256 protein-coding genes, 2 tRNA genes and 1 pseudogene (2 of these 259 only partly in view) are annotated in these 227,659 nt (G+C 45.5%); 151 read left to right on the top strand and 108 right to left on the bottom strand.

Annotation, left to right across the window (positions count from 1 at the left end):
- From K6T22_RS09865 to K6T22_RS09855, 3 genes are all read left to right on the top strand, one after another.
- Window positions 1-93: the final stretch of a formylglycine-generating enzyme family protein gene (locus K6T22_RS09865; protein WP_238236797.1), read on the top strand. Its footprint begins 963 nt before the window's first position; the window shows 93 of its 1,056 coding nt (coding positions 964-1,056); the start codon falls outside the window, past its left edge; the stop codon is at window positions 91-93.
- 161 nt (window positions 94-254) lie between these two features.
- The gene (locus K6T22_RS09860; RefSeq protein ID WP_238236796.1) at window positions 255-749 is read left to right on the top strand and encodes a phage holin family protein; all 495 of its coding nucleotides are present in this window, start codon (window positions 255-257) and stop codon (window positions 747-749) included.
- Window positions 749-1,423, top strand: coding sequence for a peptidoglycan-binding protein (locus tag K6T22_RS09855; protein ID WP_238236795.1), 675 nt, complete (start codon window positions 749-751; stop codon window positions 1,421-1,423). The genes K6T22_RS09860 and K6T22_RS09855 overlap by 1 nt, the downstream gene beginning before the upstream one ends.
- Before the next feature lie 47 nt (window positions 1,424-1,470).
- Here the strand turns inward: K6T22_RS09855 and K6T22_RS09850 are convergent, their stop codons facing one another.
- The 3 genes from K6T22_RS09850 to K6T22_RS09840 all read right to left on the bottom strand — a co-directional run bounded on the left by K6T22_RS09850 (window position 1,471) and on the right by K6T22_RS09840 (window position 3,554).
- Complete coding sequence (locus K6T22_RS09850) at window positions 1,471-2,310, bottom strand: hypothetical protein (RefSeq protein WP_238236792.1); 840 nt, start codon at window positions 2,308-2,310, stop codon at window positions 1,471-1,473.
- 198 nt (window positions 2,311-2,508) lie between these two features.
- Window positions 2,509-2,709 (bottom strand): hypothetical protein, encoded by a 201-nt coding sequence (locus K6T22_RS09845; protein ID WP_238236789.1) that lies wholly within the window; start codon window positions 2,707-2,709, stop codon window positions 2,509-2,511.
- A gap of 542 nt (window positions 2,710-3,251) precedes the next feature.
- A complete protein-coding gene (locus tag K6T22_RS09840; protein ID WP_238236788.1) occupies window positions 3,252-3,554 on the bottom strand; it encodes a DUF1798 family protein in 303 nt (100 codons plus the stop codon).
- 74 nt (window positions 3,555-3,628) lie between these two features.
- Here K6T22_RS09840 and recU point away from each other — a divergent pair, with 74 nt between their 5' ends.
- From recU to K6T22_RS09805, 7 genes are all read left to right on the top strand, one after another.
- Complete coding sequence (recU, locus tag K6T22_RS09835; RefSeq protein WP_238240095.1) at window positions 3,629-4,255, top strand: Holliday junction resolvase RecU; 627 nt, start codon at window positions 3,629-3,631, stop codon at window positions 4,253-4,255.
- Between the two features lie 20 nt (window positions 4,256-4,275).
- Window positions 4,276-6,939: a PBP1A family penicillin-binding protein gene (locus K6T22_RS09830; RefSeq protein ID WP_238236786.1), complete on the top strand. Its 2,664-nt coding sequence runs from the start codon at window positions 4,276-4,278 to the stop codon at window positions 6,937-6,939.
- 103 nt (window positions 6,940-7,042) lie between these two features.
- Entirely contained in the window at window positions 7,043-9,307 is a 2,265-nt protein-coding gene (locus tag K6T22_RS09825; RefSeq protein WP_283205678.1) for a DEAD/DEAH box helicase, read from the top strand.
- The gene (locus tag K6T22_RS09820) at window positions 9,304-10,509 is read left to right on the top strand and encodes a ribonuclease H-like domain-containing protein (protein ID WP_238236784.1); all 1,206 of its coding nucleotides are present in this window, start codon (window positions 9,304-9,306) and stop codon (window positions 10,507-10,509) included. Before K6T22_RS09825 ends, K6T22_RS09820 begins: the two co-directional genes overlap by 4 nt.
- Window positions 10,506-11,066, top strand: coding sequence for an SLOG family protein (locus K6T22_RS09815; RefSeq protein ID WP_238236782.1), 561 nt, complete (start codon window positions 10,506-10,508; stop codon window positions 11,064-11,066). The genes K6T22_RS09820 and K6T22_RS09815 overlap by 4 nt, the downstream gene beginning before the upstream one ends.
- A gap of 5 nt (window positions 11,067-11,071) precedes the next feature.
- Window positions 11,072-11,386 (top strand): cell division regulator GpsB, encoded by a 315-nt coding sequence (gpsB, locus tag K6T22_RS09810; RefSeq protein ID WP_238236781.1) that lies wholly within the window; start codon window positions 11,072-11,074, stop codon window positions 11,384-11,386.
- A gap of 132 nt (window positions 11,387-11,518) precedes the next feature.
- On the top strand, window positions 11,519-12,073 hold the full coding sequence (locus tag K6T22_RS09805) for a nuclease-related domain-containing protein (protein ID WP_238236779.1): 555 nt from the start codon (window positions 11,519-11,521) through the stop codon (window positions 12,071-12,073).
- Between the two features lie 46 nt (window positions 12,074-12,119).
- Here K6T22_RS09805 and K6T22_RS09800 read toward each other — a convergent pair whose 3' ends face one another.
- On the bottom strand, window positions 12,120-12,437 hold the full coding sequence (locus K6T22_RS09800) for a hypothetical protein (RefSeq protein ID WP_238236777.1): 318 nt from the start codon (window positions 12,435-12,437) through the stop codon (window positions 12,120-12,122).
- A 33-nt stretch (window positions 12,438-12,470) separates the two neighbouring features.
- The gene (locus K6T22_RS09795; protein WP_238236776.1) at window positions 12,471-14,045 is read right to left on the bottom strand and encodes an FAD-dependent monooxygenase; all 1,575 of its coding nucleotides are present in this window, start codon (window positions 14,043-14,045) and stop codon (window positions 12,471-12,473) included.
- A gap of 88 nt (window positions 14,046-14,133) precedes the next feature.
- Here K6T22_RS09795 and yvfG point away from each other — a divergent pair, with 88 nt between their 5' ends.
- The 11 genes from yvfG (at window position 14,134) to K6T22_RS09740 (ending at window position 23,831) form a co-directional block, all read left to right on the top strand.
- A complete protein-coding gene (yvfG, locus tag K6T22_RS09790) occupies window positions 14,134-14,355 on the top strand; it encodes a protein YvfG (RefSeq protein ID WP_023468603.1) in 222 nt (73 codons plus the stop codon).
- Complete coding sequence (locus K6T22_RS09785; protein ID WP_238236773.1) at window positions 14,352-14,963, top strand: NUDIX hydrolase; 612 nt, start codon at window positions 14,352-14,354, stop codon at window positions 14,961-14,963. Before yvfG ends, K6T22_RS09785 begins: the two co-directional genes overlap by 4 nt.
- 60 nt (window positions 14,964-15,023) lie before the next feature.
- On the top strand, window positions 15,024-15,233 hold the full coding sequence (locus K6T22_RS09780) for a hypothetical protein (RefSeq protein ID WP_238236764.1): 210 nt from the start codon (window positions 15,024-15,026) through the stop codon (window positions 15,231-15,233).
- Window positions 15,234-15,583: 350 nt separating this feature from the next.
- Complete coding sequence (locus K6T22_RS09775) at window positions 15,584-16,207, top strand: 3D domain-containing protein (RefSeq protein WP_238236762.1); 624 nt, start codon at window positions 15,584-15,586, stop codon at window positions 16,205-16,207.
- 178 nt (window positions 16,208-16,385) lie between these two features.
- Window positions 16,386-17,117, top strand: coding sequence for an ABC transporter ATP-binding protein (locus K6T22_RS09770; RefSeq protein ID WP_283205677.1), 732 nt, complete (start codon window positions 16,386-16,388; stop codon window positions 17,115-17,117).
- The gene (locus K6T22_RS09765) at window positions 17,114-18,631 is read left to right on the top strand and encodes an ABC transporter permease/substrate-binding protein (protein ID WP_238236761.1); all 1,518 of its coding nucleotides are present in this window, start codon (window positions 17,114-17,116) and stop codon (window positions 18,629-18,631) included. Before K6T22_RS09770 ends, K6T22_RS09765 begins: the two co-directional genes overlap by 4 nt.
- Window positions 18,628-19,500 carry a diacylglycerol/lipid kinase family protein gene (locus K6T22_RS09760; RefSeq protein WP_238236759.1) on the top strand — a complete coding sequence of 291 codons (873 nt, stop codon included), beginning with the start codon at window positions 18,628-18,630 and terminating at the stop codon, window positions 19,498-19,500. The genes K6T22_RS09765 and K6T22_RS09760 overlap by 4 nt, the downstream gene beginning before the upstream one ends.
- A gap of 176 nt (window positions 19,501-19,676) precedes the next feature.
- Complete coding sequence (locus K6T22_RS09755; protein WP_238236757.1) at window positions 19,677-21,020, top strand: sodium-dependent transporter; 1,344 nt, start codon at window positions 19,677-19,679, stop codon at window positions 21,018-21,020.
- A 256-nt stretch (window positions 21,021-21,276) separates the two neighbouring features.
- Window positions 21,277-22,020: a 5-bromo-4-chloroindolyl phosphate hydrolysis family protein gene (locus K6T22_RS09750; RefSeq protein ID WP_238236755.1), complete on the top strand. Its 744-nt coding sequence runs from the start codon at window positions 21,277-21,279 to the stop codon at window positions 22,018-22,020.
- Window positions 22,007-23,215, top strand: coding sequence for a toxic anion resistance protein (locus tag K6T22_RS09745; RefSeq protein WP_238236754.1), 1,209 nt, complete (start codon window positions 22,007-22,009; stop codon window positions 23,213-23,215). Before K6T22_RS09750 ends, K6T22_RS09745 begins: the two co-directional genes overlap by 14 nt.
- 49 nt (window positions 23,216-23,264) lie before the next feature.
- A complete protein-coding gene (locus K6T22_RS09740; protein WP_238236753.1) occupies window positions 23,265-23,831 on the top strand; it encodes a deoxycytidylate deaminase in 567 nt (188 codons plus the stop codon).
- Window positions 23,832-24,102: 271 nt separating this feature from the next.
- Here the strand turns inward: K6T22_RS09740 and K6T22_RS09735 are convergent, their stop codons facing one another.
- The gene (locus K6T22_RS09735; RefSeq protein WP_238236752.1) at window positions 24,103-24,588 is read right to left on the bottom strand and encodes a hypothetical protein; all 486 of its coding nucleotides are present in this window, start codon (window positions 24,586-24,588) and stop codon (window positions 24,103-24,105) included.
- A 142-nt stretch (window positions 24,589-24,730) separates the two neighbouring features.
- Here K6T22_RS09735 and K6T22_RS09730 point away from each other — a divergent pair, with 142 nt between their 5' ends.
- From K6T22_RS09730 to K6T22_RS09720, 3 genes are read left to right on the top strand one after another with little or no spacing between them, the layout of a single operon-like run.
- The gene (locus K6T22_RS09730) at window positions 24,731-25,921 is read left to right on the top strand and encodes an HD domain-containing protein (protein WP_238236751.1); all 1,191 of its coding nucleotides are present in this window, start codon (window positions 24,731-24,733) and stop codon (window positions 25,919-25,921) included.
- A gap of 11 nt (window positions 25,922-25,932) precedes the next feature.
- Window positions 25,933-26,892: a CobW family GTP-binding protein gene (locus K6T22_RS09725; RefSeq protein ID WP_238236750.1), complete on the top strand. Its 960-nt coding sequence runs from the start codon at window positions 25,933-25,935 to the stop codon at window positions 26,890-26,892.
- Complete coding sequence (locus tag K6T22_RS09720) at window positions 26,885-27,286, top strand: reverse transcriptase-like protein (protein ID WP_238236749.1); 402 nt, start codon at window positions 26,885-26,887, stop codon at window positions 27,284-27,286. Before K6T22_RS09725 ends, K6T22_RS09720 begins: the two co-directional genes overlap by 8 nt.
- A gap of 23 nt (window positions 27,287-27,309) precedes the next feature.
- Here K6T22_RS09720 and K6T22_RS09715 read toward each other — a convergent pair whose 3' ends face one another.
- Complete coding sequence (locus K6T22_RS09715; RefSeq protein ID WP_238236747.1) at window positions 27,310-28,614, bottom strand: hemolysin family protein; 1,305 nt, start codon at window positions 28,612-28,614, stop codon at window positions 27,310-27,312.
- A 118-nt stretch (window positions 28,615-28,732) separates the two neighbouring features.
- Here K6T22_RS09715 and fumC point away from each other — a divergent pair, with 118 nt between their 5' ends.
- Entirely contained in the window at window positions 28,733-30,127 is a 1,395-nt protein-coding gene (fumC, locus tag K6T22_RS09710; RefSeq protein WP_238236745.1) for a class II fumarate hydratase, read from the top strand.
- Window positions 30,128-30,208: 81 nt separating this feature from the next.
- Complete coding sequence (locus K6T22_RS09705; protein ID WP_238236744.1) at window positions 30,209-31,726, top strand: diguanylate cyclase; 1,518 nt, start codon at window positions 30,209-30,211, stop codon at window positions 31,724-31,726.
- A 49-nt stretch (window positions 31,727-31,775) separates the two neighbouring features.
- Here the strand turns inward: K6T22_RS09705 and K6T22_RS09700 are convergent, their stop codons facing one another.
- From K6T22_RS09700 to K6T22_RS09690, 3 genes are read right to left on the bottom strand one after another with little or no spacing between them, the layout of a single operon-like run.
- On the bottom strand, window positions 31,776-32,252 hold the full coding sequence (locus tag K6T22_RS09700) for a dihydrofolate reductase (RefSeq protein WP_238236740.1): 477 nt from the start codon (window positions 32,250-32,252) through the stop codon (window positions 31,776-31,778).
- Window positions 32,249-33,043, bottom strand: coding sequence for a thymidylate synthase (locus K6T22_RS09695; protein ID WP_238236738.1), 795 nt, complete (start codon window positions 33,041-33,043; stop codon window positions 32,249-32,251). Before K6T22_RS09695 ends, K6T22_RS09700 begins: the two co-directional genes overlap by 4 nt.
- 48 nt (window positions 33,044-33,091) lie before the next feature.
- The gene (locus K6T22_RS09690; protein ID WP_238236737.1) at window positions 33,092-33,709 is read right to left on the bottom strand and encodes a hypothetical protein; all 618 of its coding nucleotides are present in this window, start codon (window positions 33,707-33,709) and stop codon (window positions 33,092-33,094) included.
- A 226-nt stretch (window positions 33,710-33,935) separates the two neighbouring features.
- Between K6T22_RS09690 and K6T22_RS09685 the strand changes: the two genes are divergently transcribed.
- Window positions 33,936-35,606 carry a glycoside hydrolase family 13 protein gene (locus K6T22_RS09685; RefSeq protein ID WP_238236736.1) on the top strand — a complete coding sequence of 557 codons (1,671 nt, stop codon included), beginning with the start codon at window positions 33,936-33,938 and terminating at the stop codon, window positions 35,604-35,606.
- A gap of 63 nt (window positions 35,607-35,669) precedes the next feature.
- On the opposite strand, the gene K6T22_RS09680 is transcribed toward K6T22_RS09685, so the two are convergent.
- The 3 genes from K6T22_RS09680 to K6T22_RS09670 all read right to left on the bottom strand — a co-directional run bounded on the left by K6T22_RS09680 (window position 35,670) and on the right by K6T22_RS09670 (window position 37,392).
- Window positions 35,670-36,026, bottom strand: coding sequence for a PilZ domain-containing protein (locus K6T22_RS09680; protein WP_238236735.1), 357 nt, complete (start codon window positions 36,024-36,026; stop codon window positions 35,670-35,672).
- A gap of 60 nt (window positions 36,027-36,086) precedes the next feature.
- Window positions 36,087-36,785, bottom strand: a complete 699-nt coding sequence (locus K6T22_RS09675) for a queuosine precursor transporter (RefSeq protein ID WP_238236731.1) — start codon at window positions 36,783-36,785, stop codon at window positions 36,087-36,089.
- Between the two features lie 124 nt (window positions 36,786-36,909).
- Window positions 36,910-37,392 carry a GNAT family N-acetyltransferase gene (locus K6T22_RS09670; protein ID WP_238236729.1) on the bottom strand — a complete coding sequence of 161 codons (483 nt, stop codon included), beginning with the start codon at window positions 37,390-37,392 and terminating at the stop codon, window positions 36,910-36,912.
- Between the two features lie 202 nt (window positions 37,393-37,594).
- Here K6T22_RS09670 and K6T22_RS09665 point away from each other — a divergent pair, with 202 nt between their 5' ends.
- Window positions 37,595-37,909, top strand: a complete 315-nt coding sequence (locus K6T22_RS09665; protein WP_023468579.1) for a hypothetical protein — start codon at window positions 37,595-37,597, stop codon at window positions 37,907-37,909.
- A gap of 41 nt (window positions 37,910-37,950) precedes the next feature.
- Window positions 37,951-38,742 (top strand): class I SAM-dependent methyltransferase, encoded by a 792-nt coding sequence (locus K6T22_RS09660; RefSeq protein ID WP_238236728.1) that lies wholly within the window; start codon window positions 37,951-37,953, stop codon window positions 38,740-38,742.
- 51 nt (window positions 38,743-38,793) lie between these two features.
- Here the strand turns inward: K6T22_RS09660 and putP are convergent, their stop codons facing one another.
- Both putP and K6T22_RS09650 read right to left on the bottom strand, forming a co-directional pair.
- Window positions 38,794-40,266, bottom strand: a complete 1,473-nt coding sequence (gene putP, locus K6T22_RS09655; RefSeq protein ID WP_238236720.1) for a sodium/proline symporter PutP — start codon at window positions 40,264-40,266, stop codon at window positions 38,794-38,796.
- Between the two features lie 260 nt (window positions 40,267-40,526).
- Window positions 40,527-41,702 (bottom strand): MalY/PatB family protein, encoded by a 1,176-nt coding sequence (locus K6T22_RS09650; protein ID WP_238236719.1) that lies wholly within the window; start codon window positions 41,700-41,702, stop codon window positions 40,527-40,529.
- A gap of 439 nt (window positions 41,703-42,141) precedes the next feature.
- Here K6T22_RS09650 and K6T22_RS09645 point away from each other — a divergent pair.
- The 6 genes and pseudogenes from K6T22_RS09645 (at window position 42,142) to K6T22_RS17340 (ending at window position 45,506) form a co-directional block, all read left to right on the top strand.
- Window positions 42,142-42,212, top strand: a tRNA-Thr gene (locus tag K6T22_RS09645).
- An 89-nt stretch (window positions 42,213-42,301) separates the two neighbouring features.
- Entirely contained in the window at window positions 42,302-43,189 is an 888-nt protein-coding gene (locus K6T22_RS09640; RefSeq protein ID WP_238236715.1) for a helix-turn-helix domain-containing protein, read from the top strand.
- A gap of 3 nt (window positions 43,190-43,192) precedes the next feature.
- Window positions 43,193-44,110, top strand: a complete 918-nt coding sequence (locus K6T22_RS09635; protein WP_238236710.1) for a helix-turn-helix domain-containing protein — start codon at window positions 43,193-43,195, stop codon at window positions 44,108-44,110.
- Window positions 44,111-44,158: 48 nt separating this feature from the next.
- Window positions 44,159-45,040, top strand: a complete 882-nt coding sequence (locus K6T22_RS09630; RefSeq protein ID WP_238236707.1) for a helix-turn-helix domain-containing protein — start codon at window positions 44,159-44,161, stop codon at window positions 45,038-45,040.
- An 84-nt stretch (window positions 45,041-45,124) separates the two neighbouring features.
- Window positions 45,125-45,298, top strand: a pseudogene (locus K6T22_RS17345) (helix-turn-helix domain-containing protein); the annotation flags it as partial.
- Between the two features lie 82 nt (window positions 45,299-45,380).
- Window positions 45,381-45,506, top strand: a complete 126-nt coding sequence (locus tag K6T22_RS17340) for a hypothetical protein (RefSeq protein WP_425293137.1) — start codon at window positions 45,381-45,383, stop codon at window positions 45,504-45,506.
- 124 nt (window positions 45,507-45,630) lie between these two features.
- On the opposite strand, the gene K6T22_RS09620 is transcribed toward K6T22_RS17340, so the two are convergent.
- Window positions 45,631-46,260: an FMN-dependent NADH-azoreductase gene (locus K6T22_RS09620; protein WP_238236692.1), complete on the bottom strand. Its 630-nt coding sequence runs from the start codon at window positions 46,258-46,260 to the stop codon at window positions 45,631-45,633.
- 145 nt (window positions 46,261-46,405) lie between these two features.
- Here K6T22_RS09620 and K6T22_RS09615 point away from each other — a divergent pair, with 145 nt between their 5' ends.
- Entirely contained in the window at window positions 46,406-48,247 is a 1,842-nt protein-coding gene (locus K6T22_RS09615) for a putative bifunctional diguanylate cyclase/phosphodiesterase (RefSeq protein WP_425293136.1), read from the top strand.
- Between the two features lie 65 nt (window positions 48,248-48,312).
- On the opposite strand, the gene K6T22_RS09610 is transcribed toward K6T22_RS09615, so the two are convergent.
- Both K6T22_RS09610 and K6T22_RS09605 read right to left on the bottom strand, forming a co-directional pair.
- Entirely contained in the window at window positions 48,313-48,990 is a 678-nt protein-coding gene (locus K6T22_RS09610) for an amino acid ABC transporter permease (RefSeq protein WP_214859890.1), read from the bottom strand.
- A 2-nt stretch (window positions 48,991-48,992) separates the two neighbouring features.
- Window positions 48,993-49,835, bottom strand: coding sequence for a transporter substrate-binding domain-containing protein (locus K6T22_RS09605; RefSeq protein ID WP_238236685.1), 843 nt, complete (start codon window positions 49,833-49,835; stop codon window positions 48,993-48,995).
- Between the two features lie 295 nt (window positions 49,836-50,130).
- Between K6T22_RS09605 and gltB the strand changes: the two genes are divergently transcribed.
- The 22 genes from gltB (at window position 50,131) to K6T22_RS09495 (ending at window position 76,677) form a co-directional block, all read left to right on the top strand.
- Window positions 50,131-54,603, top strand: a complete 4,473-nt coding sequence (gltB, locus tag K6T22_RS09600) for a glutamate synthase large subunit (protein WP_238236682.1) — start codon at window positions 50,131-50,133, stop codon at window positions 54,601-54,603.
- Entirely contained in the window at window positions 54,600-56,066 is a 1,467-nt protein-coding gene (locus tag K6T22_RS09595; protein WP_238236680.1) for a glutamate synthase subunit beta, read from the top strand. The genes gltB and K6T22_RS09595 overlap by 4 nt, the downstream gene beginning before the upstream one ends.
- 158 nt (window positions 56,067-56,224) lie before the next feature.
- Window positions 56,225-56,518: a PTS sugar transporter subunit IIB gene (locus K6T22_RS09590; RefSeq protein WP_238236678.1), complete on the top strand. Its 294-nt coding sequence runs from the start codon at window positions 56,225-56,227 to the stop codon at window positions 56,516-56,518.
- A complete protein-coding gene (locus tag K6T22_RS09585; RefSeq protein ID WP_238236677.1) occupies window positions 56,511-58,523 on the top strand; it encodes a BglG family transcription antiterminator in 2,013 nt (670 codons plus the stop codon). Before K6T22_RS09590 ends, K6T22_RS09585 begins: the two co-directional genes overlap by 8 nt.
- Window positions 58,524-58,717: 194 nt before the next feature.
- Entirely contained in the window at window positions 58,718-60,148 is a 1,431-nt protein-coding gene (locus tag K6T22_RS09580; protein WP_238236676.1) for a PTS mannitol transporter subunit IIBC, read from the top strand.
- A gap of 33 nt (window positions 60,149-60,181) precedes the next feature.
- On the top strand, window positions 60,182-60,619 hold the full coding sequence (locus K6T22_RS09575) for a PTS mannitol transporter subunit IIA (RefSeq protein ID WP_238236672.1): 438 nt from the start codon (window positions 60,182-60,184) through the stop codon (window positions 60,617-60,619).
- A 2-nt stretch (window positions 60,620-60,621) separates the two neighbouring features.
- A complete protein-coding gene (locus tag K6T22_RS09570) occupies window positions 60,622-61,764 on the top strand; it encodes a mannitol-1-phosphate 5-dehydrogenase (protein ID WP_238236671.1) in 1,143 nt (380 codons plus the stop codon).
- A gap of 236 nt (window positions 61,765-62,000) precedes the next feature.
- A complete protein-coding gene (locus K6T22_RS09565) occupies window positions 62,001-62,798 on the top strand; it encodes a hypothetical protein (RefSeq protein ID WP_238236669.1) in 798 nt (265 codons plus the stop codon).
- A gap of 68 nt (window positions 62,799-62,866) precedes the next feature.
- Window positions 62,867-63,391, top strand: a complete 525-nt coding sequence (locus K6T22_RS09560; RefSeq protein WP_023468557.1) for a TraR/DksA C4-type zinc finger protein — start codon at window positions 62,867-62,869, stop codon at window positions 63,389-63,391.
- A gap of 197 nt (window positions 63,392-63,588) precedes the next feature.
- A complete protein-coding gene (gene adh / locus K6T22_RS09555) occupies window positions 63,589-65,109 on the top strand; it encodes an aldehyde dehydrogenase (RefSeq protein WP_053453591.1) in 1,521 nt (506 codons plus the stop codon).
- A 22-nt stretch (window positions 65,110-65,131) separates the two neighbouring features.
- On the top strand, window positions 65,132-65,494 hold the full coding sequence (locus K6T22_RS09550; RefSeq protein ID WP_047395570.1) for a DUF779 domain-containing protein: 363 nt from the start codon (window positions 65,132-65,134) through the stop codon (window positions 65,492-65,494).
- A gap of 186 nt (window positions 65,495-65,680) precedes the next feature.
- The gene (locus K6T22_RS09545) at window positions 65,681-66,691 is read left to right on the top strand and encodes a S66 family peptidase (RefSeq protein ID WP_238236667.1); all 1,011 of its coding nucleotides are present in this window, start codon (window positions 65,681-65,683) and stop codon (window positions 66,689-66,691) included.
- A 15-nt stretch (window positions 66,692-66,706) separates the two neighbouring features.
- Window positions 66,707-67,048 carry a hypothetical protein gene (locus K6T22_RS09540; RefSeq protein WP_238236665.1) on the top strand — a complete coding sequence of 114 codons (342 nt, stop codon included), beginning with the start codon at window positions 66,707-66,709 and terminating at the stop codon, window positions 67,046-67,048.
- 21 nt (window positions 67,049-67,069) lie between these two features.
- On the top strand, window positions 67,070-68,002 hold the full coding sequence (locus K6T22_RS09535) for an alpha/beta hydrolase (protein ID WP_238236664.1): 933 nt from the start codon (window positions 67,070-67,072) through the stop codon (window positions 68,000-68,002).
- A gap of 42 nt (window positions 68,003-68,044) precedes the next feature.
- Window positions 68,045-68,128, top strand: a tRNA-Leu gene (locus K6T22_RS09530).
- 201 nt (window positions 68,129-68,329) lie between these two features.
- Window positions 68,330-69,097 carry a transporter substrate-binding domain-containing protein gene (locus K6T22_RS09525; protein WP_238236658.1) on the top strand — a complete coding sequence of 256 codons (768 nt, stop codon included), beginning with the start codon at window positions 68,330-68,332 and terminating at the stop codon, window positions 69,095-69,097.
- A 30-nt stretch (window positions 69,098-69,127) separates the two neighbouring features.
- A complete protein-coding gene (locus K6T22_RS09520) occupies window positions 69,128-69,772 on the top strand; it encodes an amino acid ABC transporter permease (RefSeq protein ID WP_023468550.1) in 645 nt (214 codons plus the stop codon).
- A complete protein-coding gene (locus K6T22_RS09515) occupies window positions 69,769-70,497 on the top strand; it encodes an amino acid ABC transporter ATP-binding protein (protein ID WP_283205676.1) in 729 nt (242 codons plus the stop codon). The genes K6T22_RS09520 and K6T22_RS09515 overlap by 4 nt, the downstream gene beginning before the upstream one ends.
- Before the next feature lie 313 nt (window positions 70,498-70,810).
- The gene (locus K6T22_RS09510) at window positions 70,811-73,651 is read left to right on the top strand and encodes a 2-oxoglutarate dehydrogenase E1 component (protein ID WP_238236654.1); all 2,841 of its coding nucleotides are present in this window, start codon (window positions 70,811-70,813) and stop codon (window positions 73,649-73,651) included.
- Window positions 73,652-73,686: 35 nt separating this feature from the next.
- Window positions 73,687-74,943, top strand: a complete 1,257-nt coding sequence (gene odhB, locus K6T22_RS09505) for a 2-oxoglutarate dehydrogenase complex dihydrolipoyllysine-residue succinyltransferase (RefSeq protein WP_238236653.1) — start codon at window positions 73,687-73,689, stop codon at window positions 74,941-74,943.
- A gap of 188 nt (window positions 74,944-75,131) precedes the next feature.
- Window positions 75,132-76,013, top strand: coding sequence for a glycerophosphodiester phosphodiesterase (locus tag K6T22_RS09500; protein WP_238240090.1), 882 nt, complete (start codon window positions 75,132-75,134; stop codon window positions 76,011-76,013).
- 220 nt (window positions 76,014-76,233) lie between these two features.
- Window positions 76,234-76,677, top strand: a complete 444-nt coding sequence (locus K6T22_RS09495; protein WP_238236652.1) for an Rrf2 family transcriptional regulator — start codon at window positions 76,234-76,236, stop codon at window positions 76,675-76,677.
- 54 nt (window positions 76,678-76,731) lie between these two features.
- Here K6T22_RS09495 and mnhG read toward each other — a convergent pair whose 3' ends face one another.
- Genes mnhG through K6T22_RS09460 form a run of 7 tightly spaced genes read right to left on the bottom strand, consistent with a single transcriptional unit; the run spans window position 76,732 to window position 82,519 of the window.
- On the bottom strand, window positions 76,732-77,106 hold the full coding sequence (mnhG, locus tag K6T22_RS09490) for a monovalent cation/H(+) antiporter subunit G (RefSeq protein WP_238236650.1): 375 nt from the start codon (window positions 77,104-77,106) through the stop codon (window positions 76,732-76,734).
- Window positions 77,090-77,326 (bottom strand): Na(+)/H(+) antiporter subunit F1, encoded by a 237-nt coding sequence (locus tag K6T22_RS09485; protein ID WP_369792030.1) that lies wholly within the window; start codon window positions 77,324-77,326, stop codon window positions 77,090-77,092. The genes mnhG and K6T22_RS09485 overlap by 17 nt, the downstream gene beginning before the upstream one ends.
- Before the next feature lie 47 nt (window positions 77,327-77,373).
- Window positions 77,374-77,850: a Na+/H+ antiporter subunit E gene (locus K6T22_RS09480; RefSeq protein WP_195864864.1), complete on the bottom strand. Its 477-nt coding sequence runs from the start codon at window positions 77,848-77,850 to the stop codon at window positions 77,374-77,376.
- Between the two features lie 3 nt (window positions 77,851-77,853).
- On the bottom strand, window positions 77,854-79,341 hold the full coding sequence (locus tag K6T22_RS09475; RefSeq protein ID WP_238236640.1) for a Na+/H+ antiporter subunit D: 1,488 nt from the start codon (window positions 79,339-79,341) through the stop codon (window positions 77,854-77,856).
- Window positions 79,334-79,675, bottom strand: a complete 342-nt coding sequence (locus K6T22_RS09470) for a Na(+)/H(+) antiporter subunit C (protein WP_023468540.1) — start codon at window positions 79,673-79,675, stop codon at window positions 79,334-79,336. The genes K6T22_RS09475 and K6T22_RS09470 overlap by 8 nt, the downstream gene beginning before the upstream one ends.
- A 1-nt stretch (window position 79,676) precedes the next feature.
- On the bottom strand, window positions 79,677-80,117 hold the full coding sequence (locus K6T22_RS09465; RefSeq protein WP_035407436.1) for a Na(+)/H(+) antiporter subunit B: 441 nt from the start codon (window positions 80,115-80,117) through the stop codon (window positions 79,677-79,679).
- Window positions 80,114-82,519, bottom strand: coding sequence for a Na+/H+ antiporter subunit A (locus tag K6T22_RS09460; protein WP_238236638.1), 2,406 nt, complete (start codon window positions 82,517-82,519; stop codon window positions 80,114-80,116). The genes K6T22_RS09465 and K6T22_RS09460 overlap by 4 nt, the downstream gene beginning before the upstream one ends.
- Window positions 82,520-82,875: 356 nt before the next feature.
- Between K6T22_RS09460 and K6T22_RS09455 the strand changes: the two genes are divergently transcribed.
- Window positions 82,876-83,127, top strand: coding sequence for a hypothetical protein (locus K6T22_RS09455; protein WP_238236631.1), 252 nt, complete (start codon window positions 82,876-82,878; stop codon window positions 83,125-83,127).
- 38 nt (window positions 83,128-83,165) lie between these two features.
- Here K6T22_RS09455 and K6T22_RS09450 read toward each other — a convergent pair whose 3' ends face one another.
- Window positions 83,166-83,459 (bottom strand): hypothetical protein, encoded by a 294-nt coding sequence (locus tag K6T22_RS09450; RefSeq protein ID WP_035407444.1) that lies wholly within the window; start codon window positions 83,457-83,459, stop codon window positions 83,166-83,168.
- A gap of 245 nt (window positions 83,460-83,704) precedes the next feature.
- On the bottom strand, window positions 83,705-84,418 hold the full coding sequence (locus tag K6T22_RS09445; RefSeq protein ID WP_053453572.1) for a YebC/PmpR family DNA-binding transcriptional regulator: 714 nt from the start codon (window positions 84,416-84,418) through the stop codon (window positions 83,705-83,707).
- 193 nt (window positions 84,419-84,611) lie between these two features.
- On the opposite strand from K6T22_RS09445, the gene K6T22_RS09440 reads away from it, so the two are divergent.
- Window positions 84,612-86,384 (top strand): glycoside hydrolase family 13 protein, encoded by a 1,773-nt coding sequence (locus tag K6T22_RS09440; protein WP_238236630.1) that lies wholly within the window; start codon window positions 84,612-84,614, stop codon window positions 86,382-86,384.
- A 70-nt stretch (window positions 86,385-86,454) separates the two neighbouring features.
- On the opposite strand, the gene K6T22_RS09435 is transcribed toward K6T22_RS09440, so the two are convergent.
- From K6T22_RS09435 to K6T22_RS09410, 6 genes are all read right to left on the bottom strand, one after another.
- Window positions 86,455-87,657, bottom strand: coding sequence for a DUF1015 domain-containing protein (locus K6T22_RS09435; protein WP_238236626.1), 1,203 nt, complete (start codon window positions 87,655-87,657; stop codon window positions 86,455-86,457).
- Window positions 87,658-87,670: 13 nt separating this feature from the next.
- On the bottom strand, window positions 87,671-88,828 hold the full coding sequence (locus tag K6T22_RS09430; protein WP_238236623.1) for a phosphoglycerate dehydrogenase: 1,158 nt from the start codon (window positions 88,826-88,828) through the stop codon (window positions 87,671-87,673).
- On the bottom strand, window positions 88,829-89,896 hold the full coding sequence (gene serC, locus K6T22_RS09425; RefSeq protein ID WP_238240089.1) for a 3-phosphoserine/phosphohydroxythreonine transaminase: 1,068 nt from the start codon (window positions 89,894-89,896) through the stop codon (window positions 88,829-88,831).
- A 123-nt stretch (window positions 89,897-90,019) separates the two neighbouring features.
- Window positions 90,020-90,385 carry a nuclear transport factor 2 family protein gene (locus K6T22_RS09420; protein ID WP_238236615.1) on the bottom strand — a complete coding sequence of 122 codons (366 nt, stop codon included), beginning with the start codon at window positions 90,383-90,385 and terminating at the stop codon, window positions 90,020-90,022.
- 83 nt (window positions 90,386-90,468) lie between these two features.
- Window positions 90,469-90,669 carry a cold-shock protein gene (locus tag K6T22_RS09415; RefSeq protein ID WP_023468529.1) on the bottom strand — a complete coding sequence of 67 codons (201 nt, stop codon included), beginning with the start codon at window positions 90,667-90,669 and terminating at the stop codon, window positions 90,469-90,471.
- Window positions 90,670-90,912: 243 nt separating this feature from the next.
- Entirely contained in the window at window positions 90,913-91,173 is a 261-nt protein-coding gene (locus K6T22_RS09410) for an RNA polymerase sigma factor (RefSeq protein ID WP_238236611.1), read from the bottom strand.
- Window positions 91,174-91,314: 141 nt separating this feature from the next.
- Between K6T22_RS09410 and K6T22_RS09405 the strand changes: the two genes are divergently transcribed.
- From K6T22_RS09405 to egtD, 5 genes are all read left to right on the top strand, one after another.
- Complete coding sequence (locus K6T22_RS09405; RefSeq protein WP_238236609.1) at window positions 91,315-91,872, top strand: GNAT family N-acetyltransferase; 558 nt, start codon at window positions 91,315-91,317, stop codon at window positions 91,870-91,872.
- On the top strand, window positions 91,859-92,365 hold the full coding sequence (locus tag K6T22_RS09400) for an NUDIX domain-containing protein (protein WP_238236607.1): 507 nt from the start codon (window positions 91,859-91,861) through the stop codon (window positions 92,363-92,365). The genes K6T22_RS09405 and K6T22_RS09400 overlap by 14 nt, the downstream gene beginning before the upstream one ends.
- A gap of 159 nt (window positions 92,366-92,524) precedes the next feature.
- Complete coding sequence (gene guaC, locus K6T22_RS09395) at window positions 92,525-93,508, top strand: GMP reductase (protein WP_238236603.1); 984 nt, start codon at window positions 92,525-92,527, stop codon at window positions 93,506-93,508.
- 122 nt (window positions 93,509-93,630) lie between these two features.
- Window positions 93,631-94,911, top strand: a complete 1,281-nt coding sequence (gene egtB, locus K6T22_RS09390; RefSeq protein ID WP_238236598.1) for an ergothioneine biosynthesis protein EgtB — start codon at window positions 93,631-93,633, stop codon at window positions 94,909-94,911.
- Window positions 94,911-95,867 carry an L-histidine N(alpha)-methyltransferase gene (gene egtD / locus K6T22_RS09385; protein WP_238236597.1) on the top strand — a complete coding sequence of 319 codons (957 nt, stop codon included), beginning with the start codon at window positions 94,911-94,913 and terminating at the stop codon, window positions 95,865-95,867. The genes egtB and egtD overlap by 1 nt, the downstream gene beginning before the upstream one ends.
- Window positions 95,868-95,955: 88 nt before the next feature.
- On the opposite strand, the gene K6T22_RS09380 is transcribed toward egtD, so the two are convergent.
- Both K6T22_RS09380 and K6T22_RS09375 read right to left on the bottom strand, forming a co-directional pair.
- Window positions 95,956-96,285, bottom strand: coding sequence for a hypothetical protein (locus tag K6T22_RS09380; protein WP_238236596.1), 330 nt, complete (start codon window positions 96,283-96,285; stop codon window positions 95,956-95,958).
- A gap of 28 nt (window positions 96,286-96,313) precedes the next feature.
- On the bottom strand, window positions 96,314-97,432 hold the full coding sequence (locus tag K6T22_RS09375) for an NAD(P)/FAD-dependent oxidoreductase (RefSeq protein WP_238236595.1): 1,119 nt from the start codon (window positions 97,430-97,432) through the stop codon (window positions 96,314-96,316).
- A 284-nt stretch (window positions 97,433-97,716) separates the two neighbouring features.
- On the opposite strand from K6T22_RS09375, the gene K6T22_RS09370 reads away from it, so the two are divergent.
- The 3 genes from K6T22_RS09370 to K6T22_RS09360 all read left to right on the top strand — a co-directional run bounded on the left by K6T22_RS09370 (window position 97,717) and on the right by K6T22_RS09360 (window position 100,232).
- Window positions 97,717-98,265: a hypothetical protein gene (locus K6T22_RS09370; RefSeq protein ID WP_238236594.1), complete on the top strand. Its 549-nt coding sequence runs from the start codon at window positions 97,717-97,719 to the stop codon at window positions 98,263-98,265.
- A gap of 95 nt (window positions 98,266-98,360) precedes the next feature.
- Complete coding sequence (gene corA, locus K6T22_RS09365; RefSeq protein ID WP_238236593.1) at window positions 98,361-99,311, top strand: magnesium/cobalt transporter CorA; 951 nt, start codon at window positions 98,361-98,363, stop codon at window positions 99,309-99,311.
- Window positions 99,312-99,323: 12 nt separating this feature from the next.
- Window positions 99,324-100,232 carry a LysR family transcriptional regulator gene (locus tag K6T22_RS09360; protein ID WP_238236591.1) on the top strand — a complete coding sequence of 303 codons (909 nt, stop codon included), beginning with the start codon at window positions 99,324-99,326 and terminating at the stop codon, window positions 100,230-100,232.
- Between the two features lie 60 nt (window positions 100,233-100,292).
- Here K6T22_RS09360 and K6T22_RS09355 read toward each other — a convergent pair whose 3' ends face one another.
- Together K6T22_RS09355 and K6T22_RS09350 are read right to left on the bottom strand one after the other, a co-directional pair.
- Window positions 100,293-103,883 carry a dynamin family protein gene (locus K6T22_RS09355; protein ID WP_238236589.1) on the bottom strand — a complete coding sequence of 1,197 codons (3,591 nt, stop codon included), beginning with the start codon at window positions 103,881-103,883 and terminating at the stop codon, window positions 100,293-100,295.
- A 119-nt stretch (window positions 103,884-104,002) separates the two neighbouring features.
- A complete protein-coding gene (locus K6T22_RS09350; RefSeq protein ID WP_238236583.1) occupies window positions 104,003-105,427 on the bottom strand; it encodes an NAD(P)H-binding protein in 1,425 nt (474 codons plus the stop codon).
- Between the two features lie 155 nt (window positions 105,428-105,582).
- Here K6T22_RS09350 and K6T22_RS09345 point away from each other — a divergent pair, with 155 nt between their 5' ends.
- Both K6T22_RS09345 and K6T22_RS09340 read left to right on the top strand, forming a co-directional pair.
- Window positions 105,583-105,978 carry a hypothetical protein gene (locus K6T22_RS09345; protein WP_238236580.1) on the top strand — a complete coding sequence of 132 codons (396 nt, stop codon included), beginning with the start codon at window positions 105,583-105,585 and terminating at the stop codon, window positions 105,976-105,978.
- Window positions 105,979-106,237: 259 nt separating this feature from the next.
- Complete coding sequence (locus K6T22_RS09340) at window positions 106,238-107,587, top strand: phenylacetate--CoA ligase family protein (protein ID WP_238236578.1); 1,350 nt, start codon at window positions 106,238-106,240, stop codon at window positions 107,585-107,587.
- A gap of 61 nt (window positions 107,588-107,648) precedes the next feature.
- Here K6T22_RS09340 and K6T22_RS09335 read toward each other — a convergent pair whose 3' ends face one another.
- Window positions 107,649-108,503, bottom strand: a complete 855-nt coding sequence (locus K6T22_RS09335; RefSeq protein WP_238236575.1) for an AraC family transcriptional regulator — start codon at window positions 108,501-108,503, stop codon at window positions 107,649-107,651.
- A 171-nt stretch (window positions 108,504-108,674) separates the two neighbouring features.
- On the opposite strand from K6T22_RS09335, the gene K6T22_RS09330 reads away from it, so the two are divergent.
- Window positions 108,675-110,027: a phenylacetate--CoA ligase family protein gene (locus K6T22_RS09330; RefSeq protein WP_238236574.1), complete on the top strand. Its 1,353-nt coding sequence runs from the start codon at window positions 108,675-108,677 to the stop codon at window positions 110,025-110,027.
- A 166-nt stretch (window positions 110,028-110,193) separates the two neighbouring features.
- Here K6T22_RS09330 and K6T22_RS09325 read toward each other — a convergent pair whose 3' ends face one another.
- Complete coding sequence (locus K6T22_RS09325; RefSeq protein WP_238236572.1) at window positions 110,194-110,553, bottom strand: hypothetical protein; 360 nt, start codon at window positions 110,551-110,553, stop codon at window positions 110,194-110,196.
- Window positions 110,554-110,738: 185 nt separating this feature from the next.
- On the opposite strand from K6T22_RS09325, the gene K6T22_RS09320 reads away from it, so the two are divergent.
- Window positions 110,739-111,470, top strand: a complete 732-nt coding sequence (locus K6T22_RS09320) for a DUF5694 domain-containing protein (protein WP_238236571.1) — start codon at window positions 110,739-110,741, stop codon at window positions 111,468-111,470.
- A complete protein-coding gene (locus K6T22_RS09315; protein WP_238236567.1) occupies window positions 111,471-112,067 on the top strand; it encodes a VOC family protein in 597 nt (198 codons plus the stop codon).
- Here the strand turns inward: K6T22_RS09315 and K6T22_RS09310 are convergent.
- Window positions 112,049-112,972, bottom strand: a complete 924-nt coding sequence (locus tag K6T22_RS09310; RefSeq protein WP_238236566.1) for an alcohol dehydrogenase catalytic domain-containing protein — start codon at window positions 112,970-112,972, stop codon at window positions 112,049-112,051. The two genes, K6T22_RS09315 and K6T22_RS09310, sit on opposite strands and share 19 nt — an antisense overlap.
- Window positions 112,973-113,097: 125 nt before the next feature.
- Here K6T22_RS09310 and K6T22_RS09305 point away from each other — a divergent pair, with 125 nt between their 5' ends.
- The 4 genes from K6T22_RS09305 to K6T22_RS09290 are packed head-to-tail and all read left to right on the top strand — an operon-like array spanning window position 113,098 to window position 114,830.
- Window positions 113,098-113,265: a hypothetical protein gene (locus K6T22_RS09305; RefSeq protein ID WP_160315943.1), complete on the top strand. Its 168-nt coding sequence runs from the start codon at window positions 113,098-113,100 to the stop codon at window positions 113,263-113,265.
- 12 nt (window positions 113,266-113,277) lie between these two features.
- Complete coding sequence (locus K6T22_RS09300) at window positions 113,278-113,688, top strand: RDD family protein (RefSeq protein ID WP_238236564.1); 411 nt, start codon at window positions 113,278-113,280, stop codon at window positions 113,686-113,688.
- Window positions 113,678-114,400: an alpha/beta hydrolase gene (locus tag K6T22_RS09295; RefSeq protein ID WP_238236563.1), complete on the top strand. Its 723-nt coding sequence runs from the start codon at window positions 113,678-113,680 to the stop codon at window positions 114,398-114,400. Before K6T22_RS09300 ends, K6T22_RS09295 begins: the two co-directional genes overlap by 11 nt.
- Window positions 114,372-114,830, top strand: a complete 459-nt coding sequence (locus K6T22_RS09290; protein WP_238236560.1) for an NUDIX hydrolase — start codon at window positions 114,372-114,374, stop codon at window positions 114,828-114,830. The genes K6T22_RS09295 and K6T22_RS09290 overlap by 29 nt, the downstream gene beginning before the upstream one ends.
- 55 nt (window positions 114,831-114,885) lie before the next feature.
- On the opposite strand, the gene K6T22_RS09285 is transcribed toward K6T22_RS09290, so the two are convergent.
- Window positions 114,886-115,635: an SDR family oxidoreductase gene (locus K6T22_RS09285; protein WP_238240088.1), complete on the bottom strand. Its 750-nt coding sequence runs from the start codon at window positions 115,633-115,635 to the stop codon at window positions 114,886-114,888.
- 208 nt (window positions 115,636-115,843) lie between these two features.
- On the opposite strand from K6T22_RS09285, the gene K6T22_RS09280 reads away from it, so the two are divergent.
- Window positions 115,844-116,233 carry a thiol-disulfide oxidoreductase DCC family protein gene (locus K6T22_RS09280; protein ID WP_238236559.1) on the top strand — a complete coding sequence of 130 codons (390 nt, stop codon included), beginning with the start codon at window positions 115,844-115,846 and terminating at the stop codon, window positions 116,231-116,233.
- 42 nt (window positions 116,234-116,275) lie between these two features.
- On the opposite strand, the gene K6T22_RS09275 is transcribed toward K6T22_RS09280, so the two are convergent.
- From K6T22_RS09275 to K6T22_RS09245, 7 genes are all read right to left on the bottom strand, one after another.
- Window positions 116,276-117,391, bottom strand: a complete 1,116-nt coding sequence (locus K6T22_RS09275; RefSeq protein WP_238236553.1) for a DUF3238 domain-containing protein — start codon at window positions 117,389-117,391, stop codon at window positions 116,276-116,278.
- A gap of 75 nt (window positions 117,392-117,466) precedes the next feature.
- Window positions 117,467-117,760 carry a spore coat protein gene (locus K6T22_RS09270; RefSeq protein ID WP_238236552.1) on the bottom strand — a complete coding sequence of 98 codons (294 nt, stop codon included), beginning with the start codon at window positions 117,758-117,760 and terminating at the stop codon, window positions 117,467-117,469.
- Complete coding sequence (locus K6T22_RS09265) at window positions 117,753-117,971, bottom strand: spore coat protein (RefSeq protein ID WP_238236547.1); 219 nt, start codon at window positions 117,969-117,971, stop codon at window positions 117,753-117,755. The genes K6T22_RS09270 and K6T22_RS09265 overlap by 8 nt, the downstream gene beginning before the upstream one ends.
- 5 nt (window positions 117,972-117,976) lie before the next feature.
- A complete protein-coding gene (locus tag K6T22_RS09260) occupies window positions 117,977-118,858 on the bottom strand; it encodes a manganese catalase (RefSeq protein ID WP_238236545.1) in 882 nt (293 codons plus the stop codon).
- Window positions 118,859-119,118: 260 nt separating this feature from the next.
- The gene (locus K6T22_RS09255; RefSeq protein ID WP_238236544.1) at window positions 119,119-119,670 is read right to left on the bottom strand and encodes a cysteine hydrolase family protein; all 552 of its coding nucleotides are present in this window, start codon (window positions 119,668-119,670) and stop codon (window positions 119,119-119,121) included.
- A 12-nt stretch (window positions 119,671-119,682) separates the two neighbouring features.
- Window positions 119,683-119,988, bottom strand: coding sequence for a hypothetical protein (locus K6T22_RS09250; protein WP_238236543.1), 306 nt, complete (start codon window positions 119,986-119,988; stop codon window positions 119,683-119,685).
- Window positions 119,978-122,293 carry a HAMP domain-containing sensor histidine kinase gene (locus K6T22_RS09245; protein WP_238236542.1) on the bottom strand — a complete coding sequence of 772 codons (2,316 nt, stop codon included), beginning with the start codon at window positions 122,291-122,293 and terminating at the stop codon, window positions 119,978-119,980. Before K6T22_RS09245 ends, K6T22_RS09250 begins: the two co-directional genes overlap by 11 nt.
- 289 nt (window positions 122,294-122,582) lie before the next feature.
- Between K6T22_RS09245 and K6T22_RS09240 the strand changes: the two genes are divergently transcribed.
- Entirely contained in the window at window positions 122,583-122,984 is a 402-nt protein-coding gene (locus K6T22_RS09240) for an RrF2 family transcriptional regulator (protein ID WP_238236540.1), read from the top strand.
- 329 nt (window positions 122,985-123,313) lie between these two features.
- Entirely contained in the window at window positions 123,314-123,742 is a 429-nt protein-coding gene (locus K6T22_RS09235; protein ID WP_238236538.1) for a hypothetical protein, read from the top strand.
- A 47-nt stretch (window positions 123,743-123,789) separates the two neighbouring features.
- Here K6T22_RS09235 and K6T22_RS09230 read toward each other — a convergent pair whose 3' ends face one another.
- Window positions 123,790-124,173: a VOC family protein gene (locus K6T22_RS09230; protein WP_238236537.1), complete on the bottom strand. Its 384-nt coding sequence runs from the start codon at window positions 124,171-124,173 to the stop codon at window positions 123,790-123,792.
- 136 nt (window positions 124,174-124,309) lie between these two features.
- Between K6T22_RS09230 and K6T22_RS09225 the strand changes: the two genes are divergently transcribed.
- The 3 genes from K6T22_RS09225 to K6T22_RS09215 are packed head-to-tail and all read left to right on the top strand — an operon-like array spanning window position 124,310 to window position 126,242.
- Window positions 124,310-125,122: an MBL fold metallo-hydrolase gene (locus K6T22_RS09225; protein ID WP_238236535.1), complete on the top strand. Its 813-nt coding sequence runs from the start codon at window positions 124,310-124,312 to the stop codon at window positions 125,120-125,122.
- Complete coding sequence (locus K6T22_RS09220; protein WP_238236529.1) at window positions 125,119-125,613, top strand: AAA family ATPase; 495 nt, start codon at window positions 125,119-125,121, stop codon at window positions 125,611-125,613. The genes K6T22_RS09225 and K6T22_RS09220 overlap by 4 nt, the downstream gene beginning before the upstream one ends.
- A complete protein-coding gene (locus K6T22_RS09215; RefSeq protein ID WP_238236527.1) occupies window positions 125,610-126,242 on the top strand; it encodes an HAD hydrolase-like protein in 633 nt (210 codons plus the stop codon). The genes K6T22_RS09220 and K6T22_RS09215 overlap by 4 nt, the downstream gene beginning before the upstream one ends.
- Before the next feature lie 43 nt (window positions 126,243-126,285).
- Here the strand turns inward: K6T22_RS09215 and K6T22_RS09210 are convergent, their stop codons facing one another.
- A complete protein-coding gene (locus K6T22_RS09210; RefSeq protein WP_238236526.1) occupies window positions 126,286-127,671 on the bottom strand; it encodes an MFS transporter in 1,386 nt (461 codons plus the stop codon).
- A gap of 322 nt (window positions 127,672-127,993) precedes the next feature.
- Here K6T22_RS09210 and K6T22_RS09205 point away from each other — a divergent pair, with 322 nt between their 5' ends.
- Window positions 127,994-128,335 carry a hypothetical protein gene (locus tag K6T22_RS09205; protein WP_238236525.1) on the top strand — a complete coding sequence of 114 codons (342 nt, stop codon included), beginning with the start codon at window positions 127,994-127,996 and terminating at the stop codon, window positions 128,333-128,335.
- Window positions 128,336-128,808: 473 nt separating this feature from the next.
- Here the strand turns inward: K6T22_RS09205 and K6T22_RS09200 are convergent, their stop codons facing one another.
- Window positions 128,809-129,519 carry a GntR family transcriptional regulator gene (locus K6T22_RS09200; RefSeq protein ID WP_238236522.1) on the bottom strand — a complete coding sequence of 237 codons (711 nt, stop codon included), beginning with the start codon at window positions 129,517-129,519 and terminating at the stop codon, window positions 128,809-128,811.
- 164 nt (window positions 129,520-129,683) lie between these two features.
- On the opposite strand from K6T22_RS09200, the gene K6T22_RS09195 reads away from it, so the two are divergent.
- From K6T22_RS09195 to K6T22_RS09185, 3 genes are all read left to right on the top strand, one after another.
- The gene (locus tag K6T22_RS09195) at window positions 129,684-131,576 is read left to right on the top strand and encodes a beta-glucoside-specific PTS transporter subunit IIABC (RefSeq protein WP_238236520.1); all 1,893 of its coding nucleotides are present in this window, start codon (window positions 129,684-129,686) and stop codon (window positions 131,574-131,576) included.
- Between the two features lie 24 nt (window positions 131,577-131,600).
- On the top strand, window positions 131,601-133,058 hold the full coding sequence (bglA, locus tag K6T22_RS09190) for a 6-phospho-beta-glucosidase BglA (protein WP_238236516.1): 1,458 nt from the start codon (window positions 131,601-131,603) through the stop codon (window positions 133,056-133,058).
- A gap of 107 nt (window positions 133,059-133,165) precedes the next feature.
- Window positions 133,166-133,723, top strand: coding sequence for a ribonuclease FAU-1 family protein (locus tag K6T22_RS09185; protein WP_238236511.1), 558 nt, complete (start codon window positions 133,166-133,168; stop codon window positions 133,721-133,723).
- A 14-nt stretch (window positions 133,724-133,737) separates the two neighbouring features.
- Here K6T22_RS09185 and K6T22_RS09180 read toward each other — a convergent pair whose 3' ends face one another.
- On the bottom strand, window positions 133,738-134,949 hold the full coding sequence (locus K6T22_RS09180; RefSeq protein WP_238236509.1) for an MFS transporter: 1,212 nt from the start codon (window positions 134,947-134,949) through the stop codon (window positions 133,738-133,740).
- A gap of 130 nt (window positions 134,950-135,079) precedes the next feature.
- Here K6T22_RS09180 and K6T22_RS09175 point away from each other — a divergent pair, with 130 nt between their 5' ends.
- The 5 genes from K6T22_RS09175 to K6T22_RS09155 all read left to right on the top strand — a co-directional run bounded on the left by K6T22_RS09175 (window position 135,080) and on the right by K6T22_RS09155 (window position 138,963).
- Window positions 135,080-135,652 carry a GNAT family N-acetyltransferase gene (locus K6T22_RS09175; protein WP_238236508.1) on the top strand — a complete coding sequence of 191 codons (573 nt, stop codon included), beginning with the start codon at window positions 135,080-135,082 and terminating at the stop codon, window positions 135,650-135,652.
- A gap of 80 nt (window positions 135,653-135,732) precedes the next feature.
- A complete protein-coding gene (locus K6T22_RS09170) occupies window positions 135,733-136,839 on the top strand; it encodes a type I restriction endonuclease (protein ID WP_238236506.1) in 1,107 nt (368 codons plus the stop codon).
- Between the two features lie 155 nt (window positions 136,840-136,994).
- Complete coding sequence (locus tag K6T22_RS09165; protein WP_023468485.1) at window positions 136,995-137,213, top strand: AbrB/MazE/SpoVT family DNA-binding domain-containing protein; 219 nt, start codon at window positions 136,995-136,997, stop codon at window positions 137,211-137,213.
- A 25-nt stretch (window positions 137,214-137,238) separates the two neighbouring features.
- Window positions 137,239-137,739: a cation:proton antiporter regulatory subunit gene (locus K6T22_RS09160; RefSeq protein ID WP_238236504.1), complete on the top strand. Its 501-nt coding sequence runs from the start codon at window positions 137,239-137,241 to the stop codon at window positions 137,737-137,739.
- A gap of 3 nt (window positions 137,740-137,742) precedes the next feature.
- Window positions 137,743-138,963, top strand: coding sequence for a cation:proton antiporter (locus K6T22_RS09155; protein WP_238236503.1), 1,221 nt, complete (start codon window positions 137,743-137,745; stop codon window positions 138,961-138,963).
- A 53-nt stretch (window positions 138,964-139,016) separates the two neighbouring features.
- Here the strand turns inward: K6T22_RS09155 and K6T22_RS09150 are convergent, their stop codons facing one another.
- Window positions 139,017-139,541 carry a dihydrofolate reductase family protein gene (locus K6T22_RS09150; RefSeq protein WP_238236502.1) on the bottom strand — a complete coding sequence of 175 codons (525 nt, stop codon included), beginning with the start codon at window positions 139,539-139,541 and terminating at the stop codon, window positions 139,017-139,019.
- An 82-nt stretch (window positions 139,542-139,623) separates the two neighbouring features.
- Here K6T22_RS09150 and K6T22_RS09145 point away from each other — a divergent pair, with 82 nt between their 5' ends.
- Together K6T22_RS09145 and K6T22_RS09140 are read left to right on the top strand one after the other, a co-directional pair.
- On the top strand, window positions 139,624-140,535 hold the full coding sequence (locus K6T22_RS09145; protein ID WP_238236501.1) for a helix-turn-helix transcriptional regulator: 912 nt from the start codon (window positions 139,624-139,626) through the stop codon (window positions 140,533-140,535).
- Between the two features lie 53 nt (window positions 140,536-140,588).
- The gene (locus tag K6T22_RS09140; RefSeq protein WP_238236493.1) at window positions 140,589-142,604 is read left to right on the top strand and encodes a Na+/H+ antiporter; all 2,016 of its coding nucleotides are present in this window, start codon (window positions 140,589-140,591) and stop codon (window positions 142,602-142,604) included.
- A 90-nt stretch (window positions 142,605-142,694) separates the two neighbouring features.
- Here the strand turns inward: K6T22_RS09140 and K6T22_RS09135 are convergent, their stop codons facing one another.
- Window positions 142,695-143,138, bottom strand: a complete 444-nt coding sequence (locus K6T22_RS09135; protein WP_238236492.1) for an NUDIX hydrolase — start codon at window positions 143,136-143,138, stop codon at window positions 142,695-142,697.
- Between the two features lie 157 nt (window positions 143,139-143,295).
- Window positions 143,296-144,711, bottom strand: coding sequence for an NAD-dependent succinate-semialdehyde dehydrogenase (locus K6T22_RS09130; protein ID WP_238236489.1), 1,416 nt, complete (start codon window positions 144,709-144,711; stop codon window positions 143,296-143,298).
- Between the two features lie 193 nt (window positions 144,712-144,904).
- On the opposite strand from K6T22_RS09130, the gene K6T22_RS09125 reads away from it, so the two are divergent.
- A complete protein-coding gene (locus K6T22_RS09125) occupies window positions 144,905-146,152 on the top strand; it encodes a polysaccharide deacetylase family protein (protein ID WP_238236488.1) in 1,248 nt (415 codons plus the stop codon).
- Window positions 146,153-146,158: 6 nt separating this feature from the next.
- Here the strand turns inward: K6T22_RS09125 and K6T22_RS09120 are convergent, their stop codons facing one another.
- From K6T22_RS09120 to K6T22_RS09110, 3 genes are all read right to left on the bottom strand, one after another.
- Entirely contained in the window at window positions 146,159-147,184 is a 1,026-nt protein-coding gene (locus K6T22_RS09120) for a phosphotransferase enzyme family protein (RefSeq protein WP_238236483.1), read from the bottom strand.
- 25 nt (window positions 147,185-147,209) lie between these two features.
- Window positions 147,210-148,007, bottom strand: a complete 798-nt coding sequence (locus K6T22_RS09115; RefSeq protein ID WP_238236481.1) for an SDR family NAD(P)-dependent oxidoreductase — start codon at window positions 148,005-148,007, stop codon at window positions 147,210-147,212.
- A 62-nt stretch (window positions 148,008-148,069) separates the two neighbouring features.
- Complete coding sequence (locus K6T22_RS09110) at window positions 148,070-148,837, bottom strand: SDR family NAD(P)-dependent oxidoreductase (protein WP_238236479.1); 768 nt, start codon at window positions 148,835-148,837, stop codon at window positions 148,070-148,072.
- Window positions 148,838-148,955: 118 nt separating this feature from the next.
- Between K6T22_RS09110 and K6T22_RS09105 the strand changes: the two genes are divergently transcribed.
- Entirely contained in the window at window positions 148,956-149,585 is a 630-nt protein-coding gene (locus K6T22_RS09105; protein ID WP_238236477.1) for a hypothetical protein, read from the top strand.
- Here the strand turns inward: K6T22_RS09105 and K6T22_RS09100 are convergent.
- Window positions 149,573-150,427 (bottom strand): LysR family transcriptional regulator, encoded by an 855-nt coding sequence (locus K6T22_RS09100; protein ID WP_238236475.1) that lies wholly within the window; start codon window positions 150,425-150,427, stop codon window positions 149,573-149,575. The two genes, K6T22_RS09105 and K6T22_RS09100, sit on opposite strands and share 13 nt — an antisense overlap.
- A gap of 137 nt (window positions 150,428-150,564) precedes the next feature.
- On the opposite strand from K6T22_RS09100, the gene K6T22_RS09095 reads away from it, so the two are divergent.
- The 3 genes from K6T22_RS09095 to K6T22_RS09085 are packed head-to-tail and all read left to right on the top strand — an operon-like array spanning window position 150,565 to window position 151,837.
- Window positions 150,565-150,930, top strand: coding sequence for an ArsR/SmtB family transcription factor (locus K6T22_RS09095; protein WP_238236473.1), 366 nt, complete (start codon window positions 150,565-150,567; stop codon window positions 150,928-150,930).
- Entirely contained in the window at window positions 150,902-151,408 is a 507-nt protein-coding gene (locus K6T22_RS09090) for an SRPBCC family protein (RefSeq protein ID WP_238236465.1), read from the top strand. Before K6T22_RS09095 ends, K6T22_RS09090 begins: the two co-directional genes overlap by 29 nt.
- 18 nt (window positions 151,409-151,426) lie before the next feature.
- Window positions 151,427-151,837: a DUF4362 domain-containing protein gene (locus K6T22_RS09085; protein ID WP_238236463.1), complete on the top strand. Its 411-nt coding sequence runs from the start codon at window positions 151,427-151,429 to the stop codon at window positions 151,835-151,837.
- A 48-nt stretch (window positions 151,838-151,885) separates the two neighbouring features.
- Here the strand turns inward: K6T22_RS09085 and K6T22_RS09080 are convergent, their stop codons facing one another.
- The gene (locus K6T22_RS09080; protein ID WP_238236462.1) at window positions 151,886-152,521 is read right to left on the bottom strand and encodes a homing endonuclease associated repeat-containing protein; all 636 of its coding nucleotides are present in this window, start codon (window positions 152,519-152,521) and stop codon (window positions 151,886-151,888) included.
- 183 nt (window positions 152,522-152,704) lie between these two features.
- Here K6T22_RS09080 and K6T22_RS09075 point away from each other — a divergent pair, with 183 nt between their 5' ends.
- The gene (locus K6T22_RS09075; protein WP_238236460.1) at window positions 152,705-153,415 is read left to right on the top strand and encodes a class I SAM-dependent methyltransferase; all 711 of its coding nucleotides are present in this window, start codon (window positions 152,705-152,707) and stop codon (window positions 153,413-153,415) included.
- On the opposite strand, the gene K6T22_RS09070 is transcribed toward K6T22_RS09075, so the two are convergent.
- Window positions 153,404-154,171, bottom strand: a complete 768-nt coding sequence (locus K6T22_RS09070; RefSeq protein WP_238236458.1) for a nucleotidyltransferase domain-containing protein — start codon at window positions 154,169-154,171, stop codon at window positions 153,404-153,406. The genes K6T22_RS09075 and K6T22_RS09070 overlap by 12 nt on opposite strands.
- 155 nt (window positions 154,172-154,326) lie before the next feature.
- Window positions 154,327-154,539, bottom strand: a complete 213-nt coding sequence (locus K6T22_RS09065; RefSeq protein ID WP_238236457.1) for a hypothetical protein — start codon at window positions 154,537-154,539, stop codon at window positions 154,327-154,329.
- Window positions 154,540-154,614: 75 nt separating this feature from the next.
- Here K6T22_RS09065 and K6T22_RS09060 point away from each other — a divergent pair, with 75 nt between their 5' ends.
- From K6T22_RS09060 to K6T22_RS09040, 5 genes are all read left to right on the top strand, one after another.
- A complete protein-coding gene (locus K6T22_RS09060) occupies window positions 154,615-155,019 on the top strand; it encodes a MarR family winged helix-turn-helix transcriptional regulator (RefSeq protein ID WP_238236454.1) in 405 nt (134 codons plus the stop codon).
- Window positions 155,000-155,344 (top strand): DUF3147 family protein, encoded by a 345-nt coding sequence (locus K6T22_RS09055; RefSeq protein ID WP_238236451.1) that lies wholly within the window; start codon window positions 155,000-155,002, stop codon window positions 155,342-155,344. The genes K6T22_RS09060 and K6T22_RS09055 overlap by 20 nt, the downstream gene beginning before the upstream one ends.
- Before the next feature lie 19 nt (window positions 155,345-155,363).
- On the top strand, window positions 155,364-155,813 hold the full coding sequence (locus tag K6T22_RS09050) for a GNAT family N-acetyltransferase (RefSeq protein WP_238236446.1): 450 nt from the start codon (window positions 155,364-155,366) through the stop codon (window positions 155,811-155,813).
- A gap of 63 nt (window positions 155,814-155,876) precedes the next feature.
- Window positions 155,877-156,092, top strand: a complete 216-nt coding sequence (locus K6T22_RS09045; RefSeq protein ID WP_238236444.1) for a helix-turn-helix transcriptional regulator — start codon at window positions 155,877-155,879, stop codon at window positions 156,090-156,092.
- On the top strand, window positions 156,089-156,442 hold the full coding sequence (locus K6T22_RS09040) for a hypothetical protein (RefSeq protein ID WP_238236442.1): 354 nt from the start codon (window positions 156,089-156,091) through the stop codon (window positions 156,440-156,442). Before K6T22_RS09045 ends, K6T22_RS09040 begins: the two co-directional genes overlap by 4 nt.
- Window positions 156,443-156,566: 124 nt before the next feature.
- On the opposite strand, the gene K6T22_RS09035 is transcribed toward K6T22_RS09040, so the two are convergent.
- Complete coding sequence (locus K6T22_RS09035) at window positions 156,567-156,968, bottom strand: VOC family protein (protein ID WP_238236440.1); 402 nt, start codon at window positions 156,966-156,968, stop codon at window positions 156,567-156,569.
- A gap of 77 nt (window positions 156,969-157,045) precedes the next feature.
- Between K6T22_RS09035 and K6T22_RS09030 the strand changes: the two genes are divergently transcribed.
- Window positions 157,046-158,044 carry a phosphotransferase gene (locus K6T22_RS09030; protein WP_238236438.1) on the top strand — a complete coding sequence of 333 codons (999 nt, stop codon included), beginning with the start codon at window positions 157,046-157,048 and terminating at the stop codon, window positions 158,042-158,044.
- 48 nt (window positions 158,045-158,092) lie between these two features.
- On the opposite strand, the gene K6T22_RS09025 is transcribed toward K6T22_RS09030, so the two are convergent.
- On the bottom strand, window positions 158,093-158,956 hold the full coding sequence (locus tag K6T22_RS09025) for an NAD-dependent epimerase/dehydratase family protein (protein WP_238236436.1): 864 nt from the start codon (window positions 158,954-158,956) through the stop codon (window positions 158,093-158,095).
- 6 nt (window positions 158,957-158,962) lie between these two features.
- Window positions 158,963-159,145 (bottom strand): hypothetical protein, encoded by a 183-nt coding sequence (locus tag K6T22_RS09020; protein WP_035407678.1) that lies wholly within the window; start codon window positions 159,143-159,145, stop codon window positions 158,963-158,965.
- 100 nt (window positions 159,146-159,245) lie between these two features.
- Between K6T22_RS09020 and K6T22_RS09015 the strand changes: the two genes are divergently transcribed.
- Entirely contained in the window at window positions 159,246-159,395 is a 150-nt protein-coding gene (locus tag K6T22_RS09015; RefSeq protein ID WP_023468457.1) for a hypothetical protein, read from the top strand.
- Window positions 159,396-159,439: 44 nt separating this feature from the next.
- Here K6T22_RS09015 and K6T22_RS09010 read toward each other — a convergent pair whose 3' ends face one another.
- Window positions 159,440-160,138 carry a DUF3169 family protein gene (locus K6T22_RS09010; RefSeq protein WP_238236435.1) on the bottom strand — a complete coding sequence of 233 codons (699 nt, stop codon included), beginning with the start codon at window positions 160,136-160,138 and terminating at the stop codon, window positions 159,440-159,442.
- Complete coding sequence (locus K6T22_RS09005) at window positions 160,135-160,341, bottom strand: helix-turn-helix transcriptional regulator (protein ID WP_238236431.1); 207 nt, start codon at window positions 160,339-160,341, stop codon at window positions 160,135-160,137. The genes K6T22_RS09010 and K6T22_RS09005 overlap by 4 nt, the downstream gene beginning before the upstream one ends.
- Window positions 160,342-160,500: 159 nt before the next feature.
- On the opposite strand from K6T22_RS09005, the gene K6T22_RS09000 reads away from it, so the two are divergent.
- The 5 genes from K6T22_RS09000 to K6T22_RS08980 all read left to right on the top strand — a co-directional run bounded on the left by K6T22_RS09000 (window position 160,501) and on the right by K6T22_RS08980 (window position 164,604).
- Complete coding sequence (locus K6T22_RS09000) at window positions 160,501-162,126, top strand: M3 family metallopeptidase (RefSeq protein ID WP_238236428.1); 1,626 nt, start codon at window positions 160,501-160,503, stop codon at window positions 162,124-162,126.
- A 39-nt stretch (window positions 162,127-162,165) separates the two neighbouring features.
- Complete coding sequence (locus tag K6T22_RS08995) at window positions 162,166-162,606, top strand: NUDIX domain-containing protein (protein ID WP_238236425.1); 441 nt, start codon at window positions 162,166-162,168, stop codon at window positions 162,604-162,606.
- Between the two features lie 96 nt (window positions 162,607-162,702).
- Window positions 162,703-163,404 (top strand): ABC transporter ATP-binding protein, encoded by a 702-nt coding sequence (locus K6T22_RS08990; RefSeq protein ID WP_238236423.1) that lies wholly within the window; start codon window positions 162,703-162,705, stop codon window positions 163,402-163,404.
- Window positions 163,401-164,171, top strand: coding sequence for an ABC transporter permease (locus tag K6T22_RS08985; RefSeq protein WP_238236421.1), 771 nt, complete (start codon window positions 163,401-163,403; stop codon window positions 164,169-164,171). Before K6T22_RS08990 ends, K6T22_RS08985 begins: the two co-directional genes overlap by 4 nt.
- A 10-nt stretch (window positions 164,172-164,181) precedes the next feature.
- Complete coding sequence (locus tag K6T22_RS08980) at window positions 164,182-164,604, top strand: cytidine deaminase (protein WP_238236417.1); 423 nt, start codon at window positions 164,182-164,184, stop codon at window positions 164,602-164,604.
- A 63-nt stretch (window positions 164,605-164,667) separates the two neighbouring features.
- On the opposite strand, the gene K6T22_RS08975 is transcribed toward K6T22_RS08980, so the two are convergent.
- A complete protein-coding gene (locus K6T22_RS08975; protein WP_238236415.1) occupies window positions 164,668-166,236 on the bottom strand; it encodes a serine hydrolase domain-containing protein in 1,569 nt (522 codons plus the stop codon).
- A 182-nt stretch (window positions 166,237-166,418) separates the two neighbouring features.
- Here K6T22_RS08975 and K6T22_RS08970 point away from each other — a divergent pair, with 182 nt between their 5' ends.
- From K6T22_RS08970 to K6T22_RS08950, 5 genes are all read left to right on the top strand, one after another.
- The gene (locus tag K6T22_RS08970) at window positions 166,419-167,162 is read left to right on the top strand and encodes an ABC transporter ATP-binding protein (RefSeq protein ID WP_238236414.1); all 744 of its coding nucleotides are present in this window, start codon (window positions 166,419-166,421) and stop codon (window positions 167,160-167,162) included.
- A complete protein-coding gene (locus K6T22_RS08965; RefSeq protein WP_238236413.1) occupies window positions 167,159-169,603 on the top strand; it encodes an ABC transporter permease in 2,445 nt (814 codons plus the stop codon). The genes K6T22_RS08970 and K6T22_RS08965 overlap by 4 nt, the downstream gene beginning before the upstream one ends.
- Window positions 169,604-169,632: 29 nt before the next feature.
- Complete coding sequence (locus tag K6T22_RS08960; protein ID WP_238236409.1) at window positions 169,633-169,950, top strand: hypothetical protein; 318 nt, start codon at window positions 169,633-169,635, stop codon at window positions 169,948-169,950.
- Window positions 169,951-169,985: 35 nt separating this feature from the next.
- Entirely contained in the window at window positions 169,986-170,456 is a 471-nt protein-coding gene (locus K6T22_RS08955; protein ID WP_238236408.1) for a hypothetical protein, read from the top strand.
- Between the two features lie 105 nt (window positions 170,457-170,561).
- Window positions 170,562-171,485, top strand: a complete 924-nt coding sequence (locus K6T22_RS08950) for a DMT family transporter (RefSeq protein WP_238236407.1) — start codon at window positions 170,562-170,564, stop codon at window positions 171,483-171,485.
- Between the two features lie 54 nt (window positions 171,486-171,539).
- Here K6T22_RS08950 and K6T22_RS08945 read toward each other — a convergent pair whose 3' ends face one another.
- Window positions 171,540-174,773: an FtsX-like permease family protein gene (locus K6T22_RS08945; protein ID WP_238236402.1), complete on the bottom strand. Its 3,234-nt coding sequence runs from the start codon at window positions 174,771-174,773 to the stop codon at window positions 171,540-171,542.
- 66 nt (window positions 174,774-174,839) lie between these two features.
- Window positions 174,840-175,427, bottom strand: a complete 588-nt coding sequence (locus K6T22_RS08940; protein ID WP_238236399.1) for a hypothetical protein — start codon at window positions 175,425-175,427, stop codon at window positions 174,840-174,842.
- Window positions 175,428-175,612: 185 nt separating this feature from the next.
- Here K6T22_RS08940 and K6T22_RS08935 point away from each other — a divergent pair, with 185 nt between their 5' ends.
- Together K6T22_RS08935 and K6T22_RS08930 are read left to right on the top strand one after the other, a co-directional pair.
- Window positions 175,613-176,143 (top strand): nucleotidyltransferase family protein, encoded by a 531-nt coding sequence (locus K6T22_RS08935; protein WP_238236397.1) that lies wholly within the window; start codon window positions 175,613-175,615, stop codon window positions 176,141-176,143.
- A gap of 19 nt (window positions 176,144-176,162) precedes the next feature.
- A complete protein-coding gene (locus K6T22_RS08930; protein ID WP_238236390.1) occupies window positions 176,163-176,849 on the top strand; it encodes a hypothetical protein in 687 nt (228 codons plus the stop codon).
- A gap of 58 nt (window positions 176,850-176,907) precedes the next feature.
- Here K6T22_RS08930 and K6T22_RS08925 read toward each other — a convergent pair whose 3' ends face one another.
- Complete coding sequence (locus K6T22_RS08925) at window positions 176,908-177,783, bottom strand: alpha/beta hydrolase (RefSeq protein ID WP_238236389.1); 876 nt, start codon at window positions 177,781-177,783, stop codon at window positions 176,908-176,910.
- A 144-nt stretch (window positions 177,784-177,927) separates the two neighbouring features.
- Between K6T22_RS08925 and K6T22_RS08920 the strand changes: the two genes are divergently transcribed.
- Window positions 177,928-178,542, top strand: coding sequence for a histidine phosphatase family protein (locus tag K6T22_RS08920; protein WP_238236382.1), 615 nt, complete (start codon window positions 177,928-177,930; stop codon window positions 178,540-178,542).
- Window positions 178,543-178,577: 35 nt separating this feature from the next.
- Here K6T22_RS08920 and K6T22_RS08915 read toward each other — a convergent pair whose 3' ends face one another.
- The gene (locus K6T22_RS08915) at window positions 178,578-179,156 is read right to left on the bottom strand and encodes a hypothetical protein (protein WP_238236378.1); all 579 of its coding nucleotides are present in this window, start codon (window positions 179,154-179,156) and stop codon (window positions 178,578-178,580) included.
- 118 nt (window positions 179,157-179,274) lie between these two features.
- On the opposite strand from K6T22_RS08915, the gene K6T22_RS08910 reads away from it, so the two are divergent.
- Together K6T22_RS08910 and K6T22_RS08905 are read left to right on the top strand one after the other, a co-directional pair.
- Window positions 179,275-180,555, top strand: coding sequence for a right-handed parallel beta-helix repeat-containing protein (locus K6T22_RS08910; protein ID WP_238236372.1), 1,281 nt, complete (start codon window positions 179,275-179,277; stop codon window positions 180,553-180,555).
- A 322-nt stretch (window positions 180,556-180,877) separates the two neighbouring features.
- Complete coding sequence (locus K6T22_RS08905; protein ID WP_337927077.1) at window positions 180,878-181,288, top strand: SRPBCC family protein; 411 nt, start codon at window positions 180,878-180,880, stop codon at window positions 181,286-181,288.
- Here K6T22_RS08905 and K6T22_RS08900 read toward each other — a convergent pair.
- The 5 genes from K6T22_RS08900 to K6T22_RS08880 all read right to left on the bottom strand — a co-directional run bounded on the left by K6T22_RS08900 (window position 181,263) and on the right by K6T22_RS08880 (window position 184,146).
- Window positions 181,263-181,481: a helix-turn-helix domain-containing protein gene (locus K6T22_RS08900; RefSeq protein ID WP_238236363.1), complete on the bottom strand. Its 219-nt coding sequence runs from the start codon at window positions 181,479-181,481 to the stop codon at window positions 181,263-181,265. The genes K6T22_RS08905 and K6T22_RS08900 overlap by 26 nt on opposite strands.
- Window positions 181,471-181,815: a hypothetical protein gene (locus K6T22_RS08895; RefSeq protein WP_238236356.1), complete on the bottom strand. Its 345-nt coding sequence runs from the start codon at window positions 181,813-181,815 to the stop codon at window positions 181,471-181,473. Before K6T22_RS08895 ends, K6T22_RS08900 begins: the two co-directional genes overlap by 11 nt.
- A gap of 105 nt (window positions 181,816-181,920) precedes the next feature.
- Window positions 181,921-182,625, bottom strand: coding sequence for an AAA family ATPase (locus K6T22_RS08890; protein WP_238236355.1), 705 nt, complete (start codon window positions 182,623-182,625; stop codon window positions 181,921-181,923).
- A gap of 10 nt (window positions 182,626-182,635) precedes the next feature.
- A complete protein-coding gene (locus K6T22_RS08885) occupies window positions 182,636-183,343 on the bottom strand; it encodes a hypothetical protein (protein WP_238236353.1) in 708 nt (235 codons plus the stop codon).
- An 83-nt stretch (window positions 183,344-183,426) separates the two neighbouring features.
- The gene (locus K6T22_RS08880; protein ID WP_238236352.1) at window positions 183,427-184,146 is read right to left on the bottom strand and encodes an alpha/beta fold hydrolase; all 720 of its coding nucleotides are present in this window, start codon (window positions 184,144-184,146) and stop codon (window positions 183,427-183,429) included.
- Between the two features lie 90 nt (window positions 184,147-184,236).
- Between K6T22_RS08880 and K6T22_RS08875 the strand changes: the two genes are divergently transcribed.
- Together K6T22_RS08875 and K6T22_RS08870 are read left to right on the top strand one after the other, a co-directional pair.
- Window positions 184,237-184,899 carry a Type 1 glutamine amidotransferase-like domain-containing protein gene (locus tag K6T22_RS08875; protein ID WP_238236346.1) on the top strand — a complete coding sequence of 221 codons (663 nt, stop codon included), beginning with the start codon at window positions 184,237-184,239 and terminating at the stop codon, window positions 184,897-184,899.
- Window positions 184,896-185,453, top strand: coding sequence for a histidine phosphatase family protein (locus K6T22_RS08870; protein ID WP_238236344.1), 558 nt, complete (start codon window positions 184,896-184,898; stop codon window positions 185,451-185,453). The genes K6T22_RS08875 and K6T22_RS08870 overlap by 4 nt, the downstream gene beginning before the upstream one ends.
- A 3-nt stretch (window positions 185,454-185,456) precedes the next feature.
- On the opposite strand, the gene K6T22_RS08865 is transcribed toward K6T22_RS08870, so the two are convergent.
- Window positions 185,457-185,729 carry a hypothetical protein gene (locus K6T22_RS08865; RefSeq protein WP_238236342.1) on the bottom strand — a complete coding sequence of 91 codons (273 nt, stop codon included), beginning with the start codon at window positions 185,727-185,729 and terminating at the stop codon, window positions 185,457-185,459.
- Between the two features lie 148 nt (window positions 185,730-185,877).
- Between K6T22_RS08865 and K6T22_RS08860 the strand changes: the two genes are divergently transcribed.
- Together K6T22_RS08860 and K6T22_RS08855 are read left to right on the top strand one after the other, a co-directional pair.
- Entirely contained in the window at window positions 185,878-186,414 is a 537-nt protein-coding gene (locus K6T22_RS08860) for a PadR family transcriptional regulator (RefSeq protein ID WP_238236337.1), read from the top strand.
- A 1-nt stretch (window position 186,415) separates the two neighbouring features.
- Window positions 186,416-186,880 carry a DUF4188 domain-containing protein gene (locus K6T22_RS08855; protein WP_238236334.1) on the top strand — a complete coding sequence of 155 codons (465 nt, stop codon included), beginning with the start codon at window positions 186,416-186,418 and terminating at the stop codon, window positions 186,878-186,880.
- Between the two features lie 36 nt (window positions 186,881-186,916).
- On the opposite strand, the gene K6T22_RS08850 is transcribed toward K6T22_RS08855, so the two are convergent.
- Window positions 186,917-187,075 (bottom strand): DUF1272 domain-containing protein, encoded by a 159-nt coding sequence (locus K6T22_RS08850; protein ID WP_238236332.1) that lies wholly within the window; start codon window positions 187,073-187,075, stop codon window positions 186,917-186,919.
- Window positions 187,076-187,211: 136 nt separating this feature from the next.
- On the opposite strand from K6T22_RS08850, the gene K6T22_RS08845 reads away from it, so the two are divergent.
- From K6T22_RS08845 to K6T22_RS08820, 6 genes are all read left to right on the top strand, one after another.
- Window positions 187,212-187,637 (top strand): Lrp/AsnC family transcriptional regulator, encoded by a 426-nt coding sequence (locus K6T22_RS08845; protein ID WP_238236326.1) that lies wholly within the window; start codon window positions 187,212-187,214, stop codon window positions 187,635-187,637.
- Window positions 187,634-188,392, top strand: a complete 759-nt coding sequence (locus K6T22_RS08840; protein ID WP_238236323.1) for an aminoglycoside phosphotransferase family protein — start codon at window positions 187,634-187,636, stop codon at window positions 188,390-188,392. The genes K6T22_RS08845 and K6T22_RS08840 overlap by 4 nt, the downstream gene beginning before the upstream one ends.
- Window positions 188,393-188,418: 26 nt before the next feature.
- Complete coding sequence (locus K6T22_RS08835) at window positions 188,419-189,039, top strand: Type 1 glutamine amidotransferase-like domain-containing protein (RefSeq protein ID WP_238236319.1); 621 nt, start codon at window positions 188,419-188,421, stop codon at window positions 189,037-189,039.
- A gap of 138 nt (window positions 189,040-189,177) precedes the next feature.
- Window positions 189,178-189,612: a MarR family winged helix-turn-helix transcriptional regulator gene (locus K6T22_RS08830; protein ID WP_238236316.1), complete on the top strand. Its 435-nt coding sequence runs from the start codon at window positions 189,178-189,180 to the stop codon at window positions 189,610-189,612.
- A 58-nt stretch (window positions 189,613-189,670) separates the two neighbouring features.
- Entirely contained in the window at window positions 189,671-190,654 is a 984-nt protein-coding gene (locus K6T22_RS08825) for a ring-cleaving dioxygenase (protein ID WP_238236314.1), read from the top strand.
- Window positions 190,655-190,699: 45 nt separating this feature from the next.
- A complete protein-coding gene (locus K6T22_RS08820) occupies window positions 190,700-191,242 on the top strand; it encodes an NADPH-dependent FMN reductase (protein ID WP_238236310.1) in 543 nt (180 codons plus the stop codon).
- Between the two features lie 54 nt (window positions 191,243-191,296).
- Here the strand turns inward: K6T22_RS08820 and K6T22_RS08815 are convergent, their stop codons facing one another.
- The 3 genes from K6T22_RS08815 to K6T22_RS08805 form a co-directional block, all read right to left on the bottom strand.
- Window positions 191,297-191,506, bottom strand: coding sequence for a hypothetical protein (locus K6T22_RS08815; RefSeq protein WP_238236306.1), 210 nt, complete (start codon window positions 191,504-191,506; stop codon window positions 191,297-191,299).
- A gap of 75 nt (window positions 191,507-191,581) precedes the next feature.
- Complete coding sequence (locus K6T22_RS08810; RefSeq protein WP_238236305.1) at window positions 191,582-191,752, bottom strand: hypothetical protein; 171 nt, start codon at window positions 191,750-191,752, stop codon at window positions 191,582-191,584.
- A gap of 12 nt (window positions 191,753-191,764) precedes the next feature.
- On the bottom strand, window positions 191,765-192,109 hold the full coding sequence (locus tag K6T22_RS08805) for a DUF2200 family protein (RefSeq protein ID WP_238236304.1): 345 nt from the start codon (window positions 192,107-192,109) through the stop codon (window positions 191,765-191,767).
- Window positions 192,110-192,222: 113 nt separating this feature from the next.
- On the opposite strand from K6T22_RS08805, the gene K6T22_RS08800 reads away from it, so the two are divergent.
- Window positions 192,223-192,897, top strand: coding sequence for a hypothetical protein (locus tag K6T22_RS08800; RefSeq protein ID WP_238236298.1), 675 nt, complete (start codon window positions 192,223-192,225; stop codon window positions 192,895-192,897).
- Here the strand turns inward: K6T22_RS08800 and K6T22_RS08795 are convergent, their stop codons facing one another.
- Window positions 192,898-193,926, bottom strand: coding sequence for an ABC transporter permease (locus K6T22_RS08795; protein ID WP_238236296.1), 1,029 nt, complete (start codon window positions 193,924-193,926; stop codon window positions 192,898-192,900).
- Window positions 193,926-194,642, bottom strand: coding sequence for an ABC transporter ATP-binding protein (locus K6T22_RS08790; RefSeq protein ID WP_238236295.1), 717 nt, complete (start codon window positions 194,640-194,642; stop codon window positions 193,926-193,928). Before K6T22_RS08790 ends, K6T22_RS08795 begins: the two co-directional genes overlap by 1 nt.
- Before the next feature lie 153 nt (window positions 194,643-194,795).
- On the opposite strand from K6T22_RS08790, the gene K6T22_RS08785 reads away from it, so the two are divergent.
- Window positions 194,796-195,383: a TetR/AcrR family transcriptional regulator gene (locus K6T22_RS08785; RefSeq protein WP_238236286.1), complete on the top strand. Its 588-nt coding sequence runs from the start codon at window positions 194,796-194,798 to the stop codon at window positions 195,381-195,383.
- Window positions 195,380-195,910 carry a nucleotidyltransferase domain-containing protein gene (locus K6T22_RS08780; protein ID WP_238236283.1) on the top strand — a complete coding sequence of 177 codons (531 nt, stop codon included), beginning with the start codon at window positions 195,380-195,382 and terminating at the stop codon, window positions 195,908-195,910. The genes K6T22_RS08785 and K6T22_RS08780 overlap by 4 nt, the downstream gene beginning before the upstream one ends.
- Before the next feature lies 1 nt (window position 195,911).
- On the opposite strand, the gene K6T22_RS08775 is transcribed toward K6T22_RS08780, so the two are convergent.
- The 3 genes from K6T22_RS08775 to K6T22_RS08765 are packed head-to-tail and all read right to left on the bottom strand — an operon-like array spanning window position 195,912 to window position 199,117.
- Window positions 195,912-197,165 carry a hypothetical protein gene (locus tag K6T22_RS08775; protein WP_238236282.1) on the bottom strand — a complete coding sequence of 418 codons (1,254 nt, stop codon included), beginning with the start codon at window positions 197,163-197,165 and terminating at the stop codon, window positions 195,912-195,914.
- Window positions 197,166-197,195: 30 nt separating this feature from the next.
- Entirely contained in the window at window positions 197,196-198,452 is a 1,257-nt protein-coding gene (locus K6T22_RS08770) for a hypothetical protein (RefSeq protein WP_238236281.1), read from the bottom strand.
- 5 nt (window positions 198,453-198,457) lie between these two features.
- Window positions 198,458-199,117, bottom strand: coding sequence for a hypothetical protein (locus K6T22_RS08765; protein ID WP_238236280.1), 660 nt, complete (start codon window positions 199,115-199,117; stop codon window positions 198,458-198,460).
- Window positions 199,118-199,276: 159 nt separating this feature from the next.
- Between K6T22_RS08765 and K6T22_RS17305 the strand changes: the two genes are divergently transcribed.
- Entirely contained in the window at window positions 199,277-199,399 is a 123-nt protein-coding gene (locus tag K6T22_RS17305; RefSeq protein WP_255344362.1) for a hypothetical protein, read from the top strand.
- A gap of 203 nt (window positions 199,400-199,602) precedes the next feature.
- Here K6T22_RS17305 and K6T22_RS08760 read toward each other — a convergent pair whose 3' ends face one another.
- The 8 genes from K6T22_RS08760 to K6T22_RS08725 all read right to left on the bottom strand — a co-directional run bounded on the left by K6T22_RS08760 (window position 199,603) and on the right by K6T22_RS08725 (window position 207,867).
- Window positions 199,603-200,130: an HAD-IIIA family hydrolase gene (locus K6T22_RS08760; protein WP_238236275.1), complete on the bottom strand. Its 528-nt coding sequence runs from the start codon at window positions 200,128-200,130 to the stop codon at window positions 199,603-199,605.
- A gap of 17 nt (window positions 200,131-200,147) precedes the next feature.
- A complete protein-coding gene (locus K6T22_RS08755) occupies window positions 200,148-202,775 on the bottom strand; it encodes an ABC transporter permease (RefSeq protein ID WP_238236273.1) in 2,628 nt (875 codons plus the stop codon).
- 14 nt (window positions 202,776-202,789) lie between these two features.
- On the bottom strand, window positions 202,790-203,206 hold the full coding sequence (locus tag K6T22_RS08750; RefSeq protein ID WP_238236270.1) for an NUDIX hydrolase: 417 nt from the start codon (window positions 203,204-203,206) through the stop codon (window positions 202,790-202,792).
- A 152-nt stretch (window positions 203,207-203,358) separates the two neighbouring features.
- Window positions 203,359-203,640, bottom strand: coding sequence for an LlsX family protein (locus K6T22_RS08745; RefSeq protein WP_238236268.1), 282 nt, complete (start codon window positions 203,638-203,640; stop codon window positions 203,359-203,361).
- Window positions 203,641-203,709: 69 nt separating this feature from the next.
- Window positions 203,710-205,794, bottom strand: a complete 2,085-nt coding sequence (locus K6T22_RS08740; protein ID WP_238236265.1) for an ABC transporter permease — start codon at window positions 205,792-205,794, stop codon at window positions 203,710-203,712.
- Between the two features lie 192 nt (window positions 205,795-205,986).
- On the bottom strand, window positions 205,987-206,355 hold the full coding sequence (locus tag K6T22_RS08735; protein ID WP_238236263.1) for a hypothetical protein: 369 nt from the start codon (window positions 206,353-206,355) through the stop codon (window positions 205,987-205,989).
- Window positions 206,356-206,374: 19 nt separating this feature from the next.
- Window positions 206,375-207,145 carry a hypothetical protein gene (locus K6T22_RS08730; protein ID WP_238236261.1) on the bottom strand — a complete coding sequence of 257 codons (771 nt, stop codon included), beginning with the start codon at window positions 207,143-207,145 and terminating at the stop codon, window positions 206,375-206,377.
- Window positions 207,146-207,171: 26 nt separating this feature from the next.
- A complete protein-coding gene (locus tag K6T22_RS08725; RefSeq protein WP_238236259.1) occupies window positions 207,172-207,867 on the bottom strand; it encodes an ABC transporter ATP-binding protein in 696 nt (231 codons plus the stop codon).
- 167 nt (window positions 207,868-208,034) lie between these two features.
- Between K6T22_RS08725 and K6T22_RS08720 the strand changes: the two genes are divergently transcribed.
- From K6T22_RS08720 to K6T22_RS08700, 5 genes are read left to right on the top strand one after another with little or no spacing between them, the layout of a single operon-like run.
- Complete coding sequence (locus K6T22_RS08720) at window positions 208,035-208,892, top strand: efflux RND transporter periplasmic adaptor subunit (RefSeq protein WP_238236258.1); 858 nt, start codon at window positions 208,035-208,037, stop codon at window positions 208,890-208,892.
- Complete coding sequence (locus K6T22_RS08715) at window positions 208,892-209,569, top strand: ABC transporter ATP-binding protein (protein WP_238236254.1); 678 nt, start codon at window positions 208,892-208,894, stop codon at window positions 209,567-209,569. Before K6T22_RS08720 ends, K6T22_RS08715 begins: the two co-directional genes overlap by 1 nt.
- Entirely contained in the window at window positions 209,566-210,711 is a 1,146-nt protein-coding gene (locus tag K6T22_RS08710) for an ABC transporter permease (protein ID WP_238236253.1), read from the top strand. Before K6T22_RS08715 ends, K6T22_RS08710 begins: the two co-directional genes overlap by 4 nt.
- Window positions 210,712-210,726: 15 nt before the next feature.
- Window positions 210,727-211,398, top strand: a complete 672-nt coding sequence (locus tag K6T22_RS08705) for a response regulator transcription factor (RefSeq protein WP_238236243.1) — start codon at window positions 210,727-210,729, stop codon at window positions 211,396-211,398.
- Complete coding sequence (locus K6T22_RS08700; RefSeq protein WP_238236241.1) at window positions 211,395-212,699, top strand: HAMP domain-containing sensor histidine kinase; 1,305 nt, start codon at window positions 211,395-211,397, stop codon at window positions 212,697-212,699. The genes K6T22_RS08705 and K6T22_RS08700 overlap by 4 nt, the downstream gene beginning before the upstream one ends.
- A 79-nt stretch (window positions 212,700-212,778) precedes the next feature.
- On the opposite strand, the gene K6T22_RS08695 is transcribed toward K6T22_RS08700, so the two are convergent.
- The 7 genes from K6T22_RS08695 to K6T22_RS08665 all read right to left on the bottom strand — a co-directional run bounded on the left by K6T22_RS08695 (window position 212,779) and on the right by K6T22_RS08665 (window position 217,458).
- On the bottom strand, window positions 212,779-213,093 hold the full coding sequence (locus tag K6T22_RS08695; RefSeq protein WP_238236238.1) for a hypothetical protein: 315 nt from the start codon (window positions 213,091-213,093) through the stop codon (window positions 212,779-212,781).
- Window positions 213,094-213,102: 9 nt separating this feature from the next.
- Complete coding sequence (locus K6T22_RS08690; protein WP_238236237.1) at window positions 213,103-213,933, bottom strand: DUF2268 domain-containing putative Zn-dependent protease; 831 nt, start codon at window positions 213,931-213,933, stop codon at window positions 213,103-213,105.
- A 194-nt stretch (window positions 213,934-214,127) separates the two neighbouring features.
- Window positions 214,128-214,559, bottom strand: coding sequence for a hypothetical protein (locus tag K6T22_RS08685; RefSeq protein ID WP_238236235.1), 432 nt, complete (start codon window positions 214,557-214,559; stop codon window positions 214,128-214,130).
- Window positions 214,560-214,612: 53 nt separating this feature from the next.
- On the bottom strand, window positions 214,613-215,419 hold the full coding sequence (locus tag K6T22_RS08680) for a phosphotransferase (RefSeq protein WP_238236233.1): 807 nt from the start codon (window positions 215,417-215,419) through the stop codon (window positions 214,613-214,615).
- 43 nt (window positions 215,420-215,462) lie between these two features.
- Window positions 215,463-216,029, bottom strand: coding sequence for an AAA family ATPase (locus K6T22_RS08675; protein ID WP_238236231.1), 567 nt, complete (start codon window positions 216,027-216,029; stop codon window positions 215,463-215,465).
- A complete protein-coding gene (locus K6T22_RS08670) occupies window positions 216,026-216,436 on the bottom strand; it encodes a nucleoside 2-deoxyribosyltransferase domain-containing protein (RefSeq protein ID WP_238236229.1) in 411 nt (136 codons plus the stop codon). Before K6T22_RS08670 ends, K6T22_RS08675 begins: the two co-directional genes overlap by 4 nt.
- Window positions 216,433-217,458, bottom strand: coding sequence for a serine hydrolase domain-containing protein (locus tag K6T22_RS08665; RefSeq protein ID WP_238240082.1), 1,026 nt, complete (start codon window positions 217,456-217,458; stop codon window positions 216,433-216,435). The genes K6T22_RS08670 and K6T22_RS08665 overlap by 4 nt, the downstream gene beginning before the upstream one ends.
- 154 nt (window positions 217,459-217,612) lie before the next feature.
- Between K6T22_RS08665 and K6T22_RS08660 the strand changes: the two genes are divergently transcribed.
- From K6T22_RS08660 to K6T22_RS08650, 3 genes are read left to right on the top strand one after another with little or no spacing between them, the layout of a single operon-like run.
- The gene (locus K6T22_RS08660) at window positions 217,613-218,107 is read left to right on the top strand and encodes an RNA polymerase sigma factor (RefSeq protein ID WP_238236221.1); all 495 of its coding nucleotides are present in this window, start codon (window positions 217,613-217,615) and stop codon (window positions 218,105-218,107) included.
- The gene (locus K6T22_RS08655; protein WP_238236218.1) at window positions 218,104-218,559 is read left to right on the top strand and encodes a hypothetical protein; all 456 of its coding nucleotides are present in this window, start codon (window positions 218,104-218,106) and stop codon (window positions 218,557-218,559) included. The genes K6T22_RS08660 and K6T22_RS08655 overlap by 4 nt, the downstream gene beginning before the upstream one ends.
- Before the next feature lie 15 nt (window positions 218,560-218,574).
- Window positions 218,575-219,012 (top strand): GNAT family N-acetyltransferase, encoded by a 438-nt coding sequence (locus K6T22_RS08650; protein WP_238236216.1) that lies wholly within the window; start codon window positions 218,575-218,577, stop codon window positions 219,010-219,012.
- Here the strand turns inward: K6T22_RS08650 and K6T22_RS08645 are convergent.
- From K6T22_RS08645 to K6T22_RS08635, 3 genes are read right to left on the bottom strand one after another with little or no spacing between them, the layout of a single operon-like run.
- The gene (locus tag K6T22_RS08645) at window positions 219,004-219,387 is read right to left on the bottom strand and encodes a GNAT family N-acetyltransferase (protein WP_238236215.1); all 384 of its coding nucleotides are present in this window, start codon (window positions 219,385-219,387) and stop codon (window positions 219,004-219,006) included. The two genes, K6T22_RS08650 and K6T22_RS08645, sit on opposite strands and share 9 nt — an antisense overlap.
- Window positions 219,384-219,647 carry an HAD family hydrolase gene (locus tag K6T22_RS08640; protein WP_337927129.1) on the bottom strand — a complete coding sequence of 88 codons (264 nt, stop codon included), beginning with the start codon at window positions 219,645-219,647 and terminating at the stop codon, window positions 219,384-219,386. The genes K6T22_RS08645 and K6T22_RS08640 overlap by 4 nt, the downstream gene beginning before the upstream one ends.
- Entirely contained in the window at window positions 219,587-220,051 is a 465-nt protein-coding gene (locus K6T22_RS08635) for an HAD family hydrolase (RefSeq protein WP_238236214.1), read from the bottom strand. Before K6T22_RS08635 ends, K6T22_RS08640 begins: the two co-directional genes overlap by 61 nt.
- A gap of 39 nt (window positions 220,052-220,090) precedes the next feature.
- On the opposite strand from K6T22_RS08635, the gene K6T22_RS08630 reads away from it, so the two are divergent.
- A complete protein-coding gene (locus K6T22_RS08630) occupies window positions 220,091-220,936 on the top strand; it encodes an alpha/beta fold hydrolase (RefSeq protein WP_238236213.1) in 846 nt (281 codons plus the stop codon).
- Window positions 220,933-221,622 carry an alpha/beta fold hydrolase gene (locus K6T22_RS08625; RefSeq protein ID WP_238236211.1) on the top strand — a complete coding sequence of 230 codons (690 nt, stop codon included), beginning with the start codon at window positions 220,933-220,935 and terminating at the stop codon, window positions 221,620-221,622. Before K6T22_RS08630 ends, K6T22_RS08625 begins: the two co-directional genes overlap by 4 nt.
- Here the strand turns inward: K6T22_RS08625 and K6T22_RS08620 are convergent.
- Window positions 221,605-222,492 carry a GGDEF domain-containing protein gene (locus K6T22_RS08620; protein ID WP_238236209.1) on the bottom strand — a complete coding sequence of 296 codons (888 nt, stop codon included), beginning with the start codon at window positions 222,490-222,492 and terminating at the stop codon, window positions 221,605-221,607. The two genes, K6T22_RS08625 and K6T22_RS08620, sit on opposite strands and share 18 nt — an antisense overlap.
- Before the next feature lie 93 nt (window positions 222,493-222,585).
- Entirely contained in the window at window positions 222,586-223,104 is a 519-nt protein-coding gene (locus K6T22_RS08615) for a DUF4256 domain-containing protein (RefSeq protein ID WP_238236208.1), read from the bottom strand.
- Window positions 223,105-223,300: 196 nt separating this feature from the next.
- On the opposite strand from K6T22_RS08615, the gene K6T22_RS08610 reads away from it, so the two are divergent.
- The 3 genes from K6T22_RS08610 to K6T22_RS08600 all read left to right on the top strand — a co-directional run bounded on the left by K6T22_RS08610 (window position 223,301) and on the right by K6T22_RS08600 (window position 225,523).
- On the top strand, window positions 223,301-223,693 hold the full coding sequence (locus K6T22_RS08610; protein ID WP_238236205.1) for a hypothetical protein: 393 nt from the start codon (window positions 223,301-223,303) through the stop codon (window positions 223,691-223,693).
- A gap of 109 nt (window positions 223,694-223,802) precedes the next feature.
- Window positions 223,803-224,492, top strand: coding sequence for an ABC transporter ATP-binding protein (locus K6T22_RS08605; protein WP_050677982.1), 690 nt, complete (start codon window positions 223,803-223,805; stop codon window positions 224,490-224,492).
- A 62-nt stretch (window positions 224,493-224,554) separates the two neighbouring features.
- On the top strand, window positions 224,555-225,523 hold the full coding sequence (locus K6T22_RS08600) for an LLM class flavin-dependent oxidoreductase (RefSeq protein WP_238236203.1): 969 nt from the start codon (window positions 224,555-224,557) through the stop codon (window positions 225,521-225,523).
- Window positions 225,524-225,588: 65 nt separating this feature from the next.
- Here K6T22_RS08600 and K6T22_RS08595 read toward each other — a convergent pair whose 3' ends face one another.
- Window positions 225,589-226,317, bottom strand: coding sequence for an SDR family oxidoreductase (locus K6T22_RS08595; protein ID WP_047391386.1), 729 nt, complete (start codon window positions 226,315-226,317; stop codon window positions 225,589-225,591).
- A gap of 85 nt (window positions 226,318-226,402) precedes the next feature.
- Between K6T22_RS08595 and K6T22_RS08590 the strand changes: the two genes are divergently transcribed.
- Together K6T22_RS08590 and amaP are read left to right on the top strand one after the other, a co-directional pair.
- Window positions 226,403-226,852, top strand: a complete 450-nt coding sequence (locus tag K6T22_RS08590; protein WP_238236202.1) for a hypothetical protein — start codon at window positions 226,403-226,405, stop codon at window positions 226,850-226,852.
- Between the two features lie 286 nt (window positions 226,853-227,138).
- A protein-coding gene (gene amaP, locus K6T22_RS08585; RefSeq protein WP_023468372.1) for an alkaline shock response membrane anchor protein AmaP crosses the window boundary here: on the top strand, window positions 227,139-227,659 show its 5' portion. 22 nt of this gene lie beyond the right edge of the window; 521 of the gene's 543 nt are visible here — the first part of the coding sequence; its start codon is at window positions 227,139-227,141; its stop codon lies beyond the right edge, outside the window.

Raw genomic sequence — 227,659 nt, 5'->3', positions numbered from 1 at the left:
GGTTCAGCAACTGGACTGTTTTTCTTAAATGTTGCGCGTCCTCGTACACAGCTATCTTCAACAGCTGGATTCCGGTCTGCATTCATTGGTTGATTTTTGTTAGTGAGTAGTAGATAACCAGTCAAGCGTAAAGGGCGATATCCATTAGGTATCGCTCTTTTGTATTGGTGGTAACGCACGGACTTTATTATAAAAATGAAGAGTTGAGGTGAAGGACATTGAGGACACATCATTTAATTGAAGGTGCTTTTGCGGTGCTAGGTACTGTAGTAACAGCATTGTTTGGAGGTTGGGACGCTGCATTGAAGATTCTAGTATTTTTAATGATTGTCGATTATGTAACGGGATTTTTAGCAGCGTATAAGTACAAACGTGTGAACAGTGATGTCATGTTCTGGGGTGGCATTCGAAAGGGCGTCGTGTTTATCGTCGTCATCATTGCGGTCTTACTCGATGAATTGATCAATGGTGGACTGCCGATTGTCCGGACGCTAGCTTTGTATTATTACATCGCACGAGAAGGACTATCTGTTGCGGAAAATCTAGGTCTCTTGAACGTACCGATGCCGCAACAAATGATTGATGCATTGACACAGCTTCAAGGAGAAAAGGAACCACGCACTGTCGACACGATCATTGAGACAGCAGCCACACAAGAAGAACAGGTCACTCCGATTTCAAGTGAAGTGAGTATTGCAGAAGTGAAGTCGGATGTTCATCACGATGAAAATCAAAAGGAGGCAAAATAATGTATTACGACAAACGAAACCGCACGACCCTAGCTGAACTTGCACCAAACACACGCGCCCTAGCCATGAAATGGTACGAATACCTGGTCAAAAATGGTATCGAGATCCTGGTATATGATGCACGACGTACTCTCAAAGAACAACAGGACAATGTTGACTCGGGCGCGTCACAGACAATGTATTCTTATCATTTGGTCGGACAAGCACTCGACTTCGTACCAGCTGACAAGAGCGGTAAAGTCTACTGGAGTGGCTACGGGCGTGCTGACATCAAAAAAGCCATCAAGGAAGCGCAACGTCTCGGCTTCACGTGGGGCGGGGACTGGGATTCGGACGGCAACCAACGCGACGAGACCTTCATCGATTCCCCGCATCTGCAGTATGAGTACAAAGGATACGGTACGGACAAAATGCTCGGAACTGCTCCAGCAGCTAAATCAAAACCGGCACACGGAGACGGAAAAGCCATCGTCCCATTCCCGGGCAAACCGTTGTATATCGGAGCAAAAGGAATGAAACAGAAAGACGTCGAGCGGATCCAACGCGCAGTAGGTGCGTTGGTCACAGGTAAGTACGATAAACAGACAGAAACGAAAGTCAGCGCATATCAGAAGCGAAAGAAACTCGACACAGATGGCGTTGTTGGACTAGCTACTTGGAACACACTTTTCTGAAAGTAAAAGGGAAAGTAAGAGTGTATGAAAAAAACAAGCTCACCAATTTAGGTGGGCTTGTTTTCTATTTCGGATTTTATGAGTTCGAAGTCTACCCATGTTTCGATATATTCCGTTTCAAACCCTTTTGTACGAAGTTGTTTAAGGCTTAAAGCCATTCTATATACCAATGTATGGACTTGATAAAATTGATCAGTATACATGATGGTAAGTATTAAACACGGGCGCTTCATCGACTTTCTTTGATGAATCCAGTTACTTTTTATATAAATATTACTTAATAGTACAAAATAAGAAGGGATTAGTAGGTCTACTGTTTCTTCACTTTTAATTATTGGTATATATCTGACATAAGGTTTTACTGTTATAATTTGATTTTCAATTGATTGGTTACTGTTGTAACCTTGATAATCTTGATAAAAAAAGAACCGAAACTCATCACTTTCTAGCTGTCCTTTTTCTGGATCTAGAACTTTTAACTTTATTTTGTCAAAAGAGTATTCAGTAATTGAGTCACGCCCACCTTCTAATACATAATTATATTTAACATCAAGCGCAAACATCTTTCCTGTATTAATCAAAGGTAGAGGATAAGAACTGAATTTTTCCTTTAATCTCAATTCTTTTACCGGTGTTTGTTCTTTTTCAACGTTATTATTTATTAATGTTGAATCTATTTTTTTCCAATCACTATTCATTTTTATTACTTCAGTTTGTATGAAGGTATTCAAAGGAACTAGTCGAGGTAAATCGATTTTTTCTTGTTGAATAATTTGTTGCTCTAATTGCTTAGAACTAACACTCGCTGATTTTCGTGCTGCAACTGCTGCCCATACAGCACCTATTGCAGAAGATATCTCAATTCCGCCTTTAATCCATTCATTCATTTTCAATACTCCTTAATATGTCATTCTTTAAAAATAAAGAATAATTTAGGAGATTACAACACTTTTTAATTTGGGTGAATATGGATAATTGATGATATGATTAAGACTCCCCATAAGGGAATCCAGGGAGAGGTCGGGCGAAGTCGAGAGGGTGTAGCGACTGGAATTCGCGAAAGGGGACCTCACCTTTCCCGTTTATTATTCAAAAACGAAGGTAACTTGCTCACTTGTAACGATATCTCGATTATTCGGAAGGATGACATTGATTTTTTTCATGCATGAAGTTTTGAGTAGAAGATCAACTTGACTACCTGTCGTGAGTGTATCGACGACGCGCTTTATTTCAGTAACATCCCCAGTGATCGCTAGCTGATTTTCTCCAAGTAGTAAAATCTTCATTTTCTCTTTGCCTCCCGTTCCCACGACGAGCAGCTGCGCAATTACATAAATTTATGGGTATTTACCACCTATAGAAAACTTAGAAACACAATGAGGTGTGCAATTTTAAATTGCACACCTCATTGCACACTTATAGTAAAAACGTGCGATTGCACACCTGATTTCACACTAGCAATACATTTAAAAGTGACATGGAATCAATCATATTTGAGAACAGTTTCGTGTAACTTCCTATTATATAGTAGGCAATTAGAGTTTCCCCGTCTCGTCGACGAACATGATGTATTTCTTCGGGGCAGGGGTTGAGTTCTTAGGAAATCCTTTGACATCAACGCCTTTGACGTTCGATTGTACCCGTTTGTTCAAATGAATCTCCTCCAATTGCACGATAATTACACAGTCTTTTAAAAAGAAATGCTCTTGATGCCACTTTACACGCTAGGCGGCTGAAAAGCTATAGCCCGACAAGTGGAAACATAAGAAACATTTCCTCATAGATAAGGTGTTCGACTTAAGGAAGATAATTCCTGTTTTTTTTATCTTTATTCTTCACCGTTCATTAATCGATCAATATAACGAACTGATTTAATCGTTTCGTTAAAACGTTTCAGACTCGTTTTTGGCTGAAAGGCTTGGACGGAAATTTGCTTCAGTTGATCAACTGCACTTTCAACCATGCTCGGTCGTAAGTAAGGACTATCTTGAGCATTCGTTTGCCACTCAGCTATCAATTGATCAGCTCGTTCAACGAACGGCACGACGTCTCGATTGAAGTCATATTCGGTTCCGGCACGTCCTTCTTGATAAATTCGTTCAATCTCTTGTAATAACGGTTCAATTGTCATTGGTTTTTAACTACTCCTCTCGGCCGATACGGTACAATCACATATCATGGTACAATAAACGCGATAGGAGGGGAATCGTTTTGAATTACCCGAATGGGAAAAAATTTCAAAAGCCGCTCGAGTCGCATGGAACCCGAATTAAGAAGGCGCGATCAACCGATTCAACCTTTTCAAACCGAGGAATGACGCTCGAAAAATTATTGAATGAAAGTAATACGTTTTACCTAACCCATAATCGGGCAATCATTCACAAGAAACCCACTCCGTTACAAATCGTCCAAGTCGATTATCCGAAACGGTCGGCTGCTGTCGTTAAGGAAGCCTATTTCAAGCAACCGTCGACGACGGATTATAATGGTGTGTATCGTGGAAAATATATTGATTTCGAAGCGAAGGAGACGACGAATAAAACCTCCTTCCCAATAAAAAATTTTCACCCCCATCAAATCGCACACATGCGTCAATGTGTCGAACATGGAGGAATTTGTTTTGTCATCATTCGGTTCAGTCTGTATAATGTGCAATATGTGCTTTCAGTCGAGCACGTGTTCCCCTGGTGGGATCAGTTAGAAAGCGGACGGAAATCGATTCCGCTGACAGCAATCGAACAAGACGGTATTAAGGTCGAGACTGGAGCGTACCCTGCCATCGATTATTTAAAGGCAGTGGACGAACTATATTTCAATTCAGACACTTTTTGATTGAAGGAGAAGGATAGCATATGGAAAGAAGTCGTGTCGCACGTCGTGAAGAGACGAAGTCATCTGAGAAAAAGATGAAACGGACGAAACGTCCTCAAAAGAAGAAGTCAGGTGGAGGTTCCGGTGGGAAAGGTCCACTTTGGAAAAAAATATTGTTGATTGCTACCGGATTATTCATCGTGATGATGTTAGTCGGAGGTGGATTTGCAGCTTACGCGATCGCGACGGCACCTGAGCTCGATGAGACAGAACTTCGAGATGCGCTACCGCTCAAAATTTACGCAAGCAACAAGGAAGAGATTACAAAAGGCGGAACGAGTCGAGAGTATGTCTCAATCGATGAAGTACCAGAAGTCGTCAAAGACGCATTCATCTCGATTGAGGACCGTCGTTTCTATCAACACAACGGGATTGATATCCGTCGTCTTGGCGGAGCAATCATTGCAAACGTGACAGATGGATTCGGATCAGAAGGGGCTTCGACGATCACGCAACAGGTCGTCAAACAGTCGTTCCTCAGCTTTGATAAAACGATTACGCGGAAAGTGCAGGAGCAATGGCTCGCGATTCGTTTAGAGCAGGACTATACAAAAGATCAAATTTTAGAGATGTATTTGAACAAAAACTATTATGGTCAAAACTCGTTTGGAATCCAGACGGCTTCAAAGGCTTACTTCAACAAGTCTGTTGATAAGTTGAATTATGCGGAAGCCGCGATGCTTGCAGGACTTCCGCAACGTCCGACCGCTTACGATCCAATCAAAGGAGACCCTAAGCTAACGAAATGGCGTCAGACGCAAGTTCTCAATGCGATGCAAACGACAGGCGTCATTACAGAAGCACAACGCGATAAAGCAGTAAAACAACCGATTTCAAAATTAATCAATCCGGCACCGAAGTCAACGAAGGATGAGTCCTACGATAGTGTCATCTTCGACATGGTGTCTAAAGAGTTAGAAGATGATTTTGGTCTTGAAGGTAAAGATATCTATGGTCAAGGGTTAAAGATCTATACATCGATTGATAAACCGATGCACGACTATATGAATGAAGCAATTAAGAAAGACCAAATCGTCCAATTACCGGAATACGCTGAAACGGCTGCGACAGCAGTCAATACGCAATCAGGAGAAATCCTTGCGGTCGTCGATGGTAAAAATCCAGGTAAGGGAACAGCGCGACGAAACTTTGCGAATGAACCGCATCAACCGGGTTCATCTGCAAAACCATTCTTTGCCTATGGACCAGCAATCGAGAACGATAAATGGTCGACTGCGAAACAATTGACGGATAAACCAACAGAAGTCAACGGTAAAGAGATTGGAAACTACTACGATGGATACCGTGGCACGAACACGATTCGTCACTGGTTGAAAATCTCAGCAAACACACCAGCCATTCAAACGTTCCAAGAAATCGGTGGTGATTCAGTCGAAGCATTCGCTGAAAAATCTGGTTTGAAAATGAAAGATGATGAGTCGATTTCTCCAGCGTATGCGATTGGTGGAATGAAACACGGTTTCAATACGACGCAGATGGCTGGAGCTTATGCAACACTTGGTAACGGTGGCGATTATATCAAACCACACGTCATCAAATCGATTGAGTACAGTGATGGATCAAAAATCAAATCACCAATCAAATCGAAAAAAGCGATGGAAGACTATACAGCTTATATGTTGACGGACATGCTTCGTGATGTCTTAAAACCAGGCGGTACGTTCCCAAGTGCTGGATTGTCATTTGATGCAGCCGGTAAGACCGGAACGACGAATGCCTATAAAGATGTTTGGTTTGCAGGATATACGTCTGATGTCTCAATCAGTGTTTGGACAGGAACAACGAAATCTGGAAACAACAACGGATCTGGACTCAGTGGTCCGTATAACAGTACGATGGCACAGCAAATCTGGAAAGATTTCATTACAAAAACGCGCGATCGTACACCCGCACCATTCGAACAACCAAGTTCTGTCCTTAGTATCGGAAATGAATTGTACGTGAAAGGGACGAAGGAACCTGTCGTTGAAAAAAAGACAGTACCCGCTCCGACTGGATTACAAGCATCTTACGATGAAGACACAAAGAGCGGTGAACTGACTTGGAACTACAATGATGCTGCGCTTCGTGCCAATGGCTATGATGATGTATCGTTCGAAGTGACGATGACAGATGCTGACGGCGAAACATCAACGATTGGTACGAGTACGACGAATCGAATCGCTATCAATGGATTGAAGCCAGGGCGATCGACGTTCCAAGTCGTAGCAAAAGCTTCTGGAGAAGAATCAGGTCCGGTCTCGACAACGGTCACGGTCACGGATCCTGAAGCAGAAGAACCGACAACGGATGAACCGACAACGGACGAACCAGCGACGGATGAACCAGCGACGGATGAGCCAACAACGGACGAACCAGCGACGGACGAGCCAGCGACGGATGAACCGACGACGGACGAGCCGGCAACGGACGAACCGACAACGGACGAACCGGCAACGGACGAACCGACAACGGACGAACCGACGACGGATGAGCCGGTAACAGACGAACCGACGACGGACGAACCAGCAACAGATGAACCGAATTCAAATGATGGCGCAAACGCGCAAAACAATTCGAATGGTTCGACGGAACGAAATAACAACAATAATTCGAATGATAGTGGAGATGACTCTGAAGAGTAATGAAAGATCATCACCTGTAAAGCAGACAAGACCAAAGACGAGTAGATCGTTCTTTGGTCTTGCCTCTTTTTTTGTATAATGAGAAGTGGAAGGAAGTGAAGGCATGCAAGCGAAACAAACGCTCGTTGCATTTCTCGAAGAACTGAAACAGGACCGCTCGTTCATGGAGCGGATTACGTATATGAAAACGATGGAAGCGACAGCTGGACGCTACGTCGATTTTCCAGAACAACTACCGGAACGTTTGCGGCAAGCGCTACGTACACGTGGAATAAACCAGTTATACCGTCATCAAGGGCTAGCGTATGAACGTGTACAAGCGGGAGAGTCGACGGTCATCGTCACGCCGACCGCTTCAGGAAAGACCTATTGTTTTAACTTACCGGTCTTATCACATTTGCTAGAGCATCCGAACGCGCGAGCGTTGTATCTTTACCCGACAAAAGCTCTCGCACAAGATCAAAATAGTGAGTTACTGGAACTGATTGATCAATTAGAAGCGCCAATCCGTTGTTTTACCTATGATGGCGACACATCTCCCACGATTCGGACAAAAGTGCGAAAAGCAGGAAACATCGTCATTACGAATCCAGACATGTTGCATTCCGGGATTTTGCCACACCACACCAAATGGATCGAACTATTTGAGAACTTGAAATACATTGTCATCGATGAGTTACACACGTACCGTGGAGTGTTTGGTAGTCATGTCGCGAATGTGATTCGTCGGCTCCGACGGATTTGTCGTTATTACGGCAGTGACCCGGTCTTTATCATGACGAGTGCGACGATTGCCAATCCAAAGGAGTTAGCAGAGCGGTTAACAGAAAAATCAGTCGGTCTGATTGATGACAACGGTGCACCGACTGGTCGTAAACATTTTCTCGTTTATCAACCGCCGATCGTCAATGCACAACTCGGGATACGACGTTCAGCGACACTCGAGACGAAACAATTAGCGATGCGTTTCATCAAAAAAAAGTTCCAAACAATCGTCTTTGCACGGTCACGCGTCCGCGTCGAAGTCTTACTGACGTATTTGCGAAGCATCTACCCACATGAACTCGGTCCACGATCAATCGAAGGATATCGAGGAGGCTATTTGCCAAGTGAACGTCGCGATATCGAACGTCGGTTACGCCAAGGAGAGATCACGGGTATCGTCTCGACGAATGCTCTCGAACTTGGTGTTGATATTGGTCAACTGCAAGTCTGTATCATGAACGGTTATCCGGGAACGATTGCTTCACTCTGGCAACAAGCAGGACGAGCGGGGCGCCGCCAAGATGATGCGTTGATCATTCTTGTCGCTTCTTCCGGGATGCTCGATCAATACGTCGCAGAACGTCCAGAACTGTTCTTGAACCAGTCACCCGAAGCAGCACGACTTGACCCGGATAACCTGATCATTGCTGTCGATCACGTCAAATGTGCAGCGTTCGAACTCCCCTTTACAAAAGGAGAATCATTCGGGTCGCTTGAGACGGAGGATATCCTTGAATACTTAGTCGAGGAACGCGTCTTGCACGAACGAGGCGATCGCTTTTATTGGATGAACGATGCGTTCCCAGCACACGGGATTTCGCTTCGATCGAGTGATCAAGAGAACGTCATCATCGTCGATCAGACCGAAGTACCGAATCGGGTCATCGGTGAGATGGATACGTTCAGTGCAATGACGTTGTTGCATGACGAGGCGATCTATTTGCATGGAGCCGATCAATATCAAGTCGAACATTTGGATTTTGAAGAGAAAAAAGCCTTCGTCCGTGCTGTAGACGTCGATTATTATACAGATGCTAATTTTTCAGTCGACCTTTCCGTACTCGAAGAAGATGAACGATACGCAGATGGAGAATATAGTGTTGCCCGTGGCGATGTCAGCGTTCGTGGGATGGCGACGATGTTCAAGAAAATTAAGTTCGGCACTCATGAGAATATCGGATCGGGTCCGATTCACCTACCGGAACGAGAAATTCATACAACGGGTGTCTGGTTCACTTTACCCGATCATGCACGCTCCTCGACGGAACTCGAGCAAGTGTTAGAGGGCGTCGCGAATAGTCTACGGCGTGTCGCACCGCTTTATTTGATGTGTGATGCTAGTGATGTCTTCGTCGTGCCGCAAGTCAAAGCGACACACACACAACAACCGACGGTCTACTTGTATGATCGTTACCCTGGTGGTGTTGGACTTGCGCAGTCGATCTACAAGCAACGCGGTGTCATGTTACGTGCAGCACGGGATTCGATCGTCACGTGTCCTTGTCAGGACGGCTGTCCTGCTTGTATCGGTATGGTAGGTGTCGCAGATGAGAAAGAACGAACGATTCAGCTATTAGCAGAAATGGAGAAGGAACTATCATGAAAAATCGTCTTAGACGAATGCTGAAATCTACATCAGACGTCGCACCAGATGCTCCAGCGTCCTCCACTTCTGAGGCGGAAACAGCGCAGACACCAGTTAGCTGGAACGACGAGCAGCAGGCTTGGATTGATCGAGGGGCCGACATCTTGACGTTTGAAGAAGAGTGGATCGTCAGGATTGACAAGCGATATGCATTAACAGATCGGCATGGAGACCGAAGCTTTGCTGAAGTGTATGAGTCCTTACAACTGCCGCATCCACCGCTTGCGCTAGATGTCCCGCTCGAGCAGGTCATCTTCTTCGATACGGAGACGACAGGATTGCGGGGAACCGGAACGACGATCTTTTTGCTTGGGTTTGCTCGCTTTGAGCAGGGCGGGTTACTGATGCGGCAGTATTTCTTACCACATCCACACTTTGAAGCTGCCTTTTATCATCACTTTCTGCACGATATCGGAGATGATGTCCGGTTCGTAACTTACAACGGTAAAAGTTTTGACTGGCCGCAAATCAAAACACGACATGTCTTCGTACGAGAACGCGTTCCGCGATTACCAAAAGTCGGTCATCTCGATTTACTGCATGTTGCACGGCGAATCTTCAAGGGGATGTACGACTCCTATCGATTGACAGCGATGGAAGAACGAATCGGGTTCGAACGAGAAGGAGACTTACCTGGATTTTTAGCGCCGATGCATTACTTCCAGTACGTCGAACACCAGCATCCCGATATCATGACAGGCGTCTTGCAACATCATCTTGATGACTGTCTGACACTCGTTGGGCTCTATGATGCGTGCAACCGACTCGTCACGCATCGGGCAGAGGCACCTTCACCGATTCAAGAAAACATCGCGATTTGGTTAGCGGATCTTGGAATCCACGAAGGATCCCATGCTCATTTTCGACAGGTCAAAGAGTTGTCGCCAGAAGGATGGCTACGCCAAGGCTATTTGCATAAAAAAATGAAGAACTATGAACAAGCTCGAGATTGTTTCTTAAAGAGTGATAGTTACTTGGGATACATCGAACTCGCGAAGTGGGCGGAGCACATTGCAAAAGATCCGGTGCTTGCTTATGATTATACTGAACGAGCACGACACCAAGTCGAACGTCATCATTGGTTAATTACTAAAAAAGAACGAATCTTAGCAGAGCTTGATCATCGAGGACGTCGGTTGAAAAGGAAGTGTGACGTGTGAAAGTTGTTGCCATCACAGGATACAAGCCAAATGAACTAGGCATCTTCGATCAAAAACATCCCGGTATCCGTGTCTTAAAGGCAGCATACCGAGAGCGGATGATTCGTTTGATTGAAGATCGTGGAACGGAGTGGTTCATTACGAGTGCGTCACCGGGTTGCGAAATCTGGGCATGCGAAGTCATACTGGAATTGAAGGAAGAGTATCCAGATATTCGTCTAGGCATTCTCTTGCCATTCCTAGAACAGGAGGCTCGCTGGAAAGAACCTGTTCAAGCACAGTACCTTTCAATCCTTGAACAAGCTGACTTTGTGGAAGCAATTAGTCAGAAACCGTACACGGATCCATCACAGTTACGCAATAAAACGGAATTCATGATTCAAAAAAGCCAAGGGTTGTTATCGGTTTTTGATGAAGAACATGGAGGATCAGCGAAATTTTTAGTAGAGCGTGCTAGAATGGAAATGGAACAATCCGATTATCAGTTGTTTTTGATTACACAAGATGATTTATCTTGGCTCGAACAAGAATTACAACACAATGACCAGTGGGAGTGAAGAGGATGTATAAGCCATTGTTGACAGCGGACGATATTTATAAAAAAGAATTCAAGACCGGCCTCCGTGGCTATGTCATCGAGGATGTCGATGGATACTTGGATCAAATCATTAAAGATTACGAAGGATTCGAACGTGAAATCGAGCGTCTGAAGAAAGAGAATGAGACGTTGAAACAAGCACCTGTTCAACCGGAAAAGCGGGAGGAACGCCGTGTCGAACAAGCGGAGCCACAAGTCTCTAGTTCATCCAACTATGACATGTTGCGTCGCATCTCAAATCTCGAGAAGGCGGTTTTCGGACGTCCGCATCAAGACTAATGAATCAAAAAGATATTTCTGCCGATCGGTCAGGAATATCTTTTTTGATTGCCTTCTTTTTGAAAGAATCATCATCTGAAGGGAAACGGTGTTAAGATAACTAATAATACATACTACAAAGGATGATGAACCATGTTACAAGTCATGACAGCTTCGGTTCCGGAACTACCACGCCGCCGTTTCTTCGGAAATAAACAAGTGAATACGACGACGTACGAAACAGATGCGCTCTGTAATGAAATCCGTCATGTATGTCGTTTTGATTGGATGTTATTTGAACGCATTCGCCTAACTGACGCGATTACCATTCCTTTTGCTTTAGTTGGACCAAAAGGACTGTTTCTCTTGTTGCAAAACGATGCTGCTGTAGAATGGATGACAGAGGAATCGTGCTACGTGATGGATCCTGTCCATGGAAAAAGACTGTTTACGCCTCATCCGATTAGTCAATCGAAGCGAATCGTCCAAGCTGTTCGTAAAGCATTGAAGGAGCAAGGTGTGATCATTCCGATTCATGCTATGACACTTTTCCCGAAGGCACCACAGATGCGGACGGAACGCATTAAATTTCCGACGGGGCATACGTTCAAAGATGTACGAGCATTCATCGTGTCAAAGAAATCTTCACCCGTTCAGGAACAAGAACGAAAGCAAGTTGCATTTTATCTTGCCCAGCACCAAGAATAAAAAAAGACAGTGAAGGCGATTCGCTTCACTGTCTTTTTGGTGATATTTAACGTCTCGGTCGTGTCGCAAGAATTTCCTCAGCTTGTGCTAGATCTTCTTTTAAGACATAGACCGCAACGCGATCATCCAAGTCTTTGCTGAAACGTCGGAATAAAAACGAAGTCTTAATACCACGTTCGACACGAATGTCTAGTTCAGCTGCCTCGAGTCGAGCAGCGTCCTTCAATAGATCTTCCCCTTTTTCACCGAAAGCCTCTCCAAGAAGTGACCAGCGAAGATTTTCTTTTGTTCGTCTGCTGACGATGACAAGAAACGCAATAATGAGAAGAATGATTAAAGCTGTGCGGATCAGTTGTATATCCATTTAGATGTTCACCTCATCTACTATCATACCGAGTTATCGCGCATAAAGTAAACGTTCAACATACCGAGCGAATGATTTACTTTTTAAGCCTTGTTGGCGATAAGCGATATAACCGTCAGGGCGAATCAAGTATAATCCGGACTGTTTGATACCGAAGCGTCGTGCCAGTTCACCGCCTTGATCGACGACACCATCTTCTTTTAAGGATTGGTGAATCGGAACTGTTTCAAAGAGATCGGGATAGGTATAGGCGAGTTCCTTGAATGGTTCAAGAAGATTATCGGATGCGTTCTTCGGTAAGAACAATAGTAATAAGAAGTTCCGGTCCGCACGACGTAACAAGAGCTCGTTTTTTTTCGTTCGCGGATGAACGACTTCACTATAAGGCATCGGTTCACCTGGTTTTGGCGTCAATGGACTGAAGTGTCCTTGTGTGACAAATGTTGAGCTCGCTGGGTAGTGACTGTTAAGCTGAGCGATTCGATTCGTCACGAAATGATGCAGTGGTGCGATTTTGAGGCTATTTCGAATGACTTTTTCCTGTAACGGTAATAAAAAAGGAATATTGATTTGCAAGAGTTCCGTCGCAAGGTTCGTTGATCTCAGAATGCCTTGTGCCGCTTCTCGGCGTTCGACGCTATAAGAATCGAGTAACGGAAAGCTCGCCTTGAACTGATGGACACACCAAAGTTTCCATGCGAGATTCATCGCATCGGCAATACCGGTATTCATTCCTTGACCACCGACGGGTGAATTGATGTGAGCCGCATCCCCAATCAAATAGATGCGATGATGTCCGAACTTCTCGATGATCCGATTATGAACGCGGAACATCGAGTACCAGTGGACTTTTTTAAGCTTAAACGGGACTTTAGCTCGATTTTGTAAAAAATCATCAATGGCATTATGATCCGTCGGAACAGGTCCGCTTGTTAGATTGCCGGTGATGCGAAACAGATTCGATTGAAGAGGAAACGATTCGATGACGCCATGATCAGAGAAGAAAATGTGTACTTCCTCAGAAGAAAGAGGCCAATCGACCTCAATGTCGGCGAGCGCCCACGATTCTTTAAACGACTTACCGCTAAATGGAAGTCCGAGTTCTCGACGGACGAAACTGTTTGCACCATCTGCTCCGATGATGAAAGAGGCATCGACTGTCTCCGTTGCCCCTTTATGTTGTAATGAAGCAGTGACGAAGGTTGGGAATTGGGCGAATCCCGTTAATTCCGTTTCTCGTTCTACTGTATGACCGTAAGTGGCAAGACGTGCTTCGAGAATCCGTTCCGTCTCACTTTGAGGCAACAGCGTAACGAACGGAAAGGGTGTGTTTAAATCAGTAAAATCAAGTTTTGCCTGCCATGCACCATTGACATAGAGGTTTCCCTGATTGATTTTAATCGCATTTTCCATTAATTCTTCTGCCACACCAAGTCTTGCGAACAATTCAAGGGAACGTGCTTGAATACCGATCGCTTTGGAGACGACAGATGGTCCACTTGCACGTTCGACGATGCGGAAAGATAATCCGTAGCGAGAGAGTGCGAGTGCGAGTGTTAAACCGGTTGGTCCGGCGCCGATAATGAGGACATCTAATTTTTTATTCACGGATAACCCCCCTTAATTTACATCTTAGCCAAAACTCGTTACCATTAAACTATTGATGACACGCTCGACGTGTGAAAGGATGAAACTTGTGAACGAACAACTTTTTACGACAGAACGATTAATTGCGAATTTTAAGGAATATATCCGTCAGAACGAGGCACACCTGACAAAACGACATGCCTTAAACGCCTACTACAAGACGGTAGCAGGATCGATCTTATCAGATCGAATTGCTAAAAATGCGGATCTCATCGTTCGTATGCGCCATCTTGAAGAGGCCTATCAACACGTTGCACAAGAAGGGCGATGAAACAGGTGAACTTAGCCGATATCCGAAAGCAATATGTAGATTCTGAAGAACGTTTACCTCGTCATGCGGCAGCCGTACTCGTTCCGTTGGTCGAACAGGATGGCGAAGTCTATTTGTTATTTCAAGTACGAGCCAAGACACTGCGTTCACAGCCAGGTGAAATCGCCTTTCCTGGTGGGCGAATCGACTTGGGCGAATCCCCCAAAGCAGCAGCTATCCGCGAGACGGTCGAAGAATTAAATGTCAAAGCTTCAGAAGTTGAACTAATTGGGACGCTAGAACCCCTTGTGACACCGAACCGGTCGATCATTTACCCGTATCTCGGCATCCTCCACGCGACGGATTTTACCCCTTCACCAGCAGAAGTCGATCATGTCTTTCTCGTATCGTTAAACGAGTTAATGACTTCAAAACCAATCAAAGGGGATATGGAGTGGCGGATCCGACCTGGAAAAGAGGTCCCAACAGAACGAATGGCGAATCGGGAAGCATACTTGGATCGAACGTATACGGTCACGGAGCATTTTTATGAGCATGGGGACTATCTGATTTGGGGACTTACGGCTAAAATATTGCGCCAGTTCTTGGCGCAATTAACGCGTGACTAGCTTTTTCGGTCGTTATTTTATATGATTAACTGTAATTGAACGTGTCAGGAGATGAGTCAGATGGAAGAAACAGAAGAGTTATTCGATTATATCGTTGGCGATATGGTAAAAACAAAAGATGGCTGGGTTGCGGAAGTGACAGCTGTATTGACAAATACGGTCGTTGGTGATGTATCTCACACGAAAAACTTTGAGTCACTTGGTTTGGAGTTCGAAAAACAAGTGTTATTAAAGTCAGAAATTGAACTATTAGAACGTAAAACAAAATAATGCATGAGAGCACACCAGTTGATACGGTGTGCTTTTTTCATGTTCATTCAGATAGGTGAATAATAATAAACTGTTACTTTAGACGAGTGAAGCAAGAATTGGACGAAATGACTGAAAACATCGAAAAGATACATTTATTACAGAAGAGTAACAAAGAATAAATCGTAACAGAATGGTTACAAAATATAAAAACGTTGCTACACAACGGATGAGAGCGTTTTTTGTAAGCGTGTAACCATTTCGTTACTTTTTGACAGATATATTTCAATTCATAGTGTTCGCTTTTCAAACTATTTGTCACCGTGATACGTTGTCCGGGTCGTAAAACGGCGAGAAAGGTTGGCATCAACATGAAACGAACATCATTCCTTTTATCCCTTTGTATAGCGGGATTCATATTTATTCTTTTGCCGCAACATGAAGCGTCAGCCGCACAAATCGGGATCGGTACGGAGAAAACGATCGTCCAAAATCCATTAGAGATGAAACGTCAAGCTGCTCAAGAGAAGCGTGAACAAGCAGAGGCACGAAAACAGGCACGCTTACAAGCAGAGCAGAAAGCTAAAACAGAGCAGAGAGCTAAATTGGATGCTAAAAAGAAAGCGCAGCAAGCTACGAAACAAAGTCATGTGCAAGCACAGAGTAATTCTTCCTCGAAACGGACGGAAACGTTTGAGACGACAGCATATACGACAAATCCAGAAAACAATGGTAGTCGCTTGTATAATGGTCGTGCATTAACGGCATCGGGTTATGACGTCACGAATACGATTACATACGAAGGACGTCGAATCGTAGCAGTCGATCCATCAGTCGTTCCACTTGGAACTAAGGTACATGTAGAAGGTTTCGGAGATGCGATTGCCCTCGATACGGGTGGTGCAATTCGTGGGAAAATCATGGATCTTTTAGTAGGTTCTAAACAAGAAGCGTTAGAATGGGGTCGCCGACATGTAACGGTGACGTTCGAATAAAAGCATCATACAGTCAGACGGTGGATATTCTCCACCGTCCTTTTTGTTATTGCGATGATTTATCTACTCAAGGAAAGATTTATAAAAACAGGGGAACAAATGAACGGAATAGGTTTTAGAACCCCAGAGAAAGGGGAATTTTACAAAGATAATAAACAGGGGAAACGAGGGATGATACGTGATTGAATTTAAGGATGTCGGCAAAACGTATGCAGACGGGACAAAGGCAGTACAACACGTCAACTTTACTGTTGATCGAGGTGAGATTTTTTGCTTGATTGGTCCTTCAGGTTGCGGTAAAACGACGACGATGAAAATGGTTAATCGATTGATTGATCACTCGGAGGGACAAATTTGGATTGATGGTGAACCGATCATGTCAATTAATGAACATGAACTCCGGCGTCGAATTGGATACGTCTTGCAACAGATTGCTCTTTTTCCACACATGACGATTGAGGAAAATGTCAGCGTCGTACCCGAATTATTGAAGTGGGATAAAGAAAAAGTGTCGCGACGGGTCGATGAATTATTCCGATTGACTGGATTAAATACATCACTTAAAAAGAAATACCCAAGTGAACTTTCTGGTGGACAACAACAACGTGTCGGCGTCATGCGCGCACTCGCAGCAGAACAAGATGTCATCTTGATGGATGAACCGTTCTCTGCGCTTGATCCCATTTCACGTGAACAATTGCAAAATGATTTGTTGCATCTAAACGAAGAACTAGGCAAAACAATCTTGTTCGTTACACACGATATGAACGAAGCATTAAAACTGGGCAGTCGCATTTGTCTGATGAACGCTGGGGAGATTGCTTTCATTGGTACGAAAGAAGAAGTACTAGCTAGTAACGATCCATTCGTTCAAGAGTTCATGCGTCAAGTTAGGGGGAGTGTCGAATGAATGGATTGATCGAAACGTACCAAGACCGGAAGACGGAATTGCTTCAAGCGTTAATCGAGCATATTCAATTATCGGTCATTTCCTTGCTGATCGCATGTGTCATCGCTATTCCGCTCGGGATTTACTTATCACGTAACAAACGTCTGAGTGAGTGGTCAATTGGTGTAACCTCTGTCATCCAGACGATTCCATCTCTCGCATTACTCGGTCTGATGATCCCGCTCGTTGGAATCGGTACAGTCCCGTCCATTATTGCACTGGTCTTATATTCCTTGTTACCAATCGTTCGTAATACCTACACGGGTCTTGCCGAAGTCGATCCTTCGATCAAGGAAGCAGCACGAGCGTGTGGAATGACTCCGATGCAGAGCCTTTGGAAAGTCGAACTCCCGTTGGCTTTGCCTGTCATGATGGCCGGGATTCGGACCGCCATGGTACTGATCATTGGTACGGCAACGATCGCTGCCTTGATTGGTGCAGGAGGATTAGGATCCATCATTCTCCTCGGGATTGACCGCAATGATAATTATCTACTGTTGCTTGGTGCGATTCCAGCAGCACTCCTTGCCCTGTTATTTGACGGATTGTTACGTCAAACGGAAGTCGCGACACGTAAACGACAAACAGCACGTCTCGTGACAGCAGTCGTCTTGATGGTCGCAATCGTCGCCGCTCCATTCGCGTTCGGGCGTAGTGAACGACCGGATCTCGTCGTTGCCGGAAAACTAGGCGTAGAACCAGAAATTTTAATGAATATGTATAAGGTTGTCATTGAAGATGAAACGGATTTGACGGTACAAGTCAAACCGAACTTCGGGAAGACGACCTTCGTCTATAAGGCACTCGAATCAGGTGATATCGATGCGTATCCAGAGTTTACAGGAACGGTGCTCGCTAGTTTGACGAATGAAAAACCGAAGTCGAATGATGCAAAAGAAGTGTATGAACAGGCAAAAGCCGGTCTTGAAAAACAAGATTTAGCCTTGCTACCACCGATGAACTATAACAATACCTATGCTGTAGCTGTTCCAAAGAAATTAGCAGACCGTTACGATTTGAAGACGATCTCTGATTTAAAACAGGTCGCGAATCAGTTGACGGCTGGATTCACGTTAGAATTTAAGGACCGACAGGATGGGTATAAAGGGATTCAAGATAAATATGACGTTAATTTCCAGAAAGTGGTCACGATGGAACCAAAATTGCGCTATAAAGCAATCGAGTCAGGTGAGATCGATGTCATTGATGCTTACTCGACAGATCCGGAGATTGCGAAATACGACATGGTCGTCTTAAAAGACGATCAGCAACTATTCCCTCCATATGAAGGAGCTCCTCTTCTGCGACAAGAGACGATCGAGGAGTATCCAGAAGTAAAACAAGCACTTGAGCAATTATCAGGTAAAATTTCAGATGAAGAGATGTCTAAGATGAATGAAGCGGTCGCATACGGTGGGAAGACAGCAAATGAGGTCGCCCGTGATTACCTGAAGAAAGAAGGCATCATTCAATGAAACTGTTACTGATCAGCAATCCTACAGCCGGAACGAATGGTACAGGATTACTTGGAGAAGTCATTGAACCGTTAAGTACCTTATTCGATGAAATCGTCATAAAAAATACGAAGCAAGCAGGGGATGCGATGCACTTCGCGGAAGATTCGTCCGCGTTTGACGCCGTCGTTGTCATCGGTGGAGATGGGACTGTCTTTGAAACGATCAACGGCGTCGCAAAACTAGACGATCGACCCATTCTTGGCATCATTCCTGGAGGGACATGCAATGATTTCGCACGAACGCTTGGCTTACCGATGGCGCCACGCCTTGCTGCGGAAGCGATTGCGATGCAACATGTTGTCCAAGTCGATCTTGGACAAGTCGAAGATAGCTATTTTTTGAATTTCCTTGGTGTTGGTCTTGTCGCAGAAGCATCCATTGGTATCGATACAGAGGAAAAAGCACGTCTTGGTAAGATGGGTTATTATCTATCGACTATCCGTTCGAGTCTAGAAGCAAAACCATTCGAATATGAATTGATCCTAGACGAAGGGCGTCATATGACCGGTGAAGCGGTACTAATTCTTGCAGCAAATGGAGAATCGCTCGGTGGAATCGAAACAAACTTGTCCGATGGAGCGTATAACGATGGGAAACTTGATTTAGTCATCGTCGATGAAGTGAACTTGACGACCATTCGCGATGTAATCCTTCAAAAAATTGGTCTTGCTAATGATCCTTCCTTTACGCACATCTTGACGAGCGGTTTTCAGTTAAAAACGAAAGATGCAAAAGTCATCGATACAGATGGTGAAAAAGCCATCCATACGCCAGTTACAGTCAAAGTATTACCAGAATATCTCCAAATGTATGGAGGCACACTATAATAAAGTGAGATTGAAGAGAAAGTCGTAAAATCATACGATTTTCTCTTTTTTTATGTTTGTTCAATACATGTATGCGGTTATGCTTTGACGCTTTAAAGAAAATATTTGATAAAGGATGACTTTCACGGATTCTTTCTGTACAATGAAAAAGTATTTTGAAAAGGAGGTGGAGCACCATGAAAGGAAACGCATGGGCTTCAAAAGTTGGGTTTATTTTAGCAGCAGCGGGATCCGCCATTGGTCTGGGGGCCATCTGGAAATTTCCGTACACGACTGGGACGAACGGAGGAGGCGCCTTTTTACTCTTATTCCTCGTGTTTACCTTATTACTTGGACTGCCTGTCTTGATTGCCGAATTTTTAATCGGTCGAACGAGCGGGAAAACGGCACTCCGGGCATTCTCGGCGCTTGGTCATAAGAAGTTTACGTTCATTGGTGTCCTTGGTGTCATCGCATGTTTCTTGTTGCTCTCTTTCTACAGCGTAATCGGCGGATGGGTCTTGATTTATACGATCCTTGGTTTTACCGGTCGCTTAACGACGATGGACAGTGGGGCGCTTGGTGAACTGTTTGGTACGATTTCAGCCTCACCAGTGTATGTCATTTCAGGACAATTAATATTCCTCGCATTGACGTGCTGGATCGTATTACGTGGTGTTCAATCTGGTATTGAAAAAATGAGTAAAATCATGATGCCCTTATTATTCGTTTGTTTCATTGTTCTCGTAGTCCGCTCTTTGACACTCGATGGTGCAATGGAAGGTGTTAAGTTCTTCATACAACCTGATTTCTCGGTCTTGAATCGAACATCGGTGCTCAGTGCACTCGGTCAAGCGTTCTTTTCACTATCACTTGGTGTATCAGCGATGCTGACATACGCTTCCTATATGAAGGAACGTGGAGAAATCAATCGTTCTGCAGCATGGATCGTCGCGATGAACGTCGCCGTCTCATTACTGGCAGGATTTGCGATTTTCCCAGCGGTTTTTGCTTCGGGGCTTGATCCGGCAGAAGGACCGGCGTTACTCTTTATCGTCTTACCAACTGTCTTCAGTCAAATCCAGTTTGGCTCAGTCTTCTTGACATTGTTCTTCCTTTTATTCGCTTTCGCATCGATCACCTCATCGATTGCCATGCTTGAAGTCGTTGTTGCTTCCTTAACCGATCGTAAAGAAAATGCGACGATGCATGATAAAAAACGAACAACATGGCTAGCGACACTAGCCATCGCAATCGTCGGCATTCCATCTGCCCTCTCGTTCGGAATCTTAGGTGATGCTCAATTCATGGGAAAAACATTCTTTGACAGTGTTGATTTTCTTGTCTCGAATATTTTGATGCCAATCGGTGCTTTATTGATCTCGATATTTGCTGGCTATAAACTAGATCGAGCTCTTGTCGAACAGGAACTCGTAACGAGTCCAATGATGAAAAAAATGGTTCCGATCTGGCGACTTAGTGTATGTTACTTGAGTCCGGTCGCGATTCTCGTTATTCTTGTCTGGCCATTGTTCGGATAACAAATGAAATATTCTTGATAAGGTAGTCGACTAGCATTGTCGACTACCTTATTTGTTGTGAGATGATATCAAGAAGGAAAGAACGAATAGTTCATTCTTCAGTCTGATGTTATTCGTTAAAAAGTATGGTGAAATATGAATACATGAGGCATAACATTTCGCAAAAACGGGAAACTTTTTGTTAGACCATACGTAATGTTAAAATAAAGACACGTAAACCTGATAGAAGAATCAGCACGAAGGAAGAGGGGATGACATGAAGTCTTCATGGTGGATATTTGGTTCCATCGGTATGATGTTCGTATTTCTACAATTAGCCGATACGTTCAACTTCTCGGGAATCTTCATCGCTCTTGGGTTGTGGTTCATTTGGAGCGGTTACCGGACTAAACCAGGTCGACGATATCGGACAGAACGGAAGTCGACTGAAATCAAGCGAAAAAATGTGAAAAAGAAATTACTTCTTGACGATGAAGAGGAGTTCGTCGGAAGTGTCATTTTAAAACCAGAACGGGCAACGCGTCGTTTTGAAGAGACAGATGATTTGGAGCTTCAAGTATTACAGCGGACAATTGAAGAAGGATTTACGAAAATTCAGACGTACGATCAAATCGTTCCGTCCATTCGAGATAGTGAAATCAGAAGTGAGATGCGAATCGTCTCGCGTGAAGCGCATGTGTTGTTCGAGGAGTTATATGAAAGTCCACGCGACGTCAAAAAAGTTCGAGACTTCTTTACATTCTACCTGGATTCCTTATTGTCGATTTCAGAAAAATATGCCGATTTGGAACGCCGTGGTGCACAAGTTCAATTGGATACGAAAAATCAATTGATTTCGAACTTGAAAATGATTGGTCAAAAGTTGAAACAGCAACAAACCTTGTTACTTGAAGGAGATACCGTTGATTTAGAACGGGAACTTTTGACAATTGAAAAAGTATTGTCGCAAGAGACTGAACAACGAAAACAGGAGGAGAGTTACCGACATGACCCATTCTGATAAAGATACGTGGCAACAATGGCCTGATGAGCAAGATCAACCGACGATTTCTGATCCGTCGGTCGACCTGAATGTAGCAGAGACACCACCAAAAATGCCGGCACGACCGGTCGAAGAGATGATCCCTTCAGATGTTCCGTCAGAACAACGACAAAAGATTGAACGCTTGCTTCAGGTGATTGATCTTCAAAAAACGGATGCTGTCATGCAGTTTGGCGCGCCTGTGCAACGTGAGTTATCCCAATTCTCTGATCAAGTCTTAAGTGAAGTGAAGATGAAGGATGGCGGTGAAGCGGGAAAATTGTTGAGTGATTTAATGCAACGTGTCCGCCAAATGGATCCAGACACACTCCAAGAAAAAAAGAGTTTCTGGTCGAACGTACCGGTCATTGGTCGGGCGAAGAAAAAAGCGGAGACGTACTTCTTACAATACGAGAAGATGAGTGCGTATTTGGAAGAAGTCGTACACAATTTAGATCGTTCGAAGTTCGGGTTGATGAAGGACATCACATTACTTGATCAAATGTACCAAAAAAATAAGCGTTATTTCGAAGAATTGAACGTTTATATTGCAGCCGGTGAAACGAAAATTGCCCACGTTCGTCAACATGAGATTGAACCGTTACGAACAGAAGTGGAAGTATCGCGGGATCAGACGAAATTACAAGAGTTGAATGACTTGATTCAATTAACCGATCGTTTTGAAAAGAAAATCCATGATTTAAAATTGTCACGGACGATCAGTTTGCAAATGGCGCCGCAAATTCGAGTCATCCAGCAAAACAATCAAATTTTAGCGGAAAAAATCGAATCAGCCGTCGTCAATACGATTCCACTGTGGAAGAACCAAGTAGTCCTATCCTTGAGCTTGTCGCGTCAAAAGGCAGCTCTTGAAATGCAAAAGGATGTCACTAATACGACGAACCAGTTACTGGAGCAAAATTCGAAGTTACTGAAGGAATCGTCGATCGAGATTGCTGAAGAAAATGAAAAAGGTATCGTATCTGTTGAGTCATTAAAGGTTGCGCATCAAAACTTGATCGAGACACTTGACGAGACATTACGCATCCAACAAGAAGGAAAACAGAAGCGTCGTGACGCGGAGCATGAACTAGAGCGAATGGAGAACGAACTGAAACAAAAAGTCATCGAAGTCGCTTCAAAAAGCAGAGAACTACCGAATCGACCATACTAAGGAACACGATTTTTCGTGTTCCTTTCCTTCATGAAAGGAAGGATTAGGAATGAAAAGCGAAGAGAAGCAGTTAAAATGGGATACGACGTGGTTATTATTTGCACGGATGATGGCAGATCGTCATTCTAAATGTGCATCGAAATCTGTTGCATGTGTTATCGTCAAAGATGAGAAGCCAATTTCAATTGGAATAAACGGAACACCAAGCCAACATGTGAATTGTAACGAAATCTACTTAAAGCAAGATGGCATTCTCTATACATCACGACCTGATCATCCAATTGTTGAAGAGTCGCTGGAACGAGATGGCGTTTCGTTTTATCGTTGTGAAAATCAAGAGGAACATCATGAGTGGTCGAAGCAACATGAAATTCATGCTGAAATCAATGCACTCGGTAAACTAGCAGCCGACTCGACAAGTGCGCGTCATGCGACAGCTTATGTCACACATAGTCCATGTCACGCATGCAGTTTAGCACTGATTGCCTCCAAAATCGATCGTGTCGTCTATTCGACAGGATATGAATATGGGGACGGATTGAATCTGATGCGACAAAGCGGAATCGAAGTCATCCACTTGCCACTAGCGAACGAATATTTTCTTGAAAAAATTTAACGAAAAAGGGTTGTAAACGCTTCCATTGCATTGTATGATGAAATCAAGCATTGCCATGGTAATTATTCACTCTTCCATTCGGACTGATTTTCAATCGAAAATCGGTCCACTTTTTTTTAGAAAAGAATTGACAGAGCTTGAATAGTTTGTCATGATGACTATAGAATATGACGAAGCGGAACGCCGCATTTTCATACAAAGCCAATCAAGGAGCTGGAATGCCAGGTCGTTGAATAAAAAATCCTGACTCGTATGAGTCAGGATTTTTTTGTTATGGATGAACAAGCATCGCTTCCTTCAGACGCTTAGCACGGATTGCACATTTTGTGGCGACCGCGCCTGCGAGGATCGTCAAGAACCGTTGACACAGAATGTCTGGTTGAGACTGATGTAAAAATAACTGATGTAATAGTCGGTTAAAGGCGGCGTCAAGAGAAGATAAATGCCTTTTGATAGTCGAAGGTGACATATCTTGAATTTCTTCTGCTTGATAGCCGGCATCACTTTGAAACGCAGAGAGGATGAGTAATTCTGTTTGCACATCAGCTAATGGTAGTCCCTGTTCTTGAACAAGGTGACAAGCCTGGCGCAATTCTTGGATCAACAACTGTTCTAATGCATATGACGTCTGCGTTTGATACGGATCGTACAATTGAACAGCTTGTCGAATTTGATCGCGTGTTACGATTTCTGTTGCATTCCATTGATCGAGTGTGGCAACAGCTTCACTGTATAAATGAGTAAGTGGTCGAATCATCTTTTCTCCTCCTTTAGGCATTAAAGTAGACTTCCAGTTTCATCATAATTCATTTAGAAAACGCTTACAATATCTGTTTAATAGTAGTCGTGATGAAATCGTGTCTGCTATGATATGAATGAAGAAAAAGGAGTGAGATGATGTGATTCAATTATTTAAGGCACTTCCAGAAGTGACGATGCCTCCTTATGAAAATGATGCTTTTTCTATCAACTATTCGGATCAACCGATTGGACTTTCGATTGATACACTTGCACCCGGTGAACGAATTGAAGAAGTCTTACTCGTTGCCTCTGGTGAAATCCGTACTGGTCAAACCGGGCGAGAATGGTTACAATTCACGTTCAACTCACCAGCAGGATCTTGTAAGGGAAAACAATGGATCAATCAAGGGACAGCAGAAGAAGCACTTCGTCCGTATCTCGAGACACGAATCGTTCGAGTCGAGGCAAAGGTAGAGGAGTATCCGCCGCAATCCGGTAATAAATCGTTGACGGTTCAACGCGTCACACCGATTCATGATGCCTCACCGACGCAGTTCTTACCACAGCTACCTGCAGATGAGTTGCTTGAAGCATATCGTGATCAATTGCTCGGATTAGTCGGTCAACTCGATTCCCCGTATCAAGAGATTGCGCTTTCGATATTGCGGCAGTACTGGACGGACTTTTCAACACGACCGGCTGCTCTTTTTCATCATCATGCCTATATTGGTGGACTACTCAAACATACAGCTTGTATGATGACGATTGGTCGCGGAATCTGCGATAGTGAACAACCCTATTTGACGCTACTCAAATGTATCCAAGAAGCAGAAGCTGATCATAAGAATGAACTATTCCAAGCAAATGAACGTGAGATGCGCCAATTTTCTTGGGATGACAGTTTTGATGCACTCTATCAAGCGGCAAAAGGGATCGCGCTGTTAGATCAACGTCCGAATCCGAACGAATTGTTACTCGGTATTTTGTTGCATGACATCGGAAAACTATGGGAGTATACACATGCAGGGGCTTCGGCAGATCGTTTTTCGAGACTGTTGCAGGTGACGGAAGAAGAGGAAGAACTAGCAGGCATTGCACTTGATCCGGACGGTATATTGATTGGTCATATGCCCTACGGATGTTTCGTACTCGAGCAAACGCTCCGAGAAGAAGACATTCGATTACCGCGTGCGGTCTACCATCGTCTCATGCATATGGTATTATCACATCACGGGAAACGTGAGTGGGGATCAAGCGTGACACCACAAACGACAGATGCTTGGTATCTCCATGCAATTGATCTGCTCGATGCACGAAAAGAAAAATGGCGTCAGCAACAAGGACGCTAAGGAGTGAAATCATGCAAGACAAAATACGTACGACCATCATTACTGGTTTTTTAGGTGCCGGTAAAACCACGTTACTCAATCACCTCGTCTCTCAACCGACTGAGAAGTTTGCCTTACTCGTCAACGAAGTCGGTTCCGTTCATATTGATGAAGCGTTGATCGAACGTAGTGACGAAGAGATGATTGAGCTAACGAATGGTTGCATTTGTTGTTCGATTCGAGGCGATTTACGGGATGCACTACTTCGGATTGCGAAACGGCGTCGAGATGGCGAATTATCATTTGATCGATTATTGATTGAGACGACAGGTGTTGCCGATCCAGGACCGATTCTGCAGACGTTTTATTTTGAACCAGCCGTTGAACAGTTCTATCAGATTTCAAGTGTCGTTACGGTTATCGATGCGTACCATTTAGAACGTCAACTGACGTTCCAGGAAAATGTGAAACAAATCGGATTTGCCGATGTTCTTCTCTTGAACAAAATCGATTTAGTCGATGCGTCGGATCGCGAAACATTGACTGCTTTGCTACGCGAACGTAATCCCTCAGCAGCTATCATCGAGACGGAACTAGGACAAGTGGAATCCGATCAATTGTTCGAAACGTTCCACTTTCCAAAAGAAGAACAAGTACGGCTCAGTCAGCAAACAGATCAAGTCCATCAGTCAGTCGATGATTTCACGGCACTGACGATTGTCGAAGAACGACCGTTGAATCGAAATCGGTTTGGAATGGTACTGCGTGAAGTTTTAGAAGCGTATGCGGAGGATCTCTATCGGTATAAAGGGATCATTCATTTTTCAGATACGGAACGAAAAGTCATTCTACAAGGAACGGGAATGATTTACGGAACAGCCATCCGAGAACCGTTCAGCGAACAACCAAAGACGACGCTCGTCTTCATTGGGAAAGGGCTGGATGAACAGGCGATACGAAAAGGAATCGAGGCGGCAATTGAACATGGTTGAACTTTATTTTGACGGTACGGTCCGTCCTTCAAACGACGAAGCGGCGGTTGGACTCTTTAGTAAAAACTCCGAAGGCGAAGTCACGGAGAAAATGTATCAAATCCAAGCGATTAATAATCATGAAGCAGAATTCATCGCTTTTGCGAAAGCAGTCGAGTGGGCACATGAACTCATCGCGCAAGGAGAGAGCGTCATATCGTTTCGGACCGATTCAGAAGCGGTTGCACTTGCAGTCGAACGTGAATTCGTCAAGAACAAACGAACACAGACAATCTTTGATCCTGCCTTTGAGCGCTATCAACTCTTACCGCTTGCATTCGTGAAGTGGATTCCAAGATCCGAGAACAAGGCAGATCGTGTAGCACGCGAGGCGTTACGCTTGTATGAAGTTTGATGTACAGTGAACCACCCCTACCATCACGGCAGGGGTGGTTGTTCATGTTCAATTCGTTCAATGAGGATTTGATCGACGCGACGTCCGTCTAAGTCAACGACCTCAAATCGGTACGGACCAATCTCGACAGTACTACCGCGAGAAGGTACATCACCTAGCGTATACAAAATTAAACCGGCAACCGTATGATAGGCGTTTAACTGTTCACCGGGTAAATCGTCTGTATAACCAAGCGTTCGCTTTAAATCATCGATGTGCAGTAATCCATCAGCAAGAAAGGAACCATCCTTACGCATGACGAGTTCCGGTTCTTCTTCGACGCTCGAAATCTCACCGACGAATGCCTCGAGGATATCGAATAACGTGATCATACCGAGAAAACCACCATACTCATCTAAGACGAAAGCGATTGATACCGTCTCTTTTCGCATCCGCTCGAGCAAGACCGTTGCTTTCAATTGACGAGGCACGATCAGCGGGGATTGAATCAGTCGTTCAAGCTCTTGAACAGGTTGTTCCGTTGATAGGACTTCTTTAGCATCGATGAAGCCGACGAAGTGATCCAAATCACCATGACCAACAGGTAAGTTACGATGTCGCGCTTCTTTTAGTTCGCGCAAGATCGTATCAGGTTCATCGGCTAAGTCAATCCATTCGGTAACCGTTCGTGGCTCCATCAGTTCGTAAGCGTATAAATCGTGGAAATCAAAGACACGAGAGACTTGTTCGGCTTCTGATCGATTAAACGTGCCTTCTTGAGTACCACGAATCAGTAATTGGCGGACTTCATCTTCTGTTTCGTCTTCCGTTTGTAATCGATCGAGACCAATCAAGCGGAAGATGGAGCTAGTTGATTTACTAAGGACCCAGATGAATGGTCGAAGGATGATCGAGAAAAAGCGCATCGGTGGGGCGAGCCACATCGTGACCCTTTCAGGACTGACGAGTGCAATCCGTTTTGGAACAAGTTCACCAATGACGAGCGAGATATAAGTGATGACCGTCACGACCAGAATATAGCCGATCGTACTAGCGTAAGGAGCGAGAAATCCGAATTGTGCGAGCCAATTGATGACTGGGCCTGAGAGAGCAGCACCACCAAAAGCACCGTTAATGATTCCAATCAACGTGATGCCGACTTGTACGGTCGACAGCAGATCGGTTGGTCGATCGAGCAGTTCTAACGCAACATGGGCTGACTTTTTACCATCATTCGCTGCTTTTTCTAATTTCGACCGTTTTGAAGACAACAAAGCGAGTTCGGTCATTGCGAACACGCCGTTTGCTAGAATTAATAGTAAAACAATCATTAAATTGATCAACCACATGAAATCTTCACTCCTTTTTTCGATAATAAACTATTCCCCAAAACTGTCTCTCTCATTCCCATTCTATCTGCTTTTGCGGTAAACTATAGGAGAAGTAATCAAAAGGGGGAATTTGTTTATGGAATACCGTCTAGAACGTGACACGATGGGGGAAATTCGTGTACCGGAAGCGCAAGAATGGGGCGCTCAAACACAACGTAGTTTGGAAAACTTTAAAATCGGAACCGAAAAGATGCCGATTGAAGTCATTCGTGCCTTCGCAGTCCTGAAAAAAGGAGCAGCACTCGCGAACCGTGACTTAGGTGTACTCGAGGCGGAAAAAGCCGGGGTTATCGCTGAAGTCTGTGACGAAATCATCGCGGGGAAATTCGATGATGAGTTTCCGCTTGTCGTTTGGCAAACGGGATCAGGGACACAATCTAATATGAACGTCAATGAAGTGATCGCTCGGGTCGCGACACGAAAACTAAAAGAACAAGGTAGTGAAACGACGATCCATCCGAATGATGACGTCAACAAATCACAAAGTTCAAACGATACATATCCGACAGCGATGCATTTAGCAGCGAAGACGGTATTACTTGAATCATTGTTCCCAGCGATCGATGCGCTTCACGCGACACTGGATGAAAAAGCGAAAGCCTTTGCGGATATCGTCAAGATTGGACGGACGCACTTACAAGATGCAACTCCTATTACACTCGGGCAAGAAATCAGTGGATGGGTACGAATGCTTGAACTCTCAAAGCAGATGGTCGAACGGACGCTTGATCCATTAACAGAACTCGCAATCGGCGGTACAGCAGTTGGGACTGGTATCAATGCACATCCCGAGTTCGGTGATTTGGCAGCGAAAAAGATGAGCGAAGAAACGGGCTATGCGTTTACGAGTGCGGAAAATAAATTCCACGCCTTAACGAGCCACGATCAACTTGTCTTTACGCATGGTGCCGTCAAAGCACTAGCGATGGATGCGATGAAGATCGCAAACGATGTTCGCTGGCTCGCATCAGGTCCGCGAGCGGGAATTGGTGAGATCACGATTCCAGAAAACGAACCAGGTAGTTCAATCATGCCAGGGAAAGTCAACCCGACGCAAAGTGAAGCGTTGACGATGGTCGCAGCACAAGTTCTCGGTAACGATGCAACGATTGGTTTCGCTGCGAGCCAAGGGAACTTTGAACTAAACGTCTTCAAACCGGTCATCATGTATAACTTCATCCAGTCGGTTCGTTTACTGACAGACGCCCTGCATTCCTTTAATGACCATTGTGCAATCGGAATTGAGCCAGAGCAATCGGTCATCGCTGAAAACGTCGAACGTTCGCTTATGCTCGTCACAGCACTTAACCCGCACATCGGGTATGAAAATGCAGCGAAAATTGCGAAAGCAGCCCATCAGTCGGGCTCGACATTAAAAGAGGCGGCACTTGCAACGGGTTTACTAACAGAAGAGCAATATGATCAATGGATCGTACCAGCAGACATGGTCCGTCCAAATCTAAAAGCGTGAGTTGAAAAAGCGGGGGAATGCCCTCGCTTTCTCTTTATCCGAGGAATGTTCTTCGGATGTATAGAAAGAGAGGGGATTTTCATGGAACGGGGTCGAAAGCGGACAGAAAAGCAACTTCAACAAACCATTATCATGGTGGAGACGTTACTTCGGATGTCGACCGTACCGCGGACAGAATTACTAGCATTAGCAAGCTGGATGGAAGGACTCGGTAGAGAAGAACTCTTCAAAGGACTTGCCGATCAAGTGAGTCGAGAAAAAGCTACTTGGGAGCAAATGAATGCGGTCATTTCGCAGCCGATCGTCAAAGAATTACTACAACCGATCGTTGATCAGTTGTCGGAACGCTCACGCGCGAATCGAATTCGAAAGGAATTAGTCGTCACCGTGACAAGACGTTTCCTTGAGAATATCAAATGGAAGAAGTCGCTCGAACAGGCACGCTATATGTCACGTTTTTTCAGTTCGATTGAAGACACCTTATCGATTTCTCATGATATTGCGATGGACGCTGTCATCATCGACCATGCTTGTATCATAGATTCGTTAGAATTGTTCCGAAAGTTCATCAAGCAAATGGAATCTGCATTCGTTCCAGTCATCATCGTCGGTCCGAATCGGTCGGAAATTCGTCAGGTTAGCTATGAGATGGGGGCAGATGACTACTGGGATGAAACGGTGACGAATGAGGAACGGCATGTTCGTCTAGCAAGACTTTTACGAAAACTACGAATTGTATCATCGACGATCTTAGTGGATGAGCTGACGGGCGCGTATAACCGTAAATATCTTCAAAATGCTTTTGACCGTCGCTTAGCACGTCTCGAACGTGAACAGCGGACATTCGGACTAGCGATTTTTGACATCGATCATTTTAAGCGCATCAATGATTTACATGGACATCCAACAGGGGACTTAGTCCTCTCAGAACTAGCTACCGTCGTGCAACAAGCGGCTCGCTTGGATGACGAATTCATTCGTTTCGGTGGTGAGGAATTCATTTTGTTGTTTTCGGCAGAAACCTTATCTCAAGCCGTTATGAGTATGAATAAAATTCGCGAGCGTGTCGAGCGTCATATTTTTGCGAACGGTTTAAAAGTAACGGTTTCGATTGGTCTCTCCTTTTCTTTTGATCTCCACACATCCCTTGCGCAAGCAACAGCGGAGGCAGATGAAGCGCTATATCAAGCGAAACGTAACGGGCGTAATCAGGTGATTTCCTATTCTACAGCAATATCCATTGAAAAATCACCGGTTTATATCCGGGTGGAGGAAGGGCTACTTGAACAGTTACATAAATTCGAACTGCCCGATCATCCGAAATACCAGATTGAAGTGATTTCGTTAGCCGACCAACGAACGACATCATTACAATTGGCGATTCTTTCGCTCGCTGAGTTAGCAACAGAGAACTTTTGGCGATTAGAAGAGTGGAGACAGCAACGAGAGTCGATTATTGATGTTTTAGTTGTCACGGATCAAGAAGACGATCGTCTAGCAGATGCATTATCTCGCGGTGCAACAGACTATATCATGACTGCTAACATAGAGACCGATATGGAGGAATGGATTGCAGAATGGATTATACAAATTCCGTAAAAAACCAGCCACGCTGCTTCCGGATTCGGAGCAAGGTGGCTGGTTTTGTTTACAAATCATATCGACGAATAATGAACGGATAATCGTTTCCCTCGACCGCGTCATAACGGGTTTCAGAAGTGATCTGAAAGGAAGACGGGATTTCAGGATAATGGACATCTCCAGACAGAACCGCATCAATTTCGGTCACATACAGACGTCGGGCAAGAGGAAGCGTTTGGGCGAACAATTCTCCTCCGCCAATCAAAAAGACTTCTTCCTCTGAATCAACGTACGATTGTAAAGCAGATAGATCGTGCCAAATCGTTACGCCTTCTGCTGCAAACGTTTGATCGCGCGTAATGACGATGTTCTCCCGACCTGGCAACGGGCGTCCGATTGATTCGAACGTCTTTCGTCCCATGATGATCGGTTTGCCAATCGTCGTACGCTTGAAGTGTGCCAAATCAGCTGGAAGAAGCCAAGGCATCGCATTGTCACGACCGATGATACGATTTTTCGTATACGCTACGATATGTGTGATCATACGGCGACCACACCTTTAATATGTGGATCTGGATCATAACCTTCAATAATGATGTCTTCGAAGCGGAAGTCTTCAATTCGCTCGACTGTTCGAGCAAATCGTAACGTTGGTAATTTTTTTGGTGTACGCGTCAACTGAAGATTGACTTGTTCGATATGGTTTGAGTAGATGTGAGCGTCACCAAGCGTGTGTACAAAGTCACCGACTTCAAGACCGCAGACATGAGCAATCATATGTGTCAGTAAGGCATAAGATGCAATATTAAATGGGACACCTAGGAAAACATCAGCCGAACGTTGATACAATTGGCACGATAGTTTTCCATCAGCTACATAAAACTGGAATAAGAGATGACATGGAGGTAAAGCCATCTCATCAACTTGTCCAGGGTTCCAAGCACTGACGATCAAGCGACGTGAATCTGGGTTCGTTTTGATTTGTTCGATGACTTGTGCGAGTTGATCGACCGTTGTGCCATCAGGACGCGGGAAAGAGCGCCACTGTGCCCCGTAAACAGGCCCCAAGTCTCCATTCTCATCTGCCCATTCGTTCCAAATACGCACGCCGTTTTCTTGTAGATAACGAATATTCGTATCGCCAGAGATGAACCAGATCAATTCATGGATGATCGACTTCATATGTAACTTTTTCGTCGTAATGAGCGGAAAGCCATCTTGAAGGGAGAAGCGCATTTGATGACCAAATACGCTGAGCGTCCCCGTTCCCGTCCGGTCTTCTTTTTTTGTTCCGTGTTCCAAAATGTGTTCGCAAAGTGCATGATATTGTTCCATCGGATGACAGCTCCTTTTCAAAAAATCCAAATTTCATTGTACCATAAATCAAGATTTTGAGGATGCTGGCAAATGTCTTGCAAACAGATAGCGGAATAAACCAAAGAGAGGAATCGCGTCTAGCCACTGAAATGTCTGCGCATTGCGGAGACGAATTCGGCGCAACAGATAGACTTGTAAAATATAGAATAATAATAGATCGACAGTCATCGTCCGAACGAATTGATTCGTCTCAAAATAGATACGGAAAATACTCCAATCGGAACGCGCGAGGGCAATCCACAGTAATAAGGTCGTCACGACGCTCAGTAAGGCAACGACGGTCGGAATCCAACCTCGACGACGAAAAGGGAGAAATGTTTTTCTTGGAATCGCGAGAGCAACGTAAGGCATCAATACGAAAGCACCTAAGAAAAACGACCCAATGCTTGCAACGAGCGGTCCAGGACGCATGAATCGCTTTTCATCTAAGAATAATAAAAAGAAAGCGAATGGGTAGATACCGAGTAAGGAAAATAAACTTAAAACGGATGTATCAAATTGACTTTGATCAAATCGTAGAAAAGAAATTAAAAAACCTTCAGGGAAAACACGATTATTCCCAAATAACAAAATAAAAACAATAGAAACCGCCCACACTAGGAAGAGCAAATACCGACGATACATTCGTCCACACTCCTTTCTCATACCTTTCTTTCCCATCATCGTGACGTTCATAAACGCATGTATTTCGTATTTCATGATACCAAATAACTTTCGGTTCGTGCTTGAGTGCCACTTATGGACATGATAAGATGACGTTGTGAGAATTGAAAGCGCTTTTAAAATTTGATGCAATCGTTTGCTCAACTTGTGGCACGATTGGTACATAAAAAAGGAGAGTGTGTAGAGGATGGAACGAAAATGGTGGCATGATAGTGTCGTTTATCAAATTTACCCACGTAGTTATAACGATTCGAATGGGGATGGAATCGGAGACTTGAACGGGATCATCGAGAAGCTAGACTATTTAAAGACACTGGGCATCGACGTCATATGGCTGAGTCCTGTCTATGATTCACCAAATGACGATAATGGATACGATATCCGAGATTATGAAGCCATCATGAAGGAATTTGGAACGATGGCTGATTTTGATCGTCTTTTAGATGAGGCACATGCACGAGATATTAAAATCGTCATGGATCTCGTCATCAATCACTCGTCGGATGAACACCAATGGTTCGCTGAATCACGTCAAAGTAAGGACAATCCATATCGGGATTATTACATGTGGCGCCCAGCAAATCCCGACGGTTCTCTACCGAATAACTGGGGTTCGATTTTCTCAGGTCCAGCGTGGGAGTATGATGAAGCAACGAATGAGTATTACTTACACTTGTTCTCGAAGAAACAACCTGATTTAAACTGGGAAAATGAGCAGATGCGCCACGATGTATATGGAATGATTCGCCGTTGGTTGGATCGAGGCATCGATGGTTTCCGGATGGATGTCATCAACTTAATTTCGAAGACGCCTGGATTACCAGATGCAACCGTTCATCCAGGAGCACTGTATGGAGATGGTGGAGAACATTACATCAATGGACCACGCGTCCACGAATTTCTGCATGAGATGAATGAAGCATCGTTTGGAAAGTATGATGTATTGACAGTCGGTGAGATGCCAGGAGCAACAACGGATGATGCGATCCTTTATACGGACCCGGAACGTCAGGAGGTCAACATGGTCTTTACGTTCGAGCATATGGATCTTGATTCTGGACCGAATGGGAAATGGGATGTCATTCCGTTTGATTTGCTCAAACTAAAGCAAAACTTCACTAAATGGCAGACAGCGTTACATGAGACGGGCTGGAATTCTCTTTACTGGAACAACCATGACCAACCACGTGTCGTCAGTCGCTTTGGTAATGACTCGACGTACCGCGTCGAATCAGCGAAAATGCTTGCTACGCTATTGCATCTGTTAAAAGGGACGCCATATATCTATCAAGGCGAAGAAATCGGGATGACGAACGTCGCTTTTGAGGACATTGCTGACTATGAAGATATCGAAATTCGGAACATGTGGAAAGAACGAACGGAACAAGGCGCATCACCGGCTGAATTGTTACGCTCGATTCATATTAAGGGACGTGACAACGCTCGGACACCGATGCAGTGGGATGCGTCGGAGAATGCTGGTTTCTCGACTGGAACACCATGGTTGAAGGTTAATCCGAATTATCCGGAAATCAATGTCGAACAGGCGCTAGCAGATGAGCAATCGATTTTCTATTATTATCAACAATTGATTCGTCTACGACACGATCATGAACTCGTCGTGTATGGACGATACGAACTCATACTCGAAGACCATCCGGAAGTATACGCATACTCACGGACGCTTGAAGGAGAAACATGGTATGTCTATTGTTCGTTTGCAGATCACGATGTAACCATTCCAGTTGCGCACGATACGTCAGATCGTGTCATCGGGAATTATGATGAGGCTGTGGTGTCAGGCGAACTGACACTTCGACCTTACGAAGCCGTCGTTTTTCGAACGTTTGAGGGATAACTCTATAACAGAAAAAAGAGACACTGCTCATGAACGAGCAGTGTCTCTTTTAATAATGGATTGTTATCGCTCGAGTTGAGCAACTTGTTTAACTTGAGCGATAATCGTCTCACGATCTGTCGTTGACGGATTAAGGCGGATGCCGTACAAACGCTCGGGACCGACAGGCTTCTCATGCAATAACTGTCCTTCAATACAAAGGGGTTTCTGACCTTCAATCAACGAAAATTCGACAACGATTTTCATTGATTTCTGAATAGGAAGTTTAAGTGATGTGCTGATTGCTAAGCCATTCGGTGAGACATTATGAATTTTCATTTGTCCGTTCGGTGTACGTTGGTCGTTTTTTAATAAATAAAATTCACCTGTTACTGGCGTTTTCAACGTATAACGAAACGGTTCATTTCGTTTGATTTTCATGCAGGCACCTCCACTCCCATTATCCGACAATTTCGTCAAGTCATCTAGTTATTTTTTATGTTACGCAGCAGCATCTGTCGACTGTTTCGTCGGATGAATGCGTTTTGCCCAATACATGAATGGTGTTGCGAACCAAGCGACTACGAATTTCGCAAGATACGTCGTCACGAAGATTTGCCACCAAATCGAGAACGGCATATCGTGAAAGGCAATCGCACAAAACGTTAACGTATCGAGTAACTGGCTTAAGACGGTTGAACCAGTTGTTCGTAACCACAGTTTCCGTTCGCCTGTCTTCTGACGGATCTTCGAATAGATAAAGACATCGAATAGTTGCGAGACAAGATAAGCGGCAAGACTACCAACCGCAATCCATGGTAAGAGTCCGAACAATAAATGTAAGGAATTGGATGTTTCGAGTGCAGCTTTATCCGCAAGTGGTGTATATAAGAGACTGAACTGCATGAGGACGGTCGTCGTGATGAGGGAGAAGAATCCCATATAGACTCCTTTACGAGCAACCTGTTTTCCGTATTTCTCGTTGAGGATATCTGTCGCAAGATAACAACTACCATAGACGACGTTTCCTAACGTAAAGACGAAACCAAAAATATCGACGGTTTGAGTGACTTGAATGTTTGCAATGATTGTTGCGATGGCAATCCACATCAACAACCCGGTCTTTCCAAAAAGATAATAACTGAAAACCAATAGTCCCATCGTCAAGAAGATAGAAGGGATCCATAACCATTCGTTCATGAGGTGTACTCCTTTCTGTTCATACAGATGAAAATTGTACGCTGAAATCGATCACCTGTCAAAGGCGATGGTGTATTAGAACCCAACAAAAAAGACCATGAGCACATGGTCTTTCAAAAGATTCTTATCCAAGTCGTTGCAAAGAATAACGACGACGTCTTCCTTTGACGTAATAGTTCTCGGTCCACGTAAAATCGTTTGCTTCTAAAATTCGTTTCGCATAAGAAGCGTGTGGTGACTGATTGAGGACACGTGCGCGTACTTCGTGACGTTCTAGTACCTGGGAATGCGCCAATGCTTCAGCGACGGCATGCGTAGCTAAACCTTGACGTGTGTATGGATCAAATACCATGAAGTCCAGTTGGAAGTAGTGACCCATTTTTAAAAGTAAAACCCGTCCAACGATGGTATCCGCTTCAACGATATCAAAGTAATAATCTTCAGGATAACTGTGCTCGACGGAATCAAAAGCCCGCTCTTCTCCAAGCTCATGGTCATACCCTTTGATTTCTTGCGGAGTCAGTCCATATGCTTGCTCGCCATACTTCAAGAAATGGTCATACTCAGCTTGATCGACATGACGTAATGCTCGACGTCTTAATTCCATCACAAAATCCTCCCTCAACGATTGATGCTTCGTTTACATTATAGCGATACCCTCCTTGCAATTGCAAAAATTAACTGGAACCGATCCGCAAGAAGAAATTTAAAAAAAGTCAATTTGTAATCATCTTGTGATTGTTTTAATTGCCTCGGAATATGGTAAAGTAATGATGTAGACAACTGCATACTGGAAGGGGCTGGAAAACGTGTTCACAGAACGTGACGGAATCAAATTGCGTCTAGAGCAAATCGAACGATTGTATTCGGACTTGAATCGTGAAGCGAAACAATTGACGGAACGCTTACGCCAATTAGATGAACAAGGGGACGAAGTTCAACATGATCTTTCCCTTAACAAAGAAGATCGTGATCATTTAAAGTCAAGCATCGATGAGACACTTCAAGCACTTATGAAGCGGACGACAGTAGATGCAAAAGTCGAACAGGAAAAGCAAGAAGACCTGATTTCGAAAAAAGCATTGATTGAAGACATCGAAGGATTATTAAAGAAAAAGAAATAAGCTAGCTCCGGCTGGCTTATTTTTTTATGGAGGAAAGAATTATGAAACCAACGATTGGATTGACGACGTGTCTACGTCCGACCGAAGACGTCCACCATCGTGTGCAGCAGCTGTTAGCGGAGGAGATAATTCATTTTGTCTACATCGCGCGTAAGAAAAAAGGGATTGAACAATTACAGCAAGAGACAGGATTACCGGTGTTAGTCGTCGATAAACAACGACTAGATTTATATCCGCTCGGAGAAAAGACATCTTTCTTTTTTCATCCATCGAGTGCCGTCTTCCGCATTAAACAAATCGACGCAGGTGGAGGAGACCCATTAGTTGCAATCGGTCGTTTATCTGAAGGAATGCGTGTGCTTGACTGTACACTTGGTCTTGGAGCAGATGCGATTGTCATGAGTCATGCTGTTGGTGATTCGGGACAGCTCGTTGGACTTGAGAGTCGAATTGAGACCGCATACGTTGTCAAACAAGGGTTACAGCGCTGGGAAGAATCCTATGCTCCGATCAATCAAGCGATGCGCCGAATTGAAGTTCGAATGGAACACCATTTGGCATTTTTAAAGCAATGTCCTGACGATAGTTTTGATGTCATCTATTTTGATCCGATGTTCGAACGGACGGTATCGGAATCAACCCACCTCGATCCGCTTCGGACGCTTGCGAACTATGAAGCGTTATCTGCTGAAACGATCATGGAAGCAAAACGTGTGGCGAGCCGGCGAATCGTCCTCAAAGCGCATTATGAGAGTCCACTTTTTGATCAATTCAATTTCGAGCGTCAGCGACGTAAAACATCAAAGTTACATTATGGTGTGATTGAACTTTAAGTAAAAAAAGACCTCTGCCGTTTTAGTGGCAGAGGTCTTACTAGTTCTTGATCATTGAACTGCGTCTTTTAATTCATCTTCCATCTCTTCAAACGTTTCCTGAACAGCATTGACTGGTTGTTTCGTCATTAAGCTGACGACAACTGTGAAGATCAAGCTTGTGAAGAATCCAGGAACCATTTCGTAAAGTGTTGTGCTAAGTCCGAGTTGGACCCAGATGATGACGGTCAAGGCACCTGAGATGATACCAGCTAACGCACCTTGTTTCGTCATGCGTTTCCAGTAAAGTGAAAGTAAGATGATCGGACCAAAGGCAGAACCGAATCCAGCCCACGCATAACCGACAAGTGCAAGAATCGTTGCTGAGGGATTCCAAGCGAGTACACTTGCGATGATGGCAACGACAAGAACAGCAATTCGACCTGTCAGGACGAGTTCTTTATCCGATGCATTTTTTTTCAAGAACGTTTTATAAAAGTCCTCTGTCAACGCACTTGATGTGACAAGCAATTGTGACGAAATCGTCGACATGATTGCCGCGAGAATCGCAGCCATCAAGAATCCTGTGATATACGGATGGAACAGAACATCTGAGAAACGGATGAAGACTGTTTCTGGATCACCGAGTCCATTGCCTTGTCCTTCGAAATACGCAATACCGACAAGTCCGGTCACCATTGCACCGATGATTGAGACGAACATCCAACCGATACCGATCCGACGGGCACTTTTTAAATCTTTGACAGAACGAATTGCCATAAAGCGGACAATGATATGTGGTTGACCAAAGTAACCAAGTCCCCAGGCAAGGAATCCAATGATTCCGAGAATCGTTGTCCCTTTAAATGGATCAAACAGCGAAGGGTCTAGGTTCTCAGCGTAATTGTACGCACCATCAACTCCACCGACGTCTGTTAATGCGACGATCGGTACGAGAACGAGTGCGATGAACATGATACAGCCCTGGACGAAATCGGTCCAACTTACTGCGAGAAAACCGCCGAAAAGTGTGTAGGCGATTACGACCGCAATCGTCAAGAGCATACCATAGTGGTAATCAAATCCAAATGAGCTGACGAACAATTTTCCACCAGATACGATTCCGGCTGATGTGTAGAACGTGAAGAAGATGATGATGACGAGTGCTGATACAGTACGAAGCACACGTGATTTGTCTTCAAAACGATTCTCTAAGAAATCAGGAATCGTAATCGAGTCGTTTGCCATTTCCGTATAGAGTCGGAAACGTGGTGCGAGTACAATATAGTTTACGTAACATCCAATCAATAATCCGAGTGCTAGCCAAAGTGCTGATACACCTGTTGCATACATGGCGCCGGGAAGTCCCATGAGCATCCATCCACTCATATCCGATGCACCAGCAGATAGTGCTGTAACACCAGGACCGAGATCGCGTCCGCCTAACATGTAATCTTCTGTATTCGTTGTTCGCTTGTAGGCAAAATAACCGATTGCCAACATGAGAACAAGATACAGGATGATCGAAATCCATTCTTGCGTCATAAAGTTAAATCCTCCAAATGCAATAGTTTTTTTAGCGAATAAGCGTGTAACACCTCGTTCGCCAAATGATATGTTCCCCACCTTACAGGGGATAAAACGACTTTGCAAGTCGCTTCATTTTCTTAAAAAGTGCCGCCACACCTAGTGCCTTAAGGGGTTGGGACGCTTTTAGTCCCTGTTAAAGTTCTACTACTCAAAACTTTCTGAATATTAAATCAAATTAAAAATGACCCTAAGAAATTAGGATCATTTATGTCATGTTAATTGGTCCGAAAACGTTGGTATGCGGTGCTTAAACGGTCTAATGCTTGATCTAATTGTGCACGAGGACATCCGATGTTCAAGCGTTCAAATGTTTCGCCACCTGATCCGAACGAAGAACCATGTGTTAGAGCGATTTTTGCTTCCTTGACAAGCCAATCTGCACGTGACTTACTGTCTAGTTTGAGTGCTTTGAAGTCAATCCATAACAGGAAGGTTGCTTCTGGAATGACGACGTCTAATTCTGGCATCTCTTGGCGAAGCCGACGGATCGCATGGTCACGATTTCCTTCTAAATAAACAAGCAATTGTGAGAGCCACTGTTCACTCATAGCATCACCATATGCTGCTGTGATAGCAGTTGAAGCCAATGCATTGGGATGAACGAAATGGCGTTGCTGGACTTTCTCAATCCTTTGACGAATTGAAAGATCGGGTACGATCAGATAAGAGGCATACAACCCAGGAATATTAAATGTTTTAGATGGAGCACTGACTAAAACCAGTTTTTCATAATCAAAGGCAAGTATAGGTGTATGCACGGAACCTTTATAAACAAGATCGGCATGAATTTCATCAGATACAAGATAAACGTCGTGTTGTTTTGCTAACTCCACGATTTGAGATAACTCTTCTTTCGAAAAGACTTTACCACTTGGATTGTGTGGACTACAGAGAATCATCATCTGTGCCGATTGCATTTGTTGCGCAAGGAGAGCAAAGTCAGTTCGATACGTTTCGCCTTCTAGAAGGAGCGGGTTTTCAACAATCTGTCTTTGATTGGACTCGATGATCTGGTGAAATGGAGGATAGACAGGTGTCTGGATGATGATTTGATCATCTGGTTCAGTCAAGGCAAGCAAAGTATGCGCAAGTCCAGGAACGACGCCGCTTGAGTAAAGAATCGATTCGGTTTTGACGGGAATATCATATCGTTTTTGAAACCAGTGCAGGATAGCTTGCTTTGCTTCATCTTCGAACATCGAATAGCCGAAATGGCCAGTAGCAGCACGTCTCGTTAATCGTTCTGTCAGATGATGTGGCGGACGGACATCCATATCCGCAACCCACATTGGAATCAGTTCATCTGATCCATAAAGCGAATGGAGTCCGTCCCATTTAACGGATCCCGTATTTCGTTTCTCAATTTGTTCATCGAAATTGGTATGTTCCATCAGACTTCACTTCCTGTTCTTTTTAAATTTTTCTACTCCATTTCACCATAGCGGATGAAGAGAGCGTCGGGCAAGTCGGAAAAATAAAGGTTTAACTTTTATTCGATAAGGAAATTACTAAATTCGAACCTACCATAACGGAACGGAGTGATGATCATGTTGCATTCTAAAGTAGTCGTCGGGCGATCGCCTGAAGAATTAGAGGAAAGACTAAACGAATTTTTTGAGAATAATGGTGTTGGGTCAAACGCCATCATCACATTAAAGTTTTCAACATTCGTCGCGTCTAAAGCGGATGAACATTATTCAGTTTTAGTCGTCTATGATAACTCGTTAACGAAAACCACACTGTAAAAAAGTGACAAGAAGTTGAGCGGTAAGCGTATCAACTTCTTGTTTTGTTTTTCTTCATAAGTTATACTAGAATCAGATTTTATAGGCTTCCGTAGGTTAATGGCAGACCTCAGCAATGGTAATGCTGCAGTGCGAGTTCGATTCTCGCCGGAAGCATACACGCGTCTTCCGTCTCAAGTGATATATACTTGAAACGGAAGACTTTTTTTGTGAGTTCGTTATTTTTGATTTGAGGAGTGACCCACATGCATCCAGTCATTCATTCCGTTGGCGATAAAATTAAGCAGGAAAGAAAAAAGCAGAGAATGACACAAAAAGATCTCTGTGAAGGAATTTGTAGTCAAGCTGAGATTAGTAAAATTGAAAACGGTCGGAATTCTCCGACGATCGATTTGCTCCAGCAGATTTGTCGAAGACTACGCATACCGATTTCATTGTTTTTTGAAGATGAAATTGTCTCACAAAAATTGAATGAGATTGATCAAAAAATGTTGCATCATATGAGAGAGAAAACTTACTCGGCTATGGAAAAGGATTTAGATAAATATGCGAAATCAAATACAGCGTTTGAAGTTCAAGTGTTAATTCGGTATCATCAAAAACTATTATTGCATGAAAAAGGAAACATCGATTTTAGAACTTGCATTTCTGCGCTATTAAAACTAGTAGCTGAAGAAAATTTAGTCGAAAAATCATTCCTTCTTTATACTAGAATTCAAATGGCAATCGCAGTTTTATATACGAATCATATGGATTACGCACGTTCTCACCAAATATACGAAGAATTATTGAAACTACCTTATCGAACGCGCGAGTATAAAAAAATTAAAATGAAAACAATGTATAACTATTTACGGAACATCTATAGATTAAAGCGATTCGAAGAAGGATTACAAAAAGTTGAACAAGTGATTGAAGAGGCTAAAGAACTACAAGACTTAACATATCTCGGACATTTTTATTATCAAAAAGGGTTCTTTTTAGAATCGTTAAATGCTTCGGAGAAAAGTATTAAGGAAGCCTATACAATTGCTTACTCGTTTTTCACTGCGACTAATAATCATGCATACCGAAAAATTCTTGAAACACATTTATCAGATCTGTTGCTATTTCCTATTGATGAAAGTGAGTGAAAAATGATGAAGATGAATGATTTGACTTCATCGATTGGTACAAAGATCAAACAACTACGCATTGAAAAGCAGATGACTCAAAAAGAACTATGTGAAGGTGTTTGTAGTCAAGCTGAAATTAGTAAAATTGAGAATAGTCTCAACTCACCAACTGTAGAATTATTACAGCAAATTGCCAAGCGACTAAATACGCCAATAGCGCTCTTGCTTGAAAATCCTCAATTGAAAGAAGAGATAGATTTTTTTGATAAGACAGTTTCAGATTTACTTCGAGAAAAAAAGTATGCTCAGGTCACTAAACTGCTCTCAAAGTATGACTATAATAATGAAAATTTAAACTTAATCATATTAAGCGCTTATTTTCAAATCATCGTGGACATGAAACAAGAACGATTTGATTTTCGGACTGCTGCTTCTTTATTAAGTAACATCATTCAAGAGTACGATGTTTGGAACGAATCCATCTCTTTATTCATTCGGATTAAAACAGCAATTGCTAATTTATATGCTGAGCATGAGTTGTATCATTTTACAACCAGTATTTATTTAGAAATCGAAACGTTATTAGAGAAACTCGAAAGTTCGACATATGTAATTTCATTAATAAAGGTTTATTTTAACCATGCTCAAATTCTTTTATATCAAGATTTATTTGAAGAAGCGATTGTGTTTATTCAAAAAGGAATCAACTTATGCTTAAACTCTCAACAAACCTTTCTTTTAGGACATTTATATTTTCAACTAGGTAACTATCAAGAAGCCGTCGGAAACGCCTTATTTCAAAAAACGTATACAGTTGCCTATACATTGTTGCATGCATTTGAGTTTCAAACGACGAAACAATTGGTTGTTGACTTAAAGCGAAAATATTTGTTATTTACTTTTGATTCTACTGAATCTACTAATGCATTTAAAGAGTGATACAAAACATACGATGACGTTTTAAGGTGTTTGGAGGGTTTGATAAGGATGGTTACTTCTAATCCGATTGGAGAAAACGTAAGACGATTTCGGGTTCAAAAAGGATACTCTCAAAAAGAACTATGTGCCGATTTATGTAGTCAGGCAGAAATCAGTAAAATCGAAAATGGCTTAAATTCACCGACTGTTAATTTGTTGCAGCAACTGGCTACAAGGTTACAAGTTCCTATTTCTTTATTGTTTCAAGAACATACAGATGAAGAGCAGTTCTTTCAGCTTGATCGATTCTTATCCGATTTGCTTCGTGAAGAGAAATATGAAGAGGCAATGAAACGTATTAATCAGATAGAAGTGAATGAAATCATCGAAGTAGACATTTTAAAGAGTTATATTAGGACAATCATTGATTTAAAACAAAAACGGATTGATTTTCGAACAGCTGCCAGTTTGCTCAGTCATCTTCTAATCGAAAAAGAAGTGTGGTCGCATTCCATTCAATTATTTATTCGCATCAAAATGGCGATTGCTAATATGTATTCAGAAGAAGATCAGTTTCATTTAACTGAATCTGTTTATCAAGAGCTAGAAACAGAAATTGAACTTCTGCAATCATTGACACATCTAAATTCTTTGTTGAAAATTTATTTCAATCATTGTCAGATTCTTGAGTACCAAGGGAAGTCTGAGGAGAGTATCGTCATCGCGAAGAAAGGGTACGAATTATGTCTGGAGCAAAATCATACATTTCTATTCGGGCATTTTTATTATCAACTTGCCCACTATGATGAGTTATCAGGTAAAGACGTTACGTCTCTTAAAAAGCAATATTCAGTCGCCTATACATTATTTCATGCGTTTGAACATGATGTTCGGAAAAAAATGATCTTTCGTATGAAGGAAAACTTTTTATTATTTACATTTGACAACTAAAGAATATGATTTTAGGGCCTTCTTGTTGATCAAGAAGGTTTTTTCATGATAATACAATTGAATTGATGAATTGAGGTGAATAAGATGAAGCGCGAATATGTCATTGGAGAAAAGTTGAAGTTTTTTCGACAATTGAATGGCTTATCGCAAAAAGAGATGAGTACAGGAATTTGTAGTCAAGCTGAAATCAGTAAAGTCGAAAATGGGAAGAACTCACCTACTATTGACTTGCTACAACAAGTTGCAAAACGATTAAAAGTTCCGTTATCGATGCTGTTTCAAGATCATCTTCGAAAAGGTTCGAATCAAGATTCTCTACAATTATGGACAAAAGCTGTCGATGCAAAAAAAATACCTTGCCGGTCTAGAAATCACCGAACAAGGTATTCAAGAAAGCTTACAGATTGAAGATGGTCATTTTTTAGGTCATTTTTACTATCAAAGAGGGTACTTTACAAAAAAATGAATGGTGAACTTTCTACTATTCAGCGTGATTTTACGATGGCTTATTCCTTGTTTCATGCGTTTGATATGCCACTTCATGAGCAACTTCTTCTTGAAGAACACGCGCAGTATATACTGTTTCGTGCTTAAAACGATTGACCGAATTGTCGACACTCCTCAAGTGCTCGGTCAATGAGTTCTGTTGCACGTTCAGGATATTGTTGATGTCCTTCTAATATGACAGTCGATACATCATTAATTCCGAAGAATGCTAATAAGTCTAGCATATAGCGCACAGCATGTTCGCTTGACGCTTTTTCTTTAGTTGAATAATCACCGCCACGTGAGTGAATCAATAACACTTTTTTGTCTTCTACTAAACCGATTGATCCCTCAGCTGTATAACGGAACGTCTGCCCAGCTTGAGCGAGATAATCCATATAATTGTGAAGCGGTGCCGGAACCGTTAAGTTCCACATCGGAAATGAAAAGACGACCTTATCGGCATCTAAGAATCCAGTTAGGTATTCTTGAAGTCGTTGCGCATGTGTCGCATCCTCCCCGGTTAATTCTTCTCCTTTAAAAAGACGACCTGCTGCGCTGGCAAGTTTCAAATCAAAGAAGGGAAGGCGTTCCTCAAATAAATTTAAAACCGTGATCTTGTCATCAGGATGAGTTTCACGATAAGCATTCAAGAAGGCATCGTTTAATTCAGAACTAATGCCTTTTTTTTGATGCGTACTATCGTTGGCTTCGATGAATAGTAAGTGTGACATCTTAATCGCTCCTTTCTATGTCTTTCTATTCCCGTTCTGCGCAAAATCATGACTTCCCATTATTTTATTATTTTTAGAAAATTAAGGTTTTAATTTGGTTCCGATAAGGAAAATAAACGTCAGGAACCAGAAAGAGGGGATGGCGGTGAATACACAGCGACGTTCTTCCAATAGTCTGCAATATCATCGAGAAATTCGAGCAAATTACCAGTTGTTCGGGATGATCATTTTTGTATTGACGAGTTGTGGTGCCGTTTTATATATTGTGGCAAACGTCTTCAGTCGCTCTGGTTTGGATGGAGACGATTGGATACGTGCGATCGTCATTGCGAGTGCCGGCGTACTGCAATATTTTATCGGTAAAAGTACGTTGTCGGATCGGTTGAAGCCACATATGATGTCGATTGTTTTTTTATTGATTCCATATATTTATTATCCGTTCATTGATCGAGGTGGTCAGTCTGTTTGGGCATGCGCGCTACTTTTTATTTTAGCGTCTCTCGTTGTCATCAATCGAACGATGCTGTTGTACGCTACGAGCATTACCACGATTTCTCTGCTGTATATTTGGTATCAAACACCCTCACTCGAAAACGTTACGATGTTTGCATCCGATCACATCGCGCGAATCGGACTCATCTTGATTGCGACAATCATTAGTTTGTTGATTCATAATCAGTACGTCACTCGTCTTGAACGAAATATCGATTACTTAGCCCGTTTACAAGAACAAGCCTTTACGGATCCCGTGACAGGATTATCAAACCGTTCTTCTTTTGTCATCGAAGTGGATAAACAAAAACAAGAAGATGATTTGATTTGTCTGATTGATCTCGATGATTTTAAGACGGTTAATGATGCATTCGGTTATCGAACAGGTGACCGTACCTTACACATCATTGGTCGTCGATTGATGAACCGTTTTCCGGATTGTACGATTGCGAAAGCGAGTGGAAGCGCCTTTTTGCTCCATGCACCAAAGCATTACGATGCTCGAACCCTTTGTGACGATATTTTATCAAGCGTTTCGGAACGTGTCCAAATTGATTTTAAACAAATTAATGTCACCGCAAGCATCGGTGTTTCATATATGAATGACGCAACGACGGACCATGTCATCAATGATGCTGAAATTGCCTTGTTCACGGCTAAATCAAATCGGAAAAATACTTATGCGATTACCGATTTGGCGACTCAAAATGAACGGAAACGAGCGCTTCAGTTAACGCGTGATTTATATGATGCAGAATTAGATCGTGATTTCTTTATTTTATTTCAGCCACAAGTCAATTCAAAAACGCGCCAGATTACCGGAGTAGAAGCTTTAATTCGGTGGAATCACCCGGAATATGGTCTTGTTCCTCCAACTGAGTTCATCCCGCTCGCCGAACGGACTCGTTTCATTGAGACACTAGGAGGTTGGGTCATGCGTCAAGCATGTTTTCAAGGAAAAGCATGGTTGGAAGAGGGCAAAGAACCTATAACGATTTCAGTGAATGTCTCGCCATGGGAATTACGCCAACTAGATTTTACGGATCGTGTATTAGCGATCCTTAAACAGTCAGGCTTTCCTCCGTCATTACTCGAAATCGAGATGACGGAGCATATTTTCGTTGAAGGTACGGATCAAATCATCGAGACGCTGAATGCGTTACATTTATATGGTATTCGGATTGCGCTTGATGACTTTGGAACGGGCTTCTCATCTATGCAATCTTTAGTGGAATTGCCATTTGATCAGTTAAAGATTCCAAAAGAAATCGTTCAAGAAGCGATCCACTCTGAAAAGAAGCGAGCGATGATTGAAACGATCATTCAATTAGGGAAACGATTAGATATGACAATCGTAGCCGAAGGTATTGAATTAAAAGAAGAGGCAGCGTTGCTTGAACGTTTAGGATGTCATACATTGCAAGGGTATCTCTTTCATCGACCGTTACAACCGCGTCAATTAGAAAATTTTTTAACGATGTATCGGGAAGGATAATGATGTATTGAAAAAAATGCAAACAGGCGATGGACGTGGTCCACCGCCTGTTTGCATGAGACGTATCATAAATACCGGGCAAAACGGCGTTCGAGTATCTCTTGGATGACTGCGATACAGGAACAAATGCCCCAATAGATAAAAGCAACGACAAAATAAACAGTCATGTAGTCGAATTCTCGTCCACCAACAATTTTTGCCTTTTGGAAAATCTCAGGGACAGTGATCATAGCAGCAAGCGATGAGGCTTTGACAAGATCAAGCAAGACATTTGACAGTGGTGGGATGGCAATACGAATCGCTTGCGGCAAAATGATCCCAACAAACGTCCGGTACCTGGATAAACCAAGTGACGCTGCAGCCTCTTCCTGACCACGATCAATCGATAGTAACGAAGAACGAATGATCTCTGCCATGTACGCCGCACTATTCAAACTAAAACCAGTAATCGCAGCCGTCAACGCGTCAAGTTGAATATTGATGACCGGAAGTCCGAAATACAACATGAACAGCAAAACGAGAATCGGTACACCACGCATGAAAGAGATGTAAGCACTGGCTCCAATGCGTAATAGTCGAAGATGGGACAGACGACAGAGGGCAAGAATCAACCCAATTCCAAGTCCGATGGCCATGCTGAGCAAGGAGATCCATAGTGTCTGTCCGAGTCCACTTAAAATGTAAGGAAACGATTCGACTGCTAATTCCGGATTGAAGACGGACCGCCAATCAATCGATGACATCGTCAGTTCACATCGACAATCGTCGTTTTGACGTCAGGCATTTGGGATACATCTTTTCCTGCGTAGAATTGCTTCGAAATGTCTTTCAAAGTGCCATCTTCCTTCATTTTGTCGAGTTGTTCGTTAATATTGGATTGGAGTTCTTTATTATCCAAATCCATGATCAAACCGACTTGACTTGGATTATAAGCAATATCAGGATGGATCGTAATATCGAAGTCCTTGAAGAAATCGACAGCGAGCGTTTGCAAGTAATAGTCATTTAAGATGACGTCTGTACGACCATTCGAGACATCCCGTAAATATTGATCGTTCGTCGCATTATCGTATGTGACTTCTTTCGCGCCATATTTTTTAGCGATTTGCATATACGTCGTTGTAGCTTCGCCGGCAGCTTTTTTGCCTTTTAAGTCTTCGAGAGACTTGATTCCAGACAAATCACTTTTTCGAACGATTGCCGTTCCATACGTGTATTTATATGGTTTTGAGAAAGCGAACTTTTCTTTACGGTCATCTGTGATCGTAATATCGTTAGCGGCAAGGTCTACTTGACCTGTATTGACGCTAGTTAACATGCCATCAAATGACATCTCTTTGAATTTTACTTTTAAATCAAGACGTTTTGCGACTTCTTTGACGACTTCGACGTCAAAGCCCGTCAATTCATTACTTTTCTCATCATGATAAGATGTCGGGTATAGTGTGCCAGCAGTTGCAACGACGATCGTTCCTTCTTTTTGAATCTTGTCATATGCGGTTGCTTTTTCTTCCTGCTGACCGCACGCGCTTAATAGGATCGAGCTTCCTGCAATCAAGAGACCCGTAAGTTGCATTGTTTTTTTCATCGTATTATTCCTCTCTCTGTTTCCATGATCAGTAACTCTGTTCATAGATAAAAATACCACGGAATCACATGTTCGGGCAAAGTAATACGTGCAGGAAGTGTAGAATTCGAAAAAAAAAAATAATGAATGAATATCCACATATATGTAAGCGTTAACAATGTTGATATTTGGTAATTCTACTCTGTGGTAGTGACGAATGGTTCTGATTATGCATAGTAGCGAATAAACATAAAAAGGTGTAAAGTATAATTTAACTGAATATACAGAAAATTAAGAAGGCAAGGAGAGTGCTACTATGACATTTCATCAATACCCTGAACAGCAGGGATTATACGACCCTCGTATGGAACATGATGCGTGCGGGATCGGCGTTTACGCACATCAAACAGGACGAGCGAGTCATGAAATCGTTGAGAACGCATTGGCCATGCTTTGTCAAATGGAGCACCGTGGTGGGCAAGGGAGCGATGCGAAGACTGGAGATGGAGCAGGAATTTTGACGCAATTACCGGATCGACTATTTCGTGAGACGGTTCGTCAGATTACGTTCCCGAAAAAAGGAGATTATGGTGTATTCATGATGTTCTTACCACGAGAAGAACGGGAACGCCAACGACTTGAACGTACTTTAGAGTCCATCATTTTGACGGAAGGACAGGACGTTTTAGGATGGCGAACCGTACCTGTTCAGTCCGAAGTGCTTGGGTCTGGTGCCCGTAGAACGGAGCCGGTCATTCGCCAATGTTTCATTGGTGCGCAAGCGATGGAAGGATTGACATTCGAACGGACGCTCTTTTTAATTCGACGGGCGTTTGAACGTGAGTCAGAGCAACTCGGGCTAGAGCAATACGTTTTGAGTAGTTCGAGTGAAACGATCGTTTACAAAGGACTCGTGACGACGGATCAACTCCGTGCGTATTTCGATGATTTACGAGATGAACGCTATCAGTCAGGATTCGGGATCGTACATTCGCGTTTCAGTACGAATACGTTTCCTAGTTGGAAACGCGCCCATCCAAACCGTTATCTGATCCATAACGGTGAAATCAATACGTTACAAGGTAACATCCGAGCGATGCGTGGACGGGAACATCGTCTTGCTGAGACGACTTATGGTAATCGGGCAGAGGAAGTCTTACCAATTCTAGACGAGACGGGCAGTGATTCTTCTATGCTTGATAATGCCTTTGAATTTCTGCATTTATCGGGATTATCACTTGCTGAAACGGCATTGATGCTCGTACCCGAACCATTTGAACATAGCGAGATTCGACCAGCGAAGCGCGCATACTATGAGTACCATAGCAGCATGATGGAACCGTGGGATGGGCCGTCTGCAATCGTCTTTACGAATGGAAAACAGATTGGAGCGACACTCGACCGGAACGGGTTGCGCCCAGCGCGGTATGTCCAGTTACGGGACGGTCACTTCATGCTGTCTTCAGAGGCTGGGGTCTTACCGCTTCGTGAACAAGATATTCTTTACAAAAAACGGTTAGCTCCAGGCGAACTCCTTTTACTCGATTTTGCATCTGGTCAGTTGATTGCAGATGAAGAAATCAAGCGGGAACTGGCGACACGTCACCCGTACGCGGAGTGGCTTGCGCAAGAAGTCGTCACTCTTTCGAGTAATGACTTTAAAGAAACAATCGTTGATCTTGGCACAAAACAGCGTCATTTCGGTTACACGCGTGAAGATATTGATCAATACTTGATTCCGCTTGTCGAAGAACAAAAGGATCCGCTAGGTGCGATGGGAACAGATATCCCATTAGCTGTTTTAAGTGAACGCCCTCAATCCTTATTCCGCTATTTCAAGCAGTTGTTTGCACAAGTGACGAATCCACCGATCGACGCATTACGAGAAGACATCGTCACCTCGACGCTGACATGGCTTGGTCGCCAAGGCGAATTACTGACACCTAATCGAACGAACTGTCGTCGTGTTCGTTTAGAAACACCGATTCTACGTCCAGACGAAGCGCATGCCTTAAAACAATGCGGACTCAAGCAGAAAACGATCTCGACGACGTTCACGAACTCGCTTGAAGAAGCGCTCGACATGGTCGTCGATGAGGCTGTGACTGCGGCACGAAGTGGTTATGAATTACTGACGTTATCAGATCGTCTCGTCCGACCAGGAACCTTACCGATGCCAATTCTATTAGCGGTGAGCGCGATTCATCATGCTTTGATTCGGAAGGGATTACGAACGAATCTCAGCTTGATCATCGAAGGTGGAGAAGTACGTGAAGTTCACCATGTGGCGACATTGATTGGATACGGCGCTGATGCGATCTATCCGTATCTTGCGTATGCGACGATTGATGATGCCATCGGGAATCGACTCCCAGATGTAAATAAACGTTACCAAAAAGCTGTCACGGAAGGCGTCGTTAAAGTCATGTCGAAGATGGGCATTTCGACGGTCTTTAGTTATCGAGGAGCACAAATTTTTGAAGCAGTCGGAATTGATCGCACGGTCATCGAGCAGCACTTCACAGGTACGGTGTCCCAACTGAGTGGCATGACAATTGATTTGATGGAAGAAGAAGTCCGCCGGGCGCAACAGATCGCTGACGAACGGATTCATCTAGAGTCAGGGAGTGTCTTCCGGTATCGTCAAGCCGGGGAACACCATGCTTTTAATCCGGCAACGATTCATCTATTACAGCATGCCTGTCGAACGAATGATTACCGTCTCTATCAAAAGTATTCACAACGAATCGCGGAAGAACCGGCAACGGTTCTGCGTCACCTGTTGACGTTCAAGGAGACGACGGCAATTTCGATTGATGAAGTTGAGCCTGTCAGCGAAATCGTTAAGTATTTTAAGACGGGTGCGATGTCATATGGCTCACTCTCAAAAGAAGCGCACGAGACGCTTGCGATCGCGATGAACCGTTTAGGAGGTAAGAGCAATAGCGGTGAAGGCGGCGAAGAAGAGGAACGGTACGAACGGGATGAGAATGGCGACTTCCGAATGAGTCGAATCAAGCAGATTGCATCTGGTCGTTTCGGGGTGACAAGTCATTACCTCGTTCATGCGGATGAATTACAAATCAAGGTGGCACAGGGGGCAAAACCTGGAGAAGGCGGACAATTACCAGGTGAAAAAGTCTATCCGTGGATTGCGCGTGTACGTGCATCAACACCTGGTGTTGGATTGATTTCTCCACCACCCCATCATGATATCTATTCGATTGAAGATTTGGCGCAGTTGATCCATGACTTGAAACGCGCAAATGATCAAGCTCGGATTAGCGTCAAACTTGTCGCAAAAGGTGGCGTTGGTACGATTGCGGCTGGAGTAGCGAAGGGACTTGCCGATGTCATCGTTATCAGTGGTCATGACGGCGGAACAGGTGCTTCTCCAAAAACGAGCATTCAACACGCCGGTCTACCTTGGGAACTAGGACTTGCAGAGACGCATCAAACGTTGACATTAAACGGCTTACGAGAACGTGTCGTACTCGAGACGGACGGAAAACTGTTAACCGGCCGTGATGTCATCTTAGCCGCGATGTTAGGCGCGAACGAATATGGCTTTGCGACAGCACCGCTCATTGCCGTCGGATGTATCATGATGCGTGCCTGCCATCTTGATACATGTCCGGTTGGTGTTGCGACACAAGATCCAGAGCTCCGAAAGAAATTCACGGGATCTGCCGATGACGTCGTCCATTTCATGACGTTCATTGCCGAGGAAGTGCGCGAACATTTAGCGAAGCTTGGTGTGCGTCGTCTGCAGGACCTTGTCGGACGGACGGATTTACTGCAACCATCGGAACGACAACGGACGCACTGGAAAGCGAAGAGTCTCGATTTCTCACGCCTTCTCGTCCATGTCTCACATGGTCCGGCAGAACAACAACAGCATCATGTCGATCGTTCCTTCGACGCGCGTGAAGTTGCTCCTTATTTAGAAGCAGCAGATTTTACTCATCAACAGACGATTCGATTAACTGTTCAAAATACGGATCGTGCGATTGGAACACAAACAGGTGCGATGCTGACCCGACGCTTTGGGGCGCTCGGTCTGCCGACGGATCGTCTGAAACTCGAATTGACTGGTTCTGCCGGTCAGAGTCTAGCGGCGTATCTACCGCGTGGAATGACGATTGATGTCACGGGAGAAGCGAACGATTACGTCGGAAAAGGATTGTCTGGTGGGATCGTAGCCGTTCATCCTTCGCGTTTGATTCCATTCGTCTCGTCCGATCAGTCGATTATCGGGAACGTTGCGCTCTACGGGGCGACAAGTGGTGAGCTCTATGTCAATGGACAGGCGGGTGAGCGCTTTGCTGTACGAAACAGTGGAGCCGTTGCCGTCGTCGAAGGGATCGGAAATCACGGTCTTGAGTATATGACAGGCGGATCGGTCGTTGTTCTTGGAGATGTTGGGAAAAACTTCGCAGCCGGGATGTCCGGTGGCGTCGCGTATGTGTTGCCGCGTAATCCTGAACAATTTTTACAACGTGTCAACCGTGAACTCGTTACGACGGGACCTGTTACGAATGTTGAAGAGATTGCACGATTGAAGACGTTCATTGAGCGTCATGTCGCACGGACTGGAAGTGAACAAGGCGATGCGATTCTTGCAAACTGGGATCATGTCATCCATTCGTTCATCCGTGTCATCCCATCGACTTATGAAAAAGTCACGACGCTGATGGCAGACTTTGCACAACAGGGACACAATACCGAAGAAGCGATGTTGCTCGCATTCGAGACACATTTAGGGCGAAGAACAGGAGGGGTACGATGAAACGACGCGATCAATTCATGACAGTCGCCCGTTCAAGCGGGACTGAACGACAACCAAGCGAACGGATCGGTGATTTTAACGAATATAAAACCGCTTTGACAGAAGCGGAAGCAAGTCAACAAGCAAGTCGTTGTATGGACTGCGGTACCCCGTTTTGTCATGTCGGGGAAGTGTTTGATCAAGTGAAGATCGGGTGTCCGGTTTACAACTTGATTCCAGAGTGGAACTTACTTGTTGAAGAAGGACGTTTTCAGGAAGCGCTCGATCGATTGCTCGAGACGAACAATTTTCCGGAGTTCACGGGTCGCGTCTGCCCGGCTCCGTGTGAAGGATCGTGTACGTTATCAATTCATGAGCCGGCAGTTGCGATCAAAGATATCGAACGAACAATCATCGACATCGGCTTTGAAAAAGGATGGGTCGTGCCTCGAATCCCAACGGTTCGTTCGACACGTTCGATTGCCATCGTCGGATCTGGTCCTGCCGGTCTTGCGGCTGCCGACCAATTAAATCAAGCCGGTCACCAGGTCACGGTCTTTGAACGGGAAGATCGTGTTGGTGGACTCTTGACGTACGGTATACCAGCGATGAAACTTGATAAGGAAGTCGTCCAGCGTCGTGTCGATTTACTTGAAGCAGAAGGAATCAACTTCCGGACGAACGTCACGATTGGTTCCGACATCACACTCGAGACTCTTGAAGCAGAGTATGACGCGGTCATCTTGTGCGTCGGTGCGACGGAACCCCGTAAATTAACAGAGGCGCCAACGCGTGGTGTAGGTTATGCGATGGATTATCTGACCGGAGTGACGCGTCACGTGCTCTCGCAAGAACCATTATCTCCTAATCACGATGCAAAAGATAAAGATATTCTCGTCATTGGTGGCGGCGATACAGGAGCGGACTGTGTGGCAACTGCGCTTCGCCAACGCTGTCGCTCCGTCGTCCAATTCGGTAAACATGAACAACCGGGCACGACACGTGCAACAGGAAACATGTGGCCGGATACACCGTTACTCTACTCCATTGATTATGGCTATGCGGAAGCATTGCAACAGTTCGGACGGGATCCGCGTGAATACTTGATTGCTATCAAACGTTTTACGACAAGTGAATCTGGACAAGTCACCGGTGTTTGGACGATTCAGACGACGAAAACAACAAATGAATCAGGTGAAGTGATCTTTGAGGAAATCGAAGGGAGCGACCGGTACTTCCCCGTCGATCAAGTCTGGATTGCGATTGGGTTCAGTGGTGTCGAAGAGAATGTACTTGAACATTTAGCGGTCGCATCGGAACGCGGGAAAATTAAGACGACGCGTTACGCGACGAACCGTCCAGGCGTATTTGCTGCAGGTGATGCAAGACGGGGGCAATCACTCATCGTTTGGGCGATTCGCGAGGGACGTGAAGTCGCAGAAGCCGTCGGACAGTATTTAAGAACAATGCAACAAACTGGTTGAATTATACAGTCTGGATTTTCTGGTAGCTTCAGAAATCCAGGCTTTTTTGTATTTGTCTAACTTAAGTGTCAATTCAAAAATAACTATTGACGTCGTTTAGGAATGAAACACCGAAAATATTTCTGTTATTCTTATAAAATGAAGAGGAGGAGTGACAGATGGATTCAGAAATCATCTATTTCGTATGCGAGAGTGGTATGGCGAGTAGTATCATGGGGGCTACGATTTTGAGAAAGCGCTTACGTGAACGTGGTATCTCAGCGTACGTCAAAACATGTCGAATCAATGAACTCCCTGACCAGGCATGTTTCATTGTCGGAGAAACACAGCTAATTCATCGTCACGTCTGGAAAGTCCAATGTCACGTCCATCCAGTTGACCGAATTCTTGATCCGGTTGCATACGATGTCGTCCTCGAATCTTGGCAGAAAAGAGTGAGGCAAAATGACTGAGTTCACACCACGAGAACACGATATCTTATTTTTCCTACTGACACGTGAGGAACCCGTTCAAATACAAGAAATTGCTGAAACCCTTGAAACCTCGGAACGTACGATTCAGCGGGAACGGGATCGTCTTGTTCAGTCTTTAGAAGGGCATGACTTACGTCTGACATACGTCCGTGGCAGAGGATTGTTGATTGAGGGAACGGATGAAGCGAAACACGAATTGCGTGAACAATTATTGTTGTCACATAAACAATTACCGACTGCCGAGGATCGACAAGTCGAACTGGCATATCGTTTACTGCAAGAGAACGAAATGGTCAAATTACAAGCAATTGCACATGCGATGTATGTAGCACCGAGTACGGTCAGTCAAGATTTGGAGCGAATCGATGATTGGTTTCTCCAATACAATCTTGAAATCAAGCGTAAAAAAGGAATTGGTGCAGAAGTCATTGGCGAAGAGATCAATAAACGCCGTTTGTTGATTTCTTTAATCTTTACACAATGGGATGTTCTCGCTTTTTATCGGTTATTACAAGGAGACATTGATCAGTTACCTCATTTATTACGAATGAATCGAACTTCTTGGCTCGAGATGATCAATCAGGCGTACGCAGTTATCGCACCGTTGACAGAAGAGGGACGATTGAATGACCGACAAATCATGCGTGCGACACTCAGCTTAGCCTTACAAGCGCTGCGCAAAGATCAGTTTCCGATGACTTACGAACTAAAGGCGTATCCGGTCGAGATTCTCAATTGGGTCGAACGGGTCGAACAGCGATTGCCGGACCCGTTGTCGATCGCTGAACGTCAATGGTTATCGGAAGAGTTACGAACGTTCTTTCAATCGGATGAGGGCGATACAGAAGAACTCGTTACCCGACTGCGTGTCAAACGGTTGATTGAGCAAGTATCTCTTTTGTACGGAACGAACTTTACGAAGGATCAGGCGTTAGAGCGGGGACTTGTTTCGCATATTCAATCCTATACACGTCAAAACAGCGTGAATCCATCGTATGTCATTAAACAAATCGAACGGGAATATCCCCGTTTGTTTGATGCGGTCAAGCAGGCAGCGCTATCGATTTTCACAGACGTTACATTCGAAGACGTGGATTTAGCATTTTGGGTCATGCACTTCGGTGCCGTGCTGAGTAAACCAACACCTAAACTACCTTATCGTGTTCTTGTCGTCTGCTCTGCTGGACTCGGTTCTTCAAAGTTATTGATGAATCGCTTGCGTCAAGAATTCACTGAACTTGAGCATATCGATAATTCATCCTTATTTGGGATTGAACGCTTACCGATTGAATCGTATGACTTCGTCTTATCGACCGTACCGTTACCCGATATCCGTCCACCACACCTACTCGTCAACCCACTGCTTCCGCAAGACGAGGTCGAGCGGATTCGCAAGCTGATTCTCGCTTTACCGAAATCTTTTCAACCAGCACCACGACAGACGAAATCGGAATGGCTCGATCTTGAACAGCTGCAACGTCTCGTTACGTCAGCGATTCAAGTGACGAACGGCTTCAAGATGGACCGCTTGGAACGTGTCGGCGAAGGGATTGAATCGTTATTGTTTGAAATCAGTACGCGTATGGTCGAGCAAGGGATAGCGAAGTCTGCTGTAGCCCTATCTACACAATTGTTACGCCGTCATGAGATGTCGGGTCTTGGTATTCCAGGTACTCGGCTGGCCTTATTCCATGGTCGAGATGCGACAATCCAACAGGGCGGCTTTCTGATCTTTGAACTGCCTGAGCCCATCGATTTACTTGGGATGGATCAACAGTTGCAATCCGTCGAACGGCTGCTCGTTCTCGTCGCACCGGAAGAGACATCAAACGAGTTGCTCGAATTACTTAGTTCGATCAGTGCTGCAATCATTGAAAGTCCCGAGCAAATGGATCAATTCGAATTTGGTGAAGAACCAATGATTCGCTCACTTCTGAATCAAACGTTTCGAACCGTCATCGATCAAGTTCTTGGTCATGCTTAACATACATCCTTGTCACTCGATTCTTGATGTGACAAGGATTTTTTTAGGTGTGGCAAGCTTCTTTTCCATCTGTCCAACTTCTTGGACAAAGACTGAACTAGGAAAGATTGAGTAAGCGCTTGCAGTGCTCTTACAATAAGGGCATAGCAACGCAATCATCCTATCAACTCATACACGAAATGGAGGCTAACGCAATGGCGACAGCTCAAAATGGGGCACGGGGCATCCGTGTTCAAGTACAACGGTTCGGAAGCTTTTTAAGTGGCATGGTCATGCCGAACATCGGTGCATTCATCGCCTGGGGGATCATCACAGCACTTTTCATCCCGACCGGATGGGCACCGAATAAAGAGCTCGGTGAACTCGTCGGTCCAACGATTACGTATCTTTTACCGTTACTGATCGGGTACACGGGTGGGAAACTAATGCATGACGTCAGAGGAGGCGTCGTCGGGACGCTTGCGACGATGGGAGTCATCGTCGGAACAGAGATTCCGATGTTCCTCGGTGCCATGATCATGGGACCACTTGGTGGATATGTCATCAAAAAGTTTGATCAACTGATCGAAGGAAAAGTCAAACCGGGTCTTGAGATGCTCGTCAATAACTTCTCAGTCGGGATTATCGGTGGTTTATTGATGCTCGGTGGATTCAAAGTATTTGGACCACTCATGACAGGTCTTGACGACATCATGGCAGCAGCAGTTGGTGCGATCGTCAGCGCACACTTGCTACCACTAGCCAGCTTGTTCATCGAACCAGCAAAAATTTTATTCTTAAACAATGCAATCAACCACGGTATCTTAAGCCCACTTGGTCTTGACCAAGTAAACGAAGCCGGAAAATCAGTCCTATTCTTACTTGAAGCAAACCCAGGTCCTGGTCTTGGTCTATTGCTCGCGTATTCGTTCTTCGGATCGGGTGCAGCAAAGAAAACAGCACCAGGTGCAGCATTTATTCAATTCATCGGTGGGATTCACGAAATTTACTTCCCCTATGTCTTGATGAAACCAGTCTTACTACTTGCGATGATCGCCGGCGGAATGAGCGGTATTCTCACATTCGTTCTGTTTGATGTCGGATTAGTCGCACCTGCTTCACCAGGTAGCATCATCGCCGTTCTTGCGATGGCATCACGTGGTTCTTATGTCGGATTGATCGCTGGTGTGCTAGTCTCAGCAACCGTGACATTCTTCGTCTCGACCGTTCTTCTGAAAACGAGTAAAGCAAAAGAAACATCGCTTGAAGAAGCGAGCGCGAACGTCAGTGCGATGAAAGGAAAACAATCGATTGCTTCGACCCTCGTATCAGCTGATGCGAAACCACTTGCGGAAGTCGAACATATCATTTTCGCTTGTGACGCGGGTATGGGTTCGAGTGCGATGGGAGCATCTGTCCTTCGCAATAAAATCAACAAGGCGGGGTTACCAATCAAGGTGACGAATACGTCAATCAGTCAGTTGCCGCAAAACGCGGAACTGATCATCACGCACCGTGATTTGACGGAGCGGGCGATGGAGCAAGTACCAACTGCAGAACATCGATCAGTCGATAACTTCTTAAATGCCGGGTATTACGATCAACTCGTGCACGAGATCGAAACAGCACGCAACAAGATTTCTTAAAAAAAGATAGAGATACTTCAAGGAGGAATAAACATGACAACGACTATGAACCTTTCACCGGAACTTGTATTACTCGACCAACAATTTACAGATGAGACGGCAGCCATTACGGCTGCCGGTCAATTACTCGTCGATCACGGATATGTCGAAGCCGGATACATTGACTCGATGCATGAGCGTCATGCCTTATCAACGGTCTACATCGGCAACCATGTTGCGATTCCACACGGAACAGAGACAGCAAAATCACAAGTCAAAAAAACAGGACTATCGATTCTGCAAGTACCACAAGGCGTAACTTTTGGTACGGAACAAGCACGACTCGTCATCGGGATTGCAGGTGTTGGTGATGAACATCTTGAGTTGCTATCAAACATCGCAGTCATTTGCTCTGACGAAGAAAACGTGGAACGTATCGTAGCAGCGACATCAAAAGAAGAAATCATTGCTTTGTTAACAGCGGAGGTGTAAGCATGAAAGCCATTCATTTTGGTGCTGGAAACATCGGGCGCGGATTTATCGGCTTACAACTCGTTAAGACGGGCTACGAAGTCTGTTTCGTTGATGTCAATACGACGGTCGTTGATGCGTTAAAAGCAAGAAATACCTATGAGGTCGGTTATGCTTCAGAACAAGGAGGACGTGAACGGGTCGATGGTGTCACAGCACTCAACAGCATATCAGAACCGGATCAGGTCATCGCAGCGATTCGCGAGGCAGACGTCATTACGACAGCCGTCGGTCCTAGTTTGTTATCAAAAGTCGCTCCATTAATTGCAGAAGGATTAAGCCAACGCGGTTCGCAGACGCCCGTCTACATCATCGCTTGCGAGAATATGATTGGTGGATCAAAACATTTACAAGGGGAAGTCGCAAAACACCATCCGATTGCGGATAACTGGTATTTCCCGAATGCAGCGGTGGACCGGATCGTACCACTACAGCATCATGAAGATCCGCTGTACGTCGAAGTCGAAGAGTTCTTCGAATGGGTGATTGAGACGACGGGACTTCCGGAAGCGTATCCACGGATCGAGGGCGTAACCTATGTCGAGAACATTGAACCGTTCATCGAGCGGAAGCTCTTCACTGTCAATACGGGACATGCGATTGCTTCATATCTCGGAGCACTGTTCCAGAAAGAGACGATTGCCGAAAGTTTAACGGATCCACGCATCCGTCGTGGCGTCCAGACAGCACTATACGAGACAGGGTGGTTGTTACTTGAAAAGTATGGGTTCAACCCAGTCGATCATAGCGCTTATATCCAAAAGAATATGAAACGCTTTGAGAATCCACGGATTCACGATGAAATCATTCGCGTTGCCCGCTCGCCGATTCGGAAACTGAGTCCAAGCGACCGACTCGTCAAACCTGCGAAGGAATTAATGGAGCGTGGAATCGAAGCAGACGGATTAGCACGAGGTATTGCAGCTGCACTGACCTATTTCGATCCAAATGATTCAGAATCTTCAGAATTAAATGCGTATATTACGAAAAATGGAATTGAAGACGCCTTGAACGTATATCTCCAATTATCGGCAACGGATCCACTCGGATCTCGAATCGTCGAACATTATGAAGCAATGCAACAACAAGTCAATTCGATCGCATGAGCTTATTGCATATTGAACACCTTTCACGTCCTGTGGAAGGTGTTTTTAGTTTTATTTAAAGAGGAATTTAATATTAAGTTCCATGAGTTTTTGAAAATCTTTTATCACAAGTTGATTACAATTTGTATATTAAATTTGGAATATTCGAAAACGAATATTTTACGTTCGGAATACATTGTACGCTATATAAACGGAACATCTCTATTCCGATTTTTCAGGTAAGAGAAGGTGAAGAAATGTTAAATTACAAAGTGAACGTATATAGATTAAATGGAGCACGACCAAAGACAACAAAAGGAACAGGACCAAAGCACTTGATTTATTCGAGTCAATTTTTATCGCGAACGCCCGTCCACTTATTACATCAGCTTGTATTGAACCGCTTATTGGTAGAACAGGAAAAAAACTTGGACTTAACGTATACGATTGAAGTAAATGCGGTACTTGATCAATTCGTAATTGACGTTCGTGTCTTTTCGACAGGTACAGTCAGTGTCCAAGTCGAGCGTGACTTGATTGAAATCATTGAGCGTGAAGAAGTGCGTCACATCCCAGCACTTGAAATCGGGAAACCAGACTTTGCTGAATTCGCCCATATTGTCTTAAAGGTCAAAGACGGTGGATCACGTCTTTCGCAAGAAGATACACAACGCATCTTCAATGAGTCAGGTGTTCGAGGGCGGATCATTCTTCATAAGGAACGGATTGATAGCCACGAACCGTCACATTCAATTCAATTACTGATTGGTGGAGCGGAGAAGTGTTTGTACAGTCTATCTCAGTACCAACTTGATCCGCTGTTTCGAAAACATGGCTTGACGATTCAATCGTTAAATCTATTACCATTTGATTTATTCATGATTCGCGACAAAATCGCGATGCTGTCTTCAGCAGATGCTTCGCAACTGTGGATTGATGACATCACGACATCTAAAAACGGACGATCGCACCAGATTTGTTTTAATGACGGAAATGAATGTATGACGGTCATCTGTGATCTGCATGGGTCGATTCGTTCGTACAAATGTTCATAATGGTTTAACTCTTCTCTGAATCGGCTACATTCTTAACAGAGGTGCTAATGAAGGGGAGTCGAACAATCATGTTATCCAAACAACAAACTGAAGAATTCAAACAACGTTTATTAAAAGAAAAAGAGAAGACAACATCAAACATCGAACAACGCGATACCGATTACGATGAAGGCGAATTGTCGAGTTACGATAATCATCCTGCTGATTCAGGTGACGAATTGTTCTTACGAGAACGTGATCAAGCGATCACAGACATGCAAGAGGATATGCTATCAGACGTCGATCGCGCTTTAAAAGCGATTGAAGACGGAACGTACGGAATTTGTAAAGTCTGTGGAAAAGAGATCGAAATCGAACGTCTTGATATCATTCCAGAAACGTTATTATGTATCGAGCATGCTAAAGAAGAAGCAGAACAAAATGAAAATGATCCAAATTCGCGACCAAGCGAAGAAGACGTTCTTGATCCATCGGTCACAGCACGTGGAAAAGACATCGATGGCGATACGGACGGTTTCTCGAAAGTGAGTGATTTTGGTAGTTCTGATACGCCATCTGATCAAGAAGATGGGATTGACCCAACGCGATCTTGAATGTAAAGCATCTCCTGAAAACGGAGATGTTTTTTTTTTTCGGAAAAAACCACGAATATTTACCGGAATTTTTTGACTTTTCATATAATTTTGGTACGATGGTATCGAGAGGGCTGTTTTAGCCTGTTTTAAAATGTAAGCGCATACAAGCAACCGTCTCACTGCTTGACCATTTTAGTTGAGGGAGGAAATAACGCATGATTTATGACATTCCGAACAAGCAAGGGTCAAAAGTACAGTACAAGGAACGGTATGAAAACTACATTAATGGAAAGTGGACGGCACCTGTCGGGGGAGAATATTTTGATAATGTCACACCTGTCACCGGTAAGGTTTTGTGTCAAGTCGCTCGTTCTACTAAGGAAGACATTGAACTCGCTCTTGACGCAGCACATGCCGCAAAAGAAGCATGGGGAAAAACGTCTGTAACGGAACGCTCAAACATTTTAAATAAAATCGCCAACCGAATGGAAGAAAATCTCGAGATGCTCGCGTATGCGGAAACACTTGAGAACGGGAAAGCGGTCCGTGAGACGCTCAACGCGGATTTACCGCTCGCGATTGACCACTTCCGCTATTTCGCTGGAGTCATTCGTGCTCAAGAAGGTTCGGTTGGAGAACTCGACCAAGACACGGTTGCATATCACTTCCATGAGCCGCTTGGCGTCGTCGGTCAAATCATCCCGTGGAACTTCCCGCTCTTGATGGCTGTCTGGAAACTAGCGCCAGCACTCGCAGCAGGAAACTGCGTTGTCTTAAAACCGGCAGAACAAACACCAGCGAGCATCATGGTACTCGTTGAACTCATTGAGGATTTACTACCAGCGGGTGTTCTTAACATCGTCAACGGCTTTGGTCTCGAAGCAGGGAAACCACTCGCGTCGAGCAAACGGATCGCAAAAATCGCCTTTACGGGTGAGACGACGACAGGACGCTTGATCATGCAGTATGCTTCGCAAAACTTGATTCCGGTCACACTCGAGCTCGGTGGGAAATCCCCGAATATCTTCTTCGAGGATATCATGCAGGCGGATGATGCTTTCTTCGATAAAGCGATCGAAGGATTGCTGATGTTCGCATTGAACCAAGGAGAAGTGTGTACATGTCCTTCGCGTGCCTTGATTCAAGAGTCAATTTATGAGCCGTTCATGGAACGTGTTCTTGAACGCGTCAAAGCCATTAAAATCGGAAATCCACTTGATGCGGACGTCATGATGGGTGCTCAAGCTTCGAACGAGCAGATGGAGAAAATTCTTTCGTATCTCGAAATCGGTAAGTCTGAAGGTGCTGAGTGTCTCGTCGGTGGAGAACGGAATATGCTCGAAGGCGATCTCGCAGAAGGCTATTACATCCAACCAACGATTTTCAAAGGTCACAACAAGATGCGGATCTTCCAAGAAGAAATTTTTGGACCGGTTCTGTCGGTCACGACATTCAAGACGGAAGAAGAAGCGCTTGAGATTGCGAATGATACGCTGTATGGTCTTGGAGCCGGCGTCTGGACGCGTGACATGAACCGTGCTTACCGGTTTGGTCGTGCGATTGAAGCAGGGCGCGTCTGGACGAACTGTTATCACCAATACCCAGCTCACGCAGCGTTCGGCGGTTACAAAATGTCAGGTATCGGACGTGAAAACCATAAAATGATGCTCAACCATTATCAACGGACGAAAAACCTACTCGTTAGCTACAATCCGAATAAACTCGGTTTCTTCTAAGTCGGAAAGGACGTGGATGCAAATGGTGGAACGTGTTCAGGCGACGGCAGCTTGTCTTGAATTGATCGACCAGTTGAGAGAAAAACACGGTCCGTTGATGTTTCATCAATCTGGTGGTTGTTGCGATGGCAGTTCCCCGATGTGTTTTGCGCAAGGGGATCTATTCCTTGGAGATCAGGATAAAAAGCTTGGAGAGATTGGTGGCTGTCCATTTTACATTCACGAAGATCAGTATGAATACTGGAAACATACCCAGCTCATCATTGACGTCGTGAATGGTCGAGGTGGAATGTTCTCACTTGAAGGTGTTGAAGGAAAACGTTTTTTGACACGTTCCCGTGCGTTCACGCAGGAGGAGTATGCTGAGCTGTCAGCGTCGAGTTAATGACTGATAAAGCACGATTTCATCTATGCGACACGTAAGATCCTGTCGCTCGTATGGAATCGTGTTTTTTGTTTGTATCGTAATATACTAGCGGGATAAAAGTTGGTAATGGGGAACAAGAACGGTATAATAAACACATATTTGGACGGAAACATATATTAACATTACGAACTATAGGAGGTCACCATGAAATATCCATTTTTAGGTTGGACAGGTCAAACGATCGGAGTGACGGCGCCCTCCTCTGGACTTCGCGAACAGCAACAGGAATGGGTCGAACGAGCAGTTGAACAGGTACAAGCACGACAAATGAACGTTCGTTTAGGCGAAACGATTTGGTCACATCAACACGCTGAAAGTGCGCCGGTCAAGCAACGAGCTGAGGAATTAAATCGCATGATGATGGACGAGACGATTGATGCCGTCATCCCGCCATTCGGTGGAGAACGTGCGATTGATCTTTTACCTGAATTGACGCCAACTGCTTATCAAACAAAGTGGCTGCTTGGCTATTCAGACATCAGTACGTTATTGCTCGGTCTGACGCTTCAAACAGGAATCGCGACAGCACACGGACCGAATTTCGTTGAATTTCGGAGCGAAGCATGGGATGAGACGACAAGTGCATGGCGACGGGTTTTAGCGACGGCATCAGGTGGAACCGTTACGCAATGGGCTTCTGATCGTTATCAAACAGAATGGACAGACGAAGAACGTTTAGATGGTTCTTTATTTCAGCTGACGGAACCAACGGAATGGAAGGCGCTTGATGAGCGTACAGAAGTGACAGGAAGATTACTTGGTGGTTGTCTAGAGACGATTCGTCATTTGATCGGAACGCCTTATGGGGATGTCGATCGTTTCCAGCGAGACGAGGTAAACGGGGAACCGATTCTCTGGTACTTTGAGGTGTCAGAAGCTAGTTCTGCAGAGGTGCACCGCACATTACGACAAATGGCATACGCTGGTTGGTTCAATCATGCGTCTGGCTTTTTATTTGGTCGAACATCTGCGCGGATTACAGAAGATTTGACATGGCTACATGTCTATCAAGATTTAGCTGACGAAACGGGTTTACCGGTCTTATATGATCTCGATATCGGGCATCAACCACCGCAATTGACCTTGGTCAATGGAGCCACAGGTACAGTACACATTCAAGGTAAAGATTCACGAATTGATATTACGTTTAATTAAAAAGGAGAGCACGCAATGGCACGTCGTAAGTTTCAAGCACTAGGCGTTTATAAACGGGTCCATATTAATCCGGAGACACGACGAATGACGTTACCGGAACCTTTTTACGATGCACTACGATTAGAAGATGAGTTGTTGATCGCACAAGTCGGAGATGTTCTTGTCATGCGTCGTCCTGGTGAGGTCGTCGAGACAGAGACCGAACTGTTGAGTGAACTCGTGGGAGATGGATTTACGGGAACAGAGCTCGTACAAGAGTTTGCTTACCGCCGCCAACAACAGGAACAACGATTACGTCAACAAGTCTTGCAGGATGAAGAGGACGACCATGCTGCTCAATTGAAAATCGAGTTATAACTGAAAGAGGGAGTGGAGCAGATGCGTCGGAGAACAAAAATTGGTCTAGGGGTTATCGGATCTGGATTAGTGGCAGCGAGTTATTATTTTTATGAAATGGCGATTGCTACGAATCCAAAATCCTTTTTATCGAATAATCGAGACTTAAGTGACGAGATGGTCCGATTGATGCAACCTGGTCAGACATGGATCAAAGAACAACCACTTGAGCGAATCGAGATTGAAGCAAAAGATGGATTAACATTACGTGGACATTTTCTTCCGGCAGTTGTTCCGTCCGATCGGATCGTCATTCTCGTACACGGATATGGAGGCGTCGGAACGGATTTAGCGGGATTCGCTTACTTGTACCATCAAGCCGGTTTTCACGTCATGATGCCTGACAACCGCGGACACGGGATGAGTGACGGTCACTATATCGGATTCGGATGGCATGATCGGGAAGACTGCCTCAGCTGGTCGAATTACCTCATTGAACGGATTGGACAGGATACAAAATTGTTCCTGCACGGCGTTTCGATGGGAGGCGCGACTGTTTTAATGACGAGCGGCGAACAATTGCCGGCACAAATCAAAGGAATCATTTCCGATTGTGCGTATACGTCTGTCAATGCCGTCCTTGCCTATCAGATGAAACGGATGTATCGACTACCACACTTCCCATTTTTAGGAATGACGAGTGTGTTGACAAAGTTAAAGGCGGGATATACGTTCCGAGAAGCATCTGCTTTAAAACAAGTTAAAAAAGCACAGGTACCGATTCTCTTCATTCACGGTGGAGCGGATACGTTCGTGCCGACCGAGATGGTATATGAATTATATGAAGCATGTCCGACGGAAAAAGAGCTCGTTGTGATTCCAAATGCCGCGCATGCGATGGCTTATTTCGAAGATCCTGCATTATACGACGAGGTCGTCGAGAAGTTTGTACGAGCCATCTTGCGAAATGATTGACAACTCAGTTCACTATCCGCTATATTAATATCGTAAATCAACGTCGTCGTGGCGGAACTGGTAGACGCGCTAGACTCAGAATCTAGTGGTGGCAACACCGTGGAGGTTCAAGTCCTCTCGGCGGCATAAATGATTGAAGGAGGCAATCCCATTAAGGGATTGCCTCCTTTTTTTGGCTGAATAGAAAACGATTACATCGAATAAAAATTCAGAAAAGTTTATCTTTTTAGAATTTTTCTGGTAAAATACGTTTTAAAGAGGGTACTCTTCAGGGAAAGTACTAAGTGGAGACAACATTCTTTAAGACATAGGAGAGGGGAAACAAACATGAAAAAAGGGAGTATCTTGCTAGCGCTCTTAATGAGCTGTATTCTCGTGCTGGGTGCATGTAGTATCGGTTCAAAAGAAGAAGAGTCATCAGAAGGAAAGACGTATAAGGTCGGTATCGACGTTACGTATCCACCGTTCGAGTATAAAGATGGGGACACGTACAAAGGAATTGATATTGATCTCATGAAAGCGATCGCCAAAGATCAGAACTTCAAGATTCAATTCGAAGCGATGGACTTTAGCGGTATCATTCCGGCTCTACAAGCAAATCAATTAGACGTTGCGATTGCTGGGATGAGTATTACACCTGAACGGAAGAAAGTCGTCACATTCTCAGATCCATATTTCAAAGCTGGTCTTATTCTAGTCGTCAAGGAAGATGAGGACGGTATCAAATCCGTCAACGATTTAAAGGGAAAAAAAGTAGCCGTCAAAAAGGGAACGACGGGTGCAAAATATGCAACGGATAACGCAGACAAACTTGGCTTTACAGTCACGCAGTTCAATGATAGTCCTGCGATGTTCCAAGAAGTGAAGAACGGGAACGCAGCAGCCTTGATCGAAGATTACCCAGTCATCTCATATGCAAACAAACAACAAAATCTTGGATTAAAACTGGTCGGAGATCGTCTCAACGGGGATAACTACGGAATCGCTGTCTTAAAAGGTGAGAACGAAGATCTGATGAAGAAAATCAACAAAGGACTTGCGAACCTGAAAGAAAACGGTGAATACGACAAAATCGTCGACACGTATCTAAAATAAGTCGCAAGGCGATAAGGGAGTGGGATACCAATGGAAGTGGTCAAAACCGCATTTCCATTTTTCTTGGAAGGGCTTCAAGTCACGTTGTATATTTTCATCATCGCCGTCATCGTCGGCTTTTTGATCGGATTAGTCGTCGCTTTGATGCGATTATCTCCATCAAAGATTTTAAACGGAATCGCGATTGTCTATATTGATGTCATTCGCGGAACACCGTTCATCGTCCAGTTATTCTTCATCTATTTTGGACTCAACTCGCTCGAATGGTTATCAATGGATCGGATGTATGCAGGGATACTGACGGTCGCGATCAATGCCGGTGCTTATTTTGCGGAAATCATTCGAGCGGGTATCCAGTCGATTGACAAAGGACAAACAGAAGCGGCCCGTTCACTCGGGATGACAGGACGTCAAACAATGGTACAAATTATCCTGCCGCAAGCATTCCGACGGATGTTACCAACGATTACGAACCAATCGATCATTAGCTTAAAAGATACGTCGTTGCTGTCGATCATCGGTATTGCTGACTTGACACAACAAGGACAAGTCCAGCAGTCAACGACGTTTGAACCATTCATCGTCTGGTCCGTTGTCGGATTGATGTACTTCGTCATCATTTATCTGTTGTCCTTAGTGGCGAAGTTCTTGGAACGGAGGTTTACATTACGATGAGTATTATTGAAGTGAAGAATTTAAAAAAATCATTTGGTTCGAACGAGGTCCTAAAAGACATTAACGTTTCGATTGCCGAAAAAGAAGTCGTCTGTGTCATTGGTCCTTCTGGTTCTGGGAAAAGTACGTTCCTGCGTTGTCTGAATCGTTTAGAGGAGATTACGGGTGGCACGGTCGTCGTCGATGATCATGATATTACGAGTCCTAAAGTCGATATCAATAAGGTCCGTGAAGAGGTCGGGATGGTTTTTCAGCACTTTAATCTTTTCCCGCATAAGACCGTCCTAGAAAACGTCACACTTGCACCGATCAAAGTGCGAAAATCGGATAAAGAACAGGCGAAACAACGAGCACTTGAACTCCTTGACAAAGTCGGATTACGCGAAAAAGCGGATAATTATCCAGGAGAACTGTCTGGGGGTCAAAAACAACGGGTCGCGATTGCTCGAGCGCTCGCGATGAATCCCAAAATCATGTTGTTTGACGAACCTACCTCAGCGCTCGATCCAGAAATGGTAGGCGACGTTCTTGCTGTCATGAAACAACTCGCTCTTGAAGGGATGACGATGGTCGTCGTGACTCACGAGATGGGGTTTGCTCGTGAAGTTGGCGATCGTGTCTTATTCATGGACGGTGGATATATCGTCGAAGAAAATGTGCCACAAGCATTATTTGACGCTCCTCAACATGAGCGTACGCAATCGTTCCTCAGTAAAGTCTTATAATTCAACCGGCGTATCTTAAAAACGGATACGCCGGTTTTTTGGGTAATCATAAATAACTGGGCAAGTGGTCATAAGAAAAACTTATACATTTAAGCACAAGAATTTGGGAATTCGAAATGCACACGTAGGAAAAGAGTAGTAATATAGTAACGAAGGCACTTTCATGGAAGAATGACGCGATCATTCCTTCTCATGACGTTCAGCGCTTTATCTATGCAAGTCCTTTTGAAAGCGCTAACAGGTAGAGGGCTGGAAACACATCTAGTATTCAGTGGATGTGTGGGGAGAAATATAGAAACGGGGGGAACCGTACATGGCAGGCCACGAGCAAGATCAACAAGCATTCTATGGACCAAACCTTGGCTACATCATTGAATTGTACGAGCGTTTTTTAGAAGACAAAACATCCGTTGATGAGGAGACACGTGCTTATTTTGAAGAGCACGGTGCACCAGTGACGGAACCAGTCACATCAATGCAAGTTGAGACGGGAGATTTTGAAAAATATCTTGCGGCGAATCGTTTAGCGGAACAAATTCGTGCAAAAGGACATCTTGCGGCGGACATCTATCCGCTGAAGGACCATCCGCGAGAAACAGGGTTATTCGAATTAAGTCAGTACGGATTGACGGAGGCAGATCTTCGGAAAATGCCAGTCTCACTCGTTTGTCCGGAACCACCACCTAGTGTCCAGGATGCGTTCGAAGGAATCGAGCATTTAAAGGCGCAGTATACAGGTGCAGCAGCTGTTGAGTTCCAGCATGTCGACGATCTTGATGAAAAGAAATGGCTTCGTCAGAAAATCGAACAAGGTGCTCTCACAGCGACGCTTGATGCTGAACAAAAGAAACAATTGTTTAAGCGCTTAGCTGAAACGGATCTATTCGAAAAATACCTGCATAAAACATATGTCGGTCAAAAACGCTTCTCCATCGAAGGGCTTGACGCGATGGTGCCATTGCTTGATACGATCGTCGGACACCTCATTTCAAACGGGTCGGAGACGATCAACATCGGAATGGCGCACCGTGGACGGTTGAACGTGTTAGCGCACGTACTTGGGAAACCATATGAAATGATCTTTGCTGAGTTCCAACATGCACCGAACCACGACCTTGTACCGTCTGAGGGCTCGATCGGCATCACGTACGGTTGGACGGGAGACGTCAAGTATCACCTCGGATTAAACCGGAAACTTGAGCAGGAGACACGCAACGTCCGAATGACGCTTGCGAACAATCCATCGCACCTTGAGTTCGTCGACCCGGTTGTTGAGGGCTTCACACGTGCGGCGCAAGATGACCGGACGCAAAAAGGCGCACCACGTCAAGAACAGGCAGCAGCTGCTGCGATCCTGATCCACGGCGACGCTGCGTTCCCAGGACAAGGAATCGTTGCTGAGACACTGAACTTAGCGAACCTCAAAGGATACAACACGGGTGGAACGATTCATATCATCGCGAACAATACGATCGGCTTTACGACGGAACCGACGGATTCACGTTCAACGCGCTACTCAAGTGACCTAGCTAAGGGTTACGAGATTCCAGTCTTCCATGTCAACGCTGATGAGCCGGAAAGCTGTCTTGCTGTTGCGTTACTCGCGAGTGAGTACCGAGCGACATTCAAGAAGGATGTCATGATCGATTTGATCGGGTACCGCCGTTTCGGTCATAACGAAATGGACGAACCGATGAACACGAACCCGGTCCTATACGATTTGATTCATAAACATGATCCGATTCGTGTCTTGTATGGAAAAACACTTGTCGCGAACGGGGATGCGACAGCTGACGAAATTCAAACGATTGAGACATCAATCAATGATCAGATGAAAGCGGCTCGTGAAAAAGTACCAAACGCGGAGAAAGAGTATGGTGGGGTCATGCCGGACGTCGTCTTTAAAGGCGTTCCGACAATCGAGACGGGGGTCTCGATCGAAACATTAACAGCGTACAATGAAGAATTATTACAGTGGCCGGATGGATTCCAAGTGTTCCATAAACTTGAGAAAGTCTTAAAGCGCCGGACAGATGCGTTCTCGACGAAGAACGGGATTGACTGGGGACATGCCGAAACATTGGCGTTTGCTTCGATTCTCTCAGATGGAACACCAATCCGCTTGAGCGGGCAAGATTCTGAACGAGGTACATTCGCACAACGAAATATCAATCTTCATGATGCCAAAACAGGAGAAGGTTTCTCACCACTCCATGCCTTGTCAACGGCAACAGCCTCGTTCTCAGTCTATAACAGTCCACTCTCCGAAGCAGGCGTACTTGGCTTTGAATACGGCTATAATGTCTTTGCACCAGAAACGCTTGTCTTATGGGAAGCGCAGTACGGCGACTTTGCGAACTCAGGTCAGGTCATCTTCGATCAGTTCATCTCAGCAAGTCGCGCAAAATGGGGGCAAACGTCAGGTCTTGTTATGTTGCTTCCGCACGGCTATGAGGGACAAGGACCAGAACATTCGAGTGGTCGTCTTGAACGCTTCTTGACTTTATCGGGTGAGAAGAACTGGACGGTCGCGAACGTATCAAGTGCGGCGCAATACTTCCACTTGTTACGCCGACAAGCAGCGATTCTCGGTAAAGAGGAAGTTCGTCCACTCGTCGTCATGACACCGAAGAGCCTCTTGCGTCATCCACTTGCGACATCTGATGTCTCTGAGTTGACTGAAGGTAGTTTCCGCCGTGTCATCGAGCAAGCAGGTCTTGGGGAATCACCGGAGCGTGTCAAACGCCTTGTGTTCTGTTCTGGTAAGATGGCAATCGATTTGGCAGAAGCTGTTTCGAAATCAGACGAGAATCTGGATTGGCTACAGATTGTTCGTGTCGAGGAACTGTATCCATTCCCGGCTAAAGCTTTAAAAGAAGTCATCGCACGATACGAATCCGTCGAAGAGATGGTCTGGGTGCAAGAAGAACCGAAAAACATGGGTGCGTGGTCATTTATGGAACCACGTCTTGAGACGGTCGCACCGAACGGCATTCAAACGGTGCGTTACATCGGTCGTCGTCGTCGCTCAAGTACAGCTGAAGGTGACCCATCAGGTCATAAAGTAGAGCAGGCACGCATCATCAATGATGCGTTGACAGCTACTACTGCGACACCAAAAGCACCATCACATGTATCGAATCACACATCATAACTTAAGATAGAATCGAGTCATAGGGGGAGAAAACGATGGAAATCAAAGTACCAGAACTTGCCGAATCAATTACAGAAGGAACGGTGGCGTCTTGGTTAAAACAACCAGGTGATCACGTTGAAAAAGGGGAAGCCATCGTTGAGCTTGAGACAGATAAGGTTAACATCGAAGTACCGTCAGATGAGGCTGGTACGTTGACGGAAGTGATGGCTGCTGAGGGAGATACAGTCCGCGTTGGGGAAACGATTGCTGTCATCTCTGCTGGTGGCGAAGCTCCAAAACCGGCTGCAACGGAAACAGCACAAGAAAAACCAAAAGAAACGGCAAAGGCAGAAGAAAAAGCGGAACAACCCGTTGCTGCAGCAGCGACGGAAAGTACATCTGTTGCGGATCGCCCGATTGCTTCACCAGCTGCCCGTAAATTGGCGCGTGAAAAAGGAATCGATTTAGCACAAGTTGCGACGCAAGATCCGCTCGGTCGGATTCGCGTCCAAGACGTCGCGACGTTCGAAGTAGCACCACGTGAACAAGCAAAACCGGCTCCTAAACCTGCTGCAACACCGACACCATCTCCAGCAGCAGCTCCTGGTAAACCAGAAGAGCGAATCAAGATGTCACGTCGCCGGAAGACGATCGCGAATCGCCTTGTCGAAGTCCAACAAACGGCAGCAATGTTGACGACATTCAATGAAATCGATATGTCTGCTGTCATGGCACTCCGTAAACGTCGTCAAGAAAAGTTCGTTAAAGAAAATGAAGTTAAACTTGGCTTCATGTCCTTCTTTACGAAAGCAGCAGTGGCAGCACTTAAAAAAATGCCATACTTGAATGCTGAGATTCAAGGTGATGAAATCGTCCTGAAAAAATTCTACGATATCGGAATTGCCGTTTCAGCACCAGATGGTCTCGTCGTTCCTGTCGTTCGTGATGCGGACAAGAAGAACTTCGCTGAGATTGAAAAAGATATCATTCAATTAGCTGTCAAAGCACGTGACAATAAACTCGGTCTGTCTGATTTGACGGGTGGTACATTCACGATTACGAATGGTGGTACGTTCGGTTCACTCATGTCGACGCCAATCTTAAACGGTCCACAAGTCGCAATTCTCGGTATGCATGCGATCAACTTGCGCCCTGTTGCAATTGATGCAGAACGCATGGAAAACCGTCCGATGATGTACGTGGCACTGTCATATGATCACCGAATCGTAGATGGAAAAGAAGCCGTTACATTCCTGAAGCACATTAAAGACCTACTCGAAGATCCAGAATCATTGATTTTCGAAGCGTAAGCATAATCAATCAGAAGAGACCCGTTTAGTCACGGGTCTTTTTTTAATGATGTAATATCGCTTTGTCATCAAATCACGAAACGACGTTTACATCTTCTCTATATCAGCTTCATACATATAACTTAGGATAAATGTTGTAAGAATATTTCAAGGGGGAATTGATAATGTTGAAACAACTTGGATTGACGATGGTAGCAGGAGCACTACTGAGTACGGGATTACCAACTGAAGAGGTTGGAGCGAAATCGAAAGAAAAATCGTTACTCGATCCAAATCGGATCATTAACGTTGCACACCGTGGTGCTTCAGGATATGCTCCAGAGCATACGATGCCAGCTTACGAGATGGGACATAAGAAATTCAAAGCGGATTACATCGAAATTGATCTACAGATGACGAAAGATGGTCAGTTGATTGCGATGCATGACGAAACCGTCGACCGGACGACAAACGGAACGGGTGCCGTCAAAGAGAAGACCTTAGCTGAAATCAAGAAACTTGATGCTGGTAGTTGGTTTAATGAAGCAAATCCAACACTCGCTAAAAAATCATATGTGGGATTAAAAGTACCGACACTCCAAGAGATTGTTAATAAATATGGAAAGCATGCCAACTATTATATTGAGACGAAATCACCTGAAGTGTATCCTGGAATGGAAAAGAAATTACTCGATTTATTGAAGCGAAATGGATTGTCGAGTAACAAGGTCAAGCCAGGACAAGTCTTGATTCAATCGTTTAGTGCAGAAAGTTTGCAAAAAGTCAGAGCCATCGATTCAAAAGTTCCGTTGATTCAACTGATGGAAGCAAAGGATGTGTCTTCCTTAACTAATACAAAATTAAAGAAGATCCGTAAGTATGCAGTTGGTGTCGGTCCTTCTTATAAAGCGTTGACACGTGAAAATGTTAAAACAATTCGTCAACAGGGCTTGTTGTTGCATCCGTATACAGTAAATGAAAAAGTCGATATGGCTCGTATGCTCGACTATGGTGTCACAGGTGTCTTTACGAACTATGCGGATCGTTTAAATGCAGTCGTGAAAGAGTTGTCTAAAAAGCCATCAAAATAATTTAAAGAGTGATTCCTCGTTTCGATGGCGAAATAAGGAATCGCTCTTTTTTGATGAAATCTCGTATTTTAAATCCAATATTTCCTTCCTTACGTAATCTGTGTAGAGCATGATAAATAATTCGAATTGTGAGATGAATAGTGAGACAAAACTATGTGGTCGTTAGAGTGTTTCATGTTACGATAACAGTACAGTTTTGGGAAGGAATGGAGTGAAGATCGTGAGAATTACACAGTATACGGATTATGGTTTACGTGTGTTGATGTATCTCGGTGTGCACCGGGATGTCATCACACCAATGCCACAGATTGCAAAGCATTATGACATCTCATCCAACCATTTAATGAAAGTGACACAACAGTTAGCGAAACTTGGATATGTCGAATCCACGAGAGGTCGCTCAGGGGGACTTCGTTTGATTCGTGATCCACAGGACATTAACATTGGGAAGGTCGTTCGTGAAATGGAACCGATGGATATCGTTGAATGTTTCGGGAGCAACGGTCATTGTGTCATCGAACCAGGGTGTCGTCTTAAAGGCGTGCTCGGTCGAGCGCTGCGAGCTTTCATTCGTGAACTGGAACAACATACATTAGAAGAATTGCTAGATAATCGCGATGAATTAGCACTCTTATTTGCTGCTTCCTCTTTACAGCGTTCTTAATCAAAAACCCTCGTTTCCGTAAATGGAAGCGAGGGTTTTGTCATATCGACCTACTCATACGTCATCTTGGCGTTTTTTCGGTTCTACATGTTCTTTATTCTTAGATAAATCGTCACGCACGGATGATTTCCATAAGGGGACATTGCTGTAATATGCGGCACGAGCGATTAAATGACCACCGATCGGTGCCGTGATCAGTACGAATAAAATACCGAGTAGGACACGAGAAGAGAAAAATCCATCTTCCGTGACGAAGTAGATGATGACGCCGATCAAGATCGACATCACACCTAATGTCGCACTTTTAGAGGCTGCATGAGCACGGGTATAAAGATCGGGTAAGCGAATCAGACCGAGCGCGGTAACGAGACTAAATCCCATCCCAAGCAAGGCGAAGATCGCGACGATCAATTCATTGATTGCGATCACGTTCGATGATCTCTCCTTTCTCGATATATTTCGAAAAGGCAACGGTACCGATAAAGGCAAGAATCCCGATTAAGAGGATAACTTCTAGATAGTCACTCGTTCGTAAGATGATTGAGACCAGACCAACGATTGAAATCAAACTGATACCGATTGAATCAAGGGCGATGACCCGATCCGCGACACTCGGTCCTTTGATGACCCGATAAAATAGACCGAGCATCGAGAGGAAGACGCCTCCGAGTGCAATATAGATTAAGATATCAAACATTACCGACTCACCTCCAGAATGGCTTTCTCGAAGCTGTCACGAATCGATGCGACCGCTTCATCGACTTCTGGCATATGGAGTGCATGAATATAGAGTGTTTTATTATCGTCTGAGATATCGACGACGAGTGTCCCGGGAGTCAGTGTGATCAGCATCGATAGCAACGTGATTTGCCACGGTTGATCGAGTTCCGTCTCATAGGCGAAGATACCAGGCTGAATATCTAACTTCGGCTTTAAGATGATTTTTAGAACATCGATGTTCGCGACGACCAGTTCGTAGAGAAAGCGGAAAAACAACAAGACGAGTGCGATGACGGGTCCGAGATAAAAACGACCTTTAAAGCCGCGGCGGAAAGCGAACATCGCAATCAGACCTAGTGCATAGCCGATGACGAAACCGGAGGCCGAGAAATTGTTTGAGAGAAACATCCACAAGAATGCAAGAAATAAGTTGAGCAAGACTTGAAATGCCATGAATTAACGACCTCCTTTGAGTACGGCATCGATGTAGAGCGTTGGATTCGTTAACGGTTCAACGGCTTGTTGAATGAGTGGACGCATTGCCTCAGCACCTACGCCATAGAGGACGCTAAGTGCAACTAAGGCGATCGTAGGAGCAAGCAGCCGTGGAACAAGCGCTTGCTTCTCACCTGAGTACGTCTTTGGTGTCCCCCAAAAGGCGCGCATGAACAATTGGACGACGGAATACAAGACGAGCAGACTCGATAATAAAACGATGATCGGTCCAATCAACTCACCGTCTTCAATGCCACCACGAACAATTAGGAACTTGCCGATGAACCCACTGAGCGGTGGAATCCCGGCGAGTGATAACGCTGCGATGAAGAATGTCCAACCTAGTACAGGATAGGCTTTGATCATACCACCCATATCCTTTAGTTTACTCGAACCGGCAATTCCGACCATGATTCCGACGAGTAAGAACAACGCGGCCTTGATCACCATATCGTGAAGAAGATAGAAAATCGCTCCTTCTAGTGCTTGCGGCGTCATGAGGGAAACTCCATACAAGATGACTCCAACCGCAACGATGATGTTGTAGATGATGATTTGTTTCGCATCTCGCGTCGCGAGCGCACCAATCACCCCGATGATGATTGTACTCAGAGCAAGGACACTTAAGATTTGATGAATCGTTCCAATCTCGTTTGAGAAGAACAAACTATACGTCCGTAAAATCCCGTACACCCCGACCTTCGTCAACAAGGCACCGAACAGAGCAAGAACAGGTGTCGGTGGTACTTGATAAGATCCTGGTAACCAGAAGTAGAGTGGGAAAATCGCACCTTTTAACCCGAAAACGATCAGGAATAACAAGGCGATGACGTTTAGAATCGCTGGTTGCCCGACCTCTGTGATCTTCTGGCTGATATCCGCCATGCTAAGCGAACCGATGATCCCGTACAAGAAGGCAACCGTCATGACGAACAAGGCGGACGAGATGACGTTAATCAAGAGATACTTGAGTGATTCTCGTAATTGTGCCGGCTTCCCGCCGAGAACGATCAAGACATACGACGAAATCAGGAAGACTTCGAAGAAGACGAACATGTTAAAGATATCACCCGTCGTAAAGGCACCGTTGACACCAACGAGCAGGAATTGAACGGCAATGAAATAGTAATACCGTTGATAAGCATCGCTCAAATAGACGATCGCATACCAGATGATACTTAGGACAAGTATGCTCGTCGTCGTGACGAGTAAAGCAGACAACATGTCAGAGACGAGCGTGATACCAAAAGGTGCCGGCCAGCTACCTAGTGTGACGGTCAAAATGCCATTCGAGCGGACAGTCAGAACGAGGTAGATGGATGCGCAGACAGTCAAAATCGTCGAAAAGACGGAAACGATTCGTTGTCCTTTGAGGTGTCGCGGGAAAAACATTAAAATGACACCCGTCAACAAAGGGATGATGATCGGTAATAGCGGTAAGTTAATCATTCGAATCGGTTCCTTTCATCTCTTCGATATTATCGGTTCCAAGCTCTTGATACGCGCGATACGCAAGTACCAAGAAAAAGGCGGTGACACCAAAGCTGATGACGATGGCAGTCAAGACGAGTGCTTGTGGTAATGGGTCCGTATAGGAAGTCACGCCATCCTTTAAAACCGGAGCTGCGCCTCGTTTTAATCCACCCATCGTCATGACGAGTAGGTGAGCAGCGTGACTGAGTAATCCCGTTCCGATGATAATCCGAAGAATGCTTTTCGAAAGAATGAGATAAATGGCACACATCGTCAGGATGCCTGCGGCAATCGCCATGATGATTTCCATATTAATCACTCTCCCCAATCGTTTGAATAATCGTCATCGTCACACCAACGACGACAAGGTATACACCGAGGTCGAACAACATCGCCGTGTGAAGCGATGTCTTACCGAACAACGGCAAATTAAAATAATCATGCGCATGCGTGAAGAACGGTACGTTGAACACGAGCGCTCCTGAAGCCGTCAGTACAGCAATCAACATGCCAAGCGCCGTGATCCATTTATAATCAAACGGTAAAATCCGGCGCAACGTCTTGATGTCGTATGCAAGTAAGATCAAGACGAGAGCAGACGCTGTTACGAGACCACCAATGAAACCGCCACCTGGGGTATAGTGTCCGGCAAAGAACAAATAGACAGCAAACAGGAAGATGATGAACGTGATGAAGGAAGTCGCGGACTCTAAGATGACATCATTCGTATGCTTTTTTGCCTGCTTTTTCATTTATCCACCCCTCCTGTTCGTCTGAATTTAATCATCGTATAAATCCCGATTCCGGCAAGTGCGAGAACCGCAATCTCAAACAACGTATCAAAGCCACGGAAGTCGACGAGAATGACGTTGACCATATTCCCACCAGCAGCAAGATCAGCAACGTTGTCAATGTAATACTTGGCAATCGAAGTAAACGAACGCTGACTGAGCGAAGCAAGGGCGACAAGCGTCACTGTCAATCCGACGAGTGCTGAGATTAAAGCATTTCCGAGCTTAAACGGAATGCGTTCTTCTTTCCGACTGATTTCCGGCAAACGATAGAAAACGAGTAGGAATAAGGCGACCGATACTGTCTCGATGACGAGTTGTGTCAAAGCAAGATCGGGTGCCCGGAACAAGACGAAGAACAGAGCGACCGTATAACCTGTTACACCAAGCAAGATGATTGAAGTCAGACGCGAGCGTGCAAAGGTAATCGAGAGGGCACTCGAAACAAGGACGAGTGCAAGAATGATCTCGTAAGCATCAATCGAGCTAATTGGATCAACCGCGAAGCGGAAAGCATCAAATCCGTATAATGCTGTCAAAATCAAGATGACGATGAACCCGAAGATATAGACAAGGTATGATCGCATATAACCGGTCATGACCGCATCGTGGATCCGAGTCGATGTCTGTTCACCACGGCGTAACAGCGCATCATATTGATGGTTGAGTGAGACAGCGCGTGGCATCCGGTTATAAAGTGATTGCCAACGTGGCAGTGTCTTGTACAAGATGAACCCGACTGTAAAGATGAGTAACGTTAGGAAAAATTCTGGGTTAAATCCATGCCACATTGAAATGTGCACATCAATCTTCCCGCCGGCAGCAACGACTTGTGGCAGGATCGCTTCGACTGCTGGTCGAATCAACGTATCTGACAATATGTTCGGGAAGAGTCCGATGATGACGACGAGCGAGACAAGGACGAGTGGTGGAATCAACATGCCAATCGGTGCCTCGTGTGGTGTTTTCGGTAACTTGTCGTCTTGGCGTTTACCGAAGAACGTTCTCCGGACGATCAAGATGCTGTAGACGAACGTAAAGATGCTTCCGACGACGGCGAGTACAGGAATGATCCAACCGTACGACGGCAAGTGGAACAAATCCGATTCTGAAACTTGAAGAACACCTGTCAAGAACATCTCTTTACTTAAGAAACCATTGAACGGTGGAATCCCTGCCATCGAAAGAGTCCCGATCATCGCAATCGTCATCGAGATCGGCATCAGTTGCGCAAGACCACCGAGTTTCCGGATATCACGTGTTCCGGTCTCGTGATCGACGATTCCTGCCATCATGAACAGGCTTCCTTTGAACGTCGCGTGGTTGATCAGGTGGAAAATCGCAGCCACTGTCGCAATCGTGTACAGTCCATCGTCTAACGCGTCGACGTGCAAGGCAGCTGCTCCGAGTCCGAGTAAGGACATGATCAATCCAAGCTGAGAAATCGTCGAGTAGGCGAGAATACCTTTTAAATCATGTTGTTTCACTGCATTCAGTGAGCCCCAGAATAAGGTGAATATTCCGACAGAAGAAACGAGATAAAACCAAAGCGACTCATCCGCAAAAATCGGGCTGAACCGAGCGACGAGGTACAAGCCTGCCTTGACCATCGTTGCCGAGTGCAAGTAGGCGCTGACAGGGGTCGGCGCTTCCATCGCATCCGGTAACCAGATGTGGAATGGAAACTGTGCGGATTTCGTAAATGCTGCTAACAAGAATAAGACAAGTGCAACCGTAAAGAATGATTCTCCTTGAATCGATTCAAGCGACGCATACGTTTCCCGAATACTGAGTGATCCACTAAGTGTAGAGAGAATAGCGATTCCGCCAAGCATCGCTAATCCACCAAAAACGGTGATCAACATCGATTTTTGAGCACCGTAGCGAGAACGTTCCCGCTCGTACCAGTATGCAATCAATAAGAAAGAAGAGATTGATGTCAATTCCCAGAACAAATAGAGAACGACCATGTTGTCTGATAGTACGACACCAAGCATCGCTGTCATGAACATCAATAAATACACATAAAACGTTCCGAGTGACTCTTTTTTCGCATCCAGATAAAAAATGGAATAAAGAACGACGAGTGCACCAATTCCGGTAATCAACAAGGCGAACAACAAGCCAAGTCCATCGAGATACGTGACGAAATCGATCCCGAGCGATGGTATCCATGGCATGCGTGCCGTAAGCGTCTCACCCGACATGGTACTAGGGAGAAAACGGCTGAAATACGAAACGAGCAGTACAGGTACGACAAGTACAAACCAACCGGTATGAATATTCGGAAGGCGTTTCGCTAGAAGCGGAATGAAAAGACTGATCAATATGGGCAGTAAGATAGCCCCGTGCATCACGGACACGAAATTCCCTCCTTTGTGACATCGACGACCAAAAATGAAAAAGGGACGCGAACGCAAGCCATTGAAGCTCGGAACTGTCCAGTAGAAGACATGATTCATTTTGTTCGTCGAAGATGTTTCTGAATCAAGTATAGCGTACTTTTTTCCTTCTTGCATGACGTGAAGCGTTGAAGCATAAGGGGTAGAGCCATTTTTCCTCATAATTATTAAATATGTAGGAACACGGTGGAAAAAGGCTGAATTTTTTTTTTGATTTTTTAATAAAACGAGTGAAAACTCATGGGAAGGATTCAAATTCAGTCAACACGGGTACAATTACCAAGAGCAAATGTATCGATCATAGAGGGGGAAATTTCATGCGAGCCACATTCAAGACAGGTGTCATTTTAGGTGGATTAGCGGCCATTGCGACAATTGCATATCAACAATATCAACAACGGAAAACATCCTCCGGCGATATTGATCACCGACCAAGTATCGACGCGAAGCGCGATCCGGCAGAGGTCGGCTTAACGCAACTTGATTCCATTCACCGTGCCGATTGGCAAGCGAATGGATTTCCACAAACACATGCGGAACTCGAACGTCTCGAGCAAGAAGAGGATTAAAAAAACACGTCTCTCGAATGAGAGGCGTGTTTTATGAATCAAGCACTCGTTGTGACAAGGGCACGTGTCCGTTCACTGTGTGCGGTATAAGAAGAGAGATGTTCGAACTGATAAAGCGTTAACGTTGCTGTACGGCGTTGCCCGGTACTTGACTCGAGCATCAGATAGGCTTCATTAAAGTCTGTACCACCACCATCGTAACGGATATGTGCTGTAATCGTTCGTCCGTCAGTTGTCTGCATATAAATGTCGTAACCTCCGAAATCAACGCGCTTAAAGCGGGTTGCCTCGCTTACGATGTGTTTGAATGTTTCAATTAAAGAATATGTCATCATTCGTTCCTCCCTTTATTCCTTCAAAACCAAATAAGTTATAATCAACTCCGAATATTACTATTCCCATTAAATTGAAGAAATAAACATCGAGAATGAATCTTTTTTTATCCTTGTTATGAAACGCGTTTCATACATTATGATGAGTGCAGACGGTGCGTTACCGAAGCAGGGCGTTAACCGATACAGGAAATCTATAATCAAAAAGACAAGGAGCTAGTCGCGACTAGCTCCTTGTCTTTTAATTATAGCTCTACGTTGTGATAGACCTGTTGTACGTCTTCTAAATCCTCAAGTGCATCAATCATTTTCTCGAATTGTGCAACGTCGTCTTCAGACAAAGCGACTTCGTTTTGCGCCAACATGACGAGTTCGGCAAGTGAGAACTCTGTAATACCTGCCGCTTTTAATGCTTCTTGAACAGCATGGAACTGTTCCGGCTCGGCATAGATGATGACAGACTCATCTTCTTCAAGGATATCACGAACATCGATGTCCGCTTCCATCATCAATTCTAAAACGTCATCTGCTGATTTTCCTTCAAACGCAAAGATGGCAGTCGCATCGAACATGTAAGCGACAGACCCACTGACACCCATGTTTCCGCCATTTTTACCGAATGCAGCGCGTACGTCAGAAGCCGTCCGGTTGACGTTGTTCGTCAGTGTTTCAACGATGACCATTGAACCGCTCGGTCCAAATCCTTCATAACGAAGCACATCATAGTTTTCTTCTGCTCCACCTTTTGCTTTTTCGATTGCTCGATCGACGATGGCACGAGGAACGTTGTATGTCTTCGCTCGTTCTAAAACGACTTTTAATGCTTGGTTAGATTCTGGATCTGGCTCGCCTTGTTTAGCCGCTACATAAATCTCACGACCGAACTTTGCGTAGATCCGACTCGTATTTTTGTCTTTTGATGCCTTTTTTTCCTTGATGTTGTTCCATTTACGACCCATTTCGTATCCACTCTCTTTCCGTAATGTCAGAAATCTATGATTTCCTATGCGTTATCAGTATACCTTAAACTACCTGACAGACTGAACTAAAATGTCAGTGGAACAGTTGAATTTCCATTAAAACGTTTAGGTGATGTTGAAGAGAGGAACTTTACCGTTAGAGATATATCAATTTAAGGGAGAGTGGCAGAATTTGAATCAGGCTGGGGTCGTCCATCGCGCATTATCACCATTTGTTTATGCTTATGATCAAGAAACCGTCCATGTACGGCTTATGACGGCTAAGGATGATGTTCGTGAAGTAAACTTAATTCACGGTGATCCATATGAATGGGAAGCTGAAAAGGAAGAAGACCGCGATTGGAATTTTGATCCGGATAAAGAGAAGTCATGGAAAGTGCAGCAAACACAGATGCAATACAATGGAAGTGATGCAACCTATGATTACTGGTTCGTTGCCATCCGTCCAGAACGAAAACGCGTACGATATGGGTTTGAAGTTCACAGTGATACGACAGCCGTTTTAACGGAGCGTGGATGGTATGACGAAGCACCGCTCGATCATCCAGGCTACTATTTTTCCGTTCCATATGTCCATGCGACGGATGTCTTTGATACACCGGACTGGGTCAAAGATACGGTCTGGTATCAAATTTTCCCGGAACGATTTGCGAATGGAGACCCGACGAATGATCCGGCAGGAACAAAGGAATGGGGGAGTGAGGCACCAGCATTTCAGAATTTCTTCGGTGGAGACTTTCAAGGAGTCATCGACCACATCGATCACTTAAAACGGCTCGGTGTCACAGGTGTCTACTTCTGCCCAGTCTTTCAAGCACCATCAAATCATAAGTATGACACTCTTGATTATCTTAAGCTCGACCCAGCATTCGGGGACGAGGAAACATTCCGGAAAATGATCCAAGTGTTGCATGAGAACGGTATCCGTGTATTGCTTGATGCCGTCTTCAACCATATTAGTGAAGACCATCCAGCATTCCAGGACGTCTTAGAAAAAGGACAAGACTCGAAGTACGCCAACTGGTTTACGATTGATTCATTCCCAGTTGATCCGTCGATTCCCAATTATGAAGTGTTTGCGTTCGAACGGAACATGCCGAAGTTGAACACTGCTCATCCTGACGTAAAACAATACCTGCTCCATGTCGGACGCTACTGGGTCGAGGAATTCGGAATCGATGGCTGGCGTCTTGATGTCGCAAGTGAAGTCGATCATGCTTTTTGGCGCGAGTTTCGAAAAGAGGTACGTGCTGCGAACGGCACGTGTTATATCGTCGGTGAATGCTGGACGGATTCACAACCGTGGTTACTTGGTGATCAATTCGATGCCGTCATGAATTACGGATTGACAGAGAGTTTTCTCACTTGTTTTGCAACAGGCGAGACAACGGTTCGCGATTTTTCGCACGCGGTCAGCCGGAATCTCAACTGGCATTCTCAAAACGTCAACGAAGTGATGTTTAATTTAATTGACTCGCATGACACGCCACGTGCATTGACACGGGCGAAAGGCAACGTTGACCGGATGAAATTACTTTTCGCAACATTGTTGACGTTTCCTGGAACACCGGTCATATACTACGGTGATGAGATTGGGATGACGGGAGGGCAAGATCCTGCCAATCGTGCCTGTATGGAGTGGGATAAGTCGAAACAGAATCATGAATTGTTCGACTACGTGGCTCAATTGATTGCACTTCGTAAAAAACATCCGATTTTAGCAAATGATGGAACGTATCACGTTAAGTTAGCTGACGAGTCAAAACAACTTATGGTGGTCGAACGACGTCAGGGTGAACAATCTTACTTGGTAATAGTCAATGTAAGTGAAGAAACACAGATTTTTTCGCTAGAAGGGACTTTTGAGAATCTTTTGGATGAGACAACGGCTTCGGAGGCTGTTCAAATACCAGCTTTATCGGCCGTTATTTTGCGACAACTTTAAGGAAAAGTATATTTATCAAAATAACAAGCCGTGAACAACTTGTCCACGGCTTGTTTTTTCATGCATGATTTTAAGAATGAAACGGATGGATCAGCAATCCACTTCGCAGTTTCGGTTCGAACCATGTCGATTTTGGTGGCATCACTTCTCCCGCATCTGCCACTGCCATCAAGTCTTCGATCGAGGTCGGGTGCAAGTGAAAGGCAATTGCTGCATGTCCGGCATCAACAAGTTGTTCGAGACCTTCATAGCCTTTGTGTCCGCCGACGAATTGGATGCGCGCATCTGTCCGTGGATCTTCAATGCCGAGTAGCGGTGTCAGAAGCTCTTCTTGAAGAATCGAGACGTCTAGATTCGCTTTCGTGCCCGTGCGTTCAGAAGCGTACGTGAGCGTGTACCATTGCCGGTTAAGATACATCTCGATTTGGTGTTTCTTTGTTTGTTCAGCACGTCCTTTTGCGATCGTAAACCGGTGTGCTAAGCGTTCAAGAAAATCAACGACGGATTGACCGTATAGATCCTCAACGACACGGTGGTATCCGAGAATCCGTAATTCATCTTGTGGGAACGAGACAGCGAGAAAGCGTTGTGCCTCTTCTTGATCCGTCCGGCTAGCAGCGATGGCTGCAGCTGCAGCGCGATGGTGACCATCGGCGATGTAGAGAGCGTCATGACGTGCAAACTGGCTACCAATCGTCAACAGATGATTTCGGTCGACGACTTTAAAAATCCGGTGTGTGATCCCGTCAACTGTAAAATCATATAGTGGATCACCGGTAGTAATTGTCGAGACGATTTCTTGCAACTGAGTATCCGTTTGATGCGCAAGTAAAATCGGTCCTGTATGAGCCTCTAAATGTTCGACGTGGCGGACGCGGTCGCGTTCCTTATCCGGACGCGTAAATTCATGTTTACGTATTTGGTTCGTCTCGTAATCAGCGACGGCAACACAACCGACGAAGCCAGATTGTGTATGTGAACCATCTGATAATTGATAAATGTAATACGTCTCGTCCGAATCGAGTTGTAAGATACCGTTCGTCTGACTCTCTTCAAAAGCAAGAGTTGCTTGTTGATAAACGCGTGGGTCGTCTTCAGCAATGAGCGAAGGAAGTGTCGCTTCTGCCTTGTCAATCCGTAAAAAAGAGAGGGGACGTCGACGAATCTCAGCGCGTGCTTCCTCACGGGAATAGACATCATAAGGTAAGGCGGAAAAGTCTGCTGCATATTTTGAATCCGGTCGTAACGCTGCAAAGGGTTCGAATGTTGGCATGGGATCACTCCTTTTAAAGTAGACGTGTTTTCAAGACGCCTGGAATTTGATTCAGACGGTCGAGAGAGATCATTTCGTCCGCGTGATTATCGATATCGATGATCGTATAAGCAATCGCATCTTTACTCCCGTTGATCATGTTGGCGATATTGATCGATTCTTGAGCTAATACGGAAGCGATTTGACCGACCATGTTCGGAATATTATGGTGAGCAATCGTGATTCGTCGTTTTCCGGTATAAGGTAACTCAACTGCTGGGAAGTTGACAGCATTGCGAATGTTTCCTGTCTCAAGGAACGCTCGGAGCTGATCGACAGCCATGATGGCACAATTTTCTTCCGCTTCACTCGTGGATGCGCCGATATGTGGTAATGGAATGACGCGTGGGAGAGATAAGATAAAGGCATTCGGAAAATCGGTCACATAGTTGGCAAGGCGACCGGATCGAAGAACATCGGCTAACGCCTGTTCATCGACGAGTTCTCCACGCGAGAAATTGAGTAACGTCGCGCCGTGCTTCATTTTCGAGAAGAGTGCAGCATCTAGTAAACCAGTCGTTGCGTCAACGAGTGGGAGGTGTAGCGTGATGTAGTCGCTTGTCGCGAGTAACTCTTCGAGTTGCGTTGCGCGGTGAATTTGATTCGAGACACGCCACGCCGATTCGACAGACATATGCGGGTCGTAACCGGTAACCGTCATACCAAGTTCGTGAAGGGTGTTAGCTAAGCTCGCACCAATCGCTCCAAGTCCAACAATCCCAATTCGTTTTCCAAGTAATTCAGTTCCGACGAACTGCTTTTTGTTCGCTTCAATCCGTTCCGGAATATCCGGTCCGCGTAGATTATTCGTCCAAAGCAGACTCGGGACGAGTTTTCGTGCGGTCAGGAATAAGCTCCCGATGACGAGTTCCTTGACGGCATTGGCATTGGCGCCAGGTGTCGAAAAGACTGGAATTCCACGATTAGCGAGTTGATCGAGTGGAATCGTATTGACGCCGACGCCAGCACGGGCGACAGCTTTTAGACTGTCCGGAAAACGCATGTCATGCAAATCCTTACTGCGAACGAGAAAGGCGTCGGGCTGCTCGGTTTCGCGGTGGACGTGATAGTCTTCCGTAAATCGTTTTAATCCTTTATCTGATAAGTCGTTCCATAATTGCACTTGATACATTTAACGTTCCCCCTGTTCAAAACGGTGCATGATGTGAATAAGTGCTTTAACTCCCTCGCTTGGCATTGCGTTATAGAGGCTTGCACGCATTCCGCCGATCGAGCGATGACCGGCAAGGTTAATGAGGTCGTGACGCTCGGCGAAAGCTAAGAAGGCAGCGTCTTCTGTCTCACTTCCGGTCGAGAACGGGATGTTCATCCGGCTTCGGTCTTTAACGGTAACATGATTATGAAAAACAGTAGATTGATCGATTGCTTCATATAAGAGTTGTGCTTGTGAGGCATTTCGCGCTGTAATCGTCTCGAGTCCCGTCTCTTCAATCCATTCGAGTACCAACTTCGTCATATAAAGACTGAACGTCGGTGGCGTATTGTAAAGAGAACGCTGTTTCGCATGGATGTCATACCGTAAGTAGGCGCCGATCGTATCAGGGACACGATCAAGTAAGTCATTCTTAATGATGACAACTGTCAAGCCGGCGACACCTAAATTTTTTTGAGCACCAGCGTATAACACATCAAATGACTCAATCGGCAATGGTTCAGATAGGATGGATGATGAGACGTCGGCGACGAGCGGCACATCGACGTGAGGTGGTATCTGATACGTCGTCCCCTCGAGTGTATTATTCCAAGTGATATGCAGATAGTCGCTTGAAGACGTAAATGGTCCGTCCGGGATGAAGCGATAACCTTGATCAGCAGAAGAGGCGAGGACATTAACCGTCGCATACTGTTTGGCATCCGCAATCGCCTTTGTCGACCAGCCGCCGGTATCAATAAAATCGATCCGTCCGGTCTTCGTCGCCAAATTTTGCGGTAACATTGAAAATTGAAGTGTCGCTCCACCTTGAAGAAACAGCACGGAGTACGTATCGGGAATCGACATCAACCTTCGCAATGATTGTTCGGCTGCATCTCGAATCGATTCGAAGATTGGCGAACGATGACTCATTTCAAGAACGGATTGTCCTGAATTTTCATAATTGAGTAGTTCAGATTGTGCCTTCAATAAGACCGGGGCAGGAAGGACTGCCGGACCGGCAGAGAAGTTATAAACCGTCATGATGAACACTCCTTCTTGAATTTTCAGAAAATATGTACCACTCAAGTGTAACGGAATGAAAAATGAGAAGCAATTCCAACTGTCGATGAATGGAAAAATGAAAATAAAAAAACACCTCTCAATCCGTTACGACGGATCAAGAGATGTCAGTTGACCAAAGTGCCATTTCCAGCCCTCAGTTGTCGCACGATAGACCGAAACGACACGGAAACGACCGACGTACTGCGTCGTGCCGTATTCAAACCGATCCTCTGTCAAACTATATTGAATCACTGTATCTTCGAAGTGGTCGATGTATGAAAAATCATCAGTTCGTGACAACCAGCGAATGTTTTCTGGATCGACGTAATGATCGAGATACGTCTCAGCATCAAACGACCGACCTAAAGCATCGATAAATGTAAATTCAGGTGACAACAGGTGAGAGACTTGTGTCAAATCTCCTTTTAGCATCGATTCTTGCAACTGATGCATGGTATTCTCGAGTGTCATGGAAAAACTCCTCTCTTCTTGAATCGTCAGTGTAGCACATTTAGACACAAAAAAGACCCTGCCGAAGCAGGGTCTAAAGGAAATTAAAGTTTTACAACGTTAGTTGCTTGTGGTCCACGTTGGCCTTCTTCAACTTCGAAAGAAACCTCTTGACCTTCGTCAAGTGATTTGAAACCTTCAGATTGGATTGCTGAGAAGTGTACGAATACGTCGTCTCCGCTTTCGCGCTCGATGAAGCCGAATCCTTTTTCTGCGTTAAACCATTTTACTTTACCTTGTTCCATGTGTATTGCCTCCTGCGTGTGACTGGCACACTGATTATTACTACCGTGATCAATTTCATCGAATATAAAGTGAAACACTTCGTATCTCCACCGAACAACAATAATTACTTAATAATATAGCATGCCTGTATCGAAAAAGAAAGGACAAAACAAAAAAAGAACAAACTAAGCTGTTCTTCTCTGAATAAATCATTGATTTAAAGGGTTCATTCTACCTGTGTCGAAAAAGTATAACGTGTTCTTTCACCGTGTCGGAGTAGCTTCTCTTTTGTTACTTAGTTGCCGTAATGTATGCAAAATAAATCCTTGGAAATTTGGATATCGGGCTGGTTGTTCCCAAACGGTGCGGAATAACTCGGTCATTGCAGAATGGATGAGTGCTTCATCGACTTGTGTACGACGAAATAAAAGAAAAAGTGTTTTTTCGTAACGATCATATAATCGCTCGAGCGCGACAGAATCACGCTGTTTGATTTGATGAAGCAAATCAGTGTCTGAATACATAGGTCACTCCTTCTTCGACAGTTTTCTCTGTAATATGCTGTCACTGTAATGTAATTAACTATTATATAGATTCCCGTTAGCTGAATTATGAAACACACAAACTTCTTGAACTAAAGATAATGATCTGAAGGAGGAATAATGATGTTGCCTATATATATTCGCCCGTATGTCTTAGAGGATGCAGCAGCTATTCTCGATGTAAACTTACGAAACCGTAAGCATTTTGAATACTGGATGCCGGTAAAGCCGTTACCCGAACAGTATACGGTAGAAGGACAGCGGGAACGGATACAACGCCATCAAGAGTTGATGAAACAAGATGCGTATTATGCCTACGGTGTTTTTTTATCAGAAACCGATCAATTGATTGGAGATGTCTCAGCGATGTTCATCCAGCGTGGACCGGCAGAGACGTGCATGATCGGCTATCAGTTAGATAACGCGTATGGCGGAAAAGGATATATGGCTCAAGCGGTCGGATTGTTCGTGGATCATCTATTTGATGTCCATCAGTTCCATCGGATTCGTGCTGAAGTCATGCCGGCGAACATCGGATCGATCCGTGTTCTAGAAAAAGTTGGATTTCGTCAAGAAGGAATAGCGAAGCAAAACCTCTTCATCAATGAGGCTTGGGAAGATTTTATTTTGTTTGCTCTATTAAAAGAAGACCGGAAGGAGTCACGTCATGCCAATCTCTGATTATTATGCCAATCTACGGCAACTTGTCGGAACGCAACGTCTTTTTACACCATGCGTCGCAGCAATCATTCGAAACGAAGCGGGTCACATCCTCTTCCAGGATCCAGGTGGTCCCTACTGGAGCTTGCCTGCCGGGGCAATTGAACTAGGGGAATCCCCTGCGCAAGCGGTCATTCGCGAAGTCTATGAAGAAACGGGTCTATTTGTTCGCCCCGTCCGTTTGATTGGGACATTCGGTGGGGAGTCGTTTCGACTGACATATCCAGACGGAAACGAAGTCGAGTATGTAGCAATGATGTTCGAGTGTGAGGTAGTCGGTGGAGTGCTCGAGGCAATCGATGGAGAGTCCAAGCAACTGGCTTATTTTCCGAAGAATGAGCGTCCACCACTTGCATTACCTTATCCTGATCAAGTGTTTGAGGAATCAGAGGCGACGAGCTATTTCGAATGGAATGAACGCTGGTTGACTGATTTACAGCATCGAAACCATTAAAATCCGAACATTATTTTATTGAATACTAAAAAAAGTTCATAAAAAACCTCGAAAACACGAAATTTTCTTTGACAGTGCAATAGCAGTTCGTTATAGTAGTCAAGGGGCGAATGATTATCGCCATTACTTAAAAAATATTCGTAATTAGAGGTGTTATTCATGGATGTAGTATTCGATTATGAAGATATTCAATTAATTCCAGCAAAATCAATCGTTGGCAGTCGATCAGAATGCGATACGTCAGTGGAATTCGGTGGTCGTCGTTTTAAACTGCCCGTCGTACCGGCAAACATGCAAACGATCATTGATGAATCGATTGCAACATTCTTAGCAGAAGGCGATTATTTCTATATCATGCATCGATTCGAACCGGCACGTCGTTTAGCATTCGTTCGCACGATGCAAGAACGTCAACTGTTCGCTTCGATTAGTGTCGGCGTTAAGGAAGAAGAATATCAGCTGATCGAACAGCTTGCAGCAGAGGGGCTAACTCCTGAATACATTACGATTGATATTGCGCACGGACATTCGGAAGCGGTCATTCAGATGATTCGTCATATCAAGTCTCTTTTACCGACGAGTTTCGTCATCGCTGGTAACGTCGGTACACCGGAAGCGGTTCGCGAACTCGAAAACGCGGGAGCAGACGCAACAAAAGTCGGTATCGGACCGGGTAAGGTCTGTATCACGAAGATTAAGACAGGATTCGGTACGGGCGGTTGGCAGCTAGCGGCACTTCGTTGGTGTGCGAAAGCAGCAAGCAAACCGATCATCGCCGATGGTGGGATTCGGACGCATGGCGATATCGCGAAGTCAGTCCGGTTCGGTGCTTCGATGGTCATGATCGGTTCACTCTTCGCAGGGCACGAGGAATCGCCTGGTGAGACACACGAAGTGGACGGGGTACTCGTCAAGGAATACTTCGGTTCCGCTTCTGAGTTCCAAAAAGGGGAACGCAAGAACGTCGAAGGCAAGAAGATGTTCGTCGAACATAAAGGTAGTCTGACAGATACGTTGATCGAGATGGAGCAAGATTTGCAATCAGCGATTTCGTATGCGGGTGGGAACAAGCTGCAGGCGATTCGCACGGTTGATTATGTCGTCGTCAAGAACTCGATTTTCAACGGGGATAAAGTCTTTTAATACGATGTGTCCGCTCTTAATGGAGCGGATTTTTTTGTTTCCTTAGCATAACTTTTCCATAGGAGGGGTATACATCAAATGGACTAAAAGATTCGGAATATTTTGGATAGGGAGTGATTGACATGATATTTGAAACGACATCGTACTTAATCGAAAAATTCGCCACCGTTCGGAATCAAACGATTGCCTTGATTGAACCACTTGAAGCGGAAGATTTTATTATTCAAGCCAGCTCGGATGTTAGTCCACCAAAGTGGCATATCGCCCATACGACATGGTTTTTTGAACGGATGATTCTACAAGAATATAGTGAAGGGTATCAAGTTTTCCATCCGAAGTATAATTATCTATTTAACTCGTACTACAACTCGATCGGACCTTATCAACCTCGTCAGCAACGGGGCATGTTGTCACGTCCGACCGTCGAGGATATCATTGCTTACCGGGCGTATGTCGATGAACGAATGGTCGAGTTTTTGAAAGCGGAACGGACTCCGGAAGATCAGCGTAAAGTGGAAGCATTAGTCGAGATGGGTCTTCAGCATGAACAACAACATCAGGAATTGATTTTGATGGACGTGAAATATAACTTTTTTACGAATCCATTGTTACCTGCCTATCAATCGATATCGATGACAACAGATACAACTGAGAGTTTAGTTACAGAGACATCCTTTATCCAATTCGAAGAGGGACTCGTCGAGATTGGTCATACGGGTGACGGTTTTGCGTTTGACAACGAAAGTCCGCGTCACAAAACATGGCTTCATCCGTTTGAATTAGCAACGCGTCCCGTCACGAATGGGGAATATTTGGCGTTCATTGAAGCAGGCGGTTATGAAAAATCGGAGTATTGGTTGTCGGATGGCTACGCGACTGTCCAAAAAGAAGGCTGGAAAGCGCCGTTATATTGGATGAAGGATGACGCGGGGGAATGGACGATCTTTACGATGAATGGTGTCGAACCCCTTCGGCTCGACGAACCGGTCTGTCATGTCAGTTTTTATGAGGCGGACGCTTACAGTCGTTACCAAGGGAAACGATTGCCGACAGAAGCGGAGTGGGAATGGGCTTCTCGCCAAGTCGATTCCGTAACGAAACGCAACATGATGGGAAGCGGTACGTTCCATCCCGTAGCAGTCGAAGAATCAGAAACGACGCTTGCAAGTATGTTCGGAAACGTCTGGGAATGGACGTCTAGTCCGTATAGTTCGTATCCTGGTAGCAAACCACTTGAAGGGGCACTCGGCGAGTATAACGCGAAGTTCATGTGTAATCAGATGGTGTTGCGTGGTGGTGCTTGCGTGACGCCAGACGATCATATTCGCGAGACGTATCGGAACTTCTTCCCACCTGATAAACGCTGGTTGTTTGGCGGCTTCCGATTGGCGGGTGACATGTGATGCGGGAAACAGTCATTGGTTACGATTTATATACGCCGCAACAAAACATGCGCTTAGAAGTCGTCGACGGTCTGATGCGAGAGCAAAAAATCTTACCAGCGAAATATTTTTACGATCATATCGGATCCCAGTTATTTGAACAAATTACAGAACAACCAGAGTATTATCCGACACGGACGGAACTCACCATTTTGGAAAACCACCGGACAGAAATTGCGCGAAGTATTGGCGATGTGCATACGTTAATCGAGTATGGCAGTGGGAGTAGCCGTAAAATCCAGATGTTGCTTGAGACATTTACACATCTGGATACGTATATGCCAATCGACATCTCAAAAGACTTTTTGATGGAATCCGCGCGCCAACTTTCTGAACGATATCCTGCGCTCCATATCAAAGCTGTTTGTGGCGATTACTCGCAATCAATTTCCTTACCGGTTGAAGAAGCGCAAAAACGGGTCATCTTTTTCCCGGGTTCGACAATCGGAAACTTTGAACCGGAGGAAGCGATGCGCTTTTTACGTCACTCCTCGCGGATTCTAGAGGTTGGAGACGGGTTCTTGATTGGTGTCGATCTGAAAAAGTCGACTGATGTCCTGGAACGTGCCTATAACGATGCAGCAGGTGTCACGGCAGCGTTCAACTTGAATATGTTGACGCATTTGAATCAGATGCTTGGTGGAACATTCGATATCGCTCGTTTTGAACACCAGGCGTTCTATAATGAGGAAAAAGGACGCATTGAGATGCATCTTCGGAGTCAGTTGGATCAGCTCGTCCAAGTAGGCGACGTGACGGTTCCATTTAAACAAGGTGAAACGATTCATACGGAAAACTCCTATAAATATAGTAAAGAAGAGTTTGAGAAACTCGCTCAACAAAGTGGTTTTCATCCGGTCAACTGCTGGATTGATGTCGACGAACGATTCAGCGTACACTATCTAGAAAAAATGTAATAAGGTGATGCTTCACAAAGCAAAATACTCCCGTATGTAAGCTTCCATCTAAAAGCGACATACGGGAGTATTTTTTATAGGATTAGAATTACTCGACGCGAGCACCTTCCGGAATCGGGTGTTCCGGTACGACGAGGATCGGCATCCATTGTTCTGCTCGCCCGATCTCAAGCAACCGCCCGGACTCTTCAGGGGTACGACCGGGTATATTTAACACAGCGATTGCTTGTTTTCCAAGCAATTCATGGACATCTGGGCGAAGTGATTCCCAAGCAAGCGAAAAATGACGCGTGAACCCATCGAATTGTAGTTCAAGCTGAACCATTCCGTCTGCGTAGTCTGAGATGGAAAGAATCGTACCGACGCGTAGATCTAAAGCATTGTATACATCAAGAGAAACGACCGGTTTCATAGACAATGGTGTACTTCCTTTCGAAGAAATATAATCAGGATTCGAGTGGTACGTAAGTCGGTTCATAAGTCGACCATTCAATATCGGGCGTTTGGTGACTCGCAAGCTTCGCTAGTTGGCTACCGAGATACGGTCCGATCGTCAAACCAGATGCGCCGAGCCCATTCGCTAAAAATACATTCGGATGGTCTTGAAGAGGACCGATCACGGGCAATGAATTTTTCGTATATGGACGCAATCCGATGCGCAGTTCGTCAATCGTCGTTTCCTCGAGACTCGGTAAGACAGGTAAGGCGCGATTCAATAAGGCGTGCATTCCTTTTACGGTCGGTTTCAAGTCATAGTCCGTCTGTTTTTCGTGCGTTGAACCGACGATCAGTTTCCCTTCATGGATCGAAACTACATACAATCCGCGTTGCCCCATGATGACGGGCCAGGTCGTTGATGTTGAATCGGTCAAGTCGAGTTGAAGGATCTGTCCTTTTTCCGGATGTAAATCAATTTTAAGATTAAGCGGACGAAGGAGATCGTTTAACCAGACGCCAGCCGTTAATATGAATTGATTAGCCGTGTACTGCGCGTTGTCGATTTCAATCCCTGTAACGATCCCGTCCTCTAGGACAAGCGATGCATCCCCATCAAGTACGGTTGCACCATGCTCAACAGCGCCACGGATCAAAGCAGCACATAAGGCACGGCCGTCAACACGAGCGCCACCGGAGACGAATAAGGCATCTTCGATCTGTTCAACGAGCGGGAAGAGTGCTTTGACACGCTCTTGATCGAGTCGTTCGATGCGCTCGATGGCAGGGGCTTCCGGAAAACGATTATGCGCAATCGTCTCCATCTTCTCGATTTTTGATGTTTCATGCAGGGCAATCGTTCCGACTTGTTGATAGCCTGTGCTCGTCTCACCGAGTGCTTCGAGTTCAGGAATCAGTGTCTTATAAAAATGGGCACCGTTATTCGCTAATCTGTACCATGCCTTATTTCGTCGTTGTGTCATCCACGGACAGATGATGCCCGCCGCCGCATGAGAGGCACGACCAGGTTCTTTTCGGTCGACGAGTAAGACGCGTTCACCTGCCTTCGATAAATGATACGCGGTCGAGGCACCAAGAATTCCGGCACCGATGATGATATGGGTGTACATGAAAGATTCAACTCGATTCTGTTCAATTGGAATATCTTATATTGTAGCAGTAGAAGTTCCAGGCGACTAGCAAGAGTGGGTATCGAATCGGTAGCACATCGAATGATGGGAAATGATGGGGAAAGTGAACCATTTTGAAATCAATCACGTATACTAAATATACAGTTTCTAAAAACTGTGATTTAGACGATTAGAAACAGTAGAATTCGGAAACATACCCTTATAGGCATCATGTCCTGTCATCATCGACTTTGAAACGGTCCATCATGAAGGAGGGGAAGGCAATGAATATGAGTCAAGCCATCGTACGCAAACGCTACACGGATCATACTTTATTTTATTCCGCCATCCTAATCTGGAAATTGCTATTCTTCCTGCCGCTACTCATGTTCGTCAACAGCGGCACGGACCATGTGTTTCAAATGTACTTCGTACCGTACCTCACGATCATCTTCCTATTTCGCGTGATGACCTACTTTGCGACCTATAAAGCATCTTTCATGGAGATGACGGAAATGGGTCTCTCGTTATCACTGATCATCGCAGATATCTATTTGATTGCCCTGTTTGATATTCCACTTCCTTTTGCCTTGATCATCCTAGCGCTTGCCTTGCTTCACTTCAGTGCAGCATTTAGTCGTTTTCGTTGGTTCCGCCGTCGCCTTTGGTTGAATCGGCATCTTGAAATCCTCAACTATTTGACCGATCATGGCGAAGTCCCGATTAAAATCGCTGTCATGGCAGAAGATGAGATGCTTGTGACGACAAAAAGTGGGAAAGAGTATACGTATCGTCAAGTCTATTGGAGTGGCTTTTATATTGAACACGGTTGATTGTCCATATGAAAAGGGATTCCTGTTCGGGGAATCCTTTTTTGTTGCATACGTAAAAATATAGTACGCTTACATAGTAAAAGGAGGAGGAAAAGTTGATTCGTTGTATATTGATCAATGCCGACGATGAGCTTATTTTGACCGATGACGTCTTTCGGACACAAGAGCCTGGCATCAAACGTTATTTCGTTGATTTCGATCAGCCGACAGCTACTGAAAAACAAATGTTGATTGACGCTTTCGATTTCCATCCGCTGGCGATCGAAGATTGTTTCCACTACTTACAACGTCCGAAGCTTGAGTATTATACGGACCATAGTTTTTTTGTTCTCCATGCACTCGATGAAGGGACGTTGACGAATCGTGAGATCAACTTGTTCGCAAGTGATCGACATCTCGTCAGCTATCATGAGCAACGTTCACCAGAAATCGATGTTGTATTTGAGCAATATAGTCAGCGTCTCGTCAAACAAGAGACGGTCGACCTCGTACATAAAATCATGGATAAGATCGTTGACGGTTATTTTCCGATCGTCCATGCGACAGAAGATGAATTGTTTGCGCTCGAGGAACGATACCGGACACGAGGCAACGATCGTCGCTTGATGGAAGAAATCTTTGAGCTTCGAGCCCGTTTACTGCGGATCTCGCGGACCGTCATGCCGATGCGGGACTTACTATATCGTGTCGTCGAATCAAAACGACTCTCGATTCATCCGAAGAAACAAGCGTTCTTTCGCGATTTATACGATCACTTATTGAAGTTATCGGAGATGATCGAATACAACCGATTGATGACGTCTGAATTTCGAGATAATTTCATCTCCCTCAACTCGTACCGGATGAATAACATCATGAAGACGTTGACGATCTTCACGACGATTTTCATGCCGTTGACGTTCATCGCTGGAATATACGGTATGAATTTTGATTATATGCCAGAACTAACGACTCGGTACGGTTATTTCGTGACATTAGGGGCAATGGCACTCCTCGCTCTAGGAATGATTTTATTTTTCAAAAAAAATCGCTGGTTCGATGAGTAAGGAGAGATGTAGATGGATATTCGACAGTTACTCTTTTTTACGACGATTGTTGAGCACGGCTGTAATTTAACACGTGCCTCAAAACACTTGTCGATCTCCCAACCGGCACTCAGTCAGATGATTCGGGATTTTGAACAGGTTGAACAAGTCGAACTGTTCATTCGTAAAAACGGGCGGTTGACAGGATTATCGGAAACGGGACGTCAATTATATGAAGATGCGAAAATCGTTCTAGCACGACATCAAGCGTTAATGGGACATCTACGTGAACGATCGAGCGTCGTCCGAGGAAAAGTCCGACTTGGGATCCCGCCGGTCATCTTACCAGTCTTATTTTCACAACTAATTCCGAAGTTTATGGCGGAGCATCCCGGGATTGAACTCGAAATCATCGAAGAAGGGGCGTTTGAACTGAAACGTCGACTATTACTGGAAGAACTTGATTTAGCAGTCTTAATCGAACCAGGCGAATCATACGGCATTGAACGTTTTCGATTGATCGAAGATGAAGTTGTCGTTGCCGTTCGTCCGAACCATCCTTTTCAAGCAAAAGCCGCCATTTCGTATCGTGACATCGGAAACGAACCACTCGTCATCTTGAACGACCGATTCATGTTGCATCACCAGATCCTTTCAGAGTTTCGCAAGGTACAGCAAGAACCGAATATTTTCTTCATGTCAGGGGCGTGGGACTTATTGATTGGGATGGTCCAAGAACTTGATGTCATCTCGATTCTCCCGGAACCGATTCTCCGGTTTCATCATGCGGATGACGTTAGAATCATCCCGTTCGATCCACCGATGTTATGGGATGTCTCATTGAATCGACTCGTCGGTACAGAATTGCGCCCCGTCGTCCGGCACGTCCACCAATACATCGTTCACTATTTTCAATCGTACTGGCCGACTCCCGCTAGGTGATGCAAAATACAACATAAAGACCGAAACGCATCGCGCTTCGGTCTTTATTAATTGGATTATTTAGGATGAGGTGACGTGTTGCGTCAGACGACGGATTTGATCGGCTGCTTGTTTATAAGGCGTCAACGTCTCTTGTTCTTGTAACGTCGCACGTTCACTCTCGAGTTGTTCGAGTGCTTGACGTAAAAGCTGTTCTGAAAGGGACGTTAAAGAAACGTCTAGATGTGCCGTTGCAACCTCAAGCAATCGTTCTTCTTGAACGGCGGTATACGTGAGTGCATCCTGTTTCGTTAATATCGCCAGTTCCTCTTTGAGCTGTTCCTTCTCATTTTTCTCAAAGAAGGCTTTCGCATTCCGGAAGTGGCGTTTGACACCGACATAAGGCGTTGGATCCTCGAAAGGACCATCAAATGTCATCTCAGTCAACGAAGAGACCGTGACAGGCGCCAGTTGGAACGAGTCGTTCCATTGCTCAAGGAGTTGTTGCTCTTCTTGTTGTCGACGGATCAATGCCGCTTCAAGCCATTGATCAACACGGAAATGCGTGACCCGTAGTTCCTGTTCAAAATCGAACCGAAGGAACGTTAACAGTTCTGTCAATGCATCTTGTAGTGCCACCGTTTTGGCTGCTTGAGCGAAGCGGACTGGATTATAAGCTTCCTTGAAGAAATCAGGAAAACGATAGTAAATGCGCTGTACGACATGGTGCAACAATTCATGGATTTCTGCTTTCAGTGCAGGTTCGATCAAAGCGGCGCGATTCTCTTGGAACCGGTCCGTCACTTGTTGTTCTAAGGCAGACAGCTCGGTCAAACGTTCTTCTTTTCGTAAAAGGTTCGCTTCTGTTGCAGCAATGAACCGCTCGAGTCGCTGGACGGTCTTTTCCGTCTGCTCCGATAAGGAAACTTTAGCGAGTCCGGTCAAATCCTCTGCTAAGAAATGATGGAACGCCTCCTCGAATACAGGTAAACCGGATGTCGATTCGGTTAGTCCTTGTTGTTTTTCAGCTAATCCTTGCAAACTTGAGACCCCGTAAAGGCGTGGTGAGCGAATCCCGAAGCGTTGCAATTCTGTCGCGACATAATTCAGGACATCTTGACGTTCGCTGTCGGAAGCAGCGAGATCAATCGCATTGACGAGGAAGAACATCTTATCAAGTTCAAACGCGTCTTTGACACGACCGAGTTGAATCAAAAATTCACGATCTGCCCGAGCAAAGGCATGATTGAAGTAGGTGACGAATAAAATCGCATCGGCATTTTTAATGTAATCGAAGGCAACATCGGTATGACGAGCATTGATCGAATCGGCTCCTGGTGTATCGACGAGCGTGACCCCTAGTCGTGTTAACGGACTATCATAGTAGAAATCGATGACATCGACGAAACAGCTTCGCTCTTCTTTTGCGACATAGGCTCTAAATGCATCCTCGTCAACGGTCTGGACGGTTCCGATGAATGCCTCGACATCAAGGAATCCCTTCAAGAAGGCGCGAAGGAATGGATCTGTTAACGTTTTAGCACGTGGCAACAGTGTTTCGTATGCCTGTTTGGTTGAATCAAACGTCATCGTGTTCGTCATCGCTTCATTCAAATCCTCGACCATTGCAGCTTCCGATTTGAACGTGACCTCTGCGGTGCCGTGAGCGTGTTTGTCATCAACGGGGTGAATCCGGTTGATTGACGCCGTCGTCGGATTCGGCGAGACCGGTAGTACCTTATCTCCGAGCAAAGCATTACAAAACGATGATTTCCCAGCGCTGAAGGCACCGAATAAGGCAATCGTGAATGACTGATGTGTTAGTCGATCGAGTTTATCGTTTAAATAAGCAACGGCTTCTTCAAACCCTTGTAGACCGTTTAAGTGCTGTCGGATTTGAGCAACATCTTCTGGCGCATAACGGACGGTTTGATGGTCCGTCATCGTCGTCGCAACTTCATAGGCAGCTGTTTCTGCCACCGACTCAAAACCTGTAAAGGAGACGATCGCTTTTTCCTGCTGAACCAGTTGTTCTTTCCAAACGGTTACTTGGGTCCGTGCTTGTTCGAGTTGTGTTTCAGACGGATTGACGACACCGCTCTCATAGCGCGCGAGAGCCGCGGTAGCCTGTTGCCAGGCCAGAACACTATCCCACTTTTGTTGTAGGAGCGTTTGCTGTTGCGGCAGTTCAGCTTGTTCTTTTGGGAAAGCCACCGTCAACTCTTGACGAACGTGTTCCCGCCACGCGTTTGTTTCTTTAACAAACCAAGCTTGCGTCTGCTCGGCGACACGATTCGTAAACTGGAGCACTGACTCGCCTGTGATTGTAATACCAGTCGGTAATGCACTTTCGAGTACGGAAAGCGGCGGATCAAGTGATAACTGATCAATCGTCACGATGTGTGTATCCTGCAAGAGATCAAGTTCGCGTAACGATTGTTTCATCAAGTTGCGAAGGTGGAGCGAAATTTCAGACGCCGTGACCGTCTGGTAGGCACGCATGACGTCTTGGGCGATCTCTGCTTGTGCCGCTTCCGTTTTTTTCGTACTACGGAACAGTCCAACCTTGAAGTCACGCTGACGAGATTCGAGAAAACGACGCATCTTCTCGCGTAATTCAAACGGCATCAACGTCGCGTTTTTCAAGAGCTGATCTCGGTGCAGAGAAAATGTCTGTACCCAGCGGTCCGGTTGACGTGCTTCTAATTGATGCGACACATGTGCTAACACTGTTTCCACCGTTGTCGGATCGTTTCGCTCGGCATCAGTTAACTGCTCTGTCATCGTCTCATCAGCTTCCGAGACGAGGCGAGTGAGATAACCCATATGTTCCTGATGAAGACTTTCGAGTGTCATGGCAGCAGAAGTCAACAGTTTAGGTTGAGCGTCGCGAATGCTTTGTTTGACCAGCTGTTCGACTTCTGTGAAGTCATTGTGGGGATGATCTGGGTTCCGTAAGCTCGTAAAGAAAATTCCTTTTGGGACAACACCGTGCTCCGCGAATGAGGCGTGAACCGAGCGACGGAACGCCTCAAAGGATAGTTCATCATCGCGATGTTTATCGATTTGATTGACGATTAAATACAATTCAAGTACCGCAGCTTGTAATTCGTCCGTCACCATGAAGTTTAATTCCGATTGAACATGGTTGTAGTCCATGACATAAAACAAAATGTCTGCTAAATGAAGTGCCGATTCCGTTGACACGCGGTGAGCATCGTCAACCGAGTCGACCCCTGGAGTATCCATCAAGACGAGACCAGGCGGAAGTGCAGACGCGGCGTGCGTCAAATCGATTTGCCGGACATCGCCACTTTTCCCAAGCGATTGAAGGTGTTCATGTTGTTCTTCATCTGTTAAGCGTACGGATGGTCGTTCATGAAAGTGGACGATCGCTTCATCCAAGTCACCTTGCTGAAGTGTCACGATGTTCGCACTTGTCGGAATCGGACTCGTCGGTAAGACGGACTCACCTGTCAAAGCATTGATCATACTCGACTTTCCAGCTGAAAAGTGACCGGCAAACGCAATCGTGAACTCTCGTTTCAGTAACTTCGTGGCGAATTTATCTAATTTATCTAAACGGAGTTGATCCGTTGAAGGTTGAATCAATGTGGCGAGTGAAGCGGTCGCCTCGAGCTGGTTCGTTAATCGTTCCTCAAATGAGCGCATGCGATGAAACCCCTTTCTTTCAGTCATCGTTCAGTGTATCACGATTTTTTCAGTTTCGTCATCCTTCTGAAAGCGACAAAAAACGATCCGCCCGGCAAGGGGAGGATCGTTTAGGCTGATTAAGTCGAGGGAACGATTTCGTCCGCTCGTGTCGATTCTTGTTCAGTCGAGTGAACTCGACGTAACAAGTGTAATTTAAAGAGGTACATGACGAGTAGGTGGACATTTGCTTGTGTCGCTTTATAGAGTACCCATGGCAACGCAGGAACGAACTCATGGATGGCGATGATACATTCCTGTGTACCTGGGATTTGTCGGAATTCAATCCGTCCACGGCTATCTTGTGCGACTTTCGCGAACAGCCCACCGGTAATCCGGTACGTCGCCATTTGCCGGTCGTGGACCGGCTCTTTCGTCAATTCAAGAAGCGACTGTTCATAAAACGGAATATGGATCCCGACGACTTGATCTTTGACTGATGAGGAAAGGAACGGGCGGGCGAATGATGACAACCAATCCATATAATCGTCAGCAGCCCAGTCGGCATCACGATCCTTCGGAAGTAGGACACGTTGAACCGAACGAACGTCAAGCACGTCTGGTTTCGAAGAAGAGGATGAGGAAGAGTCTTTTTGTTCCGCTTCTTCTTTTAACGCGTCTCGAACGGATTGTTCAAATGTGATTTTCCCATCACTGATGCCTGGAACCATTTTTTCGGGATCGGCGACCATCTCATGCACCATACTTTCAACGAGAGGATAGACGGTTTCTTTTGGTTCACCAGATACGAGTGTGACCCATAGCCGAGACAGTTTGACGGTCAGTAAGGGAATATCGATCGTCGGTTGACGTTTGCCCATGATATCAGCCGTTTTAAGAATCATCTCTTTATAGGTCATTGCTTCCGGTCCACCGATATCGATTGCTCGGTCTTTGACGTCATCACGATCGACACTTTCACCGAGCGCATGAATGACGTCCGGTAAGGCAACAGGATGCGTCTTGTTGCGCGTCCAACGTGGTAATGCCATGACAGGAAGACGTTTGACGAGCTTCGATAAAATCGGGAACGATGACCCTTTAGGACCAACGATTAACGCAGCGCGAATCGTCGTCACCGGAGTGCCGTACGCACCGAGAACGCGTTCGACTTCAAGTCGACTCTTTAAGTGACGCGACAAATCTTCTGTTTCCTCGGGGATGATACCACTTAAGTAGATAATTTGCCGGATACCGTTCTCTTTTGCGGCACGGGCAAAGTTATCAGCTAACAATAAGTCCATGTTTTCAAACGAGCCTTGCGTCAGTTTGGCAGAAGGCATCATCGAATGGACGAGATAGACAGCGATATCTGCTCCTTTCATACCAGCGATCGTATCGTCTAGAGAAAAGAGATCACACGATCGCCACTCAACTCGTTCTTCATTGTCCTTATCATCACCATTTCGTGAAAGGGCAATGACATCATATTTTTTCTTTAATTCGTTCAGTAAATTGTGACCAATGTATCCGGTGGCTCCGGCTAAAGCTAGGCGCGTTGGCATGGATGTAAACTCCTCTCTCATTATCTGTTTTAGTTACCCCTAATCGAGTCGATTCAATCGTGTGGAAACAGGCTGAGACGATTCAGTTGAACAGAATAGGGAATAAAGAGGTATGGAAATAAAATGATTTAATGGATTGAAAAGAGGGGGCCTCAATGATGCAGACGATACAATTCATGCAAGATGGACATGAGCGACGATTCGATCTGTTGTGGAGACGCTTAAAATCAAGGAAACGGCAGGATGCGGCAATGTTATCGATGTTGTATCTTGCAACAGCATATCCACAAATCCTAGAGCGCTTTTCAGACTATTTTTTCCCAGACAGCGGCGAGTTCTTTGACCGAGAATTTTTGGCAGAACGATTTTTAGATTCTAGTAAAGAAGCTGTTGCCAATCTGCTTGTTCAGCTGTATAACGGTCGGACGACGATTACGATCATCGAACTGATTGAACAATCGGATGAGCAACAGATGATGCTTGTGCTCGAAGCCATTAAATTGCGGACGTATGGGATAAGCGTGCTTGAGAGGCAAACGACTAAATCATGATGTGTAATCGATAGATCTGATCAACGAAGTGGCTATTCGCTTCGATGGTCAGATTTTTTTGTGTACGATGAATCTCGAGAGAAGAAGGTGTAATTAAAAATATTGTGAGAAGAAGTTAGTGAATTAAAGTTTACAAAAATAAATCGCCATGAAAATAAAAGCTAAGTTTATTCACGAAGAACTAATTGAGTTGGGCGACGACTGGAAATAAGATGAAAGTATCAGTAAAAGGTGGTCAAACTATGGAAGGAGTGACATCATGCAGCTCAAAGAATCAATCTACTTTCATTCACCGATCTTCATCCAAAACTTGTTGACAACGTTACAAGGACGTCGTCTGTTTCACGAACGGTACGGTACAGCCTATCAACAACGGTTACAAGAACTGAAGCAAAAGTTAGGACAACCAAATGACGTCCAGGCAGAGCAGTTGCACCGATTGAACGAATTCCTTTATTTTTGTCAAACGCATAGTCCGTATTATGAGGAGTTATTCTCTTCCATTTCATTGAACCTTCCCTTACAATCAATCGACGAACTAAAACAGATTCCACTCTTGACGAAGGAAGTCTTACGACAAAAAAATGAGAGCGTTCATGCGCGAGTTCACGCGCCGATTCTTGGTAAAACAGGTGGGACGACAGGGAAGTCGATTCAAGTCCATTACACGAAAGAAGACATGCAAATCCGGATGGCACATCTCGACTTTTTCAAGTGGACCCATGGTGTCGATCAAGGAATGCGTCGTGCGAGTTTTACCGGTCAAACGCTCGCCTCACCTCAACAAAAGGCACCGGTTTATTGGCGGATGAACAAGGTCATCAATCAGATGTTGTTCTCGATCAAGAACATTAACCCGAAAACGGCTGCTGCATACATCGAACAACTCAACCGGTTTCAGCCGGAATCGATTGACGGATTACCTTCAGGAATGATTGAAGTCGCACGGTATGCTAAAAAGTATGGCATGACCTGTACGTTTCGTCCGAAAGCGATTTTCCCGACAGCAGAGATGATGACGGCAGAAGAACGAGCACTCGTCGAAGACGTCTTTCATGCACCGATCTATGATCAGTATGCTTCTTCAGAAGGAGCACCGATCGTCGCGGAATGTCCGTATGGGAAAAAACATCTCCATTATGAGATGGGGATCATTGAACGCGATGAAGATGGGGAAATTCTCGTGACGAGTTTTGATACACATGGCACACCACTCGTCCGGTACCGTGTCGGCGATCGCATGACAATGAGTCAAGAAACCTGTCCGTGCGGCCATCGAGGACCAATCATTGCTTCAATCGACGGACGCGGGCGAAGCTTCATTCAGTTAAGAAACGGACATCGTGTCTTTGAGGGCGAACTTGCTGGCATCGTTCGGGCTTTTCCAAACTGTATCGAACGGGTGCAATATATCCAAGAGACGCATGATGAGGTTATTCTGTTATATGTACCGGATGAACGATGTTTTGAAACAGAACATGAGAAAAAACTATTTTTCATCTTGGATCGATTATTTGATGGACAATTGAATGTCGTCATGCGAGCAGTACCCGAAATTCCGAAAGAAATTAGTGGGAAGACGTTATTGATTAAACAACAATATGCCTGACGAATAATAAAGAAAAGGCGAGATCATTGAAGATCTCGTCTTTTAGTGTGTAGAAAAAAACTTAGTCTCGCGGACGCACCGGAATCCAGATAGCGGATTGATAATCAGATGCAGACGGATCGCCTGACGAATAGACTTCGAGTTCGGCGTGAGGAAGGGGATCATATCCATGTGACGGTAGCCATTCTTGATAGATCCGATGCCACATCTCTTGGATGGCATGTGGCATCGGACCGATGACCGGGAACGTTGCCCAAAGACTCGCTGGAATCGTCATCGTTTCTTGACCAGGTAGGACTTCCGTTGTCGTCGTCGCAATCCAATAATCCATTGATTTTTCCGTGAAGTTGGAGCACACCCCGATCACACCCTCAATCTGACCATCATTTTGTTTGAACAAGGTAGCGTCTTGACCAGAATTGTTCACGTCATTCCAAAATAATGGGATCAATTGTTGTTGGGCACCATCTTGTGTCGGGAAGTTTTTCCGCCAGCCGGAAATCTGTATAGCCGGTCGTTCGATGAGTTGATAGTTCATTTGCTCCATTCCTTTCAATGTCACCTGAATGCTCAGGCGGTTATAGGCGTGAATCGGACGTCGCTCGCTTCGCATCAACGTCGGGGAACAACCATGTTGTCGTTTGAAAGCTTTCGAGAAAGCTTCTGGCGTCTCATAACCAAACCGTAAGGCGAGATCGATGATTTTTTCGTCTGTTTGGATCAACTGTTGGGCAGCAAGCGTCAGACGTCGTCCTCGGATGTATTCCGGTAACGTCATCATCGCAAGCAATGCAAATGTCCGTTGTAAGGGATAAGCCTGCATATGAGCCACTTTCGTCAAAACGTTGAGATCAAGCGGATCTTCTAAATGATCTTCGATATGATCAATGACACGTTGAATCGATTCGAGCCACATCCTGTCACCTCCTTGACTTCAGTATAGTGGTGTGATGTGCAATTAACCTGTCCGAGACGATCTCAATTTGTCAGGTTGAAAGTTTTTTCTTTTTGTCATATTTTTGTCAGGTACATACGCTATCGTAGAGTCATCGTAACCGTTACTTCCCTTGCGAAAGGACGTGATGACATGGGTATCAAAGAGCAGATTTACAATCGCTCTCCTCTATTTCTCCAACACCTCTTCACAACCCTCTATGGGTATCAATTGCATCGCGAACGTTATGGACCGGTCTATCAAGAACGACTTCAGACGCTCCTCAAGCGAGAGCATATGACGATTGACGTCGAAGCAGACCAACTTGATCGTTTGAATGACTTCCTTCGCTTCTGTGCCGAGCACAGCCCTTATTACCAACACCTCTTCCTTTCGAATGACATTCACTTACCATTAAAAGATTTATCAGAACTCAAAAATATCCCTGTGTTATCAAAAGAAATACTACGAACGCGGATGGAAGAAATTCGAACGGACATCCCTGCACCGATTATCGGAAAAACGGGTGGAACAACTGGCATGTCACTTCAAGTGCGATACACCGTACCGGATATGCAAATTCGCATGGCACATCTCGATTATTTCAAGGCGACGCATGGAGTGCGACGCGGGATGCGTCGTGTGAGTTTTACAGCGCAAGATTTAGTACCGGAGCGGCAACAGACGGATGTTTACTGGCGGATGAACCGAGCGGCGAATCAACTCTTATTTACGGTGAAACGATTATCGCCACGAACGATGGCAGCATATCTCGAAGCAATCGAGCGTTTTCAACCGGAAACAATCGATGGGCTTCCATCTGCGATGATTGAACTTGCCCGGTTTGCGAAACGAGAGGGGATTCGCTTAACCTGTCAACCGATTGCAATCTTTCCGACGGCTGAACGAATCGATACGGAGGAGCGTCAAGTGATCGAAGAAGTGTTTCACGGACCGATCTTTGATCAGTATGCATCGTCTGAAGGGGCACCAATCGTCTCGGAATGTCGGTTTGGGCAAAAACATTTGCATCATGAGATGGGGATCATTGAACTGGATGTAGATGGGGAGATTCTCGTGACGAGTTTTGATACACATGGGACACCACTCATTCGATACCGAGTCGGAGATCGGATGACGCTTAGTCAGCGTACCTGCTCCTGTGGTCACCCGGGACCAATCATCGATTCGATTGATGGAAGGGGACGAGCGTTCGTCCAAAAACCGGATGGGCAAAAGATTTTTGAAGCGCAACTGTCGAGTCTCGTTAAACATTTGCCAAATAGCATCGGACGGATTCAGTATGTGCAGGAGACACCAGATAGTGTCTCGATCTACTATGTTCCTGACGCGGAGCGGTTCAAGGATGCAGACGAACAACTTCTGATGGAGCGATTGTATTTGCTGTTCGGACGTGAAATTAGGTTAGATGTTAGAGCGGTCTCTTTTATCGATGCCGAGGAAAGCGGAAAAATATTGTTGGTCAAATCTAGCTTAACCGGATGACTCGAGTGGACAGACGCATTCTGTCCACTTTTTGTATATTAGCGTTTATTTTAGAGTGCTAGTTAAAGCGATAAGAAAAAGGTTGTAACTCTACGCCTCATAAGCAAATCGTTCCTGTACTTTTTAGTTAAAATACAAATTTTTTATAATGATTCACAAATGTAAGTCAGTTCAACTTTTTTTCGATGTCCCTGGTCTTTTGTAAAAGCCATTTTTTATTTTTCTTGTCTTTTACGATGATAAAATCATCTGTTCCCTTAACAGAATAGATGGTAGATCCGACCGAAAAAGAATTCGATTGACTGTTCTCTTGAGGCATTTCATACGCTTTTGTTTTCTTAAGTATTTTACTAATCTCTGCACTTCGTTGTTTTAATACATCTAATTTTTCTTCTGTTCCGTTATATTCTTTGTTATTAACAACGACAATCATGGCGTAGCTACCGTTCTCTTCTGTTCCATCCGGATTACACCCAATTAATACAAAGAAAAATCCGATTGCAAATATGGCGAGTGTTTTTTTCATGGGAAACCTCCTTGTATAAATGTTGATTAATGATACCATATATTGGATTATTTTCCTTTTGATTATGGGTGGTTAACTAATTAGTGTCGATTCTGTAACTTAAAATCGTTCGCCTAGATTCATAATATGTAATTGTCGCATTAATGGAAGAGGATAAGGTAAAATCAGGAAAAGGGGGAGTGTTGATGAAACCTCAGATTTTACTGATGGGCATGTTCCATCTTGATCGACCAGCAAATGGAGATATGATTCGTCCGACGATTTTTGATGTCACGTCAGAACGACGGCAACGTGAGATCAAACAAGTCATTGCCCGATTGAACACATTTCGACCAACATGCGTTGCCCTTGAGACGTCACCTGAACGGATGGGTGACGTGCAACATACATATGAAACGTATCAACACGAGAGCGATTTAACCGATAATGAACGGGAACAAATTGGTTTTCGTTTGGCACGAATGGCTGGACTAGCGCATCTACACGGGGTGGACTGGAATGAATCTGTTTCAGATGTCCCGAATTTAGGAGAGATTCGTGCGCTTCATCCGGAAGAGTTCGAGACGGTTATTGCTACTGAGACGAAGCGGACGCATCAGTTAGAACAAGCGATGGAGCAGTTATCATTTTCCGATTGGCTCGATCTATTGCACAATGAACAGACGATTACAGCATCGGCTACAGTCTATAAGGAAATCGAACGGCTGGAGAATGGGCGAATCTGGATCGATAACTATTGGCATGTTCGTAATCAAAAGATTGCTACTCGTCTATTACAACTCGCTCAGACGACCGAACGGATTGTCTGTCTGTACGGTGCGGCACACCTCCCATTATTACGACAGTACTTGAACGAATCAAACCAAGTCGAAGTGATGACGTGGAACGATTGGAACAACGAAAAGGAGTGTATATAAATGCTATTTCATTATCATATTTGGACACCACATTTGGAAGAAACAGAAGCCTGGTACACAGCACGCGGATTCCACGTTTCCCAGCGCATCGGGAAAAAAGATGGAGAATTCAATGCATTCAATCCGCCCTTGACATGGGACGACTTTCGAACAGATCACATCTTGTTTCGAATTATTGAAATGAAACGTGGAGCAGTCAACGTAACGATCGGATTCGGTAAGACGGTACGTTTTGATCATATCGGGTTTTTGATTCAGTCGGATGACTTGCAAGCGATTCTCGACCGCGCAGGAACGTTATCGTTCACGATCCAAGCGAACGAGCGTCGGACGTTCTTGCAGACGCCGTACGGATTACGGATTGAGCTGCAAACGCACGAAGATGCGATTGCGGATGCTGACGGAACGGAACTCGTGCGTCTCGTCCTATCGACGCCACGTGAAGGATTAGAGAAAGATTTAGCGAAGCTGTTCGACCGACCGATTCCGCAAATTCAAACCGTCCGCGGGGAGAAGACCGTCTTACAAGAAGCGGTCTTCTCTGGCGCGTCGCTAGTAGGGACGGATCCGAACGGCGTTCAGCATGTCTTGTCGTAATCGACGAACACTTTGATTGGTAGTTGCGTTGAGTGCATCAAGGAAGTGAAACAATTTGCGAGATTGCTAAACGTTGTCTCCTGTTCGAACAAATCAGGTAAGGTTGCGAGACGCTCGTCTGCAAAGAGCCAGTCTGCATGTTTGCGATAATCCCAACCATCACTAGAAGCAACAATTTGTAGTTCTTTTGCGTGAAAAGCGGGAGTTAACGTCAAGGCTTCCCGGTTGCCATCCGATAAGACACAGATCGTTCCATGAGGACGGACAGCGGACTGGAGCTCGGCAAAGGCGGCCTGTCGTCCGGAACATTCGATGGCGACGTCATACACATCTGAATTTGGTGTGACGACATATGCACCTAACTGGCGCGCAAATTCAGCGCGAGAAGCGAGTGGTTCAATGACATCAATCTGACGGACATTAAAGTAATGCCGTAAGTAGTGTACCGCTAGTAAACCGATCGTTCCCATTCCGGTCACGAGAACCCGTGAGTCTGGTGTTAATGTCAGTTTCCTTACGCCTTTTGCCGCGTCACAAGACAGGATCAGTAGTAAAGCTTCGCGTGCTGAAATATGGGAAGGAACAAGAATGATTTTCGAATCCGAAACGATTGCTTGATCCCTGTGACCATAAAAGCTGATGACACGATCACCTGGCTTGACGATTTGAACCGCGTCGCCAACAGCCATTACTTCGCCGTAACTCTCATAACCAGTCTCGAGCGGATAGTGATAGTCGGTTATCGTCATGTCTTGTTCAAGCCATTGCGGGAGCTCGGCGCCAATGCTGACGGCACCAGCAAGAGTGCGAATTTGAACGTCATGAATGCCGAGTGTCGGGAGTTCCCGAGTGAGATAACCAGGCGTTTTAGACGCGACGAGACAACAAATGGTTGTAGTCTTCAAAGTTAAAACCTCATTTCAATGTAAGATCGATTATGTATGGAACAAGCATATACTACTTTACTTGTAAAATATAACAATTTAAGAACGCATATCATGTAGAATAAGAGAGAAAAGGGGGGAATCAAATGGAGCCATTAGTGATCGTAGCATTGCTCGTATTCGCATTCTTAACGTTTCGGTATAGTAAAATTCTCGTTCGAAAGGATATCTCTGCCGCAAACAAACGACTCGCAATCGTCTTTTATTTGGTTGCTGTCAGTGCACTCGGCGCTGTCGTCTACTTCAACGTATAAGGAGGACCACTCATGCATTCAAGGACAAAACGACGAATTGGCGCATACATCATCAACCAAGCCGTCTATTTAGGACTTTCTGTCGTCATCGAAAAAACGGTCTTACGACGCGTGAAATCAGAAGTCATCCATGCCGTCGTGACACAACCGACGATTAGTTTTCTAGGAGAAATCGCACAATTAAAACTATTGAACGGAAAATCGATTGGTGGTCAGATCTGCGGTATTCAGGTCGAAGATAAGAACGGATTGCCGTTGACGACGAAACAAGTTGTCCGGCGAACGGTTTATCGTGACACGGTCTCATTATTTAAGATCCGACCGTACTGGAAACCTTTCCTCGAAGATGGTCAACGATTACCAGAAGATGACTTCGCACAGACGATCGTCCGCACGAAAGAAGAGAAAAGAAATGAAGCTTGATTTTCCTGTCCATATCGTCCGGGCTTCTCAACCAACGGGAGCAATCCTGCTTTACCACGGCTGGGGCGGTACAGCTGTTTCCTATCTGGCGTTTGCTAAGCAACTCGCTGACGAAGGATACGATGTCTTCGTTCCAGAACTCATTCGACACGACCAGCGGGAGCCGCTCGACAATCCATTTGAACCGGACGTTACGACGACCTATTTTTGGTCGGTCGTCGAGCAATCGATTACGGAAGCGACAGAAATCATCAAGCAGTCAGGTTGGAATGCTTCAGATGTGATCGTCATCGGTGTGTCGATGGGTGGCTTCATTGCGCATGGAATCTTGGCACGTTTCCCGACTAAAGCCCTCGTTGCGATCAATGGTGGTGGCGCTTATCTTGAAGCCGAACGTCAATTCCGAGAAAGAGACGGTCGACCGCCACTGCAAGGAGTGGCGCCATGGATGCTTGATCCGATTGATGTAATGGATCAGCGTCCGCGGTTGCTCCTACACGGAGATGCTGATGAGATCATTCCGTTATCAATTCAACAGACTTACTTTGAGTCAGCTATTCAAGCAGGTTTTCATCAAGCGACCGAATTACGTGTCTTTTCTGGAATCAATCACACCGTGTCGGACATGATGATCGATCAACTGATTGGCTGGCTAAAACAATTCAAACAGTTGGAGGCGACAGATGGACTACATTCGTTTTCTCCGCAGTAAGGTGGGTCAGGAAAAAGTGATGTTGAACTTTGCCGATGGTTTTGTCATCGACACGGAGGGGCGCATTCTTCTTCAAAAACGACGGGAGCAACAGGAGTGGGGCTTTCCCGGTGGAGCACTTGAACTAGGAGAATCGCTCGTAGAAGCTGCGCAGCGTGAGATTTTCGAAGAGACTGGTTTTCATGTCACGATCGAACGGTTAAGTGGTATCTATTCGAAGTATGAAGAAGTCTATCCAACCGGCGACGTCGCTCAACCGATCGTGCACTTTTTCGTTTGCCACATCAACGGTGGACAGCTGACGATTGATCCCGATGAATCACTAGACGTTGCTTTTTTTGAAAGAGACCAGATGCCAAAACTATATAGCGACTTGCATCAAACGGCTTGGAACGATTTTTTGTTAGAAACTGGACCCGTCTTTCGATAACGGAATGACCCCTGACCGAAGTGGTCAGGGGTCATTATTGTCTAGATCCTGATGTTCAGCGTTGAAAGCCACCTTCGGAATGAATGACCTGTCCAGTCACCCAACTACCGTCTGGACTGACGAGAAATTGAATCAATCGCGCGACATCTTCAGGAGCACCAATCCGTCCGAATGGAAAACTAGGTTTAAGCGCTGTCCGTGTTGCCTCATCCATCCAAGTCGAGTCAGTCGGACCCGGATTGACAGCATTAACGGTGATACCAAGCGGTGCCACGGCTGCGGCGTATGTTTTAGTAAAGGTTGATAAGGCACCTTTTGTCGTTGCGTAAGCAATCTCGTCTGGCATCGGACCGAGATCCTGACCGGACGTTAATTGAATGATGCGACCGGACGTCAGATTCGCCTCAACGAATCTATTCGTAAACCGTGTTGCAAGCAACAATGGAGCACGGAGATTGACCGCATAGTGTTGGTCGAGGCTTTTCGCGTCAAGTGTCTGCCAATCCGTCATCGTCGAATGGGCAGCGTTATTGATGAGAATACTTGGTGTTCCAAAGTCCTCTACTTGAGCGAATAATTCGTCAGCAGCATCTGCTTGACTTAAATCGAGCTCAAGCGCAAGAACGCGAGAACCTTGATTCTGAAGTTCAGTCGTAAAACTAGCCGGCCAATTGGCTGTTGCTTTAAAATAAGTAAAGACGAGATCGTGACCGGTCGCGGCGAGCTGACGGCAAATAGCGGCTCCGATATCGCGCGTCTGACTTGCTCCGGTTACGATGGCAATAGGTTGTGTCGTCATATGTATTCTCCTTTAAATAAAATGCATTTAAAACGCTAGCTGCGTTATTTTATCATCCAAATGTTTACAAAAACAGTATAGCGTAAGCGAGGTATGTAAAGAAAGCGTTATCAGCATTTAACATACTAATTAAGTGCATGTTTCAGCTGGAAGTGTGGTAAAGGGAAAGTGTACGAAACAATTCGCTATACAGATGAGGAAGGATGAATCAATCATGAAAGCAATTGTCTTATTCGATGGAGAATGCAACCTCTGCGACGCAAGCGTCCAGTTCATCTTAAAACGAGACCAAGGATACCATGATTTTGCTTCATTACAAGGAGAGACGGGACAAGAGCTGGTCCAGCGTCATCATCTCCCGGAATCCATCGACAGTGTCGTCGTAATTGACCGGGGTGTGCCTTATATCAAATCGGACGCAGCGTTACGGATTGCCCGTCATTTGCGGGGTGGATGGCGTCTGTTAAGTGTACTTCGCATTGTTCCACGTTCACTCCGCGATCGCGTCTATGATTTCGTTGCGAGCAATCGCCATCGTTGGTTTGGGCAAAAACAAGAGTGCGCACTCCCGTCTCCGGAGACACGTGCTCGATTTCATGACTAAATACGAAAAGCCGCGACGAATTGGTCGCGGCTTCCTTTTTGTTCATTGATTCGTCATATGCAGCCAGTGACAACTTGGCAACGGGTCACCAAGGAAACTTAAGCCTAAATCATGGGCTTGGTGGATGGTTTCGAAACAATCATCTCCTTCATCTAGGTACACTTCATGATGCGGTGATTGCAGATGCGTTCCTGCGATGCGCCAAAGATTTGATTGGTGTGTCACCGTTATTTCGTAGTCGATGTTTGGTGAGACGACGAGCGGATTACCGACAGAATGATGAAGCGTATATCGAGTAGATGATTGATCTGACAAGTAAATTTGTTGTGTCGAAGCGACATCTTCCCGATACAACTGATGACGAGCATCAAAAGAGCGGGTAGGATTTGCTTGTTTTGATAGCTGATGAGTCGTTTCACCAATACTTGTCAGGACTTCTGTAAAGGTACGATACTCTTTTGAAAAAGGTGAATATTGTCGCGCATCGCCTTCAAAATAACGATGCGGAGAAAACGGATTCGGGTTCACGAGAATCGGTGGAGCAATGAACGTTAGCACACGTAACCGAAAAGTAGAAAATTTCAGATGCGGAGTAGATGTCGGATACAAGGAAAAATAGAGCACAAATTGTTCAAATTCCCGTTCCCGGTCTTGTTCCTGTTTTATCTGATTCGTAACGCGCGCGAATGTCTCGATCATCCGTGCGAACGGCATCGATTTTCTTGAAATGGGACGGAGCACCCGGATTTCGAACCGCGTAAACTGTTCAGGTTCAATCGTTCCTTTCCATTCGGGTGTCGCAGTTTGACCTACTCGATGTCCATCTTGAAATACCGTATAATGCGCTACCTCTTGAATTTCACCCCATAACAGTCGGACAGCATGATCTTGCTGAATTAGGACAGTCATTTTTCGGTTCCAATACAAATCATCCGTACTTGAAACAAGAGCCGTGACGATACGTGTCTTCGAATCTGAATCGATCAGTTCGAACGACAGAGGCTCAAATAAAGGAAGTGTCTCCGTTTGATAGGTATTCGCGTTCTGAATGAAACAAGGTATACCATTTAAAAAGAGTCGGACGTTACTTGTTCCTGTCCAGGTGAGACAAACGGTTTCTCCATTTTGTTTGATTTGAATGTGATTGATGTTAATCATGGGACTGATCGCTCCTTACACGAATTATGAAAGAAAACCCCTTCCACTTCAGAATCAGAAGGGAAGGGGGGAATGTCATAGTAATCCTTTTGCGACTTCTAGTTTTTCTTGATCGTGTTTCAATTGCTTTTTAAGATCATGCGCGTGATACATCTCCTGATCGATCATGTATCCGGCGACCGCAGCGTGAGTCTGAATGGCTTTGTTCAGTTGTTCAGTCAAGACTTTCCGCACATCAGGAGAAGCCGTTTCTGTAATCGCGACAGCATAAGCGCGGACGAGTGATTTACTGCTGATCAAGAAGTCTGTCGCAATCAATTCGTCTCGTTTTTTACTCGGACGGCTAATCGATTGAAGAGCTTCATTCATGAGAACCGCCTCCTTCATGATCTGCCAATAGTTTTTGTAAATCGTTTAAGGCTTTTTCGCTATCTTTGATATCTTGAGCAATCAATTTTTCAAGCGTATCATCTTTGACGAAGGAACGAACGGCAACTGCTTTAACGAGACAGGCTTGTTTCATCGTCATGATTTCATGAATTTCGAGTGTTTCATGAATTGCAAGCGGTGATTTAGCCATCAGTTTCACTCCTTATCATGTAACATTCGTTTGACCGTATCTTTGACGTTTTGCATTCCTGTTTTTTCAGCTAGGTCGTGATGCAGATGATGTGCCGGTACCTTCATGTTCGGAACCTTTCCTTGCGGTGCGGGATTTTCTAAATGAATGAATTCACCGCTGCCATCTTGCGCGTCCCCTTGAGCCCAGCGACCTTCTCTGGAAGCTGTACCTTCCGATAGGTCCCAGAACTCATAAGCATGAGGTTGCGCTTCCATCTCATCTTCTGGTGCAAATGTAGCCGGAACGACGACGCCATTTTTCGTCTCGAGCTCTTCGATTGCAGCCATCCATTGGTACTGGTGATACCGGTCGCGAGCGAGCATCTTTCGGAAGGTAGCACGAACGCCTTCATCCGTCGTCATATGATACAGACGGGCGACTTGAAGTCGACCTTGTGACTCAGCGTGTAAATTTGAACGCATATCTGCTAACAAGTTACCACTCGCGACGATATAGGATCCATTCCACGGAATGCCGTTTGAGTTTGATGGCAACCCGCCAAGACCGCTAACTAAAAGATGCTGTGGATTCATACCCCCGAGAATTGCTGCCGTCGCTGGATCTTTGGCAGCTTCTGCCTGATCATCCGGTGACGCCCCGTCGAGCAATTGAGAAATGAGGGAACATAGCATTTCAACGTGTCCGATTTCTTCCGTCCCGATATCCATCAGCATGTCCTTGTACTTTTCTTCACCTCGACAATTGAAGCCTTGGAAAAGATATTGCATCATGACCGTCATCTCACCGAATTGTCCACCGAGTACCTCTTGCACGGCCCGAGCAAGTTTTGGATCGGGTCGATCAACCTTGACTTCGAATTGTAATTCCTTTTGATGGCGAAACATGAAAAGAACCCCCTTTAAGTTTTAAACATATGCAACTTACACATGTTATATACCTTATTCGGTTTCTTTCAAACCTGTTTCTTTTTGATCGATATCTAGAAGTGAATGCTTAAGTGAGGGAATGGTCTTTAGGCTCACCGCTCCATACTTTCTGAACTGTAAAACAGATCGAAGCGTTCAAGAATTCGCTGAGGATCAATAGCGTGAATAAAATGGAAAAGTCATTACGGTATCTCATACGTATCGGAGACGCAACATCGTTATACCTCGTTCATTAACTTTGAACTCTCAGCGCAATCAAGAGACAATGTAGAACTGAGAATTTCCAAGGCATGATCTTTTGCAATAGCGGTTTCTGCTGCCGTACAGTCTGACGGAACATGAATAGAATATTCCCGCATGTAGGCGTCGTTTGCCGTGAATAAAATACACATATCCGTCGTTAGGCCAGTGATGATAAGTCGTGAGACATCTAAATGCTTTAGTAAAATATCAAGTTGCGTGCCGAAAAAGCCTGAATGTTTTGGCTTGATGATGAAGTAATCATCCTCTTCTGGATGTAAGGCTTCGATGAGTATGTCTCCGAGACCACCACGGCATTCATCAATGATTTGATTTACATTCTCCTGCCAGAGACCGAAATTGTCGTTAACATAAATAACTGGAATATTTAGACGTTTGCAGTGGTGTTTCAATCCCGAGAGTGGGGCGAGGACAGGGAGTGTCTGTTGCAATAACTGATTAGCTCCTTCAAAATCCATCTTGTTGATGACATCAATGATCAACAGTGCCGTATTTTCTTGAACAGTCATGACGGACTCCTTTCATAAAAAGGTGACTAAATAATGATAAGGCGAGTAGAGTTGTGCTTTAGAAATAAAAATCTCAGAAGGGGAAGCCGACTCGCGCGCTCCCCGTACATCAATCAAACAACGATATATATGAGATTCCAGTTCTGCGATGAAATCTGGATATTGATACAAGGCATCCTCCATCCGTCTTCGACGGTGATCTTCCATCAAAATGATACAGGGATTGGTTTCTTTTAGGGTCAATGCACTAAAGACAGTTCGTTGGTGCTTAAAATCTTGATTTAAACAGCGAACGATTTGATTTAAATCAGCTTCCACGCTCTTCACTTCCTATTTGCAGATTATCCATATCGTTTTTATACATGTTATTGGTTGTGTTCCACTCTTCATCACGAGGTAAACGGATAAAAAAGTCAGACCCTCTTCCAATTTCTGAATGAACGGTGATACGTCCCCCATGTGCTTCGATAATTTCTTTACAAATCGGTAATCCCAGACCTGTTCCTTGAACTTGGATGTGATCAGCATGTTCGACACGGTAATAGGGATCAAACAGATAGGGAAGGTCATGTTTTGGAATACCATATCCGTTATCACTGATTGTAATGACGATTTCAGATTCACAACATGCTAACGAGACTTGGATGTTCGAATCTTCGGGAGAGTATTTTATGGCGTTGTTTAGGATATTCAACAAGACTCTCCGAATTTTTTCTGGATCAGCCGTGATTGTACAAGAACCATCCGTTCGGATTTGTAAGTGATGTGTCGAAGTCGTGATGTCAAGCCACTCCGTTAATTCAATTAGCATGCGTTCGATACAAAATGATTCTAACTGGTATGTTTCTTTTTGATGACTTAGTCGCTGATAATCGAGAAATTCTGTTAACAGTTGACTGAGCCGTTGCGTTTCACTTCGCATTGTCTCTAAATATTTTCGCTGTTTTGAAGGAGATAACGTTCGGTGTAACATTAGTTCACTGAATCCTTCAATGGACGCAAGCGGTGTTCGTAGCTCATGTGATAAAACTGAAATGAAATTTTGCTCTTTTTTTGCATGATTGACTTCGACAGTGCGTTCACGAAAAACAAATAAAATACCTTGACGTTCTGGCAAAAATTCCGTGTAAAGTCGCAGATGACGATCGTCTGACATTGAAAAATCCTGAGCGGGAACGACTGATGCGTTCTCAAAGCTCACTTTGATTTGTTCGACATATGCATATAATGCTTCTGTTTCGAGAATCAACGGTTCAAAAGTTTCGATGACAAATTCTAGGTTTTCTGATTGTTTTTCAGAAGGAGACCAATTAGGGAACAGCTGGTGAAACATTCGATTCGTGAAGATATCCGTATTTGAGACATCGACAAACAGAATAGCTTCTCGAAGACCATTTAAGATGCGCTGAATCAATTGGTGATTGTCTGTAATTCGGATATCATCAAGCAAACGCATCAATCCGATATTCAGTAAATGTGTCGTTTTTTGAAGTGCAATTGCATCCGTGAATCGATGGTGAAATTGTAACGTCAACGTGCCAATGAATGCTGATGGACTGTGTAAGGGGAGAGCGCACAGCGTCAACTGTTCCGTCTCGATCAAATGAATTGATGGATCAAGCTCGATCTTTGCTTCTAATTCTATCCGGTCTTGGTTGTATGTTGGTTCATTCGATAGTGCGATATGAACGGGTTCAAAACCTTCCGACTGCGGTGAAAAATAGATATGTGCTGCCCGAAAATGACTTCCAATCGCTTGTAACCAGGTGTGTAGACCTGTCGTTGATTGATGGCGTAGAATTTGTGTAGCTAACTGGTTTTGAAATTGAAGTTGCCGCTCGATAGTCTTTTGTTGATGTAGTGCCTCTTGGAGTTTTGAATTAGCAGTTTGCGTTTGCTGATGCTCAAATGCGAGCAACGTCGTCATTTGCTGCATCGATTTCCCAAGAGTTCCAATTTCGTCATGACGGGTCTGAAAGTCATTATGCTCCAACCGATCAGGTTGTTTCGTTTGTTCGACGAGGTTGAGTAAATCTATTCGAAAAGAACGCACAAGCCGTAAAATCAAATAACTGAGAAGAAAAAAAGCGATGATCATCACACCAAAGGCATAGCGTAACACTTCGACTGTTCTTTGTTGCAGGGACTGTTGTGCTGTTTTTTCTTCATTATGAATCATTCGAAAGTAGTCATTGACGACAGAGTCAGATTGTCGAACTAGCTTTTGATTATCCGTAAGTATTTGTAATGTGAGTTCCTGATCTAAAAATCTTGAAAATTGGACAAGTAGATTTGTAAAACGTTCATCTGATGAATCCGAATAACGCTGGCTAAATGTTAGAACATGTTTTTGTAATTGCGTCAACCGTTGATTGACTTGTTTAAGAGCATCTTGATCATTAAAATCGATTTGTTGAACTTGAAGATTGACTTGTTGTGCTTCATTCCAAAGCGTACGAGCCTGTGTTTTTTGAAGTGTGATCTTCTGTGATGAAGTTCTGTGTTGATCAAGTTCTTTTTGAGCGAAGTAAAATGTTAAGACGCCGATACTTGCAAATATCAAGAAATTTGAAAGCAATAGGATATAAAAACGATTGAATATACTTGATGACAGCCACTTCATGACTAGACCTCTCTCTAAAAAGATATAAAACAAATATTAAATACTCATGTTTAAAAGAATTTTATCATAATACATTAAAAAAGCAGCATACTTGTTTTAATGATTAAAAATATCATTTTGCCTCTTTCCGAAAAAATCCCTAGATTTTGACACTTAATATACTTTAAGATAAACGATATACATATGTGCAAAGTCACTCTTAAACACTTTAAACCACACTACTGATTGTGAAAATGAGTGAGCTTCTGTACTATGTCTATATAAAGGAAAGAAAAAGAAGGTGAAATGGATGAAGATGACTCGCTCTACGGACTATGCCATTCGTGTGCTTATTTTCGCAGCGTCGCATCCGACACGGCTCGTACAAATTCAGGAAGTGGCAACCCATTATGATATTTCTAAAAATCATTTGATGAAGATTGTCCATTCATTGAGCAAGTTTGGTCTCATCATTTCTGTACAGGGTCGTAATGGTGGATTCAAATTAGCGAAATCCCCAGAGATGATTACCTTAGGAGAAATCGTTCATTTATTTGAAGAAGTATCCTATCTTGAAAATGTGACAGTTCCAAATAAAAATGGTAGTTTGCAAAACACACGACAAGCGTTCGATCAAGCATTTATGTCCTTTACGGACGCCTTGCAGGCTTACACGTTACAAGACTTAATTGCGCCAACGATGAACGACTGATGAGGGGAGTCAGAGAGGGATAGATGATCTCTGGCTCTTTATCCGTGTACATATTTTTAACATGCACATTTTTATCATATGATCCTATTAAATATGATTAAAACTAGTATCTTTTATGTTACTATAAACAAGATTCGGACGCTATTCGAATCTTAATTTTGAAACAAAAACATGTACACTTTGTACTTGTTTTCGTGGTATAACTTTACAGAAGGGAGGGATAGTTCATCTCACCAGCTTGTTTTTTATACAGGACTCTTTTTTTGTCCATTCACATAAAGGATTAAAGGCATTCGTCCGTTGATCCATGTAAAAGGGAGGGTTTCGGAATGTCCGAAATGACCATCGAAATGTTTGTTCACTTCATTCAACACTTAGTGCATTCTCCACGCTTCATCGTCCAACGTCCGCATGAAAACGAAGGAGTCTATACTTTCGAAATCCGTGAGTTGAATTTATCACGCGTTTCAAAGGCTATAATGCTTCATAAGACGGTTGATCTTCTTCACGAAAAGGCATCTGAAGCTACACGCGAAACGTTGATGAATGAACTGGTCACTCTATCACAGAAAACGTTAATGAAGTCAGATACGGTTGCCACGCTTGAAGCGGCATTCGCAATAGACGGAACACTGCACCTCACGTTTTCCGAAGGCAAGAAGATTTGGTTTTCTGATGTTCTTAATACAGAAGAGGTAATCGATCGGTTCACTGAACGCTTTCAAAGCGTTATTAATCATAAAAAGAAGTCCGATTAAATAAAAGCAGGTCGTACCACATGTGTGGTACGACCTGCTTTGTTATCTCAACCTGTACAGAGCATCAAAACGTTACCATCGGGATCCGCAAACGTAAAATATGCAAAATCATCGAATCGTTCGATGTCGCGGATGATGGGTGCTTGTAGTGATAACACGAACTGATAGGATGCTTCGATGTCCGTCGTGTAAAAATTAAACAAAGGTTGTCGAGAAGGTTGATGTCGATACGTTGGGTCGTTCGCATGGTCATCAAGCGTCAAGCTAGTTAGACCTTGAAGTGGGAGATTATAGACAGGTGACGTGACGAGAGACGAATCAAATGGGAGCTGGAGTAACTGATGGTACCAAGCGGCAGACCGTTTTAAGTCCTGTACATGTAAAAAAACGGCGTTTAGTCGGGGAGCAATAAGGTGAGTCGAGGTCGACATAAGAATTCCTCCTTTGATTATATTGTACAAATTCTTAATTCGTTTCATTCAAAATAATTCCTGCACACTTTCCCTATAAATGGAATATGGTATGATATATCAGGAAAATCATTTCGAAATTGGAAAGGAACATGACATGGAAACCATCATCTGTACGACGTGTGGCGTCGAACAAATCAATCCAGAACGCGAAATATGTCCGATTTGCTTAGAGGAACGACAGTATGTCAATCCAACTGGTCAAATGTGGACGACACTTGTTGACATGCAAACTTCAGGAACCTATCAAAATGTCATCACGGACGACGGAGCAGGCGTCTATGCAATCCAGACGACACCATCATTTGGTATCGGGCAAACCGCATACCTTGTCCAGGGGAAATCGTTCAACCTATTATGGGACTGTATTACATATATTGATTCAAAGACAAAAGAACAGATGAATGAATTAGGCGGGATTCACGCAATCGCATTATCGCATCCGCATTATTACGCAACACAAGTCGAATGGGCAGAGACTTTTGACGTGCCGATCTATATTCATGAAGACGATGCGTCGTTTGTGACGCGACCAAGCGAGCGCATCGTATTCTGGAGTGGTGAACGCTTGGAGTTAGCAGAAGATTTGATATTACATCGCGTCGGTGGTCACTTTAAAGGGGCAGTCATCTGTGAACGAAAAGACGCGTCAGCAGGGCTGCTGTTGACAGGAGACATCATTCGGATTGTTGCCGATCGTGCGTGGGTCAGTTTCATGTACAGCTATCCAAATCTGATTCCGCTACCGGCAGAGACAGTTGCGCGAATGGCAGAGACGTTACATCCGCTCGCGTTCGAAAAATTATATGACGCCTTTCATCGAAAAATTGAATCGGGTGCGTCCGAAGCCGTGGCTCGATCAGCAGAACGGTACATCGCTGCCTTGAATGGAGACTGGTTCACGACATGAAGTCGCGCTTGATCGTCCTCCGTGGGAACTCTGGTAGTGGGAAAACGACGCTTTCGAAAGCGTTACAATCAGCTTTACCGGATACGCTTCTCTTATCTCAAGATGTTATTCGAAGAGAGATGTTGAATGTAAAAGATGGACCAGGAAATCCGGCGATTCGCTGGATAGAAGATCTAGTCATGCTTGCTGACGGTCGTCACGCGACGATTCTGCTGGAAGGAATTCTCGCACAGGATTGGTACGGTGAAATGATTGACCGGTTAGAACGACGCTTTACTTCACGGTACGCGGCGTATTATTTTGACGTCTCATTCGAAGAAACGGTCCGTCGCCATGCGATGCGGCAGCCGACAGAGTTTTCTGAAGTGGACATGAAACGCTGGTGGATTGATCGGGATTTACGTCCGACAGATCGTCTGATTGTCGAAGACTCGTCATTAGAAGCGATTGTTCAGCAGATAAAACGAGAGCAGGAAGGGGAACACGAATGACACACTATATTTTTGATATGGATGGAACGTTGTTTCAAACGAATGCCGTACTTGCTCATGCGTTAGAAGACGTATTTCATGACTTACGTCAAGCGGGGCGCTGGGAGGGAGACACACCGCTCGCGCTGTATCAAAAAATCATGGGTGTATCGTTACCAGAAGTTTGGGCAACTTTATCACCAAATTTTTCGTTAGCAGAACAACACGCTGCGGATCGTCAGTTTCGGCGAAGCTTAGAGCAGGCAGTCGAAGCCGGTCATGGTAAGTTATATCCGGGAACGGTTGAGTTACTTGTGCGCTTAAAACAAGCCGGACACCCGGTCTATATCGCTAGTAATGGGTGGCCATCCTACCTTTCAGCAATCGTGACGACGTATGGACTTGAAGCGTATATCGATCACGTTTATAGCATTGAAGATATCGCTTCCGGTGATAAATCAGCACTCGTACGGGAGATTTGTAAGACGCACGACATCTCGTCAGGCTACGTTGTAGGTGACCGCTTATCTGATTTCAAAGCGGCACATGCGAACGGGCTCGTTGCGATCGGTTGTCAGTTCGATTTTGCACAAGAGGAAGAACTGGCTGTTGCCGATCGTGTCGTCCAAGAGTTAAGTGCTGTTTACTAAAAAGAACCGTCTTCATGATGAAGACGGTTCTTTGCTATGGGAATTACTCTGCCCACCAGAGGGCATCTTCCGGTTTTTTCGCGATTGTTGAAACTTCTTTTTCACTGGAGACAGTCGGATGCGACCCTTTAAGAGCTTTTCCGGCTGTATTTTTGAAGAAGAAGAAGAACGTGACGAAGCCGATGACGCTGACTGCCGTTAGATAGAAAGCAGGAGCAAGCGGATTTTGAGTCGTATGGACGAGCCATGTCGACACGAGTGGCGTCGTTCCACCAAAGATTGAAACCGAGACGTTAAATGTAACAGAAAGCGTCCGGTAACGAACATCCGTATAGAAGATACTTGGTAATAGACTTGGCATCGTACCCTCGAAGATGGCCAGGAAGAAACCGAGGATGAAGATACCGATTCCAACGAACAAGAGCGGTTTTAAACCGATCAAGTAGAATGACAAGATCGAAAGTATTGATAGTCCAGCGAGTGCAAACAAGACGATGTTACGATTCCCTTTTTTATCACTCAGTTTCCCGAAGATGTAAGCGAGTGGAATCATGATCACCATCACACCGGTAATTAAAATCGTACTTGTTGAGCTTGACATGCCGATGACTTCATTGAGGTACGATGGCATATACGACAAGAGCATGTAGTTCGTAATGTTGAAGAAAGCAACAGCAATAAAGCAAACGATGATATCGCGTTTATGATCACGAAGAATTTCGCGGAATGTCGCGGGTTCTTCTGTATTCTCATTAATTTCATTCTCGAAGATCGGTGATTCATCCAAATGACGCCGTAAGTAGAGACCAAACAAACCGAGTGGTGCTCCAAGGATGAATGGAATGCGCCATCCCCAAGATGCCATTTGATCATCTGATAACGTGACGAAGAGCGTTGTTGCGAGTAGTGACGCTAAAATATACCCACCGAGTGTACCGATTTCAAGTCCACTCCCGAGGGCGCTTCGTTTATTGTCGGGCGACGATTCGGCGATGTAGACCATTGCGCCGGCGTATTCACCGCCTGTTGAAAAACCTTGTAGGATACGAGCTAACAATAATAGAATTGGTGCCCAAATCCCGATTTGATCATAAGTTGGTAATAACCCGATGATGAGTGTCGATCCAGCCATCATGACAATCGTCGTCGTCAAGACAACCTTCCGTCCGAGTCGATCTCCAATTCGTCCAAAGACGATTCCGCCGATTGGTCGCATTAAAAAAGCGATCGCAAACGTCGCAAAAGTAAAGACGAGCTTCAGTTCATCATTTTCAACAGCGCTAAAGAAGTTTTGACTGATGATGATTGCGAGATAGGAATAAAGACCAAAATCGAACCATTCCATTGCATTCCCAATTCCGGTCGCGTAGACACTCTTTTTGGTTTGCTGCATGTCAACGACATTGACTTTTTCTTTTCTGAATTTCATAAGTTCTGTTCACTCCCTTTGATAAGTTCGTATCGTAACATAGCAGGAAATGAAGTCAAGTTGCTAATCTGCTTAGCCAGTTGAAAACGACTGAAAATGGCTCTATGCCGGGAGTTGTCAAACCGTTGCTACTCTAGGGATGAACAAAGATATGCATTTTTTATGAAAAAAATCGAAATAAATTTAATTGTTTTCATAAATCCAAAATAATTTTCATATGTTTTCACATCTAAAAAATCAGTAATCCGTCTGTAGAATGAGGGAATGAAGACCATTTATTGGTAAGTTATAAATGAGGATGGAAAAGTGAAGGAGGGTACGTATGAAAAAGAAATGGATCGCCATTATGTCGATCGGGCTCATAGTCATTTTCGGCGGTTGGTATAGTGGTTTTCAGGAATCAAAAGTATCAGGATTTCCTGTCCCTCGCTTTGCAACGGCAGTCGAAAAGCAAGGAGAGTTGAAAATAGAAACCCATCTCGTTTCAGAAACAGATGGTCCAGGATTATTGTATGGAACGTGGATTCGTCAAGCAGGGTGGGAAGAACTTGATCGTGAAGGGGCAACGGCTTGGTATGAAAGAGACGGAAAAGTGATTGCCTTGACGACGTTTGATTGGGAACTCTATCTTGAAGCTTCTAGTAAAGAAGAGATTGGTATATAGAAGATGCGATTGTTTGTGAAGTGGAACGGGTGGAGTCTGTCTTTTGCCATAATTCTATTCATTCCTGCTGAAAGGACATTGAACATCGAACGGATCGTGCGGATAACAGGCTTATCTTACCAGGTGTTTTATATATTGGACATTCTGTAGATGATTGTGCGTATCATCTTATTCTTTAAATCAATCTGCCTTATGCAGGGCGAGATGATTCGAAGTCGACTCACATGGTTGCTATATCTCAGTTGGTCATTTTACTTCGTCTTGATGACGTACGCAATGAGTCAGTGGTTTCCTGTCACGCGTCCAGCTGATTTTCTAAGTCCAGTACTTGGATTATTATTGATTGGCGTATTAGTGATATATCCATTTTGTATAGTAGCATTGATTAGTTTCTTAAAAGAAAAAACGAAATCCGATGAAATGTCTTCAGTAAAATGAGGACGATCATCAGATTTCGTTTTTTTTCGTTTCATTTAAAGGAATAATCCGTTTGCTTGGATGACGAAATGCGAATGTTCGTAGTGATAGGTGATGACGGAATAGTCGAACGGGCGACCGTTCGTCAAATGGAAAACCGTCTCGATCGTCATGGCAGGATCCCCTTCAGCAAGGCTCAGATGACGAGCTGTCTCAGCACTTAATTTTCCGACGTGCATGTACATATCAGAAAATCCGATGTTCAATTGCAGTGCCGTCTCTAAGTATTCAAAGATCGACTGCTCGACGATTTCGCGATTCAAGTATGGAACGATCGATTGGCGATAGTAAGACTCTTCGAGACAGAGGATCTTGCCGTCGATGTAGCGGATTCGCTTGACGTAATAAACCGTCTCGCCTGCCTCGATCCCGAGATTCTTTGCGATGTTATCCGTTGCAGCGATTGGATCGATTGCTAGAACGGACGATTCAATCGTATGGCCGACAAGATTCTGCTTAAATCCTTGGGTCGAGAACAGGCGAATATAGCCAGAACGGTTCGTCTTCCGGACAAAAATCCCGCTTCCGCGAACTTGAAAAATGATTCCTTTTCGTTCGAGTAATTCGAGTGATTTTGTCATCGTCGTTTTACTGACAGCGAACTGCCGAATCAATTCTTCGAGAATGGGAAGTTTATCGCCTTGTTTTAACTCATGTTGTTCTATGTACTGTTCGATTTCATCAGCCGTCTGTTGATATTTCAGCATAGGACACCTTCTTTTCTTACGAACTTTTTCTTCGTTCAGTATAGCATAAGCTATCTTTTGATTAATATAATGTTTAATTAAATTATTTATGTATTGATTAATTGTGCATGTACAATTAAAATGAAAGGGTATTCAACGCGTCATATTCAGGGGAGGTACACGATATGGGTAAGGTTCGCGATTATCAACAATTGGCGCATTCGATTTTAGAAGCCGTTGGTGGCGAAGATAACGTCATCAGCGCCGTCCGGTGTGCTACACGACTTCGTCTCGTTTTAAAACGGTCAGATTCGTCAGCCAAGGAAACAGTCAGTGCATTACCTGGCGTCATTACGGTCGTTGAGTCTGGCGGTCAGTTTCAAGTCGTCATTGGTCAACACGTCGGGGAAGTCCATCAAGAGTTTATGAAACTCGTCGATCTGGAACAACCGGAAACGGAAGAGGCACCGAAAGGGACGGTCCTCAATCGAATCATTGCGACAATGTCAGCCGTTTTTGCACCGTTCGTCTATATCTTAGCTGCAGCGGGGATTCTGCAAGGAACTTTGATTTTGACGACACTTGCTTTTCCGGCATTCGCGAAGACGGGTACCTATGAAGTCTTCAGCTTTATCTCATGGGCACCGTTCACGTTCTTGCCGATCTTCATTGCCATCACGGCAGCGAATCATTTTAAGGTCAACGCTTTCATCGCCGTTGCCTGTAGCGCGGCACTTGTCAGCCCGACGTGGGCAGATATCGCAGCGCGCATCACTGCCGGCGAATCGATCACGTTTCTAGGAATTGCATTATCCGGAACAACGTATACGTCATCGGTCTTACCGCCATTATTCCTCGTCTGGATTCTGTCTTATGTCGAGCGATTCCTGAACAAAACAATCCATGAAGTTATTCGTCCGTTATTCGTTCCGTTCTTCAGCATGGTGTTGATGGTGCCGCTTACGATTCTATTGATCGGACCAATTACGACACTTGGTGCAGAAGGGATCGCGAACGGGTATAACTACTTAGCGGAGAATGCTCCTGCAGTCGCTGGTCTGATCATCGGTGGCTTCTGGCAAGTCATTGTCATCTTCGGCGTCCACTGGGGCGTCACGCCGATGGTGCTCGCGAACTTCGAACAATACGGTCGGGATTCGTTCCAAGCGTATCAAACGATTGCTGTCATCGCCCAAATCGGTGCCGTCATTGGCGTCATCTTGAAGGCACGAAACAAAGAAACGAAAAAAGTCGGTGTCTCAGCAGGACTGACGGGTATATTCGGTATTACGGAACCGGCTATCTATGGCGTGACGCTTCGCTTTAAGAAGCCATTCATCTATGGTTGTATCTCTGGTGCGATCGGGGCCGTCACAGCGAGCTTCTTTAAACCGTATTACTTTGCTTACGCCGGATTACCGGGACCATTGACGCTCGTCAACGGTATCGACTCTGACTATCCGTCATCCATCATCGGTTTATTGATTGGAACAGCGATTGCCTTGATCCTGCCGATCGTCTTGATTCAAGTATTTGGTTTTGGTGAACAAGCAGCACCTGTCGTCGCGATGGAAAGGGCAGCGACACCTGTTGCAGGTCAGGAAGTCAGTGCGACACTGACGAACGAGGAGACGCTGCGTGCGCCACTTGAAGGAACAATCGTTGCCTTATCGGATGTACCGGATCCTGTCTTTGCTTCAGGTGCGATGGGTCAGGGCGTAGCGATACGTCCCACCGGTAAAGAGGTGACGGCACCGTTTGACGGTACGATTGTCATGATTGCACCGTCCGGTCACGCGATCGGGCTAAGGTCAACGAGTGGCGTCGAAGTTTTGATCCATGTTGGTCTTGAGACGGTGACGCTCGACGGTAAACCGTTCACGTTACACGTCAAAGAAGGCGAAGCCGTGACGACCGGTGATCTACTCGTAACGTTTGATGCGACAGCGATTGAAGCGCATGGACTTGAGACGATTACGCCAATCATCATCACGAACACCCAAAGTTATGCACAAATCTTACCGACGGACGAGACGGTCACGACGGCAAACACACAAATCTTGACGATCATCAAGTAAGAGAAATAGAAGGAGGACATGAAGATGAAGACATTACCAAATGATTTCTTATGGGGCGGTGCGCTAGCAGCGCATCAATTCGAGGGTGGCTGGAACGCTGGTGGAAAAGGACCGAGCGTCGTTGATGTATTGACGGCAGGAGCACACGGCGTCGCACGACGTATCACGGATCAGGTAGAGGAGAATGAATTCTATCCGAACCACGAGGCGATTGATTTTTATCATCGTTATAAAGAGGATATCGCGCTGTTCGCTGAAATGGGACTGAAGTGTCTCCGGACGTCAATCGGTTGGAGTCGGATTTTCCCAAACGGAGACGAAGCGGAACCAAACGAAGAAGGGCTCCAGTTCTATGATGACGTCTTCGATGAACTGCTCAAACACGGCATCGAACCGATCATCACGCTGTCGCATTTTGAGATGCCACTCCACCTCGCTCGTGAATATGGTGGATTCCGTAACCGGAAAGTGGCACTGTTCTTTGAGAAATTCGCAGAAGTCTGTTTTACGCGCTATAAAGACAAGGTTAAATACTGGATGACGTTCAACGAAATCAACAACAAGATGGATGTTAGCAATCCATTATTCCTCTGGACGAATTCTGGTGTCTTACTCGATCCAGAAGAAAACGCGATGGAAGTCATGTATCAAACTGGTCACCATGAGTTACTTGCAAGTGCGCTTGCCGTTGCCAAAGGAAAAGCAATCAACCCAGACTTTGAGATTGGAGCGATGGTTTCGCACGTACCCATCTATCCGTACTCATCGCACCCGGAAGATATTTTACTTGCTGAGACATCGATGCGTCAGCGCTACTTCTTCCCGGACGTTCAAGTTCGCGGCTATTATCCGTCCTATGCGTTGAATGAATTCAAACGGGAAGGGTATAATATTCCGATCTTAGACGGTGATGCCGAAATCTTACGCAATGGAACTGTCGATTATCTCGGATTCAGTTACTATATGTCGACGACTGTCAAACACGATGCTGTCGTCAATAACACGGGCAACATCGTCAACGGGGGTCTCGCAAAAGGCGTTGAGAATCCGTACATCCAGTCGAGTGACTGGGGCTGGGCGATTGATCCAGTTGGTCTCCGTTATGCGATGAATCGTCTATATGATCGGTACCAGATTCCATTGTTCATCGTCGAGAACGGCTTTGGTGCGATCGATACGATCGAGGATGGTCAGATTCATGATACGGCGCGAATTGATTACTTGCGTGCGCACATCGAAGCGTTCAAAGCAGCGGTCCTTGAAGATGGAGTTGAACTGATTGGATATACGCCGTGGGGCGTCATCGATATCGTCTCCTTTACGACAGGGGAGATGAAAAAACGCTACGGTATGATTTACGTCGACCGAGATAACGAAGGGAACGGATCGATGGAACGAATGAAAAAGGATTCGTTTGACTGGTATCGTCACGTCATCGAGACGAACGGTGCTGAATTAAACAGTTCAGAAACAGCAAAGTAATAATGATGAAGCGAGGCGACGGAAAAATCCGTTGCCTCTTTTTTAAAAGGATTAGAATGAAAAAGAAGAGGGGTATGGCACACTAGAGAAAAACGGGGGATAGGTATATGATCAAAAAACGATATGCCGATCGACGTGACTGGGGTCGCATCGCACAGCGACACTATGTTCAAGAACAGGTCGAGAATGAAGTGTTTCAAGGGCAGGTGACGCTCCTTCAGCTGATTGAAGTCGTTTCACCATTAGATGTCCGTTATGGTGACGAAACGATTCGAATCGCTGATGATGGTTACGTCTGGGTACAACAATTTCCAAAGGATGCTCATCATGCCGTGACCTCGATGTTTGATGCTTCTGGTCAGTTAGTTCAGACCTATGTCGATATTTGTCTTCGTACGGGGATCGAGAACGGTCGTGTCTACTGGGACGATCTATTTCTCGATCTGATCGCTTTGCCATCAGGACAAGTCGTATTAGTCGACGCGGATGAACTAGAAGCAGCGCGAAAACAGGATCACGTCTCACACACGGAATATACGCTTGCTTGGGCGGAAGCAAAACGACTGCAGGAGCAAATGAAAGACAGAACCTTTCCATTGCTCGCACATGCAGAAGTGATGAAAGAGCAATTCGAACAGCAACTCAAACAGGGAACACCGCGTTGACGGGTTCCCTGTTTTTAAGCATGTTGTTCTTCTTTGACTTCTTCCGTTGTGAAATACCGTTGTTTTCTCGGGAGGAGAACCATTCCGAGAAAACAGATCGTCAATAAAACGAGCAAGCTAGCGAATAGGAGTGTACTGGAGCGAATCGACCAAATATCACCGAGTAGACCGATACTGACAATCGCTATAATTTGTAGCAGACTGACACCGACACCGTACAGACTCGTAAATCGTCCCATCAAGTGAAGCGGAATGTTCGTCTGTTGGAAGGTCAGAAAACCGGTACCTGCGAATGCGTGGAAACAACCAAGCAACAAAAAACCAGTGCAGACGATCGAAAACGAATTTGCACTTGCATATAGCAAATAACCGATAGCGACAAACGCATAGCCGATCGTCAGCATCGTCCGAACGGAGAGCGTTTTGGCATAACGGGCGACGAACCAGCTACCGGTAACGGAACCGATCCCTGTCAAACTCATCAACAAACCGTAGTCGGTTTCTGATAAACCGATGCTTCGTTGTAAAAAGACGACTTCCTGTGTATCAAGCGCAAGTGTCGCGATCATCATCGTCATTGCAAGCAGATAAAGAACACTCACATAACGCGCGTCTTTACTGAACTGATAGACGAGCCGCCAATCGGACAGGACGTCTTGTAGCTGCATCCCTCGTTCAACCAAAGCGGAAAAACGCGGCAGCTGCATTAACAGAACAGCTGATACAAGAAACGAGACAGCATTGAGCCAAATCGCAATGTCGGCAGAAGCGACATATAAGAGTCCACCAGCGAGAGCCGGACCAATCAAAAAGGCGCCAGATGTGATCAGACTACGATAGGCATTAAACGATGTCCGGTCGTCTTTCGGAACAAGCGTCGTGATGTAGGTTAAGGTAGCGGGTTCGACGACCGCTTTGACGATGGCTAAGGCAATCAAGTCGATGTAAAGCAGCGATAAGGGTATAAATGGCATGATACCGATTAAAAAAGCACGCAATAAATCGGTCTGAATCAACAGACGACGTAAGTCGGAGCGGTCGACCCAGCTACCTGCAACCGACTTGATGACGAGAGAGACGACCGGACTGATGATCCAAAGCGCAGCGACGGCTGACGCTGAGCCGGTCAAGCGATAGATGTAAACGTTGATCGCAACGAGATAAATGAAATCACCAAACTGTGAAATACCGAGCGCGCTCAAGAGTGTTCGTTCCCGAGAAGACATGACAGCACCCTTTCTTACATCATTTTCCAATAGTATACCAGAAAATTCTGATAACGTTTTCGTATATCTCTATACTTTTTTCTGAAGAGTGGGTATACTTGGAAAAAATCAAGGGAAGAAGGGTTCAATTATGTTATCAACGATTGATTTATATCAGGCATTACCCGTACTCGAAACGGAGCGACTCCGCTTACGTCCGGTTCGCATAGAAGATGCAACAGATATCTATGCCTATACAAAAGATGAGGAGACGGCGCGGTATGTCAGTTGGCATGCCCACAAGACACTTGCGGATTCCGAGCAATTCGTCAAACATATCCTTCGACAATACGAGCAAGGAAATCCGGCACCTTGGGCGATCGAAGACAAAACGAGCGGACGAGTCATCGGAACGATTGATTTCATCAAAGTCTCGTTTGAGCAACAGCAAGCTGAGCTCGGCTATGCGCTGTCGCGCGAGTACTGGGGGAAGGGTTTGATGCCGGAAGCAGCAGCGCGTCTTTTGCAGTACGGTTTTGAAACACTTGGACTCGAGCGCATTCAAGCCCGTTGTTTTGTTGCGAACGACGGATCCGCTCGTGTCATGGAAAAGATCGGCATGACGTTCGAAGGGGTCTCGCGAAGTGCTTTATTTGTTAAAGAGCGTTTCTGGGATTTAAAGATTTATGCGATTATAAGAGACGATTATATTAGAAGAAAATAATGGTTATTTTATTTTTTAAAAGGATAACTATTTATAATAGTGTATAATTAATACAACTAACATTTATGAGGAGTGAAAAAATGGAAAACTTCGCATTAGAAATTCGAAATATCTCTCAAAGAATTTATCAATTGAAAGATTCAATCTCTACTGAAGAAGCAACCAAAACTGCTCTAATTATGCCCTTTTTTCAAATGCTTGGATATGATGTCTTTAATCCTGCAGAGTTCACACCAGAATATATCGCGGATGTTGGTATTAAAAAGGGAGAAAAAGTAGATTATGCAATTATGGATCATGGAAAGCCAACAATCCTTATTGAAGCAAAATCTATAAAAGAACGTTTAACAAAACATGATTCTCAATTATTTAGATATTTCGGCACGACAAATGCAAAATTTGCGATACTAACTAATGGAGATGTTTATAGATTTTATACAGATTTAGAAACGCCTAATGTCATGGATTCAGTTCCATTTTTTGAGATTAAATTATCATCTATAAAAGATAGTGATATAAAAGAACTTCAAAAGTTTAAAAAACAAGAATTTAATGTTGATACAATTCTTTCTACTGCTGAAGAATTAAAATATTTAAATGCTATAAAGGATCAATTGAAAAGCATTTTAGAAATTCCAAGCGATGATTTTATAAAAATGTTGATACATGATTCGTATCAAGGAATTAAAACCCAAGCAGTAATTGACAAATTCAGACCTATAGTTCAAAAAGCTTTTAACCAATTTATAAATGAAAGTTTAAATGAAAAGCTTAAAAATGTTATCTCGGGTGAACAAGAATCGACATTAGAACCGATTGAAAAAAATATTGAGATTCAAGAAACAACTGAGATTCAAGATGATATTCCAATTCCTAGATCAATTGAAACTACACAAGAAGAAATTGAAGGATATGCTACAGTGAAAGTTTTATTAGGAACTGCAATTGATAAAAATAGAATTTTTTATCGTGATAATGCTAGTTATTTCAATATTCTTATTGATGATAGTAATAGGAAATGGATTTGTCGCCTTCATTTAAACTCTGTAAACAATAAGTACATCACTCTTCGAGATGAACCAAATGTTCGAAATAAAATAAAACATGTATATGAAATTGAAGACTATAAAGAACGATTAACAAAAATCGTTGAAGAGTTAATTAAACCAAAAATAATAAGTGAATAGGTACAAATGATTCTTTTGCATTCAAAACGAGTGCAAAAGAATTTTTTAATTCAAAGCAAAACACTCGGAATAAGTTTAGAACTATGTTATATTGGAAATAAGAAAAGTAAGGAAGTAAGGAATACAAGAAAAACACAGAAAGAAGGAAGTTCGTGATGGAGCTATCAAAGTTAACGTCAAAAGGACAGATCACCATCCCTAAAAAAATTCGGCAGGCCTTGCAAGTGGAGGAAGGAGATCGCGTGGCATTCATTGAGGAGGACGGGTTTGTCATAATGGCGAAAGCGGATTTGAAACAGCTGCATGACCTTCAAGATATATTGAGTGATGAGACATTCAAGACACTCATCCACAAAGCGAATCATCATTTGTAAAATCAAAAAAAGGAGGAACTAACAGATGGATATGCGCGAAGTAGACTTACCAGGAATCGGACGTAAGTTCGAAGGCATCACAACACGAGGAGATAAGGTGGTCGTCATCGTCCACGACGACGGACGCCGGGAGATGCATCATTATGATGACGACGATTTTGATGAGAGCATCTCGAGCGTGACATTTAATGACGCAGAAGCTCGTCAGATGGCAGGAATTCTCGGAGGATTATCCTATAAGCCGAAGGATCTTGAAAAGATTGAATTAGCATTTGATGATCTCGTCATCGAGTGGTTCAAAGTCGGTCAAGATTCAAAAGTCAACAATCGGACAATCGGAGAGCTCGATGTCCGCAACCAATATGACATCTCGATCATTGCAGTTTTAAAGCATGACCGTTCGAAATCGCTGAATCCGGGACCAGATACGCGTCTTGAATCTGGTGATACGATTGTCCTGTCAGGCGAACGTCAAAACATCCGTCACATCACGAAAGAATTATTCTCAATCGAAGGAGGCGGATAATATATGGATCATCTCATATTTGAAGTCGGTACCGCGCTTATCTTAGTGGCGATCGCGGCAGTGCTCGCGAACAGACTCAATTTCTCGATCATCCCGTTTCTGATCATCCTCGGGATGATTGTTGGACCGCACGCTCCGACAATCGGGATACTAGACTTCAAGTTCATTGAAAGTGCTGAATTCATCAGCTTCCTCGGGCGAATTGGCGTCCTGTTCCTCTTATTCTATCTCGGTCTCGAATTCTCGATCGGTAAGTTGATCCGGTCTGGAAAATCGATTGTTACGAGCGGAACGATTTATTTATCGATTAACTTTACCGGTGGTCTGTTGTATGGATTCATCGCCGGATTCCCTCTCTATGAAGTCCTCGTCATCGCCGGAATTATCACGATTTCTTCGAGTGCGATCGTTGCAAAAGTTCTCGTTGATCTTCGCCGGACCGGCAACACGGAGACGGAGCTCATTCTTGGAATCATCATGTTTGAAGATATCTTCCTCGCGGTCTACTTGTCGGTCTTATCAGGACTGCTTCTCGGTGGTGGTACGACATTGCTCGCGTCACTTACTTCAATTTTGATCGCCCTCGGCTATATGTTGCTGTTCTTCATCGTTGCTCGGAAAGCAACACCACTTTTGAATAAGATGCTAAAAATCGCTTCAGATGAAGTATTCATCATTGTCGTCTTTGCCGCACTGTTCTTCATCGCTGGTTTTTCAGAAACAATCCATGTCGCAGAAGCAATCGGAGCATTGTTACTCGGTCTTGTTTTCTCAGAAACCGATCAAGGGGAGCGCATCGAACATCTTGTCGTACCATTCCGTGATTTCTTCGGTGCGATCTTCTTCTTTAGTTTCGGATTGAGTATCGATCCGACGATGCTTCTTGACGCGGTCTGGCTCGCGCTCGGTGCCGTCGTTATCACGATCATCGGAAACTATGTCGCGGGAATGATTGCGGGCCGTAAAGCCGGATTATCGCATAAAGCATCTTCAAACATCGGCTTAACGATCGTCTCGCGTGGGGAGTTCTCGATCATCGTCGCGAATCTCGGAATCGCCGGTGGATTGATGGACATCTTGTCACCATTCTCGGCACTGTATGTTTTAATTCTCGCGATCCTCGGACCATTAATGACGAAGGAATCAAAACGGATTTACAACGTCATGAACAAAATCTTCAAATGGACGGAACCGAAAGAGAAAAAGGCAAAGAAAAATGCATAAGACGATGTAAACGAACAGCCAGTTCGGATTTCTCGAACTGGCTGTTGTTTTGTTTAAGTCAAGACATCATATGTCGCCATCAGGAATTGTCCCGATTGACGACTCTCCTTCAAGCGAAGTTTCGTCTCAACGGTTCCTTCTGGAAATAATGGGATACCCGTTCCAATAATGACAGGGGCAATCGCGAGTTCGATTGAACTGACACACTGTAAACGTAGCGCTTCTTGAATCAATTCGCCGCCACCGACGAGCCAAACTTTTCCATCAATTTTTGGTGTGATTCGCTCGAGTAATTGATCGAGCGGTTCATCGGTGAAGGTTACGGATTCGGACGTTCGTTGCGTTCGACTATAGATATAGCTCGGAATATCCGTGTACGGATACGTCTCACTGAGTTGAAGGACTTCATCATATGTTTTTCGACCCATAATAACAGCTCCGACTTGATCGTAAAACGCTTGGTATCCATTATCACCATCTCCAGCAACAGCAAAGAGCCAATCGAGTGAACCGTCTAGGCGAGCGATTTTTCCGTCGAGACTGCAAGCGATATAAAGTACAGTCGTAGGTTGAGACATGATAATTCCTCCTTTTGCATCGTGTGACTTCATCTTAGCGTATAATGACGACAAAAGATGTCGTCATTTAAGGAGGAAATGTATGAATACGAGACAATGGCGTCTAGTCCGTTATTTAAATCGAGGAGAACGCCTTTCCGCCCGAATACTGGCTGAAGAGTTCGACGTGTCGATCCGGACGATTCAACGAGACATGACGGTGCTTGCAGCCAATGGTTATCCGATCTATAGTGAACCGGGTGTGGCGGGCGGGTACCGGATGCTGCCACATCGGAACATGCCGCCGCTCGTCTTGACGGATGAAGAGACGATCGTCTTGTTCATCCTACTCGAATGGGTCGGGCAGATTCCCGATTTTCCGTTCGGTACAATTCGACAGGATGTCGCTGAACGCTATGCGAATGAGTTACCAACAATGACGGAACAACAAATTGCAAGGTGGCAAACGCGTTTTCGCTTTCAAGCGATCGATACACCACCGTCACCGCAAAATCCAGCGTTACTGGACCTGTTAGAGAGCGGACGGATGGGGAATATTCTGTATGAGACGACAACAGGTCAAAAGTCGATCGTAGTGGATCCAATCGGCTTATCGTTCGAACATAATCGTTGGTATTTTTATGGACGGACAGACCGTGGATTTCGTCAGTTCCGTGTCGATCGAGTTCTAAACGTATCGCTTCATGAGTTGCCAGCGAACGATTTGACCTTTTCTGATTTAGAACAGAACTTGACGGACGTACCGATGACGACGGTGAAACTGGAATTATCATCTTTAGGTGAGCGATTGCTAGAAGGGATTTTACCGACGCAATTTGAACGGACGTGGCAGATTCCGGTGACTGAACTGTCGTTTCTAGGACGCCAATTGATGCGGCTTGGTTCAGACGTTCGAGTCATAGAACCACAGGAACTCCGGGAACAATTGATTCGTCAAGCAGAAGAAATGATTGCTGTGCAACGGTCCGATAAGGCGTTCGGACAGGATCGTTAAAAAAACTATGTTAGGATATAGGTAGAAAGAAACAATAGAGGAAGGGGTCTTCCATGGAAACACTATCACTTATTTTATTGATGCTTGCGCTCATTTTACTGACACAAGTCATCGGACATTACATCCGCTTCATCCCAACGGCCTTGATTCAAATCATCGCCGGAACGGTCGCTGCGCTCTTGATGAGTGGCTTGACGATCGAGGTTGAATCGGAGTGGTTCCTCCTGTTATTCATTGCTCCGTTACTTTACAACGATAGTTCACACTTCCCGCGTGAAGATTTATGGAGGATGCGAACAGCAATCTTCGGAAATGCAATCATTCTCGTCTTGTTGACGACAATCGTCGGAGGATACTTCATCAACTGGTTGATTCCGGTCATTCCAGTGGCTGCTGCCTTTGCCTTAGCCGCAATTTTATCGCCGACGGATCCGATTGCTGTCAACGGGATTGCAAAACGTGTCCAGATTCCAGAACAGATTTTAACACTTGTTCGTGGAGAATCGCTGATCAATGATGCATCGGGATTAGTTGCGTTTAGTTACGCAGTTGCTGCTGTCGTAACAGGTTATTTCTCAATTCAGAGTGCGACGACAGAATTCTTTTATATGTTCTTCGTCGGAGCGTTGATCGGATTAATAATTTCACTCGCAATGAACTTTCTTAAGGTACGCTTGCGTCGAGCGGGTATTGAAGATGTCGTCTTCTACGCTTTACTCCAAATTCTGACACCATTTATCATCTTCTTCGTTGCCGAAGAAGGATTTCATGCATCAGGCGTCATTGCCGTCGTTACAGGTGGTATCTTACACGCCTTGATTAAAGAGCGAACAGAAACGTTCTTTGCACAAGAGCAAACGTTGACAGATAATATTTGGACGATGATCGCTTATACATTGAACGGGATCATTTTCTTGTTGCTCGGTTTAACATTACCTGAAGCAACACGCGAAATCTTTGCAGATGATGCCATCAACAACTGGCGTCTGATGTTGTATGTCATCGAGATTGGTTCGTTCATTCTCGCGATTCGTCTCGTTTGGACGATGTTTTTCAACTGGTTTGATCATCGGTTCTTCAAAAAAGAAGATCGGGATCACCGTCGACCGTCCTTTAAACAAGATTTGATTACAACACTGGTTGGTGTTCGCGGAACGATCACGATGGTCGGGGTCTTGTCGTTACCATTTTTGACGGAGTCTGGCGAAGCTTTCCCGGAACGTTCGCTAATCATTTTCCTTGCGGCGGGTGTCATCATCTACACGCTCGTTCTTGCGACCATTCTCTTACCGGTCTTGAACCGTGGTGAGGCGGCAACACCAATTGCACTCGACTTAAACGCACAGAAACAGCGGATGATTCGTCGTGCGATTTCAGAAATCAAACAAGTGACGGACGAAGACAATGCGGTCGTTGCGTTTGATTTACTCAATGAGTACCACGTGATGCTTCGGTTGCTGCGAGCGCAAGAAAAAAGTCAAGAAGAACTCGATCAATTCAATAATCAATTAAAAGCACTTCGTCTTGAAGCCGTCCAGTGGGAAAAGGAAGAATCAAAACGTTTCGTCGCTGAGCACAAGGTGCCGGATCTGCTGAAAAAGGATGTCTTCCGCTCGATTGAAAATCGTCGCAAAGCAATCGGCAAGGATTCGCGCTTCCAAATCGTCCAGCCGATCCGTAAATTGTGGTGGAAACGGAAACGATCGAATATGTCGTCTGATGCGTTGATTCAAATGACGCAAGTCGAGCACGAACTGTATGAAAAGGTAATGGGCACAGTGATCGAACGTCTCGAGAATTGCCGCTCATCGTACCCACCAGACGTCGTTCAAAGTGTGCTCGAGTTCTATAAACGACTTCGCTTCAAACATACGCGGTGGTCGTCACCAATCGGTGGCAAGGACGTCGATCAACAGAAGGAAGAGCTCTGTCTGAAAGCAATCGAAGTCCAGCGTCTTGAAATCGCCAATATGTCGAAAGAAGGGGATCTCTCGAACGAGGAGGAGAAGGAATTACGCCGCTTTATTCACTATATCGAGAGCGTCGTTCTCTATGAATACGTGGAATAACGACTAGGTTGTTTGTTTTCAAAAAGGATAGTAAGCAATAAAGTAGGTGTACGTTTTCTCTGAAGAGAATCGTGCACCTTTTGTTTCGATTTAAATTGATTTTAGCGTTTTTTGGACTGCCCAGCGTTGATGTGCGTGGAATAATCCTTCTATCGCAGAAAGGGGATCAATCCATATTAGATGATGATCGTCTTCGATTGGGTCATGTATGTTTTGTCCAGCATGACAATGATAAAAATACCCTTCATTTAAGTAATACGTCGTTTCATTTTGCGAATAGAAATATTGACTTGCCTGTCCGATGAAATCATTGATTTCGACCTCCATTCCCGTTTCTTCTAGGACTTCTCTTCTGAGGCAATCGTCGTGTGTCTCGTGTGCCTCGATTCCTCCGCCCGGCAGAAAGGATTTGCCGTCACTTTTTTGAATGACAGCTATTTTGTCTAACTGACGATCGAACATTACAGCGTAGACAGCCGGTCTTGTTATGTAGCATTGATTATTTTCTTTCTGCCCAAAGGTGATGACATCCACTCTTCAACCGCTCCTTTTCCTAAAATCGTTTGAATTCAATCATACCTTAAAAATAGTATGCAAGCATGAGCCATACAAAAACCCCCTCATTTCACGCAAGAAATGAGGGGTGACCTATGAGTAGAGATAGTTCGTTTCAAACGCGTCGCTAAATCGATTAACCGAGTGACAAGTATTTGACTTCGAGATAATCTTCGATGCCGTAGACGCCACCTTCACGGCCAAGACCACTCTCTTTATAACCACCAAATGGAGCTTGTGCAGCAGATGGTGCACCATCGTTTAGACCGACGATTCCGTATTCGAGTCGTTTTCCGAGCAGCAACGCTTCATCGATGCGTTCTGAGAACGCGTAAGCTGCAAGTCCGTATGGTGTGTTGTTTGCCCGTTCGATAACTTCATCGAGTGTCTCAAAAACAGAGATCGGTGCGAGCGGACCAAACGTTTCTTCCTGCATGCAGAGCATGTCTTCTGTGACATTCGCAAGTACCGTTGGTGTAACGAAATGACCGACTGATTCGTCAATCGTACCACCTGTCAGAATTGTTGCGCCTTTTGCGACAGCGTCATCGATGTGCGCTTTGACTTTTGCGACAGCTTTTGCGTTGATCAATGGACCAACTGTCGAGTCAGCGTCCATGCCGTTACCGACTTGCAATTGTTTGACGGCAGTTGTGAATTTTTCCGTAAACTCGTCAAGGACCGATGCTTGCACATAGAAACGGTTCGTCGCGACACAGGCTTGACCACCGTTGCGGAATTTCGAGCGCATCGCGCCTTCAACGGCTTTGTCGAGATCCGCATTTTCTGTGACGATGAATGGTGCATGTCCACCGAGTTCAAGTGATAGTTTTTTCATCGTATCGGCTGCTTGACGCATGATCAATTTTCCAACGGCTGTTGAACCTGTGAACGTGATTTTGCGAACACGGGAATCGGTTTGCCAAACACCACTGATCGTTGCAGCGTCACCTGTTAAGACGTTGATGACACCTTTAGGGATACCTGCTTCTTCTGCTAGTTCAACGAGGCGAAGTGCTGTAAACGGTGTCTCTTCTGACGGTTTAAGGACAATTGTACAACCTGCTGCAAGAGCCGGTGCGAGTTTACGTGTGATCATCGCTGCCGGGAAGTTCCATGGTGTGATCGCTGCGACGACACCGACTGGTTCTTTTTCGACGAAGAGTCGTTTCCCAGGAACAGAAGCAGGAATCGTTTCACCGTAAATCCGACGTGCTTCTTCAGCGTACCACCGGACGTATTGATTACCGTAATCGACTTCGCCGAGCGCTTCGACGTACGGTTTCCCTTGTTCCGTTGTCATGATGCGGGCGAGTTCCTCGCGGTGTTCGTTGATCAAGCGGTACCACGCGTCAACCAAGTTCGCTCGTGTATCTGCTGTTTCGTTTGACCACTTAACAAATGCCTCGCTCGCTGCGTCAACAGAACGTTGCGCGTCTTCCGCTGAGCTTGCTGGAACATGTCCGAGCAACGTTTTTGTTGCTGGGTCGTAGACCGGAATTGTTTCTGTTGTGTCATACCATTCACCATTAATTAAGTTCTTTTCAATCATGTTATTGCACCTCCGTGAATTTCATTACGTCCTTCATTAAACACCTTAAGACGAATAAGCGGAAGTTCCGCTTTGGATGGGCAGTCATAACGAAACGGAATGACTTAGAAAAGTAGTTAATCGACTGAATAATCGGGAATAGTTAAAATAAATGGAAATGAAAACGTCAAAGTTAATGAAGGAGTCGAAAGTCATGAAACGTAAATGGATCATTGGTGGTGTGGCGCTGAGCCTTCTACTAAGTGGATGTGGGGAAAAAGAAGTCGTTGAGAAAAGGTCGGAAAAACCACGAGAAACCGAACAAAAAAGACAAGCTTCGCAACAGGAATACATAGAAAAAGCGATGCAGCGTGCCGAGCACTACGCTGCCCAGTACGATTATGACCGAGCGATCAAGGTGTTAAAGCCTCTTCGGACAAAAGAGACAATCCAGAAGACGGAAGAATATGAACAGGCGAAGCAGTCGCTTGTCACTGTAGCAAAACCGGTCCCACACCTCTTTTTCCATTCTTTGATTGCTGATCCAAAACAAGCATTCGATGACGACCGGAAGGAAGCAGGGTACGATGATTATATGGTGACGCAACAGGAATTCGAACGGATATTAGACGCCTTATACAAAAAAGGCTACGTACTCGTCCGACCGACTGATTTAGCAAAAGACGTACAAGGCAAAATCGTTGAGACACCGATTCGTTTACCAAAAGGAAAACAGCCACTCGTGCTGTCGCAGGATGACGTCAATTATTACGAATACATGGAAGGGGATGGATTTGCGAAGAATTTAAAAGTGAAGGACGGCAAAATCGTCAATACGATGGTCGGAAAGCCCGATGGTGCCTATGATCTCGTACCAATCGTCGATGCGTTCGTACAGTCTCATCCTGACTTTTCGTATAAAGGCGCGAAAGGGTTACTCGGCATCACAGGCTATAACGGAGTGCTCGGGTATCGTTCTTCTTATAATCAATACGGGCACAATGAAAAGGTCGAAACGGCACGAAAACAAGCGAAGCAGACCGCCGTCGCATTAAACAATGACGGCTGGCAGTTCGCGAGTCATACGTACGGACATATTTGGGTCGGAAAAGAGTCAGTTCCTACGATCCGTGCCGATTTAAAACGCTATAAACAGGACGTAGAACCATTGATCGGAAAAACAACGCAACTGATTTATCCGTACGGCAGTGACGTTGGAGATTGGCACGATTATTCGGGTGAGAAATATCGTTTGCTCATTGATAGTGGGTTCCGCTATTTCTTTAATGTTGATGCGAGTCAACATGCGTGGAAACAAGTTGGTCCCGACTACTTCCGCCAAGCTCGGATCAACGTGGACGGAATTCGATTACGTCAAGCTGTTGCTGGAAAGACGAGTGTACTCGATCCGTTCTTTGATGCGAAAGAAGTCTTTGATTCAGCACGGCCAGAACGGAAATAACATGGTTCATCTAGCTAATAGTGAGATGAGAGCTTTTCCTCTTTGACGATAACGTTCTAGATGATTGCTCAATTCCTCGCTTGAAACGATAGAATCAGATAAAAGCTTGAATGTTTGTTGAACGAAATGGAAATTGAAACAGCCAGAAAGCCAGAGTAAGGATTCAAGTCGAACAAAATCATCGTGATTAAAACACTTCATGTCATAGTTTTCTAAAATCGTTTGCGCTAGTTCAGGAGACACGTTAAAAGAATGAATCCCTTCATTCCGTGCATACCATTTAAGGATCCATGCGAGATCTTGTATACGATCAGAGTAACTAATATGTTCGTGATCAACGATTCCGACGATATGATCGTTCTTCCATAAAATATTTAGTGGATTGAGGTCTGTTGATAAAACAGGTGACAGATCGTTCTTCGACCTGCGTTGTGCTTGATAGATATGAAACTGGACGAGATCAAGATAATTACTTAAATTTTGTTGATCTATTGAAGCGATGGTAGTGTCCTCTTTTGATAAATCATGAAGCCATTTTCGGTAGGCGACGGTATGATCGACGACAGGAAATGAAAATTGTAAATCGACCGGTATATCATGTAGCTGCCTAAGCAACGCACCAATTTTTGACGCTGATGAGTTGGTTTGTGCAGTAACATGTGTGCCGTCTATCCAATCAAAAAGGACACAGTGCCACTCTCGACCAGTATCATCTTGAATTGTTGAAAATGTACTTGAGTCAGTTGTCGGTTGGACGCGTTTCATGAAGGGAAGTCCATGTTCACGCATCCTATCAGTTACGAGTAATTGCTGATTCAAATCTGATGCAGAGGCAAGGTGTGTCTCAGATCTATATCGGTCATCCGCAAGAAGGCGTAAGGAATAAACGTTATCATCACAGGTTATTCGATAATGTCTGTCACCATGAATTCCAAAAGTCGATAAAGAGACTGAACGATCATTAGCAGAATCATACGAAATCCCAAATCTTGATAAGGCAATCGAAATCAATTGGTTGTCTTCAGGACACATAGTTCACGCTCCTCTAATGTATATCTTAAAACGGTAACGGCTGCGTCCCGTCCTGATCCGTAAATTGATACGTCTTCGCAAGGTCTGCAACAAAGACCGCTTGCCCAGAGTAACGGCTAACGTCGTCATCCGCCAACAGCGCTGCAACAGCGCGTCCGATATAAGTCGTCGATTCAGTCGCGGCACTCGCGAATCCGGCATCAACGACTCGTTCCGTCCGCATGAAACCAGGGCAGAGCGCAATGACGGAGATATTCGTTTGATATAACTCATGCGCCATGACGTGCGTCATTCGATTGATGGTTTGCATCGCTAAATCATAATAGAGATTTCCGGCCATTTGATCTGGAGCGAATGACGTCAGATTGACGACGAGCGCAGCTGGACTCTGTAGTAGTAACGGCATCGCAGCGCGAATCGTCCACACGTACGCTTTCGGTCCGGCAGACATCATCGCGTCCCAATGTTCCAGTGGTCGCTCCCAAAACCGTCGACCGGTTCCAGACGGCAAGTGGCTTTCCGAACCACCGAACACACAATTGACGAGGAGGTCGATTCGACCATGTCGGTGCTGGATCTGCTGAATCAGACGGTCGATGTCCGTTTGAGTCGTATGGTCACAAACGACAGGGATGCCAAGTCCGCCGCATGCCGTGACACCAGCAGCTGTCTCCTCGATCGTCTCGCTTCGATTGTCCGTCGTCTGTTCGTTCGTACTTCGTCCCGTGACGTAGACGATCATTTCGGCGTCACCTAAAGCATAAGCGATGCCACGACCGGCACCCCGGGAGGCACCAGCGACAAGTGCAACACGTTTTGACATGATGAAGCTCCTTTCAGATATGAGAAGACAGATGGGCAGATGCGCATCCGTCTCTTTTGTCTTTAAAAACCTTTAATCGTCATCCCGCCATCGACATAAAGCGTTTGTCCCGTCACGTAACGGGCAGCTGCAGACGATAAGAAGACAGCTGGACCAACGAGCTCTTCTAATTCACCGACCCGACCGAGTGGTGTCACGTCGACGATCTCTTGCAGGTATGTAGGATCTTTTAGTAAGGGTTCCGTTAGCGGCGTCTTAAAATACCATGGTCCGATCGCATTGACACGAATGTTTCGTGGTCCCCATTCAAGTGCCAGTACTTTCGTCATCTGAATCATCGCTGCTTTCGTCGTCGCATATACGACGCCGGTTCGTAAGGCGACGTGCCCCGCGACCGAGGCGATATTGAGAATACTTCCACCTGTATCTTGCATCCGTTTCCCGATTTCTTGAGCAAAGAAGAAGGCGGATTTCAGATTGGTCTGTTGGATCGTTTCCCACTCGTCTTCCGTTACATCGAGTGCCTTTGAGCGAATGTTCATTCCAGCGTTGTTGACGAGCCCATCGATCTGCGGTACTTGTTCATAAGCTCGAGCTACCGTCTCGACGACTTGTTTTCGGTCAGTGATGTCACACGGGAAGATGTAAGCCGTTCGACCGAGTCGTTCGATTTCTTGTGCCGTCTCCTTCAAATCCTGTTCCGTCCGGGCGACGAGAATGATGTCGGCACCGGCTTCTGCCATCCCAATGGCGAGCGCACGCCCGATACCTCGCCCAGCTCCTGTGATGAGAAATGTCTGATTCGTTAACGAAAAACTTGGAAGATACATGAGGTCACGTCCTTTAAATGAGAGTCACCATTTACTCTAATGAAAAATTGACTGAAAAGAAAGAAAAATCATTCCGTACTAGAGTATAGATGGTAAAATATTGAAAAGGAGGGATGGGATGAAACGTGGTTTAGTTGTGACATTATGTATAGCACTCGTGAGTCTTTTAGCGATTCAACTGGTCGGTACGGAAGTTTACCGCTATTTCTTTTATGATCCGGCAACCTATCAAGCCCGATTCATAGTTGATGGAGGGGGAAAAGAAGAAGGGGCACCGACCAAACAAAAAATGGATATCCAAAGCAGGGGATTTGCGGATAAAGACGCATTAGGAGTTGCTACCTTTTACGGTGTCGTCGGTCTTGTCATACTACTGATTATCTTTTTCAGTGTACGTTACTTCTTGAAGCGTTGGCGAAAACGACACAAACGAGAGAATGTAGTCGATGATTTAATGGATCCACCGCCGCTGTTTACTCCAAAGCGTTTGACGAAACAAACACTTGTCGGGGAAGAATCTGAGTCAGAGATTCGCCGGCTTTTGCAAATGTTCGATCGGCAGCTGACACGACAAAAACGCCGCCGCTCTGAAGAGACGGTCGGCGAATGGTTACAACGGATTGATGTCACGCTCGATCCGTCAATCTATCATCTCGTCCGGTACGGCGAGACACCGGATTCGGCGATTTCGCAAGAGCAGGTCGATGACTTAAGGAATGAACTACAAGTGCATCTTCAGCGCGACTGACCGAGTAAGTCAAGCAGGGTGGCGTGATGGGAAGCATCTCGTGAGACGAGCGACAATTCACGAACGACATCAAACCCATCGACCGGTAACGTCTTGATTTCAGGTGATAGTCCATCTTGAAAAATCTCCGGTAACATGGCGATGCCAAGCCCGGCGCGGATGAAACCGAGGACGCTTGACCCGAATTCCATCTCATTTTCTGCCTGATAGACGGCACCTCGTTCGATGAACGCGTCTTTTAAAATGTTCGTCGAATCGCAATCAATCGGGAGCGATAAGAAAGAGGCATCTCGAATTTGATCAAACGAAACCGACGTACAGTTCGTGAATCGTTCATCGTCTTGATGCACATAAAGCAAAAAGTTCTCCGTATACAAATGTGTCGTATGATACGGATGGACATGATGACGATCGTCGAGTAAAACAGCATCGTATCGGCGTTCTTCAAGACCTTGCATCAAATCGATTGTCGTATGAGCCGTCTTCAACTTGAGGTCAGGTGCCGTCGCCTGACGCGAGACGTGACGCGGTAAATATGTCATCGCGACGCTCGGCCATGATCCGAGCGTTAAAGTCGTCCGTTCGTCGATCGTACCAATCCGCCGTTTCATCTGATCAATTCGGTCAAGCAGTTCACGACTCTCTTCAAATACGATTTCGCCTGCGGGTGTCAACGTGACACCATGTGCTGATCGATGTAACAGCGAGACTTCGAGCGCACTCTCAAGACTCTTGATTTGTTTACTTAATGCTGGTTGTGTCATATGCAGTACTTCACTTGCTTTCGTCAGGCTCCCGGTCTCCGCAGTGACGAGAAATGCTTCCATCCATTCGGTCTTCATTGGTTCACGCTCTTTTCATACAGGTTGTCTAGAACGTACGTCATTTTAGCGCCTCTGACAATCAATTTGCATTATCAAATATTCATTGTTTAGAATATTCTGAAATGGGAATATATAAAATAAAGAGGTGAACGGATATGAACGAGCGGATGTCTGCACGATTTTCAGCACTCGGCGATGCGACACGACTACAACTCATCGAAGCATTACGAAATGGTCCTCGCTCTGTCAATGAGTTAGCTGAACAACTACACTTACGCCAACCGCAAACCTCGAAGCACTTAAAGCTGTTGCTTGACGCGGAACTAATCACTGTTGAACGACAGGCGAATCGCCGCTTGTATAGCCTTCGCCCAGAAGCTTTTCGAGAACTCGTCATGTGGAGTAACACTTTGGCTCAGATGGAAGCACGCATGCATCGTCTAGATGAACATTTGCAGCGGATGCAATCATCCGCGAAGGGAGACGAGACGAATGAAAAAGGAACTGAAGACATCAATTGATGGTAAGGTGCTACGGATGGAATGGATTTGTGAGGCACCGCGAAATATCGTTTTTTCTGCGTTCACGGAAAAAGACCAACTCGAAGCCTGGTGGGGACCAGAAGGCTGGGAGACGACGATCAAGACGTTCGAGTTTAAACCGGATGGCGTTTGGCATTATTGCATGCGGTGTGTCGATCCTGCACAAGGTGATTTTTATAGCATGGAGTCATGGGGGAAAGCGATTTTTAGACATATCGATGCCCCGAACACCTATAGTCATGCCGATTACTTCTCCGACGCGTCAGGAGCTATCTCTGAACATTTACCAGGTAGTGAGAATGTCACGACATTCATTGACCGTGGAGAAACGACCTTGATCGTTTTTGAATCGACTTACGAAACAGAGGCAGCCGTACAAGAAGTGCTCGGCATGGGAATGAAGAAAGGTTTCACGTCGCAACTGTATCGCCTGGATCACCTATTGACGAAACAGTAAGAAGGAGTCGATGTTTTGGTGCGGAAGATCGGTTTAGCTTTATGTATCCTATTTTTAGTAGGGTGTGGAAAGTATACGATGGAAGAGGCAAAGGAGAACGGCGACATCATCGTCCAGAAGGGTGTTGAGAACAGCGACCGATTCGAGTCTTTTTTGAAGAAGTCGAAGCAAGGAAAATCAGATCAGATTCGCATCACAGCCTACACGACCGAGGGAGATCCGATTTTGTATGACGTCGAGTATGACGGCAAGACGTATCAGTATTCGTCTGATGCATCACGTGATCAGTTCGGTTCAACAGACGACGATCGAAAGAATGAAGTCTGTCAGCAACTCGATAAAGCGATCGTGAAGCAAGAGGTAATCTATACGTTAAGTAAATGCGCTGAAGGAGAGGATCATGAACTGCTACGGTTGCAAGAACAATAATCAAAAAGGATCGTGTCCCGTCGAAATGATCAGCGGGCACGATCCTTTTCATTCGCTATCAAGGCGACGCAAAGCTTCGCGCCAACTGGAAAAACGTTCAATTAATAATGTCAGTGAAGGAGCTTGGTGCGCACGTGCCCACTTGGCGTACTGCTGACTCGTCAGTAGTGGTCCATGTGTTTCTGCAGCTTGTTTGAGTGCTTCTAGGCAGTCTTGGTCAGTGAAGAAACCGTTCGAGGTGAGGTCGAAGTGTGCTAAAGCATTTTTCCACGTGCCGAACCGACGAATGATCGTATTGGCACTTAACATCTCTGGGTGCAAATCTCGTAATTCCGTGTAGGAGCGAATCGTCATGTTCGTTCCTTTTTGTGCGACATAAAAGGCGACGCTCTCCTCGATCGACCACCGTTTCGTTCGTTTGACCGCAGCCGGGCGATTCAACGTCATCCGCTCTTTCGTCGATAAGTGAGAAGCCTTGACGATGCCTGCTTTCTCTAACAGGTGTGCCCACGAGCCGAATCGTGCATTGATCTCTTCAAGAGAGGGGTAAGGAAGTTGAGCCGCTAACTTTTGATAATGGGTAGCTTTCATAGGTGAATGGTGCATTTGATGAAGACCTTGAATCAAGCGGATGATCTTCTCATCCGTTGCTAAGGTAAAAGTGGAAGTCGGATGTTGACGCATGCAAGATATCTCCCTTTTGAATGGTTGTTTCAATTAAAGGCTAGTGTAGCATGAGCGATTTCGAGAACATACTAACAATATCGTAAGGTAAGAAAAACGGAGCATTTTCATCCAGGAAATACAGGAGAATAAGGGAGGGAAAGCGAATACAATATTATAGAAGAAAAGAGGGGGAAATGATCAATGACAGAAACACAGACGATTGATACGATGGAAGATATTTTAAAGATGCTCGATGCGCGACTGCGTGAACCAGGACCGTTTTGGGACAAGTTTTATGAAGATCGAACGAAACCGGTCCCGTTTTTTAAGAACATTCCTGATGAGAACTTAGTTCGCTACGTCGAACAGGACTGGATCTCATCGGGGGATGCACTAGACCTTGGAACAGGACCGGGGCGAAATGCGATCTATCTCGCAACACACGGTTTCTCGGTGACAGGACTAGATCTTTCAGCAACCGCGTTAGAATGGGCAACGGAACAAGCGCATCAGACTGGAGCGCATGTTGCGTTTCGAAAGCAAGATTTTCTAGAGACGACGGAACAGAATACATATGATTTCATTTACGATTCCGGCTGTTTTCACCATATGGCGCCACATCGACGTTTGACGTACTTGACGCGACTGAAGGAGATGTTACGACCAGGTGGATATTTTGGATTGACGTGTTTTGTTGCGGGCGGTCCGCTTGGTGGGGCGACGTTGACGGACTGGGAAGTTTATCAAGAGAACAGTCTCCAAGGTGGACTCGGTTATACGAAAGAGCGATTACTTGCCATATTTGATGCGTTCGACGTGATCGAACTAACGGAGATGAAACCCGTCGACAATCCAGAGGCATTATTTGGTCATGCTGGACTGTGGACAGGGTTGTTCCGATTAAAGGATTGATTCGTCCGGCATTCGAGACGTGAACCAGTCTACAAAGTAGCGGACGTCCTCTTGCGAAACGATCTGTTGTGTATCGTAAGCGGCGAACAGTGATAAAAGACGGGGTTCGTCAGGAAAATAATGAAGCAGAATCGAACGGAGTGTCTCTAGGTCATGCACGAAGCTTTGATCTTCCTCTAAGATGAGGTGATAGGTGCTCCGAACAATCCGTTTTACGATCGAATCCGAATCAAGCAAGGTGACTTGCCCCTTCTCTAGACGTGATAGATCAGACCTCAACTGCGCGCATAGCCCACCGTTTAACGCGAAGCCAAGAGCACGTGACGGACGAAGGGACGGAAATCGAGATTGTAGATTTTCACCTGCAAGAAATAAGTTGATGGATTTCAACCAGACGCCCCAGCGAAGTGCTTCGTCATCCCGTATGACGTCGCCAAGCAGACCGATGTCATAATCGATTTTGGTGACGAATGGATAGTTCGTCAACCAATGTTCCGTCCGTTCATCTAACTGCATGTGTTCTTCTTCCGTCAACGGTTCTGTCAAAATCAGTGTAAAATCGAGATCGGATTTAAAGGGACGCGCCGTTCCTTTTGCAACGCTGCCATACAAGTATACTCCATGAAATGCGGATAAGGTTTGTACATAGGCGACGACGTTTCGAATCACGGTATGATAACGGACAGGAATCGCTTCAGCGGAAGTTGGATTGTGGATGTAGCCATTTTTCGTGCCAAATGTCGTTGGATACTGCATCTGTCTTCCTCCTCATCCTTTAGGAATGGATTGATAGCGATACCAGGTCTTGTTTCGCTGCACATATAGAAACATCGTATCATCTTTTTCTTGATAGATGACGGTGCCGCTCTTATGTCGATTCGCCATGCTGTCCTGGAGTGTCTTTTCGGCTGCTATTTTTTGATACGTGGACCAGGTGTTAAGGAGAGATTCGAGACGGTTACTACCTGGTCTAGTCGGTAAATGCGATCGTTCAAGCGGATGACGTCCTGATCTTGTTCAATGACTTCAGCGGCGATCAGGTCCGTCGTCGAAGCCGTGGTTTCCGGTTGGCATCCGCTGAGACAAAGCGCAACTATTCCTATAGTCGCTGACATGTTTTTCATGAAATACACCTCTTTCTCTATTAATATATCGTAATTTACGATATATTCGTTTTATACGATATAAGGAGGAGCATAATGATTTCATCTGACTTTGCAAAAATCTATTATCAACTACATCCAAGATTCGAGGAAAATCTATCTCACCAGAGTGTACGTATTCTTCAACACATTCAATTTACGACGAATCCGACGATCAAGGAGATTGCAGAGGCATTTCGCCTCTCACATAATACGACGTCCGAGCACGTCAAAAAGTTGGAGAAATTAGGTTATATCGAAAAAAAACGGAATCCGGAAGATCAACGTCAAGTAACGATTGGTTTAACAAACGACGGAGACGCAGTCGTTCGGCGTCATACAGAACTTGATCCTGAACGGTTGAATCGAGTGCTTGCTACGATGACAAAAACAGACCAACAGACGATTGAACAGGCGTTTCGATTATTGCGGGAGGCTGCAGATGATTGCTTTTCTCGTTAAGGTATTGTCAAGCGCAGTGGTCATCGGTCTCGTTACCGAAGTCGCCCGTCGTTCACCGTCCCTAGGTGGCGTATTGTCCGCGTTGCCGGTCGTTAGTCTGATCAGTTTCGCCTGGCTCGTCAAACAAGGAAGTGAACGGACCGAGCTCAGTACATTTTTAAAGAGTGTGTTACTCGGGTTACCGGCGACATTTTTATTGCTAGCTGTCTTGTATTGGCTCATTCGCTTAGGGATTCCTGTGTTTTACAGTATACTCGGTGCAACGAGTTTTTTTATCGTCTGTTGGTATGTTCAACGTTATCTACAACAGTGGTGGCAGACGTAATGAAAAAGGAGAGAAAGCGATGGTAACCCTTCAAACAGAACGATTGACGGTTCATCCGTGCACAGCGAAGGACGTAACGCGTTTACAACAACAGCAATACGAGAACGGACCTGAAGTTCAGCATCACTTGACGTTACTCGCGTCAGATCCATCGATGCTGTACTGGGGAAGCTGGCTCGTCATGACAAAAGACGGGCAGGTAGTCGGCGACATTGGATTTAAAGGGAAACCAGACTCGCGACAAGCAATCGAAATTGGTTATGGATTGTTACCAGCGTTTCACAATCGAGGTTTTGCGACGGAAGCCGTCCGAGCATTGATTGATTGGGTGTTCGACGAAACCGAAGTGAAGGCTGTACTGGCAAAGACGGATTTGACGAATCAAGCATCGATCCGGGTGCTCGAAAAAGCGGGATTGATTCAGATTGGGAGCGACGATCGGTATATCATGTGGGAGCGGTTAAAGTGAGTGTAAAGGAAACTTGACAGGTAATGCGTTATTTACATATAGTGGAATAAGCGAGGTGGAACCATGAAAAATAAGGTCAAGGAGATGCGCGAAGGTCGAGGCTGGTCGCAAGGCGAACTGGCAAAACGATTGCATGTGTCGCGTCAGACGGTCATTTCCATCGAAAAAGAGCGGTACAATCCGTCACTCGACCTCGCTTTTGCACTGGCTGATTTGTTTGATCGGCGAATCGAAGACATTTTTACACCGAATCGAACGAACGAGGAGGGAGCACAATGAAACGAGTCAATGTGTTACTAGATATCCTATTAATAGGAGTAGGTATGTACTTAACGATGACGGATCCTGCGGCAAAAACTCTCGGAACCATCATGATTCTAGCAGGTGTCACGTCACGTATCACAGGAACGGTATTCTCGCCAACGGATCCGTATGATGAGCGTCAAGGAACGATTAAAATCCGTAGTGGACATATCGCTTATCTCGTAAGTATCGGATATCTTTTTTTGATCTTGGTTCTCGTTAATCTGTCGATCATTCAAGATATTCAGCTTGCTTTGTTACTAGCAATAGGCGGACAAGTTCTGTTCTTTCCAGTCGCATTACTTTATGTAAATCGAAAGATGTGAAAGATGTAAGGGAAGTTGACTGAAGCAGAATACATATGAAACGAACGGGAAATAGGAATGGATAGAGTCATCCATTCCTATTTCAATTAACGATTTAAAATCAGAAAAATAATATTTGGAAAATTTAGCTCTCAATCGCAAATGTATCGCGCAATTCAATGATCGTTCCTTCCGGTGCTTTTAATTTACTCAGATATCCATCGACGACGAAATAGATGTTGCCACCGTGTTTCGGTAAAAATGGCATACCGAGTTGTTCCAGTCGTGTTACTTCCTCTTGCAAGTCGTCAACATAAAGGGCGAAGTGGACGGGACCCGCCGCTTGTTTCGTGTAATCGGTGAACGGTTGACCGGATTTTGGTGTTTGTAACTCGATATAGAAGTCACCGAGACGTAACCAACTGTTAAAGGCGCGGTCATGAAACCCTGGCGATTCCTGAACGAGTGAGAAGCCAAGCTGTTCATAAAATTGTTTAGATGCGACGTAATCCGTCGTCTGAATACAGATGTGGTGAATTTGTTTCATACTAAAACCTTCCTTCCTGTTCAATGAAATCATGCAAAACTAGTGTAGCATTTCACGGATCAGTAGGAGTAATCGAAATGGAGAATATGATGCAACTAGCATTAGATTTGATTTGTGAACGATTTTCAGTAGGACAATCGATCAGTGAACCTGTCCGATTGACGGGTGGTCTTTTGCACGAGACGTGGCAACTTCGGACAACGACAGAATCTTACGTCTTAAAGCGATTAAATCCAGAAATCATGCGACGTCCTGAAGCACGAAACAACTTTAAGTTGTCTGAAGACGTTGCGATGCAAGCGTCGCTTTACTTAGAAGCATTACCAGCACGCTGCGTCAACGATCAAGCGGTGCAGACGATTGACGGCTCTGATTACCTTTTGTTTGATTGGGTCGATGGCAAGACGTTATCAACTGAACAAATTCGACCGATACATGCACGACATATCGGAGTTCAATTAGGACGGTTACACGGTCTTTCTATGGCGACGACTGGCTTTTCAAAGCCAGATACCTCCAGTGTGCCAATCGATTGGAACGGTTACATAGAAGAAGGGAAGCGACAGCAATCAGAATGGCTTTATATACTCATGGATGAGCAGGAACAGCTGCAACGACTGGAGCGATTAGCACAAGAAGCGAGACTGCAACTACCTACAGATTGGATCGTCAGCCATCGTGATCTCGATCCGAAAAATGTTCTCTGGACAATGAATGGTCCGGTCTTGATCGACTGGGAGTCTGCTGGGTTGATCCATCGCGCAGTCGACGCATTTGAAACCGCCTGTTATTGGTCGAAACGTGGAGATGATACATTGGACTCTGATCGATTTTCTGCTTTCTTTGACGGCTATCAAACAGAACAATCTTTGCCTATCGTTGACTGGATATACGTCATTGACATCAGTGTACAAGGGAAGTTGGACTGGCTGAAATTTAATCTGGATCGCTCACTCGGGAAAGATGGTATACCTGAAGCGGAACGAGTGCTTGGAACAGAACAAGTCCTTTTAACGATAAAGGAACTACAAGTACACGACCGGAATCTCTGGATCAAGTGGATGTTGGCAAGATGATCATAAGAAAGAGGCACTGAATCATTCGATTCAATGCCTCTTTTGTTATTAAAACGACTTGACTAGATGTTCAACAGTGGATTCAGGAGTACGAATCGGAACATACCCGAGTTGTTTGATCCGATCGTTCGAAAATGTCGCTTGTTCCGCTGAACGGTCTGGTGTTTGAACCGGTTTGCCACTCGCTACAATCAATTTCATGCGAAATTCTGCTTCTGGCAGATTGGCATCGATCGCATTGAAGATATCCCCGTCCTGCGCATTTGTCGCAGCAAGAACAATCATCTCGGCTAGGTTATCCGTGTGGACCCAAGGAACGACGTCTTCTGGGTGTACCCAAGTAATGAGGTCTGCCGCTTTCATCCGCTCGACTTGTCGATCTCCCCAGTAGGATTGTGCCTCGGCACAAATCGATCCTGGTCGTAGGATGACCAATTCAGACTGTGGCGTATGCTCTTGTAACAGTCGCTCGGATTCTTGCTTCGTGTGGATGTAGACATGTTTTGATGCTGGTAACGGTGATGTTTCTGTAAAGTGTCCACGCACCACTTCCCCGTAAACGGAAGTCGTCGAGATATGTATGATGCGCTTGACACCAGCTTTTGTCGCAGCATCGGCGAGATGTTTCACACCTGTGACGTTTGCTTCATGCGCTAAGTCGGCATCATCTCCAAGGTAGGCAGCGCAATGAATCAACAGATCAACGCCTTGTAATGCTGCAAGAAGCGAAACCGGATTACCAAGCTCACCGATGATTGGAATCACGTCATTTAATGAATCTTGATTCGCTTGTTCCTGTGAACGATAGAGTCCTCGAACTTCACGCGCTTCTTTTAGGACGCGACGTGCGACACGTGAGCCAAGCGTCCCAGTCATCCCTGTAATCAAAACCGTACTCTCGTTTAAGTTCATGGGTGCTTACTCCTTTGACTCCGTCTTTTCAGCGAAGCATTTTTCACAGATGAAACGCCCTTCGCTTTTTAAGTAAGCTTTTACTTCCGTCATCCCACGATGTTTTGGATAACGCATTTGAATGTAGACTTTTTCGTTTCCTTCGATCGTTTTGCCACAATGAATGCATGTTGGTTCTTTACCAAACATCCTATCGCCCCCTATATATTTGAATCTTCTATCTCATCGTAAAGGAAAATCAAGAGTGTTGGAAGAATAAAGTAAAAAAGGAATCTAAAGGAGGGTGTCTATGATCTTCATTGCTATTTTTCTCGCCGTCGGTGGAGTCGTCTGGTTCATTTCAGCGCGCAGTCAGTCGAAACATCGTTCGCTCGACGATCAGGAGTATACGCTGAACCAGCACGACGTCCATCAGCAACAAAATCATCGTGATTTTTGAAGGCATGTCAAGGAGCATCCGGTCGATTGACTGGATGCTCCTTTTTAGCGATTGCGTACATAAAGGAAATATTTCGCGTTGCTCCAAATCAAGGCGATAATCAATAAACTGATTGCGAAGATCTGAGACTGTCCGGTTTCATACGAATAAATGACTAATACGACGATGACACCCATCAATAGGAGTTGCAACGAAGATTGTGAAGGAATGAGACCTTCTAACATGACGTGGCGTTCTCCGTCATCTGAGGCGGCAAATAGCTTTTTGACATAGTTTGTTTCCGAGTACTTTGGGAAATCACGGTTTGGATAGATGTGACGCATAAGATTAAGATAATAATAGGATGCAAAACTACTGATGATGAAAAAGAGTCCACTTAGTAATAAATGAAGTCCGAAATGATTTTCGATGATGCTAAAAGATGCGAGACCGATGCTAAGAAGAGTTGAAACCTGAACTATCATCATGCCATCCGCATAGTATCGATTCACTTGACCGTCAATCGCATCCTCGTCGTCTGAAGAAACAGGGTGTCGAGTCAATCGACGAATTTGCAAATAGCGCACGATATAACTGAGGGTAAGAACCGTCAAAACAACGAAAAGACCAGTGAATATGTAATCAAGATAGAGCGATAGTTCAAACTGTGACAAATCGGTACGTTTGAGGACAAACATGACGATATAACTACTAACGAAACCGAGTAGTCCTGCGATGATGACTTTGATAGCTTCCTTTTTCACATTAATTCCTCCTCATCGAAATAAAAGATGTCTTCTAACGGCGTTTCAAACACACGAGAAATTTTGACAGCAATTAATAGCGACGGCATGAATTCTTCGCGCTCGATTAAGCTGATCGTCTGACGCGAAATATTCGCACGCCGTGCCAGTTCAGACTGATTCCATCCGTGACGAGCACGTAATTCTTTTAAGCGGGATTTCATATGGGGATTCACCTCCTATATAATGTAACTTATCATAGTCTTTTTGACAACGATAATAGTCAAAAAAGATAATATAATAGTCATTGATATGTAAATCAATCATATGGATGGAATAAACTGTATACTGAAATAAGTCGAAAGGAGATGTGACACACGTCGATGAAATCTCAGTCACCTGTAAACGATGTTTTTTATTATGATGAGGATGTTACGCGCCAAATCGCTTCGATTCTCCAAATCGAAGAGACGTTGCTCAAACAAAAAATTACGTATCTCGAGGACGTGACAGACTCGGACGCAACTAATACATACGAACAAGGACGTCAGCAGCTATCAGGCAAACTCGATACGCTAAGGCGTTTGGTAAAAATGGATTTGATCGAACACGACGACGTCCCGCTTCGAACGCTTGCACGCTTTGAACAATCACTCAGAGCGACGCGTGTGACGGAAGAGGAAGCGCGTCTCATCCAAGAGTATCTCCGGATTGAGGCAACGATGCTGACACGAACGGGAGAAGCGGTTTCTGATCTCTATGGCGACTTATTTGATGCGGATGAACCGACGCGGAAACAGGCATTCTTATCGATTGAAGAAGCGTTCTGGACGAATGCATCTATTATTCAACGATTATTTTCACAACTCGTCGACTTGCGACAAGTGCGTGCTTCTGCAAGTCATCAGGCGGGATACGAAGAATTGGCTTTTGCGGAGCTCGGACGTATCGATTATACAAGTAAGGATGTCGATCATTACGCCAGCATCATTCAAACATATTTTCGACCGGTTAAACAGCTATTTCTGCTCGAACAACAAACGTTTCTTGGCAAACAGGTGCTCCATCCGTGGGACGTCCGGCAATCAGCCTATACGCAGATTGATCATCACGTAACCGGTTCTGACGCTTCATTTTTGGATAAGGCACAAGCGATCCTAAAGAGCGTTCATCCATCTTTTGCTGATCTGTTACAAGAAATGCGCCAAGCAGATTATCTCGATATCGATGCACGATCGAATAAAGCCGGTGGTGGGTTTTGTGAGTATTTACCCGTCGAACGACAATCGTTCTTGTTCATGAATCGTATGCAGACTTTTGATGATCTCGTCATCTTCATGCACGAGATGGGGCATGCCATTCATCATGATGCGATGAAAGAGACGTATGACGGACTTCAACCGATTCCGCTCGAAGTGGGGGAATTCGCCGCCATGTCGCTTGAACTGTTGACGATGAACGAGTGGCACCAAGTGATTCCAAATCAAAAAGACGTTGCCCGAGCGAAACTCGAACAGATCCGTTCCATAGTGGAGTTTTTGCCACAAACGATTATCGTTGATCGTTTCCAGTCCTGGCTCTATGCTTACCCGGATCACCTGCCGGAAGAACGACAAGCTTCTTTTGCTCGTCTCCGGGAGACGTACGATACGGACGTCATCGACTGGTCGGAAGCGCCCGATTGGAAAGGACTCGAATGGATGAGTGTCATTCATCTCTTTGAGACGCCATTTTATTACATTGAATATGCGATCGCCCAAATTGCTGCTCTTCAGTTGTATCACCGTTTTACACAAAATCCTGACAAAACGATGAAAGACTTCCTTGCAGCTTTAGCGCTTAGTCAAACCCATTCGGTTCAGGCGGTTTATGCGAGAGCAGGTGTGTCATTCTTACCAAGTGATGTGGAAATGAGAGAGTTGCTGACATTCCTAGAAGGTCAAATCGAAGCTTGGATAAATGAGTTGGATCAATCAGACGACGAAGATGTTAAGAAGAGAAGGTCTTAATCCGGAGCGACAGATGTACAAAACGATAGGAGGATGAACATGAACACACGAAAAAACATCGTCTATGCGACATTATTCAACGCTACAGGCAATCGATTATTGATGGTCGAGAACCGTGGCGAACACGGTGATTATTACACACTGCCCGGCGGTACGGTCGAGCGTGACGAAACGCTACATACTGCAATTACACGCGAAGTGTTGGAGGAGACAGGCTTCTCGATCATTCCAGGGGATATCGTCCATGTGGCAGAGGCATTCTTCCCGCAAGCGGGCGAACACTGTCTGTTTTTCTTCTTCGCGGGTGAGATTACGACAGGTCAGTTAAAAACGAATGTCCCGGAAGAAATCTCTGGACTCGTCTGGATGGACCGCGATGAAGCGTTTAAACATCTCAATCTACCGGAAACATCAAAAGAATCGCTCTTTGCTGGTCGAACGGTACCGTATGATTTTGCTGGAGAGATCATCCACGCGTAAGGAAGTGTCGCTTGACGTACTAAGGTAACAGATTTTCGGGTACACCATTACAGGAGCATTACCCGAAATTTGTAGAAAGTCAGGTGAACACACAGTATGTCGATTCTTACGTTTCACGATGTCAGCTATCAAAATATCTTACATGAACTAACTGGTGAGTTCCGGGAGGGTGTCATCACGACACTTGTTGGACCGAGTGGTGCCGGAAAATCCACAACATTGAAACACATCAACGGACTTATTTCTCCCGATCGTGGCGAAATTCGTTTTCGAGGCGAACCACTTGAACAAATGAATCTGCTCGATGTTCGCAAACGGATCGGGATGGCGTTTCAAAGTGCGCCGATGATTCCCGGTACTGTCTATGACAATATTAATTTACCGAAATCGATCTTTGGGGAGTCGTTACCTCGAGAAGAAGCAGAAAAGTTGTTGCAACAAGTCGAACTATCAGTCGAACTCGATCGACCGGTCAAAGACTTATCGGGTGGTGAACGAAGTCGACTCGGGATTGCGCGGACACTCGTCAATCGACCAGATGTCCTGTTGCTCGACGAAATCACGGCAAGCCTTGATTACCGGATGGTGCAGGAGATTGAGAAGCTGATTCTTGATTTACAGCAGGAGTTGCAGACGACGATTATTTGGATTACGCATGACCTGGAGCAAGCGAAGCGGGTCAGCGACGACGTCTGGTTTTTAAAGGACGGGCGATTGATTGAATATGGTGCTTTTAGAGAGCTTGCTTCAAGTGGTCAAGCAGAGACGCAAGCATTCTTGAAGGGGGAATCGGTATGAGTTACCTCCAACTAGCAACTTCGCTAATCTTCATTCTGATCCCCCTCGTCTTAGCGCGGACGTTACGGCTTGGTTTAGAGAAGGATATCATCATCGCAACCGTTCGATCGATTGTGCAACTCTTAATCATCGGTTATATTTTGACGTTCGTCTTTGAAAGCGGTAGTCCAATTTTCATGTTATTGATGATTCTGTTGATGATCGGTGCAGCGACACTGAACGTCATCCGTAAAGGTGATGGGATTCCCGGGATTCAGTGGATCATCTTGTTCACACTGATTGCGGTTGAAACATTGACGATGGGCATTTTGCTCGGGTTACAAATCATTCCATTTGAAGCGCAGCAAGTCATTCCAATTAGCGGGATGGTCATCGGGAACTGTATGATCTTATCCTTATTGTTTCTCAATAAGTTCAAGGACGAGGTCGAACGGAGTGACGAGGTCATCGAACTGATCCTCTCGCTTGGCGGAGATGCGAAGACAGCGATCGATACGAGCCTAAAAGGCGCGATCCGAACGAGTATGATTCCGACGATCGAAGCGCAAAAAACGATGGGGCTCGTCCAACTGCCAGGGATGATGAGTGGGTTGATCATTGGTGGCGCGGATCCGATGGAAGCGGTCCTCTACCAACTGTTGATCTTGTTCCTAATCTTGACGACGGCAGCGATGGCATCCGTCCTCGTCGGTTTTTTATCCTACCGCCGACTCTTCAATGAAAAAGCACAATTCATCGGTTTAACCTATAAGAAAAAAGACAATTAAGGAGTATGACATGCAAACCTACCCCATTACAGAAGCTGACCTTCAATTGGTCGAACTAGCAACCGAAACGATTCAAAGTCGCTATGCTGACGATAAACATCACGTCGCAGCTGCGTTGCGGACAAAAGATGGCACGACGAAAACGGGTGTTCATGTCGAAGCCTATATTGGGCGTGTAACAGTTTGCGCGGAAGCCATTACGATTGGTTCCGCCATCACAGATGGATTGTCGGATTTTGAGACAATCGTCGCCGTGCGACATCCTTATTCGGATGAGAAAGACCGGACTATCCGTGTCGTCAGTCCATGTGGCATGTGTCGCGAACTGATTTCTGATTATGCACCAGATGCCTTCGTCCTTTTGAATCTGGACGAGCAATTGACGAAAGTCCGGATTGCGGACTTGATTCCACTCAAATATGTCCGACAGTAAACAGGACCTCCTTATCATTCGGTAAGGAGGTCCTTTCGTATTTACGAGTAAAGGTCGATCGGCTTAGATAGGGCTCGATTCGATTCCAAGTTGATCAAACTCCCAACTGCCTTGGACAATCAAGATATTGCGGTATTCGTTCTCCCTTATTTCGAGTAATCCCTGTTCTTCCGTAAAGAAAAACGGACCAAATAAGGGATGACAGGCATATTCCTGATCTTCATCGAGCAGGAAAAGTTGATTGTTGACGGCTTTAAGTCCAAAAGAAATCGAACCATTGGAATAGGTTCCTTCGACCGCAGACCAATCGATTGTTGGTTGGGTAACCTGTTCCTGTTCAATCCGTTTGCAGGTTTGTCCATTTAGAACGATATAATGGACGTCCTCGTTTTCATCCTCGACAAAACCGATTGTCACAATTGGATTTTCATCCGTATCCTGAGTGAAGTAGAGATTATCCTGATGCGCATACAGCACCATCTCGGTTCCGTTCAGATGTATCTTGAGTTGTTGACCGTCGCTAATGATTTGTACCAGCCCACTTTGATTTCCTAGATAATAACCTGTATATCGCTCCCAATCAGCGGGCTTCGGTATCATTACTTTCGGTTCTGTGTGGTCGGGTGTGGTCTTTAGTAGCTGATCAAAAATCTCATAAGCGAGATCGACTCCATAATCTTGGCTTGCGAGCGTCACGATAGCGAGTTCTTGCTCTGGAGCAGCTAACATGAAACTCGTGTATGTTCCGATCGCTCCACCATGACGAATGGTCGGTGTTCCTTTGTAGTCTTCCGTAATGAACGATAGACCACATCCAAGTTGCTGCAGATTGTATCGACTTACTTGTAGTGTCTGCATCTCGCGAATGGCTGTTGCTGACAGCAGTGATGTAGCGTTCAGATGCATTAGGAGAAACTTGGCATAGTCGGTTGCAGTCGACATCGCAAACCAAGAAGGATAGTTCGCCGCATTCTCATAAAACGGTCTGACGACGATGTGGCCGGTCTCTGTTTTTTCATGACCTAACGCGAGTGAGTATGTCATCGCCATGAGAGGGTCGTAGAGCGTACGTGACATGCCTAACGGTTTGAATAAAAGGTCTTGCATGAGCTCTGGAAAATAGGTTTGAGTTACGTATTCCGCAACGTACCCTGCGATATTAAATCCATGATTACTGTACGAAAAGAGGAGACCTGGTGGAGCGATCATCGATAACTCTGGTACGTCATGTCGAACGTACTGTTCGAGCGCGTCGACGTTACGACTTCCGACGATGTCCGTCCCGTCAGGAAGTCCAGACGTATGACTTAGTAGCATACGAAGAGTGATTTTACGCGCAGCATCGAAGTCTTTTAAAGTAAAGAACGGCACGTATTCGATAATAGGAAAATCTAAATCTAACTTACCCTGATCGACAAGAATCATAATCGCAGTTGCGGTCAACGGCTTACTTAATGAACCAATTCGAAAAAGTGTGTTCGCTGTGACGGGAACCCCGCCATCCTCGAGATGTGTTACCCCAAAGCCATTGGAGTAGATGACTTCTTGATCTTTGATGATCGCTAACGAAAATCCGGGGACCGCCTGAGAAACGACTTGTTCTTGAATGTAGTGCTCTAACGTAGAAAACATCTGTTCACTCGCTCTCTATTGTATTTGCTCTACTTTTTCCATTTAGAACTATTTCGATTCAAACAGTATAATTCCTTTTATTCCCTTAAAAACACTTTCGAATTAGCTGTTTTTATATATTTACATCTAAAAAAACCTTATATTGGTTATTGTAATGACATCATGTTGCAGGAGGGGTCTGAGTGGAAAGTTTACTAGAAGTCGAACGATTAACAAAACGCTATACACGGGGAACAGAGACGATTGAAGCACTAAAGCATGTCTCCTTCATGTTAGAAGAAGGTGGCTTCATCGCCATCATGGGTACGAGTGGCTCTGGAAAAAGTACCTTATTGAATATTTTAGGGGCGCTTGACGCACCAACCGGTGGAACGTTGACGCTAAAGGGGAAACGCCAACGAGACATTTTCACTGAACCCGCAGCCACGCTATACCGACAACAGCATATCGGCTTCATCTTTCAGTCGTTTCATTTACTCGATGACTTGACGGTCCATGAGAATATCGCCTTACCGTTGATGCTGAAAGGGATGGATGATCAAACGATCAATCAAGAAGTCGAAACTTGGCTCAAGCGTGTCGGACTGACCAAGTGGAAAGGTCATCGACCGCAAGAGTTGTCGGGTGGACAACAACAGCGGGTGGCGATCGCCCGTGCCTTGATAAGTCGACCGCCAATCATCTTAGCTGATGAACCGACAGGAAATCTCGATTTTAAGACATCCGCTGAAATCATGCAGTTATTGCAAGAGCTCAATCGCGAACAACAGACGAGTATCCTGCTCGTGACGCATGATGCGACCGTAGCTGCTCATGCGAAGCGGGTACTTTATTTCCATGACGGTCAAATCGTCGCTGATCAGCTGTCGACAGGAGACGTGGCACCAATTTTAGCAACGTATGAGCAATTCGTGGGGGTCATATGAAGCGACAACATCTCTTTCGACTCGCGCATCGACTGTATCGTAAAAGTCCGATGATTTTATTGACGTCAATCGCAAGCGTCATGATTTCAATCGGTCTCGTCTTAACGATGGTGATCTTTTTGTTACACAATCAAGCAACAATCGAAGCGGATCGAGAGCTGACATACGGTCAAGTCGATCTGACAATTAAATATTCACCTGAAGACGAGCGGACAGAACAGACCTTGCTTGAGCAACTCAAGAAGGATAAAGGTATCTTACGCACAGAGCTAATCTTACAGACGACAGCGCGGATTTCTGGTCAAACGATGGCCGACGTCGAAACGATTGGTGTTCAGTCGGATGCGTTAACGAAAAGTCGGTACCATTTCACAAACGATTTAAACCGCGGAGAAGCAATCCTGTCGGCTAGACTCGCGACGTCGCTTGACCGTACTGTCGGGCAAGCGCTACGTGTCGGGGAAGAAACGTATCAGATTCGCGAGATTCTACCGGATACTAAAACATCAAAGAACGCGCACGATCAAGTCCTGCTTTCATATGCTGATTTGCAGAAGCATCACGCAAGCGAAACCAAAGCAATTTTGCTCGATATGAAAGAAGGGACGGATGTCGTACGCTATGCCGATACGCTCGTCCAATCGAATCCGAAGCTCCGTGTTGAGCTTGCGGAAGGACAAGCACTTTCACCAGCGCTAAACGGTTACATCGGGATTTTGTCATTGTTGATTCTTGTCGTCTCTGGCTTGATCTTAATCGCAAACTTCGATTTATATTTACGCAAACATACCGTCCAATTTGCAATCATGCGGACGCTTGGGGCGACGACCCGACAACTGTTTCAGTTGTTCCTCGTTCAATCCGGTTTGATTGTCTTTGCGGGAACGGTACTCGCGATTCTAGTCGGGATTTGCTTACCGTTACTAAGTCAACTTCTATGGCCGGCTGAAGGCAAGATGATCGTCACACTCTTGCTCGAACATCGTTTATTCTTGATGCTCGTCACGTTCGGAAGCGCCTTGTTGATTTTGATGCTGCTCGCGAGTACAGCTTACCGAAAACGAGATGTGTTACCGCTTCACGTCCTACGAGATAATCTGAAAACGGCGTCACGATCGACGCGACGAAAACGTCTCGTCCTCGCTAGTAGTGGGTTGACTGCCTGCTTGATCTTATTCGCTGAAGTGATTGCCAGTACGGAAGGGGCACGGGCGATGGCTTGGCTCGGTGCAACCGTTACCTTTTTACTGTCGATGTATCTTGCGACACCACTTCTCTTGAAGGGGATTCTTCATCGAACGGAACCAATCGTTCGACGGTTAGCGGGACCGACGAGTTTCGTCGCATTCCGGGGCGTGTTGCCACAACTACGAAAAAATGCCTGGTTGATGCTGATCGTTCAAGTGTTGATGATCATCGTCGTCATCGGATCGACGTTTCTTGAGACAGTGCAACAAAGTGAGCGAAAGTACATCATCAGCCAATACCCGACAGAAGTCGTCTTGAAGAGTCGCTTGGATGAGGGAACACAAGGAGATCCGCTGCAATTGATGCGACAAATTGAAACTGACCTACCTGGCGCAAAAGCGACCTTCGTGTCGTCTCGAAGTTCTATCGAATACCAATCGCCTGATGAAGATATCCCGATCGAATATGAGGTGACGGACTATCGCCGCCTCGACGTCTTAGATAGAAAACAGACGAGTGATACAGAAGGAATCATCGTTTCACGTACCTTTGCGAAAAAACATAGTCTCCAAAAAGGGGATCCGTTGCCACTCGGGCGATGGGACGGGGAGCAAGAAAGCGATGTTTCGCTTGGTCAATTCCGAATCGTTGGAATCGAGAAACGCGTGTCACCAGACGTTCTCGTCGATTGGCGGAATGAACAGATACGGCAACCAGATGATCAAATCTTGCATGTCTATATCAACGTTCCGTCCGAGTTAAAGACAGCGAAGGTCACACAACAGTTGTCAGAAATCATTCAAAGTTATCCGACGCTGCAAGTGAATCGATTATCTGACGCCCTGCGTCTCGCTGAGCAACAAACAACGGAGCGCTGGTTCGTCTTCTTGATCGCGCTCGTCGTCATGAGTGGTTCGGTCTGGTTCGGACTTGCCAATGCCTTACTCAGTTTCGTAAGTGGGAAACGAGGCGAGTATGCCTTGTTACGAACGATTGCATTGAAACGAAACGAGCTCCGTCAGTTGACACTCGTTCAAATGCTTTTGTTCATTGGGAGCGGGGTCATCTTCGGACTGATCAGTGGGGTTGGCGCCACATTGTTCGTGACACGGATTGATGATACAGGAACGTTTTATTTCAACGTACCGACGATTGCTGGAACCATTGCCGGTTTGGTAGTGCTTGTCCTAGGCATCGCTTGGTTCGTCACCCGACGGAAGCAGGAAAACCTCGTTCACGAATTGAAACAGTAAGTAAGGGCAAGTGAACCGGGGGGATCGGGATGCGAAAAACGATGGGAGCGATTCTGTTACTACTGTTGATCAGTGGTATCGGGTGGTGGATGATTGCAGATGAACGGGATGCGACTTATGAGCAAATCGTTGAAGTGCAAGTCGTTCGACACGTGACGAAGCAGTTTGGACGTGATAACATCACGTCGGTCAAACCGTACTTCGTAGCGTCAGAATCATCAAAATCACGGCGTCACCAAATTGCTGTTCAGCTGAAGTCCGCACCAACGGGGGAATATCGGATGTATCGTGTACTTCAGAATAAAGTCGAGTATATCGGACGATCACGCGCCGTTCGACCGAATTGAAAGAAGACGTCACATCAGTTTTGGGGGGGATATAGGTGAAGACAAAAGCGGAACGAGTCTCTTATATTCAGGAAGAAAAACGTCAACTCGTTAAACCACGCTTGTACAGTTCATTACTGTACGGTGTCAGCATCTTGTTAGTCGTCGCCAATCGGGACGTGTATTGGCCACTATTTTTGTTGTTTGTGGCATTGGTCTGGATTGCGCGGATTCACTCGCAAGAAGTCGAACGTGATATGGCATTGACAGAAGAACCACGGATGAAGAAAATCATTCAATGGCAGTACGTAACGGATTTCTTTTTCGTCATCTTAATGGGATTATTCTTCCCGATGATCATCGTATTCGATTTACCGTTTTTCCTAAGTTTTGCCGTCTATGTCATCCTTGCGATCGTTTTACTTGTATCTGATACGCTGCTTGAACGCAATGGAAAGCGGTTCGATGCTGAGCACCCAACGAAAAAGGAACTACGGACGTATCCGAAGTCGTGGAAAAAAATCTAACCCGAGGAGCCGGTCGTTGAACCGGCTCTTTTTTGAGCATTCCTGTCGCTTCAGGATGAGGGACTACCGTATGATGGAGAAGCACATGAAAAAGGAGGGCCTCGAATGCTTGCTATCATCATTGGATTCATCATTGGGTTACTCGTACCGGTTCAAACGAGTGTCAATACACGACTACGGGGCGTCGTCGGTTCACCGTTCCTCGCTTCGTTGATTTCTTTTTCGATCGGCTCACTATTTTTACTACTTCTCGTGTTGCTCGTCGATGGGGATCTCACAGGTCTCACGGCTACTGCCGACGAACCGTTTTGGATTTGGGGTGGGGGACTGCTTGGCGTCATCTATTTGACCGGAAACATATTGTTGTTTCCTCGCCTCGGAGGTGTTCAAACGGTCATCATGCCGATTTTCGGTCAAGTCGTCATGGGGCTGTTGATTGATCATTTCGGATTGTTCGAGGCGAACGTTACAACACTCTCACTGACACGAGTCATCGGAGCAATTCTTGTTTTGCTCGGTGTGGTCGGAACCGTCGCCCTCGGTGACTATTTGGCACGACGTCGTCAGAAACGACTAGAATCTCAAGGGAATTCGTTACTCATATGGCGTGTACTCGGAGTTCTGACCGGAATGATGAGCGCAGCTCAAACAGCCATCAATGGTCATCTCGGAAGTGTTCTCGGGTCAGCAGTGAAAGGTGCATTGATCTCGTTCGTCATCGGAACGATCACTTTATTGCTCTTGAATCTGATCCTACGAACGAAGTGGCAAATTGATCGCGCACAACCACTTCCTGCTTGGATCTGGATCGGGGGATTGATTGGTGCATTGTTCGTTGCCGGCAATGCCTTCATCGTTCCGCTCGTCGGTACGGGACTCGCTGTCGTCATCGTCACGATTGGCTTACTGACCGGTAGCCTATTGATTGATCGTTTCGGTTGGTTCGGTGCAAAAAAACAACCGGTCACCGGTGTGCAGATCATCAGTCTACTCGTCATGCTGGGTGGCATCATCCTAATTCGAATTTAAAAAACAGCTCGTTCCAACGTATGATGGCATACGTTGAGAACGAGCTGTTTTCAGTCATTTCCTTAAATCAATTTTAACGGCAATCGTTTTGGCGAAGTTATCCCCTGAGACGAACAGGACGAATTCCGTCTCGTCTGCCGGAACTTGGTAGACGAGATTGACGTGTGCCTTGCCCGGGGCGACGTATTTCAGCCCTTGTTTCCAGGTCTTTTCGTTCTTATTTTCATAATCAATCGGTTCATAGACTCCGCTGACTCCCGTCAGACGGAAACGATTCGGATGGTAAAAGCTTTCTTCACCGACTTCTTGATAAAGTGTGTCTTGATAGAACGTCGGCACCGTGATGTATTGATAGCCGGCTTTTTCTTTCAATTTCAAGGAGGCAGGCGGTTGCTTCAATAACTTGCCAACCCAAAAAGTTGTATCTTTGACGACGGGATCTCCCGGGAACGTCTTGATGACACCTTTCGCCATCGTTTCTTCGATTACACCGGAAGCTTGTTTTTCTGTTTTCTTGAGCGTTCTCTTCGATCCGGTCACACCATCTGTTATCTTACTTCCTGTCGTGATGACCTTCGGTGTTTGAGCGGTCGGTGTCTGTTCAACTGGCGATTCATTTGTCGCAAACAGGAACAGAGATAAGACACCGACGAATAATACCGCTCCAATTGAGGAAAGGGCAAGCTTGAAGCGACGCTCTGTCTCTTTGGAGTTGGCGCTGACACTACTGATCGCTGCGTTCGGAACGATTCGGACAGCCCGCTGAGCCGGTAAGACGGCTCCGATGATTCCGGTCAAGAGCGGGATCAGAATCGTGGCAGTTAAGAAACCAAGTTCCGTCGTCGGGAATTGACGATAGACCTGCCAAATCATTGCCAGTGCAAAGAAAAGACCAACAATTCCGGCGAGTAGTCCCGTTAATAAACCTTCCAGTAAGACCAGTCGGCGGATGAGCGTATCTTGCCAACCTGTTGCTTTTAAAACAGCAAGCTGACTTCGACGTTCATTGACATTTTGCCAAAGAATTTCCGTCGTCGTCAAAATAGCGATCAAAAGGGCGACACCCATCGCGACATAATGCATCGTGCCGACCTCTAAGGCGACATATTCACCGAGCCACGTCGCATATAAGACGCCTTTCAGACGGAATGTCACGAACAGGAAGAAAATGAACAGACTCGTCGGTAAGGCAATCGCAATGATTGAAAGAAGCGTTCGTTGCCAATAGGTTAATAGTTGGTTCATGCTCATACCAACAATCGATTGCGAGCGAACGAAGCGCCGCGAACGAGAAACTTCCCCAGAACGCATACTCTCATAGGGTTTGATTCTTCGGATCAACGTCATCGGCACAAGCGTACCACCCCAGTAGATGAGCAAGCCGGCAAGTCCGATCAGAAGAATCCGACCTAATGCAATTGGATGGTCCGTCGTCAACCAGAACGTGCCGAGAATCGTCCAGGCGATTAACGCGACGAGAGAGCCGAGCAACGTCGCTTCAAGGAATAGCAGTTTAGAGAGCTGACGTGGGCGCCAGCCGAGTGATAACAGAATCGCGAACTCTTTTTTACGCGCATACAGCAGGATGATGTTCGAACTAAAGACATAGACGAGTGCGACCGCGATGACGCTAGCGATGACCCCCGACATGCCGACTTTCGCTTCCTGGAATATCGTCATCGAAGAACCAAGTTTAATCCACGGTTGTTGCACCCAGCCGAGTGCCGATTGTTTTTCAAGACCCGGTAAGTAAGTCAATGCAAGTTGCGGTGACGAACCGAGCGTGACGTCCGTAATCAAACCGGTCTTATCCTCGATTTCGCGAGCGACTGCTTGAAGTTTCCGTTCACTCGCATCATTCATCTGGTCGACGCCTTTGACGTTGACACGAATGACGGAAATTGCTTTTTCGCCGCGAATCTTAAAGGCGGCATCCAGCGTCGTCAACATCGAAGGTGGTTTCGTCAAGAAATCATAGGCGTCGTTCGTCGGCTTGACGTCCTTGACCGGATTAACCGGTCGATCGTTTTTGTCCATGACCCATTGTGCTTTTGCTGGGAAGTATGTTTCCATCGGTAATTCTGTTAACGGATCCTTCGACAAGTTCAGTTTCTTCGGATTGAAGACACCGATATAGTTCAAGCGGATCCTTGGCCAATCGTCACTCGTTTTTCCGAACATCCGTGCCTCACGATACATCGTCCGTTTCGCAAGTAGGGAATCGGGATTGACTTTTTTCGGTTCGACCTGATAACTGAAGGGCCAACGCGAAGCAAATGGGCTCGAAATCGTCTGGTAACTGATCGGTGACGGTTTGAGGATCAGCCACTCGGAGCTGCCAGAAGGTAATGACGGAAAAGAATCGGTCATGATTTGCTGAATCAATTTTTTCTGAACGTCTTGAGTCGTGAAGGAGTAGGTTTTTCCAGGACGATCCGTTGTCTCTAACGTTTTTAAATATTTTTCTCCGCCCCGTTTCGTCACATCTTGAATCGTCTCCTGAATCGAATCGTTTATGAGGGGAAGATCCAACTTTTCATACGTATACGTTCGCGATGCGTCGACATACTCGCGTTCATTCATCAAAATCGGAAGCTCGATCGTTCCGAGTTCCGGATCAACGATGTTTGCTGCGTCCTGCTCGTCAAAAAAACGACTATGTTTGCCGTTGACCGTCGCATCATCGAGTCCGATCAAGCGAGCTTCTGCTTCAGGATCAATTCCGGCAATCATCGTATCGCTCCCGAACTCTAACAAAGGTTCTTCGCCGAGCGCAGCAGGTGAGACACCGGATATGGTGGCGTTCTCATCTGGCGTCCAACCGGCAGCGATATAGTTGACGGAGGAATATTTTTCGACGTTCAGTCCGGTGTTCTGTTTGTCCGTGATCGTCAACTTATAGACGCCGTAATCATCAAAACGATGCGTCCCGAGGCTTGCTGATGTCGCATGATTTCCAATCATCGCGATGGGAGCAGCGACGTCGACATCCGTAATGGCTTGAATCGTTTTGTATTGTTTCATCGTGATACCACCGTCAAGACCACTCATATAGTTCGGTTCGAGTAGTTTGAGATCTTCCGTCACGCTCCGGCTGTTCGGCGGACGAACAACGATATCGTAGGAGGATTTCCAGCGTTTTTGCAACTCGTCGACGACCGTACCGTTGTTCGCTTGCGTCGTGCCAATCAAGTAACTCAGTCCAGTACTGACGACAAGTACGCCGACGAGTAAGAGGATGAATCGTTCTTTATTACGCCACCAAGAATTCCAAATGAATCGTAGCACGCTCTTCACGTCCTTTCTTAACATCCTATGTAAAAAGCGCTTACACATTCATGCAAGCGCGGCAGTTCATAACTCGATCTTAATTGCATGCGTTTTCGGGAATGCGTCGGAATCTGCGAGTAAGACGAACGTTTTCGATTTGTCCGGTACTTGATAAACGAGGTCGATTTGAGCACGTTGCGGAGCATAATACTGATGACTGTTTCGCCATGCCTTCGGATTATGGCTGACATAGTCGACTATCTTATATTCGTTGCCCTTACCGTCATTTAGAACAAACAAGTTCGGTTTGTAGATGCTGTATCCTCCCACGGTCTCAGTTGTATCATGTAGGACGAGTGGTACTGTTACGTAGCGGTAACCCGTCTTTTCTTTTAGCTGCAATTCTTTTGGGGGAGAAGCTAAAAGCGCTTCAGCACGAAATGACTTCTTTTTTAATTCCGGATCACCGGGATACGTTTTAACAGTTCCTTGCTTCATCAATTCTTGAATCGATTGGATACGATCTTCGGTTGTTTCGTTGACACCAGCTAATTTCGTTTGCGATGAGACGTTGACGGGTTGATCCTGATGTGAAGACCAGTACCAACCAGCACTACCAATCAGGGCAAGAGACGTCACAAGGATAGGAATCGTTTTACGAGAACGTGGCATGTAAACACTCCTTTTCGTTGAATTGTCAGAATAGTTATAAAAAATATACTATTTACAAGGAATGGAAACAAGCGATAAGACAAAAAATGGGATAAAAGTCAGGAAATGATTCCCGGATTGATGAAATGAGGTAAACTAAAGAAAATACACATTCAGCATCATGCTGTGTCGGAGGGAGGAAAAAAATGAATCAAGCTGACATCGAACAGCGATTACGAGAGGACGCAGAAGTGCAGCTCATGCTGACCATCGTGGAACGACTCGATTTACCGGATTGGTGGATTTGTGCCGGTGTCCTTCGTTCGAAGATTTGGGGCATTGATCAAAACGCACAGTCGGACATCGATATCGTCTATTTTGACCCCTCGGATATTTCTGAAGCGACGGAAAAAAGACATGAGCGGCAGTTATGTAAATGGGTAGATTTACCATGGTCGGTCAAAAATCAAGCACGGATGCATCTCGTGAACGAGTTGCCACCGTACGCATCAGCGCAAGATGCGATCGCACAGTTCCCTGAGACGGTCACGGCAATCGGTGTGACGAAACGAGATAAGTTCCAATTATACCTTCCATACGGAGCAAGTGACTTTACGGATCGAGTCATTCGACCGACACCATCTTTTCAGGTTGGTACGGATCGTCATTCGATTTTTCAGCGACGGGTGAATGAAAAAGGATGGAGAGACGATCCGAGGTTACATATACAGACATGAATAAGAAGGAGCTTACGCTATGAAGCGAGTCAATTATAAAAAAGCGATCCCTCTTTTAATGGTGGGACTCCTCTGTATCAGCGGATGCACGCCGGAAAATAATGTCGAGGTGAAGGAAAAGATTCAAGTTGATGGAACGAGCATCTATGACAGTGGCGCCTATCCGACTGCGGCTCAGACCGCCGAGCATCAGTTTAAGTATGACTTGAGTGACAAATCCACCTATACCTTTAAAAAAGATGACTTCCGAGTGGACGCTCGACTTGGTGACTTTAATCTACTGCTAGCAAGCGTGTTCATAGGACGATACGATACGCTCATGATTTACGAAAAAAAGTCGAACTGGATGTTAAGCAGTTCGATGGATTTCATTCGGGATCAATCAACGAAAGGTGAGATGATCGAAGGGAGTCTAGCATGGGAAGGAAACAAGAAACGAATGAAGACGACCCTCGTAACGAATCGTCATTATACGGTGATTGAGACACGATTAAAAAATGAGGACGTTCCAGCGCAATTCGGAAAACGGACGCGCACCATCAACGGGCTACAAATCCATGTTCAAAAACAAGGAAAACAGTTGAGTCTTGCCTATCAAAGAGGAGCAGACGTGATGTGGATCGTCAGTGATCGACCGGAAGAGACGATCATGCGATTGATTCAGCAATCACCGGATAGTCCGATTGAATCGCTTCTCACGGAGTAAGCAGTTAAGTAGGTCAAACATACAAAAGAGACGTCTCTGCTCAGACGTCTCTTTTTGATCACGAACGATAGACCAATTTAAGGTAATGCGCCATACGTTGCCAAGCCTTCAGCGCGACGTCTGCATCACCGTGATGTGTAAAGGCATGAGCTTGACTCGCGAACTCTTCGTGTTCGACAGCGACGCCTGCTGCATGAAGCCGTTTCGCGTACTGTCGTGCTTCCTGTGCGAGGGAGTCATGCTCAGCTGTCAGGACAAGCGTCTGTGGTAACGCTTCGAGTTGAGCTGCATAAAGAGGCGAAGCGAGGTGGTGGTATGCGTCCTCCGCACGAGAAATGTACATCGCATTGAACTGCCGCGCTTGCTCAGCCGGTATCGCTTCCTCGAAGAACGGTTTATCCGCTGGATCCGTCGCGAGATCAAGCGGAGGATAATCCAGGATTTGAGCGATGAGCGGTAGGGGGCTTGCCTGTTCGGCATTCCATAAAGAGATCGCAGTCGCGAGATTGCCACCGGCACTATGACCGCCGATCGCGATGCGTGAAGGGTCGAGATGAAGCGTCTCGGACTGCTTAAAAATCCACTGGACGACTTCATAAGTGACGTGGACCGGAACGGGAAACGGATGCTCCGGGGCTAGCGGATACTCGATATTGAGCACATGACAGTTAGCGGTCTCAGCGAGAAACAGATTCCATGGTTCGTCCATCTCTGGCGTTCCGGTGATGAAACCGCCACCGTGGAAACTGATGAATCCAGGTAACGTTTCAGTTGCATCAATCGGCGAGTGGAGTAAAACTCGCACGTCGCCGATGGACGTCGGCACCTGTAGCGTAGTCGTTGTAGCGTGTGCTGGATGAGGCGGCGTGACTTTAGGACGATCCTCATCCGAGCGGATCTGTTTGGCAAGCTCAAGCATCTCATGACGATTCATCGAATTCCTCCTTCATGTCTACCTTGATCATACCGAACGGATCACTCGATTTCACGTTTCGGTTCGTTTTCCGCTAGTTTCAGGAAAAAGCAGCACGAGTTTGATACACTTTTTAAAGAAACAAAAATCGAGAGGATGATCCAGATGCCAACACTCTATATTACGCGTCATGGCGAGACGGAATGGAACTTAGAAAAACGGATGCAAGGCTGGGAAGACTCTTCCTTAACAGAAAAAGGTAGACAAAATGCGCGAGACCTCGGTCATCGCTTACGTGACATTCCACTGGACCATCTCTATATCAGTCCGATTGGTCGCGTCCAAGAAACGGTTCGGATGATGAATCTTGATCCGTCGATTCCAGTCACCGTCGATGAACGTTTGCGAGAAATGCACATGGGGACCTGGGAAGGACGAACGGCGGCGGAAATTGAAGTGGCGCATCCGCTTGCCCATGCGACATTTTGGCAAACACCACACGAATACATACCGGAATCCGGAGAATCGTTTGACGAGGTCCGCGAGCGGATCCTATCATTTTTGGAACGACTGGCTGATCATGAGGAAGACGAGAACATCATGATCGTGACGCATGGCATCTTCTTGAATATTTTGCTGACGCATCTTCATCAAAAACCGTTCGCGACGTTATGGGATCCACCATTCATTCATGGAACGAGTTTGACGATCGTTGAATATAAGGACGGAGAAGCACTGATTCAATTAGAAGCCGACATGTCGCACGTCTTGGTGGACTAAAAAGCGGCGTATCTTGCTTTAATACGCCGCTTTCCTTATTTTGTTTTCGTCAAATAAATCAAAATTGCTCCTTCGTCTTTTCCTACTTTAAGACGTGGTGATCGTAAAGCATCAATCGAACGACCGATGATCGTTTCTCCGGTCGTATAGCGTTTCAGGAGTAAGGGATAGAATGAAACATTCGTCTGTTGCTGATCATTGAATTGACCGCTGTCAGTCTGGACATTTTGAGGTAAGGTGTACGCCGTTTTCGTCTCAAGAATGCCATTGTTCGCATCCAGCGAATAGGTGAAGGTATGAGAATCGTTGAGCAGGTTCAAATCATACGTCAACTGGAACGGCGTGCGATCGTATGTACCGGCAGGAATCGATTTGTCGATCAGCACCTCAGGTGGTTCTGTATCGTCAAATTGGACCGCTTTGAGCTGAAGTGGACGATCGAGTGTGCCAGAAAAGTAAAAGGTCTGTTGTTGGAGCGACTCTTCCTTTACGGTAGAGGGTGTGATTGAAAAGGAAGGCTTCTTGATCATGACGGTTTCTTTTGGAAGGACGGTTGCTTCTGTAGCACAACCAGCAAGCAACAAGGGAAGGGTGAATAAAAGCGCATATTTCATGACGTATTCCTCTTTTCCATAGTCATAGTGAATCGGGATAAAAAATAAAATATTCAAAAAATTAGAAATGATACCTAGATTGTACCAATATTGTTCTCTCTAAATAAAGGAGGAAATCATGAAAGGGAAATGGTTAGTAGCGACCGTCTTACTCGTCGGTTGTACATCGACGGGGGATGAGGCTGAATCTACGGCGAAATCGTTATATGTCGCACCAAGCGGGAGTGACGACAATGCGGGAACGCTGAAGCATCCGTTTAAAACGGTTCGACAGGCGACAAAAAAAGCGACTGCCGGAACGACCGTCTACTTGCGAAAAGGAACGTATCGAGAAGCGATGAGCGTTAGATCTAGTGGAACAAAACAGCAACCGATCACTTTCCGAAACTATCAAGACGAACGAGTCGTCTTAAGTGGAGAAAAAATCAAAGATCGAGATGATGTCTTACCGATCATAAAAATCAAGGATCGGCAATACGTGACCGTTCAAGGTCTAACGATTGAAGCCGTTCAATCCAAACGAGCGGACGCAACACCAATTGGTATTTTAGTCACAGGATCAGGGTCGCATATCACGTTGAAGAACAATACAGTTCGTCGCATCAAGACGTTAGCAACAGACGGAAATGCGCATGGGATTGCTGTGTATGGAACGGGAGCGATTCGTCACTTAACTGTCACCGGCAATCTAGTCGAACAGAACCGCCTTGGAGCGAGCGAAGCCCTTGTCTTAAACGGGAACGTCAAAGATTTCCGAGTGACGAAGAACGTCTTACGGGATAACGATAATATCGGCATTGATTTGATTGGATATGAAGGGATCGCTCGTTCAAAAAAAGACGATTATGTCCGAGAGGGAATCGTATCGGAAAACCAGGTCTACCGGACGTCGAGCTACGGAAATCCTGCTTATGGGAAGGAATACAACGCAGCAGGTATCTATGTCGATGGTGGAAAAGACTTAACGATCGAGAAGAATCTTATCGAAGCGAGTGATATCGGAATTGAAGTAACAAGTGAACATGCAGGACGATACGCAGAAGATGTCATCGTTCGTCAAAACGATTTGCGACGCAATGTTTACACCGGTATCGCGATTGGCGGCTATGATGCGAAACGTGGCGGTACAAAACGCGTTCGGATCGAGAAAAACAAGTTAATCGGCAATGATACGAAAGGACTCGAAGGAGGTCAATTGCTTGTCCAACACGATGTGCGTGACAACAAAATCATCGGGAACACCTTCAACGGTTCGTTAAGTGTCGCCCATTACTTCAAGACGAGTTCTGGGAACCAGTTTGAACAAAATACGTTCAAGGATACAAAACGTTTCATGTGGCGCGACGCCTCATATAAAACGGAACAGAGCTTCCTGAAAGCTGTTCGAAAGGTAGAATGAAGATGAAGAAATCGGAACGACTACTCGCTTACTGGATCCGCATTCCGAGACGCTGGCGGCTCATACCGTTGACTGCCTTCTTATTGACGGTTTGGACGATCGAAGGAGTTCGTTTTTTATCGAGTCGAGCGTTACATCTACCGACCATTCAAGACGTGATCATTTGTCTTATTCCAGCGATTCTTTTATTTAGCGATTCTTTTATTTATAGTATGGAAAACAAAAAGTCCGAAGTCCCCACCGAATTAATGAATCGAAACAAGGAATTTGGATAGGTATCCTCGAAAAAGGGAGGGTAGTTCAATTAAAAGGAGGAATGATGATGACGAAACTGACGATTCAAGCCGTAATTGACCGTCCAGTCGAGACGGTGTGGGAAATGTGGAATGAACCAGAAGACATCAAACGCTGGAATGCAGCATCAGATGATTGGCATACGACAGCGTCAGAGAATGATTTGACGGTCGGCGGTCAATTCACGAATCGCATGGAAGCAAAAGATGGCAGCATGGGATTTGATTTCACCGGTACGTACGAGACGATCGTGCCACATGAACGTATTGCCTATGTTCTTGAAGATGGACGTCAGGTGACGATCGACTTCTCAAGAAATGGAGAACAAACAGAGGTCGTCGAGACATTTGATGCGGAAACGATGAACCCGCCTGAGATGCAACAAGCGGGTTGGCAGGCGATCCTTGATCGTTTCAAGGCATATGCGGAGTCGAAGTAAGTCTTTCGCTGCGTAATTTTCGACCACGACGGTCCATCAAGGCGGAAATACCACCAGATTCATAACGACGAACCCAATTGTACAATTGTTGATACGATACATCATGCCGTCCGGCGATGTGTTGGTAATCCTTAGCGGCTGCCAAACAATCGAGGACGGCATTCATGCGTTGTTCTAAAGTGCTAGTTGGCATATGCGTCTTCCTCCTTGTTGCAGCTTTCTAAAGACCACGGTTTTAAGTTAGACGTTACATGTTCGATTGAAGCAAAAGGATCGAAGAAAAATTGATGCGTCTCCTGTTCGTTCCTTTTGATGACTACTCGTTTTTCAAGTGTAGGCAAATGAACGAGAAACGAGATGTGCAGTTCTGTAGAAGTGGACGAAATCGAAATGTCGGTGGCATACCGCTTTTTCAATTGTACGACTGCTGAATTTGCAGTGATGTACAGGATATGCCGATTCCAGACCTCTGTGCTAAAGAGTGAGTCAATCATGCGAACAAATGCGTGACCCGAGATGAACTGCATAAGATGAACCTCCTTTCATATATTATGTATAACCTACACATGTTTGAATAAAACCTATATTTCAGATATTACAAAAAACCACCTCCAGAAAAGAGGTGGTTTGCGTTATCCGGCTATTTCTAACATCTGGACAAAGGCAACGTCCGGATCTGTCGTCTCGAAGCGGTTCAACCAATCCTTGAAGTCGCCTTCGTACAAAATACGACCTTGATGAAGGAAGATGACATGGGCATCGGTATGCAACAAATCATGCAATTGATGCGTCGAAAAGAGACAGGTTTGTCCATTTGCCGTCATCTGATCGAAGCGTCGCATGATATGGAGTCGTGTTGCCGGGTCGACCCCGCTTGTCGGCTCGTCAAAGATGTAGAGCGAACGTGGCACCGTCGTCAACAGTGTCACGAACAGCCATTTCTTTTCCCCGGCGGACATCTTTCCGATTTTCATCTGCCAGAGGTGTGCGAACAAGTCAAGTTCGCGATGCTGTTTCATGTGCCGTGTATATGTTTCTGGCTTTCGATACTCTTTCAGACGGGCGAGCCGACCGACGAAGACGGCGACATCTTTTCCTTTTAATTCATCCGAGTAATAGATGAATTGTGTCAAATAAAGAATGTCTGCGATATCAGGCAAATCAAGCTCACCGGACTCGATCGGTAAGGCACCGGTCATACAATCGAACAGCGTCGTTTTGCCGGCACCGTTCATGCCAATCAAGACGTTCAGTTTACCGGGAATGAGCGAGAACGAAACGTCATGGAGAAGATCGGGTGATTTCGGATAGTTGAAGCGTAGATGTTGAACGTGCATCTGAATCCTCCTATCGGGTCATCAAAGACATGAGATTAAAGCGTTTGACAGAGAGTAGACCAAGTAATAGATAAACGACAAGTACGACGGTCAAGATAAGCAACGATGCTCCCGTAACGTGCTCAGATACAGCAAGACCGAGTGTTTTCATGACATAAAACGGATTTAAGTAACTGTACCAACGATCCGGTTGAGCATTGGCAAATAAAAACAGCGGATACATGACGATGTTCAGCAACGTCGACATGCTCGAAATTTTTGCCGGAAGCATCGTCAAGGAAATGCTCGCAAAAGCAAGCGGGATGCTGAGCAACAAGACGAGATAAGCGAGTAACAACGTCAAAGGTGAGAAGAAGTCGAACACGAGCATCAGAATCGTCGTAAAGACCGTTAAACTAACGGCTGCAAACACGAGCTGAACGAGTACGAGTGCGAGAATACAACCAATCTTACTACCGGAAATCATGATATATGTCTTCATCAAGCCATGTTCCCGCATCCGGGCAAGTTGAAGACCGATTCCGTTCACGTAAATCGAAAGTAAGATATAGCCCCAAAAGAGTGCGAGGAACGATAAGAAACTGCTCTCGGTGAAGTCGAGACGTGACCCGAAGACAAAGGCGAGAATCAATGGGAAAATCAGAGACCAAAAGACCGGAATCTTATCCGTCAGCATGATTTTTAAGTAGAGTGTGAAGTAGCTAGGAATCGAATACATAGGGGCCTCCTTTGAATATGTCGATAAAAGCTTCTCTTTATGTACGAATTGATTTGGGAAAAAGTTCCGATTGCTAGAGAAGGTTAGGAGCACTCTGAAATTAACGTTTGTAAGGCATGAATGACTTTATCTGGCGCGTCGTGATGAATGAAGTGACCACTATTAGAAACATTAATAAATGATCCTCGAAGTGACTGTCTAGCAGTCTGTCGTTGCAACTCGTGCCACAATAGTTGCGCATCACGAGAGTAATGCTCTTTTTTACCGGCAGATAGAACGATGAGTGGAAATATGTAGTGCTCATCACTATTCGTCGCTTCAATACTTTCTTTGAAATCTGCGTATGTACACTCGAGCGTAAATTGGTTTTGGTACTTGGATTGGAACGATTTTGGCATCACTGGTAAGAAGCGTTGGATATAAGATTCTGGTGTTGCATCGATTAGCAATAGTCCACTTACTTCATTTGGGTACTGCGATGCAAATTGTCGCACTAACGTACCACCATAGGAGTGACCAACGAGAATAAATGGTGGTTTAAGCGATAATGTGCGAATCAATCGATGAAGACGATTCACGCTCTGTTGACTTGTCTCAGAGTTGTAAGGAGAACTGCCGCCGGTGTTCGTACGGTCGTACATTAAGATCGTACCAAGTGCCTCGATCTGATCTAAGATAGGATGCCAGGTTGAAAGATCTTGACCATATCCGGTTTCGAAGATAAACGTCGGTTGAGCGGGATCACCTAGAATTAGACGATAGTGTAACGTTGTTTCAGGTAACGTCATAAATTCAAAAGACATACGAGTCCTCCTATTTTAATGGGAATAAAAGTAAGAATACCAGAAACGAGCAAATATTGTAAACTGAATCAAAGAACAGGAGGCGGTAAAATGGAGTACTTATTAACATCCGGTGGAGTACAAAATGCATCGATTCATCAAGCGTTACTCGAGATGCTTGGAAAACCGATTGAAGATTGCCACGCCGTTGCAATTACAACGGCGTCCTACGCGTTAGCGAATGGCGTAGAACTGGCTACCAACTTCATCCAAGGCAAGGATGAGGCACCGATGGTCGGTTTAGGGTGGAAGTCGGTAGGACTCTTGGAACTGTCAGTCATTTCGTCGCTAGCGGAAGAAACATGGCGACCTGCTGTTGAAAAAGCGGATGTCATCCTCGTCAATGGTGGGGACCCCTTATTTTTGCATCACTGGTTCGTCGAATCTAAATTTGATCAACTGTTGCCTGAACTGTCCGGTGTCTATGTAGGGATGAGTGCCGGCAGCATGGTGCTTACGCCACGAATCGGAACGTATTTCGTCGGATGGCAGCAGACGCCGGAGCAATCAGACGCAACACTCGGTCTCGTCGATTTTTCGATTTTCCCGCATCTCGATCATCCGCAGTTACCGGATAATCATTTGCAAGCAGCAAAAGAGTGGGCAAAGACGCTGACGAATCCAGCGTACGCAATCGATGACGCGACGGCAATCCGTGTCATCGGTTCGAACGTCGACGTGATATCTGAAGGAGACTGGGTCCAGTTGCGATGACAACGATCTATTTCGTCCGCCATTGCGAATCGGTCAAAACGGGGAGTGACCAGGAACGAGGCTTAACCGAGGCAGGTCAACTGCAAGCGCAGAAACTAGTAGGATTCTTTGAAGCGATGTCGATTGACGCCATATACTCGAGTCCGATGCGACGGGCGAGTGATTCAGTCCGACCGCTTGCGAATCAAAGGAACATCCAGGTCATTACGGCTCCATTTCAAGAACGACTGTTTCAACGACTCGATGAACGATTAACGTCTGAGCGACTCGAGGAAGTAGTGAGTCAGTCATTTCTAGACGTCGATTACGCAGAAAGTGGTGGAGAGTCGAATCGGATGGCGCTTGATCGTGCTGTAGCAGCCATCGAAAAGCTCCGTGACAGGCATCCGAAACAGCAGGTGCTTGTCGCGACGCATGGTCTCATACTGTCGTTAGTTCTCGAAAGATATACTGGGCGAGCGGCGAACGAATGGCTCGATGCGATGTCGAGTCCAGCGATTCACCAGCTGACATTCGACGCCCTCGAGAAAGCGTTTCATGAACAGCTACTTTAAGGATTAAATCTGACCGCTGAAAATGAAACCGAGAAAGACTAGTAGCAATACACCAAGTGGAACGGCACAGGCGAGACTGACATATTTAAGGATTCCCGGCTCCCGCCGTCTGAAGGCGACAATCCCAAGTACGAGTCCGAACAAGTAAATGGCAAGTCCGATTGGAATAGTGATCATCGAGTTCGGTCCGAACGACCAATTGAGCGGTGGGAAAATCATATAAGCGATGAACAAGCCGAGCAGACTGAAGAAGATAGAGGTTTTAGCATATGTCATGGGAGAACTCCTTTTAGTTAAGTCTGTAAACAATGAATTCGAATCACCAACACAAAATCCTGCTCGCACCCGAAAATTTCCAGTTTGTCTTTTGCATGAAGGGGAACTATATCTAAAAGATAGTATCTTTTAGATATAGGAGGGACCGATGCCAAAAGAAAACATGACCCGTTACGCAATTCTTGGACTCCTTGCGAGTGGTTGTACGTCCGGTTATGAGATGAAGCATACGATCGACACGAGCTTGAATCACTTTTGGAAGATCAGTTTCGGACAAGTTTACCCGACACTGAAACGGTTAGAAGCGGAAGGATTAATCGTGGAAGAGGTCACGGATGGGGAACGAAAACAATTCGCCCTGACGGAAAACGGACATGCAGAGCTCGAACGATGGGTCGCTGAACCATCCGTCGAACTACCGGTACAACGAAACGACTTATTGTTGAAGCTTTATTTTGCCCGCCATGTTTCAAAAGACGTCACGATGCAGAAGATTCAGGAGCATGCGAGCTTGCTCGAAGAACGTCTCGAGACGTATCAGGCAATCGAGACGATGATTCGTTCTTATCCCGACTCAAACGACGCCGTTTATTGGTTATTGACGCTTGATTATGGCATTCGAAAGACACGTGCGTTACTCGACTGGTGTGACGCTTCCCTTAAGACCCTTGAAGGAGGAAATTGACATGAAACGGATCATTGCGACTCCGAACAAAGACGTCGTCGTGTTCATCATCGGGTTACGGATCAATCGCTTGCGCTCCGTGCGTCAGTGGTTACCGACGGTTCAAGCGATGGGACCGATGCTGCAAGAGTGTTATGAAAACGATGTCGGTCTGATTTCGCATGAGTCACTTTTCGGTTGGCGTTCCGTGACATTGATTCAATACTGGCGTTCAACGGAAGAATTGATGGCATATGCTCATGGTTCCCTTCATTTGACGGCGTGGAAACGATTCAATCAGAAGGCACGGACATCAGAAGCGGTCGGGATCTTCCATGAGACGTTCGAAGTCAGCAATTATGAGTCGATGTATGTCAATCTTCCGACAAGAGGTCTTGCGAAAGCAATTGGCGAGTCGGCAATCAAACCGCATCAAGAACAAGCAAAGAGTCGCTTAGCCGAACGGCAGTCGCAAGAGACGATCTGAATAGACAAAAAGACGGGTGCCGAGGCATCCGTCTTTTTATGTCGCGACTGGCGTTGCGGGTTCGAGTATCTCCCCACAGTTTTGGCAAATATGATCGAGCGTTTTTGTACACGGTTCGCAAAACGTACAAGCATGCGAACACTGATAGATCGTCGTTTCAATCGTTTCTTGACACCGGACACAGGTTGGTTGCATGAGTATCACCTCCTGTTAGTAGTATAAGAAATACTCCTCGATGAACACAGAAGGAGAATAAAGTAAAAGTCTATATTTTCCTTTGATTCCATGTTAATTTGAAGAAAGTGGTTTTGAATCAGAAGGAGGATGGAAAATGGATCAGATTGATCAACAAATCGTCCGGATCTTGCAAGACGATGCAAGAATCCCATGGTCGGAACTCGGTCGACAAATCGGGTTATCGGCACCAGCCGTCATCGAACGAGTCCGAAAAATGGAGGACGCAGGGATCATCGAAGGATTTCGCGCTGTCATTAATCCGGAGGCACTCGCGCAAGGGTTACTCGCAATCGTCATGTTCGAAGAGACACGTTGCGCAGGCTTGATTGACTTTTGTAAGGGACATCCAGAAGTCGTCGAGTGTCACCGGCTGACCGGTAGCTATAACTTTATGGTCAAGTTGCAAACGGCGTCCGTTACAACATTAGAACGTTTTCTCGATGACGCATCGGTCTTCGGCAAACCGTCGACTTGGATCCGATTGTCGACGCCGGTTCCGTTTGCGGGGTATACGATATGACGGAAGCGACCCGTCTAATCATCGAGCAACTGATGGGACCGGTCGAGTCTTTTGAAAAACTCAGTGAACAAGGGGGAACATCGACGGTCTACCGGATTGAAACGAAAAGAGGAACATACTTACTGAAGACTGCAACGAAGGCGAGATATCAAGAGTGGCTCGCAGAGGAAGCGATCGTCCTCAAAGATTGGATGAAACGCGAACCAGGGTTCCTTCCTGAGTACGTCGGCTTTTTAAAGACGGAACAGCAGAGTCATCTCTTGATGGGATGGCGAGAAGGGATCACGCTGACGAGTGCATTAGAACAGGCGACAAGCGAACAACGGATTCAGCTGTGGCAAACGTTCGGAACCTATCTCTTCCATTTTCATCAACGAACGACAGTGGGAACTTCAAGCGATTGGTTGACGGAACGTCTCATGACAGCAGAACGTTATGTCGCGTCTGGTTGGACGTCCGGAACGATGGATTTACTAAAACGATTAAAGTCTTCCTGTCCGAATCCGATTGCTGCTAGTTGGATTCATGGCGACTGTACGACGGATAATCTGTTGGTCGCAGCAGACGGTACGATGTCATTCATCGATGTCGGAGCGATGAAACCAGGCGATCGACGGTATGATATCGCTCTTGCGATCAGTCCAATTATCGATGATCCAGAAGCGCTCGATTCCTTCTATCAAGGATATCGGTTTGCTCGACTAAACAAATCAGAATTTGATTACTTCGAACATGGTCTGTATACCTTTTTCTAAACAGTTATTTTAAAAGGAGAGAAGAAATGAACCTCATGTTAATCGGTGGCGGACAACTGATTGCGCCGTCCCATCAAGTCATCAATCGTCATGTCTTTCAACTGACGTCATACTTACCGCATATAGTCTTCCTCCCGACGGCAAGTCGGGACGAGCGATTGTACCAACAACAATTTCGATCTACATATGAAGCGCTTGGGGCAACCGTCTCAATCATTACCTTGTTTGACGATAACCAAACGATTGATACACAACGACAACTATTACAGCACGCTGACATCATCTATGTCGGAGGTGGTCATTATCCGTTACTCGTAAAGACACTTGAAGACACTGGAATGGATGTACTTCTCAAGCACGCGGTCGAGCGTGGAACGTGGTACGTCGGTGTTAGTGCTGGGGCGATCTATCCGATGGAATACGGGATCCGAACAAGGGAGGACGGAACGGACTATTGCCTCGATACGGGGCAAGGTTGGCTCAGTGGCTGTCTTTGTCCGCATTTGAATCAAGAAAAAAGGGCAGCTCGGTTTCAGGGCTACCTTTCTCAAATGGAAAGCGCGATCGGATTGCCTGACGATACGGCGTATATTCAATCTGAGACGGATCAGTATATGTTAGGTGAAGGATACGAGCTGTATAAATGAAGATGAGCACCTCGAATTTTTGTTGCAACCTTTTTAAGAATTTCAAAAGATCAAAACGGTTGACGAATAAAAATAGAGGTGGTATATTTATCTCGAATTAAAGATATATGGATTAAAGATACAAAAGAGGTGAATGAAATGACACGACCGAATCCGAACTTGAAAGCACTGACAGTGATGGTGCGGGCAGTTGACGCGCTACATGAAGTCATCAAGAAGGATGTTGCGCAGTGGGGACTGAATCCGACCGATTTTTCAGTTCTTGAGTTGTTGTACCATAGGGGAAGGCAACCGATTCAACTGATTGGGAAAAAAGTCTTGATAACGAGTAGTAGCATCACGTATGTCATCGATAAGCTTGAAAAAAAGAATTACGTTTTCCGTAAAGCGTGTCCAGAGGATCGGCGCGTGACATTTGCGGAACTGACCTCTGAAGGACAACAACTGATGGAAACGATTTTTCCGGAGCACGAGCAAGCAATCAACCAGGTATTTCAAGGGATAGACCCGTCTGATCTCGAAGTTTTCATTCAGACAGCCAAAAAGATCGGTTATCAAGCAAAAGGTAATTAAATTTTTTTAGACTGATATCTCGAATTCGAGATAATAACGATTAGAGGAGCGATTTTTCATGAATGAACTAAAAGGTATCCACCACGTTACAGCGATTACGAGCAGTGCTGAGAAAAACTATGACTTCTTTACAAATGTCTTAGGGATGCGATTAGTCAAAAAGACCGTCAATCAGGATGACATTCAGACGTATCACTTATTCTTCGCTGATGATAAAGGATCTGCCGGCACGGATATGACGTTCTTTGATTTCCCTGGTATTCAAAAAGGATCACACGGGACGAATGAAATCTTCAAGACAGCGTTCCGTGTCCCGACGGATGCCGCACTCGAGTACTGGATCAAACGGTTTAACAAATATGACGTCAAGCACCGTGGCATCAAAGAACAGTTCGGTAAACAGACGCTCTCGTTCGTCGACTTTGATGAGCAACAGTATATGTTGATTTCTGACGAGCATAATCAAGGTGTCGCGTCCGGCACACCGTGGCAAAACGGTCCAGTGCCTCTCGAGTTCGCGATCACAGGACTCGGTCCAATCCACATCCGGATTGCGGAATTCGATAACTTAAAAGCGGTACTCGAACAAGCGATGCTGATGCGCGAAGTCGATCAATCTGGTTCACTTCACCTGTTCGAGATGGGTGAAGGTGGAAATGGTGCCCAAGTCATTGTCGAGCATAACGTCGTCCTACCGAGTGGACGTCAAGGATTCGGAACAGTCCATCACGTCGCTTTCCGCGTCGAAGATACGGCTGCTTTACAGGAATGGATTGAGCGGATGCAACAGTTACGCTTCAACACATCGGGCTACGTCGATCGGTTCTTCTTCGAATCACTCTATGCTCGCGTCGCACGAGGTGTCTTGTTCGAGTGGGCAACGGATGGTCCTGGTTTCATGGGTGACGAACCTTACGAAACGGTCGGAGAGAAATTGTCATTACCACCATTCCTCGAACCACAACGAGCACAGATCGAACAAATGGTTCGTCCAATCGATACGGTCCGGAGCACACGCAAGATCGAAAAAGAATATCTTTAAAAGAAAAGTAAGCTGACAGCATCTAAATAAGAGGAGGAAATGAAGATGGAGAAATTAAACATTGGCATCATCTTAGGGTCAACACGTGAAGGACGTCTTAGCCCACAAGTCGGGAACTGGGTCAAACAACTTGCCGATCAACGGGATGATGCAAACTATACGATTCTTGACATCGCTGACTACAAATTACCACTGCTTGGTGAAAAGGGCGGGGATGCGTCGGGGGCTGCTGCTTGGTCGAAGGATGTCGCAGCACAAGACGGATTCGTCTTCATCGTGCAAGAATACAACCACTCGATTGCAGCGTCACTCAAGAACGCGCTCGATTATCTCCGCGTTGAATGGAACAATAAAGCGGCAGGGATCGTCTCTTACGGTTCAGTCGGTGGAGCACGGGCGGCAGAACATTTGCGCGGCATCTTAGGGGAGTTATTGATTGCCGACGTCCGGGTACATCCAGCGTTATCCTTGTTCACTGATTTTGAGAACGGATCGGTTCTCAAAGCCGCAGCCGTTCAAGAAACATCAGTCAACCAAATGCTCGATCAAGTCATCCCGTGGGCAACGGCGTTGAAAACGATCCGCTAAATCTTTTCATACAAACCCCCTCATTTCGAGCTGAAATGAGGGGGTTTCACGTTATCATGTACAACACGACGTGACGCGGCGCAGATCCTTTTCTTGAATGTAAAGCGTGTGATGGCGGACTTTATAAGGAATGTCAGCCGCTTGAAGACGTTCAAGGTAGTGAACAGTCGGAGCGACCGTCCATTTCACATATGACGTCGCAGCATTTGGTGAGGCGAGACAGATGAGTAATAAGAGTGGAAGGATCCATTTTCGAATCTTCAACCGTATACCTCCTTTATTATTTCAAATACTGTATTAATGTTTTTATTGTTTAAAACCAAAACTGAAAAAAACGACTCACGTCAACAAAAAATAACTGACCATTAAACCGACTAACAGACCACTAAAGGCGAGTTGGTAGACAGGTGAACGATGAGTTCCTTTGTTTCGTTTCACTTGATAGAAGATGAAATAAGCCACACTGGTCACCATAATGAGGATGGCCAGTGTACTAAGTATCGTAGACATCAGCATTCCTCCTTATCGTAAAATCTTAGATAATGCTTTTCCTTTTGCCAGTTCGTCAACGAGTTTATCGAGAATGCGGATGTTACGGATATGCGGATCCGTTAGGTTTTCCACTCGAATCCCGCAGATAACACCAGTGACTAAAAATCGACGTTCGTTCAATTCGGGTGCTTGTTCGAAAAAGGCTGCGACGGATTGCGCTTGTTTTGCTTGTTCAAACGATGCTTGCGTGTGTCCGGTTAACCAAAGCATGATTTCATCCAGCTCATCTTGCGTCCGTTGCTTGCGCTCTACTTTTTGAAGGTATACGTTGTACAGCTGCTGCATCGGCATTTGAAATACTTTTTCATAACTCATCTGAATCGCCTCCTTTCATGGTAACATATGGGAAAAGATCTTGTGTTAAGGATTTCAATTTCGTTTTGGAGGTGCAGGATGAAATGAGACGTCGAATGATTGGGATGACTTTCATGACATGCTTAGTACTATTTTTAGGCGTCATGGGTGTAAAACTGTCGTATCAAGCCTTAGTCGATCCTCCGATCGATCAGTCGACGGGAAACTGGGTACATGTCCCGAGCACGATCTTACCGACTAAAAAAGTCATCTATGCGAAAAAAGATTTGATCACAAAGGCACTGGACTCTTCAAAAAATGGGCACAAAGGATATCGGAAAGAGCCGGATAAGAAACCTGTTGTTGAAGTTGGAAAGGGATCATGGACGGATGCGATCAATCAAATCGTTCGCATGACTCCATGGATGGTCGCTCTAGTGATGATCATCTATCTGTATCGTCGACAACGATTCAACCGCATGCAGTGGTCATTCCCATCAAAACATCAACCAAAACGAACCGCTCTATCGCTTCCGCTAACGTCTGAAGTCCAGTTCTCCTTAGAAGACAGTATCCTTGATTCAAAAATTCGTGAAGCGGTGCGCGCGTTCAATCGGTCACTTGCTCCAGCGCAGCAACGGCGGACACATGAGACGCTGACGGAGTGGTTAACACGCCTAGAGGTCACGGTTCCGCGTGAGGTCTATCAGCTCGTTCGGTATGCCGACGTGGCAGAGCAGACACTTGATTCTTCTCGACGGACTGCTTTCCTCGAACAACTTAAGCAAAATCAGACACGGCTCGTATAATCAGCCGTGTCTTTTTTGATGTCCACGATACTTGTTGAGGGCGAGCATATTTAAGAGGAACAGTGCTGCACCATAAAGGAATAGTCCGAGCCAGAACGGCCAGATGCTTGACCAACCATTGCCGTAGACAAGCACTTCCTTGATTGCACTCGCCCCGTAGAAGATCGGGGTGATATATCCGATGTTACCGAGTCCGTACGGAATCAAATCAAGCGGAATCAAACCCGAGAAGAAGATTTGCGGAATGATCGTAAAGGGAATCAATTGGACAACTTGTAATTCAGACTGGGCAAAGATCGAAATCGTTGCCCCGAACAAGACCGCGACGACGGCAAGTCCGAGCATCGTCAGGAAGACCCAGATGATCGAGCCTTCAGATGGCAAATCAAGAACGGTCGTCGCATATAGGACGACAAGAATGGCTTGGATGGAAGCGAAGACGCTATAACCGAGCGTATAACCGAAGATGACATCCGTTTGGCGAATCGGTGTCATCATCAAGCGCTCGAGTGTGCCACCACTGCGCTCCTTGACGAGTGCCATCGCGGATAAGATAAAAACGAAGAAGAACGAGAATAGCGATAAAAAGACGAAACCGAGCGCATCAAACGTCGATTGATCGACATCTCCGTAGAGATAGTTCGTCTCAAGTTGCATCGTCGGTTGCAGTGACGCCAGTCCAGCTTGAATCTCGCGTAGTGCTTTGGAACTTTTCGTCGAAGGTTCGCGGAGACTTAAGGACAGCTGATTGTCGCTCATCTCTAAGACGACGTCGACCGTTTCGTGATCTTTCAGATAGGCGTCCGCATCACTACCGCTATACGCTTTGATCGACAAATCCTGCTTTTCAATCGCTTGTGAGACCGGAGCTGGTACATCCTGGTCAATGGCGACGACTGGCGTGTAGTCATCGTTTCCAAGCAAGAAATAGATCAAGGTGAAGATTAATAACGGAGCAAGTAAAATCAGTCCGACGCTTCGTTTATCGTTCAACGTTTGACGGATGACCCGTCGTGCGAGTTGCCACATCACGTCACGTCCTTTCCGGCGAGCAGGAATAGTTCTTCAACTTTTCCGTTTTCCGTCTGGGCAAGCAAACGGTCGAGGGGGTCATAAGCGATGATTCGACCGTTATAAATCAATGCCGCTCGGTCACATTCGTTGATTTCATCCATAACGTGAGTCGAGACGACGATCGTTGTTCCTTGCGCACGAATTGCTTGGAATTGATTCCAAATCTGTCGGCGTAACACGGGATCAATCCCGACCGTCGGCTCATCAAGGAATAGGACGCTCGGACGATGTAGGATTGAGATGGCGAGGGACAACCGTTTCTTCATCCCACCAGAATAATGACGGACGAGCTTTTTTTGATCGGCGGTCAAATCGACGAGTGTCAAGACCTCTTCAATTCGTTTTGCCAAGTCCTGACGAGACATGTTGTATAAGGAACCGAAAAACTGTAGATTCGCAAGCCCTGATAAATCCTCATATAAGGCATCATTTTGTGGCATGAAACCGATCTGCGATAACATCTTGAAATTCGGCATCAAGGTGTCACCGATCTGAATCGAACCCGTATCTGCCTGGATCGCGCCGATCATTAAGCGAATCAACGTCGTCTTACCGGAACCTGACGGACCAAGCAAACCACAAATTTCACCAGACGGAATCAGGAGATCAATCTGTTGGAGGACGTTCTGTTGATGAAACGATTTGGATACACCGTGTAGTCGTAAATCCATCGTATTTCCCTCCTTTTATAAAATAATTATTGAACAACGTGTTGATTAATTTCATTATAAAAGGGAGAGAAAATGGGAGCAATGACCAATTGACGTCCATCTGTTGCTTAAGCGACACATCCCGACAAACTGTTGAAGAAAGAGGCGATTTCGATGAAAAAACAAGATTTACGCATCATTCGGACCGACCGCCGAATTCGCGAGACGTTCCTCGTACTGATCGACGAGGTCGGCTTTGACGCCGTGACGATCAAGTTATTGACGGAACGCGCTGAAGTCAACCGGGGGACATTCTATCATCATTACGCGGATAAATACGAACTGCTCGAACGGATGACGAATGAGATCTTTGAAAAGATCGAAGCAACGTTCGAACGGGAAATCCCGTTCGTTTTGATCAACAAAACGGAGGACTCTCCGTACCGGCGAATCATTCCGTTTCTGACGTTCCTTTACGAGCACCGGACACTGATGCGGATTTTACTTAGCCCGGCGAGCGACGGGATGTTTCGGAACCGGGTCCGTGATTATATGCAACAGATTCTGTTCTCGGGGTTACCTGAACAAGGAGAACGACTCGTTCCGGAAGACTATCTCGTCGCCTATCTTTCTGCTGCCCATCTCGGAGTGATTGAATCGTGGTTGAGTCATCCGAACGAGACAACACCGGAAGAGATTGCTCGGATCGTCTTTACGATTTCAATGGAAGGACCGTTCCGAGCAGCGGGGTTCCGGCGATGAACTTACAGGAAGTAGTAGCCTATATCGTTAAGGCATTACAACAAGAGCAAATTCGCTTCGGTATCGGTGGTTCATTGCTGTTAGCACATCATGGATTGCCTGTCACTCCGCATGACATCGACCTCGTTGTCGCGCTAGAAGACGTCGAACGAGCAGTCCAAGTGTTATCGGAAATGGGAACCATCGTCGAACAAGACGAGACGTCACTGTACGCAACACAAGTGTTTCAGGAATTTATCATCAAAGGAATCGATGTCGATCTGATGAGCGGATTACAGATTCGCCATGACGAGGGGATCTTTGTCTATCCGTTTGCTGAACAAACGATTAATGAGACAGAACTTCCATTTATGTCACTCGTCGATTGGTACGTCATCTATCAATTGATTCCAGGACGAGAACAAAAGGTCGCAATGATTGAACACTATCTTGCTGAGCAGGAAGTGGATCAAGAGCGACTGAAACAGCTGAGACGACTTAATCTCCCCCAAGTCGTCAGGAATCGGATATATCAATGGCTGAACTGACTCATAAGTCGCGCAATAAAACGACTTCGTTCGTTGCCGGTAAGTAAGCATGATCAGAGTCGAGTAGTCCGCAGAGTACGTACTGATCGAGCGTCTGGTCGAAGACATAATAGGGCTTTAATGTCAGATAAGGCATGAGTACGTCACGTATGACTTCTTTTGGCACGCTATTAGGCAACGGTTGCGTCGAGTCATGGTAGAGCGCGATAATCGACTCGTTATCAACGATTAGGCTGATTTCGTAAGTTTCTTCAATCAGGAGAATCGTTAAACGACGCTTGTAAGTAAGCGATGGGTCGTCATGTGTCCGGTGTACTTTTACGTTAATGAATGGAAAATCCCGATTAATTTCCTGAATTGTCCACGCTCCTGACTCTTCAGGATACTCCGCAGCGATGAGGTCTACAGCAATCGATTGACAAGTCGTCAATGTCTCATCTGTCAACGGTCGGTAATCCGGGTGTGGTGTTTGAGCTTCGGCATCGAGTGCCGTGACGGCGTCTCTCCGCTTAATCAATTTGCGCGTGTAGGAGAACGTAGAGGGCTTGTCCCATGTCACGATCTCGTTCATGGAAACGGACGAAGAGTCTGGATCACTTAAAGGATATGTGCGAGAGCCGTCTTGAGAAACAAAGATTTCTTCGATTGCATGCGCCTGTATTCGTTGTTGCTCACCAGGAGCTGAAAAGAACCGTAACTGTTGCGAAATGATTGGAGCTATTTGCTCGAGTGATAACGTGAACGATTCAGTCGGATAATTCTTGCTCAGCGCGGGAGTTCCATACACACTGAAAAAATCAAGCGCTCCGTCGTCCGTCAATTCAAGCGAAATGAAAAGACCAGGGAAGAGGCGAATTCCGTTTTGGCAGCTGACATACTGATACAGCGAATCTTGGTGCTTCAGTAACATAAACTCCTGGTCGAACGTCATTCCTAACTCTTGCTCTAGCCAGGAAGTCTGTGTGTCTGAATCACGTAAATCATCTGGAAGAGAATGAATCGTGACATCACCATGTTTGTTGATTAATGTCGTTCGTCGTGTAGCTGTATCGACTTGGATCTCAATCGTACCGTCTGGATAACTCTCGTCTTCAGACAATGGATCGTGATTGATGGGGAACCAACATGTCTCAAACGAATACTGCGTTTCACCATGGATTTTTTCGCGGTGATAGAAGGATTCATGTAGGACATAATCGTTCAGTTGATATTGATCTTGGATATGGGAGATTAAATCTTTCGTTAATGGATGCAACTCGTTCACTCCTTCGTATAGATCTTCACTTTATAGATTACGTAATAAGACGACCTCATTTGTTGCCGGTAAATAAGCGTGATTCGAGTCGAGCAAGCCACAAAGAACATAGTGACCTTTTGAAGCGTCAAACACATAACGCGGTGTGAGAAACAGATACGGACGTAATGCGTTGAAGATGATGTCTTGCTGATGACCTTCGAGCCCTGGTGTAGTAACAGAAGCGAACGCGGCATGGAGTTCCTGATTGTCGACCAAGTCAATCCAGTGAAGCGTCTTTGCGTCAAGGAGAATCGTGACGCGTCGATGCTGATCGACATAGGACGTCGGATGCGCGTGTGATAATTTAACAGCAAGGTAGGGATGTTGCCGGTGAATGTGCTGAATCATCCATTGTCCGGAATCGGCAGGGTACTCGTTTTGCATGATGTCTTTGATCACGGTGCGACATGCGTTCACAGTCTCCTGCGGAATCGGACGAAAATCCGGATGTTCGGTCTGCGTGATCACGTCATTTGCGGTCACGGTTTCTCCTGATTGAAACGGATGCCGTTCATGCGACTTAGACGATAAACCTGTCCAGGTTAACACATCATTCACTTCGATGGAGGACGTGAAATCTAGTTTACTTGGAACAAGGATAGTTCCTTCTTGCGTCACGAACGTCTCGGCGATAGTATGCGCATATTGATGTCCTGGTTTTGTATAGGAAAACCACTTTAGTTGTTGTTTAGTTAGCGATTCAATTTCTTCGAGCGTTAAGGCGAAAGGTTCCTGATTCACATGATGATCAATCGGATGAGGACCGTACATGAACAGTTCATCGAGTTGACCATTTTCTGTTAATGTCAGATGGATGAAGCAACCGGGAGACAGCCGGACTCCGTCGTGACAACTCGCGTAACTGAAAAAAGTTTCGTCTTCTTCTTCGAGCATGAAATGTGTACCATGGATCATGCCGGTTTCTGACTCGAGCCAAGCGATCCGAGTGCTTTCATTACGTAAATTGTCAGGTATGGAATGGAGAGAGGTCGGACCGTGTAAGGATAACGTCGTCGTTCGTTTCGTGCTAGGATTTATCGCGATCTGCACCGTTCCTTCAGGAAGCATCGTGCCATCCTCTTCCTCGATTACGGATGTACCACGCGGAATCCAGAACGTTTTGAAAGAGTAACCGATTTGGTCGTTCATTTTATTTTGCGTGTAGGACGATTCGTGGAGCACATAGTCAGTTAAACAATATTTTTCAATCATGTACTCAGTCAGCTGCTTCGTTAAAGCATGCAAGCTGTTCACTCCTTTTTTTGTACGTCTTCCGTATCGTCAACTAAGGTCGGGATGACGAAGTCAGGTAAGGTCTTAAATAAACAATCGGCTGTCTCGAAAAACGATTGATTGGAGATAACATTCACGATATCTGCATCGTGGCTAAACGCAAAGACGGACATGTTTTCCTGCATGGAGACGATGACCGTTTTTTCTGGTCTTTCGGAGTAGTAATGCGTTCGGTATTCAATCCGAAAGGCATTCGGTTTGGTTGACCAGATGACGAGATCATTCCAACTCGCGTGGGGATGGATGTAAGAATAGAGTCGTTGAAAGTCTTCGGCATGCTTTAGCTCAGCGACGATGAAGCGTTTTTCGGCAAGTGGTGTTAAATCATTATATGTAATCGAGCAAGACTGACATAGCGCCTCAAACTCCACTTCGTCATAGCGGTTCACTTCTACACAGACAAATAGTGGAAAGGCGTGTAGTTGATGAAACCACTGTTCAAGAAAGGAACGCTCGAATGAAGACGACGCATCGTCTGGATTCGGAAAGATGCTGAAGGCAGATGTGTAGTCTTGTTCGATGACGAATCGCAAATTGTCAGGGTCTGAAAAGTCATTTGGAATCAACTGAAGATCATCATCGTAAGAATAAGGCATGTACTCAAATGTTAATTGCAACGTATTCACCTCTGTTTCGTACGTTCAGTGTAACGTGAATCTCTTTGTGATGAAGCGGAATTGAAAATTATTACATAATTGTAAGGCTTAAATTATAGACTAATGCATTATTATAGTAAAATAAATATAAGAATCTTTGAAGCGTAGGAGGAAACAAAAGTGTCAGATTTTAGTCTAGCAATGAATCTTTTATTTGGGAGTGTCCATCTTATTCTCATGGCGATGGCGATCCCCTCGATCATCTATGCACTCTATCTATTACGGAAAATCGCTAACAAATGATTGCAGGAACTTTTTGGTAAGAACAAGAAGACAGTTTAAGTACCCACGCATCATCAAAAGGAGGCGGTGGCATGTCATTTTGGACATGGTTTGCAATCTTATTCGTGTTAGCGGTCAGTGTTTACGCATCTTCTCAACCGAAACATTCCAAGAAATAACAAAAGGCGCAACTTCCGTTTACGGAATCGCGCCTTTTCGTTTGTTCAGTTTTGCGTATCGAGCCAAGCGATCGCATCTGCCAAGTCGTCGGCGATATAGTCGACGTTTGCTTGTTCCACCCTGTCAGCAAAATCGCGGATGGAAATCTCCCCAGCACCTGTCCGGACTAAGATTTTAATACATCCGGCGCTTGCAGCTGCCATCATATCGCTCCAGCGGTCCCCGATGACGACACATTGTTCGAGTCGGAGATCGTGTTTTGCTTGTGCTTGCAGTAATAAGTCTGATGACGGTTTGCGACAAGAGCAGCGATCTTCCGCTGCATGCGGACAAATCAGCATATCATCAAAGCCGAAGTCCTGTAATTCTGTCCGGAACTCCTGTTCACGCGCGAATCCTTTTGAGATACCAGGCTGATTCGTAAACGCAATCAGTAAAACACCTTGATCGCGTAAGCGTTGTATTAGTGAAGCGACGTGAGGGAATAAGGTAAACGTTCCGGGATAGTGGACGGTGGCATCTCCACCAATCGTCCCGTCCCGATCAAGAAATATTGCTTGAATAGAATTCATGTGTACAACTCCTTAGTTTACGAAGCATCTTTTAATTCTTGGTACGGTTGAACACGTGCTGCCAGTTGCGCTGGGATGAAGGCAGCGATGACACCGAACAGAATCGGTAAGGCGATCGATACGCCAATCAATAACGGTTCATTCCACGGAACGAGATCATACAGGAAGTAAATCGTCGTATAAGCGACAATCAGTCCGACGATGCCGGAAATCAGACCAACAAGGAATCCTTCGAGGACGATCAATTGTCGGATCGCGCCGTTCGTCCAACCGAGTGCTTTTAAGACGGCAAGTGACGCCCTGCGATCGGTGACGTTTTGCCACATGATTTCTCCAGTCGTCAAAATAGCGATCGTGATCGCGACGCCCATCGTCACGTAATGCATCGGTCCGACTTGCAAGGCAACGAATTGACCGAGCCACGACGTATAAAGAACACCTTGTAGATGGAACGTGACGAACAAGAAGAACGTCAGCAGTGCCGTCGGTAGAGCGATCGAGAGGACGGACAAACTGTTCCGTTTCCATTTCCCGATCAATTCCTTTAGTGCGAGCGTCACCGTCGAACGAAGCTTCAGTCCGACACGAGCGGCTTTTGCGTATTCACCGGTCTTGATCGCTTCGTACGGTGAGATCCGGCGAATCGTCCATGCTGACCAAACAGCACCTGCAAGGTAGATGACGAGACTGAATAGCGCGATCCAAACAAGACTCCAGCCATTCATCGCTTCGTTCCGAACGAGTGAGAAAATCCCTTCGACGATCAAGGCAATCGTCGAGACGAATCCGGCTAGAATCGCTGCCTCGATCAAGACGATTTTGTAGAGATCCTTCGTCCGCCAACCGAGTGCGAGCAAGACAGCGAACTCTTTCCGGCGGGCGAGCATCGAGACGTAGCTCGTTGCAAGGACATATACGATGGCGACCGCGAGCATCGCGAAGATGACGCTTGAGAAACCGACGCTCGTCTCGCGGAAGATCGTCATCGCGGCACCGATGTGGATCCACGGTTGTTCGATCCAACCGAGCGTCTTGCCGTCATCGATGACCTTCGTGACGACCGGTTGAGGGGAGGAACCTTTGGTGATCGTAGCGACGAGACCAGTATCTCGTTCGATTTCCGACTTGATGCGTTGTAAGGTTTTATCCGACTGTTCACCGACAGAAGAAGGCCCCTTTACTTTTAATCGAATCGATGAAATCGATTGATCGCCCATCACCTTTTTGACACTATCGACCGTCGTGAGAACGTTTGGAGAGTTCGTCAATAGACCAACCGGATTCCCGGTCGTGTTGATTGGTTGGGCAGGATTGACCGGATCGTTTTTTGAGTCAAGTACGAGACTCGCAGCAGACGGTCGATAGGTCTCCATCGGTAATTCGTTCAATGGATCTTTGGACACATTGATCTTGTTCGGATCATACAAACCGACGACATTGAACGTCAGATAAGGATTCATTGACTTAAAATCAGATTGATCCGATTTTTTCATTTTTATTTCATAAGAATCTATCGTCCGGAAGCCGCGCTTCGGAAGATAAGAGGATGGTAATATAGCGTTTTTGAATGCAGTAGGTGCTGTATGCACTTCATAAGCATCCTTCCATCGTGTAGGGAACGGACTCTTCACCGTTTGATATGTCAAAGAGCCTGTTTGGGCGGCGAGTTGAGCGTTAGTATATGCTTCTGCTTGTGGAAGTACCTTAGTTTTTTGACCGAGTAGAGAATCGAAATAAGCGCTCTCGACCTTAGAAGCATCGACTTTAATGTCTTGGATGATCTTGCGTTTTTCTTGATCGAGAGGTTGGGAGTCGTTCGATTCAGCTAGTCGTTGATAGAATGTATCACGTGCTTGTTTTGTTTTCAGATCGACGTTAACCTGTTCTAACTTGAATTGACTATAGCCCGTATTGAAGGATTTTGGATTGATCAACACCGGAATGTTGAATTCGTTGGAACTCTCCTTGCTGGCTGAGGGAACATCCTCTTGGTTAAAGTAACGAAACTTCTTCCGATTCAGGATGCTCTGATCCAAACCAACGAGTTGTGCTTCTGCTTCCGGATCGATTCCGACGATGAGACTATAGGTAAAGGGTTGTACGGATGAAAAATCTTGCGGATTTTGAAGATTGAACAATCGCGTGTTCGGAGGGACGAGTGGTTCTTCCATAGTTGAAAAGTAAGCGCTCTCCTGTGCAATGAGTTCTTTCGAAAATCCACCAGCGCCATAATGTGAATTACTCAGTCGATAAATACCAGGCTTGTCCGGAAAGTGGATTTGATTTGGAATCGAGATTCCGATATTAGCGTACCCCATGACAGCAACCGGAGCTGCGATATCAATCGCATTCATTTGTTTGATTTGTTGGTACTGTTTAAACGAAATCCCACCGTTGATTCCGTTGAGATAATTCGGTTCGAGTAACTTACTCGATTCCGTCGACATCTGACTGCCTTTTGGTCGGACGACGATATCGTAGGCGGATGACCATTTCTTTTGTAACGTCTGTTCGACCGTGCCTTGACTGGAGTCCGTCAAGTTGAACATCAGACTGAGTCCGGCGCTGATGATGAGGGCACCGACAAGCGTCAGGATAAACTTTCCACGCTGCCGGCGCCATTGATTCAAGACAAAACGAAACATCGTTATTCCTCCTTTTATGGGGTGAAAGCCACGAAAAATGGATGAGACTGCTCATCTAAGATATGTAAGATTCGTTCGCTGAAGTTCGACCACGTTACGCGTCGTAACACTTCTTCGAGCGGGAAAAAACCGACTGCTAAACTTTCGCTACTTGTCTGCGGTTGACCACCAATTGCTTTTGCGAGCCAACAGGTCGCACAGACATTCGCCTCGAGGTTTTGATAGATGCCGCAAAACTTCACGATTTTAATCTCAATTCCGGATTCTTCTTTGACTTCGCGAATGATGCCGTCAGCTGCACTTTCACCCGGCTCGACGATGCCACCGGGAAACTCCCAGCCACGATCCGGTCCTTGGATCAAAAGAATTTCGTTTTGCTCATTCAAGACGACTGCTCCTGCCGATAACGAATAAATCGATGTCGATAACATAGACTTCCTCCTGTGAAGAGAGGAGCAACATCTGTTGCCCCTCTGCAAATATTAAGATGCATCTTTAGAAAGCGACATAATGTGATCTGCAATTATTTCGCAAAGATGATTAGAGAGAGATCTTCTCATTCGTCAGTATCGATGATATTTCTTTAAGTTGCTCTGTTAAAGACATTTTTCTTTAGTCCGAACAAAAACTCTCCGATAATGACAAATAGAAGAGAACACACACTTCCAAGAATCATCATATTATTCGAATTAGGTGTTTCTGTACCATTCTCAAAATTAAAGATTTCTAATCCGAAGATAGTTATTGCACTATTGCGTGCGGAGGCTTCTGTATATCCGAAATAGATAACGAAAGAAAATAGTACTGTAGAAACTAATATACCGACAATAATCTCTGTAGCGATTCTTAATAACCTCGTTTTCATATAGTTCCTCCTATTGTTTAACTTGTTAGCTATAAATATTTATAAGAATTAATCATCAACAGTAATTAATTATCCTGCATCCTTTAGTTCTTGATACGGTTGAACACGCGCTGCCAGTTGCGCTGGGATGAACGCTGCGATGACACCGAATAGAATCGGTAAAGCGAGCGATACGCCAATCAGCAACGGTTCATTCCACGGAACAAGATCGTATAGGACGTAAATCGTTGTATAAGCGACAATCAGTCCGACAATGCCGGAAATCAGACCGACGAAGAAACCTTCGAGGACGATCAATTGTCGAATCGCTCCGTTCGTCCAGCCGAGCGCTTTTAAGACGGCGAGTGACGCGCGACGATCGGTGACGTTTTGCCACATGATCTCTCCAGTCGTCAAAATGGCGATCGTGATTGCGACACCCATCGTCACGTAATGCATCGGACCGACTTGGAGGGCAACGAATTGACCAAGCCACGATGTATAAAGAACACCTTGTAAGTGGAACGTGACGAACAGGAAGAAGGTCAACAGTGCCGTTGGGAGTGCAATCGAGAGAACGGATAAACTGTTTCGTTTCCATTTCCCAATTAGCTCTTTTAGCGCCAATGTCATCGTCGAGCGGAGCTTCAGTCCGACACGAGCCGCTTTCGCGTATTCACCCGTCTTGATCGCCTCGTACGGTGAGATGCGGCGAATCGTCCACGCTGACCAGGTCGCACCAGCGAGGTAAATGACGAGACTAAATAGCGCGATCCAGAGAAGACTCCAGCCGTTCATCGCTTCATTACGGACATATGAGAAACTTCCTTCGACGATTAAGGCGATTGTTGAGACGAATACGGCGAGGTTCGCCGCTTCGATCAAGACAATTTTGTAGAGATCCTTCGTCCGCCAACCGAGTGCGAGCAAAACAGCAAACTCTTTGCGACGGGCGAGCATCGAAACGTAACTCGTCGCAAGAACATAGACGATGGCGACGGCGAGCATCGCGAAGATGACGCCTGAGAAACCGACGCTCGTCTCGCGGAAGATCGTCATCGCAGCACCGATATGAATCCACGGTTGTTCGATCCAACCGAGCGTCTTGCCGTCATCGACGACCTTCGTGACGACGGGTTGAGGAGAGGAACCTTTCGTAATCGTAGCGACGAGACCGGTATCTTTCTCAATGTTTGCTTTGATTTGTTGTAAGAGTTGATCTGATTCTTCGCTGAGTGTTTCGCCACCTTTAATTTTTAGGCGAATCGACGAAATCGATTTGTTGCCTCGATGTTGCTGTGCACTGTCTAAAGTCGTCAGTATATTCGGTGAGTTAGTAAGTAATCCGACCGGATCACCCGAGGTATTAATAGATTTAGCTGGATTGATTGGTTTTCCGTTTGCATCTAAGACCAGATCTGCAGAAGAAGGACGATATGTCTCCATCGGTAACTCATTAAGTGGATCTTTTGAAACACGAATTTTGTTAGGGTCATAAAGTCCGATGACATTCATCGAAAAGCCGGGAGAATAATAAATATCATTCCCGCTACCCATAGTATCCTTAATTTTTTTTTCTAACGAATGTGTCGAACGATATCCGGTTTTAGGTAAAGCGTTCGTATCCTTTAAAAATGGATTCGTGACTTGAATTTTCTGACTCTCAACTTGATAGGCATTTGACCAACGCGCGGTATAGGGACTTTTTTCGGGGCGATATGTAAGCGGTCCAGTTGTGATCTCGAGTTGTAAGTAATCAGAAATCGTTGCATCATCTAATCGTGATGATTGAGTATTTTTTGTTGGTGTATTCGTTAAAGTGCTAAAAAATTTTTGCTCAACATCTTTTGAAGAAATCGTAAATTTTTTGATCGTTTTACCTGGAATCTTATTCAGCATCTCAAACGCAGGTGTAAAATCGTTTGGAATCTTTGAATAAAATGTATTTTGTTGTTTTTGTGTATCGAATGGAACATCTAGTCGTTCGATTGAATACTGAAAAGTCCCTTGATTGAATGAATTTGGATTTAATAGAATGGGAATCGTATTTGGATCTGCTTTTTCGATAGCTTTATCATTTTCAGTAAAATAGCGACTATTTCCTTTTGAAGGAATGATGCTACGATCAAGACCCACTAACTCGGCTTCAGCTTCAGGATCAATTGCTACAAGCAAGCTGAATGTTCGAGGATGGATGATTCGCGACGTAGACTTAGTTGGAAAGACTCCTGGCATATTAGCAATACGTGCGTTTTTATTGCCATTGAAACTATAAATGGCTTCATCGCTTAGAATTTTTTCCCCGAAACCGTTCGGAGATGTCAGCGTCTCTCTTAAACGGTAAAAGCCAGGTTTATCGGGGAGATCTCATTGTCCTGTGACACGTAATCCGAGTTTGACATAGCCCATCACGGCGACGGGTGCCGCAATTTCAATGTCCTTCATTTTCTTGATGGTTTCGTATTGTTTGAAGGAAATTCCTCCGTCGATCCCATTTAAATAGTTCGGTTCGAGTAAATCATTCGACTCACTCGCAAGCTGACTTCCCTTCGGTCGCACGACGATGTCATACGCAGACGACCATTTCTTTTGTAATGTTTGTTCGACCGTCCCTTGACTCGAGTCGGTAAGATTGAACATCAAACTGAGTCCGGCACTTATGATGAGGGCACCGACGAGCGTCAGGATGAATTTCCCGCGCTGCCGGTGCCACTGATTGATGACAAAACGAAGCATATGTAGTCTCCTTTATAGTTTAGTGGGAGAGCTGAGTTTTTAAATAACGGGCAAGATCTTGTTCGAAATGCTGAATTTCTTGTGCATCCAGTGCTTCTACTTCTGTTTGCGTCGCGTAGCGGGTAACAAAATAAGGAGAGAGCGGTGTCAGTAAATGAATACGCTCCGTCCAGTCCGTTAGCGATTCATGGCTTCGCCGTTGAAGAGAACGTGGTAAGCGTTGATTGAAATCAAACAACATTAAGCGTAATGATTCTTCAGGCGGAGTGAGCACCGACTGAAGATTTGTTTGCCGAATGGACGTTTCAGTCGATGGTTGGATCCAATGGTTTGACTCACTTTCAAATTCTCGTGATGGTGATGAACGTCGCCGACGTTGAAGAATCCGGTATCCTACGAAAGCAACTAGTACAAGTACAGCAGTGACGAAGAGAATTTTGTTGGAGGAGGATGCACTTTCTATGACGTTCATAAACGAAAACGAAGAAAGATCCTCTACTTTTCGATCGCGTGGTGTGCCACCCGTATTTTTATTTTGCTCATCGGACGTTCCCAGATAGACGCCGTCTTCTTTTTCATCGATTTTGTCATCAAAATTACAACTGTTTTTTGTGAAGAATAAATTAGATAAATCCTCTTTCTTACATCCCCTCACGATCGTCGTCTCTTGTTCTGAGAAGTCAGCATTCCGAAACGCTTTATACGCTGACTGCGTCGATACGGACAGCAACAGAAAAACGACAAGTGAGCCGATGAAGCTCGTGATCAGTTTGCCTCGAAACGTTTGCATCGCAGACACCTCCTCATAAATAGTACTTAGACACTCTGCACCGTCCGCTTCCGACGATCTTCAACAATCCGCCCATCCTGCATGAAGAGAATTCGGTCAGCGCGTTTGGCGAGTTCCAAATCGTGCGTGACAAACAAGACACCACACTTGGCTTCACGATGCAGCTCTAGTAACAACTCGAAAATCGCGTCGCCAGTCACGGAATCAAGATTACCGGTCGGCTCATCTGCAAGAATCCATTGCGGGTGATGCAACAGAGCACGGGCGATTGCGACTCGTTGCTGTTGACCACCGGATAGCTGAGCCGGTAAAGCATTTCGTTTGTCGTCGAGTCCGACCCGTTCGAGCAACTCGAGGATTCGCTCCTCTTGATTAAACGACGTCTTTTGTTTTAATAAGGCGACTTTTAAGTTCTCTGCGACCGTCAGTGCGGGTAACAGGTGAAACTGCTGGAAGATGAAGCCGATCTCCTGCGAGCGGAACTGCGATAAGCGCTTGTTCTTCCAGGACGTGATATCCTGCCCGTCATAGAGGATCTGACCTGACGTCGGACGATCGAGTGAACCCAGAAGACTGAGGAACGTTGATTTTCCGGATCCAGAAGGACCGACGAGTGCTGTCACCTCAGCTTGTGAAAATTGCCCGTTTAGTTGATGCAAGACATCTGTCCGAACACCACTTCGCTCGAACGAGTGCGAAATATCTTGAAAGGTAATATCCATATGACCACTCCTTTTACATAATTTGGTTAAATACAGTGTATTATTTTTAGAAAATTTTGTCTATTGCGTTTTTGATTCCGAAATTGCTACTTTTTTGAATTTGTTCATAGTTGGTTCATAACTTCTTTCTATGCTGATGACATCATCAAATAAGGAGGAAGATTAAAATGAAACGAACACGTAAGAAATGGTTATGGATCAGTGGAGGAGTCATACTGGTCCTTCTGTTAATCGGATCAACTGTCTTTTTAGGACGAGGAGAGGCGCAAGGGACGAAGGAAGTCGTCGAATCGAAGACATTACAAACATTCTTCTACTTCTCAGGAACGCTTGAAGCAAAAGATCGACAGACAGTCACTAGCAACCGTGATGTCCGTGTCACTGACGTGCGATTTGAAGAAGGCGATACCGTCAAGTCGGGTCAGACGATCGTGAGCGTCGAAGGAGGAGAAGATTTCAAGGCATCACGCTCCGGACAACTCGTCCGTCTTGATGTCACGGAAGGCGAAGCGTATGCACCAAACACTGTCTTGTTCGTCGTTGCAGACAACAAAGAGTTGATTGCCCGCCTCAAAATTGATGAACGAGATATCGAGCGTGTGCAAGTCGGCGATACGATGGATCTAAAGACCGATGCATCCGAAACAACCATCAACGGAAAGATTGAATCGATTAGTCCGGAAGCTGTGACTGAAAATGGCAGTACGTACTTCAATGCGAAGGTCGCAGTACCGAACTCGTCAAACTGGTTATCCGGTATGACGGTCGAGGGACGCTTACCGTATCAGCTCGCTAAGGATGTTCCGGTCTTATCACTCGATGTCATCTCCTATTCGAAATCGGATCGTCCGTATGTGAATGTGAAAAAAGACGGGGAAACGACACGTCAATACATCGAGACAGGTGTGACAGACGGGCAGGATATTGAAATCAAGGACGGATTGTCCGCTGGGGACGAAGTCTTCCTGCCAAGTGAAGACGGCGGTTCTGGTCTGATACCAACCCCACCAGGAGGTGCATCCTGATGCCGGTCGTTGACTTGCATGAAATTCAAAAAGCATATGGTGAAGGAATCAATCGTCACATCGTCCTCGATCGTGTGTCGCTGACGATCGATGCTGGTGAATACGTGACGATCCTCGGACCATCGGGGTCAGGAAAATCAACGTTGATGAATATCATCGGATGCCTCGATGTCGCTTCAAGTGGTATCTATCGCTTGCAGGAGCAGCTCGTCCACGATCTATCCGAAGATCAGCTAGCGACGATTCGCAATGAAGAGATTGGGTTCATCTTTCAACAATTTCAGTTGCTCCCGCGTATGAGTGTCTTGCAAAACGTTGAATTGCCATTGATTTATGCTGGTGTCTCTCGCAAAGAACGTCGTACGCGCTCGCTTGAACTATTGGAACGTGTCGGGTTAACTGATAAGGCTGATGCCTTACCGAGTCAACTATCCGGTGGTCAACAGCAACGGGTTGCAATTGCCCGAGCGCTCGTGACTCGTCCGACGATCTTACTCGCTGATGAACCGACCGGAGCGCTTGATCAAAAGACAGGGAAACAAATCATGGAGTTATTCGAGAGCCTCTCGGCAGAAGGGAAGACGATCATCATGATCACGCATGATGTCAACATTGCAAGGCAAGCCCGCCGAATCATCCAGATTGAGGACGGTCAGGTGACGGAGGTGACGACATGATTCGTGAAACGTTACGGATGGCATGGTCGAATATCTGGCACCATAAGATGCGGTCGTTCTTGACGACGCTCGGTGTCATCATCGGTGTCGCTTCGATCATCGCCTTGATTTCGATCGTCAACGGGGCGACGGCCTCGATCAATGCGGAAGTCGCGTCGTTCGGTGCCAATAAATTGACGGTCCAGACGACAGAGACGCCGTTGAAAGAAGGATTATCACCTGCTCAACTGGAAGAGTTAAACACGATTAAAGGGACACGTGGCGTTTCGCCGACCGTTTCGACGGTTCGTGACGTCCGTGTCGAAAATCATACGCTCGATCAGGTGACGATCGAAGGGCGAAACCATATCTATTACCGGGAATCAGAAGACGTTCCACAAGGACGCGGCATCGTCATCAGTGATGTTGAACAACAGACGCATGTCGCTGTCGTCAGCCCGTCAGTCGCCCGGACACTCTACCCGGGGCAGGTCGCGATCGGTGAAACGATCCAGCTCGATGGACTCGATTACCGGATTGTCGGTGTCAGTGACGCGGATGGCGATCAAATCGTTATTCCCTATACGACGGCGCTGCGGACGCTAGGTGTGACAGCTGTCAAACAAGTCGATGTCTTCAAGACGGACGCAGCAGACGTCGCGACCGTCAAACGGGATGTTTCGGCCAAGCTGTACCAGTTCTATAATGGACGCGACGATACGTACGACATCGTCAGCTTGGATGAAGCACTCGATTCGATTGACCAAATCAATACGATGCTTTCACTCCTGTTGACAGGCATTGCATCGATTTCCTTGATCGTCGGCGGGATTGGAATCATGAACATGATGCTTGTTTCAGTCACGGAACGGACGACGGAAATCGGCTTACGAAAAGCGCTCGGTGCGAAACCGCGTACGATTCGTCTTCAGTTCCTCTTGGAGTCGATCTTACTCTCCTTGATGGGCGGAGTGATCGGAATTCTTGTCGGTGCTCTGCTCGCCTTCGGTGTCAGTTTGATGATCAGCACACCGTTCACACTCTCCGTCGGAACGATTCTTCTTGCCGCTGGATTCTCAATCGGTGTCGGTGTCTTGTTCGGTTACATGCCAGCCCGCAAGGCATCCCGCCTGAATCCGATTGAAGCTTTACGAAACGTGTAACAAAGGAGGAGGACGATGGTAACGATTTTAATTGCCGAAGATGACCGGAATGTCCGTCTGTTACTAGGCGAGACACTCCGGTCCGCCGGCTTTACGGTGATTGAAGCGAGAGACGGGAAAGTCGCACTCGACGAGCTCGATCAGCAACACATTGATCTCATCGTGACGGATGTGATGATGCCGCACGTCTCAGGGATCGAACTGGTTCAGCTCTTGCGTGAATCGGGGTACGAACAACCTGTCTTGATGTTGACGGTGCTGGATTCCTTTCAAGATAAAGAAGCTGGTTTTACGACGGGTGCCGATGATTATATGGTCAAACCAGTTGATTTAGATGAACTCTTACTAAGAATCCGAGCGTTGCTACGTCGGTCAAAGATCGTAGCGACGCAAGAATTAATCATTGGTTCCCTGCAATTACGGATAACGGACGCAACGGTCGTGACGCCTCGTGGGGAGATGCCGTTACCACAGAAAGAATTTCAACTGCTCTACCGCTTGTTAGCACATCCGAAGCAAATTTTTACACGCCAACAGTTGATGGACGAGATTTGGGGATATGATGCCGAGAGCGACAGTCGGACGGTCGATGTTCACATCAAACGGTTGCGTGACAAGTTCAGTGACTATGATGATTTTGCGATTGAGACGGTCTGGGGACTCGGTTATAAAGGAGTGATCAAATGAAACGATTCATTCGATCGATCTCTGGTCGTTTTTTCATCATCCTATTCGGTTTGTTATTACTACCCCTTCTTTTACCATTCGTCATGACGATCTGGTTCCAGTTTCAAGAAATCGATCAAGACTTGAGCGATCAATTGCGAAAACGAACAGACCAGATCGAACGCTTGATGCAAGACCAAAACCTGTCATTCGCTGAAGCCAGTCAGTATATGGATCAATCTTTGATACAGACGACACAGCTCAATCAATTGCCATCATTATCGTCATCAGAACGCGACCAGCTCGAGCAAGATGGTGAAATCACGATCGACGGAACATGGATCGAACCTGCGCAATACATCCGTCAGACGGAGACAGGATATCTCGTCTCGACACCTATCGCCGGGCAACGAATCCTTGACGGATTACGAACGTCAGCTGGGATCGGCATCGTAATCACGATCGGCGTTGCTTTCATCCTGACATGGCTCGCCGTCACGCTCGTGACACGACGGATTCGTCGCATTAGTGAGGCGGCGATCGAAGTGACGAACGGGAACTATGATGTCTCGATTACGGAAGGCGGGAACGATGAGGTCGCACTACTCGTTGAAAACTTTAACCACATGACCGAAGCGTTACGGCGAAACGACCATCTCGCGAAGGATCTCGTCGCCTCGATTTCGCATGAGCTGAAGACACCGATTGCTTCGATTCAAGGATTTTCTAGGTTATTACAGACAGAAGAAAACCCGGATAAACGGCAGCAGTACTTGTCGATCATGGAACAAGAAAGTACCCGTCTATCACGTTTGACGTCAAATCTCGTCCGTTTGTCACGGCTTGATCATCAGACAATCATCGAACGAAAGCGATATCGGCTCGATGAACAACTTCGGACGTGTCTTTTGTTACTGGAACGACAGTGGACCGAGAAGTCACTTCGACTGGAGCTTGATTTACCGAAAGTGTTCGTTGAGTGGGAAGAGGAACTGATGCAGCATGTCTGGCTGAATCTGCTCGAAAACGCGATTCGTTTTTCGCCGGAATCGGGAGTGTTAGAAATGACATTACATGAAGGAAAGCAGATTCGTGTCACGATTCGCGACGAAGGATCAGGAATCGCAGAACAGGACTTACCATATGTTTTTGATCGCTTCTATCAAGGAGAACAGTCACGAGCGAATGAAGGACATGGTCTTGGCTTATCAATCGTTAAACGGATCATCGATTTACATGACGGTGAGTTGACGATTGAGAATCATCCAGATCAAGGAGCAATCGTGACCGTTGTGTTGAATGTGCACGAGACGCGTGAATGAGGACAGACGAAAAGAGCGCAGGCTTTCACGGTATCATCGTGAAAATCAGCGCTCTTTACGTAATCAATTTGAATTCAGCTTAGTTTTCTAGCATGATATGAATTCGTTGTAATTGTTTTTCCAAGACTGTTTTCGCTAAAGGTTTACCCTTTGCTTGACCACGTTTAAAGGCATAAGGACTAAAGACTTTAGCGCCTTCTTCAATCCAGTTTGAGCGATACAAGTCGTGTGTCTCACTTCTCGATAAGAAGATACCGTCCTCGATTTCGACATCATCGTCTACTCCGAACTGAAAGCCGCAGCAAGAACAAAGTTCGAACGAAGCATCATTGTTCGCGTAATAAGCGACATCGTCCATTTGGTCATATCCGCATACGGGACATGTGTATTTCATGAAAGCACCTCATTGTTCAAGAATCTTTTGATACTTGTATCCTTTTAAGATATCTGTTTGATCCGTATAGGTCCAGTCAGCGATGGACTTGTCGGGATGCGACTCAAGATAATGATTGAGGATATCACGTCCTAACATATAGTTACTCCAGCGAGGAATCTCTTTTTGTTCGTTACCTAGGATGAAATCGAGTTGCGATACTTCATAGCTGTTGACGAGATGCACGACATGTTTCTTTGTCGCTTCATCCATCTCGACATTCCAAGGAATGAAAACGCCTTTGACGATTCGGTCGGCAAAGGCATCTGCCTTTCCTTCGACGATGACGGAATTAAGAGTCGTATTTAAACTAAAATCGGGTGTATCCATGAGGACTAAGTGATGATATTCATGTGCCGTCGTATATGCTAAGACGTCTTGATCGTAGTTTGGATCCAGGTAGAGAATGAAAGCATCTTTATAGGCTGCTCCTGTAACACCTTTCATCGGCTGGATATCGAGGGAGGATTCAGGATTGATGGGGGCGACAATAATGGTACTTTTCTTTTTGGGAAGGATTTTATGTGAAGCGATGTAATTTTTCTTGATGATTTTTTTAATGTTATCCTGTTGTTTCATCAAGTTCTCGATTTTATCGAGTAGCTCTTGTTCGTATACGGTTGATTGCAACATCAGAGAACCTTTTAAGTCGGCGGTCGCGAACTGCTCCTTTTCCCCGATTTTGTCGATATAGCTTAAGACATACTTCGCATAATTCTTTTTATCTACTTCAGGATCATTGTTTTTTAAGGACGCTTGTAGATATTTTTTGTATGGTTCATAGAGAAAAACAATGTTCAATTTACTTTCGTCATCAATTTTTACAGATTCGGATTGTACTTTTGTACTCTTTGACATCATCTTAGTAGTAGGCTGTGTTGTCTTCTCATGTTCCGAACAAGCGGATAAGAGCAGAAGGGGAGCGGTTAAAAGTACTAGCAGTGATTTTTTCAAAATACGTTCCTCCTAATGGTGTGACATAATTTGATGCTTAGTCAATCCTCTTTCGCAATATGATCAATGATGATTGGATCGCTGTAGGACAAGATGTAAAAATCCTGTTCATGCGTCCTGATGGCAAATAAGTGCAAGTCACCCCGTTCGGTATAAATTTCATTCGTTTTCATAAACTTCGCGGCGAACTCTCCAAATATCGATTCTTTTGATTTCACGACTGGATATGGATTTCGGAGTTTCTCGTCGATGATGCCATGCTCTTGCAATGTCCCTAAGAAAACGGCGTACTTTTCGAAACGCATCAAAAAGTAATCGCGCGAAGGATCGTCAATCAAAAGCTTGAATGTTTCGTCAGCTCCATAAAAATAGAAATCAATCGCATAATGGTCGTTTGCCTTTAACGACATCGTATCCAGTTCGAGATCATATTCTTCAGTCGTCAGTAAAAAATCAAGATCAATCGTTTTCACGGGAAATCACTCCTCTATGAAGATTACGGACATTTAACGTGAAGGATAAACTGTTATTTTTCTAATGAATCTTTATCGATGAACCATTTTGGACCATGTTCAGCAATGAAACGGTATTCGGCACGATAATGTGTATCGTGACCTTCTGCTTTCATCTTGATGAAAGCAGCATCGCCGTCGGCAGCTCGTTGATCAATCAACAGATAGAGCGCTTCGACACGCAACAATAACATCTGTAGCAAGTCGGAACGCAGACCTTCATACCCATAAGCATCAAGGAATCGACTCACCCGCTCGGCGAAGCGTGCGTCATCCTGCTCTGCTACATAATCGATAACGGATCCGTCAGGTGCTTGTCGTCTGCTGCTGAGCGGAACGAACGTATAGAGCGCATAGACGATGTCCCAAGCACGCGGACCCGGTGCCGCGAGGTCAAAGTCAATTACGCCACTCAGACGTTGATCCTGAAAAATCGTATTGTAGACAGCAAAATCATTGTGACAGATGACTTCGTATGGAGTAGGGGTATTAAGCAATGGCTCCCAGTCACCGGTTTCGAAGTCGACTGTTGCGTCATGATATTTGCGCATCAAACGCGCGACGTCTTTTATGACATCGTCTTGCCACATGTACGCTTTTAGCGGATAATCCGCTGTCTCACCGGGGAGGAAGGTCAGGATTTCTCGATTTTGATCGTCGATCCCGACGAAGCGGGGAACACCGGATAGATGTTTCGCTTCTAAATGGCGTAATAGACGGTGAACATTTGGACTGTTCTCATTTTGTGTACGATAGACATAGTTACCTTTTTGATAGACAGCGGAGACATTTCCTCCAGTCAGCCGTTGTTCTTCAGACATAATAGTCACTTCTTTCGTCGTTAAAGTTAGAATCGGTTACATACTATTGAGTACGCATGGTCTCCATATCGAAAAATGAATCAAACGCTTGATTCGTGACATGCTCGAGGAATGTGTCAACGTCTTTCGTCGAACGAAAACGAACGATGTTGTCCGCTTCACCAGGAACAGGTGGCTCGATCCGTTGCCGTTGATAGATCTCATCGTACGACGAGTCGCCACGAATCTCGCTTCCATCGCGTGTCGAATGAGTCAGTCGGTCAACAAGCGTCGCTTCAGGTAAATCAAACCAGACGAGGATTGAGCGAAACGTCGAACGGGGAAAGTGTTGCAACAATTGCTTCCGACCGGTCCGTGTGAGGTTCGCGTTACAGAGGATGATGGTCTCGATGGACGAAGAGATTGCCCGATCCATCAGCCATTTCGTCAAGTCATATTTGATGTGGTTCGCCCCTTCTGTCGGAACAAGTTCCGGATAATGCTCAAGCAAAAAACGCGCCTGAAGATCCTGATCGATGACAAGGCTTGATGATAGAAGTTGTGCAAGCTTTTTGGCGAACGTCGTTTTCCCGGCGTGTGTCGGACCAATTGTTAGCAGGACTGTCCTCATGACGTCAGTTGTTCCTCCGGTAAGCGATCGGCAATGATTTGCGCAAGCCACTCTTCCTTCGTACCGAAGCAAGGAGTCGTTTGTCCGATATGATAAAACGTACTTGCTAACGGTCCGGTGAAGTAGGTCGCATCCGGCATACATAAGTAAACCGGGCGATTCGTTGCGAGCGCAATCCCGAGTTCGACGTGACTACTTTTTCCTGCTGGTAACACGAGGACGAAGGCGTCTGCTTGCTTGACGGCTTCGAATTCCGCAAGACCAATGTTTCGTAATGCTTCGGGATCTTCTGCCCGATCATTCATCGTCCAGTCGTATGTTAAATCGTGACCACGCAAGCGGATTTCATCGCGGAGCCATCGGACGGTCAATGTGTGATCAAAGCGAGAAGCGATATAGAGTTTCATGTATGAATTCCTTTCTCAAGTAAAAGTTGTTCGATAGTTTGAACGAGCGCGTAGGCTCCGTCAGACGTATTCGATAAGACGGTGACGACCGTATTGGATTGCGGATAATAAGCGGAATGGAAGCTGACACCCGGGTCGTAGCCCATGATGTGCCATTTCTCGTGGGTGACGTCGAGTTGTTTCAACCAGACACCATAACCGTAAGACGCTACATCATTGACACCGACGTGGGGATGGAAGAGTTGTGTAGTCATCGTTTCAGACAATAGTTGATGTGTTAAGAGACTGCGCCAAAATTGTTCCATATCTGTTGCCGTAAGGAAAGCGCCACCATCCGGTCCGCCGATGATCGGTAACGCATAGTGATTCGTTCGCCACGATCCATCCGACTCCTCGATGTGTCCAATCGCTGTATCCGCCGGTAAGGCGTCAAGTCGGAAGTAACCAGATTGCGTCATTTCGGTGCGAGCGAATAATTCGTTCGTGATATGGTCCGTAAAGGTTTGATGAGTAAGTTGTTCAATTACGAGACCAAGCAAAATGTACCCCGCATTGTTGTAGTGAAAGCGTTCGCCCGCAGCGAACTGTCTCTTTTGGTCACGAAACAACGGTAAAAAATCAAGTGGGCGTCGCAAGCGATACATCGGGGTATCTTGAAAAACATCCTCAAAGTCGGTCATCGTGGCCTCATCAAAATAATCACCGATCCCTGACGTATGGGTTAACAAGTGATGTACGGTCACGCCGCCTAAATCGATTCCGATGTCTGGAAGAATCGTTGTAATGGGTTGATCGAGTGTTAGTTGACCAGCCTCGACTAACCGTAAGATGGCGACCGCTGTGAAGAGTTTCGCACCAGAAGCAATTCCGAACCGCGTCGTCTCTGCATTCAATACACCATATCCGCGATGCGCCATTCCGCCAGCGTGGCTAAAGATCAGTTCTCCGTCTTGGTGAACGGAAACCACCCCTTCGAAATGTGTAAGCTCCGGTAAATCAATAAGTTCTTTAATCACGTTCATCATCCTCTCTGCTTCCCATCCTCTCTGCTTCCCATCCTATCGAATTCAATCATGCAAGAAAAGGGAATTATAAGAAAAATTTGAAAAAAAATGAAACTTTTTAAACGTGTTGCGTATCTAATAAGGGAGTGATTGCAGAAAGGGGGCGAGTGATGTGTTTCGCAAGTCAGAGGCATTCTCGGATGCTGCTTTTGAAGCAGCATTGTTCGCAGAAGAAGACTATGTGTACCGGATCTCCTTCATCTACTTGAAAGAAGAGGCAGCGGCACTCGAGAACGTCCAAGAGGTCGCGTATCGGGCGTGGCGTGCACGAAAGAGTCTACGTGATGCATCGTATTTTAAGACGTGGTTGACGCGGATCACGATGAATTGTGCGTTTAAGCAACAGCGTGCGTCGTTTCAACCGTTGACAGTTGAACCCAGTCAAACCACGTCGTTTGAAGAGCGACTCGTTGATCGTTTGTATCTAGAGGATTTACTTGAAATTCTCGAGCCGACTGAGCGCTCAATCGTCTATTTGCGGTATGAAGAGGATTTGTCCTTGCAGGAGATCGCGAGTACATTTGACGTTCCACTGAGTACAGTCAAAAGCACACTGTACCGCGCTCTCGAGAAAGTACGTCGACGACAGAAAGGGATGAGTCTATGAATCACGAACGAACAATCTTGATTGATGTACCGTCATCGATCAGGCAAAAGACGGTCCAAGGCATCCGAAAAGCAAAACGGCGCCGGCGTTCATTACAAGCCGCTTATCTTTCAGCCAGTCTGTTGATTATCGGTTTTAGTTCCTTACAAGAGACCGTTCCCGAACAATCATCGCAATCGATGAGGGTCGGCATGTATTATGATGAACAACTCTATACGGTCGCTAAAGTGGTCAGGAATCCAGACTGGCAGCAGCTGAAAGGGAAACGACTGGGCGTCACTAATGATGTCTTGAACGATACGGGACTGGAACAAGATACATCTGATTTTTCGTCGAACCTCGAAGCGTTTACCGTCTATCGAGTCAAAGACGATCCAGTGTCTGAGCACGTACTGGTCGTTGGTCAGGAAGAGGGACGAGAACGGGTGATGATTCTGTCACCAGAACAGTAAAAGGGGGAAAAAGAGATGAATGTTCGGTCCTGGACAACTAGCGATTTGCCGCAATTGGTCGATTTAATGACGCAGCTCGGATATCCGGCAAGCGAGGATGAGTTACGCGAACGGTTTACACGGATCACCCGTCATTCGGATTATGACTTGCTTGTGTTAGAAGAAAGCGGAATCCTTCTCGGCTGCGTCGGTCTGTTTCAGGCGCAAGCGTTCGAGCATGATACGACTTATGTCCGGATCGTTGCTTTCGTCGTCACTGCGACGCATCGTCGGCTCGGAATCGGTCGCCGCTTAATCCAAGCAGCGGAAGACTGGGCACAAGCGAGAGGAGCGACTGTTATCTTACTGAATAGTGGCAATCGCCCAGAACGCGAAGCAGCCCATCACTTTTATCAGGCGATGGGTTACGGTGTGACGAGTACGAGTTACTCGAAGTCATTACCGTCATCGTGATTGACGGAAACCATGGAAAGCACGAAATCCTTGCTCTTCATAGAAAGGAGCAGACTGACGGGTTGCCAGTAGATCAATGCGAGTCGGGTAGGTGTGCTTCAGATAATTGAGCAACTGTTGTCCGTATCCTTGCTTGCGCGCCTTGCGACTGAAGAGAAGCTCACAGACGTATGTCGTCACGTAACCATCCGTCAAAGCGCGGACATAAGCAAGTACTTGACCGTCGCATTCGAGGACGTATGCGGCATTCGCATTCATCCATGCATGGCGCGTCCGCTCTTTCTCAGCGACGAGATCCTGCCAGCCTTCTTGTTCATTCAAACGATGAATCTGATCAAAATCTTCAGGTTGGAAACGGCGAATCTGTTCAGTCATGGATGAGTCTCCTTTGGAATGAGATTTTGTAACGGAAGAGGCAACTGACGCCAGTCCGAAAAGTGTGTGTCGGTCAACACAATATCACCTGTTCGCTTCCAAATGGTCTGCATACCTAGCGCTTGTGCTGGTAGGATGTCGTGATCGTAATTATCGCCGACATAAAGCACTTCGTCCGGACGAACACCTAAACGATCTGTCACACGTAAGAAAAACGCCGGATCCGGTTTACGTAAGCCTTCTTGCTCCGAGATTCCGATCTGCGGAAAGGCAGAAGTGAGTCCAATCGCGTCAAGGACGGCACGTTGAAACGTCGTCGACCGTTCGAGAGCAAACCAATCGGTAGCTCAGGCGGTAATTGCGCAAAAAAAGTAGTAACGCCAGTGAAGCTCCGTGCGAAGATCGGGTAACGCGTCACGTAGTCGTGTAGAAGTGTTTCGACTGGAAGTGACAACTTGAAGCGACGAATCATCTCAGCATAGACGACGTCCTTCCAGACCCGCCCGTCTTGATCAAGCTCTAGGAAGACGCTGACGTATTCGTCTAGCGGAATAGGCGAGACGTGAGCTGAAAAATGCTCATATTGGTTCTCAAGAAAGTCCGGAAGAGACCCGCTTCGGTCATGTAACGTCTCGTCTAAATCAAACAATAGCGCACGAATCAAGATCAACAACACCTTTCATGCTATAGAGGAGTGATTTTAATGGAACGAATGATTCAGCAACAGGGGAAACAAGTGACATACTATGATAACGGTTCGACAGGTCGACCGTTGTTGTTATTACCTTCGCTCGGTGGGACGTATCAGGACTGGTCGGACATTCTGAAGAAACTATCACCGGACTACCGCGTCGTCAGCTTCCATCCGCACGAATGGTCGGATGATTATATGAACGGGACAACAGGCATCTTGCGGCAAATTGAACAGTTACTTAACGTGGCGGACATCACGACTCCGGTCACACTCGTCGGTCATTCTTACGGTGGACTTGTTGCGCAAGCTTTCGCCTTGCGACACCCGGAGCGTGTAGCTGGACTTGTCCTCGTGGATGCGACATCCGTTGACTTAGCGGAACTCGATCAGCTCGATACGCCGACACTCGATCAGGAAGGGGACGACGCCGTCTGGATCGAACGATTCGCGGAGCTAGCGACAGCAACCGATTTACGCGATCGATTCCCGGATGGTGACGACCGCACGGACTGGAACCCAGCGTACTATCAGGCGATGCATGCCATCATTTCAAAGTGGAAGAGTGATGCGAAGGCGCTTCAGCCACTCATGCGCGACCTTAGGTTACCGATGACCGTTCTCGGTCGGGATAAAACGAAATCGATTCAGACGATGATCGCTGCCGGTTTTCCGGAAGACGAACTCGAACGAATGGAAAATAAATGGCAGGAATTAATACAGCGACAGGCGAATCTATCCTATCAGGCGAACGTGACGTTCGTTCCAGGTGCATCACACATGATGCATCATGATCGTCCGGACGTCGTCACAAGTGCGATTTTAACACTACATCAACCGAAGGAGTTTACCGTATGACACGCTTGTATGTATTACATGGCTTAATGGGCACAGCAGACACACATTTTGCACCACAACTATCCGCTCTCGCGGTTGATTTTACGTTCATTCCGATTGATCTACCGGGGCACGGATTCACGACGGAGCCGGCAACTGACGACTACTTGACGCAAGCAACACGTGCCGTCCGCGAACGAATGGCACAGGAAGGTTCAGGGTGGATTCTCGGATTATCGCTCGGAGCGACACTTGCGATGCAACTAGCACTCGATCCACCTAACGAACTCGAAGGTGTGATCGTGACGGGTTATTCACCGTTCATTCCGGAAGCGATGGAACCGTTGATGCACGAGCAACGGGACTATTTCCTTAATATTGATCAGCATGCACCGGACATTGCACTTCAGTTCGAACAGTTGCATGGTCCGACTTGGAAAACGACGGCACGAGCAGTACTCGACTTGATGACGTTCCGTTTCCCGGCAATGACGGACACGATGCTGCAGTCGATCACGCTTCCAGTCGTTATCATGAACGGAACGAATGAAGACTATGAAGTTGACGCAGCCGCTTTCGTTGCAGCGCACGTGCCGAACGTCACCGCTTTACCGATTGATGGAGCAGGGCATACAGCGAATCTGGATCAACCGGAACGATTTAATAAGTTGTTACGCAAGATGCGTCAATCAGTACTGGCGACTTAAGCGTTTCTTCATCTTCTCTTGATACATCCGCGCATCTGCCTCATGCAGGACGTCGTCGATCCGGCGTCCTGTTGTCGCATGGACGGCACCGATTGCGAGTCCGATCTCATGGGTCGCGAACGTCGAGCGGACGTGTTCGACGAATGCTTCAAAGGTGGAGATGGATGGACTATAGTCAATCAAGACGAATTCATCGCCACCAATCCGGTAACCATGATCCGTTAAGCGGCGGATACAGAGTCCTGTCTGTTCTAGTAACGCATCCCCGACAGCGTGACCGAATCGGTCGTTCAGTTCTTTTAGTTCATTCAAGTCAAGCAGAATCAGACCATATGTCGTTTCCGCTTGGTCCAATTTGTGAACCGCTTCATTAAAGGCGTGTCGATTACCGAGCCGCGTTAAGGAATCGGTCCGGTATTGATCAAGCATCGCTTGTTGTGATTTTAATTGATCATCAATGTTGCGAATCACACCTTGGATGGCAACGATCTGTCCATGTTCGCGAATCGGTGTCGCATATTCTTCGAACCAGACATACTGATTGTCATTCGTACGCCAGCGCTGGCGAAACGGCTGATCGTAATCGCAGTCACCTGAAATTTTTGACATCAGGACTTCGATGTCTTCCGGATGAATCCGAGCAAAACACTCGTCCGGATCGAGATAACTCGCTGCTGCGACTCCTTTACCGATATGATCATCAAGGGATGGACTAATGTAGCGGAAACGATATTCCGGCTGGACTTCAAACACATAGAAAATATCTTTACATAACGCGATCGTATCCGGCTGCTGCCGACGAAATAATCGAAAACTGAGCAACATCACGAGACTACCAATAATCAAACCCAATACAAATATGACGTCCACCTCCCGTACTCTTGCATCATCATATCATAAATGGGTATTATTCCCTATAATTGTCAAAAAAACATTCCGCTACTTTGAGCGGAATGTTTTCATTTATTCGAGTTCAAGGAAGACACGAAATCCACGACTAGCATAATAGGAATCCGCCCCATTATGATAGATAAAGGTCGTTTCGTAACGACGATCTCCGAACAAGGCGCCACCTTTTTGACGAATCATGTCTGGTGTCGCAAGCCAACTGGAAGTCTTTTCGTCAAACGAAAACTGTGTCTGCAGTTCTTGATACTGTTCTGGTGTCAATAGGTGTACGTCTAGCGTTTCGATCAGCGATTCGATACTAGCAACAGGGGCATTTTTCTTTCGACCAAGACGAGCGGCTTCGTCAAAACAGACGCTCCGTCGACCAGTTGGACTCTCTTTGACAGTGTCGCTGATGACAAACCGTTCCTCTAGCTTTACGACGTTCGGCTCACCACCCGTTTGCTCCATCCATACAAGTGCTGCTCGTTTTGAAGGTGTCAGACGTGACGCGACCTCATTGAACGTAAGTCCATCATGGCGATCAGGAGTAGCCTCAAAGCGGTCATGAAAATGCGTTAGTTGTTCATCCATCGGTAAAACCTCACTTTCCTAGTCCATTTTTTCCATTATTCAATGAATCCGTTTCCAACGCAATCGTTCATTGACTGAATAAGTCAATCTGAAGACAATTGACAAATGAAATCGGACTGCCTACACTAATTGTACATATCCGGTTTCTGTCGCGATCGCGCGGACAGGAACGACATTCAGGAGAGGAGCCAACCGTATGCGCTGGATCAGTTATGCGGCTGTCGTGACGATTCTTTCGTTCTTAGCGTTCACGGCGTATTCGTTCCTGACGACGATTGACTTTGAAATCGTCTATCAGTTCGGTACGTTTGCGATGACGTTATCCTATTTTATCTTTGGTTTACCAATGTTATGGATTGTTCGCCACTATCCGTTAACCCTTCGTCTACTCATCTATGTGACGACGAGTGCCGTCGTCTTGTTTCTCTTCATCGGTTTATATGAAGCGTGGCACGAGGCTTCACTGTCTCCTTTACCACCAATCGGTAGCATGATCAAATTTACGTGTCTCGCTTGTCTATTGTTCGTCTTACCGTATGAGATTGTCTATCGCAAAAACTTCGTCTCCATTCAACCGCGTGTTTCTTGACAGTATTCTTGTTCCTTAAGAATACTGTTTTTTATTTCCTTTCATTTAGAAGGAATTCCCAATCTATTCTTGAATAGTACGTTATCACGAATAAATGGAGGGCTTACATATGGAAGGAACATTTCAATGCAAACAGATGGGAAAATCATTTTCGGGAGACGGTGTCGAGACACATGCGTTACAAGATATCGATGTGACACTTGAAGCGGGTGACTTCATCTCGATCATCGGACCATCGGGTTCTGGAAAGTCGACGTTACTCAGTCTAATCGGGACGCTCGATCGTCCGACGAGTGGAGAGTTGCATTATGACGGGAAGCCGATCAACAAATTGAACAGTAAAGAACTATCCGACTTCCGCTTCGAGAACATCGGCTTCATCTTCCAACAGTTTCATTTGATTCCGACGCTGACGGCGCTTGAAAATGTCATGGCGCCTCTGTTCGGTCGGAAAGTACCATACGATAAAAAAGAACGCGCCGAGCAGTTACTCGCGCAAGTCGGTCTCGCTGATAAAGCAGGCAGTTTGCCATCGCAACTCTCAGGTGGACAACAACAACGGGTCGCCGTTGCCCGTGCACTCGTCCATGAACCAAAATGGCTGCTTGCCGATGAGCCAACGGGGAACCTCGATACGGATACGGGAGAAATCATTTTCAATCTCTTACGGTCATTAAACGAAGAGAAAGGTTGCGGCGTGTTGTTCGTTACCCACGATCCGGCACTTGCGGAACGAGCGAACCGGACGATCGAGATGCGAGATGGCGTTATCATTGAAGATCGTCTCGTCCGTGTCTGAGCCTCGTTTTTGAACTCCCTTCCTCCACCCCTTACACTAAAAGGGTAGAGGAGGAATGTGTGATGCGACTTGGAATACTCGATCAAGTACCGTTACATGAGGGCGATACGGTCGAAGCGACGATGGAAGCGACGGAACGACTCGTCCTAGAAGCCGAGCGACTCGGTTATGAGCGGTACTGGTTTGCTGAACATCATAATACGAACGGGTTGCTCAGTGCAGCACCAGAGTTGTTCATCGCCCGGATGGGTGCGAAGACGTCAAACATCAAACTTGGTTCAGGTGGAGTGTTGTTACCGCAGTATCATCCGCTGAAAGTCGCCGAGAGTTTTGCGACACTCGACGCCTTTTATCCAGGTCGGATCGAACTCGGAATCGGCAATTCGCCAGGTGGAAGCGAGCGGACACGACTTGCTTTAACGGACGGAGAAGACAACCGAGCGGCTGAGTTTAGTCGACTTGTTAACGAAACGGCGGGTTTCTTGACAGACAGTCTATCGAATCGACACCCGTACCGGATCGTCAAGACGACACCGCGGGACCGGCAACCGTCGCCAATTTCGATCCTTGGTCTGTCGCCACGTAGTGCGCGAATTGCAGCAGAACAAGACCGTGGTCTCGTTTTTGGTCACTTCATCAATCCGGATCGCTGGGAAGAGACGCTTTCTACGTATCGTGAGGCAGGGGGAACAGACGTCATCGTCTGCGTTTTCGTCATCTGTGCCCCGACGCAAGAAGAAGCAGAACGTCTCGCTCGAACACAAGATGCGTGGATTCAAGGCGTCCGACTCGGGAATTCAATCGTCCCGTCGTTTGCTACGACTGAAGCAAAGGTCTTTAATGACGTGCAAGCGGAGCGAATCCGCAAAGATCGACGGCGGGCGATTGTCGGAACACCGGACGTCATCGCGCGGGAGCTTGAGGCATTAGCAACGCGTTATCAAACGGATCAGTTTTTACTGATCAACAATGCTTTTGATCAAGAAAAACGATTGCAGTCGTACCAGCTCATCGCGGAGCGACTTCTCTAAACAGAACAGGACCCCTCGTTAGCTGTTTTGCTAATGAGGGGTCCTGTCTACAAATTAACATGTAATTAACGTTGCGCTGTTGGACGAATTAAGATCTCGTTGATCGCGACATCCTCTGGTTCGTTGACAGCATAGGCGATGGCACGCGCGATTGCGCTTGCATCGATCGCTTTCAAGTCACCAATTCCTTGTTTAATCTCTTCATCCGAGATATGGTCCTTGAGTTCCGTATCGACCGCTCCCGGTGAGATGATCGTTGCGCGGATGTGATTATCGACGGATTCTTCTTTACGAAGACCTTCCGTGATGGCGCGAACTGCGAATTTCGTACCGCTATAGACGGCACTCGACGGCATGACTTCATGACCGGCAACGGACGAGATGTTAATGACGTGACCGCTTTTTTGTTCGCGCATGTACGGCAAGACTGCTCCGATTCCGTGAAGGACACCTTTAATGTTGACGTCGACCATTGTGTTCCATTCGTCCTGCTGATTCTTATGGAGGTGCGATAGTGGCATCAATCCAGCGTTGTTAATAATGACATCAACTGAGCCGAACTTGTCTTTCGCAAGTTTAGCGAGTGCATCAACTTGCTCACGGTCGGTGACGTCCGTCACTTGATAAACGGCTTGACCACCTTCAGCTTCAACCGCTTTGACGAGCTCTTGCAAACGATCTTCCCGGCGTGCAGCAAGAACGAGTTTTGCACCTTGTTTCGCAAGTTCTTTCGCTGTTGCTTCCCCAATACCGCTTGATGCCCCTGTAATGATGACGACTTTATCTTGAATCATCTGAACTCCTCCTTCTGAATAACGTACTCCTTGAGAGGTATTGCCGCTTTTGTTGATTTGAAAACATTGTGTAGGAGGTTTGTCTATGAAACGTTATCTGTTTATTGGATTGATCGTGATCGCAATTGCAATCGGATGGTTTTTATCACTTGATCCTTTTCGCCATCAACCACCTGAACCTACCGTGACGATTGAAGAACGCGACGTGAAGGTGTATACCGGCACCTATAGTTGGTCAGGGATGTTTCGCGGAGAAACAGCCGATGCGAAGGCGGAAGCCGTCGATTTAGTGAAAGACTATCCAAGTACGCAAGCAACTCCTAAAGATCGATTGACAATCCGTTTTGAAGAGGGACCAGCTCCAAAGTCTGTCACGATCGTACTATGGTCGGTCGAGGATAATAAGAAGATTAAAACATTTGAGAAGACCGAGCAGTTTACCGTCCCGACGATTCCCGGGCGATATGTCTATCAGATTACAGCCGACTGGAAAGAAGGCGAAGGGGATTTTGCCTTTCCGATTGATGTGAAATGAGTAAAGGGTTAAAAAACGTATTGACAGGATATATGTTTAATGATAAATAATTCGAGTGTTGACCTCCTTTTAGATTGAAAGAGGTCCTTTTTCGTAAAATACAGTAAATAAGGCACTAGTTTCACCTTTTATAGTCTGAATAATCAGAATATATGAACATTTTAACAAAAGTTTATTTAAATGTTTCGGGTTCGAGTGAACGGGAATAAACACACCATACACATAATATTTCATGTGTTGAATCACCTAGGTGAAAGAAGATAACAATTGTAAAGGAGAGATGCAGATGAATGGGTTCAATCGATTCTTGCTCGTCATCATAGGCATACTCGGACTCGTCAGTGTCGGGCTGCTTGTGCTCGGTGTCTATGACGTTCCACGGCTCAGTTCGTTGATTGAGCAGTGGCAGGATCAGCAATGGTATAGCTATACCGTTCTATCTATTGGAGGATTTTTAGCATTCGTATTCGTCATTCTATTATTCACTGGATTATTTAGCCGCTCGAAAGGTCAACGTTTGTTGATTCAAACGGGTGACGGAACGATTACGATTTCGAAGGAAACAATCGAACGGACGGCTTTAGAGTCGATTCGTGGAATTGGTGGTGTACGGACACCGCGTGTCCATGCCGACATCCATTCGAAAAAAGAGACGGTCGCCTTGAAAGTCGACTGCTCGGTCTTCGGACAAGAAGGATTACCGACGATCGCGAAGGATATTCAAGAACGAGCTAAACAAGCTGTCGAATCCTTACTCGAGTTGCCAGTAACGAGTACGAAAGTCACGATCAGTGACACGAAAACGAA

Origin of the sequence: Exiguobacterium acetylicum, assembly GCF_022170825.1 — a bacterium.
Classification (GTDB): Bacteria; Bacillota; Bacilli; order Exiguobacteriales; family Exiguobacteriaceae; genus Exiguobacterium_A; species Exiguobacterium_A acetylicum_B.
The sequence above is the reverse complement of the archived record's forward strand: the minus strand, read 5'-3'. Positions and strand labels throughout refer to the sequence as shown.

Coding starts and splice junctions, on each gene's coding strand:
- K6T22_RS09855 (WP_238236795.1), top strand. CDS start 749: ATGTATTACGACAAACGAAACCGCACGACCCTAGCTGAACTTGCACCA.
- K6T22_RS09850 (WP_238236792.1), bottom strand. CDS start 2,310: ATGAATGAATGGATTAAAGGCGGAATTGAGATATCTTCTGCAATAGGT.
- K6T22_RS09845 (WP_238236789.1), bottom strand. CDS start 2,709: ATGAAGATTTTACTACTTGGAGAAAATCAGCTAGCGATCACTGGGGAT.
- K6T22_RS09840 (WP_238236788.1), bottom strand. CDS start 3,554: ATGACAATTGAACCGTTATTACAAGAGATTGAACGAATTTATCAAGAA.
- K6T22_RS09830 (WP_238236786.1), top strand. CDS start 4,276: ATGGAAAGAAGTCGTGTCGCACGTCGTGAAGAGACGAAGTCATCTGAG.
- K6T22_RS09825 (WP_283205678.1), top strand. CDS start 7,043: ATGCAAGCGAAACAAACGCTCGTTGCATTTCTCGAAGAACTGAAACAG.
- K6T22_RS09820 (WP_238236784.1), top strand. CDS start 9,304: ATGAAAAATCGTCTTAGACGAATGCTGAAATCTACATCAGACGTCGCA.
- gpsB (WP_238236781.1), top strand. CDS start 11,072: ATGTATAAGCCATTGTTGACAGCGGACGATATTTATAAAAAAGAATTC.
- K6T22_RS09805 (WP_238236779.1), top strand. CDS start 11,519: ATGTTACAAGTCATGACAGCTTCGGTTCCGGAACTACCACGCCGCCGT.
- K6T22_RS09800 (WP_238236777.1), bottom strand. CDS start 12,437: ATGGATATACAACTGATCCGCACAGCTTTAATCATTCTTCTCATTATT.
- K6T22_RS09785 (WP_238236773.1), top strand. CDS start 14,352: ATGAAACAGGTGAACTTAGCCGATATCCGAAAGCAATATGTAGATTCT.
- K6T22_RS09780 (WP_238236764.1), top strand. CDS start 15,024: ATGGAAGAAACAGAAGAGTTATTCGATTATATCGTTGGCGATATGGTA.
- K6T22_RS09775 (WP_238236762.1), top strand. CDS start 15,584: ATGAAACGAACATCATTCCTTTTATCCCTTTGTATAGCGGGATTCATA.
- K6T22_RS09765 (WP_238236761.1), top strand. CDS start 17,114: ATGAATGGATTGATCGAAACGTACCAAGACCGGAAGACGGAATTGCTT.
- K6T22_RS09760 (WP_238236759.1), top strand. CDS start 18,628: ATGAAACTGTTACTGATCAGCAATCCTACAGCCGGAACGAATGGTACA.
- K6T22_RS09755 (WP_238236757.1), top strand. CDS start 19,677: ATGAAAGGAAACGCATGGGCTTCAAAAGTTGGGTTTATTTTAGCAGCA.
- K6T22_RS09750 (WP_238236755.1), top strand. CDS start 21,277: ATGAAGTCTTCATGGTGGATATTTGGTTCCATCGGTATGATGTTCGTA.
- K6T22_RS09745 (WP_238236754.1), top strand. CDS start 22,007: ATGACCCATTCTGATAAAGATACGTGGCAACAATGGCCTGATGAGCAA.
- K6T22_RS09740 (WP_238236753.1), top strand. CDS start 23,265: ATGAAAAGCGAAGAGAAGCAGTTAAAATGGGATACGACGTGGTTATTA.
- K6T22_RS09735 (WP_238236752.1), bottom strand. CDS start 24,588: ATGATTCGACCACTTACTCATTTATACAGTGAAGCTGTTGCCACACTC.
- K6T22_RS09725 (WP_238236750.1), top strand. CDS start 25,933: ATGCAAGACAAAATACGTACGACCATCATTACTGGTTTTTTAGGTGCC.
- K6T22_RS09720 (WP_238236749.1), top strand. CDS start 26,885: ATGGTTGAACTTTATTTTGACGGTACGGTCCGTCCTTCAAACGACGAA.
- K6T22_RS09715 (WP_238236747.1), bottom strand. CDS start 28,614: ATGTGGTTGATCAATTTAATGATTGTTTTACTATTAATTCTAGCAAAC.
- fumC (WP_238236745.1), top strand. CDS start 28,733: ATGGAATACCGTCTAGAACGTGACACGATGGGGGAAATTCGTGTACCG.
- K6T22_RS09705 (WP_238236744.1), top strand. CDS start 30,209: ATGGAACGGGGTCGAAAGCGGACAGAAAAGCAACTTCAACAAACCATT.
- K6T22_RS09700 (WP_238236740.1), bottom strand. CDS start 32,252: ATGATCACACATATCGTAGCGTATACGAAAAATCGTATCATCGGTCGT.
- K6T22_RS09695 (WP_238236738.1), bottom strand. CDS start 33,043: ATGGAACAATATCATGCACTTTGCGAACACATTTTGGAACACGGAACA.
- K6T22_RS09690 (WP_238236737.1), bottom strand. CDS start 33,709: ATGTATCGTCGGTATTTGCTCTTCCTAGTGTGGGCGGTTTCTATTGTT.
- K6T22_RS09685 (WP_238236736.1), top strand. CDS start 33,936: ATGGAACGAAAATGGTGGCATGATAGTGTCGTTTATCAAATTTACCCA.
- K6T22_RS09680 (WP_238236735.1), bottom strand. CDS start 36,026: ATGAAAATCAAACGAAATGAACCGTTTCGTTATACGTTGAAAACGCCA.
- K6T22_RS09675 (WP_238236731.1), bottom strand. CDS start 36,785: ATGAACGAATGGTTATGGATCCCTTCTATCTTCTTGACGATGGGACTA.
- K6T22_RS09670 (WP_238236729.1), bottom strand. CDS start 37,392: ATGGAATTAAGACGTCGAGCATTACGTCATGTCGATCAAGCTGAGTAT.
- K6T22_RS09660 (WP_238236728.1), top strand. CDS start 37,951: ATGAAACCAACGATTGGATTGACGACGTGTCTACGTCCGACCGAAGAC.
- putP (WP_238236720.1), bottom strand. CDS start 40,266: ATGACGCAAGAATGGATTTCGATCATCCTGTATCTTGTTCTCATGTTG.
- K6T22_RS09650 (WP_238236719.1), bottom strand. CDS start 41,702: ATGGAACATACCAATTTCGATGAACAAATTGAGAAACGAAATACGGGA.
- K6T22_RS09640 (WP_238236715.1), top strand. CDS start 42,302: ATGCATCCAGTCATTCATTCCGTTGGCGATAAAATTAAGCAGGAAAGA.
- K6T22_RS09635 (WP_238236710.1), top strand. CDS start 43,193: ATGATGAAGATGAATGATTTGACTTCATCGATTGGTACAAAGATCAAA.
- K6T22_RS09630 (WP_238236707.1), top strand. CDS start 44,159: ATGGTTACTTCTAATCCGATTGGAGAAAACGTAAGACGATTTCGGGTT.
- K6T22_RS17340 (WP_425293137.1), top strand. CDS start 45,381: ATGCAAAAAAAATACCTTGCCGGTCTAGAAATCACCGAACAAGGTATT.
- K6T22_RS09620 (WP_238236692.1), bottom strand. CDS start 46,260: ATGTCACACTTACTATTCATCGAAGCCAACGATAGTACGCATCAAAAA.
- K6T22_RS09610 (WP_214859890.1), bottom strand. CDS start 48,990: ATGTCATCGATTGATTGGCGGTCCGTCTTCAATCCGGAATTAGCAGTC.
- K6T22_RS09605 (WP_238236685.1), bottom strand. CDS start 49,835: ATGAAAAAAACAATGCAACTTACGGGTCTCTTGATTGCAGGAAGCTCG.
- gltB (WP_238236682.1), top strand. CDS start 50,131: ATGACATTTCATCAATACCCTGAACAGCAGGGATTATACGACCCTCGT.
- K6T22_RS09595 (WP_238236680.1), top strand. CDS start 54,600: ATGAAACGACGCGATCAATTCATGACAGTCGCCCGTTCAAGCGGGACT.
- K6T22_RS09590 (WP_238236678.1), top strand. CDS start 56,225: ATGGATTCAGAAATCATCTATTTCGTATGCGAGAGTGGTATGGCGAGT.
- K6T22_RS09585 (WP_238236677.1), top strand. CDS start 56,511: ATGACTGAGTTCACACCACGAGAACACGATATCTTATTTTTCCTACTG.
- K6T22_RS09580 (WP_238236676.1), top strand. CDS start 58,718: ATGGCGACAGCTCAAAATGGGGCACGGGGCATCCGTGTTCAAGTACAA.
- K6T22_RS09575 (WP_238236672.1), top strand. CDS start 60,182: ATGACAACGACTATGAACCTTTCACCGGAACTTGTATTACTCGACCAA.
- K6T22_RS09570 (WP_238236671.1), top strand. CDS start 60,622: ATGAAAGCCATTCATTTTGGTGCTGGAAACATCGGGCGCGGATTTATC.
- K6T22_RS09565 (WP_238236669.1), top strand. CDS start 62,001: ATGTTAAATTACAAAGTGAACGTATATAGATTAAATGGAGCACGACCA.
- K6T22_RS09560 (WP_023468557.1), top strand. CDS start 62,867: ATGTTATCCAAACAACAAACTGAAGAATTCAAACAACGTTTATTAAAA.
- adh (WP_053453591.1), top strand. CDS start 63,589: ATGATTTATGACATTCCGAACAAGCAAGGGTCAAAAGTACAGTACAAG.
- K6T22_RS09550 (WP_047395570.1), top strand. CDS start 65,132: ATGGTGGAACGTGTTCAGGCGACGGCAGCTTGTCTTGAATTGATCGAC.
- K6T22_RS09545 (WP_238236667.1), top strand. CDS start 65,681: ATGAAATATCCATTTTTAGGTTGGACAGGTCAAACGATCGGAGTGACG.
- K6T22_RS09540 (WP_238236665.1), top strand. CDS start 66,707: ATGGCACGTCGTAAGTTTCAAGCACTAGGCGTTTATAAACGGGTCCAT.
- K6T22_RS09535 (WP_238236664.1), top strand. CDS start 67,070: ATGCGTCGGAGAACAAAAATTGGTCTAGGGGTTATCGGATCTGGATTA.
- K6T22_RS09525 (WP_238236658.1), top strand. CDS start 68,330: ATGAAAAAAGGGAGTATCTTGCTAGCGCTCTTAATGAGCTGTATTCTC.
- K6T22_RS09520 (WP_023468550.1), top strand. CDS start 69,128: ATGGAAGTGGTCAAAACCGCATTTCCATTTTTCTTGGAAGGGCTTCAA.
- K6T22_RS09515 (WP_283205676.1), top strand. CDS start 69,769: ATGAGTATTATTGAAGTGAAGAATTTAAAAAAATCATTTGGTTCGAAC.
- K6T22_RS09510 (WP_238236654.1), top strand. CDS start 70,811: ATGGCAGGCCACGAGCAAGATCAACAAGCATTCTATGGACCAAACCTT.
- odhB (WP_238236653.1), top strand. CDS start 73,687: ATGGAAATCAAAGTACCAGAACTTGCCGAATCAATTACAGAAGGAACG.
- K6T22_RS09500 (WP_238240090.1), top strand. CDS start 75,132: ATGGTAGCAGGAGCACTACTGAGTACGGGATTACCAACTGAAGAGGTT.
- K6T22_RS09485 (WP_369792030.1), bottom strand. CDS start 77,326: ATGCTCGGTCTATTTTATCGGGTCATCAAAGGACCGAGTGTCGCGGAT.
- K6T22_RS09480 (WP_195864864.1), bottom strand. CDS start 77,850: ATGGCATTTCAAGTCTTGCTCAACTTATTTCTTGCATTCTTGTGGATG.
- K6T22_RS09475 (WP_238236640.1), bottom strand. CDS start 79,341: ATGATTAACTTACCGCTATTACCGATCATCATCCCTTTGTTGACGGGT.
- K6T22_RS09470 (WP_023468540.1), bottom strand. CDS start 79,675: ATGGAAATCATCATGGCGATTGCCGCAGGCATCCTGACGATGTGTGCC.
- K6T22_RS09465 (WP_035407436.1), bottom strand. CDS start 80,117: ATGAAAAAGCAGGCAAAAAAGCATACGAATGATGTCATCTTAGAGTCC.
- K6T22_RS09455 (WP_238236631.1), top strand. CDS start 82,876: ATGCGAGCCACATTCAAGACAGGTGTCATTTTAGGTGGATTAGCGGCC.
- K6T22_RS09450 (WP_035407444.1), bottom strand. CDS start 83,459: ATGACATATTCTTTAATTGAAACATTCAAACACATCGTAAGCGAGGCA.
- K6T22_RS09445 (WP_053453572.1), bottom strand. CDS start 84,418: ATGGGTCGTAAATGGAACAACATCAAGGAAAAAAAGGCATCAAAAGAC.
- K6T22_RS09435 (WP_238236626.1), bottom strand. CDS start 87,657: ATGCCAACATTCGAACCCTTTGCAGCGTTACGACCGGATTCAAAATAT.
- K6T22_RS09430 (WP_238236623.1), bottom strand. CDS start 88,828: ATGTATCAAGTGCAATTATGGAACGACTTATCAGATAAAGGATTAAAA.
- K6T22_RS09420 (WP_238236615.1), bottom strand. CDS start 90,385: ATGACACTCGAGAATACCATGCATCAGTTGCAAGAATCGATGCTAAAA.
- K6T22_RS09415 (WP_023468529.1), bottom strand. CDS start 90,669: ATGGAACAAGGTAAAGTAAAATGGTTTAACGCAGAAAAAGGATTCGGC.
- K6T22_RS09410 (WP_238236611.1), bottom strand. CDS start 91,173: ATGTATTCAGACACTGATTTGCTTCATCAAATCAAACAGCGTGATTCT.
- K6T22_RS09405 (WP_238236609.1), top strand. CDS start 91,315: ATGTTGCCTATATATATTCGCCCGTATGTCTTAGAGGATGCAGCAGCT.
- K6T22_RS09400 (WP_238236607.1), top strand. CDS start 91,859: ATGCCAATCTCTGATTATTATGCCAATCTACGGCAACTTGTCGGAACG.
- guaC (WP_238236603.1), top strand. CDS start 92,525: ATGGATGTAGTATTCGATTATGAAGATATTCAATTAATTCCAGCAAAA.
- egtB (WP_238236598.1), top strand. CDS start 93,631: ATGATATTTGAAACGACATCGTACTTAATCGAAAAATTCGCCACCGTT.
- egtD (WP_238236597.1), top strand. CDS start 94,911: ATGCGGGAAACAGTCATTGGTTACGATTTATATACGCCGCAACAAAAC.
- K6T22_RS09375 (WP_238236595.1), bottom strand. CDS start 97,432: ATGTACACCCATATCATCATCGGTGCCGGAATTCTTGGTGCCTCGACC.
- K6T22_RS09370 (WP_238236594.1), top strand. CDS start 97,717: ATGAATATGAGTCAAGCCATCGTACGCAAACGCTACACGGATCATACT.
- K6T22_RS09360 (WP_238236591.1), top strand. CDS start 99,324: ATGGATATTCGACAGTTACTCTTTTTTACGACGATTGTTGAGCACGGC.
- K6T22_RS09355 (WP_238236589.1), bottom strand. CDS start 103,883: ATGCGCTCATTTGAGGAACGATTAACGAACCAGCTCGAGGCGACCGCT.
- K6T22_RS09350 (WP_238236583.1), bottom strand. CDS start 105,427: ATGCCAACGCGCCTAGCTTTAGCCGGAGCCACCGGATACATTGGTCAC.
- K6T22_RS09345 (WP_238236580.1), top strand. CDS start 105,583: ATGATGCAGACGATACAATTCATGCAAGATGGACATGAGCGACGATTC.
- K6T22_RS09340 (WP_238236578.1), top strand. CDS start 106,238: ATGCAGCTCAAAGAATCAATCTACTTTCATTCACCGATCTTCATCCAA.
- K6T22_RS09335 (WP_238236575.1), bottom strand. CDS start 108,503: ATGTGGCTCGAATCGATTCAACGTGTCATTGATCATATCGAAGATCAT.
- K6T22_RS09330 (WP_238236574.1), top strand. CDS start 108,675: ATGGGTATCAAAGAGCAGATTTACAATCGCTCTCCTCTATTTCTCCAA.
- K6T22_RS09325 (WP_238236572.1), bottom strand. CDS start 110,553: ATGAAAAAAACACTCGCCATATTTGCAATCGGATTTTTCTTTGTATTA.
- K6T22_RS09320 (WP_238236571.1), top strand. CDS start 110,739: ATGAAACCTCAGATTTTACTGATGGGCATGTTCCATCTTGATCGACCA.
- K6T22_RS09315 (WP_238236567.1), top strand. CDS start 111,471: ATGCTATTTCATTATCATATTTGGACACCACATTTGGAAGAAACAGAA.
- K6T22_RS09305 (WP_160315943.1), top strand. CDS start 113,098: ATGGAGCCATTAGTGATCGTAGCATTGCTCGTATTCGCATTCTTAACG.
- K6T22_RS09300 (WP_238236564.1), top strand. CDS start 113,278: ATGCATTCAAGGACAAAACGACGAATTGGCGCATACATCATCAACCAA.
- K6T22_RS09295 (WP_238236563.1), top strand. CDS start 113,678: ATGAAGCTTGATTTTCCTGTCCATATCGTCCGGGCTTCTCAACCAACG.
- K6T22_RS09290 (WP_238236560.1), top strand. CDS start 114,372: ATGGACTACATTCGTTTTCTCCGCAGTAAGGTGGGTCAGGAAAAAGTG.
- K6T22_RS09280 (WP_238236559.1), top strand. CDS start 115,844: ATGAAAGCAATTGTCTTATTCGATGGAGAATGCAACCTCTGCGACGCA.
- K6T22_RS09275 (WP_238236553.1), bottom strand. CDS start 117,391: ATGATTAACATCAATCACATTCAAATCAAACAAAATGGAGAAACCGTT.
- K6T22_RS09270 (WP_238236552.1), bottom strand. CDS start 117,760: ATGAATGAAGCTCTTCAATCGATTAGCCGTCCGAGTAAAAAACGAGAC.
- K6T22_RS09265 (WP_238236547.1), bottom strand. CDS start 117,971: ATGGCTAAATCACCGCTTGCAATTCATGAAACACTCGAAATTCATGAA.
- K6T22_RS09260 (WP_238236545.1), bottom strand. CDS start 118,858: ATGTTTCGCCATCAAAAGGAATTACAATTCGAAGTCAAGGTTGATCGA.
- K6T22_RS09255 (WP_238236544.1), bottom strand. CDS start 119,670: ATGACTGTTCAAGAAAATACGGCACTGTTGATCATTGATGTCATCAAC.
- K6T22_RS09245 (WP_238236542.1), bottom strand. CDS start 122,293: ATGAAGTGGCTGTCATCAAGTATATTCAATCGTTTTTATATCCTATTG.
- K6T22_RS09240 (WP_238236540.1), top strand. CDS start 122,583: ATGAAGATGACTCGCTCTACGGACTATGCCATTCGTGTGCTTATTTTC.
- K6T22_RS09235 (WP_238236538.1), top strand. CDS start 123,314: ATGTCCGAAATGACCATCGAAATGTTTGTTCACTTCATTCAACACTTA.
- K6T22_RS09230 (WP_238236537.1), bottom strand. CDS start 124,173: ATGTCGACCTCGACTCACCTTATTGCTCCCCGACTAAACGCCGTTTTT.
- K6T22_RS09225 (WP_238236535.1), top strand. CDS start 124,310: ATGGAAACCATCATCTGTACGACGTGTGGCGTCGAACAAATCAATCCA.
- K6T22_RS09220 (WP_238236529.1), top strand. CDS start 125,119: ATGAAGTCGCGCTTGATCGTCCTCCGTGGGAACTCTGGTAGTGGGAAA.
- K6T22_RS09215 (WP_238236527.1), top strand. CDS start 125,610: ATGACACACTATATTTTTGATATGGATGGAACGTTGTTTCAAACGAAT.
- K6T22_RS09210 (WP_238236526.1), bottom strand. CDS start 127,671: ATGAAATTCAGAAAAGAAAAAGTCAATGTCGTTGACATGCAGCAAACC.
- K6T22_RS09205 (WP_238236525.1), top strand. CDS start 127,994: ATGAAAAAGAAATGGATCGCCATTATGTCGATCGGGCTCATAGTCATT.
- K6T22_RS09200 (WP_238236522.1), bottom strand. CDS start 129,519: ATGCTGAAATATCAACAGACGGCTGATGAAATCGAACAGTACATAGAA.
- K6T22_RS09195 (WP_238236520.1), top strand. CDS start 129,684: ATGGGTAAGGTTCGCGATTATCAACAATTGGCGCATTCGATTTTAGAA.
- bglA (WP_238236516.1), top strand. CDS start 131,601: ATGAAGACATTACCAAATGATTTCTTATGGGGCGGTGCGCTAGCAGCG.
- K6T22_RS09185 (WP_238236511.1), top strand. CDS start 133,166: ATGATCAAAAAACGATATGCCGATCGACGTGACTGGGGTCGCATCGCA.
- K6T22_RS09180 (WP_238236509.1), bottom strand. CDS start 134,949: ATGTCTTCTCGGGAACGAACACTCTTGAGCGCGCTCGGTATTTCACAG.
- K6T22_RS09175 (WP_238236508.1), top strand. CDS start 135,080: ATGTTATCAACGATTGATTTATATCAGGCATTACCCGTACTCGAAACG.
- K6T22_RS09170 (WP_238236506.1), top strand. CDS start 135,733: ATGGAAAACTTCGCATTAGAAATTCGAAATATCTCTCAAAGAATTTAT.
- K6T22_RS09165 (WP_023468485.1), top strand. CDS start 136,995: ATGGAGCTATCAAAGTTAACGTCAAAAGGACAGATCACCATCCCTAAA.
- K6T22_RS09160 (WP_238236504.1), top strand. CDS start 137,239: ATGGATATGCGCGAAGTAGACTTACCAGGAATCGGACGTAAGTTCGAA.
- K6T22_RS09155 (WP_238236503.1), top strand. CDS start 137,743: ATGGATCATCTCATATTTGAAGTCGGTACCGCGCTTATCTTAGTGGCG.
- K6T22_RS09150 (WP_238236502.1), bottom strand. CDS start 139,541: ATGTCTCAACCTACGACTGTACTTTATATCGCTTGCAGTCTCGACGGA.
- K6T22_RS09145 (WP_238236501.1), top strand. CDS start 139,624: ATGAATACGAGACAATGGCGTCTAGTCCGTTATTTAAATCGAGGAGAA.
- K6T22_RS09140 (WP_238236493.1), top strand. CDS start 140,589: ATGGAAACACTATCACTTATTTTATTGATGCTTGCGCTCATTTTACTG.
- K6T22_RS09130 (WP_238236489.1), bottom strand. CDS start 144,711: ATGATTGAAAAGAACTTAATTAATGGTGAATGGTATGACACAACAGAA.
- K6T22_RS09125 (WP_238236488.1), top strand. CDS start 144,905: ATGAAACGTAAATGGATCATTGGTGGTGTGGCGCTGAGCCTTCTACTA.
- K6T22_RS09120 (WP_238236483.1), bottom strand. CDS start 147,184: ATGTGTCCTGAAGACAACCAATTGATTTCGATTGCCTTATCAAGATTT.
- K6T22_RS09115 (WP_238236481.1), bottom strand. CDS start 148,007: ATGTCAAAACGTGTTGCACTTGTCGCTGGTGCCTCCCGGGGTGCCGGT.
- K6T22_RS09110 (WP_238236479.1), bottom strand. CDS start 148,837: ATGTATCTTCCAAGTTTTTCGTTAACGAATCAGACATTTCTCATCACA.
- K6T22_RS09105 (WP_238236477.1), top strand. CDS start 148,956: ATGAAACGTGGTTTAGTTGTGACATTATGTATAGCACTCGTGAGTCTT.
- K6T22_RS09100 (WP_238236475.1), bottom strand. CDS start 150,427: ATGAAGACCGAATGGATGGAAGCATTTCTCGTCACTGCGGAGACCGGG.
- K6T22_RS09095 (WP_238236473.1), top strand. CDS start 150,565: ATGAACGAGCGGATGTCTGCACGATTTTCAGCACTCGGCGATGCGACA.
- K6T22_RS09090 (WP_238236465.1), top strand. CDS start 150,902: ATGAAAAAGGAACTGAAGACATCAATTGATGGTAAGGTGCTACGGATG.
- K6T22_RS09080 (WP_238236462.1), bottom strand. CDS start 152,521: ATGCGTCAACATCCGACTTCCACTTTTACCTTAGCAACGGATGAGAAG.
- K6T22_RS09075 (WP_238236460.1), top strand. CDS start 152,705: ATGACAGAAACACAGACGATTGATACGATGGAAGATATTTTAAAGATG.
- K6T22_RS09070 (WP_238236458.1), bottom strand. CDS start 154,171: ATGCAGTATCCAACGACATTTGGCACGAAAAATGGCTACATCCACAAT.
- K6T22_RS09065 (WP_238236457.1), bottom strand. CDS start 154,539: ATGAAAAACATGTCAGCGACTATAGGAATAGTTGCGCTTTGTCTCAGC.
- K6T22_RS09060 (WP_238236454.1), top strand. CDS start 154,615: ATGATTTCATCTGACTTTGCAAAAATCTATTATCAACTACATCCAAGA.
- K6T22_RS09055 (WP_238236451.1), top strand. CDS start 155,000: ATGATTGCTTTTCTCGTTAAGGTATTGTCAAGCGCAGTGGTCATCGGT.
- K6T22_RS09050 (WP_238236446.1), top strand. CDS start 155,364: ATGGTAACCCTTCAAACAGAACGATTGACGGTTCATCCGTGCACAGCG.
- K6T22_RS09045 (WP_238236444.1), top strand. CDS start 155,877: ATGAAAAATAAGGTCAAGGAGATGCGCGAAGGTCGAGGCTGGTCGCAA.
- K6T22_RS09040 (WP_238236442.1), top strand. CDS start 156,089: ATGAAACGAGTCAATGTGTTACTAGATATCCTATTAATAGGAGTAGGT.
- K6T22_RS09035 (WP_238236440.1), bottom strand. CDS start 156,968: ATGAAACAAATTCACCACATCTGTATTCAGACGACGGATTACGTCGCA.
- K6T22_RS09030 (WP_238236438.1), top strand. CDS start 157,046: ATGGAGAATATGATGCAACTAGCATTAGATTTGATTTGTGAACGATTT.
- K6T22_RS09025 (WP_238236436.1), bottom strand. CDS start 158,956: ATGAACTTAAACGAGAGTACGGTTTTGATTACAGGGATGACTGGGACG.
- K6T22_RS09020 (WP_035407678.1), bottom strand. CDS start 159,145: ATGTTTGGTAAAGAACCAACATGCATTCATTGTGGCAAAACGATCGAA.
- K6T22_RS09015 (WP_023468457.1), top strand. CDS start 159,246: ATGATCTTCATTGCTATTTTTCTCGCCGTCGGTGGAGTCGTCTGGTTC.
- K6T22_RS09005 (WP_238236431.1), bottom strand. CDS start 160,341: ATGAAATCCCGCTTAAAAGAATTACGTGCTCGTCACGGATGGAATCAG.
- K6T22_RS09000 (WP_238236428.1), top strand. CDS start 160,501: ATGAAATCTCAGTCACCTGTAAACGATGTTTTTTATTATGATGAGGAT.
- K6T22_RS08995 (WP_238236425.1), top strand. CDS start 162,166: ATGAACACACGAAAAAACATCGTCTATGCGACATTATTCAACGCTACA.
- K6T22_RS08990 (WP_238236423.1), top strand. CDS start 162,703: ATGTCGATTCTTACGTTTCACGATGTCAGCTATCAAAATATCTTACAT.
- K6T22_RS08985 (WP_238236421.1), top strand. CDS start 163,401: ATGAGTTACCTCCAACTAGCAACTTCGCTAATCTTCATTCTGATCCCC.
- K6T22_RS08980 (WP_238236417.1), top strand. CDS start 164,182: ATGCAAACCTACCCCATTACAGAAGCTGACCTTCAATTGGTCGAACTA.
- K6T22_RS08975 (WP_238236415.1), bottom strand. CDS start 166,236: ATGTTTTCTACGTTAGAGCACTACATTCAAGAACAAGTCGTTTCTCAG.
- K6T22_RS08965 (WP_238236413.1), top strand. CDS start 167,159: ATGAAGCGACAACATCTCTTTCGACTCGCGCATCGACTGTATCGTAAA.
- K6T22_RS08960 (WP_238236409.1), top strand. CDS start 169,633: ATGCGAAAAACGATGGGAGCGATTCTGTTACTACTGTTGATCAGTGGT.
- K6T22_RS08950 (WP_238236407.1), top strand. CDS start 170,562: ATGCTTGCTATCATCATTGGATTCATCATTGGGTTACTCGTACCGGTT.
- K6T22_RS08940 (WP_238236399.1), bottom strand. CDS start 175,427: ATGCCACGTTCTCGTAAAACGATTCCTATCCTTGTGACGTCTCTTGCC.
- K6T22_RS08935 (WP_238236397.1), top strand. CDS start 175,613: ATGAATCAAGCTGACATCGAACAGCGATTACGAGAGGACGCAGAAGTG.
- K6T22_RS08930 (WP_238236390.1), top strand. CDS start 176,163: ATGAAGCGAGTCAATTATAAAAAAGCGATCCCTCTTTTAATGGTGGGA.
- K6T22_RS08925 (WP_238236389.1), bottom strand. CDS start 177,783: ATGAATCGTCATGAGATGCTTGAGCTTGCCAAACAGATCCGCTCGGAT.
- K6T22_RS08920 (WP_238236382.1), top strand. CDS start 177,928: ATGCCAACACTCTATATTACGCGTCATGGCGAGACGGAATGGAACTTA.
- K6T22_RS08915 (WP_238236378.1), bottom strand. CDS start 179,156: ATGAAATATGCGCTTTTATTCACCCTTCCCTTGTTGCTTGCTGGTTGT.
- K6T22_RS08910 (WP_238236372.1), top strand. CDS start 179,275: ATGAAAGGGAAATGGTTAGTAGCGACCGTCTTACTCGTCGGTTGTACA.
- K6T22_RS08905 (WP_337927077.1), top strand. CDS start 180,878: ATGACGAAACTGACGATTCAAGCCGTAATTGACCGTCCAGTCGAGACG.
- K6T22_RS08900 (WP_238236363.1), bottom strand. CDS start 181,481: ATGCCAACTAGCACTTTAGAACAACGCATGAATGCCGTCCTCGATTGT.
- K6T22_RS08895 (WP_238236356.1), bottom strand. CDS start 181,815: ATGCAGTTCATCTCGGGTCACGCATTTGTTCGCATGATTGACTCACTC.
- K6T22_RS08890 (WP_238236355.1), bottom strand. CDS start 182,625: ATGCACGTTCAACATCTACGCTTCAACTATCCGAAATCACCCGATCTT.
- K6T22_RS08885 (WP_238236353.1), bottom strand. CDS start 183,343: ATGTATTCGATTCCTAGCTACTTCACACTCTACTTAAAAATCATGCTG.
- K6T22_RS08880 (WP_238236352.1), bottom strand. CDS start 184,146: ATGTCTTTTGAATTTATGACGTTACCTGAAACAACGTTACACTATCGT.
- K6T22_RS08875 (WP_238236346.1), top strand. CDS start 184,237: ATGGAGTACTTATTAACATCCGGTGGAGTACAAAATGCATCGATTCAT.
- K6T22_RS08870 (WP_238236344.1), top strand. CDS start 184,896: ATGACAACGATCTATTTCGTCCGCCATTGCGAATCGGTCAAAACGGGG.
- K6T22_RS08865 (WP_238236342.1), bottom strand. CDS start 185,729: ATGACATATGCTAAAACCTCTATCTTCTTCAGTCTGCTCGGCTTGTTC.
- K6T22_RS08860 (WP_238236337.1), top strand. CDS start 185,878: ATGCCAAAAGAAAACATGACCCGTTACGCAATTCTTGGACTCCTTGCG.
- K6T22_RS08855 (WP_238236334.1), top strand. CDS start 186,416: ATGAAACGGATCATTGCGACTCCGAACAAAGACGTCGTCGTGTTCATC.
- K6T22_RS08850 (WP_238236332.1), bottom strand. CDS start 187,075: ATGCAACCAACCTGTGTCCGGTGTCAAGAAACGATTGAAACGACGATC.
- K6T22_RS08845 (WP_238236326.1), top strand. CDS start 187,212: ATGGATCAGATTGATCAACAAATCGTCCGGATCTTGCAAGACGATGCA.
- K6T22_RS08840 (WP_238236323.1), top strand. CDS start 187,634: ATGACGGAAGCGACCCGTCTAATCATCGAGCAACTGATGGGACCGGTC.
- K6T22_RS08835 (WP_238236319.1), top strand. CDS start 188,419: ATGAACCTCATGTTAATCGGTGGCGGACAACTGATTGCGCCGTCCCAT.
- K6T22_RS08830 (WP_238236316.1), top strand. CDS start 189,178: ATGACACGACCGAATCCGAACTTGAAAGCACTGACAGTGATGGTGCGG.
- K6T22_RS08825 (WP_238236314.1), top strand. CDS start 189,671: ATGAATGAACTAAAAGGTATCCACCACGTTACAGCGATTACGAGCAGT.
- K6T22_RS08820 (WP_238236310.1), top strand. CDS start 190,700: ATGGAGAAATTAAACATTGGCATCATCTTAGGGTCAACACGTGAAGGA.
- K6T22_RS08810 (WP_238236305.1), bottom strand. CDS start 191,752: ATGTCTACGATACTTAGTACACTGGCCATCCTCATTATGGTGACCAGT.
- K6T22_RS08805 (WP_238236304.1), bottom strand. CDS start 192,109: ATGAGTTATGAAAAAGTATTTCAAATGCCGATGCAGCAGCTGTACAAC.
- K6T22_RS08800 (WP_238236298.1), top strand. CDS start 192,223: ATGACATGCTTAGTACTATTTTTAGGCGTCATGGGTGTAAAACTGTCG.
- K6T22_RS08795 (WP_238236296.1), bottom strand. CDS start 193,926: ATGTGGCAACTCGCACGACGGGTCATCCGTCAAACGTTGAACGATAAA.
- K6T22_RS08790 (WP_238236295.1), bottom strand. CDS start 194,642: ATGGATTTACGACTACACGGTGTATCCAAATCGTTTCATCAACAGAAC.
- K6T22_RS08785 (WP_238236286.1), top strand. CDS start 194,796: ATGAAAAAACAAGATTTACGCATCATTCGGACCGACCGCCGAATTCGC.
- K6T22_RS08780 (WP_238236283.1), top strand. CDS start 195,380: ATGAACTTACAGGAAGTAGTAGCCTATATCGTTAAGGCATTACAACAA.
- K6T22_RS08760 (WP_238236275.1), bottom strand. CDS start 200,130: ATGAATTCTATTCAAGCAATATTTCTTGATCGGGACGGGACGATTGGT.
- K6T22_RS08755 (WP_238236273.1), bottom strand. CDS start 202,775: ATGTTTCGTTTTGTCTTGAATCAATGGCGCCGGCAGCGTGGAAAGTTT.
- K6T22_RS08750 (WP_238236270.1), bottom strand. CDS start 203,206: ATGTTATCGACATCGATTTATTCGTTATCGGCAGGAGCAGTCGTCTTG.
- K6T22_RS08745 (WP_238236268.1), bottom strand. CDS start 203,640: ATGAAAACGAGGTTATTAAGAATCGCTACAGAGATTATTGTCGGTATA.
- K6T22_RS08735 (WP_238236263.1), bottom strand. CDS start 206,355: ATGCTTCGTTTTGTCATCAATCAGTGGCACCGGCAGCGCGGGAAATTC.
- K6T22_RS08730 (WP_238236261.1), bottom strand. CDS start 207,145: ATGCAAACGTTTCGAGGCAAACTGATCACGAGCTTCATCGGCTCACTT.
- K6T22_RS08725 (WP_238236259.1), bottom strand. CDS start 207,867: ATGGATATTACCTTTCAAGATATTTCGCACTCGTTCGAGCGAAGTGGT.
- K6T22_RS08720 (WP_238236258.1), top strand. CDS start 208,035: ATGAAACGAACACGTAAGAAATGGTTATGGATCAGTGGAGGAGTCATA.
- K6T22_RS08715 (WP_238236254.1), top strand. CDS start 208,892: ATGCCGGTCGTTGACTTGCATGAAATTCAAAAAGCATATGGTGAAGGA.
- K6T22_RS08710 (WP_238236253.1), top strand. CDS start 209,566: ATGATTCGTGAAACGTTACGGATGGCATGGTCGAATATCTGGCACCAT.
- K6T22_RS08705 (WP_238236243.1), top strand. CDS start 210,727: ATGGTAACGATTTTAATTGCCGAAGATGACCGGAATGTCCGTCTGTTA.
- K6T22_RS08700 (WP_238236241.1), top strand. CDS start 211,395: ATGAAACGATTCATTCGATCGATCTCTGGTCGTTTTTTCATCATCCTA.
- K6T22_RS08695 (WP_238236238.1), bottom strand. CDS start 213,093: ATGAAATACACATGTCCCGTATGCGGATATGACCAAATGGACGATGTC.
- K6T22_RS08680 (WP_238236233.1), bottom strand. CDS start 215,419: ATGTCTGAAGAACAACGGCTGACTGGAGGAAATGTCTCCGCTGTCTAT.
- K6T22_RS08675 (WP_238236231.1), bottom strand. CDS start 216,029: ATGAGGACAGTCCTGCTAACAATTGGTCCGACACACGCCGGGAAAACG.
- K6T22_RS08670 (WP_238236229.1), bottom strand. CDS start 216,436: ATGAAACTCTATATCGCTTCTCGCTTTGATCACACATTGACCGTCCGA.
- K6T22_RS08665 (WP_238240082.1), bottom strand. CDS start 217,458: ATGAACGTGATTAAAGAACTTATTGATTTACCGGAGCTTACACATTTC.
- K6T22_RS08655 (WP_238236218.1), top strand. CDS start 218,104: ATGAATCACGAACGAACAATCTTGATTGATGTACCGTCATCGATCAGG.
- K6T22_RS08650 (WP_238236216.1), top strand. CDS start 218,575: ATGAATGTTCGGTCCTGGACAACTAGCGATTTGCCGCAATTGGTCGAT.
- K6T22_RS08645 (WP_238236215.1), bottom strand. CDS start 219,387: ATGACTGAACAGATTCGCCGTTTCCAACCTGAAGATTTTGATCAGATT.
- K6T22_RS08630 (WP_238236213.1), top strand. CDS start 220,091: ATGGAACGAATGATTCAGCAACAGGGGAAACAAGTGACATACTATGAT.
- K6T22_RS08625 (WP_238236211.1), top strand. CDS start 220,933: ATGACACGCTTGTATGTATTACATGGCTTAATGGGCACAGCAGACACA.
- K6T22_RS08615 (WP_238236208.1), bottom strand. CDS start 223,104: ATGGATGAACAACTAACGCATTTTCATGACCGCTTTGAGGCTACTCCT.
- K6T22_RS08610 (WP_238236205.1), top strand. CDS start 223,301: ATGCGCTGGATCAGTTATGCGGCTGTCGTGACGATTCTTTCGTTCTTA.
- K6T22_RS08605 (WP_050677982.1), top strand. CDS start 223,803: ATGGAAGGAACATTTCAATGCAAACAGATGGGAAAATCATTTTCGGGA.
- K6T22_RS08600 (WP_238236203.1), top strand. CDS start 224,555: ATGCGACTTGGAATACTCGATCAAGTACCGTTACATGAGGGCGATACG.
- K6T22_RS08595 (WP_047391386.1), bottom strand. CDS start 226,317: ATGATTCAAGATAAAGTCGTCATCATTACAGGGGCATCAAGCGGTATT.
- K6T22_RS08590 (WP_238236202.1), top strand. CDS start 226,403: ATGAAACGTTATCTGTTTATTGGATTGATCGTGATCGCAATTGCAATC.